The sequence below is a fragment of the Mesobacillus jeotgali genome (genome assembly GCF_014856545.2).
GTDB lineage: Bacteria > Bacillota > Bacilli > Bacillales > Cytobacillaceae > Mesobacillus.
Map to the genome: position 1 here is coordinate 475687 of NZ_CP109811.1, position 230686 is coordinate 706372.

225 protein-coding genes, 6 pseudogenes, 1 riboswitch and 1 other annotated feature (1 of these 233 cut by a window edge) are annotated in these 230686 nt (G+C 42.4%); of the genes and pseudogenes, 170 read left to right on the forward strand and 61 right to left on the reverse strand.

Going from position 1 to position 230686, the window contains the following annotated elements:
* The first annotated feature begins 255 nt into the window (after nt 1-255).
* The 6 genes from FOF60_RS02395 (at nt 256) to FOF60_RS02420 (ending at nt 3954) form a co-directional block, all read left to right on the forward strand.
* Nucleotides 256-771 carry a DoxX family protein gene (locus FOF60_RS02395; protein WP_192473800.1) on the forward strand — a complete coding sequence of 172 codons (516 nt, stop codon included), beginning with the start codon at nt 256-258 and terminating at the stop codon, nt 769-771.
* A gap of 119 nt (nt 772-890) precedes the next feature.
* Nucleotides 891-1115 (forward strand): hypothetical protein, encoded by a 225-nt coding sequence (locus tag FOF60_RS02400; protein WP_192473799.1) that lies wholly within the window; start codon nt 891-893, stop codon nt 1113-1115.
* Nucleotides 1078-2064 (forward strand): GNAT family N-acetyltransferase, encoded by a 987-nt coding sequence (locus FOF60_RS02405; RefSeq protein ID WP_192473798.1) that lies wholly within the window; start codon nt 1078-1080, stop codon nt 2062-2064. Before FOF60_RS02400 ends, FOF60_RS02405 begins: the two co-directional genes overlap by 38 nt.
* Nucleotides 2065-2177: 113 nt before the next feature.
* Nucleotides 2178-2813 carry a coiled-coil domain-containing protein gene (locus FOF60_RS02410; protein WP_192473797.1) on the forward strand — a complete coding sequence of 212 codons (636 nt, stop codon included), beginning with the start codon at nt 2178-2180 and terminating at the stop codon, nt 2811-2813.
* Nucleotides 2814-2974: 161 nt separating this feature from the next.
* The gene (locus FOF60_RS02415; RefSeq protein WP_192473796.1) at nt 2975-3247 is read left to right on the forward strand and encodes a hypothetical protein; all 273 of its coding nucleotides are present in this window, start codon (nt 2975-2977) and stop codon (nt 3245-3247) included.
* Between the two features lie 179 nt (nt 3248-3426).
* Complete coding sequence (locus tag FOF60_RS02420; protein WP_192473795.1) at nt 3427-3954, forward strand: YceI family protein; 528 nt, start codon at nt 3427-3429, stop codon at nt 3952-3954.
* A gap of 43 nt (nt 3955-3997) precedes the next feature.
* Here the strand turns inward: FOF60_RS02420 and FOF60_RS02425 are convergent, their stop codons facing one another.
* Together FOF60_RS02425 and FOF60_RS02430 are read right to left on the reverse strand one after the other, a co-directional pair.
* A complete protein-coding gene (locus FOF60_RS02425) occupies nt 3998-4453 on the reverse strand; it encodes a GNAT family N-acetyltransferase (protein WP_192473794.1) in 456 nt (151 codons plus the stop codon).
* A 19-nt stretch (nt 4454-4472) separates the two neighbouring features.
* Nucleotides 4473-5123, reverse strand: coding sequence for a YdeI/OmpD-associated family protein (locus FOF60_RS02430; RefSeq protein WP_192473793.1), 651 nt, complete (start codon nt 5121-5123; stop codon nt 4473-4475).
* A gap of 1039 nt (nt 5124-6162) precedes the next feature.
* On the opposite strand from FOF60_RS02430, the gene FOF60_RS02435 reads away from it, so the two are divergent.
* The 16 genes and pseudogenes from FOF60_RS02435 (at nt 6163) to FOF60_RS02510 (ending at nt 18694) form a co-directional block, all read left to right on the forward strand.
* Nucleotides 6163-7350 carry an MFS transporter gene (locus FOF60_RS02435; protein WP_225650404.1) on the forward strand — a complete coding sequence of 396 codons (1188 nt, stop codon included), beginning with the start codon at nt 6163-6165 and terminating at the stop codon, nt 7348-7350.
* Nucleotides 7351-7438: 88 nt separating this feature from the next.
* On the forward strand, nt 7439-8542 hold the full coding sequence (locus tag FOF60_RS02440) for an AI-2E family transporter (protein ID WP_192473225.1): 1104 nt from the start codon (nt 7439-7441) through the stop codon (nt 8540-8542).
* Nucleotides 8543-8681: 139 nt separating this feature from the next.
* On the forward strand, nt 8682-8864 hold the full coding sequence (locus FOF60_RS02445) for a hypothetical protein (protein WP_192473224.1): 183 nt from the start codon (nt 8682-8684) through the stop codon (nt 8862-8864).
* A 194-nt stretch (nt 8865-9058) separates the two neighbouring features.
* On the forward strand, nt 9059-9451 hold the full coding sequence (locus FOF60_RS02450) for a hypothetical protein (protein ID WP_192473223.1): 393 nt from the start codon (nt 9059-9061) through the stop codon (nt 9449-9451).
* Between the two features lie 27 nt (nt 9452-9478).
* Nucleotides 9479-9751, forward strand: coding sequence for a hypothetical protein (locus FOF60_RS02455; protein ID WP_192473222.1), 273 nt, complete (start codon nt 9479-9481; stop codon nt 9749-9751).
* Between the two features lie 109 nt (nt 9752-9860).
* Nucleotides 9861-9995 carry a hypothetical protein gene (locus FOF60_RS02460; RefSeq protein WP_264647630.1) on the forward strand — a complete coding sequence of 45 codons (135 nt, stop codon included), beginning with the start codon at nt 9861-9863 and terminating at the stop codon, nt 9993-9995.
* A 313-nt stretch (nt 9996-10308) separates the two neighbouring features.
* Nucleotides 10309-10917, forward strand: coding sequence for a DedA family protein (locus FOF60_RS02465; RefSeq protein ID WP_192473221.1), 609 nt, complete (start codon nt 10309-10311; stop codon nt 10915-10917).
* Between the two features lie 209 nt (nt 10918-11126).
* Nucleotides 11127-11887: pseudogene (locus FOF60_RS02470) on the forward strand (SDR family oxidoreductase).
* A gap of 132 nt (nt 11888-12019) precedes the next feature.
* Nucleotides 12020-13000 carry a c-type cytochrome gene (locus tag FOF60_RS02475; RefSeq protein WP_192473220.1) on the forward strand — a complete coding sequence of 327 codons (981 nt, stop codon included), beginning with the start codon at nt 12020-12022 and terminating at the stop codon, nt 12998-13000.
* 139 nt (nt 13001-13139) lie between these two features.
* Complete coding sequence (locus FOF60_RS02480) at nt 13140-13343, forward strand: hypothetical protein (protein WP_192473219.1); 204 nt, start codon at nt 13140-13142, stop codon at nt 13341-13343.
* A 497-nt stretch (nt 13344-13840) separates the two neighbouring features.
* Nucleotides 13841-14098, forward strand: coding sequence for a hypothetical protein (locus FOF60_RS02485; protein WP_192473218.1), 258 nt, complete (start codon nt 13841-13843; stop codon nt 14096-14098).
* A 63-nt stretch (nt 14099-14161) separates the two neighbouring features.
* On the forward strand, nt 14162-16216 hold the full coding sequence (locus FOF60_RS02490) for a DUF4179 domain-containing protein (protein ID WP_192473217.1): 2055 nt from the start codon (nt 14162-14164) through the stop codon (nt 16214-16216).
* A gap of 69 nt (nt 16217-16285) precedes the next feature.
* Nucleotides 16286-16741, forward strand: coding sequence for a PaaI family thioesterase (locus FOF60_RS02495; protein WP_192473216.1), 456 nt, complete (start codon nt 16286-16288; stop codon nt 16739-16741).
* A 139-nt stretch (nt 16742-16880) separates the two neighbouring features.
* On the forward strand, nt 16881-17435 hold the full coding sequence (locus tag FOF60_RS02500) for a hypothetical protein (RefSeq protein WP_192473215.1): 555 nt from the start codon (nt 16881-16883) through the stop codon (nt 17433-17435).
* Between the two features lie 158 nt (nt 17436-17593).
* Nucleotides 17594-17950 carry a VOC family protein gene (locus tag FOF60_RS02505; protein WP_192473214.1) on the forward strand — a complete coding sequence of 119 codons (357 nt, stop codon included), beginning with the start codon at nt 17594-17596 and terminating at the stop codon, nt 17948-17950.
* 312 nt (nt 17951-18262) lie between these two features.
* Nucleotides 18263-18694 (forward strand): hypothetical protein, encoded by a 432-nt coding sequence (locus FOF60_RS02510; RefSeq protein ID WP_192473213.1) that lies wholly within the window; start codon nt 18263-18265, stop codon nt 18692-18694.
* Between the two features lie 515 nt (nt 18695-19209).
* On the opposite strand, the gene FOF60_RS02515 is transcribed toward FOF60_RS02510, so the two are convergent.
* On the reverse strand, nt 19210-19740 hold the full coding sequence (locus FOF60_RS02515) for a GNAT family N-acetyltransferase (RefSeq protein ID WP_225650402.1): 531 nt from the start codon (nt 19738-19740) through the stop codon (nt 19210-19212).
* A gap of 141 nt (nt 19741-19881) precedes the next feature.
* Here FOF60_RS02515 and FOF60_RS02520 point away from each other — a divergent pair, with 141 nt between their 5' ends.
* The 4 genes from FOF60_RS02520 (at nt 19882) to FOF60_RS02535 (ending at nt 22000) form a co-directional block, all read left to right on the forward strand.
* Nucleotides 19882-20100 (forward strand): hypothetical protein, encoded by a 219-nt coding sequence (locus FOF60_RS02520; RefSeq protein WP_192473212.1) that lies wholly within the window; start codon nt 19882-19884, stop codon nt 20098-20100.
* 217 nt (nt 20101-20317) lie between these two features.
* Nucleotides 20318-21328, forward strand: a complete 1011-nt coding sequence (locus tag FOF60_RS02525) for a DUF3231 family protein (RefSeq protein WP_192473211.1) — start codon at nt 20318-20320, stop codon at nt 21326-21328.
* Nucleotides 21329-21451: 123 nt separating this feature from the next.
* Nucleotides 21452-21733, forward strand: coding sequence for a hypothetical protein (locus tag FOF60_RS02530; protein ID WP_225650400.1), 282 nt, complete (start codon nt 21452-21454; stop codon nt 21731-21733).
* 63 nt (nt 21734-21796) lie between these two features.
* Complete coding sequence (locus tag FOF60_RS02535) at nt 21797-22000, forward strand: hypothetical protein (RefSeq protein ID WP_192473210.1); 204 nt, start codon at nt 21797-21799, stop codon at nt 21998-22000.
* Between the two features lie 71 nt (nt 22001-22071).
* Here FOF60_RS02535 and FOF60_RS02540 read toward each other — a convergent pair whose 3' ends face one another.
* Nucleotides 22072-22476, reverse strand: coding sequence for a hypothetical protein (locus FOF60_RS02540; protein ID WP_264647631.1), 405 nt, complete (start codon nt 22474-22476; stop codon nt 22072-22074).
* Between the two features lie 164 nt (nt 22477-22640).
* Between FOF60_RS02540 and FOF60_RS02545 the strand changes: the two genes are divergently transcribed.
* From FOF60_RS02545 to FOF60_RS02585, 9 genes are all read left to right on the forward strand, one after another.
* Nucleotides 22641-22886, forward strand: a complete 246-nt coding sequence (locus tag FOF60_RS02545; protein ID WP_225650398.1) for a YuzF family protein — start codon at nt 22641-22643, stop codon at nt 22884-22886.
* A gap of 574 nt (nt 22887-23460) precedes the next feature.
* Nucleotides 23461-23820, forward strand: a complete 360-nt coding sequence (locus tag FOF60_RS02550) for a PadR family transcriptional regulator (protein ID WP_192473209.1) — start codon at nt 23461-23463, stop codon at nt 23818-23820.
* The gene (locus FOF60_RS02555) at nt 23807-24814 is read left to right on the forward strand and encodes an HAAS signaling domain-containing protein (protein WP_192473208.1); all 1008 of its coding nucleotides are present in this window, start codon (nt 23807-23809) and stop codon (nt 24812-24814) included. Before FOF60_RS02550 ends, FOF60_RS02555 begins: the two co-directional genes overlap by 14 nt.
* Before the next feature lie 350 nt (nt 24815-25164).
* Nucleotides 25165-25878, forward strand: a complete 714-nt coding sequence (locus FOF60_RS02560) for a toast rack family protein (protein WP_192473207.1) — start codon at nt 25165-25167, stop codon at nt 25876-25878.
* A 193-nt stretch (nt 25879-26071) separates the two neighbouring features.
* Nucleotides 26072-27028: an SDR family NAD(P)-dependent oxidoreductase gene (locus FOF60_RS02565; RefSeq protein ID WP_192473206.1), complete on the forward strand. Its 957-nt coding sequence runs from the start codon at nt 26072-26074 to the stop codon at nt 27026-27028.
* A gap of 89 nt (nt 27029-27117) precedes the next feature.
* Complete coding sequence (locus tag FOF60_RS02570) at nt 27118-27429, forward strand: hypothetical protein (RefSeq protein WP_192473205.1); 312 nt, start codon at nt 27118-27120, stop codon at nt 27427-27429.
* 82 nt (nt 27430-27511) lie between these two features.
* Complete coding sequence (locus FOF60_RS02575) at nt 27512-27889, forward strand: FAS1-like dehydratase domain-containing protein (protein WP_192473204.1); 378 nt, start codon at nt 27512-27514, stop codon at nt 27887-27889.
* A gap of 30 nt (nt 27890-27919) precedes the next feature.
* Complete coding sequence (locus tag FOF60_RS02580; RefSeq protein WP_192473203.1) at nt 27920-28267, forward strand: hypothetical protein; 348 nt, start codon at nt 27920-27922, stop codon at nt 28265-28267.
* 98 nt (nt 28268-28365) lie between these two features.
* Nucleotides 28366-29061: a SurA N-terminal domain-containing protein gene (locus FOF60_RS02585; RefSeq protein ID WP_192473202.1), complete on the forward strand. Its 696-nt coding sequence runs from the start codon at nt 28366-28368 to the stop codon at nt 29059-29061.
* Nucleotides 29062-29158: 97 nt separating this feature from the next.
* On the opposite strand, the gene FOF60_RS02590 is transcribed toward FOF60_RS02585, so the two are convergent.
* Nucleotides 29159-29917, reverse strand: coding sequence for an SDR family oxidoreductase (locus tag FOF60_RS02590; protein ID WP_192473201.1), 759 nt, complete (start codon nt 29915-29917; stop codon nt 29159-29161).
* 190 nt (nt 29918-30107) lie between these two features.
* On the opposite strand from FOF60_RS02590, the gene FOF60_RS02595 reads away from it, so the two are divergent.
* The 6 genes from FOF60_RS02595 (at nt 30108) to FOF60_RS02620 (ending at nt 35956) form a co-directional block, all read left to right on the forward strand.
* Entirely contained in the window at nt 30108-30296 is a 189-nt protein-coding gene (locus FOF60_RS02595; protein WP_225650397.1) for a hypothetical protein, read from the forward strand.
* A 56-nt stretch (nt 30297-30352) separates the two neighbouring features.
* Nucleotides 30353-30718 carry a TetR-like C-terminal domain-containing protein gene (locus FOF60_RS02600; protein ID WP_225650396.1) on the forward strand — a complete coding sequence of 122 codons (366 nt, stop codon included), beginning with the start codon at nt 30353-30355 and terminating at the stop codon, nt 30716-30718.
* Between the two features lie 370 nt (nt 30719-31088).
* Nucleotides 31089-32213 (forward strand): glutamate 5-kinase, encoded by a 1125-nt coding sequence (proB, locus tag FOF60_RS02605; RefSeq protein ID WP_192473200.1) that lies wholly within the window; start codon nt 31089-31091, stop codon nt 32211-32213.
* A gap of 21 nt (nt 32214-32234) precedes the next feature.
* Nucleotides 32235-33503 (forward strand): glutamate-5-semialdehyde dehydrogenase, encoded by a 1269-nt coding sequence (locus FOF60_RS02610; RefSeq protein ID WP_192473199.1) that lies wholly within the window; start codon nt 32235-32237, stop codon nt 33501-33503.
* A gap of 328 nt (nt 33504-33831) precedes the next feature.
* Entirely contained in the window at nt 33832-34560 is a 729-nt protein-coding gene (locus FOF60_RS02615) for a nucleotidyltransferase domain-containing protein (protein ID WP_225650395.1), read from the forward strand.
* A gap of 355 nt (nt 34561-34915) precedes the next feature.
* Nucleotides 34916-35956, forward strand: coding sequence for an S-layer homology domain-containing protein (locus FOF60_RS02620; protein ID WP_192473198.1), 1041 nt, complete (start codon nt 34916-34918; stop codon nt 35954-35956).
* Between the two features lie 254 nt (nt 35957-36210).
* On the opposite strand, the gene FOF60_RS02625 is transcribed toward FOF60_RS02620, so the two are convergent.
* From FOF60_RS02625 to FOF60_RS02635, 3 genes are all read right to left on the reverse strand, one after another.
* The gene (locus FOF60_RS02625; protein WP_192473197.1) at nt 36211-36975 is read right to left on the reverse strand and encodes a GTP pyrophosphokinase; all 765 of its coding nucleotides are present in this window, start codon (nt 36973-36975) and stop codon (nt 36211-36213) included.
* 134 nt (nt 36976-37109) lie between these two features.
* Nucleotides 37110-37520 carry a Spx/MgsR family RNA polymerase-binding regulatory protein gene (locus tag FOF60_RS02630; RefSeq protein WP_192473196.1) on the reverse strand — a complete coding sequence of 137 codons (411 nt, stop codon included), beginning with the start codon at nt 37518-37520 and terminating at the stop codon, nt 37110-37112.
* 21 nt (nt 37521-37541) lie between these two features.
* Nucleotides 37542-38162: a TetR/AcrR family transcriptional regulator gene (locus FOF60_RS02635; protein WP_192473195.1), complete on the reverse strand. Its 621-nt coding sequence runs from the start codon at nt 38160-38162 to the stop codon at nt 37542-37544.
* A gap of 236 nt (nt 38163-38398) precedes the next feature.
* Here FOF60_RS02635 and FOF60_RS02640 point away from each other — a divergent pair, with 236 nt between their 5' ends.
* Nucleotides 38399-39304: an AraC family transcriptional regulator gene (locus tag FOF60_RS02640; protein ID WP_192473194.1), complete on the forward strand. Its 906-nt coding sequence runs from the start codon at nt 38399-38401 to the stop codon at nt 39302-39304.
* A 5-nt stretch (nt 39305-39309) separates the two neighbouring features.
* Here the strand turns inward: FOF60_RS02640 and FOF60_RS02645 are convergent, their stop codons facing one another.
* On the reverse strand, nt 39310-40548 hold the full coding sequence (locus FOF60_RS02645) for an MFS transporter (RefSeq protein ID WP_192473193.1): 1239 nt from the start codon (nt 40546-40548) through the stop codon (nt 39310-39312).
* Nucleotides 40549-40693: 145 nt separating this feature from the next.
* On the reverse strand, nt 40694-41974 hold the full coding sequence (locus FOF60_RS02650; protein WP_192473192.1) for an MFS transporter: 1281 nt from the start codon (nt 41972-41974) through the stop codon (nt 40694-40696).
* A gap of 587 nt (nt 41975-42561) precedes the next feature.
* Here FOF60_RS02650 and FOF60_RS02655 point away from each other — a divergent pair.
* The 7 genes from FOF60_RS02655 (at nt 42562) to FOF60_RS24520 (ending at nt 48755) form a co-directional block, all read left to right on the forward strand.
* Complete coding sequence (locus tag FOF60_RS02655) at nt 42562-42990, forward strand: acyl-CoA thioesterase (protein WP_225650394.1); 429 nt, start codon at nt 42562-42564, stop codon at nt 42988-42990.
* A gap of 40 nt (nt 42991-43030) precedes the next feature.
* Nucleotides 43031-43840 carry a nitroreductase family protein gene (locus tag FOF60_RS02660; protein WP_225650393.1) on the forward strand — a complete coding sequence of 270 codons (810 nt, stop codon included), beginning with the start codon at nt 43031-43033 and terminating at the stop codon, nt 43838-43840.
* Between the two features lie 91 nt (nt 43841-43931).
* A complete protein-coding gene (locus tag FOF60_RS02665; protein WP_192473191.1) occupies nt 43932-44408 on the forward strand; it encodes an AraC family transcriptional regulator in 477 nt (158 codons plus the stop codon).
* Between the two features lie 586 nt (nt 44409-44994).
* Complete coding sequence (locus FOF60_RS02670; protein ID WP_192473190.1) at nt 44995-45816, forward strand: cupin domain-containing protein; 822 nt, start codon at nt 44995-44997, stop codon at nt 45814-45816.
* Nucleotides 45817-46192: 376 nt separating this feature from the next.
* Nucleotides 46193-48154: a DUF2207 domain-containing protein gene (locus FOF60_RS02675; RefSeq protein ID WP_192473189.1), complete on the forward strand. Its 1962-nt coding sequence runs from the start codon at nt 46193-46195 to the stop codon at nt 48152-48154.
* Between the two features lie 66 nt (nt 48155-48220).
* Nucleotides 48221-48583: a YfjD family protein gene (locus FOF60_RS02680; RefSeq protein ID WP_264647632.1), complete on the forward strand. Its 363-nt coding sequence runs from the start codon at nt 48221-48223 to the stop codon at nt 48581-48583.
* Nucleotides 48558-48755, forward strand: a complete 198-nt coding sequence (locus FOF60_RS24520; protein ID WP_413632878.1) for a DUF5381 family protein — start codon at nt 48558-48560, stop codon at nt 48753-48755. Before FOF60_RS02680 ends, FOF60_RS24520 begins: the two co-directional genes overlap by 26 nt.
* A 155-nt stretch (nt 48756-48910) precedes the next feature.
* Here the strand turns inward: FOF60_RS24520 and FOF60_RS02685 are convergent, their stop codons facing one another.
* Nucleotides 48911-49732 (reverse strand): STAS domain-containing protein, encoded by an 822-nt coding sequence (locus FOF60_RS02685; RefSeq protein ID WP_192473187.1) that lies wholly within the window; start codon nt 49730-49732, stop codon nt 48911-48913.
* A gap of 275 nt (nt 49733-50007) precedes the next feature.
* On the opposite strand from FOF60_RS02685, the gene FOF60_RS02690 reads away from it, so the two are divergent.
* The 6 genes and pseudogenes from FOF60_RS02690 to FOF60_RS02715 all read left to right on the forward strand — a co-directional run bounded on the left by FOF60_RS02690 (nt 50008) and on the right by FOF60_RS02715 (nt 56944).
* A complete protein-coding gene (locus FOF60_RS02690; protein ID WP_225650391.1) occupies nt 50008-52410 on the forward strand; it encodes a M14 family metallopeptidase in 2403 nt (800 codons plus the stop codon).
* Nucleotides 52411-52647: 237 nt separating this feature from the next.
* Nucleotides 52648-53478: an MBL fold metallo-hydrolase gene (locus FOF60_RS02695; protein ID WP_192473186.1), complete on the forward strand. Its 831-nt coding sequence runs from the start codon at nt 52648-52650 to the stop codon at nt 53476-53478.
* Between the two features lie 237 nt (nt 53479-53715).
* Nucleotides 53716-55188: pseudogene (locus tag FOF60_RS02700) on the forward strand (IS1182 family transposase); the annotation flags it as partial.
* Nucleotides 55189-55460: 272 nt separating this feature from the next.
* A complete protein-coding gene (locus FOF60_RS02705; protein ID WP_026694123.1) occupies nt 55461-55661 on the forward strand; it encodes a cold-shock protein in 201 nt (66 codons plus the stop codon).
* Between the two features lie 236 nt (nt 55662-55897).
* Entirely contained in the window at nt 55898-56221 is a 324-nt protein-coding gene (locus tag FOF60_RS02710; RefSeq protein ID WP_225649788.1) for a ribonuclease E inhibitor RraB, read from the forward strand.
* 15 nt (nt 56222-56236) lie between these two features.
* Nucleotides 56237-56944 carry a M48 family metallopeptidase gene (locus FOF60_RS02715; RefSeq protein WP_192469878.1) on the forward strand — a complete coding sequence of 236 codons (708 nt, stop codon included), beginning with the start codon at nt 56237-56239 and terminating at the stop codon, nt 56942-56944.
* Between the two features lie 252 nt (nt 56945-57196).
* On the opposite strand, the gene FOF60_RS02720 is transcribed toward FOF60_RS02715, so the two are convergent.
* Nucleotides 57197-57709 (reverse strand): GNAT family N-acetyltransferase, encoded by a 513-nt coding sequence (locus tag FOF60_RS02720; protein WP_192469877.1) that lies wholly within the window; start codon nt 57707-57709, stop codon nt 57197-57199.
* A gap of 357 nt (nt 57710-58066) precedes the next feature.
* Here FOF60_RS02720 and FOF60_RS02725 point away from each other — a divergent pair, with 357 nt between their 5' ends.
* Complete coding sequence (locus tag FOF60_RS02725) at nt 58067-58543, forward strand: CarD family transcriptional regulator (protein ID WP_264647633.1); 477 nt, start codon at nt 58067-58069, stop codon at nt 58541-58543.
* A gap of 562 nt (nt 58544-59105) precedes the next feature.
* On the opposite strand, the gene FOF60_RS02730 is transcribed toward FOF60_RS02725, so the two are convergent.
* Complete coding sequence (locus FOF60_RS02730) at nt 59106-59594, reverse strand: helix-turn-helix domain-containing protein (protein ID WP_192469875.1); 489 nt, start codon at nt 59592-59594, stop codon at nt 59106-59108.
* 138 nt (nt 59595-59732) lie between these two features.
* On the opposite strand from FOF60_RS02730, the gene FOF60_RS02735 reads away from it, so the two are divergent.
* The 8 genes and pseudogenes from FOF60_RS02735 (at nt 59733) to FOF60_RS02770 (ending at nt 68117) form a co-directional block, all read left to right on the forward strand.
* Nucleotides 59733-61031, forward strand: a complete 1299-nt coding sequence (locus FOF60_RS02735; protein WP_192469927.1) for an MFS transporter — start codon at nt 59733-59735, stop codon at nt 61029-61031.
* Nucleotides 61032-61066: 35 nt separating this feature from the next.
* A complete protein-coding gene (locus FOF60_RS02740; RefSeq protein ID WP_192469874.1) occupies nt 61067-62041 on the forward strand; it encodes an ornithine cyclodeaminase family protein in 975 nt (324 codons plus the stop codon).
* Between the two features lie 302 nt (nt 62042-62343).
* Nucleotides 62344-63174 carry a sce7726 family protein gene (locus FOF60_RS02745; protein ID WP_192469873.1) on the forward strand — a complete coding sequence of 277 codons (831 nt, stop codon included), beginning with the start codon at nt 62344-62346 and terminating at the stop codon, nt 63172-63174.
* 21 nt (nt 63175-63195) lie between these two features.
* Nucleotides 63196-64125 (forward strand): sce7725 family protein, encoded by a 930-nt coding sequence (locus FOF60_RS02750; protein ID WP_192469872.1) that lies wholly within the window; start codon nt 63196-63198, stop codon nt 64123-64125.
* Nucleotides 64126-64130: 5 nt separating this feature from the next.
* Complete coding sequence (locus FOF60_RS02755) at nt 64131-65219, forward strand: RES family NAD+ phosphorylase (protein WP_192469871.1); 1089 nt, start codon at nt 64131-64133, stop codon at nt 65217-65219.
* A 226-nt stretch (nt 65220-65445) separates the two neighbouring features.
* Nucleotides 65446-65745: a nucleotide pyrophosphohydrolase gene (locus FOF60_RS02760; protein WP_192469870.1), complete on the forward strand. Its 300-nt coding sequence runs from the start codon at nt 65446-65448 to the stop codon at nt 65743-65745.
* 6 nt (nt 65746-65751) lie between these two features.
* Nucleotides 65752-66176: pseudogene (locus FOF60_RS02765) on the forward strand (ATP-binding protein); the annotation flags it as partial.
* A gap of 15 nt (nt 66177-66191) precedes the next feature.
* Nucleotides 66192-68117, forward strand: coding sequence for a DUF2075 domain-containing protein (locus FOF60_RS02770; RefSeq protein ID WP_264647634.1), 1926 nt, complete (start codon nt 66192-66194; stop codon nt 68115-68117).
* 36 nt (nt 68118-68153) lie between these two features.
* Here the strand turns inward: FOF60_RS02770 and FOF60_RS02775 are convergent, their stop codons facing one another.
* The 3 genes from FOF60_RS02775 to FOF60_RS02785 are packed head-to-tail and all read right to left on the reverse strand — an operon-like array spanning nt 68154 to nt 70194.
* Nucleotides 68154-69422 (reverse strand): competence protein CoiA family protein, encoded by a 1269-nt coding sequence (locus tag FOF60_RS02775; protein ID WP_192469868.1) that lies wholly within the window; start codon nt 69420-69422, stop codon nt 68154-68156.
* A 2-nt stretch (nt 69423-69424) separates the two neighbouring features.
* Nucleotides 69425-69862: a BRCT domain-containing protein gene (locus FOF60_RS02780; protein ID WP_192469867.1), complete on the reverse strand. Its 438-nt coding sequence runs from the start codon at nt 69860-69862 to the stop codon at nt 69425-69427.
* The gene (locus FOF60_RS02785; RefSeq protein WP_192469866.1) at nt 69853-70194 is read right to left on the reverse strand and encodes an exonuclease domain-containing protein; all 342 of its coding nucleotides are present in this window, start codon (nt 70192-70194) and stop codon (nt 69853-69855) included. Before FOF60_RS02785 ends, FOF60_RS02780 begins: the two co-directional genes overlap by 10 nt.
* Nucleotides 70195-70478: 284 nt before the next feature.
* On the opposite strand from FOF60_RS02785, the gene FOF60_RS02790 reads away from it, so the two are divergent.
* Nucleotides 70479-71288, forward strand: a complete 810-nt coding sequence (locus tag FOF60_RS02790; RefSeq protein ID WP_192469865.1) for a hypothetical protein — start codon at nt 70479-70481, stop codon at nt 71286-71288.
* Nucleotides 71289-71489: 201 nt separating this feature from the next.
* On the opposite strand, the gene FOF60_RS02795 is transcribed toward FOF60_RS02790, so the two are convergent.
* Complete coding sequence (locus FOF60_RS02795) at nt 71490-72308, reverse strand: hypothetical protein (RefSeq protein WP_192469864.1); 819 nt, start codon at nt 72306-72308, stop codon at nt 71490-71492.
* Between the two features lie 374 nt (nt 72309-72682).
* Here FOF60_RS02795 and FOF60_RS02800 point away from each other — a divergent pair, with 374 nt between their 5' ends.
* Both FOF60_RS02800 and FOF60_RS02805 read left to right on the forward strand, forming a co-directional pair.
* The gene (locus FOF60_RS02800; RefSeq protein ID WP_192469863.1) at nt 72683-74014 is read left to right on the forward strand and encodes a CoA-disulfide reductase; all 1332 of its coding nucleotides are present in this window, start codon (nt 72683-72685) and stop codon (nt 74012-74014) included.
* Between the two features lie 286 nt (nt 74015-74300).
* Entirely contained in the window at nt 74301-75071 is a 771-nt protein-coding gene (locus FOF60_RS02805; RefSeq protein WP_192469862.1) for a FixH family protein, read from the forward strand.
* A gap of 149 nt (nt 75072-75220) precedes the next feature.
* Here FOF60_RS02805 and FOF60_RS02810 read toward each other — a convergent pair whose 3' ends face one another.
* Together FOF60_RS02810 and FOF60_RS02815 are read right to left on the reverse strand one after the other, a co-directional pair.
* Nucleotides 75221-75604, reverse strand: coding sequence for a hypothetical protein (locus FOF60_RS02810; protein ID WP_192469861.1), 384 nt, complete (start codon nt 75602-75604; stop codon nt 75221-75223).
* A gap of 287 nt (nt 75605-75891) precedes the next feature.
* Nucleotides 75892-76368: a GNAT family N-acetyltransferase gene (locus FOF60_RS02815; protein WP_192469860.1), complete on the reverse strand. Its 477-nt coding sequence runs from the start codon at nt 76366-76368 to the stop codon at nt 75892-75894.
* 339 nt (nt 76369-76707) lie between these two features.
* Between FOF60_RS02815 and FOF60_RS02820 the strand changes: the two genes are divergently transcribed.
* The 6 genes from FOF60_RS02820 to FOF60_RS02845 all read left to right on the forward strand — a co-directional run bounded on the left by FOF60_RS02820 (nt 76708) and on the right by FOF60_RS02845 (nt 81225).
* Nucleotides 76708-77238 carry a DUF5381 family protein gene (locus FOF60_RS02820; protein WP_192469859.1) on the forward strand — a complete coding sequence of 177 codons (531 nt, stop codon included), beginning with the start codon at nt 76708-76710 and terminating at the stop codon, nt 77236-77238.
* Between the two features lie 326 nt (nt 77239-77564).
* Complete coding sequence (locus FOF60_RS02825; RefSeq protein ID WP_192469858.1) at nt 77565-78728, forward strand: FAD-dependent monooxygenase; 1164 nt, start codon at nt 77565-77567, stop codon at nt 78726-78728.
* A 395-nt stretch (nt 78729-79123) separates the two neighbouring features.
* The gene (locus FOF60_RS02830) at nt 79124-79621 is read left to right on the forward strand and encodes a DUF5381 family protein (RefSeq protein WP_192469857.1); all 498 of its coding nucleotides are present in this window, start codon (nt 79124-79126) and stop codon (nt 79619-79621) included.
* Between the two features lie 64 nt (nt 79622-79685).
* A complete protein-coding gene (locus FOF60_RS02835) occupies nt 79686-80345 on the forward strand; it encodes a hypothetical protein (RefSeq protein ID WP_192469856.1) in 660 nt (219 codons plus the stop codon).
* 17 nt (nt 80346-80362) lie between these two features.
* Complete coding sequence (locus FOF60_RS02840) at nt 80363-80803, forward strand: GNAT family N-acetyltransferase (RefSeq protein ID WP_192469855.1); 441 nt, start codon at nt 80363-80365, stop codon at nt 80801-80803.
* On the forward strand, nt 80797-81225 hold the full coding sequence (locus tag FOF60_RS02845; protein WP_192469926.1) for a GNAT family N-acetyltransferase: 429 nt from the start codon (nt 80797-80799) through the stop codon (nt 81223-81225). Before FOF60_RS02840 ends, FOF60_RS02845 begins: the two co-directional genes overlap by 7 nt.
* A gap of 522 nt (nt 81226-81747) precedes the next feature.
* On the opposite strand, the gene FOF60_RS02850 is transcribed toward FOF60_RS02845, so the two are convergent.
* Nucleotides 81748-81924: a hypothetical protein gene (locus FOF60_RS02850; RefSeq protein WP_192469929.1), complete on the reverse strand. Its 177-nt coding sequence runs from the start codon at nt 81922-81924 to the stop codon at nt 81748-81750.
* A 337-nt stretch (nt 81925-82261) separates the two neighbouring features.
* Here FOF60_RS02850 and FOF60_RS02855 point away from each other — a divergent pair, with 337 nt between their 5' ends.
* The 29 genes from FOF60_RS02855 (at nt 82262) to tatC (ending at nt 112830) form a co-directional block, all read left to right on the forward strand.
* On the forward strand, nt 82262-82909 hold the full coding sequence (locus FOF60_RS02855; protein WP_192469854.1) for a YczE/YyaS/YitT family protein: 648 nt from the start codon (nt 82262-82264) through the stop codon (nt 82907-82909).
* A gap of 220 nt (nt 82910-83129) precedes the next feature.
* Nucleotides 83130-84728, forward strand: coding sequence for a copper resistance CopC/CopD family protein (locus FOF60_RS02860; protein ID WP_264647635.1), 1599 nt, complete (start codon nt 83130-83132; stop codon nt 84726-84728).
* Nucleotides 84729-84746: 18 nt separating this feature from the next.
* Nucleotides 84747-85397 carry a YcnI family copper-binding membrane protein gene (locus tag FOF60_RS02865; protein WP_192469852.1) on the forward strand — a complete coding sequence of 217 codons (651 nt, stop codon included), beginning with the start codon at nt 84747-84749 and terminating at the stop codon, nt 85395-85397.
* A 229-nt stretch (nt 85398-85626) separates the two neighbouring features.
* Nucleotides 85627-87045, forward strand: coding sequence for a tetratricopeptide repeat protein (locus FOF60_RS02870; RefSeq protein WP_192469851.1), 1419 nt, complete (start codon nt 85627-85629; stop codon nt 87043-87045).
* Nucleotides 87046-87200: 155 nt separating this feature from the next.
* Nucleotides 87201-87758 carry a hypothetical protein gene (locus FOF60_RS02875; protein WP_192469850.1) on the forward strand — a complete coding sequence of 186 codons (558 nt, stop codon included), beginning with the start codon at nt 87201-87203 and terminating at the stop codon, nt 87756-87758.
* Nucleotides 87759-87921: 163 nt separating this feature from the next.
* Nucleotides 87922-88175 (forward strand) — a binding site (T-box leader).
* Between the two features lie 55 nt (nt 88176-88230).
* The gene (gene ilvE / locus FOF60_RS02880) at nt 88231-89124 is read left to right on the forward strand and encodes a branched-chain-amino-acid transaminase (RefSeq protein WP_192469925.1); all 894 of its coding nucleotides are present in this window, start codon (nt 88231-88233) and stop codon (nt 89122-89124) included.
* A gap of 24 nt (nt 89125-89148) precedes the next feature.
* Nucleotides 89149-90816, forward strand: coding sequence for a dihydroxy-acid dehydratase (gene ilvD, locus FOF60_RS02885; protein WP_192469849.1), 1668 nt, complete (start codon nt 89149-89151; stop codon nt 90814-90816).
* Nucleotides 90817-91221: 405 nt separating this feature from the next.
* On the forward strand, nt 91222-92940 hold the full coding sequence (gene ilvB, locus FOF60_RS02890) for an acetolactate synthase large subunit (RefSeq protein ID WP_225649787.1): 1719 nt from the start codon (nt 91222-91224) through the stop codon (nt 92938-92940).
* Complete coding sequence (gene ilvN / locus FOF60_RS02895) at nt 92937-93233, forward strand: acetolactate synthase small subunit (RefSeq protein ID WP_192469847.1); 297 nt, start codon at nt 92937-92939, stop codon at nt 93231-93233. The genes ilvB and ilvN overlap by 4 nt, the downstream gene beginning before the upstream one ends.
* Before the next feature lie 31 nt (nt 93234-93264).
* Nucleotides 93265-94278, forward strand: coding sequence for a ketol-acid reductoisomerase (gene ilvC, locus FOF60_RS02900; protein WP_192469846.1), 1014 nt, complete (start codon nt 93265-93267; stop codon nt 94276-94278).
* 28 nt (nt 94279-94306) lie between these two features.
* The gene (ilvA, locus tag FOF60_RS02905) at nt 94307-95284 is read left to right on the forward strand and encodes a threonine ammonia-lyase (RefSeq protein WP_225649786.1); all 978 of its coding nucleotides are present in this window, start codon (nt 94307-94309) and stop codon (nt 95282-95284) included.
* Nucleotides 95285-95832: 548 nt separating this feature from the next.
* Nucleotides 95833-96867, forward strand: a complete 1035-nt coding sequence (locus FOF60_RS02910; protein WP_192469845.1) for an ABC transporter permease — start codon at nt 95833-95835, stop codon at nt 96865-96867.
* A 1-nt stretch (nt 96868) separates the two neighbouring features.
* A complete protein-coding gene (locus FOF60_RS02915) occupies nt 96869-97546 on the forward strand; it encodes an ABC transporter ATP-binding protein (protein WP_192469844.1) in 678 nt (225 codons plus the stop codon).
* A gap of 112 nt (nt 97547-97658) precedes the next feature.
* Nucleotides 97659-98339, forward strand: a complete 681-nt coding sequence (locus FOF60_RS02920) for a response regulator transcription factor (protein ID WP_192469843.1) — start codon at nt 97659-97661, stop codon at nt 98337-98339.
* Nucleotides 98336-99715 (forward strand): sensor histidine kinase, encoded by a 1380-nt coding sequence (locus tag FOF60_RS02925; RefSeq protein ID WP_192469842.1) that lies wholly within the window; start codon nt 98336-98338, stop codon nt 99713-99715. Before FOF60_RS02920 ends, FOF60_RS02925 begins: the two co-directional genes overlap by 4 nt.
* Before the next feature lie 158 nt (nt 99716-99873).
* Entirely contained in the window at nt 99874-100860 is a 987-nt protein-coding gene (locus FOF60_RS02930) for a Gfo/Idh/MocA family protein (RefSeq protein ID WP_192469841.1), read from the forward strand.
* A 490-nt stretch (nt 100861-101350) separates the two neighbouring features.
* Nucleotides 101351-101518: a hypothetical protein gene (locus FOF60_RS02935; RefSeq protein WP_192469840.1), complete on the forward strand. Its 168-nt coding sequence runs from the start codon at nt 101351-101353 to the stop codon at nt 101516-101518.
* Nucleotides 101519-101721: 203 nt separating this feature from the next.
* Entirely contained in the window at nt 101722-102408 is a 687-nt protein-coding gene (locus FOF60_RS02940) for an HAD family hydrolase (RefSeq protein ID WP_192469839.1), read from the forward strand.
* A gap of 29 nt (nt 102409-102437) precedes the next feature.
* On the forward strand, nt 102438-102908 hold the full coding sequence (locus FOF60_RS02945; protein ID WP_192469838.1) for a 2-thiouracil desulfurase family protein: 471 nt from the start codon (nt 102438-102440) through the stop codon (nt 102906-102908).
* 143 nt (nt 102909-103051) lie between these two features.
* A complete protein-coding gene (locus FOF60_RS02950; RefSeq protein WP_192469923.1) occupies nt 103052-103477 on the forward strand; it encodes an ASCH domain-containing protein in 426 nt (141 codons plus the stop codon).
* A gap of 236 nt (nt 103478-103713) precedes the next feature.
* A complete protein-coding gene (locus FOF60_RS02955) occupies nt 103714-105513 on the forward strand; it encodes a sensor histidine kinase (protein WP_192469837.1) in 1800 nt (599 codons plus the stop codon).
* Between the two features lie 14 nt (nt 105514-105527).
* The gene (locus FOF60_RS02960) at nt 105528-106172 is read left to right on the forward strand and encodes a response regulator (protein ID WP_192469836.1); all 645 of its coding nucleotides are present in this window, start codon (nt 105528-105530) and stop codon (nt 106170-106172) included.
* Between the two features lie 211 nt (nt 106173-106383).
* Nucleotides 106384-106563, forward strand: coding sequence for an aspartyl-phosphate phosphatase Spo0E family protein (locus tag FOF60_RS02965; RefSeq protein WP_192469835.1), 180 nt, complete (start codon nt 106384-106386; stop codon nt 106561-106563).
* Between the two features lie 95 nt (nt 106564-106658).
* Nucleotides 106659-106844, forward strand: coding sequence for a helix-turn-helix domain-containing protein (locus tag FOF60_RS02970; protein ID WP_192469834.1), 186 nt, complete (start codon nt 106659-106661; stop codon nt 106842-106844).
* Nucleotides 106845-107401: 557 nt separating this feature from the next.
* Nucleotides 107402-108682, forward strand: a complete 1281-nt coding sequence (locus FOF60_RS02975; RefSeq protein ID WP_192469833.1) for a S8 family peptidase — start codon at nt 107402-107404, stop codon at nt 108680-108682.
* A 317-nt stretch (nt 108683-108999) separates the two neighbouring features.
* Nucleotides 109000-110136 (forward strand): GGDEF domain-containing protein, encoded by a 1137-nt coding sequence (locus FOF60_RS02980; RefSeq protein ID WP_192469832.1) that lies wholly within the window; start codon nt 109000-109002, stop codon nt 110134-110136.
* Between the two features lie 175 nt (nt 110137-110311).
* Nucleotides 110312-111742, forward strand: coding sequence for an alkaline phosphatase PhoX (locus tag FOF60_RS02985; protein WP_192469831.1), 1431 nt, complete (start codon nt 110312-110314; stop codon nt 111740-111742).
* A 103-nt stretch (nt 111743-111845) separates the two neighbouring features.
* Nucleotides 111846-112043, forward strand: coding sequence for a twin-arginine translocase TatA/TatE family subunit (locus FOF60_RS02990; protein WP_192469830.1), 198 nt, complete (start codon nt 111846-111848; stop codon nt 112041-112043).
* Nucleotides 112044-112104: 61 nt separating this feature from the next.
* Nucleotides 112105-112830 carry a twin-arginine translocase subunit TatC gene (tatC, locus tag FOF60_RS02995; protein WP_192469829.1) on the forward strand — a complete coding sequence of 242 codons (726 nt, stop codon included), beginning with the start codon at nt 112105-112107 and terminating at the stop codon, nt 112828-112830.
* 404 nt (nt 112831-113234) lie between these two features.
* Here tatC and FOF60_RS03000 read toward each other — a convergent pair whose 3' ends face one another.
* Nucleotides 113235-113372 (reverse strand): DNA alkylation repair protein, encoded by a 138-nt coding sequence (locus FOF60_RS03000; RefSeq protein WP_225649781.1) that lies wholly within the window; start codon nt 113370-113372, stop codon nt 113235-113237.
* Between the two features lie 160 nt (nt 113373-113532).
* Here FOF60_RS03000 and ilvA (FOF60_RS03005) point away from each other — a divergent pair, with 160 nt between their 5' ends.
* The gene (ilvA, locus tag FOF60_RS03005; protein WP_192469922.1) at nt 113533-114741 is read left to right on the forward strand and encodes a threonine ammonia-lyase; all 1209 of its coding nucleotides are present in this window, start codon (nt 113533-113535) and stop codon (nt 114739-114741) included.
* A 137-nt stretch (nt 114742-114878) separates the two neighbouring features.
* Here ilvA (FOF60_RS03005) and FOF60_RS03010 read toward each other — a convergent pair whose 3' ends face one another.
* Nucleotides 114879-115832: a magnesium transporter CorA family protein gene (locus tag FOF60_RS03010; protein ID WP_192469828.1), complete on the reverse strand. Its 954-nt coding sequence runs from the start codon at nt 115830-115832 to the stop codon at nt 114879-114881.
* Nucleotides 115833-116054: 222 nt separating this feature from the next.
* The gene (locus FOF60_RS03015; RefSeq protein ID WP_192469827.1) at nt 116055-116924 is read right to left on the reverse strand and encodes an STAS domain-containing protein; all 870 of its coding nucleotides are present in this window, start codon (nt 116922-116924) and stop codon (nt 116055-116057) included.
* Nucleotides 116925-117241: 317 nt separating this feature from the next.
* Here FOF60_RS03015 and FOF60_RS03020 point away from each other — a divergent pair, with 317 nt between their 5' ends.
* The gene (locus tag FOF60_RS03020) at nt 117242-118138 is read left to right on the forward strand and encodes a GNAT family N-acetyltransferase (protein WP_192469826.1); all 897 of its coding nucleotides are present in this window, start codon (nt 117242-117244) and stop codon (nt 118136-118138) included.
* A gap of 192 nt (nt 118139-118330) precedes the next feature.
* Here the strand turns inward: FOF60_RS03020 and FOF60_RS24385 are convergent, their stop codons facing one another.
* Entirely contained in the window at nt 118331-118861 is a 531-nt protein-coding gene (locus FOF60_RS24385) for a CBO0543 family protein (protein ID WP_319801561.1), read from the reverse strand.
* 155 nt (nt 118862-119016) lie between these two features.
* Between FOF60_RS24385 and FOF60_RS03030 the strand changes: the two genes are divergently transcribed.
* Nucleotides 119017-119196, forward strand: coding sequence for an NAD(P)-binding domain-containing protein (locus FOF60_RS03030; RefSeq protein ID WP_192469824.1), 180 nt, complete (start codon nt 119017-119019; stop codon nt 119194-119196).
* A gap of 419 nt (nt 119197-119615) precedes the next feature.
* Here FOF60_RS03030 and FOF60_RS03035 read toward each other — a convergent pair whose 3' ends face one another.
* Nucleotides 119616-120473, reverse strand: coding sequence for a TVP38/TMEM64 family protein (locus FOF60_RS03035; protein WP_225649775.1), 858 nt, complete (start codon nt 120471-120473; stop codon nt 119616-119618).
* Between the two features lie 209 nt (nt 120474-120682).
* On the opposite strand from FOF60_RS03035, the gene FOF60_RS03040 reads away from it, so the two are divergent.
* From FOF60_RS03040 to FOF60_RS03065, 6 genes are all read left to right on the forward strand, one after another.
* Entirely contained in the window at nt 120683-120850 is a 168-nt protein-coding gene (locus FOF60_RS03040) for a hypothetical protein (RefSeq protein WP_192469823.1), read from the forward strand.
* 328 nt (nt 120851-121178) lie between these two features.
* Nucleotides 121179-121736 (forward strand): RNA polymerase sigma factor, encoded by a 558-nt coding sequence (locus FOF60_RS03045; protein ID WP_225649774.1) that lies wholly within the window; start codon nt 121179-121181, stop codon nt 121734-121736.
* Nucleotides 121726-122484, forward strand: coding sequence for a hypothetical protein (locus FOF60_RS03050; RefSeq protein WP_192469821.1), 759 nt, complete (start codon nt 121726-121728; stop codon nt 122482-122484). Before FOF60_RS03045 ends, FOF60_RS03050 begins: the two co-directional genes overlap by 11 nt.
* Nucleotides 122485-123357 carry an ABC transporter ATP-binding protein gene (locus FOF60_RS03055; protein WP_192469820.1) on the forward strand — a complete coding sequence of 291 codons (873 nt, stop codon included), beginning with the start codon at nt 122485-122487 and terminating at the stop codon, nt 123355-123357. It begins immediately after the preceding gene.
* A complete protein-coding gene (locus tag FOF60_RS03060; RefSeq protein WP_192469819.1) occupies nt 123354-124610 on the forward strand; it encodes a hypothetical protein in 1257 nt (418 codons plus the stop codon). Before FOF60_RS03055 ends, FOF60_RS03060 begins: the two co-directional genes overlap by 4 nt.
* Before the next feature lie 14 nt (nt 124611-124624).
* On the forward strand, nt 124625-125767 hold the full coding sequence (locus tag FOF60_RS03065; RefSeq protein WP_192469818.1) for a hypothetical protein: 1143 nt from the start codon (nt 124625-124627) through the stop codon (nt 125765-125767).
* 250 nt (nt 125768-126017) lie between these two features.
* Here the strand turns inward: FOF60_RS03065 and FOF60_RS03070 are convergent, their stop codons facing one another.
* From FOF60_RS03070 to FOF60_RS03080, 3 genes are all read right to left on the reverse strand, one after another.
* Nucleotides 126018-126440 carry a hypothetical protein gene (locus FOF60_RS03070; protein WP_192469817.1) on the reverse strand — a complete coding sequence of 141 codons (423 nt, stop codon included), beginning with the start codon at nt 126438-126440 and terminating at the stop codon, nt 126018-126020.
* A 592-nt stretch (nt 126441-127032) separates the two neighbouring features.
* A complete protein-coding gene (locus FOF60_RS03075) occupies nt 127033-127584 on the reverse strand; it encodes a hypothetical protein (protein WP_192469816.1) in 552 nt (183 codons plus the stop codon).
* A gap of 116 nt (nt 127585-127700) precedes the next feature.
* Nucleotides 127701-128201: a hypothetical protein gene (locus tag FOF60_RS03080; RefSeq protein WP_192469815.1), complete on the reverse strand. Its 501-nt coding sequence runs from the start codon at nt 128199-128201 to the stop codon at nt 127701-127703.
* 652 nt (nt 128202-128853) lie between these two features.
* On the opposite strand from FOF60_RS03080, the gene FOF60_RS03085 reads away from it, so the two are divergent.
* The 5 genes and pseudogenes from FOF60_RS03085 to FOF60_RS03105 all read left to right on the forward strand — a co-directional run bounded on the left by FOF60_RS03085 (nt 128854) and on the right by FOF60_RS03105 (nt 135255).
* Nucleotides 128854-129543 (forward strand): response regulator transcription factor, encoded by a 690-nt coding sequence (locus FOF60_RS03085; RefSeq protein WP_192469814.1) that lies wholly within the window; start codon nt 128854-128856, stop codon nt 129541-129543.
* Nucleotides 129543-130543 (forward strand): annotated as a pseudogene (locus FOF60_RS03090) (sensor histidine kinase). Before FOF60_RS03085 ends, FOF60_RS03090 begins: the two are co-directional and overlap by 1 nt.
* A gap of 99 nt (nt 130544-130642) precedes the next feature.
* A complete protein-coding gene (locus tag FOF60_RS03095) occupies nt 130643-131404 on the forward strand; it encodes an ABC transporter ATP-binding protein (protein WP_192469813.1) in 762 nt (253 codons plus the stop codon).
* The gene (locus FOF60_RS03100; protein ID WP_192469812.1) at nt 131394-133334 is read left to right on the forward strand and encodes an ABC transporter permease; all 1941 of its coding nucleotides are present in this window, start codon (nt 131394-131396) and stop codon (nt 133332-133334) included. The genes FOF60_RS03095 and FOF60_RS03100 overlap by 11 nt, the downstream gene beginning before the upstream one ends.
* A gap of 250 nt (nt 133335-133584) precedes the next feature.
* Nucleotides 133585-135255 carry a DMT family transporter gene (locus tag FOF60_RS03105; protein ID WP_192469811.1) on the forward strand — a complete coding sequence of 557 codons (1671 nt, stop codon included), beginning with the start codon at nt 133585-133587 and terminating at the stop codon, nt 135253-135255.
* A 148-nt stretch (nt 135256-135403) separates the two neighbouring features.
* Here the strand turns inward: FOF60_RS03105 and FOF60_RS03110 are convergent, their stop codons facing one another.
* Nucleotides 135404-135805, reverse strand: a complete 402-nt coding sequence (locus FOF60_RS03110; protein ID WP_192469810.1) for a hypothetical protein — start codon at nt 135803-135805, stop codon at nt 135404-135406.
* 365 nt (nt 135806-136170) lie between these two features.
* Here FOF60_RS03110 and FOF60_RS03115 point away from each other — a divergent pair, with 365 nt between their 5' ends.
* Nucleotides 136171-137247: a GGDEF domain-containing protein gene (locus FOF60_RS03115; protein WP_192469809.1), complete on the forward strand. Its 1077-nt coding sequence runs from the start codon at nt 136171-136173 to the stop codon at nt 137245-137247.
* Nucleotides 137248-137417: 170 nt separating this feature from the next.
* Nucleotides 137418-139472 (forward strand): DUF4179 domain-containing protein, encoded by a 2055-nt coding sequence (locus FOF60_RS03120; RefSeq protein ID WP_225649773.1) that lies wholly within the window; start codon nt 137418-137420, stop codon nt 139470-139472.
* Nucleotides 139473-139555: 83 nt separating this feature from the next.
* Here the strand turns inward: FOF60_RS03120 and FOF60_RS03125 are convergent, their stop codons facing one another.
* The 3 genes and pseudogenes from FOF60_RS03125 to FOF60_RS03135 all read right to left on the reverse strand — a co-directional run bounded on the left by FOF60_RS03125 (nt 139556) and on the right by FOF60_RS03135 (nt 140697).
* Entirely contained in the window at nt 139556-140230 is a 675-nt protein-coding gene (locus FOF60_RS03125) for a DNA alkylation repair protein (RefSeq protein ID WP_192469808.1), read from the reverse strand.
* A gap of 37 nt (nt 140231-140267) precedes the next feature.
* Nucleotides 140268-140480: pseudogene (locus FOF60_RS03130) on the reverse strand (GNAT family N-acetyltransferase); the annotation flags it as partial.
* Nucleotides 140481-140538: 58 nt separating this feature from the next.
* Nucleotides 140539-140697, reverse strand: a complete 159-nt coding sequence (locus FOF60_RS03135; protein ID WP_192469807.1) for a hypothetical protein — start codon at nt 140695-140697, stop codon at nt 140539-140541.
* Between the two features lie 433 nt (nt 140698-141130).
* On the opposite strand from FOF60_RS03135, the gene yiaA reads away from it, so the two are divergent.
* Nucleotides 141131-141601, forward strand: coding sequence for an inner membrane protein YiaA (gene yiaA / locus FOF60_RS03140; protein WP_192469919.1), 471 nt, complete (start codon nt 141131-141133; stop codon nt 141599-141601).
* A gap of 71 nt (nt 141602-141672) precedes the next feature.
* Here the strand turns inward: yiaA and FOF60_RS03145 are convergent, their stop codons facing one another.
* Nucleotides 141673-142695, reverse strand: coding sequence for a serine hydrolase domain-containing protein (locus FOF60_RS03145; protein ID WP_192469806.1), 1023 nt, complete (start codon nt 142693-142695; stop codon nt 141673-141675).
* A gap of 279 nt (nt 142696-142974) precedes the next feature.
* Here FOF60_RS03145 and FOF60_RS03150 point away from each other — a divergent pair, with 279 nt between their 5' ends.
* Complete coding sequence (locus tag FOF60_RS03150) at nt 142975-143847, forward strand: AraC family transcriptional regulator (RefSeq protein ID WP_192469805.1); 873 nt, start codon at nt 142975-142977, stop codon at nt 143845-143847.
* Nucleotides 143848-144076: 229 nt separating this feature from the next.
* Nucleotides 144077-144640 (forward strand): hypothetical protein, encoded by a 564-nt coding sequence (locus FOF60_RS03155; RefSeq protein ID WP_192469804.1) that lies wholly within the window; start codon nt 144077-144079, stop codon nt 144638-144640.
* Nucleotides 144641-144722: 82 nt separating this feature from the next.
* Here FOF60_RS03155 and FOF60_RS03160 read toward each other — a convergent pair whose 3' ends face one another.
* Nucleotides 144723-145163, reverse strand: coding sequence for a YtoQ family protein (locus tag FOF60_RS03160; protein ID WP_192469803.1), 441 nt, complete (start codon nt 145161-145163; stop codon nt 144723-144725).
* Between the two features lie 628 nt (nt 145164-145791).
* Here FOF60_RS03160 and FOF60_RS03165 point away from each other — a divergent pair.
* The 21 genes and pseudogenes from FOF60_RS03165 to FOF60_RS03260 all read left to right on the forward strand — a co-directional run bounded on the left by FOF60_RS03165 (nt 145792) and on the right by FOF60_RS03260 (nt 165518).
* Entirely contained in the window at nt 145792-145938 is a 147-nt protein-coding gene (locus tag FOF60_RS03165; protein WP_192469802.1) for an FbpB family small basic protein, read from the forward strand.
* A 29-nt stretch (nt 145939-145967) separates the two neighbouring features.
* On the forward strand, nt 145968-146732 hold the full coding sequence (locus FOF60_RS03170) for a TerC family protein (RefSeq protein WP_192469801.1): 765 nt from the start codon (nt 145968-145970) through the stop codon (nt 146730-146732).
* A 145-nt stretch (nt 146733-146877) separates the two neighbouring features.
* The gene (locus FOF60_RS03175) at nt 146878-148197 is read left to right on the forward strand and encodes a hemolysin family protein (protein WP_192469800.1); all 1320 of its coding nucleotides are present in this window, start codon (nt 146878-146880) and stop codon (nt 148195-148197) included.
* Nucleotides 148198-148554: 357 nt separating this feature from the next.
* Nucleotides 148555-149103 carry a GNAT family N-acetyltransferase gene (locus FOF60_RS03180; protein ID WP_192469799.1) on the forward strand — a complete coding sequence of 183 codons (549 nt, stop codon included), beginning with the start codon at nt 148555-148557 and terminating at the stop codon, nt 149101-149103.
* Nucleotides 149104-149130: 27 nt separating this feature from the next.
* Nucleotides 149131-149397 (forward strand): hypothetical protein, encoded by a 267-nt coding sequence (locus FOF60_RS03185; protein ID WP_192469798.1) that lies wholly within the window; start codon nt 149131-149133, stop codon nt 149395-149397.
* A 110-nt stretch (nt 149398-149507) separates the two neighbouring features.
* Complete coding sequence (locus tag FOF60_RS03190; protein WP_225649772.1) at nt 149508-150485, forward strand: aldo/keto reductase; 978 nt, start codon at nt 149508-149510, stop codon at nt 150483-150485.
* Nucleotides 150486-150627: 142 nt separating this feature from the next.
* Nucleotides 150628-151362: a sulfite exporter TauE/SafE family protein gene (locus tag FOF60_RS03195; RefSeq protein WP_192469797.1), complete on the forward strand. Its 735-nt coding sequence runs from the start codon at nt 150628-150630 to the stop codon at nt 151360-151362.
* A 417-nt stretch (nt 151363-151779) separates the two neighbouring features.
* Nucleotides 151780-153237, forward strand: a complete 1458-nt coding sequence (locus FOF60_RS03200) for an ABC transporter permease (protein ID WP_192469796.1) — start codon at nt 151780-151782, stop codon at nt 153235-153237.
* 24 nt (nt 153238-153261) lie between these two features.
* A complete protein-coding gene (locus tag FOF60_RS03205; RefSeq protein ID WP_192469795.1) occupies nt 153262-153960 on the forward strand; it encodes an ABC transporter ATP-binding protein in 699 nt (232 codons plus the stop codon).
* 138 nt (nt 153961-154098) lie between these two features.
* A complete protein-coding gene (locus FOF60_RS03210) occupies nt 154099-154878 on the forward strand; it encodes an ABC transporter ATP-binding protein (RefSeq protein ID WP_192469794.1) in 780 nt (259 codons plus the stop codon).
* A 2-nt stretch (nt 154879-154880) separates the two neighbouring features.
* Entirely contained in the window at nt 154881-156494 is a 1614-nt protein-coding gene (locus tag FOF60_RS03215) for a hypothetical protein (RefSeq protein ID WP_192469793.1), read from the forward strand.
* Between the two features lie 173 nt (nt 156495-156667).
* A pseudogene (locus FOF60_RS03220) lies at nt 156668-157227 on the forward strand (TetR/AcrR family transcriptional regulator).
* A gap of 71 nt (nt 157228-157298) precedes the next feature.
* Entirely contained in the window at nt 157299-157649 is a 351-nt protein-coding gene (locus FOF60_RS24390) for an NAD(P)H-binding protein (RefSeq protein WP_319801562.1), read from the forward strand.
* 47 nt (nt 157650-157696) lie between these two features.
* Nucleotides 157697-158143 carry a Rossmann-fold NAD(P)-binding domain-containing protein gene (locus FOF60_RS24395; RefSeq protein ID WP_319801563.1) on the forward strand — a complete coding sequence of 149 codons (447 nt, stop codon included), beginning with the start codon at nt 157697-157699 and terminating at the stop codon, nt 158141-158143.
* Nucleotides 158144-158302: 159 nt separating this feature from the next.
* Complete coding sequence (locus tag FOF60_RS03230; protein ID WP_192469791.1) at nt 158303-159214, forward strand: ABC transporter ATP-binding protein; 912 nt, start codon at nt 158303-158305, stop codon at nt 159212-159214.
* On the forward strand, nt 159215-160165 hold the full coding sequence (locus tag FOF60_RS03235; protein ID WP_192469790.1) for an ABC transporter permease: 951 nt from the start codon (nt 159215-159217) through the stop codon (nt 160163-160165).
* A gap of 76 nt (nt 160166-160241) precedes the next feature.
* Complete coding sequence (locus FOF60_RS03240; RefSeq protein ID WP_192469789.1) at nt 160242-160943, forward strand: response regulator transcription factor; 702 nt, start codon at nt 160242-160244, stop codon at nt 160941-160943.
* 1 nt (nt 160944) lies between these two features.
* Entirely contained in the window at nt 160945-162321 is a 1377-nt protein-coding gene (locus tag FOF60_RS03245) for a sensor histidine kinase (protein ID WP_192469788.1), read from the forward strand.
* Nucleotides 162322-162440: 119 nt separating this feature from the next.
* Nucleotides 162441-163196, forward strand: a complete 756-nt coding sequence (locus FOF60_RS03250) for a class I SAM-dependent methyltransferase (protein WP_192469787.1) — start codon at nt 162441-162443, stop codon at nt 163194-163196.
* A 535-nt stretch (nt 163197-163731) separates the two neighbouring features.
* Entirely contained in the window at nt 163732-164460 is a 729-nt protein-coding gene (locus FOF60_RS03255; protein WP_192469786.1) for a YwaF family protein, read from the forward strand.
* Nucleotides 164461-164657: 197 nt separating this feature from the next.
* Nucleotides 164658-165518: an AraC family transcriptional regulator gene (locus FOF60_RS03260; RefSeq protein WP_192469785.1), complete on the forward strand. Its 861-nt coding sequence runs from the start codon at nt 164658-164660 to the stop codon at nt 165516-165518.
* A 190-nt stretch (nt 165519-165708) separates the two neighbouring features.
* Here the strand turns inward: FOF60_RS03260 and FOF60_RS03265 are convergent, their stop codons facing one another.
* From FOF60_RS03265 to FOF60_RS03290, 6 genes are all read right to left on the reverse strand, one after another.
* Nucleotides 165709-165909, reverse strand: a complete 201-nt coding sequence (locus tag FOF60_RS03265) for a YvrJ family protein (RefSeq protein ID WP_192469784.1) — start codon at nt 165907-165909, stop codon at nt 165709-165711.
* Nucleotides 165910-165978: 69 nt separating this feature from the next.
* Nucleotides 165979-166197 (reverse strand): DUF2922 domain-containing protein, encoded by a 219-nt coding sequence (locus FOF60_RS03270; protein WP_192469783.1) that lies wholly within the window; start codon nt 166195-166197, stop codon nt 165979-165981.
* 36 nt (nt 166198-166233) lie between these two features.
* The gene (locus FOF60_RS03275) at nt 166234-166449 is read right to left on the reverse strand and encodes a DUF1659 domain-containing protein (protein ID WP_192469782.1); all 216 of its coding nucleotides are present in this window, start codon (nt 166447-166449) and stop codon (nt 166234-166236) included.
* A 534-nt stretch (nt 166450-166983) separates the two neighbouring features.
* Nucleotides 166984-167352, reverse strand: a complete 369-nt coding sequence (locus FOF60_RS03280; protein WP_192469781.1) for a PH domain-containing protein — start codon at nt 167350-167352, stop codon at nt 166984-166986.
* A 74-nt stretch (nt 167353-167426) separates the two neighbouring features.
* On the reverse strand, nt 167427-167924 hold the full coding sequence (locus FOF60_RS03285) for a DUF2269 family protein (protein ID WP_192469780.1): 498 nt from the start codon (nt 167922-167924) through the stop codon (nt 167427-167429).
* A gap of 152 nt (nt 167925-168076) precedes the next feature.
* Nucleotides 168077-169306, reverse strand: a complete 1230-nt coding sequence (locus FOF60_RS03290) for a DUF438 domain-containing protein (protein ID WP_192469779.1) — start codon at nt 169304-169306, stop codon at nt 168077-168079.
* A 174-nt stretch (nt 169307-169480) separates the two neighbouring features.
* Here FOF60_RS03290 and FOF60_RS03295 point away from each other — a divergent pair, with 174 nt between their 5' ends.
* The 3 genes from FOF60_RS03295 (at nt 169481) to FOF60_RS03305 (ending at nt 172028) form a co-directional block, all read left to right on the forward strand.
* Complete coding sequence (locus FOF60_RS03295; protein WP_225649771.1) at nt 169481-170578, forward strand: mechanosensitive ion channel family protein; 1098 nt, start codon at nt 169481-169483, stop codon at nt 170576-170578.
* Between the two features lie 187 nt (nt 170579-170765).
* Complete coding sequence (locus tag FOF60_RS03300) at nt 170766-171236, forward strand: peptide-methionine (S)-S-oxide reductase (RefSeq protein ID WP_192469778.1); 471 nt, start codon at nt 170766-170768, stop codon at nt 171234-171236.
* Nucleotides 171237-171896: 660 nt separating this feature from the next.
* Complete coding sequence (locus FOF60_RS03305) at nt 171897-172028, forward strand: hypothetical protein (protein WP_264647636.1); 132 nt, start codon at nt 171897-171899, stop codon at nt 172026-172028.
* A gap of 196 nt (nt 172029-172224) precedes the next feature.
* Here the strand turns inward: FOF60_RS03305 and FOF60_RS03310 are convergent, their stop codons facing one another.
* A complete protein-coding gene (locus FOF60_RS03310) occupies nt 172225-173790 on the reverse strand; it encodes a sodium/solute symporter (protein ID WP_225649770.1) in 1566 nt (521 codons plus the stop codon).
* Nucleotides 173790-174152 (reverse strand): hypothetical protein, encoded by a 363-nt coding sequence (locus FOF60_RS03315; RefSeq protein ID WP_192469777.1) that lies wholly within the window; start codon nt 174150-174152, stop codon nt 173790-173792. The genes FOF60_RS03310 and FOF60_RS03315 overlap by 1 nt, the downstream gene beginning before the upstream one ends.
* A 199-nt stretch (nt 174153-174351) precedes the next feature.
* Here FOF60_RS03315 and FOF60_RS03320 point away from each other — a divergent pair, with 199 nt between their 5' ends.
* Nucleotides 174352-175587: a helix-turn-helix domain-containing protein gene (locus tag FOF60_RS03320; protein ID WP_192469776.1), complete on the forward strand. Its 1236-nt coding sequence runs from the start codon at nt 174352-174354 to the stop codon at nt 175585-175587.
* Nucleotides 175588-175683: 96 nt separating this feature from the next.
* On the opposite strand, the gene FOF60_RS03325 is transcribed toward FOF60_RS03320, so the two are convergent.
* On the reverse strand, nt 175684-177423 hold the full coding sequence (locus tag FOF60_RS03325) for an ABC transporter ATP-binding protein (protein WP_192469775.1): 1740 nt from the start codon (nt 177421-177423) through the stop codon (nt 175684-175686).
* A 444-nt stretch (nt 177424-177867) separates the two neighbouring features.
* Here FOF60_RS03325 and FOF60_RS03330 point away from each other — a divergent pair, with 444 nt between their 5' ends.
* Complete coding sequence (locus FOF60_RS03330; protein WP_192469774.1) at nt 177868-178269, forward strand: hypothetical protein; 402 nt, start codon at nt 177868-177870, stop codon at nt 178267-178269.
* A gap of 37 nt (nt 178270-178306) precedes the next feature.
* On the opposite strand, the gene FOF60_RS03335 is transcribed toward FOF60_RS03330, so the two are convergent.
* From FOF60_RS03335 to FOF60_RS03345, 3 genes are read right to left on the reverse strand one after another with little or no spacing between them, the layout of a single operon-like run.
* Nucleotides 178307-179056: a hypothetical protein gene (locus FOF60_RS03335; protein WP_192469773.1), complete on the reverse strand. Its 750-nt coding sequence runs from the start codon at nt 179054-179056 to the stop codon at nt 178307-178309.
* A 15-nt stretch (nt 179057-179071) separates the two neighbouring features.
* Nucleotides 179072-179497, reverse strand: coding sequence for a hypothetical protein (locus FOF60_RS03340; protein ID WP_192469772.1), 426 nt, complete (start codon nt 179495-179497; stop codon nt 179072-179074).
* A 2-nt stretch (nt 179498-179499) separates the two neighbouring features.
* Nucleotides 179500-179703, reverse strand: a complete 204-nt coding sequence (locus tag FOF60_RS03345) for a helix-turn-helix transcriptional regulator (RefSeq protein ID WP_192469771.1) — start codon at nt 179701-179703, stop codon at nt 179500-179502.
* A gap of 215 nt (nt 179704-179918) precedes the next feature.
* Between FOF60_RS03345 and FOF60_RS03350 the strand changes: the two genes are divergently transcribed.
* From FOF60_RS03350 to FOF60_RS03375, 6 genes are all read left to right on the forward strand, one after another.
* Nucleotides 179919-180908, forward strand: coding sequence for a LacI family DNA-binding transcriptional regulator (locus FOF60_RS03350; protein WP_192469915.1), 990 nt, complete (start codon nt 179919-179921; stop codon nt 180906-180908).
* Nucleotides 180909-181070: 162 nt separating this feature from the next.
* Nucleotides 181071-182507, forward strand: coding sequence for a PTS transporter subunit EIIC (locus tag FOF60_RS03355; protein WP_192469770.1), 1437 nt, complete (start codon nt 181071-181073; stop codon nt 182505-182507).
* 69 nt (nt 182508-182576) lie between these two features.
* Entirely contained in the window at nt 182577-184067 is a 1491-nt protein-coding gene (locus FOF60_RS03360) for a glycoside hydrolase family 32 protein (RefSeq protein ID WP_192469769.1), read from the forward strand.
* Between the two features lie 11 nt (nt 184068-184078).
* Nucleotides 184079-185065 (forward strand): carbohydrate kinase family protein, encoded by a 987-nt coding sequence (locus FOF60_RS03365; RefSeq protein ID WP_192469768.1) that lies wholly within the window; start codon nt 184079-184081, stop codon nt 185063-185065.
* Between the two features lie 112 nt (nt 185066-185177).
* A complete protein-coding gene (locus FOF60_RS03370) occupies nt 185178-187358 on the forward strand; it encodes a bifunctional diguanylate cyclase/phosphodiesterase (protein ID WP_192469767.1) in 2181 nt (726 codons plus the stop codon).
* An 88-nt stretch (nt 187359-187446) separates the two neighbouring features.
* A complete protein-coding gene (locus FOF60_RS03375; protein WP_192469766.1) occupies nt 187447-189618 on the forward strand; it encodes a beta-propeller domain-containing protein in 2172 nt (723 codons plus the stop codon).
* A gap of 145 nt (nt 189619-189763) precedes the next feature.
* On the opposite strand, the gene FOF60_RS03380 is transcribed toward FOF60_RS03375, so the two are convergent.
* Complete coding sequence (locus tag FOF60_RS03380) at nt 189764-190180, reverse strand: VOC family protein (protein WP_192469765.1); 417 nt, start codon at nt 190178-190180, stop codon at nt 189764-189766.
* Between the two features lie 126 nt (nt 190181-190306).
* Between FOF60_RS03380 and FOF60_RS03385 the strand changes: the two genes are divergently transcribed.
* Nucleotides 190307-190501 (forward strand): hypothetical protein, encoded by a 195-nt coding sequence (locus FOF60_RS03385; RefSeq protein WP_192469764.1) that lies wholly within the window; start codon nt 190307-190309, stop codon nt 190499-190501.
* 55 nt (nt 190502-190556) lie between these two features.
* Here the strand turns inward: FOF60_RS03385 and FOF60_RS03390 are convergent, their stop codons facing one another.
* The 5 genes from FOF60_RS03390 to FOF60_RS03410 all read right to left on the reverse strand — a co-directional run bounded on the left by FOF60_RS03390 (nt 190557) and on the right by FOF60_RS03410 (nt 197388).
* Nucleotides 190557-191903 (reverse strand): GntP family permease, encoded by a 1347-nt coding sequence (locus FOF60_RS03390; protein ID WP_192469763.1) that lies wholly within the window; start codon nt 191901-191903, stop codon nt 190557-190559.
* A 130-nt stretch (nt 191904-192033) separates the two neighbouring features.
* Nucleotides 192034-193569: a gluconokinase gene (gntK, locus tag FOF60_RS03395; RefSeq protein ID WP_192469762.1), complete on the reverse strand. Its 1536-nt coding sequence runs from the start codon at nt 193567-193569 to the stop codon at nt 192034-192036.
* Nucleotides 193562-194290 (reverse strand): GntR family transcriptional regulator, encoded by a 729-nt coding sequence (locus FOF60_RS03400; RefSeq protein WP_192469761.1) that lies wholly within the window; start codon nt 194288-194290, stop codon nt 193562-193564. The genes gntK and FOF60_RS03400 overlap by 8 nt, the downstream gene beginning before the upstream one ends.
* Nucleotides 194291-194797: 507 nt before the next feature.
* Nucleotides 194798-195973 carry an IS256 family transposase gene (locus FOF60_RS03405; RefSeq protein ID WP_192469760.1) on the reverse strand — a complete coding sequence of 392 codons (1176 nt, stop codon included), beginning with the start codon at nt 195971-195973 and terminating at the stop codon, nt 194798-194800.
* A 509-nt stretch (nt 195974-196482) separates the two neighbouring features.
* On the reverse strand, nt 196483-197388 hold the full coding sequence (locus FOF60_RS03410) for a nuclease-related domain-containing protein (protein WP_192469759.1): 906 nt from the start codon (nt 197386-197388) through the stop codon (nt 196483-196485).
* Nucleotides 197389-197522: 134 nt separating this feature from the next.
* Nucleotides 197523-197700, forward strand: a riboswitch (Lysine riboswitch).
* 178 nt (nt 197701-197878) lie between these two features.
* Between FOF60_RS03410 and FOF60_RS03415 the strand changes: the two genes are divergently transcribed.
* The 4 genes from FOF60_RS03415 (at nt 197879) to FOF60_RS03430 (ending at nt 203435) form a co-directional block, all read left to right on the forward strand.
* Nucleotides 197879-199477 carry an amidohydrolase gene (locus FOF60_RS03415; RefSeq protein WP_192469914.1) on the forward strand — a complete coding sequence of 533 codons (1599 nt, stop codon included), beginning with the start codon at nt 197879-197881 and terminating at the stop codon, nt 199475-199477.
* Between the two features lie 208 nt (nt 199478-199685).
* Nucleotides 199686-201155 carry an alanine/glycine:cation symporter family protein gene (locus FOF60_RS03420; RefSeq protein ID WP_192469758.1) on the forward strand — a complete coding sequence of 490 codons (1470 nt, stop codon included), beginning with the start codon at nt 199686-199688 and terminating at the stop codon, nt 201153-201155.
* A 158-nt stretch (nt 201156-201313) separates the two neighbouring features.
* Nucleotides 201314-203050, forward strand: coding sequence for a methyl-accepting chemotaxis protein (locus tag FOF60_RS03425; protein ID WP_192469757.1), 1737 nt, complete (start codon nt 201314-201316; stop codon nt 203048-203050).
* Between the two features lie 196 nt (nt 203051-203246).
* Nucleotides 203247-203435 (forward strand): hypothetical protein, encoded by a 189-nt coding sequence (locus FOF60_RS03430; RefSeq protein WP_192469756.1) that lies wholly within the window; start codon nt 203247-203249, stop codon nt 203433-203435.
* Between the two features lie 50 nt (nt 203436-203485).
* Here FOF60_RS03430 and FOF60_RS03435 read toward each other — a convergent pair whose 3' ends face one another.
* Both FOF60_RS03435 and FOF60_RS03440 read right to left on the reverse strand, forming a co-directional pair.
* Nucleotides 203486-204280 carry an alpha/beta fold hydrolase gene (locus FOF60_RS03435; RefSeq protein WP_192469755.1) on the reverse strand — a complete coding sequence of 265 codons (795 nt, stop codon included), beginning with the start codon at nt 204278-204280 and terminating at the stop codon, nt 203486-203488.
* Between the two features lie 128 nt (nt 204281-204408).
* Nucleotides 204409-209982: a pullulanase gene (locus FOF60_RS03440; RefSeq protein WP_192469754.1), complete on the reverse strand. Its 5574-nt coding sequence runs from the start codon at nt 209980-209982 to the stop codon at nt 204409-204411.
* A gap of 448 nt (nt 209983-210430) precedes the next feature.
* Between FOF60_RS03440 and FOF60_RS03445 the strand changes: the two genes are divergently transcribed.
* The gene (locus FOF60_RS03445; protein ID WP_192469753.1) at nt 210431-211216 is read left to right on the forward strand and encodes an arylamine N-acetyltransferase family protein; all 786 of its coding nucleotides are present in this window, start codon (nt 210431-210433) and stop codon (nt 211214-211216) included.
* A gap of 60 nt (nt 211217-211276) precedes the next feature.
* The gene (locus FOF60_RS03450) at nt 211277-212086 is read left to right on the forward strand and encodes an EcsC family protein (protein ID WP_192469752.1); all 810 of its coding nucleotides are present in this window, start codon (nt 211277-211279) and stop codon (nt 212084-212086) included.
* Between the two features lie 36 nt (nt 212087-212122).
* Here FOF60_RS03450 and FOF60_RS03455 read toward each other — a convergent pair whose 3' ends face one another.
* The gene (locus FOF60_RS03455) at nt 212123-213139 is read right to left on the reverse strand and encodes an acyltransferase (protein ID WP_192469751.1); all 1017 of its coding nucleotides are present in this window, start codon (nt 213137-213139) and stop codon (nt 212123-212125) included.
* Nucleotides 213140-213253: 114 nt separating this feature from the next.
* On the opposite strand from FOF60_RS03455, the gene FOF60_RS03460 reads away from it, so the two are divergent.
* Nucleotides 213254-213385 carry a hypothetical protein gene (locus FOF60_RS03460; RefSeq protein WP_264647637.1) on the forward strand — a complete coding sequence of 44 codons (132 nt, stop codon included), beginning with the start codon at nt 213254-213256 and terminating at the stop codon, nt 213383-213385.
* A gap of 439 nt (nt 213386-213824) precedes the next feature.
* On the opposite strand, the gene FOF60_RS03465 is transcribed toward FOF60_RS03460, so the two are convergent.
* The gene (locus FOF60_RS03465) at nt 213825-214847 is read right to left on the reverse strand and encodes a serine hydrolase domain-containing protein (protein WP_192469913.1); all 1023 of its coding nucleotides are present in this window, start codon (nt 214845-214847) and stop codon (nt 213825-213827) included.
* A 406-nt stretch (nt 214848-215253) separates the two neighbouring features.
* On the opposite strand from FOF60_RS03465, the gene FOF60_RS03470 reads away from it, so the two are divergent.
* The 3 genes from FOF60_RS03470 to FOF60_RS03480 all read left to right on the forward strand — a co-directional run bounded on the left by FOF60_RS03470 (nt 215254) and on the right by FOF60_RS03480 (nt 218825).
* On the forward strand, nt 215254-215895 hold the full coding sequence (locus tag FOF60_RS03470) for a 2OG-Fe(II) oxygenase (RefSeq protein ID WP_192469912.1): 642 nt from the start codon (nt 215254-215256) through the stop codon (nt 215893-215895).
* A 312-nt stretch (nt 215896-216207) separates the two neighbouring features.
* Nucleotides 216208-217737 carry an AbgT family transporter gene (locus FOF60_RS03475; protein WP_192469750.1) on the forward strand — a complete coding sequence of 510 codons (1530 nt, stop codon included), beginning with the start codon at nt 216208-216210 and terminating at the stop codon, nt 217735-217737.
* Nucleotides 217738-217847: 110 nt separating this feature from the next.
* Entirely contained in the window at nt 217848-218825 is a 978-nt protein-coding gene (locus FOF60_RS03480) for a bifunctional NUDIX hydrolase family protein/GNAT family N-acetyltransferase (protein WP_192469749.1), read from the forward strand.
* A gap of 68 nt (nt 218826-218893) precedes the next feature.
* On the opposite strand, the gene FOF60_RS03485 is transcribed toward FOF60_RS03480, so the two are convergent.
* Together FOF60_RS03485 and FOF60_RS03490 are read right to left on the reverse strand one after the other, a co-directional pair.
* The gene (locus FOF60_RS03485) at nt 218894-219850 is read right to left on the reverse strand and encodes a calcium/sodium antiporter (protein ID WP_192469748.1); all 957 of its coding nucleotides are present in this window, start codon (nt 219848-219850) and stop codon (nt 218894-218896) included.
* Nucleotides 219851-220006: 156 nt separating this feature from the next.
* Complete coding sequence (locus tag FOF60_RS03490) at nt 220007-221488, reverse strand: peptide MFS transporter (protein WP_192469911.1); 1482 nt, start codon at nt 221486-221488, stop codon at nt 220007-220009.
* Between the two features lie 244 nt (nt 221489-221732).
* On the opposite strand from FOF60_RS03490, the gene FOF60_RS03495 reads away from it, so the two are divergent.
* From FOF60_RS03495 to FOF60_RS03505, 3 genes are all read left to right on the forward strand, one after another.
* On the forward strand, nt 221733-222191 hold the full coding sequence (locus FOF60_RS03495) for a DUF305 domain-containing protein (RefSeq protein WP_192469747.1): 459 nt from the start codon (nt 221733-221735) through the stop codon (nt 222189-222191).
* A gap of 120 nt (nt 222192-222311) precedes the next feature.
* Nucleotides 222312-223145, forward strand: a complete 834-nt coding sequence (locus FOF60_RS03500; RefSeq protein WP_192469746.1) for a P-loop NTPase family protein — start codon at nt 222312-222314, stop codon at nt 223143-223145.
* A gap of 181 nt (nt 223146-223326) precedes the next feature.
* The gene (locus tag FOF60_RS03505) at nt 223327-224820 is read left to right on the forward strand and encodes an amidase (RefSeq protein ID WP_192469745.1); all 1494 of its coding nucleotides are present in this window, start codon (nt 223327-223329) and stop codon (nt 224818-224820) included.
* Nucleotides 224821-224896: 76 nt separating this feature from the next.
* Here the strand turns inward: FOF60_RS03505 and FOF60_RS03510 are convergent, their stop codons facing one another.
* The gene (locus FOF60_RS03510; RefSeq protein WP_192469744.1) at nt 224897-225388 is read right to left on the reverse strand and encodes a hypothetical protein; all 492 of its coding nucleotides are present in this window, start codon (nt 225386-225388) and stop codon (nt 224897-224899) included.
* A 114-nt stretch (nt 225389-225502) separates the two neighbouring features.
* On the opposite strand from FOF60_RS03510, the gene FOF60_RS03515 reads away from it, so the two are divergent.
* Nucleotides 225503-225949, forward strand: coding sequence for a DUF4385 domain-containing protein (locus FOF60_RS03515; protein ID WP_192469743.1), 447 nt, complete (start codon nt 225503-225505; stop codon nt 225947-225949).
* A gap of 41 nt (nt 225950-225990) precedes the next feature.
* On the opposite strand, the gene FOF60_RS03520 is transcribed toward FOF60_RS03515, so the two are convergent.
* A complete protein-coding gene (locus tag FOF60_RS03520) occupies nt 225991-227646 on the reverse strand; it encodes a glycerol-3-phosphate dehydrogenase/oxidase (protein ID WP_192469742.1) in 1656 nt (551 codons plus the stop codon).
* Between the two features lie 141 nt (nt 227647-227787).
* Nucleotides 227788-228357, reverse strand: a complete 570-nt coding sequence (locus FOF60_RS03525) for a glycerol-3-phosphate responsive antiterminator (RefSeq protein WP_192469910.1) — start codon at nt 228355-228357, stop codon at nt 227788-227790.
* 153 nt (nt 228358-228510) lie between these two features.
* Between FOF60_RS03525 and FOF60_RS03530 the strand changes: the two genes are divergently transcribed.
* Together FOF60_RS03530 and rnjA are read left to right on the forward strand one after the other, a co-directional pair.
* The gene (locus FOF60_RS03530) at nt 228511-229431 is read left to right on the forward strand and encodes a methyl-accepting chemotaxis protein (RefSeq protein WP_192469741.1); all 921 of its coding nucleotides are present in this window, start codon (nt 228511-228513) and stop codon (nt 229429-229431) included.
* Nucleotides 229432-229904: 473 nt separating this feature from the next.
* Nucleotides 229905-230686 carry the 5' portion of a ribonuclease J1 gene (rnjA, locus tag FOF60_RS03535; RefSeq protein WP_192469740.1) on the forward strand. 883 nt of this gene lie beyond the right edge of the window, so 782 of the gene's 1665 nt are visible here — the first part of the coding sequence; it begins with the start codon at nt 229905-229907; the stop codon falls past the right edge of the window.

Here is a 230686-nt window from a genome sequence, read left to right on the forward strand (position 1 = left end):
TCGTCCTTATGATGGCTAGAATCTGGAGCGATATGCAGGGGTGAAGGCATTTTTTTAAAAAAAGATTCAAACAGGGATTAAGGAATAGATTCTGCCGGAATGAAGGCTATAAAAAAAAGTTTAAATAGCGTTGTCACCTTTCGTTCAAAACATTTCAACAGAATTGTGAATACATTCACAAAAATCCCTATTCTCGAGATATATTTGATATCTTATAAGTGTACTAATACTAATAAACTTATTGGAGTGAGGAACATGTTTGCGAAATGGTTAAGAGAAAACAATGTTGCTGCTGGTATATTGACTGTCATTAGGGTTTGGCTAGGTTACAACTGGATGACTGCAGGTTGGGGCAAATTGACTGGTGAAGGCTTCGACGCTTCTGGATATTTGAAAAATGCGGTGGCGAACCCGGTAAAAGGTCCAGACGGAAACGCAGTATACGGATGGTATGTGAATTTCCTTGAGAGCTTTGCGATTCCGAATGTGGACATTTTCAACTTTATCGTGCCACTAGGTGAATTCCTTGTAGGTCTTGGCTTGATCCTTGGAACACTGACAACTGCTGCGATGTTCTTCGGCCTTGTGATGAACTTCAGCTTCTTCCTTGCTGGAACAGTATCTCATAACCCAACTGACATCTTCTTTGGCTTCATCATCCTGTTCGCAGGCTATAACGCAGGTAAATACGGCTTAGACCGCTGGGTAGTTCCATTCATCCGCAAAACTGTTTTCAAGCGCGGAGAAGAAGCCACACACAACGCTGCTTAACTTGATTTTTAATTCCCCCTTTAAATAATTTGGCTGCCAGTTTGACTGGCAGCCTTTTTTTCGTCCTGCTGATTCTTTGGTTTGCTATAATTTTTCTTAGAAGAAAGAGGTGTAAACCTATGTTTAAGCGAATGAAATATACGACCAAACAGAAGAAGGACAGGTCATTGATCTACTTCATCATAGCGGGATTTATGCTTGTGGGGATCATCGTGGCTGGAAGCATGGAAGGGGTGGACCGCAGTTTTGTGATTCCGCTCGTTTTGATGGTTACATCCTTTTCTGTGGGAATTTTATGCAAAAGGGATGTCGTCCGTGAAGAAAATAGGGAAACCGTGGATTAAATTAAAAGAGAGTATTGATGAAGTGGATTATGAAATAATCGCCCATCTTCAGGAGCGCTGCGTGGAACATGACCAAACGGCACTGAAACTGGAGCTTGATTACAAGCTTGGCGTCAGCAATGACAGCAGCAAGGGCGTCGAGGATATAAATGAGTTCCTCTACTTTGATGGGGAAGAGCTGATAGGCTATATGGGGATCTCAAGCTTCGGCGGCCCATGGGAAGTGAACGGGATGGTGGATCCGGATTACCGTCGCAAGGGTGTTTTCACCAAATTGTTTGAGCTGGTCATAGCAGAATGGAAGCGCCGGTGCACGGGCAGCATGCTGCTGCTGAGTGACCGCAACTCGGAATCGGGACAGAATTTCATTGCTAGTGTTGGTGCGCAATACAAGCATTCTGAGTATGAGATGTTTTTGAAAAAAGATATCCCAGATGCCACTCCGGACCAGTTGGCGGGCATTGCGTTCAGAAAAGCGACGAACGCGGACGCGCACGAGATTGCACGGCAGAACGCGATTTATTTTAAGGATGAAGACGAAATCAGTTCAGAAGACATGATTTTGGCTGAAAAAGAGGAAATCAGTTCAGAAGACATGATTTTGCCGAAGGAAGAGGAAATCAGTTCAGAAGAGATGATTTTGCCAGAGGAAGAGGAAAGGCGCGGGATGACCTCTTATCTTGTTGAAAAAGAAGGGCAAATCATCGGGAAGGTAAATCTGCAGCTGACATCGAAGCTTGGTGCCATTTTTGGTTTGGGTGTGTTGCCGGAACATCGTCGGAAGGGTTACGGCAGGGCGCTCCTTTTGCTGGCCATTGAAAAGCTGCGGGAAGCAAATGCCCAGGAAATCATGCTGCAGGTTGCGGCCGAGAACTCCAATGCGCTAAACCTTTATAAGTCATGCGGCTTTGAAGAGACATCTACGATGGATTATTTTGAGCTGAGATAAACGATATCCACCTCGTACAGAATGAGGTGGATATTTTTGGGATTATTTTGAAACTTACAGGTAGGAGATTCGTATAATAGTATTATCATCCTTTTTGAAAGGGAGGGTTAGCAATGAATTGGAAGAAAGATTTTAAAGTTTCCGCTCTTATTATTTTATTAGTCATCACAGCGATTGCTCTTATGGATAATGCAAGAACAGCAGATTCTGCAGCGAAGCTTGCGGAGGAGAAAAATCGTCTTGAAAAGAAAGTGACTAGTTTAGAAAAAGAAATCGAAAGACGGTCAAGGTTGACGGATGATTTGAAAAATGAAAATGATACATTGGCCGAAAATCTTTCAAACCTCGAAGAAGAAGTAGCTGCATCACAATCCTCTGTTCGATATGAGGACTTCATGGAGGCAATCGATGTCGTTGAGACCTATAAAGCTGTGGTAGATTTTGAAGAAGTATTTGAATTAATCGGAGTTGATAATTTTACAAGTTTTGGCTACCTTGATCAAGATTACAATTGCCCATGCAATATTAACTTCAAATATAGTAATCTTGATTGGAAGCCTGGAGTGGTCATGAATCTTAGTGAATTTAGTATTGAAAAAGGGAAAATTCTTCTTACATATCTTACAGTCGAGAATCTGGAAAGTAACTATCAATTTGTCTTGACCAAGGGTGGAGGCTTTTACGAAATCAATGAAAAGTGGAGGATAGAAGAAATTAGGCTTTTGGAAAAGGAGGGCTCCCCATTATAAAATTCGATAAACGGTTTCTTTCGTTAGTGGTGTATTTTTTATTGGTAACCTTGCTCTTGCTTTTTACGGTGCAAACGAATTTTAATCTGTCAGGTGTTCATTATCAGTTCAATCAGGAAAATATGACGATGACAATTGAAAAAGGGATATGGAATAAGTAGGTGGATGAAAGGCAGGTTTCCGCCCAAGAAGCGCTCGGAATCTTGCTGCCGATTAATGAGGCGAATCAGCTCTGGAAGATTAATATCTATACAATCTCGCTGTTTGCTGCTGCTTTTATCGCTTTAGTTTTTTCTCCCTTCAGACCTAAGCGGAATTTTAAATGGTATGTATTTTTATATTTTATCCTCCTTATGGCCTTCATAGTATGGGACATCAACATGCACAGGGACATTGCCGAGGAGATTGCGAAAGCTATGAACGGTTTAAAGTAAGTTCGGGCCGGATCGTTCTGCGCTCATTCTGTGAAAAATAATTTCAGAAAAGTGTATTGACAGTAAAGTCGGTTTCATGATAAATTTATCTCGAATTAAAAATAATTGATTTTGAGATTTATTTTTTTAGGATAATATCTCGAATTCGAGATAATTAAAAAAACAGGGGGATTTATAAAATGGCTAAATTTGCAGTAGATCAGGCGCACTCAGCAGTAGGATTTGAAGTGAAACACATGATGGTATCTAAGGTGAAGGGACAATTCGGATCATATACAGCTGAAGTTGAAGCAGCAGACCTGACAGACTTAACAACAGCTTCAATCGCGTTCAAAATTGATGTAGCAAGCATCGACACACGTAACGAAGACCGCGAAAACCACTTGAAGTCAGCAGACTTCTTTGATGTGGAAAACTACCCAACAATCGATTTCAAATCCACAAGCATCACTCGCGATGGCGATGATTACAAAGTAACTGGCGACCTGACAATCAAGGACGTAACAAAGCCAGTCACATTCGACGTGGAATACGGCGGCAAAGGCACAAACCCATGGGGCGTTGAAGTTTACGGTTTCGAAGCAGAAGCAAAAGTAAACCGCGAAGAATTCGGCCTTACATGGAATGCTCCACTTGAAACAGGCGGCGTTCTAGTCGGCAAAGACATCAAGATCAAAGTAGAACTTGAAGTGAATCCAGCAGCATAAATTTAATGAAAAAAGGGCGGCTTATCGTGAGCCGCCCTTTCCTTTACAATTCCATCGTCATAAATACACTGTTCTGATCTTCTATGTAATCACCGAATGGAGGGCAATAAACAAAGCCGTATTTTTCATAGAGCTTTCTTGCAGGAAAGAACGCTTCCATTGAACCTGTTTCCAGGCTCAGTCTTGCATAGCCGCGCTTTCTGGCTTCCTTGATGATGTGCTCAAGCATGGCCTGTGCGACGCCTTTTCGGAGGTGAGCGGTGGCGGTTCTCATTGATTTGAGCTCACCATGCATGGAATCAAGCTTCTTCAATGCACCGCAGCCCATCAACTGCTCCTCGCTCCAGACTGTCCAGAAGGTAATATCCGGTCCTTTTAACTCACCAAGCCCCAGCGCATGAATGCTCTCAGGAGGGGAGTGGAGTTTCATTCCGTTCAAATGTTCCCCAATCAATGAAACCACTTGAGCACCTGTTAGATCATCGATTTTAATTTCCATACACAATCCCCCGACGACTTTATTTCTTTTTCTGACGAAATAAATCCATGGATTTATATCCTTGTGATAAAACCTCGACCATTTGTTCCTGGCGTTTTTCACGCGTTTTTTGTTGCTTGGCTGAAAAAATAAATCGAGCCCAATCCTTTTGGTATCCAGGGGTGAGTTCTTTATAAAATTGTCGCTCATTTGGATAATCTGTTAGTAATTTTTCAACATCATGGACGTTGTCCTCGTAATCAGCCACACACTGACTTGCTGCTGTTGACTTATATGCTGGTTTCTTTTCTCGCTTTAATCCAACGACCGTAAAAACATCATCCATACTGACCATTCTCGAAAATTTAATATCGCTATTTTCCACATACCCATCTTCTCCTACTTTTACCGCGTGGAAGATTTCATCTCTATGAACATAAGATTGATAACGCTTGTTTCCTTTTTTCGGATAGGCAAAAAATAAGTAACCTTTTTCTTGCAAGTGCTGTCCATTAATGATGCTTTGTGTGTGTTCCACCATCTCCTCAATACTTTCGACGAAAATGAAAATCGCATCATGGTCTCCAGAAATTTGCGTCTTATAACCATCGAAAAGATCATAATCATCTGGTTGGTTGAGTACAGCCAGATTGCTATACTTAGTCAGATTTAATTTACTTATGATTGTCATACTATCCTCCAGTTTCATCAGCCAATCAATTATAGTTGAAAGTTTGATTATACTTTTTTTGTATCTTTATTATAGAGTATGTGAAGTGGTATGATGCAATGGCTAAAGCATATATAAAAATAAACGAAACGAGTTGTTCTTTATGGTAGATGAAAATCTCAAGGAGAATTGGTTAAAGAATACCATTATCGGCTGTCAAGAAAATGCGGTAATCGTGACAGGTTTGGGTGCTGACGGTGAAAAGCTGTCAAGAAAATGCGGTTATTGTGACAGGTTTGGGTGCTGAGAGTGAAAAGCTGTCAAAAGAAAGCCCGACTTAAGACAGGTTTGGCGCCAAAAGCAGAAAAGCTGTCAATAGAAAGCCCGACTTGTGACAGGTTTGGGTGCTGACGGTGAAAAGCTGTCAAGAAAATGCGGTTATTGTGACAGGTTTGGGTGCTGACGGTGAAAAGCTGTCAAGAAAATGCGGTTATTGTGACAGGTTTGGGTGCTGAGAGTGAAAAGCTGTCAAGAAAATGCGGTTATTGTGACAGGTTTGGGTGCTGACGGTGAAAAGCTGTCAAGAAAATGCGTTATTGTGACAGGTTTGGGTGCTGAGAGTGAGCTGTCAAGAAAATGTGGTTATTATGACAGATTTAGGTGCTGAGGGTGAAAAGCTGTCAAGAAAAGCGGTAATCGTGACAGGTTTGGGTGCGAGGTGAAAAGCTGTCAAGAAAGCGTTATCGTGACAGCTTTGGTGCTAGCGGTGAAAAGCTGTCAAGAAAATGCGGTTATTGTGACAGGTTTGGGTGCTGAGGGTGAAAAGCTGTCAAGAAAAAGAGATAATCGTGACAGGTTTGGGTGCTAGCGGTGAAAAGCTGTCAAGAAAAAGAGTTAATCGTGACAGGTTTGGCGTCAAACGGAGAAAAGCTGTCAAAAGAAAGAGTACAATCCAAAGCCCCTATGCCACCAGTGGTGCTGAAATCTCACCTTGTTTATATTCGGAAAATTCGTTATTTTATTAACTAGAAAGTTACCTTGTTTCAAAGGCGGTGATTAGTTGACTCGACTATTATGGACTTTATCGATAGCTCAGTTTCTGGCGATGCAGGTGTGGTTTAACTTTTCAGCGGTTATGCCTGTTGTTGAAAAAGAATGGGGCTTATCCCCGACGGAATCTGGGATTATCGTCGCTTTTTTTCATATAGGTTATGTGGCGGCGGTGTTTTTTTACAGCTTTTTGAGTGATCGTTATAATCCGAAATATTCGTTTATGTACGGGGCGCTGATGGCCGGGGTTTCGGGCGTGCTCTTCAGTTTATTGGCACAAGGATTCTGGTCGGCTCTATTACTGAGATTTATTTCAGGTATTGGGATTGCGGGTATTTATGTTCCGGGGATGAAAATTGTTGCGCAAACATCGAGCGATAGAACACGAGGTGCAGCGCTGGGGCTTTTTGTTGGGTCGCTTGTCGTTGGCTCGGGATTTTCGCTGCTTGTCTCTGGGTTATTCATTAACCTGGTCGGCTGGCAAGGGGTCATTTTCATCACTTCATGTTCGGCAATTCTGGCATCCGCGTTAATCCACTTTTCCACCATTCCTGAAAACATCCATATTCATAACCAGCGTTTGAGTATGTCGCTTTTAAAACGAGTGCTCACCAAAAGAAACCTGCTGGTGAACATCAGTTACACCGGCCATTGTTGGGAACTGTATGCGATGTGGGCTTGGATTGGCCCTTTTATGGTGTATTACTTTCAGACGCATGAGGTCAGCAATGCCATTTCTGTCGGTAATTTTATCGGAGCGTTTGTGGTGATGATTGGCGGCTTTGCCAGCTTTATCGGCGGGAGAATGTCGGATTCTTTTGGCCGGCTAAAATCAATCAAGCTATTTATTTATATTAGTATTTGCTGTTCATTGGTGATTGGCTGGCTGACGCCTGCGAGTATGTGGATTTTGCTTCCGATTGTTTTCATATATGGATTTACGATTATTGCTGATTCACCGATTTATAACACGATGATCACAGAAATATCCGATCCGGAGATAACCGGCATTGCATTAGGGATCCAGTCCGTTTTAGGGTTCAGTGCCACGATTTTTTCACCGATGATTTTTGGCATTCTGCTCGATTACTTCAATTGGGGTGTTGCTTTTACGACCATTGGGGCAATGACAATCATAACGCCAATTTGCATTTCGTTGTTAAGGAAGTGGCTGAGTGAGGATGCAAAGGTCGCATAGCGGTATTTCTGGTCTGAAAAAAATTATCTTTTAATCTGGAATTTTGGTATAATTTTACCAAAATAACCTAAAGCAAGAGGTACATACTTTGACTAAATCTAAACTGCAATTTTGGCTGATTCAAATTTTGCTGATCACGACAATCATTTATGTTTCTACGAAGATTTCGTTTATGTTTGAGCCTATTGGGATTTTCATCTCAACGGTGTTCTTTCCGATTCTGATTACTGGATTCCTCTATTTCCTGCTGAATCCGGTGGTGGACTTCCTGGAACGCAAAAAACTTCCTCGGGTACTCGCAATATTAATCATTTACGTGGTGTTTGGTGCCCTTCTTGTTCTGGCAATTGGGAATTTGGTTCCGGCGGTTTCCAAGCAGGCAACAGAGCTTGCGAATGATCTTCCTGTTTTTGCTGACAAGACGACGGAGTATTTTTACGATGTTGTTCAGTCCTCAGAGTTTAAGAGCTTTAGGGATGAGCAGCGAGAAATGATTGATACGGTGCAGGAGCGCGTAATTGAGTATGCAAATACGATACCGACCAAACTCACGAATGGGCTCAGGGGCTTTTTGGGTATCGTCACCAATATCGCGATCATCCTTGTTACCGTTCCGTTTTTATTGTTTTACATGTTCAAGGACGGTCACAGGTTCCCGCTTGCTGTTTCCAAGTTCATTCCAAAAGATTACCGTGATGAGGGGCTTAAAATCCTGAAAGAAACGGGTGAAACCCTGGCTGCATACATCCAGGGTCAGGTAACGGTTGCCCTGGCGGTTGGGACGCTGGCGTTTATCGGGTATCTCATCATTGATTTACGCTATGCCTTGATTCTGGCGTTAATTGTCGCCTTCACAAACATTATTCCGTATGTTGGGCCAATTATTGGCGGAGCGCCTGCAGTGCTGGTCGGTCTCTTTGATTCCCCGACAAAGGCTTTGCTGGTGGTAGTCGTCATCCTTGTGGCCCAGCAAATCGAAGGGAACTTGCTGTCTCCACTTATTCTTGGTAAGACCCTTGATACTCATCCGGCAACGATTATCATTATTTTACTGGCGGCCGGAAATCTGGCTGGTGTACTGGGCATGGTGTTAGCCGTTCCGACCTATGCCGTCTCAAAAACAATCGTCTTAAACCTGGTCCGGTTCTTAAGAGCACGGAAAAGGGCAACTATTACAACCGAGGCAACATAAACTAACATGAGTATCCTGGATTAGTCTTTGGGCGATAGAGCTGTCTTTAATATAGCTGCTATCGCTTTTTTTATACAGTTGTTGTGCACCGATTTTGTAATGAAAACAGACACAATAGCGCGACTATAGGGAGGTCAATATGTCCGAGGAAAAAAGAGAGCAATTGAAATCGAAGGAACAGCAGAAGAATCCTGGGGCGGCATTGAACAATGGATGGGCACAGGCTATGACAGGGTCACCAGGCGGTGGCTGTTTGGTAAATGTGATTTCAATATTAATTGTAGTGGGGTTGTTTCTGGTAATAAGAGCGTGCTCACAGTAAGGGGGGAGATCATGCGGGGTATATTGAGTTTTATTTTGTTGCTGATCGGCGGTCTTTTTATAGGGGTGACTGTTGATGATTCGATAGTCGGGACCAGCATAGTGAAAGGAATAGGGGCGTTATGCATGATTGGGTTTTGGCGATTATTCCCTCATAAGAAACATGATTTATATTAACATGGAAGGGGGATGGGTATGAAATTGAGGTTATTGTTAACCCTTTTCCTCATTTCAGTTGTAACCGGCTGCAATACGACAACCATCACGGAGGCAGATGATTTTATCTACTCTTATGAGATGAATTCGATTCAAGAGCAAGACCAGGATGAAATTCAAAGGTGGCTGCACGAACCTGACCAAACCGCGACGAGGACATACGAAATCTACGATGAGACGAATGGCCGCTATTTAGTTTATGCACATTCAAGTAAGTTCAGTGAAGTCGAGGTAACGCAGAAGGGCGATGCGATTAAAATAATGTTCAGAAATGAAAAGACAAATAGTTCAGGCCAAGATGCCTTTGTTAAAATAAAATTCAACCCAGACATCATTAAGAATTTTGTGTTGGATTCGGAGGAGACCGAATAAAGAAAAAACTTTTTAAAAACAGGCAATGTGAGATTCATCGGCTACTTGATCATTCGATTATCGGCTGTGATTATCGTGTTTATTCTTGTAAAAAGGACGAAGGAATTCGATGAATATCAAGTCAGTATTTTAGCGAAAAGTCTGCTTGTGGCCGGGTTTTTATCAATCATGATGATCCCGTTCCTCTTAATCATGCTTTTAAGCGACCCGAACTATAGCACCGAAACGATCTTTTTATTTGCCACGATCCAGTGGTTAGGAGTTTTGGTTTCCTATTTGTTCTTTGTCGTACGTTCTTGAGTTTTTTTCCAAATGCTGTTTTCATTACTTATGCCTCTGGTAACTGTACATAATATCCGGGGGAAGTCCTTTTTCCTATCATGATAAACGGACAATGGAGGGCGATGGAATGAGCGGAACTAAAGATGAACTAAAAGAACAGCTTAGTGTACTAACAGCTCGCAGGGATCGGATGCAAAAGAATCTCTACGAGGTCGAGAAGGAAATCGCGGAGATCACCAATAAGCTGGCTAAGATGAAGTAAAGGCGACACAAGAAGGAAGCTTATAAAATCAGGCGAAGTGATCGCACGAGTAACTCCCAAGTATTTGTTGACAAGCCTTGCATAGGCATTTAATATTTACTTAATAATTGAATACTCCTAAAGGGGAGTAGCTTTTACAACAAGGTCGTCATTACGGAGTTTCTGACTCTCGGCTTTGTTGGCAACCATTGTTGTTAGCAAGACCTTTACCACATTAGCGGTAAAGGTCTTTTTTGTCTAAAAAACCTTTGCCAGTTAGATGGTAAAGGTTTTTTCTTTTAAATGACCATTAAAACAACTTAAGGAGAATGACATGGAAAAATGGTTAATTGGGATAATGGAGGAATTTGGCTATGCGGGGGTTATGTTTTTGATTGCACTTGAAAACATCTTTCCTCCCATACCATCCGAAGTTATTTTAACTTTTGCTGGATTTATGACTGCTTCAACGGACCTTAGCATTACAGGCGTTATCCTTTCTTCCACCGTGGGCTCACTGTTGGGGGCTGTATTGCTTTATGGACTAGGGCTGCAGATGGGTGTGGAAAAGCTGGAGAGAATTGTTGATAAATGGGGGCATCTTCTCCGTGTAACGAAAAAGGATATTCACAAGGCGGATTCCTGGTTTGATCGTTATGGAGCATGGACCGTTTTATTTTGCCGAGTTATTCCATTAATTCGAAGTCTGATCTCTATCCCAGCTGGTATATCAGAGATGAAGTTTAGAACATTCCTGCTGTTTACAACAATTGGTACGTTGATCTGGAATTCAGTTCTTGTTTACTTAGGTGCAACTGTCGGAGCTTCGTGGGAAGAGATTGTTAAGTATATAGATGTTTACTCTAAATTTATATATATAATTCTGGGACTGATCTCAGTCAGCCTGTTATTTGTGTTGATTTTTAGGAAGAGGGTATTATAGTGGATACGCTAAGAGCTTGTGATGCTCTTGGCGTTTTTTTACCAGTTTCCTGACCCACAGCGGAAAAGCCAGGGCATTGTTCATATCAAGGAACAGTGCTTTTTTAGTTAACCAAATATTCACAAAACGGAAACAAGAAATACCAGGTGGTAAATTATAATAGTTAATGAAAAGTACTTCTGTTATATGACAAGGGGAGGTAACCGTTTATGAAATTGGATGGGAAAGTGGCTATTGTAACTGGTGCGGCATCTGGATGGGGAAGGCGATTGCGGAGCTTTATGCTAAAGAAGGGGCGAAGGTGATTCTCGCTGATTTTAATTACGCGGGTGCTGAAGCAGTAGCGATTGGAATTGCTGAAAATGGCGGTACTACCAGGGCTTTGAAAGTGAATGTGGCGGAATTGGCGGACGTGGAAAATATGATTGATACAGCAGTTCAGGAGTTTGGGACGCTTGATATCCTGGTAAACAATGCGGGTATCATGGATGGGTTCGAACCTGTTGGGGATATTACCGAAGAGAAATGGGACAGAGTTTTCGATGTGAATACGAAAGGGACAATGCGTGCGATGCGAAAAGCGATTCCAATCTTCCTGGAGAAGGAAAAAGGAATCATCATCAATGTTGCTTCCACCGGCGGATTTAGCGGCGCCCATGCCGGAGCAGCATACGGTGCATCCAAGCATGCCGTGATTGGATTAACTAAGAATACTGGCTTCATGTATGCGCAAAAGGGTATTCGTTGCAATGCCATCGCGCCGGGAGCAGTTGAAACCAACATTGGTTCAAGCATGACAAATATTAATGAGTTCGGCATGTCTCGGGCAGGGATGACTCACTCTTTATCACCACGAGCCGGAAAACCGGATGAAATCGCACAAGCTGCTTTGTTCCTGGCAACCGATGAGTCCAGTTTTGTTAACGGTACGGTCATTACCGTTGATGGCGGTTGGACCTCTGCTTTTTAAATATAATCAACATCAAAATTCTCTTGCAAAAAGAGGAATTTTTTTTATACCTGCTTCAACCTGAAGGAGAATAATATCAAAAATTATTAAGAAGCTAATGACGAGAAAGGAAAATGTATAGGAGTTGAAATAATGCGGAATGTAAAATGGTTAAGCTTCTTAATAATCGCTCTGGTTTTTGTTTTCGCAGCTTGCAATAATGACAATGCCACTAAAGACCCGGAAGAAGCGCAAAGCAAGAATACGGAGGGCAATACGAATCAGCAGGCAGATGACAGCAATAAGAAGGAAGAGAACCAGACGGATGGTGAAATTGCCTATGACCCTCCCTCAATGGAGGACCTGGATCCAGAAAATCCGATGACTGAGTATATCGAATATGGACAGAAGGTTTTCCATGAAACGGACACCGTTCTAGATGATTACGTGGGGAACAAGCTATCTTGTTCAAGCTGTCATGCGGATGCCGGTCTTGCCCGTTCCTCGTCGATGGTGGGGGTGACGACCCAATTCCCTCAATATCGTCCCAGGGAGGGTGTCGTTTTTACACTGGAAGATCGAATTAACGGATGTATGGTGCGCAGCATGAATGGCAAAATGATTGCTGAAGACAGTAAGGAAATGCGGGCGATGATGTCCTACCTGACTTATATTTCTAATGGCATTGAAGTAGGGGCGGAGCTACCTTGGCGAATGTTGAACACGATGAAGGAAATACCTCTGCCAAGTATTGCGAATGGCGAAAAGCTATATACCGAAAAAAGCTGCATTGCATGCCACGGACAAAATGGTGAAGGAAAAGGCGCCAATATCGGACCAGCACTATGGGGGGACAACTCCTTTAATGATGGTGCAGGAATGAACCGGATGTCAAAAATAGCCGGGTACATCCAGAACAACATGCCGCCAAACGGAGGGACTCTAACCGATCAGGAAGCAGCAGACCTCGCAGCCTATATCCTGTCCCATGAGCGTCCAGTATGGGGAGGACATGATAAAGACTGGCCAAAAGGCGGACGTCCGACAGATATTATTACCAAAGATCGACGTGAAAAAATTCGTGAAGGGACATTCGATTGGACTGAGATTGATAATGTCGTTCAGCCGGATTAAAAGGAACAGAGCAGCCAGGACTCATTCTCCCGGCTGTTTTTTTATGAAAATTGCGAGAGACACCTTTATAGTTCCTATGTCTCTGTCTGCCATTTTGTGGTATCGTTGAAGGGAAGATAAGTAGGAGGGGATGGTCGTTTTGATGAAAAAACTAACCCTAAGCTTATGCCTGCTGGTAGTGTTAGCAGCTTGCAATACGGAGGAATCGTATACCCACTGGACCGACAGGACAGACAACCAGATTCAACGTCTGGATGAAGCGGGGATCAAGTATGAAATCAGAGAAGGAGAGATCTGGGTCAGTGAGAAGGATATGAAGAAAGTAGTAGCCTGTTGTTCTTAAGGGAGCCGTTTCGTTAAAAATAACTGATTATTCTAATAGTTTGGCTGGCCCCTCTGTCCAGCAGACTGCTTCGATGTCCAGAGGATTGGTGTTTTAGGTAAGAAGGATTCGATTTTTATCTATAGTTTTTAATTGAGATTTTTTTGCTAGGAAACGATAATTTTTCGCTGTATTTTTGAAAAAAAAGCGTGAGATAACGTAATTTCAATTCAAATGAGCAGTTTTGGTTCAGGTTTTTATCAGAGATTGATCAGCCTGTTTTGTTTATTGGCGAAAAAAATTTTATATTGGCGATTTTCATTATTTATTGGCGAAAATTTAATTTTATTGGCGATTTTGAGCTGGTTATTGGCGAAAATCGATTTTTATTGGCGACTTGGAAATTTTCGCTGATTTTTTCCAGTTCAAATAGCAGCAACACACCCAAGTGAATCCAATTTTTCATGTAACTTCCAGTGTTTCTGTCCGTATATATAGAAAGGGATAGGAGGATGGAAATGAAGAAAGTATTTGAGATTACATACGAAGGTCATCATATACAAGTGGAGAATACCTGGTTTAATGGGGAAAAGCTTTTTGTGGACGGCAAATTACAGGACCAGAATCTTGGATTTGCCTTTGATCGAGCCACTTTATATGGGGTGATCAAAAATAAGGATGGTGCAGACCAGACGATAAAGGTCAGCCTCGGCGGTGCTATAACGGTGGAGTGCAGGATCTTTGTGGACCATGAATTGATTTATCCGAATCATTAGTCCGAATCATTAGTAGGAAAATTTATATAATAGGTCGGTTGTTACAAAGGGGGGAAGTGAAAGATGATCCTGGAAAAAATAGAGCCGATTTCGATCGCAGCGATTCAAGAAAAGGGAATTCAGTCTGTCGTGGATTGGTTTGAAGGGCATAAGGAGTATTTCTATAAACTTGGCTGGTATTTTGTTCAAGATCAGCAGCAGATGGAGGAGCTTTTTTACCAGTCGATTTTGAAGGTGCATAAGGAGTTTTCTCGTTATAAAGGGAATCTATCATTCAAGATGTGGGTAACCTCCATTTTCATTCGAAACATGCGAGAGCTTTCTAATTTGCCAGATTCAGAGGATAGGGAACCGCGCCTGGACGTGTTTGCTGGTTTGGACCAACTGGAAAAGGAGGCGCTTATTCTTACATATGCAGCAGGTTTCACCCTGGAGGAGACTGCGCAAATCCTCGATGTTCCGGCTGAAAAAATTAAGCAATTATTGTTCTCCGGGATTCGGTCGGTCAGAAAACAATTAGATGGATCCGATTATCATGGCTGTGAACAGTTCCAGAAGCATTATATCGATTACCTGGAAAAATCAATGGAACGTCCGGCCAAGATTGAGTTTGAGATTCATCTTTATAACTGCCGGGATTGCCAGGAGGATTTGGCGAGTTTTCAGGAAGTTGCGATGACAAGGCTGAATTATGTTGAGGATGACCATAATCTGAATTTGCAGGCTCAACTAATGGAAAACATCAAAAAGAGACTGTCAGAGCAGAAGGAGCACAAACAACAGAAGATTAAAAAACGAAAGAAATGGGCGCTTGGTTTTGCGAGTGCTTTTGCATTCATTATGGCACTTGGTTTCATTACCGGTGCGTTCCCAAAGGTTTATTACGCGTGGACGGAAGATGACGTATACTTTCGTGAATACCTCCAGAAGGGGATTGGCCAGAGGCTGAACCTGGAAGCGGAAAGCGACGGGATCAAGGTGAAAATCAAGGGAGTGGTTGCAGATGATCTCCAGACTCTTGTTTTCTATGAAATTCATGATACGAAGGAAGACAAGCAATATTTTATGAATTATGAGGATGGGCTAACAGTCGTGAACGAATACAAGGTCATGAAACATGAAACCTATCCCCGTTATACGATCCCGGATGTCGAGGCGGAAATGAACAAAAAAGAGAAGAATGTATTTTACGGAAAGGTGGCCCTGAAGCCGCTTGACGAGGACAAGGAAGACATCGAATTGAAAATCACAAAGATTCAGAGACTGGCCGACAATGCATCCCTATCGTTTGGCTTTACTTCCGGTGATTATAAAACAGGTGAGTGGAGCTTCGAGTTCCCGGTAACCAAACAGCCTTCCACGGAATACGAAATCAATGACCAAAAAGAACTCGAGGGTGTGGCCGTCAGAATGGAAAAGTTGATTGTTGCCCCAACTGCAACTCTTTTACAGTTTAGCATTAATACAGAAAAGCTGGAGAAACGGATCGACTTCATCAATTTCAAATCGCTTGAAGTGAATGATAAAAAAGTAGAAGTAGATCGATATAACACTCATTTTATGGAACACCAGCCGGACGGTCCCTGGATGGGCTTCCAGGCACAATTTGCTCCCCTTTTTGGTGAGAAAGTCAAAGATTTCAAAGCCCAGCTGGACTCAATGTACCTATCGATTGTAGATCATAGAAGCATTGAACTTAGCGGAAATCAGACATTCCCGCAGAAGATTGAGTATGCAGGCAGCGCTCTTTTTATTGATAAGGTCGATGCCGGTCCGTCAACCGAAATCATTGTGCGTAATGATGACCTGAAAAATCGGGAATTTGAATCACTTCACATAAATTTTGTGGACGAAAATGATCATCAGCCAAACATGACCCATGTGGATTCCAAAGCAGTGCTTGTTGATAAGAACGGGGTGGAATATGACCTGCATAATGGCCGAGTCGATTTTGAAAAATTGGAGCAGCCACGCTATTTCGTCACAGAACAGTCTATGAGAGTAGAAGGCGTCGAAGAGAACTCCATAAGACTTGAAATCACGGGTTATAACATCTTGAAGTACCTGGATGAAGCTTGGGACCTGGGGGCGGTTCTGGTCACGACCCAGGAAGAGTAAGGATATGCGATGTATGGGGCGGGATCACCGTCCCTTTGTCTCAAAACATTCAAAAAGAGGGATATCATTTTGAAGAAGAAAATCGATGAGTATCAAATTTATCAGAAACACTACGACCAAATTTATGAACAAGTTAAAAATGATCCGTATGCGCAATTCTTAGGCATTCAGTTAACAAAATTTGAGGCTGGGTTAGCAGAAGCGATGCTAGAAGTAAAGGAACATATGGTAAATGCACATGGAACTGTTCATGGAGCAGTTATGTATGCTTTAGCCGACCATGTATTTTCTGTAGCCTGTAATGCATATGGAAAAACCTCAGTAGGACTCTCGACAACAATCCAGTTTATTGAAGCTGCTCAACCTGGAGACAGAATAGTTGCCCGTGCAACCGAAATAAGAAGAAACTTTCGCACCGGATTTTACCGTATTGAAATATTTCATGAGCAAAGCCTGATCGCAACAATGGAGGCCGTTGCTTACCGTAAAGACCATTATTTTATCGAACTTGATGAACAAGATTAAGTATTTTTTATGTTCAATACTGTGATCTCCATTAACAAGCGGGACATGGGAATGGTTTTGGTGTCTAAGGGATAGGAAGATTTGGGCTTTTTAGGGGCGGGAGAACCGTCCTCTGTCTCGTTAATAAGGAGGATTTCCTTTGAATTTTATTGCATGGATGATTGTTGCCTGTGAAGTTGCGTTTTGGATTGTCATTATCCTGGGATTGACAGTTCGGTACATTTTTAAGAAGAATAGACTCAGCATCTTTTTCTTTGTTCTGACACCGTTGATCGATCTGCTTTTGCTGGCTCTTACTAGTTATGACCTTTACCGCGGGGAAACGGCAACCATTGCACACGGTATCGCGGCCATTTATATCGGCGTTTCGGTAGCCTATGGAAAAAGCATGATCAACTGGGCGGATTCACGTTTCCAATATTATATTTTGAAGAAGGGTGAAAAGCCTGAACGTTTGAGGGGAAAGGAATTTTCACAGAACGAAAGAAAGAACCTTCTTCGCCATTATGCTGCGTTCCTTATTGGCGGCAGCATGCTCGGATTGATCATTTACCTGATCAAAGACCCTGCAAGGACGGAGAGCCTATTCGCTGTCTTGAAAACTTGGGCATTTGTTCTCGCCATTGATACTGCCATAACAGCAAGTTACTTCATTTGGCCGAAAAAAGAAAAAGGCACAAGCAAAGTTGGTTAGGTCTGACGTGGGGATAGTTTGGCACCTCAAGTTGAACCTTTTGAGAAGGGGAAACGCTCTCCTGTCTCAACAATTATAGAAGCACGTTGACTTAACAAGGAAAATAACAGTTATGATAAAATCGGAATAGTTTAAAATATCTATAAATAGGAGGAGTTATGAACTCAAACCCAATTTTAAATCAAATCGGAACGACATTTATTCCTGTTCGTGACATTGAAAGAGCGCGGAACTGGTATTGTGACATATTAGGGTTACCATCCGATGGTGAGATTTTATTTGGTCATCTTTACGTATTACCTATGAACGGAACGGGTATCGTATTAGACAGCAAAATATTTTCAGAGGAAAATATATATAAAGCTCCACCATTTCATTTAAATACACATAATATCGAACAAGCTTTTCAATACATGAAAAGAAAAAATGTGGAGATTACTACGGAAATTGAAAATAATCATTGGTTCAATTTTAAAGATTTAGACGGCAATCATTTAATGATTTGCCAATGTTAGTTTTTTCACTAAGTGGGACGGATCTGGTGTCTAGTAATTAGTAAGAATTTGGGCTTTTTTGGGACGTGAGAACCGTCCCTCAGTCTCTTTAAAAGTTTATGAGTATATGGCGTTGATCCAATAAGGATTAACGCCTTTTTGTTGAATTCTTTTTTATAACGGAAGGGTGCTAAGCCCTTTAGGGCAATGTGGTGCAGAAAACACTACAGATTGGTGTGAAATTTTTTTCATTCTATATTCAATAAATCACATAACCAAAGGGTAAATTAAGAACCTGATTTTTAATTCCTTTATATTTCAGGAGGTTTTAATTTGTTATTAGTTTGGGTTCTCATAGCGCTTTTGATAATTTTTACAATATTCATGCCTAAAAGGTTAACTGTTAAAGAAAACATAATCATGTTTCCAATAATCGGTTACTTTGCCTGGACGGCCCATACCGTATTTGGTATGATGTTAGATTTTGTGGACTTTGGTCCTACAAAGAAGGTTGAACTCACAGATTGGGCACTTGTTACGTTTATTCCACCCCTACTAGGAATTCTATTTCTTAACTTTAAAACAAGTAAGTATATGATTTATGTGGTTATCTGGACAATTTCTTCGTTTTTAATTGAACTATTACTTGATATTTTTGGCTATATGAAACACTCGGAATGGATTATTTGGTACTCCATTCCAACTTATTTACTTGCCTATTTTTCTTTGCATTGGTTTTTTCAAAGGGTAATAAGAAGCTTGTAAGGTAATCTTAATCAAGGATTTTAGAAAAATAAAAACAAGAATAGACGCTGGGAAGGGTTCCTAATGTCTCAAAAAATCTATTCAAAAGGGACGGGAGAATCCGTCCCTTTTTTGCATGGGGAGGAAGTGTTGATGAAAATCATGAATAAATCAAATAAAACTTAAATATATAAGAATAAAGTACTTGGACAACAACTGCCATATTAATTTTGGAACTATAAGGTGCTGATCTTTTGAATAGAAATAGGAATTTGAATTTAGTTATTTTTGCGCTAGTCTGTTTGCTTATAGTTCTATTTGTGCATGTAATCATCCACACCAAGGTTTATGTTGTGTATAGCGCAAGTCTTGGGTCAATTTTCATGATTGGACTTGTCATCTTCCTTATTGTGTTTCTTTATTTTAATGGGTAAAAATAGTGAAAGAGAAGTGTCCGGAGAAAAACTAAACGTTTAAGATGGAAACCGATCCATAGTCTCTATTGAAAAAAAACTCCCTAACAAGGGAGTTTTCCATTATGTATTTCTAAGAACGGTAATGAATCCGTCCAGAATCTGATGGCTTATTTTAAACCCTTTGCTTTGGTAAAAATTCAAGGCTGCATCATTTCCGTTGGAAACATAGATAAACTGATCCTGAACGTCGTTAAAGGAATCAAGCCATTCCTTTGATTTTTCATAAAGGACCGATCCAATGCCAATGCTGCGATAACCGCCTTTGATATAAAATTGCGAAAGGCAGCCGACATCATTTCCTTTTACCGATTCCATGTCAAAAAAGACGGCAAACTCATTCGAATAAACTTCCTTCGGGGAAACATTGCTATAGACGTATCCGACAACTTCATTGCCATCCATTGCGGCTATGATTTGATTGGCTTTTGCATTTTTTACAGAAGGGACCAGCCGCGTTTCAAAGCTCATGCCATTGAAGAGCTCAGGGCGAATCGTTGCTAAAGATTTCTGGTAAACCATCAACTCATTGCAAAGATCTTTCACAATGCTAATCTGCTCTTCGGCTATGAGTTCATAAGTAATTGCCATCATTCAACTTCCTTTTCTTTCAGGTTCTTTAATCGAATTATATCGTGAAACCTCGGCTTATGATAACCAAATCTTTTTTCTTCCTGACAGCTTGTCATGATTAGGCCACATGGTTCATAAACTCTATCAAAAGGGGGTGGAGAGTTGAACCGTGTTTCGAACAGGGTGGATTATTATTTGAAGGACAAATGTCTCTTAAGTGCGAATGTAAAGCAGTGGGAGCAATATATTGCTGCATTGCGGGCCTGCAATACAGTCACGATAAACAAAAAGGAATACATGGTAGACAAAATAAATATGGTTCATGATCCTGCAACCATCGTATTGAAAGTCAATATTCAACCGCTTAAGGTTTATATTTAAGTATCCTTTATGGATGCTTTTTATTTTTTTAAAGGATAGTTAATGATTTCTGACATGAAAATATAGTGGACTGCAGAAGGCCTACAGTATTACTTAGAACATGTGCCCGAAAAGAGGAGAAGCCGAAGATTTCGGTAACAAGTTTGAGGATTATTTCCATTAGGCAGGGGACTCTAAAGAATAAAAGTCATATTGAAAATGAAGGGAAGTTATTCTAATGGTCCTGATCAATCCAATCAGCTCCTCTGAGATAGGGACTCTGTGGCAGACTTACCAGGAAAAGACTCTGATCATGCGATTTCTGGAATACTTTATACAGAAGGCGGATGACCAGGAATCGCGGAATCTGTTGGGAGGTCTTTGGCAGGAGCTTAATTTTTACGTGAAGGAAATGGAAAAAGTTTTTGATGAGCAAGGAATGGTAAAGCCAGTAGGTTTTACATCTGAGGATGTGAATATTGAAGCTCCTAAGCTTTATGATAATGGTTTTGACATCATGTTTGTCCGTGTCTTGAAGCAGGTTAGCATGGGGCTCTATACCTTAAACATGAATATGTCGTATAACAATCGAGTGATGGCGATTTATGAGGGACTGACGACCATTACCCAGAAAATTTATAAGCTTGCCACCATGTATCTTCTTGAAAAAGGGCTTCTGTCCCAGCCGCCAAAGGTGACCATGCCGAAGACAACTGAATTCATCGAGAGTAAAAAATATATGAAGGGCATGAAACTGTTTGGTGACAAAAGGGCTCTGAATGACCTGGAGATCGGGATTCTCCACCATAATCTCGAATCCAACAATATTGGCATGAAGCTGATTACAGGCTTTGCTCAATGTGCACGGAACAAAGAGGCAAAACAGTATTTCGTGCAGGGAAAAGAGCTTGCAAAGAAACAGATGAAAATGATGGAGAAAATATTGCGAGAGAGCGATATTACCCCTGTCCTTTCGCCAGGGGGGACAGTAACGACCTCCACCGTACCGCCATTCTCAGACAAGCTTATGATGCATTGCATTTATATCCTGAATGGATTCGGGCTCGTTGGGGCGGGAAGCGGATCATTCTTCAGCTTAAGAAATGATATATCCATGAAATCCATCTTGCTGGCTAAAGATGTATTTTTCTATGCTCAGGAAGGCATTGAAATCAAGATTAAAAACGGATGGTTTGAAGAGCCTCCACAGATGGAAGACAGAGCGGCGATCATAAAGAAAGGACAGTGAGGGGCTTGGGGACGGTTCCATTCCCCGGTTGTTCTTAAAGAGGGATTAATCTCCCAAGGTATCACAGTTAGGATAGACAGTTTTACATTTTCCTGAGGTAGCTTGAATAGACTCTTAGGGGAGGTGTCGAAACTGTCTAATTTGATTATGCATGTCTGCAGACTGTTCCTTGGAGTTGTTTTCCTGCTTGCGGGCATTAACGGGTATTTTGTTATTTTTGGGTTGGAGCCATTCATCGCCACAAGTCCAGAAGCAATGGCCTTGTTTCAATTTGACTACCTATTAGTGGTTGAAAAATCACTTGAAATCATTTGTGGGATCTTGCTAATCACGAACCAAAAAACTGGAAGAGTAGAAGGAATGATGATAGGCAAGAGGGCGGGGAGTAAGTGGCTGTGCCTGTGAGACAATTTGTTAAAGTCTCATAAAGTATAGAGAAATAGGTTTTAGTACTGGGAGTGAATCTGATTGTTTGTTGGACGTGCATTATACTTATTAGGAATGGCTTTCGTTTTCTTTAGTATTGTTGTACTCATTATGTCTCTTTTTTCAAATAGCGGCGGAGATTTAATGATTCCATTATTCGCTTTGCTGAATGGTTTGATTGCCATGGGTGTTGGAGATCTTGTCATAGATGTGAATCATCGGCAAAGAGTAGAAAAGATGAAATAAAGGCGGACACGGGGACGGTTCTGGTGCACCCAACAAATATTTTTGGGGCCGGGAAAACCGTCCTTTGTTTCTTAATTGATCGCCTCTTCCGTTTCCCTGACAATCATCCATTTTTGCTGTATTAACTGCCAGTTTTCAATCGTAAATAGCCGCGCTAAGACTTCTTCATTTTTAACGATCAGCTGCTCATAAAAGACCACAGCGTTTTCTTTGTTCCTGAGACGGATCACCCGGTTCTCAAAGCGTTTCTGGCATCCCCGGAAATGCATGACGGATTGGTTCAGGCCATCTATGGCTTCCTGTTTGTTAAAAAATGCCGGCCGATCATTGGCACTTCTGAAAAAAGTGACATAATAGTCTTCTGTCATTCGATCCAGATCAGATGTCTCACCTGTAGCCATTGCCATATTCCAATCTTCAAGAAAAGAATCATGCATAAGTTCGAAATCTATGGCTATATTTTTAAGTTCGACCACGTTAAAACCTTCTCTCCAAATTTAATTAGTAAAAATATTCGATGATAAAGTCTATATATCCTTTTTAATAGACGGATAGGACTCATGCGGGTAACAAACCAAGCCAGGCGTTCATAGGATAATCAGAATTAAATGGTGACCTGTCTGGAGGGAGAAGAAGGATTATGATGCCTAATGGAATGAATTCGCAGGGAGCACAAAACGGACCAATGAATGTGGTGATCGTGGAACCGTATGTCTATTCCGCTCTTTATAGGCTTATTGGAAAAAGAGTCGTCCTTGACACAACGCGTGGTTCCGTGAGCGGAATCGTAAGGGATGCCAAGCCAGACCATGTGGTGGTCGAGGAGCAGGATTCCACCTTTTTTGTCCGGATCCGTGAAATCGTCTGGATTATGCCGGAGGCTTAAATGGAAGCAAAGGGAGTGAGTCCCTTTGCTTCTTCTGGTTTGTGGAGCCGCCGGGCACACGAAAGAACAGCTGTAATGGCTGTTCTTTTTTTGTATGTGGGATATTGACTTTGAGAACCATTTTTTCACGTTGGTCGATATATTCGTGAATGTGGTCGATATAATGAAAAAAACGCCGATATATTTAAAAATCTGATCGATAAAACATCAAACAGTCCATATTGTTTCCCCATCATTCCAACTTTTAGCATGTCAAACTAACATAGAAAGCAAATATTCCAGAAAAACAACACAATATCGTTTGTTTCGCAGTGAACTGACCCGCGATTGTTAGATTTTTCTAGCACTCGAAAAATAAACATAGAACCTTTATGAATTTATTATTGAGTATCCTTTGGGATGCTTTTTATTTTGTACTTACAATTTGCGACTCTTTCTTCTTCATTCTTTGATGACCTATGCTAAGATTTCGAATTCCGTTTTAAACGAGAAGCGTCCGTTCATTTCGCAGCTAATATTGTATCATTTACAATACTGTATAACATACACTATACTGAAGGCAGGAGTTGATACAATGAGCAATGTGAATGAAATGGTTGATAAGTTACTTCAGGAATTGCGCAGGGGCACGATCACCATTGCTGTATTAAGCCAGCTTGAAAAACCTCAGTATGGATATTCTCTCGTCTCCATACTGGCGGATAAAGGGATTCAGGTAGAGGCTGGAACCTTATATCCTTTGCTCAGAAGGCTGGAGAAGCAGGGGTTGCTGATAAGCGAATGGGATACAAATGAGGCGAGGCCCCGGAAATTTTACGTGCTGAGTCCTCTAGGAAAGGACGTTTATATAAAGCTGCTCGATGAATGGAAGAAGATGGCCTCGAATATGGCCGGGCTGATCGAAGGGGGAGGAATAGAAAATGGAGATGATTGAGAGGTACATTCATGCTGTGACCCACGAACTTCCGCAGTCTCAGAGAACTGATATTGCCAAGGAATTGAGAGGTTTGATTGAAGACATGCTTGGGGAAAGGACACACGGCCGCCCGATTGCCGATGAAGATGTGGAAAGCATCCTGCTCGAACTTGGTCCCCCGAGGGATTTAGCTGACAAGTATCGTGGTTCGAAAAGATACTTAATCGGCCCCGAGCTCTTCCATCCCTATATTACTGTACTGAAGATCGTCTTTTTTGCTGTGCTGGTTGCCATGACGGTCGTGTTCATCATTGAATCAATGGTTGAACCCGGCTCGGTGATAGAGCATATTATCGGTTATTTCACGTCGGTCATAAACGCGGGCATGCAGGCGTTTGTCTGGGTGACGATCGGGTTTGCGATTGCGCAATATAAAGGAGTCACTCCCAATGTTGGAATCGCTGAAGAGAATGGAAAGTGGACACCTTCAGATCTTCCGCCTGTTCCTGATCAGAAAAAGCGGATCAAACGCGGCGAAGCCATCACAGGAATTGTTTTTTCAATCCTGTTCCTTGTCTTCCTCTATTCTTCCAACCATGTGTTTGGTGTCATGATGTTCGAGGAAGGCGAACTTGTAAACGTGATTCCATTTTTAAATAAAGAGTATATCGAACAATTCTTCAACATTATTTATGTCATCACTGTGATCGGGATTTTAAAGGAAGGGTTAAAGCTGATCATCGGAAAATGGACGAAGAAGCTGGCCATATATAATTTGATCCTGAATGCAGTCACACTGATTCTTGTTTCCTTCTTGTTTAAGGACCAGGCAATCTGGAATCCCGACTTCATGCAGCAATTGAACCAAGTAAGCGAAGCAGGTTTGAACCAGGACACGTACGAACTGATCAAAACCATCTGGACACAATCCAAAACATGGGTCGTGATTGTATTCGCGGTTGCTCTGATCGTTGATACAGTATCCGGATTTTATAAAGCATATCTGAAGTGAAAAAGGAAGCTGATCTTTTGGGTAAGCTTCTTCCTGTATTTTAAACGGCTTGAAAAAGAGATGAACAATTCCATGAAAAAATGAGCAAAGGGTTACGGCCCTTTGCTCCATTCAATAGGCAATGAGAACTGTCCGAAGTCACCGATTCTTAATCAGCCAGAAAAGAACCGAGGTGTTGGGGCTGAGGTACCGTCACCCCTTCTATCCACTGCTTTGCTGATAACGTGAATTCGTCCCATTATATTCCATATATAGGTCGCAAGGCTGATTACAAGTTAAAGCCCCAGGCTGTTAAATGAAGCTGGGGATTGCCTTATGATTAACCTATAATCAATTGGAGGCGAAATAAAATGAAAAAAGTGATGGGTTTGGGTTTGGCTGCGTTGTCGGCTGTTTTGATACTGTCTGGGTGCAATAACACGATTTTTGCCAGTGATGAACGTGATAATGAAATACTTGTGGAGAAGGATCGGGCAAAGGAGCTTGAGGTTGTCCTGAATTTTGGTGCCGGGGAGATGGACGTTGCGGGCGGCGGCAAAGAATGGATAAGTGGAAACGCAATCTATGAACCTGAAAAGATGAAGCCTGAAGTTTCCTATGATCTAAACGGAAAAGTAGGAGAGGTTGAGATTGCTCAGCCGGATCATTTTAAAATCGGAAAGATGAAGAATGAATGGGACATAAAAATTAACGAAGATGTACCAGTTGACCTGGTCGTAAATGCAGGGGCGTCAGAAACCGACCTTGATTTGAAAGGGATTCAGCTTTCGAACCTTGAGGTGAACGCAGGGGTTGGTAAAATAACCGTTGATCTTGGAGGAGACTGGAAAGAAAGCTTTGATGCCAGGCTTTCATCTGGAGTCGGGCAGATGACCGTCATCCTTCCAAAAGATACAGGAGTAAAAATTCACGCACAAAAGGGCTTAGGTTCCTCATCCTTTGAAGATTTAATTTCAAAAGGAGACGGTGTTTATGTGAATGAAGCTTATGAAGATGCAAAAGTGAAGATCGATTTGAAGGCAGACTTAGGTATAGGCGAAGTTACATTTAAAACAGAAAAATAATGGTGGAAAAGGGACGGGATCAGTGACTCATCATTCGAAAGGACTGGTGGGAATGCAGATTCGTCCCTCTTCAGGTTTCTTAATCAAACGTTTGATTAAGATCAACAAATCCTTTTATTCTCAGCATTTGATTCTGACTGGTATGAAAAAAAGATATGATGAAAGTGTGATACTTTTTACCAAGGAGGTTCATATGGAAGATAAAATTGTCGTCATAACAGGAGCGAATTCTGGTATTGGCAAGGCGGCGGCCACGAAGTTTGCCAATGAGGGATACACCGTGGTAATGGCATGCCGCAATCTTGAGAGAAGCAAAAGTGCGCAACAGGAAATAATTGATGCAACTAAGAATCCACATATTGATTTGCTGCAGCTAGATATTTCTTCATTCCAATCCATCCGCCAATTTTCCACAGTGCTTAAAGATAAATATCCTAAACTGGACATTCTGATTCACAATGCTGCCTATTTGAATCATGGAGAGAAAAACTACTTGCTTAGCCAGGACGGAATCGAGCTTTCTTTTGCCACGAATACCGTTGGCCCTTTCCTGCTCACTAGACAAGTGGTTAGTATGCTAGAAAAGTCGGAGGATGCACGGGTCCTTCATGCCTGCACGACGAATATCAGGCATTTTTTCGAACCAAAAAGGACGATTGAGTTCGATAATCTTCAGGGAGAGTTCAAAAACGAACGGCCATTCAAAACATATAAGTTTTATGGCGACACCAAAATGGCTTTGTTGCTGATGACCTTTAAAATGGCCGATGAATTGAAAAAACAACGGATCAGCGTCAATGCCGTGCAAATTCCTGCTATCAAACTATCGAAAGAAACGATTAATAAATTCCAATCAGGCTGGAGATTCGCAGCGAGGATTCAGAATGCCTTCAGCGCACCCAGGGAAACGATGGCTGACACCTATTTTCATATATGCACTTCAGAAGAGTTCAAGAATGTGACAGGCAAACTCATCAACGATAAAAGAAAGGTGATGGAGCCATCACATTATTCTAAAGGACTTACACAGGATATCAAGCAGCTGATGGATCAAAATGTTTACCCGAAATACGCAGACGATCCGGAGAACATCGAGAAAGTCTGGGACCTTTGTGTCAGCTTAACAAGCAATCCTGTAAGTAGGGTTTAGGAAGCAGAAGGTTATTATAATGAAACCTTTTCAGAGTATAAGCGTAACATTAGATAGGGTCCCAACGCTGGATGCTCAGGAGGTACATTATGATTGTGACGATTTTTTTCACCGTGGTTATCTTGATTCCGATTTATGGCTTGCTGATTTGGACATATAATAGTCCGGAAGAAAGCATCCTGTTCGGCAGTCGCTGGATGTATAGAGAGGAACCGGAAATATCGAGTAAAGCCATCCGCTATACAAGGTTCATCGCGATGGCTTCCATGATTGCGATTCCTTTTGCAGTCGTAAGTCTCATCCTCGAAATCTATGTGCTTAGATTAGTACTAGTCGTGATTCCAATTGTGATGATATTTGGAGCTCTTAAAATATTCACTGATGATAAAGATCATCAGTAAACTGGCGTGATCCGGGGAGGATTGGCGCCTTTTTTGTTGTATTTAATGGAGTAAAGGATTTGGCTAACAGGAGGAGAGAAATATGACATTGCAGGCGGGAGATATCATAACGTTTGAGAGGACTTTTGCATTAAGGGATGTTGAGTTGTTCACGGAGATCTCAGGAGATGAGGGAATCCATCATCTGACTCCGGATGAACAAGGCAGGCTGGTTGTACAGGGATTGTTGACAGCCACACTGCCGACCAAAGTAGGCGGAGACCACAATGTGCTCGCCCGGAATATGACCTTCGAGTTCCTGCGGCCAGTTTTTACAGGGGACACCATCATATGTGAAGTGAAAATTGAAAAATACGAAAAGCAGGAAAAGAATCGGACTGCCATTCGAGCGACCTTCATTTGCACCAATCAGCATGAAAAAGAAGTGCTGACTGGGGAGTTTACCGGGGTGATTCTTTGAATCTGTTTTGTATTCATTCAAACAAAGAGGGTGGAGAAAGTTAATAAAAATATATTAGGTAAAATATCAATTTTTGCAATCTTAATTATTGTTTCTATAATATTTCTTTTTTCATATCAAGAATCTGAGAAATTCGAGGGTTTTCCTGTTCCGATAGGTGCTGAACTAACAAGTATCAAGGGGAGATATGAATCTTATAAATGGGAAGCGGCTTCTGAGGAAAATGGTCTGCCCTTAAGATATCAAGCTATTATTAGACTTTGGGGATGGGAGAAAAAAGAACAGGAAGGTGCTTTAACCGTTTATGAAAAAGATGGGAGAGAAGTAGAATTAGTATCACTGACAAATTTTTTGAGTCTTAGCTCTTCTCAGAAGTGAAATATTTCAATCTGATAACAATTCCTTAAAAACTTCCCTTTTAATTCGAAGAATGTGATAATATGACGGACAAGTTAAGTGAAAGGGGAGTTTTTTTGATGAAGCGCATTTTAACAGGCATTCTTTTATTGAGCGTTGCCGTCCTTGTTCTGGGCGCATGCAGCAATGATAGCTCAAAAGGGAATACTGAGAAGGAAAATAAAGAAGATTTGGTTGCAAAAGTAGATGGGGAAGGCATTTCTAAGCAGCAATATGAGAAAGAGCTGGAGGCCATGAAAGCAACTTATGAACAACAGGGCATGCCGGCAGATCAGATGGATAGCAAGCAGAAGGAAGAACTGGAGAAGTCTGTTCTGGACCAAATGATCAATGCCGAGCTGCTTCTCCAGACAGCTGAGAAGGACGGCATCTCAATTGAAGATAAAGAAGTCGATGCAGAGCTGGAAAAAATCAAAGGCAACTTTGAAGATGATAAACAGTTCGAAGAAGCACTGAAAAAGAATGAAATGACTGAAAAAGATCTAAAAGACCAGCTGAAAAAGCAACTGACTGTCAATAAGTACTTGGACGGCAAGGTTGGCAAGGTCGAAGCAACCGACGAAGAAATCCAGGCCATGTATGAACAATATAAACAGCTGGCACAAGCCCAGGAACAAGAGCCTGAAGCATTAGAGAAGATCAAGCCACAGCTTGAGCAGCAGGTTCTCTCAGAAAAAGAAAATGAGAAAATCAGCAAGCTGATTGAAGGTCTACGTAAAGAGAATGAAGATAAGATTAAAATCATTAAAGCATAGAACTACAAATAAAAGAGGATAGGCAGATGCCTGTCCTCTTTTATTTGTTCTCTATTCTTTGGGACTGAATGGAATAAATTAACGTCCCTGGTTCTCATTAATAAGCAGTCCAGCCAGCGTCAGCTGTGATGACTGTTCCATTTACAAAGCTTGATTCATCTGAAGCAAGGAACAGGGCAGCTTTTGCGATTTCGGCTGCTTTGCCGATTCGTGGGTTCAGGGCCAGTCCAGGCTGGGTGCGGCCCATTCCGAATTCGCTGATGCCTGTCATGGATGCGCTGATATTTGTTTCAACAGCACCTGGCGCAATCGCGTTACAGCGGATGCCTTTTTGCGCATACATGAATCCAGTATTCTTCGTGAATCCGACAACTGCATGCTTGGAAGCTGTATAAGCTGCGCCAGCGCGAGCCCCATGTAATCCACCGGCAGAAGCGACGTTGATGATGACGCCTTGTTCTTTTTCCAGGAAGATTGGGAGTACCTTTCTGGTTGCGCGCATCACGCTGGTTGTATTGACCGCGAAAATTCGCTCCCAGTTGTCGTCCTTGATTTCACCAGCTGGCTCGAAGTTGTCCATAATTCCGGCGTTATTGACTAGAATATCAACAGTTCCGTAAGTCTCCACTGTTGTATCGATTAAGTTTTGAATGTCCTCTTCCTTCGCTACATTGGCCATTACAGAGGTCGCTGTACCTCCAGCAGATTGGATTTCTTCCACTGTTTTAGCTGCTGCCTCGGCGTTGATATCCGATACGACAACCTTTGCCCCTTCTTTTGCATAAAGCACGGCAATTTCCTTTCCCATTCCGGATGCTGCGCCTGTAACGATTGCTACCTTATTTTGAAGTCTCATTTCCATTCCTCCCTTTTAAAGTGTTGAATCCCCGTTATTCAACAGATGTTCATTAAGCAACATCTATCTATAGTATAATAACCTTGTAAGAAACGCTTCAATCGGCAAAGAAAGCGATATTTGTTTAATAATGAACACCATGTACCAATAATGAATATTATTTCTTTTTATTGAACAAAGAGGTGGTTATATGTCTGTTAAAAGTGACTATATAGACAGAAGGATCTTGAAATCCAAGAAGGCGCTGAAGGAAGCGTTGATTTCCTTGATGAAAATGAAAGAGTTCAAGGAGATTACCGTAAAAGATCTTGTTCAGGGTGCCGATTTGAATCGAGGCACTTTTTTTACAAGCATTATCAGTACAAAGAGGACCTGCTGAATGAAATCATCGACGATGTCATCACCGACCTGATCGAATCCTATCGTGAACCATATTTGAACAAAGAAAACTTTGAAGTGGACAAGCTGACAACCTCTGCCATCAAAGTGTTTGATCATGTCATCCAATACAGTGATTTTTACTCCCTGATTGTCCAATCCACAACGCTGGCAGGATTTCAGCACAAAATGACCAAGGTATTGAAAGAGCTAACTTTAAAGGACCTAAGCGATCAAATTAAGAATGATAAGATCAACAAAGAATTACACGCCAGCTATCAGGCATTTGCGATTGCCGGGTTGATCATCGAATGGATTGAAGGAGGCTATAAATACAGTGCGCATTATATGGCAGAACAGCTGCTGGAAATCATAAAGTATAACAGCTTGAACGCTGTATTCAGGCCGAATGTTGAGGGTTAGATAGAATGAAACATGATAAACAGCTGTCTTTCCTTCAAGATTCGTTTTAACCGCTGAGAGTTTTCATGCTCTTAGCGGTTTTCTTTTAGAAAAAACAATTGATTCCCTCAATTCCGATATATTGCGATATTTTAGCTTGAGCCAGCCTGAACAGGGATGAGGGCAACTTAATGGCCCCTATCTTCAAAATGTTACCGCTTCCATTCACTATCTCGGCCATATGCTCACGAATGGCAGGATATCCCTTGAAACTGTTTTTGAGGATGTTACCATTAATAACGTTGGCAAAAGAGAAACGGTATACGAACACTTTTTGAATGAGTGATGGTTCCTTCTGTTGTAGACGGACGGATTCACAAGGAGGTATTGGATGGTAGATCAAGACAGGAAGATAAAAAGAGTTGTAATTAAGATTGGCAGCAGTTCGCTGACGAGTATGCATGGTGAGATCAGCCGCCGGAAGCTGGAGAACCTGGCGAACCAGATTGTGGCCTTGAAGGATGCGGGCTATGAAACAGCGGTTGTTTCATCTGGCGCTGTGGCTGCAGGGTACCGCAAGCTTGGCTGTATTCAGCGTCCGACTTCATTGCCGGAAAAGCAGGCAGCCGCCTCGATCGGCCAGGGCCTGTTAATGGAATCTTATTCAGAACTGTTTTTATCTCATGGGTATGTCGCTTCCCAGATCTTGATCACGAGAAGCGATTTTGCGAATGAAAATCGCTATAACAACATGAAAAATACATTGAACGTCCTGTTGGAGAGAGGGATTATCCCGATCATCAATGAAAATGACACGGTCACAGTCGACCGCCTGCGTTTCGGCGATAATGACACATTGTCAGCGAAGGTAGCCGCGTTGATTGAGGCAGACCAACTGATCATCCTTTCAGACATCGACGGTTTGTATGACGCAAATCCGAACGACAACCCAGACGCTAAGTTGCTTGATAAGGTCCATGAAATCACTCCTGAAATCGAAGCAGCAGCAGGCGGCTCCGGAAGCGCGGTCGGTACAGGCGGGATGAAATCGAAAATCTCCGCTGTAAAAATCGCGATGGCATCCGGGATTGATTCGTTTTTAGGGAAGGCCGACAGCAAGGACATTCTGGTAAAAGCGGTGAGCGGAACGGCAAAGGGCACTTATTTTAACCAGGATCCCGAAGGCTTCAACCTCGACAACAACCAGCAATGGATCGCCTTCCATTCTGGACCTGAGGGCGAAGTCATCATCCGTCCGGAATCTAGGGAAGCAATCATCGAGGATCGGAAAAACATCCTCCCGTCTGACATCCTTCAGGTAAAAGGAAGGTTCGGCGAGGGATCAGTCGTCAGAGTGATGGATGAAAACGGAGAAGAAATCGGACTCGGACGAATCAATTATTCTAGCGGAAAATTGGAAGAGACACTTATTGAAGAAGAATGTGAACGAAAAGAAGCAATCGAACAGGACACATTTGTTTGTTCACGAGACTTTGCATTACCGGTATCAGTCTAAAAATATACAGGAGGCGTTTTGATGACATTGACAATGACTCAAACAACGACGACAGTAGAGGAACAAGCAATTGCAGCGAAAAAGGCAGCGAAGCAGCTGAGCATTCTATCCACTGAGGAAAAAAACAAAGCGTTGCTGATTCTCGCTGACGCACTGGAAAACAATTATGAAGCCATTTTAGCTGAGAACGAAAAGGATTTAATGAACGGAAAGGAAAAAGGCTTCGAGGATGCATTCATGGATCGCCTTGCCCTTTCACGCGAGAGAATCTTCGACTTTGCAGAAGGACTTCGCCAGGTGGCTGAACATGCCGATCCAGTTGGGGACGTTCTTTCAGACTGGACACTGGAAAATGGACTCAATGTAAAAGAAATTCGCGTTCCGCTAGGCGTCATCGGTATGATCTACGAAGCACGCCCGAACGTAACCGTCGACGCTGCAGGACTGGCACTTAAATCAGGAAACGCCATCATCTTAAAAGGCGGATCGTCCGCACTATCCTCCAACAAAGCCATCGTCGACATCATGCACCAGGCACTCGAAAATACAAAGGTGCCAAAAGACGCCATCCAGTTCATCGCTACAGCAGACCGCGAAGCAACACAGCAGCTGTTCACGATGAAAGAACATATCGATGTCCTGATCCCGCGCGGAGGCGGAGCATTGATCAAGGCAGTCGTTGAAAACGCGACCGTCCCGGTGCTTGAAACAGGAGTAGGCAACTGCCACCTGTACGTCGATGAAGAAGCTGACACTGAAAAAGCACTCAACATTATGATTAATGCCAAGACAGATCGCCCGGCAGTCTGCAACGCAGCAGAGACACTTGTTGTCCATCAGGCATGGCTTGAGAAGAACAAAGAAAAGCTTGCTGCTGCATTCCAGGAGAACGGCATCACTGTGCATGGAGACGGAGCAGCAGCGGCAGTATTGCCAAACGTGGTACCAGCAACCGAAACTGACTGGGCTGACGAATACCTGAGTCTCGATATCGCCGTCAAGGTGGTTAACGATCTTGATGAAGCCATTGACCACATTGACCAGTACGGCACAAAACACTCAGAAGCGATCATTACTGAAAATGCTGAGAACGCAAAGAAGTTCCTGCAGCTAGTAGATGCTGCAGCATTATATCATAACGCATCCACTAGATTCACAGATGGAGGAGCATTAGGGTTTGGAGCCGAGATTGGGATTTCTACACAGAAGCTTCATGCCAGAGGGCCTATGGGATTGCCGGCGCTGACTACCCGGAAGTATGTTATGGTTGGGGATGGGCTAGTTAGGTAATACATTAGCTAAGGCAATGGCAGAGATGAAAACTTTCCTTGTCGTAGTTAAAGTAACGGGCTCACTTCTGAGGTGCAAAATCAAAAATATAAATAACTTAGTATAGTGAAAAGCATGGTGATTAGTAATAAAATCATCATGCTTTTTTTGGTTTCCAATATTATCCTGAATTTATATCTGTTATAATTGGAATTGCAATACCAGTTAAAATATTACTTTTTGGGTTAATAAGGATCTTTGTGAAATCATGTACTTAGCTAAACCAGCAGTTTACTTCAATAAGAAGCTGTTTGTTTATATTATCTTAGTGGATTAGGGAAATGTTGGGATGATAATAGAGGGATGTGATGAAATAGTGATTTTAAAAGCTGGGTATGGTCTAGACCCTAACGGATTTATTGTGAGCGATGTTAGTAAAGATAAAATTGATAATGTCTATATGCCTTGCATCCGACAATCTGTTAACAGCCTTAAAAACTTGGTTCCTGAACAGTTGCACAGTGTTTATGTGTACGGTAGCGTAGCCAGAGGCGAAGCCATAGCTTTAAAATCAGATTTAGACCTTATTGCTCTGTTTGATGGCAAAATTAGTGCCTATAATATAGCTGAAATAAAGAACCTGGCTCAGGAATTGTCACAAAAGTATCGGTCTATGGTTCGTGATGTTGGTATTGCTGTTGCATATTACGACTATACGGTTGACCCCTCAAATTACTACGAAAATGCATTTCTTAAGGAACTCTGTGTTTGTGTGTATGGAGAGGATTTAGGGAAACGATTTGGTCCTTACAAACTTACTTCAGAGATAGCCATTCGATTTAATGGAGATATTTGTGAGAATCTTAATCGGACGTTAAATAAGTGTAAAACAGCTTCAAACGAGGAGTTTAAAATAATTTCGCAAGGCTTCGCCCGTAAACTCATTCGAACATTCTATTCAATGGTGATGGTGCGTTCCCAGATTTGGACGACACGACTTCACGAGCAATCAGAAGTCTTTATCCATCACTTTCCAGAAAAAAAAATCTATTATTCTTACCCTGCTAAAATGGATTGAGGAACCACCAACGGACCGTGAGACTGTATATGAGTTGTTTAATAGAGAGGGTGAGTGGGCTTGTGCGAACTTTTCACACGAAGCCAATATTTCTTATTGAAATAACGGAGCTGTTTACTTTAAGAAGAAATATCCTTGAATGTATTAAACCAATTTATTAAAAGAGGTAAAGAATGTTTGCTTATAAGTGTAAGAGGTTAATTGAGGATTTTAAAAAGGAGAGACTGAGGGACGGTTCTACTGCTTGTTTTCGAGCAGTAGAACCGTCCCTCTGCTTTCATCTGCTTTCAATATACAAAATAGTCCAAAAATGTTACGGTTATGGTAATGAAAAAATTGGCAGAGGGGAGATATCATGAAAAAAGTAACGTGTTTTTTGTTGTCTGCTGTGTTGGTTTCGAGCCTCTTTTTATTTAATGGTAAAGCGGGTGCCAGCTCATTCAGTGACATCAATAATCACTGGGCAAAAGAGGATATGGAGTATTTGGTACAGAAAGGGATTATCGGAGGATATGCTGATGGTACTTTCAGGCCGAATGAAGTTGTCACTCGTGCTCAGGCTGCAATCATGATTGGCCGTGCTCTTGGCTTACCTGGGGAACAACCCGTTGACGCAAGGTTCAAGGATGTTCCAGCCAGCGTAACGGGTTCAGGCTTTATTCATCAGTTGGAACTGATTGGCGTGGCGGCAGGGTATGGAGACGGAACTTACCGGCCGCACAATCCGGTGAATCGGGGAGATGCAACCATTCATTTAATCAAATCGACCCTCGCTCCTTCAGACCGGAAAGGGTACCCAGAACATCCATTCACAGATGTCTCAACAAGCCAGGCGTCAGGAGACTATGTCATCATAGCTTACCATAACGGAATTGTGGATGGATATGCAGATAAAACATTCCGCCCCTATGAACACATTACCCGCGCTCAGTTCTCGGTCTTTCTTTCTCGATCGCTTCAAAGTGAAAAGACTAGCGCTCCCGAGCTTGAGGAGCAGGAAGCCGTCGATTTGCTGAACAGATACAATACTGTCAGGGAAGCCGCCTATGCTGATGCATTGGATCAGCCGAACTACAAGTTCCAAACGTATAAAACGAAAGAGGAATTTTATCAATTATTTCTCGGTTTTATGTCCAGAGATGTGGTTGAAACGACCTTCAGCATCAGATTGCGAGAGGAAAATGGCAGCTTGTATCTGGTAGCGATGGATTCAGTTAGAACCTTCAAGCCAGAGATTCCTCATGATTTTGAAAAAATAACAGATCGATTATCTGTGCTCACCCAAATCCAGGAAAGCGATATGTACGGGCGGGAAAAGCTCATTTTCACCTATAAAAATATGGATGGGACTTGGAAAATCAGTTCTATAAGAGCAGTGAATTTATTGCAGCAATAATATCGCGAGAAACGGGGACTGCTCCGGAGCCTAAGTGAAAACTACTGGAAAAGTACCTGTATAAAAATAGTATCCAGTCTAGACAGCTACTGGAACATGAGTGATGTTAATAAATGATGTAGAAGAAGGAGGATAGACATTTCGTTATCCTCCTTAATTTATCGCTATAATCGTTGGTTTGACTAAGATTCTGTTGTTCCTTTGACTCCCAAAAATGAGACGTGAGAACCTCTGTGTCTCACTTTTGGATATCTCTACTTTTTTACCTCTTTGGGAACTTCCACAAAAAAGCCATTAAGGAATGATTGAAAATTAGTTTTAGGCATTTTTAGAGTTTCATTGAAAGGTAGAAGGTCGCCATCCAGATCTTCTTTCACTTTCAAATTCGCCACTTCATTATTAATACTCTCCATTTTTAAGTCCAACTCAGCAGCTGATATCGCTGCGTCCTTTAAATCCTTTTTGATCCTCTCTGGTATTTCCTTATCATACTTATAATATATTTTATGTTCCAGGCTGGCCCAAAAATCCATGGCGATTGTTCGTATCTGCAGTTCCACAAATACCATCTCTACTCGGTCAGACATAAAAACCGGGATTTTAATAATAAGATGGAGGCTTTGATAACCGTTGGGTTTCGGCTGTTTGATGTAGTCCTTCCGTTCAACCAACTCTATATCCTTTTGCTTTTCAATCATCTGGCTTATTTTATAAACATCCGTGATGAATGGACAAATGATTCGGATTCCGGCAATGTCTTTTATGTTTTCCCTGGCGGATTCTATCGAAAGGCTAAGGTTCTTCCTGGTCATTTTTTTTATGATACTCTCGGGAGATTTTAGCCTTGAATTACAATGTTCTATTGGATTGTAATCGTGTATATGAATAAATTCTTCTTTTAAAATATTGATCTTTGTATTCATTTCATCTAGTGCAAATTTATAAATCAAAGAGAACCTTTTTAGGTCGTTTCTCATTTCTCTGGGATTGATTCTGTACTGCTGAGTCAATTCTTCCATTTGTGGACTTCTCCTTGTGGTTAAAGTTTACCTCCCTATTGTTACAGCTCATTCAATAATGGGTGGGAGTGTAGCAGAGGGGAGGCCGCCTTTTCTGATTAAAAACTTTTAAGTGCAAATGGAGAACGGAAAAGTTAACTTTCTATAGGTTGTAAGTGTTCCATTTTCCATTGCAGCCACTGAAACTTACGAATCTTTCTCGGAAGGAATTGCCGGATTCCCTCCTCGTTATAACCAACTTGAAGCTTCCTGTTTTCCACGATTAGAGGACTTTTCAGTAACCGGGGGTGTTGATGGATCGTTTCCAGTAATTCAAGCAACGAAAGATTATCAAAATCTATATTCATGTTTCTATAAGGAAGGGATCTCTTAGAGAGAATGTCATCGGTACCATCAGTAGTCAATTGTAAAAGTTCCTGAAGTTCCTGAACTGTTAAAGGCTCCTGCATCATATCCCTTTCCACGAAAGGAATCTGATGGTTTATCATCCAATTTCTTGCTTTCTTGGTTGATCTGCATCCTAATCCATATATCATCACAGTCATTTACATTCGCCTCCAAACTTATCAGTCATTATGCTTGTATATACCTTGCTTTAGTAAACTCATACTAAGCTTAAAGGAGTCCATTGCCTCCTCATCAGATAAGCCCTTAACTGTTTTTTCAATCAGGTTGTTAAAGGCCAGTGCAGAAACCATTTTGAAAATATGTAACAGCTCTTTTTCTGCAGTTGAATTCAGATATTCCCGATTAATCAATTCCCCGACCTTCTTGAACTCCTGGTTATCCAGATAGGTATCCCAAATACTTGTAAATGAGCTTTCAACTCTATGTGTTGTGTAGAGCAGGGCATTTTTTAAAAATTGCTTCTCTTCCTCATCTGATAAGGCAAGTAAAAAGTAATTCTGGAGCTCAATCAGAGCTTCAATTAAGTCACCATGATGTTTTGCCAGTAATCCGCTGAAATAGATTTTGCCCTTTTTTAATTTATCTTCTAATAAATAGAAATATAAATCCTCTTTGTCCTGGAAATATTGATAAAAGCTGCCTCTGGATATACCAGCTGTTTTAATGATGTTTGCTATGGAGGCTTCAAATAAAGGAGCCCTTGTGAACTCAATCTCAGCTGATTCCAGCAGCTTTTTCCTCTTTTGCTCTGACAAGTTGAAAAATGTTTGCTTTGGCAAGTGATCACCTCAGATTAGAGATATGACACCGTGTCATTTTATAATTAAATGATATATGACACAGTGTCACATGTCAATGACGAATATGACACCGTGTCATATTCGCTTTGCGAGACACCCGCGCACAGTTTTTTTGTCGAAGACTAATTCTTTATTAAGAACGAACTGTTATTTATACTGTATGTATGATTCTATTTTTCTAAGGGGGAAGAAAGACCAACCGTAAAGTGGTGAGGATGATTCAACAGTTACTTTTACTTCAACGTGTCATTGATTATATAGAGGATCATATTAAAGAAGAGCTTAGTGCTGAAGAGCTGGCGAGGATGGTTGGGTATTCACCTTATCATTTTTCGCGGATTTTTCAGAAACAGACGGGCTATACATTGATGGATTATGTGGTAAAAAGAAAGCTCCAGTTTGCACTGTATGAGTTGGTAAATGGGAAAAAGATCATCGAAATTGCCATGGATTATGGGTTTGAAACGCACGCAGGGTTTACGAAAGCGTTCAAGAAATGTTTTGGAAGTCCGCCGAGTCTTTACAAGGAGCATTGTCCGACATCACTGCCTCAAAAACTGGATTTAATGAGCCTTCACCAAAAGAACACTGGCGGCATTGTCTTGCAGCCTCAGATTGTCCGTCGGGAAGCATTTAATGTCGCCGGTAAAATCTACAGTATCGAGAATTTCCCTGGTGATAGAAATGTGCCAGCCTTCTGGGAGCAGGAGGGTTTGACAGACGGTTCGATTGAAACATACTTGTACAAAGAGTTATCGCCAAAAAAGCATGGAGAGTATTGTATCAATTTGAGCCGGAGCTTGGATGAAGGTACGTGTCGTTATTTATTTGCTGTAGACCATGATGATGAAAAAGGCTTACCGGATGGAGTGACCGCTACAGAAATTCATGCGGCTGTCTATGCGGTCTTCCGGACGCCTTTGGTTGAGGTTGGCCAATTCGCAACGGCGATCAAAGGAACATGGAGATACATACTGGAGGATTGGTTTCCGCACTCATCTTATGAAGTGGATGAAGAGGGCTTTGACTTTGAGTATTATGATGAGCATTGCCATTACTGGGATTTTAAAAAAATCTATATGGAAATCCATATTCCGATCAAAGAAAAATCTCGAGAGTGACTCTATCACCCTCGAGATTTTTTGATGGCCAATTGATAAAGATAGATGACAGGTGTTAAAAGAATGGCACTTGCAATCATGGCTATTTTGATCGAGAAGTTGGCGGCGATTAACCCTATTGCCGGTCCTCCGCTGATTTGGCCGATCGCATCAACCAGGCCTTTTACCGAAAAGAAAGTGGCACGTGTCGAGGAATCCGGAATGATTTTATTCAGCCAAGTATCCTCAAGCGGTGCCATGACAGACCTTGTTCCTTGGATGATCAGGTAAAAGCACAGCAAACCGATGATTCCAGTTGAAAGAGCGAAACCGGTCAGCGACGTGATAATCAGAACACATCCGATTAGCAGGGAAACATAGATGGTGTTTAGCTGATGATGGAGAGAACTCCGGCTGATAAAATGAAGACCGACAAATGATAGAAGCATCACGGCAAAATTAATGCTTCCGATCAGGATCACCAAATTGCCTTCTGTCATGTTGGCAAGATGGGTTTCTTCAAGAAAGTGAGAAATCCACAGCCGGTCAAAGCCTTCACTATATAAGCCGAAAAACAAGGCAATAAGGAAGAGGATCCGCATCAGATAGCTGGCCTTTGTATAATGGACCATCTGGTTCATATTACTTTTCAGCGTCTTCCAAGTGGATGTATTTTCTTGCTGAGCAGGTTTGAAATTCTCTTCCTTCATAAAAAGAAGCAGGAAAACCGCTAATGCCAGCATGGATAATCCGCCAATGATGATCGGCAGGTTGATCATGAAATAGTAACCGATCAACATACTCAAAGGAATTGCGATCACTTCGCCGAGCTTGCCAGCCTTAGCGCCATTCACAAACGCGAGGGAAGCACGCTCTTCTCCGATCTCATCAGCAATCCAGGCTTGATGCGCACCACTGGTAAACGTGTAGCCAATACCCCAAAGAACCTGAGACACTAACACGGCTGCGAAATACTGAAACGAGCGCTCGGTGAGGAACCCGGCCCCAATCAAAAAGTACCCGATAATTACAGAAAGCCTGCGACTTTTTAGATCAGCCATAAACCCAGTCGGAATCTCAAACAGGAATACAACCGCCTCCAGAACAGTCCCAACCACAACCAGCTGCAGCGGATCAAGTCCCACGACTTTGACATGATACAGCAAGTTAACTGTAAAAATAAATGTAAAAAAGAACTGCGACCAAAAACGTGTATATATATAGACAGTATACGAATCCATTTTTTTGAAAAATGTCGATTTCATCTCCCCCTAAACAGATTATAGAGAGGGAGGAAGACAATTACTTTTCCAAATTTGCGGTTTTTTCAGGCTGCAGGAAATGTCTCGAGTAAACCATCCGGCTCATTTATAGATTTACCCAAGTCCGGGTAGCCACGTTCTTTAATCCTTATTTTAGACGGGAGGATTCTAGTTCTGCCGATTCAGGCTGGCGCATTTCCTTAATCGTACTCACTCCAAACAAGCCGATTAGAGAAAAGATGACTGGAATAATGAAACCATAAAAATAGCCTTCCGTCATACTGCCTGAAACAGACTGGAAGTGATCCAATACTTTTCCGAAGAAGCCTGGCAGTAAAACAGCACTCAGAAATCCACCGGTATTCGCAAAACCAGATACAAGTCCAGATTCCCTCATAGGAAAGGACTGGCGAACAACAGCAAAAGTTAAGGCGCTTGCCCCAAATCCAAAGCCGATGATAAAGAAAAGCAAAATGAGCATGAAAAGCGGAGGATTCCCTTTGAATAAAAGGAAAGCAGACCAGCTTGTTAAAATAATGAAATGAACAATGACATAAGGGCGCTTAATTGTTTCAAGCCGACTTGAAATCCAACTGGTCAGCGGAGCTCCTATAAGTGCTCCTATAAGACCAACCATTACTAGTTGACTGGCATCTGATCGAGTCAGATCATACATATTCATACCATAGGGCACTGCCCATGAACTAATAAAGCCCACATAGCCGCCAACAACCCCAAAATGACAGAAGAATAAAGCCCATGCCTGCCGATTCAGAACGATTCTTTTCAGTAACATCGAAATATTTTGACGTGGAACATCATCTTTTACAGTTACCGATTCATTAGGAAAGAGTTGTTTAGGTTTCTTTACCAGTACAATATAAAGAAGAATTCCGGCTAAACATAACGCTATGCCCGCTGAAAAAAATGCTGCTCTCCAGCCAAGTAAGTCAATCCAAGCGGAGAAAGGAACTGTCGCCAGAAGGAATCCAAGGCTTCCCGTCATTCCCGCAAAACCAATCAATCGAACAAATTCCTTTACTTTAAACCATTGGCTTAAAATCAATACCAAATTGACCCAAATAGTCGCATCTCCAATTCCCGTAAGGATTCTGGCAAAAAACAGGACAAACTCATGGGTCCCAAGGCTATAAATGATCGTGCCTAACCCAGTAACGATTGCCCCTATAATTAGAAAAAAATTAGGCCCAAACCGATCAGCCATAATCCCCATCGGAATTTGCAAACTCGTATAAACCAAGAATTGCATACTCGTTAGTAACCCAATCGTTGTGGCTGTTACATGAAAATCCTTCATCACCTGTTCCGTAATCAATCCCGGAGCTGTCCGCTGGCTCGACATTAATAAGTAAGTGAACAATACGGAAAAAAATACAACCCACCTAAACCTGCTATTCTGTTTGTCCAATGATTTCTACTCCCGTTGGCTTTTACAGTATATATATGGATATCCAGCACCGGTCATGATAACTTACTGAATCTGAAGCACGTGTACGTACCTTGTGCTTTTAATAAAAAGCAGATATTGTGACAGGTTTCAGGATGCATGGCCCAAAGCTGTCAAGAAAAAGCAGTAATTGTGACAGTTTTCAGGATGCAGAGCCCAAAGCTGTCAAGAAAAAGTGGTTATTGTGACAGGTTTCAAGGTGCAGAGCCCAAAGCTGTCAAGAAAAAGCAGTTATTGTGACAGCTTTCAAGGTGGAGAGCCCAAAGCTGTCAAGAAAAAGCAGTTATTGTGACAGGTTTCAGGATGCAGAGCTTAAAGCTGTCAAGAAAAGCAGTTATTGTGACAGGTTTCAGGATGCAGAGCCCAAAGCTGTCAAGGAAGTGCTAATGCTGACGATTTACTGGTGTTGAAAAGCTATAAAATGGAGAGAGCCTTACTACAAGAAATCCAGTGAAGACATGTTGAAGAAGGATTTATCGTTTAAGTTGTGGAAGAATGTATCTAGCAGGAAATGGCGAGAAAGCATTGATGCAGGAGGATTGATGGTGATGCAGATGAGACCGGAATATGAAGATTTTCCATTAAAGGCTTATGACAAGATCAGGTATGCAGATACGGATCGGCAGGGACATGTAAATAACGCACTGTTTTCAACCTTCCTGGAAACGGGAAGGACTGAGCTGCTATATGCAAATGAGCCGCTGCATGCTGAAAACGCATCGTTTGTCATAGCGAGTCTAAAGCTGGACTTACTTTCCGAAATACGGTGGCCTGGAACAGTGGAGATTGGCAGTGCCATTACAAGAGTTGGCAACAGTTCCTTTTCTTTATTTCAAGGAATCTATCAAAATGCTAAGCTTGCTGCGGTGGCAGAAACCGTCATCGTGCAAATGGACGACCACACTAGAAAATCTGCGCCACTTTCCTCTGAAACAAAAGAGGAATTAATGCAATATTTAGTTGAAATAGAAAAATAGAAACAAAGATTAAAACACGGGGATGGGCGGAACCGTCCATTTGTTTATAACCGATATAGGAGTGATTGTCTTGGAATTGAATGATGTGATTCACGGGCACCGATCGATTCGAGAATATGAAGATCGGGAAGTTAGTCAAGATCTGCTCGACAGAATTTTAGAGGCGGGTATTCGGGCCTCTTCAAGCGGCAATATGCAAACCTATTCGATCATCGTCACGAAAGACAAAGAACTTAAGAAAAAGTTATACAGTGCCCATATGGAGCAATCGATGGTGGTTGATGCGCCTGTCCTTTTAACATTTTGTGCTGATTTTAATAGAATGAGGAAATGGCTTGAACTTAACGATGCACCTGTACATTTTGATAATTATATGAGCTTTATGATCGGGGCGATTGATGCAGCTTTGGCCGCACAGAACTGCGCTTTAGCAGCTGAAAATGAGGGGCTGGGCATTTGTTATATGGGCTCTACGCTTGCGAATTGTGATCAAATTGGTGAACTGCTGAACTTACCGCCCAATGTCGTCCCCGTTGTTGGCTATTCATTAGGGTATCCGGCAGAAAACCCTGCCCCGCGTGACCGGCTGCCAATGCATGGACTTGTTCACTATGATCAGTACCGTGATTATTCGGATGAAGACATTCTGGAAATCTACAAAGATCGAAACGAAAAAGGATGGAACCGCTACATGGCCGTCCCAAAACTTAAAGAAATGACCGAGCAATTGGGATTAAAGAATCTTGCTCAAATTTACACGATAGCCAAGTATACGAAGGAGTCGCATCAGGAATTTTCGCAAACAGTGCTGAAGTATCTGGAGAGACAAAACTTTATGAATAATGAATAGGGACGGGGAAGTGGGAGCAATACCTCCCCTTGTCCCGGTGGTTAGTTGAAATGTATAGTGAACTAATCTTACTAAAGAGGGATCGTAAAAAATGAATATCTTAATAAAGAATTTACCTGAAACGGAAATAGCATATATCAGACGAACGGGGAGTTACTTTGAGCCCCAAGAACACTGGGGAAAGCTGATCCATTGGGCGATTAGCAATGAACTATACCCGCCCCAGCAGTCTTTTATCGGTATATCATTAGATAATCCGGAGCAAGTGGAGAGTCAGGATTGCCGTCACGATGCCTGCGTTACATTACCTGACGGATTTAATAAAGAAAACCATGCGGATATAAAATTCAGGAAGTTGGAAGGCGGTCAATACGCCCTGTATTCCTTTTATGAAAAACCTGAAAGGCTACATTCTGCTTATCAATACATGTTTGGCGAATGGCTGCCAAGTAGCGGCTATGAAGCCGATTATCAAAGACATAACCTCGAATTCAATTTGAATAACCCTTCTGAAGATCCTGAAGGGAAGTGTCGAGTTGATTTATTTATACCTGTTAAAAAGAGATGATCTGAGGGCAAAGAGTCAATAGGTGACATTTTAAGCGGCAGTTACAAGAAACCACCTTTTATTCAAGGGGAGTAATGATAAGAGGGGGAACCCAAATGAAACTTTGGAAAGACTTGAATGATAAGGAGAAAGCAACAAGATCGTTCTTCACAACTTGCATCTTTGCACTACTTATTTTTATACCAAACTATCCAATCGGAATTTATTTGGTAGTAATGGGAATTAGTTGTTCAACTTCAGTGCATTATCTTATAAAACATCGTAGAAATTATTCTTAAACTAGTGGGGCGATTCCTGGGTATGCACCGGCCCTTGTTCAGGTAAAGGGCAACAAGATAAAGATTGTTTAGAATTTGATTAAAAAATGCGTGTCTACACTGGTCTGCTTTTCACATGCTGACCCAAATATGATTAAGATGCTTGCCGAGAATTATCGCATGAAATTCGTTCCTTTTGAGCGTTTGTTTCATGCCTTTATTTTTTTTGCCGTTTAAATCCTTTGTCAACTATGTCCCCTTTTCTTTTCAGTACATTCCCAGAAAAATTGCATAGGATATGTTGATAAACTGGGAAGGGATTGACGAAAATGTACTATGCTCCTCATGGGTATTCAAACCAATACTCTTATTATGGCAATGGCCCGCAATATTACGATGGAAGACAGTCTGGTCAGTGGGCGTATCCTTATGGAATGCAGCATGTGAATGGTTTTCAATCTTTCCGCTATCCTAACGGTAATGGAATGATACCTTTAGCGGATTATGGACCGAATCCATATGTGGTAAATATCAATGAAGCAACAAAGCAAAACAACACATATCGTACGGCTTTATGGACAGGAACGCATTTACAAGTCACATTGATGAGTATCGATATTGGCGGTGATATCGGTTTGGAAATGCATCCTGATGTGGATCAATTTTTGCGGATCGAACAAGGCCAGGGGATCGTTCAAATGGGCCAGAGCAAAGATAACTTAAGCTTTCAAAGGCAGGTCGTTGACGATTCTGCCATCATGATTCCAGCCGGAACATGGCATAATTTGACCAATACCGGTAATACTCCGTTAAAGCTGTACTCCATCTATGCGCCTCCTAACCATCCATTCGGAACTGTCCACGTGACAAAAGCCGATGCAATGGCGAGTGAAGGCGGAGCGAACGGCAATGGAAACACGATTGTTTTTGGCAAGACTCCAGACGAATGGGTACGGCACACAGAATATTTAGTGCAGGAAGGATTAGAGGACGTTAAAAGAGGGATCAACGCCACGCACATTCTTCAAGAATTCATCCTAATGGGAGTGCTTGTAGGGAAAGGGTATACTCCGGAAAAAGCATATGAAACCGTAGAAGAGTGGGAGCGGTCAGGAAAATCCCAACTTCTTCTTCAGAGCAAGAATATGTAGGGGTTAAAAAGAAACAAAAAATGAATAAATGGGGTAGAACATGAGGATAGACAATTCGCTATCCTCTTTAATTTTGCTTTATGTCCATGGTACCGTATGAAGTTAAACTGTTAGTGTATCTATTTACTTTTATTAATAAACTCCTTGTGGAAAATTTTTGAAAAAGAAAGATTGGTTGTTTATAATTCTTCTATATATATTTTTAAGAAGATACATATAACAAAGTTCTTTCATTTGTGTTAACCCGGATAATTCTGTTTTAACGGGTTGTTCGGTGAGAGGATGGTGGCATGAAAGTTGTGTTTTCATTTCTGTTCTCAACTTCTGCAACATCAATATAGTTAAATGAATGAACATCCCCTAAGGAGTTGTAGTCGTGTTAAAAAAGATCGTGATACTTCTGGTTTTGCTTTTTCCCATTGCCTCGCCTGTGTTGGCAGGGTCTTATTCGATTGATGAAGTCCGCATAAGGGCGTGGATTCAGCCTGATGGTGATTTGCTTGTTAATGAAATTCTCACCTATAACTTTGTGGGTGATTATGATAGCGTCAGCAGGGCTATACATAAGAAAAACCATAAGGGAGTAGAGCTTTTCGAAGCGTATGAATTGGTGAATCCTAAGGCGGAGCTTGGTTATGTGGAGATGGAAGACCTGCGTCCTCTTGAGGTGTCGAGGGAGGACAATACCTACCGTGCGGCACTGCCGGCAAAAGATGAAAAGAAAGACGTGTTCTTTATTTATGAATTAAAAGAAGCGGTGAAGACGTATGATTCCTACAGTGACCTTACCGTTCCTTTCTTTGGGACAGATACGAACCATGATGAAGATTTGAATAAAGTGACGATTGACTTTGTGTTTCCAGAGGAACTTAGGCCGAACAGTTATTTTCCCTTTTTCCATGACCGGCAAGGAAAGGTAACCGAAAAAGGTCCATGGGTGGTGCGGTTTACCACCCCAGAGTCTGAGATGTACTCACTGACCGAAACCCGCCTGCTGTTTCCTTCTTCGGTGATGTCGGAGCAATCCAAGACCAGGGCACCGATGTCATTGAAGGACGCGATTGCGGAGGAAGAACAATTGGCTGAAAAAAATGCTGCTATGAAGAATCAGCTCAGCATTCTGGAAAATGTATTGACGGGCTTTGCTGCTTTCCTGGCACTCGGATTGGTGACCATGCTTTTCATGCGTTTACTTAGGAAGCTGAGGGGCGCTGATCGACCTGAAGAGCTGCTTCAGACCGATCCTCTTATTCTGTATATGATCAACCGGCGGGGTAAAATGAATCCTTACGCCTTCCTGGCCGGACTGTTTTCGCTCGTTGAAAAAGGAAAAGCAGCCGTCAGGACGGAACAGAATGCTGGCCGATTCCTGAAAGATGATCAATCCGCTGACCAAACGCTCTATTTTACATTAACGACCCCGGAAACCAGCTTATCGAATTGTGAGCAAAGGTTGGTATCCTGGCTATTCAGGAGAAAAACTAAAAATGGAAACCCTGTTTTCTTCATGAGTGATATCGCAGGCGCATCCAGCCAGCAACGAAATAATCCGCAGCATCTGCACAATTATCATACAAAGTACAAACTGTTCAAGGAGAACGAAAAGGAATGGTTTGCCTGTGTTCTGGAAGTGTTGAAGGAAGAAGGAATGATGAGTGGCAAAATGAGCACGCTGGTTAAAAGAGGGCTTATGCTGATCCTATTTACAGCTGTTATCTATGCTTATTATCTGGATTTCCTATCAACTGCATCTATAGTAATCTATTCAATCATTGCCGGGTTCCTATTGATAAGAGGCTGGCTCAAACCTGAGAGGAAATTGTTTTTCCTGCTATTTTACCTGGTATCCCTGATTGCCTCCGCGATGCTTTACGATGCCGAGGCACTAACCTTGCTGTTCATCACGACTGTCCTTTCGGCGGTGCTGACCCTATTGACGCCGCACATGACGCTATCAGGAGAAGCTCTCGTGATTGAGCAGGAAATACAGGCTTTTAAAAAGCAGCTTAAGTTCGAGATATTCCCTGACCAAATCAGCAGCCAATCCGATAAATGGATGATTCGCAGTCTGCTGTTAAAGCCGAAAGTTAAGTCCAGGGCACAAGACAAAGAATTCGTCAGCGATGAAAAATCAGCCGCACCATTAACCTATCTGATTGCAACCGGACAAAACCCTGTAGAATTCCTTGCAAACACATGGAAATGGAGCATCCCTCCAGGAAGCAGCTCATCATCCTCTGTCTCTGGTGACAGCGGCTATTCAGGAGGAGGTAGTAGCTATTCAGGTGGAGGAGACAGCGGAGGCGGCAGTGATGGAGGCGGAGCTGGAGCTGATTGATTCTTCGGAAGCAGGTACTAAAAGGGGAAGTTCGAGTATTTCATAAGGAAAAGGAAACGATCATTCATGGAAAATAATATTGAACACACTCCAGAGGAACACAATATTATCGTATCAAAAGATAAAGTCGAGGTCGTTTACACAAACGTCGGAGCTGGTTGTATGCTTACTGGCATAGGATTGATGACGTTGGCGTCACTATTCATTTTCTTTATCGTACCAGACGTGAGTTTTGTAAAAGGATTTGTCGGAATCCTCATCGGTGTGTTTGGGTTGCTGGTATTTGGATCGATGCTGATCAGGATGCTGTCCATGCTATTATCCGGCAGAGCTGTCATTACCGTACAGGACGGCTATTTAAAAGGCAGGAAAAAAAAGTGTCCGGATCAACGAGATCAAGGATATCAAGTGGGGTGGCAGCGGCTTTAAATACATCACAATCACCACAATGAACAACAAAAAAATCAAACTCTCAACTTATAATCTAGTCAACGAACAAAAAGTACATAAAGTCCTTGATACATACGTGGTCCCAAAAGGTACTCCTGAATTGAAGAAGAACTGGGCGAAGAGGTATGGCGGTCAGGGATATAAAGCGTGAAAATAAAGGACTTGTCACCATTCCTATACATGGATTTGGCGACAAGCTCTTTTTTTTATTTTGGGAACCGGCCAAACTTACACTTCTTTAATTTGATTCACAATGGTCTAATGTCAAAAAAAGAAAAGACCACCGAAATGGTCTTTATCCTTCAATCAAAGATAATTTTTTAATGTCTCTTTAAGAGTCCCTCTGGTTTCCGCATCTTTTTCAAAAAGAATCCCTCCATGTACCATTGTTCTTACAAGGTCTGGTCGGAGTCCGGTCAGGATGGCTTTGCAGCCCATCATGGCCACTCCAGTCAGGATTTTTTGAAAGTAGTCGATAACATCCTTATCCATCATGGCTACACCTGATAGGTCGATCACTAAATTTTGGAACCTTGTGTTAGCTATTTCGTTTAAAACCTTTTCTTCAATGATTCGAATCCTAAAGGAGTCAATAGTGCCAATTAGAGGCAGAACAGAAACAGTCTCACTTACTGGAATAATTGGGACAGATAAATGTTCGACCATTTCTCTTTGCTTATGGAGCATTTGATCTTTATATTTTGAGTAACTGAGAAAGAAACTGTTAAGAAATTGGTCTATTTGTTCGTTTATGAATTCTTCCAATTCATAAAAGTCCTTTTTTCCATCAGTCAGGTTCTTTTCGTCATCAATTTCACTAATTATCTGCCAAAAAGTTCTCCTGATCGCTTGAACCCATTCTAATTTTAAGGACAGAGTTAGAGAATGTCCTGCCCAGGCAATTCCCTCCTCTTCTGCAAAAGCGATAAGATCTTTATCATTTTGATCTATTATATAGAAGATTAATTTCCTGGCATTCTTTAATAGGTCAATGTTTCCTTTCTCTAAAATCTCAGTGATTTTCCCCGAAACATTAACGGCTTGAGAGAGTAAACTCTCTTCAAATATTTCACCTTTATCATTAAAGTAGATTTTGATTTCTTCTCTTAAATCATTTATGTTATTCAACTTTCTTACCCCCGAAGTAATAACTGTAAAGCAAATTATAAATACCCTCTTTGATGATTTATAAACTGATTCACCTTAAATTTAGGAGTTGGACGAGACGCAAAAACCTTTCCAGTACCTCAATTTAGGTAAAATCACCACAGAACTTATTTAGAGACTCTAAAATTAGTACTTTCAAAATATGTAAAATGAGTCTATCTGCTGGCGAAATAATTAGAATATTCTAATTATAATAGAGTTGTCCTATAAAATGGGCAAATATAGGAGGTGTATTGATGAGGAAAAGAAAGAAGCTTATGCAAGGGTTCGTCATGGCAACAGCGATCAGTGCTCTGGGTTTTTCTACCTTTTATCCAGGGTTGAGCGGTTCCGGTGTAACGGGAGCGCAGCAGTTGGAAGGGAATTTGATTCTCCCTGATGAATCGCCTTCCATTGTTCAATTGGAAGTCCCGGACAAAGAGGCAATGGAGAAACTCGTTGAACTGGGAATTGATTTGACGCACAGAGTGCATCAGCATGGTGATGGACTTGAGGTCGATGTCGTTGTCACTCCTTCGGAAATCAAAGAGCTCGCAAAATACGGCATTAAAGTAAAGGATACGCTTATTACCGAAGCTCAATGGAACCAAAGAACCGCGGAAAGAAATGCTGCGGCACAGCAGGAATCCAGTATCGCTTCAGCAGAGGATACGCTTAAAGTCCTGCGGGCGAACCATTATACTAACCAGTCAGACACCTTCCTTTATGTTGAAGCAAAAACCTCCGCTGGTGAAAGTGCTAGCACTGTTCTTACGGCCAGCTGGGTTGAAAATGGAGTTGAAAAATCAGCGACCATGCAGCGGTTTGTTGACCTCGGGGAATATATGTATCACTGGTTTGAGTTGCCAGTAACAGCTGTTCCTGATAGCGTCACCATCACAAGCAGCCTGGGCGGAACTGCTTCCAGCCCTGTGTCAGAGTGGCTTGGCGAAGATAAGAAAGGCAGTCCTGAAAAACATTATGTGAAGGATTTCGTTGACCACTATATGGATCCGTACGAGCTGTATGAAAGAGCTGAAAAGCTTGAAAAAGAGTTCCCGGACTTGGTGGAGATTATCGAAATGCCGAACAAAACAAATGGATACCGCCGTCTAGCTCAGGCGACAATGGGAACAACGAATAGTTCGGCTGTTGTGGTTTCCTCGAAAGCCTGGGGTCACGAAGGCGGAAATGATATTACTGTTCAGTTCAAGAATCCTCAGCAAGCTAACCATCCTTTAACTGTAGCGGCTGAGGGGAATAATTTAGTGGTTGAACTTGGAACAGACAGTTCCGGAAATGTGATAAGCACTGCCAGCCAGGTAGCTGCGGCGCTTAATGCAGAAGCAGATGAACTCGTTACTGCGAGTACATACCGCGGAAATGCCGGTTCTGGCACTGTGGAGCCAAACACTGCGCAGCTGACAGATGGCTTGAATGCACCGGATCACATTTCACGTGAACCGCAAACAGTCAAAGCAATACGGATTGGAAAACATCGTGATGGCTCCAAGCCGGGTGTTCTTGGCTATGCCCAGGAGCATGCCCGTGAGTGGGTAACGCCGCTGGTAACGATTGAAACAGCGGAACGCTTGCTAAGAAACTATGCGCATGACGGAGAAACAAAACAGCTTGTGAATAACCTTGATATCTTCCTTGTGCCGTCGGTGAATCCGGACGGAGCAACGTATAGCTTCTATGACTACAACTGGCAGCGGAAAAATATGACGAACCATTGCGGACCTGAACTTTCAGATCCAGGTGCTCGCCATGCTTGGGGAGTCGACCTGAACCGAAACCATTCTGTTGGATCCGTCTTTGATGGCTTTGTAGGTGCCACTTCTACAAATTGTACAAGCTCTGTTTATGCAGGACCTGAGGAACACTCAGAGCCTGAATCAAAGAACCTAGTCTGGCTGGCAGATCAGAATCCAAATATTAAATTTGCGATGAATATCCACAGCTATGGAGGATATTTCATGTGGTCCCCGGGCTCCTATGATCCTGACAGAGTCACACTGCCGCGACCTACTGCCGGCCAGGAAGCATTCTATTGGGCAGCATCGAATGAAATTCTGAATGATATTCAGGACCATCGCGGTACCGTCATTTTACCAAGCCGTACCGGTCCGATTCCAGATGTATTGTACTCTGCAGCTGGAAACTCAGCTGATTATCTGTGGTATGAAAAAGGGATCTACGCATGGAACTTTGAAGTGGGAGCGGACCTGTGGGATGCAGATGCGAAAAGATGGCGTTCTGTAGGGTTCCAGCCACCGTTTGAAGAGGGGCATGAGGAGGCCATGGAATTTGCGAATGGCCTGATTGGCCTGATCAAAGTCGCATACAGCCAATCCAAGGATAAGCAGCCACCATCCACAAAAGTTGTAACTGAAAACAATGCTGCTGGCCCGGTAGAGGTCACATTCGAAACAAGTGAAGCAGCAACCATTTATTATACTCTCGATGGAAGCCGCCCTAACTTTGAGTCACCACATTTACGCCTGGCCGGGACGCGTGAACCAGCCGAAACATTGACAATCGACGAAACCACCACAATCAACTGGTTTGCAGTCGATGCGGCGGGCAATATTGAGAAAAACTACAACCCATTCAGCAATTCAAACAACTTTAACTCTGTAAAAATAACAATAAAATAAAATCGCTGTAAGGTGCCTGCTCCTAGCTTCTTTATAGAATGCTTGGGGCAAGCATCTTTTTTTTGTTGACAGATTAACCTTCTTTTACCTTGACGACTTTAGGTAGAGCAAAATCCGCTAAAAAAATATAAAAAACCTCAGCCAAAAGTTGTAGATAGGTTACACCATTCCTCCGAAGAGATCGCTTAATGGCTTTCTTATAATAAAGATAAGAAAAATCATAGGAAGGTGTTCAAAATGAACCATTATATATGTAACACTTGCGGTGTCCAATATCCCCATACTGCTCATGCTCCTGAAACCTGCTTAATTTGTGCTGACGAAAGACAGTATATCCATCCGGATGGGCAGTCATGGACAACGCTTCAACAGCTTGTAGATTCAGGGGAATATGAAAATACCATTGTCCAAGAAGAGGCAGGACTGTACAGCCTGACCACTTCTCCTTCGTTTGCTATTGGGCAGACAGCCTATTTAGTTCAAAATGAAGGGTTCAACCTGTTATGGGACTGCATCACCTACCTAGACGAAAAAACAGAAAATGAAATACATTCTCTAGGAGGAATCGATGCCATCGCATTATCACATCCACATTATTATTCGACACAGGTTGAATGGGCTGAACGATTCGAAGCAAATATCTATATCCACGAAAACGATCGCCAGTGGGTCACTAGGCACAGTGACAGGATCATATTCTGGTCTGGTGATTCCCTGGAGCTCGATGCGGGTGTAACATTGCAACGTTTGGGTGGTCATTTTAATGGGGGAAGTGTTTTACACTGGGAAAATGATGTCAACAAGCAAGGGGTCCTACTTACTGGTGATATTATTCAAATAGTGGCCGATCGACAATGGGTCAGTTTCATGTATAGTTATCCAAACCTTATTCCACTGCCAGCTAACAAGGTTCAGGAGATGGCAGCTAAAGTCAGCGTTCTAAATTTTGACAGACTATATAATGCATTCCATCGTGTCATTAAGGGAGATGCCCATCAGTCTGTTCAAAAATCCGCTAAGAGGTATATTGAGGCTTTGGAGGGAAAGTTCGTTAATATAAACAATTAAAAGGATCATCTGAAAATAACGCCTGGTTGATAAAACCAGGCGTTTATTGGGAGCAAGGGGACAGACCTCATGCTCCTCTTTTCGTAATTTTTTTTTGAAGCAAAAGGTACGTCCGAGACCAGTGAAAAAGTCTAATTAAAGGTCCCTTTTCTCACTTATTCTGTTTTTATCCATGAAAAAACCCCCTGAATGGTATAATGGGTACGACCAAATACCGACCATTAGGGGGTTTTTCTTGTGCTTCGACTAGAGCCAAAGCAATCAAGTTTTCACTCCGTATTATACGATAAAATACCAGAAAATCATATTCTTAAGAAGATTACTACTGTTGTAGATTTCAGTTTTATTAATGAACTACTGATCGATAGCTATTCCAAACGGTTTGGACGTCCTGCAAAAGAACCTGAGTTGATGTGTAAACTTCTATTTCTACAACATCTATATAATTATTCCGATGAACAAATCAAGGCGGAGGCAGAATTAAATCTTGCTTATCTGTATTTTCTTGGCCTCAATCCGGAAGATACCCTCCCTGATAAAAGTCTTCTTTCCAAATTCAGGACCCACCGTCTAGGAGAATCCACATTAGACGAAATCATTACTGAGATTGCACGACAATGTGTGGAACAAGGGATCCTTGAAGGGAAGAGTGTGAGCATTGATGCCACCCATATTGAAGCAAATACAATAAAGAAGACACCTGAAAGATTAATGAAGCATATCGCCAAGAAAATCGTTGGTGCCTATGAAATTGAATCGGGTCACTCCTTGGAAAATATACCGGAGGTACCAGATTACCAGGACATTCCGGATCACCATGAAGCCAAGAAGGTCATGAAACAATACTTGGAAACCGTCATTGATGAAGCAGAAAAAAACATTTCAGGCCATGAACAGGAAACCCAGCAGATGATCCAGAAAGCGAAAGACATCCTCAGTGACCCGAAATTCATGAATCAAAAAGGCATTCGATCACTTATAGATGAAGATGCGAGGGTTGGACGAAAAAGTAAAACCCAGGATTTTTATGGCTATAAAACAGAGTTCGTTATGACAACGGATGAGCGAATTATCACTTCAGTCCGAACATCAGATGGCGCTTATATGGATGGCGGTTACGCAAAAGAAATGTTAAAAGATACCCTTAAATCAGGTATGAACATCGATGAAGTTTATGGAGATAAGGCCTATTTCAGAAAATACATTCTCGATGACATACAGGAACTTAATGCCCGACCATACATACCAGTTAGCTCCCTAGTATACAGGCTGGATGAAAGTGAATTTACCTATAATAAAGATTCGGATGAATGGCAGTGCAGCCAGGGGAATACAACACTAAATAAAAAACGCTATAAATCAAAGAGAAAAGATGGTGTCAGAGAGGGCTATAAGTATTACTTCGAGATCAACCAATGTAAGGCCTGTCCCTTGCATGATGAGTGTGCAAAGACCAGCGCGAGAAGAATCTTGGTCGTTGGATTGAACACCTCTGAATTTTATGAAATATCCCAGTATCAAAAAACTGAGGAATTTAAGAAAAAGTATAAAAAGCGAGCAACCATCGAAGGGAAAAATGCGGAGCTTAAAAGGTTTCATGGCCTATCCCGAGCCAGGGGGTATGGTCTTTTAAGTGTGTCTGTACAATCAAAATTAGCCGCAATAGCAGTAAATTTAAAGAGGATAGCGGCGATCGCTTCCTCTTTTTTACTGCTTATTTCGGTGAAATCTATGTAAATTGGAGTTCATTTCAAATGAGCTAACAAAAGGGAAAGAAAAAAGAGTGGTTTTTCACTGGTCTCGGTACGTCCCTCTGCTTCGTAACGTTCTCATCCAACTAAAGTCCCTTGCAATTTTTCCTAAATCTTGTTATTCTTAGGTAGAATTATTTTTGTTCGGTGTAAAGTTCGACTCTTCGTTCTAATGATCACTTTGGGCAAGGATAGTAATACAATGTGCATTAGCACTAGGAGGCAACAAACATGGAACAAGGTACAGTTAAATGGTTTAACGCAGAAAAAGGTTTCGGATTCATCGAGCGCGAAGGTGGAGAAGATGTATTCGTTCATTTCTCTGCAATCCAATCTGAAGGCTTCAAATCATTAGACGAAGGTCAAAAAGTTACTTTCGACGTTGAGCAAGGTGCACGTGGACCTCAAGCTGCTAACGTTCAAAAAGCTTAATTTTGATATAGCATACCGAAACAGACTCCAAAAGGGTCTGTTTTTTATTTTTAAAAATAACAGCAATAAAAAACCCTACTCAACGAACGAGTAGGGGCATGGAACCGGTAAAGTAAAAAATTTAAAGCAAAAGGTTATTTACAGTATAACACACCAATCTCAAAATCAAATGATTAGCAGAAATTTAGCAAGTGCATGATAATGACAACATAGAAGGCACACAAATGGAGGAATGGATGATGAAATTTCCAAACGACGCGGATGGAGAAGCATTGCGCAGTTTGTTTAATGAAGGAATAAGTTTTAAAAAGCCGCAGCCAGTCGAGTTTTTTATAGCTGTGCCGGATAAGGCAACTGGCGAGAAGCTTCTGCCAGTATTGAAGGAAGAAGGCTTTCATGGCTTACTCGAGCAGGATGATGAGACAGATGAGTGGGCTTGCAGTTGCTCGAAAAAGATGCTCCTTAACCATAGCGAATTAAAAAAAGTGCAGGAAAAGCTGGATAAAATAAGCAAGCCTTACGGCGGCCATTCTGATGGCTGGGGCGTATTTGTAGAATAAAATGCAGGTGATGACATGCTTCATACTTTTTTAGGTGAAACAATCGGGTATGATGTGATTTTTAAAAATCGGAAAACAATCGGCATTTATATGGATCTGTACGGCCATGTCGAAGTCCACGCTCCTAAGGGGACCTCAGATGCAAATGTGCTTCAAATCCTAGAAGGCCAATGGGACTTGATCCTGCAAAGGGCGAAGGAAATGAAAGACCGGGCCTCAGCCGGCAGGGAAAAAGAATACGGATCAGGCGGACAATTTCTATACTTGGGCAGGCTCTATCACATTCTGATTTCCCAGGATGCAGATATCGAAAAAGACAATGCCGTGTTCGAGGCAGACAAGCTCCATGTATACGTGAAAGAGCAAAATGAAGAGAGCATCAAACAGGCTCTAAAGCGATTTTACTATCAGCAGTGCAAGGCATTAGTCGAAAAACGGGTTAAATTTCATCAAACTGAATTCAAAATAAAGCCGCGCTCGATTAGAATCACGGACAGTAAGACGAACTGGGGAACGTGTGATTCCATGAGGAATTTGACATTCAATTGGAAGCTGTCCATGGCACCAATGGAAGTGATTGATTATGTTGTCGTCCATGAAATGTGCCATATGGTCCATATGAATCACGACCGTTCATTTTGGCGGCTTGTCGGAAAAACCATGCCTGAATATGAACAGTATGAGCGCTGGCTCGCTGTGTCGGGGTGGAGGATGGAGGTTTAGTGTAGCGGGGGTGACAGATCCTCTCAGCGGAGCAAAAAACTTCAAAAATATTATCCTTATACTAGTCCACGAAGGCTACTGGCAAGTTAGGGGATATGATACCGATGCATGGGTAGGATCAAAAGAGACAACTTGAGCCTAATCTTGTACAGAAAGATGGAGCAAACGCAGCAAACAGGGAGGAAGGGTGACGGACCTTTTACTCCTTTTTTGTAATTTTGGAAGCAAAAGATCCCTTTGCTTCTGAACCCATTATTTTGCTATGTTAATGGCGTAAAGCTTAAGCTCCTCATCGCCTTGAGGAAGAGTCACGTATCCTTCAAAACTCATACCAAGCTTTTCAAGGAGTTTTGAGGAGGAAGCATTGTCTTTGGTTGTAATTGCAACGATCCGATCCAAACCTAGTTTACGGGCATATTCCAATGTTCCGTTTGCTGATTCAAAGGCATATCCTTTTGATTGATGTTCGGCAAGAAAGGCATATCCAATATCGACATCCTCCAGTCCATCGCGTTTAATCAAACCGCATAAACCAACCGGCAGTTGGCTCTCTTTTAGTTCAACCATAAAAAGCCCGAACCCCACTCGTTCATACACTTTTCTTGGCCCGGTCAAAATATATTTCTTAGCATCCCCAAGCGACCGAATGCCTTTATCTCCAATATATTTTAGCCATCCTGGTTCATTCAGCAACTTAATGATAAACTCTTGATCACTAACTTCCAGCCAGCGGACTTTCAAACGTTCGGTTTCGAATACTATCAAATGGCATACCTCATTTCAAAAAGATAGTTCAGTTTAGCACCATCTTATCATTATGCGACAAGGGGACGGTACCGGCGTCTCGTGAATTGTAAGAATTCAACCATATAATCTTCGGCATCTTTTTATCTTTGTATGGCAGGGCTTAACCAAAATTCATTAGTGTTTTTCTTAACTATTTCGGTTCCCGAATGATACTTGAGAACCGTCCCAGTGTCTCCCAGTGTCTCGCGATTTCTATTGTTTATATTTTTTTAAAATTTTAAAGAAAAAGTAGTTGACACTAAAATTAAATTTATGATATTATTAAAAATTTGATAAAAAATAATATATGTGTTAAGGTTAAGAAGGTTACCAAATATGGAGGTGGATTATTTGTTCCAAATTGACGATAACATTGTTTATCCAATGCACGGAGTAGGTATTATAAAAGCCATAGAAGAAAAGGAAATATCAGGGAAAAAACAACAATATTATGTCATAAAAATGTTAATCGGTAATATGCAAGTCATGATTCCTGCGGGTAAAATATTGAGTTCAAATATACGACCTGTTACTGACATAATTGCATTAAAACACATCATAAACATTTTTCATCATGGAGAAACTGATAGATTACTGCCGTGGAAACAAAGGTATAAAGTGAACACGGACAAAATAAAAACAGGTAAAATACAAGAATGTACTGAAGTTGTACGTGATTTAATGCGTATGAAGAAAGAAAAAGCACTTAATACAAGCGAAAAAACAATGTTAGATAACGCACATAAATTTTTGATTAGTGAACTGGAATTAATTAAAGGGATTACTGAAAATCAAATAAAAAGTTTCTGTTAAGGTTTCTTTAATACATCTTCAAAGACATTCAACTTCTCCAACTCACCTTTAGAGCATTAACCTCTTTTGTTTTATCTAAAATCTAATCCATTTTTATTACTTAAATTTCCTATACGAACGTTTGAAGTTTCATCAAATAACTCGATAAAATAGTCACTTGATTTTTGCAACCCTGATTCACACTGGCACGGACTAGGAGCCGTAAGGATGAAAGAGAGGTAGGGCTTTCATTGTTTTAGGTATACAATATATTATTTAAGTCATTATTTCTAGGAGAAAAAACAATCAATCTCACCTCTATCTTTAAGAATTTTTTGCATCTACTGAGACAGTGAATAGTAATTGTTTAGCTTCCTTTCGTAAAAGAGAAAACGAATTGGTATCACCATCTACAAAAAATGGTTTCCAGACGAGGAAACCATTTTTTATTTACTTAACAATAGTAAAGATTACTGGTGATGATTATAAATCCTTGATGTTGGACAGTCCAAAAAACTGCAAGAATGATTCCTTACAACGCTTTTTTTATTAACTACCTGGGACGGAAGAACCGTCCGTGTGTTTATCTGGATGAGACGACGAGGAATCTGATCGTCTGATCTGTATGGTTGTACCAATAATGTGTTTCGCTGGCGGAAAAGAACCAGGATTCTCCTTGTTGGAGTTCAATCATTTTGGTGCCTACTTGCAGCGTTAAAGTTCCTTCTATTACATAGACGAATTCATGGCCGCTATGTGAAAAAGGTTGTCCGTCGCTTTGGTTTGCGGGGAGAGTGACGAGTATGGGATGAAAGTCTGGGTTTGGGACTTGCTGTGTTAGGTCTTGATAATGAAATGAAGGTTCACTCACAGGCTCAGTATTACTGGAAAAAAAGATACTTGGATTGACGCCAAGAACTTCTGATATTTTCCGCAGTGATTCTAATGTGACACTGGACTTTCCACGCTCTACCTGTGATAAAAAGCTGATGGACACACCGGCCCCTTCTGCAAGTTCCTTCAAGGTCATTTTCTTCTCTTTACGGATTTCTTTCAGTCGTACACCGATCATAAAAATTCACCTTTCTCTTTTTTCCTAAAATTAAGATTGTGTCAGTTTGAATAAAGTTGACAGAATATTAACCATTATCTAAAATTTAATTAAAGTGTCACTTCAATTTTAAAATGGGAGGTAGAGGAAATGCAACAATTGGATAAGAAAACGACTTGGCGTGTATTGATTGCCAGCCTTGTTGGCAGTTCCATTGAATGGTTTGACTATTTCTTGTATGGAACAATGGCTGCACTTGTATTTAACCAATTATTCTTTGTCAACGAGGATCCAACAGTAGGCTTGCTTTTAGCGTATGCATCGTTTGCCCTTTCGTTTTTCATCCGGCCATTTGGAGGAATTATTTTTAGTCATATCGGAGATCGTATCGGCCGGAAAAAGACACTCGTTTTAACATTGAGCTTGATGGGTGCTGCGACATTCGCAATGGGTATCTTGCCTACATATCAAGCAATCGGCGTAGCTGCACCTATCATTTTGATTACCCTTCGTCTGATCCAGGGGCTTGGAATCGGCGGGGAATGGGGAGGAGCTCTGTTGCTTGCGACTGAGTATGCTCCACCAGAACGCAGAGGATTCTTCGGTTCCATTCCACAAATGGGTGTGACGATCGGAATGGTGATGGGTACACTCGCTCTTTGGATCATGAGCTTATTGCCTGAGCAGCAATTCATGACATGGGGTTGGCGCGTGCCATTCATCTTTAGTGCATTGCTTGTAGTCTTTGGTTTATGGATCCGAAAAGGAATCGATGAGACACCAGAATTCAAGGAAGTTCAGCAAAAAGGTGAAATTCCAAAGCTTCCAATCGTTGATACACTTCGCTATTACTGGAAAGAAGTACTGATCACAATCGGTGCGAAAGTGGTGGAGACAGCTCCATTCTATATTTTCAGTACGTTCATTGTTTCCTATGCGACAAGCACTCTAGGTTTCAGCCGCTCCGCTGTGTTAGGTTCTGTCATGGTATCAACTGTCATTACGACGATCCTTATTCCGATCATGGGAAGTCTGTCAGACCGCGTTGGCCGTAAGAAAATGTATATCGCCGGTACATTGGCGATGATGGCTTTCGCTTTCCCATACTTCTGGATGATTCACCAAGGCAGTGTGTTCATGCTGGTTTTGGCGACGATTATCGGCCTGGGGATCATTTGGGCTCCGATTACAGCAGTACTTGGAACGATGTTCTCTGAGATCTTTGATGCCAAGGTCCGCTATACCGGGGTCTCACTAGGTTATCAAATCGGGGCCGCAGTCGCTGGCGGTACAGCACCGCTCGTTGCCACCGCGCTGCTCGCATCATTCGATAATTCCTACGTCCCAGTTGCACTTTACATCATGTTCACTGCTGTGGTGTCACTGATTGCCATCTGGGCAGTGAAAAGCCGTGTTGAACCAACTGTGATCACTGGTAAAATGAGCTCGGCCAAATAATTGGCCGAGTTTTTTCATAAAAGGAGAGATTCTATATGCTTATTCTGAACGAACAACTAATCCAATCCATCTATAAAATCGAAGATGCCATTCAAGATGTCGAAGCCATGTTGGTGGCGATTCATGAAGGGCGCGTTGAAAATCCTCATCGAACGGTATTGAATGTCCCCGAACGCAACGGATCTGTTCTCTATATGCCAAGTTCAGATGGAACATCCATGGCAGCGACCAAAATTGTCTCGATTTTTCCCGATAACAGCACAGCTGATCTACCGACCACACAAGGAGCCATTTTGCTCACAGAACTACAAACAGGAAGACATATCAGCTTACTGTCCGCTTCCTATCTGACACGATTGAGAACCGGAGCATTAAGTGCCATCTCAGCCCGCCACCTCGCCAGGCCCGACAGCCAAGTGCTGACCGTCATTGGCACAGGCGGAATGGCCTTCGAGCAAGTACTAGGAATCGTGAACGTACTGCCGATTCAGGACATCTATTTAATTAATCGTACGGTTGAAAAGACATATACATTCGGTGAAAAGCTGAAAGAGGCGGGCATTACCGCTAAGGTCCATACCGGAGTCGACCGAAACGAAGCCGTCGCCCAGTCCGACGTCATTTGCTGCGCAACACGGTCAACCGAAGAAGTGTTTGATGCAAATTATGTAAAAGCAGGAACACATATTATTGGAGTGGGCAGCTACCTACCCGAAATGCGAGAAATTCCCGTGGGGGCGATTGAAAAAGCAGCATTGATTTATGCAGATGATTATGAGGGGATGAAAGCAGAAGCTGGGGAGTTCATTGATGCAGTCCAACGAGGGAAGTGGTCGTTTGATCAGCTTTCTGGAACATTAGCTGAACTTTATGTGAATCCGGTTGAACGGGGAGTTGAGGATATTACTATATTTAAATCGGTTGGGGCGGCTCATTTTGATTTGGCTGTGGCTAAGGGGGTTTTTGGGAAGGCGGAGGAAGTGAAGGAAGGGAAGAATTTCTTTTTGTAGAAAAAACATTTTGGTGCTGTGATATAGAGAAGGACGGCCACTGTTTCCTTTTGAATTGATCTATAATTTATCTGGAAGGCCTTTCTTTTTATTTAACAGGAAGGTCTTCTTTTTACTTATAAGGTAGCTGATCATAAATTATAACTGAAGACTAAGCTAACCGGTGTGTCGGGAAGAAAATCAAAGTTGTGAGATATTAAGATCTGTCTTCTCAAAATCTGTATACATGAAGGTAATTTTCATAAAATCCTGGTTTATTGTGATATTATATTTATGAATATAAAATAAGTAAGGTGAGGGTCATGGATACGGGTAATAATATTATTTTGAATAGATTCTTTACTCAAAGTATTTTTATGGACCTTATAAATAATCATGAAAATTCTTTGTATGATGTTTGTATAAAGCGATATCTACAAGATGTGGAAGCTAAGGACAATAATTCATTAGTGCATGAAATTTATAAATACTTAAAAAAACAGTATAGAAATGAATACTTTTATAAAAATACCCTTCTCAATAAACTTTTGCTTGGTAAACACAGTATAAATACCACAACTGCATTGACTGAAATTCCGGTTAATAAGTCAAAGGCAGATTTTATTTTAATTAATGGTAAGGCAATTGTATATGAGATAAAAACGGGATTAGATACTTTTGAAAGATTGAATAGCCAAATAAATGACTACTATAAAGCATTTAAACATGTATGCGTCGTAACACCTGAATCGAGTTTTCAAAAACTTAATGACCTCTTAAGTAATTCAAACGTTGGAATTTATGTTTTAACAGATAGGGATACAATAAGCATTAGAAAAGAACCTGTTGAGGATAATTCTAAATTAGATCATACAACTATGTTTAAATTATTAAGGAAATACGAATTTGAAAATATTTTACAAGAATATTATGGATACCTACCGTTAACAACACAAGTTAATCATTATAAAGAATGCTTTAATATGTTTGCTCAAATTGAAGTTAATACTCTATATAAATTTTTTATTAGTGAATTAAAAAAGAGGAATAATGTGGTAAAAGAGGAATATAAAAAAGTACCATATGAATTAAAATTTTTAATATATTTTCCGGTTTCAAAAAAAGTGATTACTCAAAACTATTTACTTTTCTAAATACGAAGTGGAGGGAATAGAGTGTACTTACCATACCTTAGAGGTCGTCAGTTTGAATTAATAGCTATAAGAGAACTATTAGAAAATGATTTGATCGGAACTAAAGTAATACCAATTATAGAACCGGTTAAACCTTCATCCACTCTCTTAAAAACTATAAATCTTTTTGTAGAAAAAAATAAAGAAATTGCATTAATCCATAACCCTCAAGTTGGCAATTACTTGTCTACACTTTCTAATCTTTCACATAGCCCATTAAAGGAGAATTTAATGGATTGTTTTAATAGTGAATATGTCATTTTATCACATATATTAAATAAAAATAGTAAAACAGAGATAGCAGAATTAATAACTGATGGTCATAATAAAACTGACTTATTACTAATTTTAAAAGATAGAGACTATGTTAGTGACTACCTAGAAATTTTTGATGACGAAAAGCCAAGTTTGACTCTTATACCTGATGAAAGTAGCATGAGAAGGAAAATTAGGTACAATAAAGTCTTGTTTGCAGACCGATTTACAAAGCAACAAAGAAATTCAGATTACTATGATTTAGAAGATGAGTCATTTTCTGAGGACCATATTTATTTTGATGATGATGGATACATAGGCTTTTCAGATTATTCTATTGTAGGGGCAGAATTTTCTGAATCTGGATTTGCTCCATATGCTGTAGTCATCCATGTTGTTTACTTTGATGATGAGAATAGCCTTAGGATAAAACACTTTGTTTCGGATTCAAATGAGGATATAAATGACCCTGCAGGAAAATTCTATGAAGCTTTAGAAAAACTTATGGATTGGCAATCCAAAGTGAATCTTGAAACATATGGTATGAAGGAGTTTGAGAAGCATTACCATGCTGGAACCTATCCAGGATTAGGTACAGTAAAGAAATTATCGATAATGCACCACATTGAATTAGTCAACAAATTTTTGGAGGAATAGAAAAGATGATTTGTTGCGAAAAATGCTTCAAGGATTCTGAGATAAAGGGGATTATTAAAAGCTTACATAAAAAAGGGACATGTGAGACTTGTAACAAAAAGGACGTGTATATTTACGACACAGAAACAAATGGGGAATTAGTTGATAATTTTAACGAACTATTGGATATATACAAACCATTAAGTATGCTGCCAGAAGAGTATCCAAAAGAAAAGTTAAATCTATTGAAAGATGTTTTATTTAACGAATGGAACATCTTCAATATAAGTAGTGAGAAAATATATTCATTAATTAAAAGTATATGTTACGAAAAATATGAGGAAACACCGGAATTATTTGATTCCCCAATCGGTATCCCAGAACTGATCGACTATAATTACCTTGAATCAAATTCTATTATTAAAAATCATCAATGGGAAAATTTTGTTGATGAAATTAAAACTAATATTCGCTTCCACACTAATTTTGTTAACACTGAAGTATTAAAGGTTTTATGTTCGTATATTGAAAGACCAATTAAACGGGGTTCAAAGCTATATAGAGCAAGAATATCGTCCGAGGATGGTTATACAATTGACAAAATGGGTGCCCCTCCTCCTGGTAAAGCTTCAGCAGGTCGAGTTAACCCCCTAGGTATTAACTACTTATATTTATCAGAAGACATTAAAACTACTCTTTATGAGGTTAGAGCAGGAGCATATGATTATGTAACTGTTGGAGAATTCATTTTAAAAGAGGACATCACAATTATAGACTTTACTTCTCTTGACAAGATAAGTCCCTTTACGGATATAAGCATTACACAACTTGCTATTAATAAAAACCATTTAAAAAAGATTAGTAATGAGATTGCAAAGCCTCTTAGAAGAGCAGATAGCACCCTGGATTACCTTCCGACTCAATATATTGCTGATTTTATTAAAAGTATCATACATAAAGATGGAAAGAGCTATAAGGGGATCAAATATAAAAGTACCCTCAGTGAATATGGTTATAATATCGCAATATTTGATGAAACTCTTTTTGGGTGTATGGAGAAATACGTTTTTGATATAGAAGGTATTGATTATAGGTATAGCCCATTAACTGAGTAGTTTTATTAATTAAAAACTAAACACGGTGACACTGAAGTGCAATGATTTTCTCATAAGGTTCTGCTGTCTCATCATAAAAGTTTTATACAGGGTCAAATTCCGAATACAGGGATTTGGCTCTTTTTTTATTCGAAGTTTTTAACAATACTCTTCTCAAAACATAAAGAATGATAGAATAAAAATAGTTATACTTACAAATTAAGTAAACCACTGGAGTGAGCAAGAATTGGATAATATCCGCAAAACAATAATAAACTTCCGCGACGAACGCAACTGGAAGCCATACCACAATGAAAAAGACTTAGCGATATCTATATCCCTTGAAGCAAATGAACTACTGGAGAACTTCCAATGGAAAACCAGTGATGAAGCAGTAAGAGATTCAGAACAAAATATCAAAGAAGAAATGGCTGATATTTTAATATATCTTGTTCAGTTAGCCGACAAAATGGATATAGATCTGGAAGAGGAAGTTTTGAAGAAGATGAAGAAGAATGCGCTTAAGTATCCCGTGCAGAAGGGTTGAGGGTAGTTGATCGTTTATGAGGCAACGAAGGACGAGTTCTTGAAGGATGTTTTTGATGATGAGCTGGTGAACAATATTGTCAGCAATTATAACAGTAAGATTGGCCGGATTAATGAGCGGGAGGTTCGGTCTTGGGACAAATCCATGCAGTATATGTATAGGGTGTTGAGTGACAACGAGATTCCTAAGGATGCTGGCGTTGCAATTGAGTTCAAGATTCCTCACACCTCGAAGCGTGTGGATTTCCTTATCTCTGGTACGGAGTAGGAGGCTAAACAATCGATTGTCATATTGAGTTAAGAAATCGGAAAGTGTTGAGAAGATTGAAGGCAATGAGGCTATTGTTCAAATGGTCACAACAGAGGAGTGCAACTACTCATACCTCTTACCAGGGCTGGTTATATGCAGCGCTGATCAAGGATTATAATGAAGTGAGGACATAAAGGATGATAATATATAATGAAACATCATCAAACTTCTTAAACCATATTTATGAAAAAAACATTGGTTATGTATTAAAGCAAAATGTTCTTTCTAGAATGAACAAGGTTGTATCAGAAAGTGAATTACGTTCATGGGAGAATTCATTACCCCAAATGGCACGAGTTTTACGAGATGCTGACTTGAAAGGGGATACCCATGTGTTACTCGAGTATAAGCTTCCATCAACAGAGAAGAGGATAGACTTTTTAATTGCAGGCAAGGATGTCAAAGGCAATAAGAATGCGATTATTATAGAACTTAAGCAGTGGCAGAAGGCGAAAGTTGCAGAAGGTGACGGAATTGTTTCTACCTTTTTAGGCAAGAGAGAAAGGGAGACAGTGCATCCGTCTTATCAGGCAAGTTCTTATAAAAAATATCTCCAAAACTTTAATGAATCTCTATATGAGGACTCATCCATTTCTCTAAAGTCATGTGCATATTTACATAACTATATTAAGGATACAATGGACGAACCTTTACTCGACAAAAGATATGACAAATATATTAAAGAATCGCCTATATATTTTCAGTTCAACGACCGTGAGTTAGCTAGTAACATTAAGGAGTTAGTATCTGAAGGTAAAGGAAAAGAAATCGCTGACGCTATTGAAAGTGGCAAAATTCGTCCGTCAAAAAAACTAGTTGATACGGTAGCCTCACTTATAGAAGGAAATCAAGAATTTATTCTGTTAGATGAGCAAAAAGTAGCTTTTGAAAAAGTATTAAGTAAATTTAATCAGATAAAAGCAGCTTCATTAGGCAATCATGTGATTATTATTAAAGGTGGGCCAGGCACAGGTAAATCTGTGATAGGCTTAAATTTATTGAGTAGTATATTGCAAACAAGTTCTTATGTAGAATACATTACACCGAATCAGTCGTTTAGAGAAATTCTGCGAAAAAAATTAATTGGTGTTTCTGGTCATGTTGAGGTTAGAGACCTATTTAAAAGTTCTGCTGCATATGTTGAGACTCCTAATAATTACTTTGACGTTTTAATTTGTGATGAAGCTCACCGATTAAAAGTTCATGGTCATATGAAAAAGAAAATAGAAGGTGAAAACCAAGCTACACAGATTATCAGATCCTCTAAAATTAGTGTGTTCTTTGTTGATGACCTTCAAATTGTTTCAAAAAAAGATATTGGTAGTGTAGAACTAATCCAGGATGAAGCGAAAAAGTTAGGTGCTCAAGTTCATTTGATTGAACTTGATTCACAGTACCGTTGCTCAGGTTCAGGTAACTATATTTCTTGGCTTGATGGAATCTTTGGAAATAGTGATTCTGAAAAGCAATTAGAAGGTGATTTTGATTTCAAAGTCGTTTCAAGTCCGCACGAGCTTGTTGATGAGATAGTAAATAAAAGAAATGGAAGGTTATTGGCTGGATATGCATGGAAATGGAATACCAATTTGGTAAATGGAGAACTTTCTAAAGATGTAATAATTGAAGAACATAATTTTGCTTATCCATGGAATGATAGCAAACGTATAGACTGGGCAATTCACCCAGAATGTTCACATCAAATAGGATGTATCCACACAGTACAAGGATTAGAGATGGATTATGTAGGGGTTATTATAGGTAAAGATTTGGGTTACAATAAAGAAACTGGGTCACTAATAGTCCGACGTGATGAGTTTAAAGATATTGGTGCCAAACCAGCTAAACCCAAAAAAGGTTATACTGACCCACTTGAAACTCTTATTAAAAATACGTATAAAACCTTAATGACCCGTGGAATGAAGGGTTGCTATGTATTTTGTTGTGATGAGGAGCTAGAAAAGTTCTTTTTAGAAAGCAGTCAACAAACGCTTTCAGTCGCAGAAAAAACTACCAATTCTCACGATTCTAAATTTAATTATAAAAAAACAAAAGAAAATGGATAACAAAAGTTAGGAAGGCTCTAGATAGGAGCCTTCCTTTTAGCTTTTACGCAAATAGTTTCTAAGTACAATTCTTAATTCGTCAAAAGTTATACAGTCATATTCCACCACTAAGTTCCATACTAATGCTGAGTTGTTTAAGCCCATTTTGGGCATAAAATAATTCCATAGCTCCATCTGTTCTCGTTGCTTTAAATTAATTCTTTCACGCAATAGGGATTTAAGATCAGCATATGATAAATATTCTCCAATCTTTTTTGAAGATGTGTGCTGTTTTTGGTCTAATAACTGTTGTAGTAATTGTCTTTTCTTTTCTTTCTCTTGTTGTCTCTCTTTCTCCTGTCGCCTTTGTTCCGCCAAAAATGATTCCTTTAATTTTTGGGATTGATTAAGGAAGTTTTTACGATGTTCATCCTCTGAAATGGAGTTGCTTAATAGGAACCCCTCTTTAATAATCAGAGCTTCCGAAAAGGGAATCTCATATCCGCTATTTAGAAGAAATGCTCGATATGGCTTATCAGTCCGGTCTTTTAAGAATCGCTGAACTTTAACAACGATCTTATCATCATTGGAATAGATATAATACAAACTTCTTACATCAATTTCTACACTATCATTGTAAAAAGGATAATTGAAATAGGTGAAAAATTCACGATCCTTAATGACTTGCATAAGTAACTTATCCCACAGGTGATCTTCTTCAGCTTTTGAAGAGATTGCTAATTCTGCATCCCAAAGAACAATGGCGTTCTTCTCCATTTCAACTGATTGCTCTTTCTTCTCAATGAACCAGATTGGTTCCATTCCTTGTTCCTTAAAATATTGGTGTCTTTTTATGATTTGATTAGAAAGTTTACCATCAGAAGAAGAGGATACATTTGTAATGACAGAGAGAGCGAATTCTTTAGCTCCTATTTTAACCCAAATATCCGGAAACTCTTTTAAGTCAAACTTTGCTTTGTATCCATATTCTACACTTATGTTTGCTCTTATTTTGGCCTGTGTAGATAGCTCATCATGTAGTATGTTGACTATTACAGTATGAATTTTGGTTTCTCTCTCAGTTTGTCTTTTATATTTTCTCTCAGCTTGATCGACTTTTTTAGACGGCTCACATGCTTCAGAATGCAGGTGTGAAAAATAAAGCCCACGCTCATCCCCAGCCTTCACAATTAATTTAGCCTGACAATAGGGACATGTAAAAAGATTTTTCTGGGCTAGTTTCTTTAAATTGTTAACCCTATCTTCATCTGTTGAATGGGGGAGTGTGATGACTTCTTTGTCTATAACATGCAGTGCTTCTCTCATGATTACACCTCAGTTTGTACATTTAGTAAATTTGTAAACTCGTTTTCATTAAGTACTTTGATCTCCATTCCTTGCTCTATAAGGTTATAAGCCTTTACTTCTTTTGAACTTAATCCTTTTTCACCGACCAAAGATTTGTCTTGCTGCCCAACAATGACGTAATCAGTTTTACTTGAAACCCCGGATTTAATTATCCCTCCTAGGTTCACAACCCTCTGCATGGCGGATTTTCTGTCAATAGCCTGGAGTTCACCAGTAAATACAAAGTTTTTATTGTAAAAAGGGTGTTCCTCGTTGAAGTGGTCTACAGTGGATGTTATCTCGGATGGCTTAACTCTATTGAAGGTTTTTCTTTTGAAGAGATGTGTTTGTGGTTTGAGTTCAGAGAACTTTCTCACCGGAATGCTTTTGTGCTTTGTTAAATATGATTTTAAAGACAAGCGTATAGGACGCTCATATCAAATTGTGCATTATGTGCGACGATAAAAGTATCATTGAAATGATGATTGACTTCCTCCCAAATAGTATTAAACTTTGGTGCTGAAAGGACATGTTGAGGCTCAATCCCATGTAACGCACTCATCTCATCGTCAAAGTCCATTGAAGGTGGGTGTATAAGATAATACTTTTCATCAATTATCTTGTTGTCTTGGACAAAGGTGAGCCCCATCGAACAAGCACTGCTCAAACTATTATTCGCAATCTCAAAATCTACCGTAATAAAATCCATGCTATCAACTCTATTTTGCAATTGAATTGGAATATCTTCCATCAATTATACCCCCTCTGGAATAAAGTTACAATCGTATAATTGATTCTTTATAGGCTTGTAGATAGAGGTTTGATAAACAGTAGGACACAAGAGCGACATTAAAGCTTTTAGTTTATATAACAATTTCAGAGATATGACTTTAAGGAAAGTGCACTCTTGGCGTAAATTACGTATCAGTATGTCCTTTTTATAAGTGTCACAAAAACGCCACAATCCTCCCTATCCCACCCTGTCCTTTCCACCCTTACATCCATATATAAAGGGTGAAAGGGTGGTGCATTAGCATGACAATTAAATCGGCGGTTATTGAGAGTTTTGCGGGGTATTCCCAGTTTGGTTCGTTGAAGGAGTTTAACAATCATTTTGAGATGTGGATGGAGGATAAGAAGCGTTTTTTCAGTAAGGGTGAGTTAATTGGGTTGAAGCGGCTGGCTCGTTTTGCTGCGAAGGTTCCTGGGGTGGCGAATGCCAAGATCGGGACGGTCCTTAAGGCGATTTATGAGAAGTATGGGGAGATGGGGATTTCCCGTTCTACTTTTAAAAGGATGATCCTGAAGGCTAGTGAAATTGGTATTTTCACTGTATATGAAACTGCGCGCAAGAATGGCTCACAGTCTAGCAACTTGTATGTATTCAATCGTTTCCCGATGAATGAACTACCGGATGGCGATCAATTGAGCCACCAAAATAAAACTATCACTCCTTCTGAAACTAACATAAAAAAGAATAATAAACGTGAAGAAGAGGCTGCCGAAGAACAATCATCCGAAATTCAGGAGGTAAAACCAGTTGCTGAAAAAGATCTGGAAGAGTATCTTTTTGTCAGTGACCGGGTTCCAAGCGATTTTGTCAATTTTGTAAAATACTTCTACCCAAACGCAAAGTCGATCGAAGAATTCTGGCGGATGAGTATGGTCGCTGCATACCGTAACAACTATGAAAAAGACACGGATCTCCTGTTATCCGTGTCGCTCGACTCCTTCAAACAGCTCGTCCGGAAGCTGAAGTCGAAGGTGGAAGTAAAGAATCCGATTGCTTATTTTACAGGGATTCTGAATAAGAAGTTCCAGGAGCGTTATTTTGAGGAGCTTTAAGAGTTGATTTCGGTTTGTTGAATTAAGCCATATTTTTTTCGAGGGAAAAGGGGGCGGTTTTCAGATGTCCCGTTAATTGTGAAAATATGTAACTATAAGACTGTGGATTCGTCCATCAGTCTTATAGCTACACCTCACCAATGAGATAAAAATAAATAGTGTTCGTATAATACAATTTTTCAGAACTTTTTGTAATGTGTGTTACCTTATCTTACTATTAATGTACTTAATATAGGCCATTAATCGTTCTATATAATAAGTAACTTCCTCAATCCCTAACCGTGAAATATTTTCGTTATTTCCATGTCTAACGTCTAGAAGATTGTTGTGAATGTGCCTCCAGATCCTCAAGGCATCACGAGTGATAATAGGGTCAGAGAGATTCATATTATTAATTGTTGCATCTGCTTGAGCGAAATCTTTTGTCCCTGTAACCGACTTAAGATATCCCTCTACAGCTGAAATGCAATCTCGAAGGGCACTTTTTCGGGACTTATCGTCATCAGCATTTGCAAACATCCTTATAGCCTGTTGTAGATTGGAAATGGTATCTTTATATTGGTTTGGGATTAAGGGGATTACTTCTTCGATTTTTTCATAAGGTTTTTCAACATCTTCGCGTATATTCCAGGTAACTTGTCCTCTCCACAACGAAGCTAGGTATCCAATTTCTTGCTTTTCTAAAAATGATTCAAAGCTTTCCTCGTCCCCAAATACACTAAGAATGATACCCAAACCATCCATTGAGTTAGGGAATTCAGCTAACCGCCTGAATGCCCTAATAATTTCATCATTCAAATGTTCATAAGGACCCGGATATGCAGGTTCAATACCAGCAAGTGCTGCTAACTGATGTTGCAACTGTAAGGCTGTACCTAGAATTTCATCATCATCTAACTTGCTTAATTGTGAATGAATGAAGCCCTTCAAATCGTTATGAAAATAGTAAGGTAGTCTATCGACTTTATATGTATCATGCTCGTATGCATTATAATATGGATGATCGTCAATAAATGCCATATATGTTTAACCTCCAGGAAAAATATACTATATTATATCACTATTAAATTATTCGCGAAATTTATATCTTAAGAATAGTTTATTAAATAACTTAATTTATCTTCTCAGTACAGCGCTGGACCTACCATCATGAATGCCTCACTAGCGTCATCATAATATTTTACAAAAATTCGCATTCTATTATGTTTTTGTTCTTTTAATGCTGCATCAACCTCTTAATAAATTCATCAACTTAAAAAAATAATAAAGGGTTTAGCTCAATTGCATTCTTATAGGCATCTCCTTACTACCTTCTTCTATCTCAAAGACCTATACATAATGCTAATGTTTAAAACTCAATCATAAATGGATACACAAGGAATGGAGGGATGAAGATGAAAATACTTATTATTGGTGGAGATGCGGCGGGTATGAGTGCTGCGATGCAAATGGTGCGGAATAGCTCTGGTCATGAGATCACTGTATTGGAAAAGGGTGGCGTGTATTCGTACGGTCAATGCGGCCTGCCTTATGTGATCAGTGGGAAGATTGAGTCCACAGACCGTTTAATCGCGCGTACTCAATCTACTTTTAAAGAGAAGTATGGCATTGATGCACGTGTATTTCATGAGGCCCAGAAGGTAGACGTGGAAAATAAAATGGTCAGTGGAATAAACCATAGTAATGGTGAGACGTTCAGCCTGCCATATGACCGCCTTTTGATTGCAACTGGTGTAAGCCCGGTCATTCCAAAGTGGGAGGGTGTGACACTTCCAGGTATTTTCTCATTAAAGACCATCCCTGATGCTAAGGAAATCATGAATTATCTCGAAAAAGATATAAATAATGTGACGGTAATTGGCGGCGGATACATTGGGCTTGAAATGGCCGAGAGTTTTGCGGAGCTTGGCAAGAAGGTCACGATCATTGAAAGAAATGAGCAATTAGCCAAAATATTTGATACAGACATGGCCGAACTGATTCATGAAGAAGCAGTAAAGCAAAACATTGTGTTGAAAATGGGTGAATCCGTGGAAGCATTCGGCGGAAGTGACCATGTGGAATCGGTGAAAACCGATAAAGGAGAGTATGAAACAGATTTGGTGCTAGTCGCTGTAGGTGTGAAACCCAATACATCCTTTTTAGAAGGAACAGGAATCAAAACCATTGGGAATGGTGCAATCCAGGTAAATGCCTATATGCAAACCAGTGTGGAGGATATCTACGCAGCAGGAGATTGTGCCACACAATATCACCGGGTAAAAGAAAAGGATGACCATGTCCCATTGGGCACACATGCCAACAAGCAAGGACAAATCGCCGGATTGAATATGGTTGATGTACATAAAACGTTTAAAGGAATTGTCGGCACTTCCATTATTAAATTTTTCGATCTAACCCTGGGGAGAACAGGGCTATCAGAAAAAGAGGCCGAAATGCTGAACATCCCCTATGGCTCTGTAACCATTACTGCATCTGACATTGCTGGATATTATCCGGATGATAAAAAAATGAAATTGAAGCTTGTCTATAATAAAGAAACACATAAGGTTCTTGGCGGGCAAATTATTGGAGAAAATGGTGTCGATAAACGAACCGATGTACTAGCGACGGCCATATTCCATTCGATGACGACCGAAGAGCTGCTTGATTTAGATCTGGCGTATGCTCCACCGTATAATGGGGTGTGGGATCCTATTCAGCAGGCGGCTAGGAGAGTGGAGTAGATTTAAGTGAGTGGGGAGCCTTGGCGATCACAATTAAATATCAGCCGATAAGCAATGGAGATTAAGTTCCATTGCTTTTTTAATGTCGAGAACGATCTTTATAAAGATATTAAATTTCAAACAAAAGTTCATTCTTTTCTCACAGTTGCAGAATATGATTAATGATATTTTTGAATCATTAATAAAGGAGTTTGAAGAAGTGGAAACAGTAAAAACAAACCCGATTAAGACAAATCCACGATTCCTTAAAACTACAACTAACAAATTGATTGAACGGAGTGTTTAAATGAAAAAATTTCTGATCCTAATTATTTCTCTATTTTTTATGATGACAGGATGCTCTAATTCAGAATCAGGAGTAAACAATGAGGAAGAACCGGAATTATTGGAAGTTGACCTCATTGCTCCAGGAGATATTCTTATAGGTGACGAAGTCGTTCTGGCAGCGGAAGTTACGCAAGGTGAAGAAAAAGTGGAAGATGCAGATGAAGTCAAATTTGAAGTGCGCAAAGTTGGAGACGAGGATTCGGAAATGATTGAGGCAACTCATCAAGGAAAAGGTATGTATGAAATTAAGAAAACCTTTAAAGAAGACGGGGAGTATATGGTAACGGCTCATGTTACGGCAAGGTCCATGCATAATATGCCAAGTGAAAAAATAACGGTTGGAAATCCTGCTGAAACTGGCAGGGAAACAGAACATCAACATAGTGACACTACAGACTCCCATGATAACGGGGAAACAACAGAAGGTGACCACCATCATAGTCATGTATCAATTGAACTGGATACTAACCAAGATCCTAAAGCGAATCAGAAAGTGAGTCTATCAGCTCAAATTAAAAACGAAAATCAGCCTTTAACAGACGCAGCAGTCCGATTTGAGATTTGGCATGGCGAGGATTCCAATCATGAATTTGTCGATGGAACTGAAATAGAAAATGGTGTCTATATTTATGAAAAAGTTTTCCCGAAATCAGGGACTTATCATATAAAGGTTCATGTTGAAAAGGGTGAGATTCACGATCATAAAGAGCAAGCAATTACAGTGAATTAGTTAACAGAAAACAACTATTAAAGAGATTAGCGGAGCAAGGGGACGTACCTTTTGCTTCTTTTTTGTAAGCAAAAGTACGTCCCGCTGCTTCTGTTTAAATAGACTAGGGAACTAAAGTCCCTAGTCTACTATCGCATCAGCGACGGTCATTAGTCTTCCTCAATTTCACCGCCTCTGTGTGCGACATTTCTGCCTTCGTTGATTTCACCGCCTTTCTGTGCCAAATTATCACCAGCTTTTGTGTTTTCCAGTTCAGCGCCTTTTTGTGCTAGATCATCACCAGCTTTAGTATTTTCTAGCTCGGCACCCCTTGATGCCTGGTCACGGCCAGCTGCTTCGCCACCTTGCTGTGCTGCAACATCCCCAGCTGCAGTACTTCCATCGTTGGCATTTGTCCAGGTGTTATAGATATTGATTTTTACATTGAAACCGTCTTTTTCGAATTCAACTTCCGTTTTGTCTTTTTTCTTCTCGTGTTTCTCATACTTATCATATTCCCCGGACTCTTTATAGTGCTTTTTCTTGTCTCCCATTTGAATCACCTCCTTTTGTTAGCATTATATGCTTGAGTTATTTTTCAGAATGGACAAGCACACCAAGTGTAAAGCACATTTTTTAATAGACTTCTAACCAGTAATAGAGAAATCTAGTGATAATGGATGAGAAAATGCTAGACGAATAAACCAGCCTGACAATTAACTATGGCTTTACTGATCAGAAAAATTTGCATAATCGGAGCAAAGGGACGTACCTTCTGCTTCTTTTCTTAAATTGTTTTTGGCGAAGAAAAGGCTTGGGAACATCCCAAGCCTTTTCTTCGTTATTTCAATATTATCTCCATTTTTCTACTCTTCGTTGTCATCCCAATTGATCTGTAAAATTCAATGGCAGATGTATTTTCCTCGGTTACTCCCAATTCAATACTATCAACCTCGATGCTTCTTCCAAAATCAAAAACGTATTTAATTAGCTTTTTGCCGATCCCTTTTTTTCTATGTGTTTCAGCAACGCATAAACTCTTTATATATAATACTTTTCTCGCTTTTACAAACGTATTTTCGGTTACTTCTTCTTCCTTTGTCACTACAACGCCAACTAGATCATTGCCTAAGGCAGCCACAAGAATGTGCTGCTTGTTATCAATCAATTGGCTTTCAAAAAATTTTTGTTCGACTGGAGTGGAATTTTCTTTGTACACATCTGGTCTTACAACAACGTGGTAATCATGAACCTGTCTAAACAAAGGCAACAATGACTCGTAATCGCTTTGCTTAGCGTTTCTAATTAATATATCCATACTTTTTTCTACCCCCGATAATTGTGCTCGTTAGTGAGGAACTGAATTTTTAAAATCCATTTTACCAGATAATGCTATAAATGATTGATTTTAATTAGCGAATACAATTAAATCTCAACAAAAATCAATGGAGAATATGTTCCATTGATTTTTCCATAGTCAGGAAGTTTAGTAGGGCATGGGAATTAACTATAAATTACCAATAAAATCATGTATCCTAATATTAACAATTACACGGAGGAGTATGGTTGCCAATATGGCTTATGTAGGTCGGTCTGCAGGGAAGTTTCTTTAGCCTGCTTGGTCATTCCCTCTGCTTCAGAAAAGGAAACAATGATTATGAACGATAAAAATAATGTTATGCAGGAAGAACATAATATAAAGGTTTCAGAAGGAAAGGTTGAGATTGTCTACACGAATCCAGGTGCAGGTTGCCTGGTGTCATCTGCGTTATTTGGTACTATGCTTTCCGCCTTTGTTCTGTTTGTTGTAGTGCCTGATTCAGGTTTCGTAAGAGGTTTTATAGGTATTATCATCGGAATGATTGGATTGATATTTACAGGCTCTTTCTTAATCAAGCTCATAAGTGTAATCCTTTCAGGTAAGACATTATTAACGATTGAGTCTGGATTGATGAAAGGCCGTAAAGGCAGTGTGCCAATTAATGAAATAAGAGAGATCAAATGGGGAGGGTCCAGCTTAAAGTATCTTGTGGTCCAAACCTCAAACAATAGCAAAATCAAATTTCCTACTTATAACCTGGTTGGTGAAGAAAAGGTGAACCAGGTTATAAAGGAATATGTGATTCCTCATGCGACACCTGACTTAAAGTTGAATTGGGAAAAGCGCATGGGAGATAAAGAATCCTGAATGGGGAGCGAGGGGACGTTATACACCTTTTGGTGAGTGACTTTTGGAAGCGAAAGGTCTGTCCCTCTGCTTCCACTTTCTTTCATCTCGCGAGATTAATAGTATTTTAGGACGTACAGTTTTATGGGGGAAACCAGAATATTACTATGCAATGAAGACGGATTGGAAATTTGGAGGCATATAATAAAACATCATCTCAACTGTAGAGTAATTCTTTAAGAAGAATTTCAATTACGATATATCAATGGTGGAAGATTTCCGGAAGGCCGTCTTACTATTATAGCGATTAAATGGCTGGATCACATGTATTGGAAAGCAGTGAGACGATGAAAGCAATCATTATTGGTGCTGGTATCGGGGGGCTGAGCACAGCCATTGCCCTGCGCAAAATCGGGGTGGATGTGATGGTGTTTGAAAGCAAGCCGGAGGTGCGTTTCGCAGGTGCCGGGCTCGGAATTGGAGCGAATGCTGTTCAGGCATTGCAGCAGCTTGGTGTAGGTGATTCAGTGCTTCGGGAAGGGAAGGTGTTGGATGAGCTTCGCATCCTTACGCCTGCAGGAAAAATCCTGCAGCGGACGGACACAGCCGTCATTAGCCAAAAGTATGGACCTGCCAATGTTACGATTGAGAGAGGGAAGCTCCTGGAGTTGCTCATGAGCGCCATAGGTCCGGAGCAAATTGTCCACACAGGAAAGACTTGTCATCGTTTTGAACAAAATGACTCCGGGGTGAAAGTATGGTTTGAAGATGGATCAACGGAGGAAGGGGATTTGCTGATTGGCGCCGACGGTGTATACTCCACCATTCGCGAAACTCTGCTGCCGAACGCAAAACCACGATATGCAGGATACACTTGCTGGAGGGCAGTTGTGAAGGCCGGACCGGATTTGCGTGATTATGATCCGAATGTATTTATAGAAACTTGGGGACGCAGCGGCCGCTTTGGAGTGGTTCCCTTGCCGGAAAACCGGATCTATTGGTACGCATGCGTGAATGCTAAAGCCCGCGATTCCCAATTAAAAGCCTTTACTACCCGGTACTTGATGAAGATTTTTGAAGGCTATCATAATCCGATTCCTCAAATACTAGAGCAAACCTCCAATCACCAATTGCTCCACCATGATATTTATGATCTGCCGCCAATCCGCCGCTTCGCATTCGAACGCATTGTTTTACTCGGAGACGCGGCTCATGCCATGACACCCAACATGGGGCAAGGGGCCGGGCAATCTATTGAAGACGCAGTCATACTGGCTAGCCATTTGAAACGAAATTCCAATATTAAAGAGGCGTTGGTAGGATATGAACAAGAGCGAACCGTCCGGACCAGGCAAATTACGAATATGTCGAACCGGATTGGAATGGTGGCCCAGTTGAATGAGCGCGTTACTGTCACTCTTCGTGATGCACTATTCCCGCTTATTCCAAATAGGGTTCTGGAAAAGCAGTTTCAGTTTCTATATAAAGTGGAGCTTGGTGGATTATTGTAAAGGATTTGATTTTCGAGACTTAGTAACATGTCATAAGAAGGTGATTCAATGTCTAAGAAAATACTAGGTTATCTATCAGGCATCCTGGGTGTCGTTACTATTATAGGGATTAATATGGGCGTATTATGCAAAGGACGAAAAAGGTGTCGTTCATCTCGAAGGAAATGAATTGTATGCCAGCATTTTCTTGATGCTTGCCAGTTTGACTTTGATCTTTGGTTCTATTTCCTTAAGGGCCAGTATTGAAAAGGGCGACAAAATCAGTAAGAAGGCTGTGTTATCGGGTTTAGCTGTAGCGGGAATTATTTTTTTGTGGAGATTGTCGGTCACTATGTAAGCAAGATAAGGGTAGTGTCATTGAAAAAAAGTATTAACATGATAATAAAAGGTGATTTATGAAGAGTGTTACATATAGAACGTCGACTATACTGAACCGGATTATATTGACTGGAGGCTTTGTCCTCGTAGGCATTCTTTTAATCTTGGCGGGACTGAACGAGGGTGAAGCCATTTCCAATAGGATATATTTTATTCTTGCAGGGATTGTTGGGATTCCTTACTTTGGCAGGTATTTCATTTTGTACATGATCCTTCTTTTAAGGGATAAGACGATCGTAAGCTACGATGATTACATAATTAAAGTTAAGAACAGGCAATTCAGCCTTCATGAAGTGCAGAAGGTATCAATGACAAGCAGCTTCCCTGTAGGATTTCTGTGGATTCATACACCAGCTTATATGATCCTTACTTTCACAGGAGAAAAAGTCTATATTCCAACCTACTATGCAATGAATAAAAAAGATGAGGGAGAAGTATACGATATTCTAAAACATGTCATCAGCAACAAGAAAAAGGCAGAAAAGGCGTCTGCCCTCGTGTCTCGCAAAAAGTGAAAAAAAAAGCGTTGGCATAGGAATGTTTGCCTCTGTTAAAAATTTTGACAGAAAGGAGCTTGCGATGAAGACGGTGAAAACCAAGTCAGGACATACAACTCAAGAAGAGATGCAAAAAAAATTCCGATTTGTAACTGTTGCATTTTGCATAATCAGTCTTTTTATTTCTTTAATAAATATACAGTCAATTACAATCCTGCCAAGCTGGTTGAATATAAGTCTTATCATTCTATTAATCTGTTCGATTGCGCTCTTTGGCTATGGATTATTTTTTTCGAGAAAGTATATATCCTGGGTTAAGGGAGGACTTCATTTCTTCTTTTTCCTCCTTGTCATAAGCTTTCAACTACTCCTGACATCAAACGGCATGTATACAATCGGGGTCAGGGAAGGCCAAATCGTCGAGGAAGTAAACTTCTCTCAGTTGACTCTCCTTCTCTATCTGGCAAGTGCTGTCATTCTATTAGTATTATCTCTATTCATCTCTTCCCCAAAATTGAGGAGAATGGATGGTTACAAGGCATATGTGACGGGAACCATTTTAGCCGTGGTTATGATTGCGATCATATTTATTGCTCTTAATGTTATAAGAGGTACATTCTTCACCCATCCAGATAAGGTTAAAGAGTCTTATGAGTTTTTTATAGGCTCTGTCCTGGCACTTTTTCCAGCTACAGCATTAGGTGTTAGTATAATCCGTGTGAAAAAGCACGGCATTGAATAATTAGGGAGAGGTGCAAAATGAAATTCCGCATTACGGAAGAAGTAAACGAAAGTAAAAAAAGCCATGTTAATCAGAAACTTTATGAATATAATTTAAGCCATTTTCCTGAAGATTTAAGAGGAAGATACCGAGAAGTGAATTTCTTTTTACTAGATGAAGATGAGAATGTTCGTGGCGGCATTTTGGGAGAGATATGTTGGAATTGGCTGGAAATACATACGCTTATGGTTGATGAAGACCTCCGTGGCTTAGGATATGGTACTAAATTGTTAGTAGAAATGGAACAAATCGCCATAGAGAGTGATTGTGATTTTATAAAGGTGGATACTCTGAGCTTTCAGGCGCTGGATTTTTATCAAAGTAATGGTTATACCGTTTACGGTACATTGGACAATGTGGGAAGAGATTTCAAGCATTTCTATTTAAAGAAGGATCTCATAAGAGGAGAATCATTGTGAATATAGTAGAGGCACAGATAACGGATTTAGACGCGATTGTACAAGTAGACCGTCAAGTTATAGGGAATACTAGCAGAAAAGTTTTCATTGAGAAAGCCATTAAGCAAGGACGTTGTATTCTAGTGAATGAAGATGGGGATGTTGCGGGATTTTTGATCTATGATACTCATTTTTTTGAATGTACTTTTATATCCTTGATTATTGTATCTCCCGCAAAGAGACGAAAGGGGTATGCAAGTCAAATGATGAATTATCTGGTTCGTACTTCTCTTACTGAAAAAATTTTCTCGTCTACGAACCGTTCTAACGAGAGCATGCAGAAAGTATTTAAAGCGAATGGATTTATTCAGAGTGGTATCGTCGAAAACCTGGATGAAGGCGACCCGGAGATCATCTACTTTAAATCAAAAAGTCTATCATAGGAGCATGGGGCGTACCAGAAATTGTCTTAGGGTAAATTTGTGAAACCTTGAGACGACAGAACCGTCCCTCTGTCTCTCTGTCTCGTTTATGCATTCTTCAATAGAAGCAATTTACGTCAAGTATGCAAAATAGATGTATCCAACGATTAAAACCAATATTATTACGGTGATGCTTCTCCTTCTGCTTTGCCGCCAATTTAATATGCTTAGATAAATCAAGCTGACGAGGATCAAGATCACACTTAAACCCATGATTACTTTATTTAGGAAAATAACTGAAATTACAAGTAAAACTTGCCCAAATACAAAAATCCGGTTTCAAATACCAACTCTTTTTTAAACGTTTTCTTATCCTTTTGATCTAGCTTCTTATATTTTTTTGATATAAATAAGATCACTAAAATCAAGTATACTAGCGTTACTGCGATTTTGATCAAGAACATGTTTTTCCCCTTAATTTACAAGTTTTCTTTGGATAAGGCTATTCTGCAGGAAGTGAGTTTTTTCTCAGATGATGATTAATCATAATGAGGGACGATTCTCTCTCTTTTCTGCAAATAACAAAAATAGTGTTGCTAAAGGGCCTAATAAAAGAGAAAGCAAAAACCAGTTTAATCCGGTCCGATTCTTTCCTTGTGCAAGCCCAGCATTTATTAATGCCAAGGTACCCCAGCCAACAAAATATTGATTATCCATCATCTTTCGCCTCCGGTTTATTAAAGCTTATAAACATTCAAGTGAACTAAGCAGCTGTTTGAATTTTCTACTCTCTATATAACAATTATACTATCTTTCAACTAATAATTGGGAATGGGATAAGGAAATATTAGGAAGTGTTTTAGAGGAAATCCACTGTACTACTCTATCACTTTTTAAAAGGCAGGTAAGTAGCATCATACGCGGCAGACCCCGCCCCTCCGGCCATTTTGAGGATATGCGCCACTTATGCTTTAATTCAGTTTTCCCTTGGCCCTTAGAAATTTCATGTTGATTTAAACTAAGTCATTAACCAAGTTCAACGAAATGAAGTGATAAAATGAACCTTAAAATACAAATTCCCTTTTTTGTAGTTGGTCTTATCCTTTTTAGTTACGGTATAGCTGTGGCAATCAAGGTTAAGTACTTAGGGGTCCACCCCTGGGATGTATTGAATATTGCATTTTATGATAAGTTTGGTTTAACCATTGGAACATGGAACGTGATCTTCGGTATCATGTTAGTTCTTGTAACACTTTTGATTGATCGTACTTATGTTAATATTGGTACCTTTATTAATGCGCTGATGGTTGGCCCAATGGTTGACTTTTTTCTCTGGCTGGATGTTTTGCCCCAGGCTTCCATGCTCGTGTTTGATGTTTTGGTGTTGCTGCTTGGTATTGTAATCATGGGTATTGGTGGAGGGATGTATAATGCTGCTCGAATCGGATCGGGGCCAAGAGATGGATTCATGCTTGCGATTTCAGCTAAGGTCGGCTATTCAATCAGCAAAGTGCGAATAATTGTTGAGAGTATTGTGCTGGTGGTTGCCCTATTACTGGGCGGGCCGGTTTTTATTTTCACCTTTATTTATACCTTTATCCAGAGTCCTATTTTCCAGGCTGCGTACAAGGTCTGTACAAGATGGATTGAAAAGTTATCTAGCTTAATAAACAAAAAAATGATTTCTATGTCGCCTGAACGATGAAAATAAAAGGAAAATAAAAGTTGAGGAAGCATAGGGGTGTTGAACCCTATGCTTTTTTGCCTTGGGAAATAGGGGGGATTAATCTGTTGAAATATGAAAATCATGGAACGGCATACCGACCCTCCTATCCCGGTCTCCACATTTCTACCATAAACCCTATATTGATAGTATATAGTATTTAATGATACACTCGAGGGTATGTGGGTTTTAAAAAAGGTAGGTGATATTTATACTTAGCAAGCGTACTGCCATTAGTCATTCTTTTATTCTATTTGCTCTTATTTTTATATTTTTAGTTCCGCAAGAAGCCTGTGCCCATGCGACGCTGAAGATGGCTGATCCTGCGCCTGATAGTGAATGGGAAGAATCCCCGAAAGAGGTTGTTCTGACATTTGATGAAAGACTTGAAGACGAACTCTATTCGATTAAGGTTTTTAATGAAAATGGGGAAAGAATCGTCAATGCGAAGCCGGAGATGAGCAAGGATCAAACCTCCATAAAGCAGCCTTTGCCTGATTTGCCTGACGGGAATTATGTTATATCCTATAATGTCATTTCGGCTGACGGCCACCCGATCAGGAGCTCCTATGTCATTTCTGTAGGAGAAGAAACGGTCTTCCAAAGGGATATTAACCAGCAGGTTCAAGAAACACAAAAGAGCTCAGCTGGTGTAAATGCGATCAAGTCAGCGGTGAGGATGCTGTTTTATATGGCATTGATCCTGATAACTGGCTGGATTGTGTGGGGTACCGTCTATTCTTTAAAAGAAGAGATGAAGCCAACCTTCAGACGGAGGACATTTCAATTACAAACTGCGCTGTTCCTCACAACGGTGGGAGTGGGAGTACTCCAACTCTTGGAATTACTTGATCGCAGGACTCTGACTGAAGTGGTATCTATTTTAACAGGAACAACAGTAGGTATATCTTTGGTCGCTTCTGTGCTGCTGTCTCTATTAGGCTTTTTCGTCTTACTTCGTTATAAGTGGATTGATTTAGTGTGGGTATTTTTGATTCTGTCGGTCAAGACTTTTAACGGACATGCTGCAGCGTTTGAATCGGAAATCCGCTCCATGTCACTTGAACTGGCTTTCATCCATTTACTTTCAGCCGCTGTTTGGGCAGGCGGCCTGATGTACATCCTAACTTACTGGAAAAAGCAGAAGGAACATATTAGACAATTCCTTCCCTTCTTTTCGCAAGCGGCCTTAATCAGCATGGTCATGCTGTTATTAACGGGGTCAACTTACACGGTAATCTTTGTGCCAGAACTCGATTATCTGCTTCAAACACTATGGGGAAAGCTGCTCATAACGAAAGTGGCCTTGGTCACAATTGTCTTCGGAATTGGTGCCATTTTACGGTATAAGTTGAAAAAGAAAAAAGAAGACTCTATCAGCAGATTGGTGAAATTCGACTTCAGTTTGATGCTGATCATTTTGGGGATCGTCGGTGTGATGACCTATATGAATCCACTTCCGGAAAATGAGCCTTTGGAATGGGAAAATGAAGATCAGCACATCGAATTCACAACATCGATCTCACCGAAGACCCCAGGCTACAATCATTTTAAAGTGACAGCAAACACGCTTGAAGAAGACGTAGAGATTAAACGGGTTGAGCTATTCTTGATTTATAGAGACAACCTTGAAATCGAGCCGATCCCAGTTCCTTTTTCCGAAATACAACAGTCAGATCATGTTCAATTCAAGGTTAATGGTTCGTATCTGCCAATTGAAGGAAACTGGACTGTGGAGCTTAGAATACTAGATTCTGAGGACAATGAGAAGGTATATCATAAGGAATTCATTGTTTATTAAAAATGAGGAGATTTTCACATGAAGAAACTTTTAACCTTAACCATATCAATGATTGGCGCGATCACCCTTTTTGCCGGATCGGCAAGTGCGCACGTTACGGTTCAGCCACAGGAAACTTCACAAGGAAGTTATGAAGTATTCACTGTACGAGTTCCTTCAGAAAGTCAAGATGCTCTGACAACGAAAGTGGAAGTGAAATTCCCTGAAGAAGTGAATGTCACCCGCTTTGAAGCGAAGCCAGGCTGGACATACGAAGTTCAAAAAGATGACACTGGAAAAATTACAAGTGCTACGTGGACAACGGAAGGAAAAGGGTTAACAGAGAGCGAATTCGTTCAATTTAACATCCAGGGAAAAGTTGGCGACGAAGCGACAGAAATCGTTTGGAAAGCCTACCAAACCTACAGTGATGGTAGTGTAGTTGAATGGGTTGGTGCACCTGATGCAGACAAGCCAGCTTCTTATACTGTTGTGAATCCTGCAGATGGATCTGGCCATGGGCATGGGGGAACCTCTGCTGATTCTTCTAATGACCACAGCGCCGCTGGAGACCTGACAAATGATACGGAAGCAAAAACAACAACCAGCAATGTACCGCTGTTCCTTTCGATCGCTGCATTAATCGCAGGATTGTTGGCATTGGTTTTCTCATTGAGAAAAAGAGCTTAATTGAAAATCATTCAGGCACTTGAATTAGATTCTTTTGCCATTTAGGGAGCATGGGGACGTACCCTGTGCTCCTCTTTTTTATCAGAAAAAGCGGGAAGATCCTTGGTTTTAAAATGAGGGCATCAGTACCAGCCTATGTCTCAAGGAGTGTCGTCGCTTTTTTTATAAGGGTAACGTATAATGAAACTATAGAAATAAATATACGATTCATTAGGAGGCTCAATGTTTCATGAATAGTGAACTAACAATGCCGACAAAAATATCGTTCAAATCTAATAGAGTTATGGTTAATGGAGAAGTGGTGCGGACAGCAATCTTCGCGAGATTCATGGTCGCCGAGGTCCAAACTAAATTAACCGAAAAATACTATCTGATTTTCTACAAAAATGCCCTTATCTATGGTGATCAGATCGAAAAGGTACAAAAAGGTTCATTTATTGATAAAGTGCTGAATGAAGGGATCGCCTTAAATCAAAAGCACCCCCTTTTGCCTGTACTCATTCCCGCCACAGCATTAACCATACCAGCTAAAAACAAGCTCTTCAATCATCTCCAGCGTCATTATTCTCTCCTTGAAATACCATGTATTGCCGCAGCACTTGACTCGTTTTTCCCACCAGAACAGCTCACCAAATTCATCGAAAATATCTTCTTCGACTACAGAAGAAACGGCAGTTTTTCCAAAGCTTATCAATCGATCCGTCTATTGTCCGACTTATCTCCATCCCTGGAAAAACTCAGTGATCTCCTCCATTCCCGGGAATACAGCTCATATTCCAATTTCTACACTACTTCATCTTTACCAGCAATCCAAAAGAAGGACCCCTTATTTGCTGAGTTCCAATGCTTTATGAAACGAAAAACCAATGAACATTTTCATATGCTCGAAAAGATATTAAAAAAAGAAGAACGGTATGCCGAGTGGCTGCTGGTTTGGATGGATGACAAAGGGAATCTTACTTCCGAGTCCGTTAAGAGCCAAACAGAGCTTGCCTTGAAGTACATCCCGCTCGAGAACTGGATTAAGGTATTATCCTATGCTGAAATAAATCCATATAAATGGGTACCGGAGGCTCGAACTTTTATTGAAGGATTGATTAAAGACGGACAATATGAGAAAGCGGCACTTTATTTATTCCCCTTCATAGAGGATTTGCCTGAAGAGTTTCATCTGCTCCTTAATGAAATTTGGAAGCAGGTTGATGCTGGATTTGTAACTTCTCACTTGGATGAGTTTCTCCTGCTCCATCAGAAAGTTGCTCAGGAACATGACCCGAGGCAATCTGAACAAAGAATTCTGCAGCTGACAGCGAAGCTGATGGAGGGGCATGACTTGAAAGTAGTCTGTGAAAAGTTGAAGCCTATTCAGAAAAACTTTCCGCATTCGATCACCATCCGAAAAATCAATGAAATGGCCGCTCTTACGGAGAATCCTGACAGAATGATGGAGTTGGGGCAATTTTACGCAGATTTCAACCAATATGATCAAGCAATCGAATGTTTCTACTGGGAAATGGAACTCAACCCGGCTGACCCAGGCCCGGTCAGGCAGCTGAGTAAAATGTATCAGCAAAAAGGGATGATCAATGAGGCTTCAGCCTATCAGCAAATTTATACACAATTAAGGAGCGACCAGGAGACGGGCTGAAGCTGGGAAAATTGGGTGGGTTATGCTGTCTCATCATTTGAAAATAATGTGATTAATGTGGATCAAATTGAGACATGGAGAGGTTCTCTTTGATTAGGACTGTACCTTCCTCCACTGTGTTAAGATGGAAGTGAGGCATGTTTAGGAGGGGTATTTTGAAAAAAGCAGGGTATTTGGTTCTATTCGTTGCGGTTATGGCGATTGGCTATGGTATCTATTATTTTAATCAATATCCAATCGATGATAACCAAGCAGCTATTCAATCCGGTTTGCAGGAATGGAGTAATCGGGCGTCAGGAAGTATAAAGCCAGATGTGATTAAGACTGTTCGGTTAGATGATACGAGCTCGTACATCGTGCTGTTCCAGACTGATCGAGGTGAGATAGGCTATGCTCATCTGATCAAGGGGTTAAATGGAAAATATAAAATTGACCATTCTGGTTTTGGAACCAATATCATATCCTATCAAAAAATTAAAACAAACAAAGGAATGTATGGGATCATAATTGGGAAAAATCCAAAGATGAAAATTGATCATATCAAAGCGGAATTGTATTCAGGAGAGTATAGTTTCGAATCTAACGTAAAAGGCGAAGAGAGATTTATAAGCTATGAAAAATTCCCCAAAAATACAAAGCAACCATTTCCAGCTGAACTGACTTTTTACGATGAGAAAGGTTCCGTTATTGAACTATCAGAGTTCCAAGATTAACCCTGTAGGGACAATGGTTTTATAGTATTTGAGGCTTTTAAAACGCTTGTCTTGATCAACGGGCACTTTTTCCGAAAATAATCATCCGCTAAAAAAAATCTTAAAAATAGTTTGACAAAACAATTTTCACCTGATAATTTTATAATTAATAAATTTTGGAAACTAAAAATCGATGACGAGAAGAGTAAGATGAGTGCCCTGTTCCACAGAGAGTCGGTAAATGGTGAAAGCCGATGTTCAGAACTGATCCGAAAATCATCTCCGAGATGCAATGCTGAACTTTTTCAGTAAGTGTTGCCGGGCTGTCCGCCGTTACAAGGAACGCGTATGATTGTACGTTGATTGAGTGCCGTAATGTGGATTTTTTTATCCATGAACGGAACTAGGGTGGTATCGCGAGCTAAACTCGTCCCTATTTTAGGGGCGAGTTTTTTTATTTTTCAAAAAAACATATGGAAATGAGGAATGGATGATGAAGGAGCAATTGATCTTTTTGAATGGCCAGTTTGTCAGTAAGAAAGACGCTGTTGTATCGGTGTATGATCATGGTTTTTTATACGGAGATGGTGTCTTCGAGGGGATTCGGGTGTATGAAGGCAATGTGTTCAGGCTTCAGGAGCATGTTGATCGCCTATATGACTCGGCGAAGTCCATTATGTTGTCCATTCCTTACAGCAAACAGGAGTTAAGCGATCTTGTGGTTGAGACTTTGAGAGTGAATGACTTGCTGAATGCTTATATTCGAGTGGTTGTCTCCAGGGGAGTGGGTAATCTTGGTCTGGATCCATCATCCTGTGCGCGGCCGCAGGTCATCGTCATTGCGGAGGAGCTTGCACTATTCCCGAAAGAGTTATATGAGTCGGGGATCGAGATTGTCACGGTTGCCACGAGACGGAATCGCTCGGATGTGCTTTCGCCGAAAGTGAAATCACTGAACTATTTGAATAATATCCTTGTCCGGATCGAGGCTGGTTTATCCGGTGTGAATGAAGCGCTGATGCTGAATGACCAGGGCTATGTGGCGGAAGGCTCTGCGGATAATGTTTTTATCGTAAAAAATGGCGAGATCCTGACGCCTCCCGGGTATGTGGGAGCACTGGAGGGGATCACGAGAAATGCCATCATGGAAATCGCCCACAATCTTGGATTCTCGATGAGGGAGGAAGTTTTCACAAGGCATGATGTCTATGTGGCTGATGAAGTCTTTTTAACCGGAACAGCTGCAGAGGTCATTGCGGTTGTGAAGGTGGATGGCCGGGCGATCGGTGATGGCAAACCAGGTGCTGTCACAAATCAACTTTTAAAAGAGTTCAGGAAAACCGTCGTGGAAGACGGAGTAAAAGTCTATGAACAGCAAAGTGTATAGAGATAAATCAAGGGGGGATTTTGTATGCGCAGTGACATGATCAAAAAGGGAGTCGACCGGGCTCCGCACAGAAGCTTGCTTTATGCAACCGGCGTGAAATTAGAGGATCTGGAAAAGCCCTTCATTGGCGTTTGCAATTCGTATATCGATATTATTCCGGGACATGTCCACCTGAGGCAGTTTGCGGATGTTGTCAAGGACGCGATCAGAGAGGCGGGCGGGATTCCGTTTGAGTTCAATACGATCGGCGTTGATGATGGCATCGCGATGGGGCATATCGGCATGAGATATTCATTGCCGAGCCGGGAGCTGATCGCAGATTCAGCTGAAACCGTGATTAATGCGCATTGGTTCGATGGAGTTTTCTACATTCCGAACTGCGACAAGATCACTCCTGGGATGCTGATGGCGGCAGTGAGGACAAATGTTCCGTCAGTATTTGTTTCGGGCGGCCCGATGGAAGCAGGTGTTTCCAGCACGGGGCAGCCGTTATCGCTGGTGTCCGTCTTTGAAGGCGTCGGTGCCTATCAATCTGGAAGAATGTCAGAAGAAGAATTGCTGGATATTGAAAAGAATGCCTGCCCAACCTGTGGCTCTTGCTCTGGAATGTTCACTGCCAATTCTATGAATTCCCTTATGGAAATGCTCGGGGTAGCGCTGCCTGGTAACGGCACGCTGGTTGCGACCTCGGAAGAACGCCATAAATTAATCTATGAGGCAGCTCGTCATTTGGTTGAAATGGTCAAAAAGGATATTAAGCCAAGAGACATTATCACCAAAGAAACGATTGATGATGCTTTTGCCCTGGATATGGCGATGGGCGGATCGACGAATACGGTCCTTCATACGCTGGCGATCGCTAACGAAGCAGAAATTGACTATGACTTGAGCCGGATCAATGAAGTGGCGAAGCGAATTCCTTATTTGTCTAAAATAAGCCCCGCTTCCCACTATTCGATGCAGGATGTCCATAATGCCGGCGGTGTCAGCGCGATTATCAAGCAGCTTTGTGAAATGGAAGGAGCTGTACACCCGGACCGGATCACCATCACTGGTAAATCTCTTTACGAGAATGTAAAGGATGCGAAGGTTTTAAATAATGACGTCATCCGCAGCAAGGAAACGGCCTATAGCCCTGTCGGCGGTCTATCGATTCTGTTTGGAAATATTGCACCGGATGGAGGGGTCATCAAGGTAGGAGCGGTGGACCCTTCCATCAAATCTTTTAAAGGGGAAGCAATTGTCTATGAATCTCAGGATGAAGCTTTGGCTGGAATTGAAAGTGGCGATGTACGTGAGGGGCATGTGGTTGTCATCCGCTATGAAGGGCCAAAAGGCGGTCCGGGAATGCCGGAAATGCTTGCACCAACAGCCGCGATTGCCGGAAGAGGTCTTGAAAAGAAGGTCGCCCTGATTACGGATGGCAGATTCTCCGGTGCCTCAAGGGGAATTTCCATCGGCCATATTTCGCCAGAAGCGGCTGAAGGAGGGCCGATCGCGTTTGTGGAAAATGGAGATTCTATTTTCATTGATTTAGAGGAAAGAACGATTAGTTTGGAGGTTCCCGAAGCAGAATTAAACGACCGAAAAGCACAATGGAAACAGCCGGAGCCGAAAATCAAGAAAGGCTATCTGGCTCGATATTCGAAGCTCGTCACCTCCGCAAGCACGGGTGGCATCCTGAAAATTTAATAGATACCTCGATGACGAGGTTAAGGGAATTTGAAAACATAATAGATAACTCGATGACGAGGTTTAGGGATTGGATTCCGTATTCACAGAGAGCTGGTCGCGCTGGAAGCCAGCAATACGCCAATTCCTTCATCCCCTCTGAGTGCTGTCCTGAAATAGCAGTAGGGACAGCCGGATATACGCGGACGTATACTCGTTAACAAAACAAGACAGTTCAGGTCTTTTTTAAAAAGGTGACCTGACCTGCCTTAAGAGAGGCTGCGTTTCGCAATAGATGCAGCAAACGAGGGTGGTACCGTGGAATGCTATAAGCCTTTCACCCCTGCACAGATTGATTTTTGTGTGGGGGGGAGGGTTTTTTATTTTGCTCTGATTAATCAATAGGAAGAAAAGGAGGAAATGGAGATGGCAGCAAAAGAGCCAATGGTAACGGTCGAAACAGAAGAATTGAACATGAATGGGGCGGATCTCTTCATTCAGGCCCTGAAGAGTGAGGGTGTCGAGCTATTGTTCGGCTATCCTGGCGGGGCGGTTTTGGGTATTTACGATGCTCTGCACAGGTCACCGATCAAGCACGTTCTCGCGCGTCATGAACAAGGAGCGATCCACGCGGCGGAAGGCTATGCGCGTGTTTCGGGAAAGACGGGGGTTGTGATTGCTACCTCGGGGCCTGGCGCAACTAATGTGGTGACAGGAATTGCCGATGCGATGATGGACTCATTGCCGCTTGTCGTTTTTACAGGGCAGGTTGCTTCACAGGTGATCGGGACGGATGCCTTTCAAGAAGCCGATATCGTCGGGATGACTGCACCAATCACAAAGCAGAATTACCAGGTGAGAAGGATTGAGGATCTGCCGAGAATCGTGAAAGAAGCCTTCCATCTGGCGACAACCGGACGACCGGGCCCTGTCTTGGTCGATATTCCGAAGGATCTTGCAGCACTAAAAACTTCTTTTTTGCCAGAGGTTGAGGTCAACCTTCCGGGATATCGGCCAACCGTAGAGCCTGATCCCTTGCAGGTAGACAGCCTGCTAGAGGCACTTAGACATTCCAAAAAACCTGTGATCCTGGCTGGGGCTGGAGTTTTGCATGCGAGGGCTTCGGAAGAATTGTTGGCTTTTGCAGAACAGTATCAATTGCCTGTTGTGCACACTTTGCTAGGTCTTGGAGGTTTTCCTGCAGAGCATCACCTGTTCTTGGGGATGGCCGGTATGCACGGCTGTTATACCGCGAACATGGCACTTTATGAGTGCGATCTATTGATCAATATCGGTGCCCGTTTCGATGATCGATTAACAGGCAATTTGAATTCCTTTGCCCCGAATGCCAGGGTTGCTCATGCCGACATTGATCCGGCGGAAATCGGCAAGAATGTCGAGACACATTTTCCGATTGTTGGAGATGCGAAAGCAGTTTTACAGAAGCTTTTAAGCCGCGAAGTTGAAGGGCCGGTTTCGCAGCTTTGGCTGAAGCACTTGGAGGAAAATAAAGTTGAGTATCCGTACTGGTTTACGGAACATGAGGAGTTCCTTTCTCCGCAGCATGTGATTGAATTAGTGCACAAGCATACGAATGGAGAAGCAATTGTCACGACAGATGTCGGCCAGCACCAGATGTGGGCTGCCCAATTTTACTCGTTTTCTCGGCCAGATCGCTGGGTCACATCGGGCGGACTGGGAACAATGGGATTTGGTTTCCCGGCGGCCATTGGTGCGCAGCTGGCAGAACCAGATGCGACGGTCGTTTCCCTCGTCGGGGACGGCGGCTTCCAAATGACGCTGCAGGAATTGATTTTATTAAAAGAATGGAATCTGCCAGTAAAAGTGCTGATCATCAATAATGGCTCGCTTGGCATGGTCCGCCAGTGGCAGGAAACCTTTTATGAAAAACGGTTTTCGCACTCGATCTTTTCGCTGCAGCCGGATTTCATAAAGCTTGCAGAATCCTATGGCCTAAAAGCTTATAAAGTGAGCAGTACAGACGAAGCAGAGAAAGTTTTCAGTAAAGTTTTAACAGGCCGCGAGCCAGTCCTGATTGACTGCAGAGTGAATCCTGAGGAAAAGGTCTACCCAATGGTCGCACCGGGGAAAGGGCTGCACGAAATGATTGGGGTGAAACCATGAAAAAGCGGATGGTCACAGCATTAGTTCATAATCAAAACGGGATTTTATCCCGGCTTATGGGCTTGTTCCACAAGCATCAATACAGAATTGAGAGCCTTGCAGTAGCCGTTGCATACCCGGAGCTGAAAGATGTTTCGAAAATGTCTGTCATCCTGGAGGTCGAGGATGACCATAAGTTTTTGCAGCTGGTGAAGCAGGTGAATAAACAGGTGGATGTCCTGTTTGTCACGGATGTAACGGACGCACAGGTCATCGAGAGGGAACTCAACATGGTGAAGAAGCTGCTGGTTTGAGCACACTTTTAAAAAAAGGGAGAGATGTGAAATGGTAAAGGTTTATTATCAAGCTGATGTGAATGAGGAAGTTTTAAAAGGGAAGACAGTTGCTGTCATTGGATATGGCTCACAAGGGCATGCACATGCACAAAATTTAAAGGATAGCGGGCATCAAGTTGTCGTCGGATTGCGTCAGGGGAAATCCTGGGCGCAGGCTGAGGAGGATGGGTTCCGGGTATTGTCGGTCAGGGAAGCGTGCGAAATGGCAGATGTAATCATGGTGTTATTGCCTGATGAGAAGCAGCCAGCTGTCTATGAAAAGGAAATCAAACCTGCATTAGCTGCAGGTAAGGCACTTGCTTTTGCTCATGGATTCAATGTTCATTTTCATCAGGTTGTTCCACCCGAAGATGTGGATGTATTTTTAGTGGCACCGAAAGGACCGGGGCACTTAGTCCGGAGAACGTATGAAGAAGGAGCGGGGGTCCCGGCACTGATTGGGGTGCACCAGGATGTGACGGGCCAGGCGAAGGAGCTGGCGTTGGCCTATGCAAAAGGGGTAGGAGCTGCGAGGGCAGGCGTGCTGGAAACGAATTTTCAAGAAGAAACGGAAACCGATCTTTTCGGTGAACAGGCTGTTTTATGCGGTGGCTTGACATCTCTTGTGAAGGCCGGGTTTGAGACGCTGGTGGAAGCAGGATATCAAAAAGAAGTTGCCTATTTTGAGTGTATGCATGAGCTGAAATTGATCGTCGATCTCATGTATGAACAAGGACTGGAAGGAATGAGGCATTCGATTTCGGACACAGCTCAGTGGGGGGATTTTGTATCAGGTCCGCGAGTCATTAATGGAGAAACAAAGGCGCGTATGAAGGAAGTGTTGGAGGATATTCAATCAGGCAGGTTTGCGAAAGGCTGGATCTTGGAAAATCAAAGGGACCGGACCGAGTTCAACGCGATTAACGACCGGGAAAAGCAGCATCCGATTGAGGAGGTTGGCAAAGAGCTGAGAAAAATGATGCCTTTCGTCCAGCAAAAGCCAAAGAGGGAATTAGTGAAATAATCAATTTTGAGGTGAGCATATTGGGAATTTGTTAAAGAACGTTCAGATACAGGAAGCGATGGAAAAGCTGAAGGACAAAGTGCATCAGACTCCTTTAAAGCAAAGTACGACATTAAACTACTTAACGAATGCTGACGTTTATTTAAAACTGGAGAATCTGCAGAAAACGGGTTCGTTCAAGCTAAGGGGCGCGATGAATAAAATTCTATCGTTATCAGACCAGGAAGTGAAAAATGGTATTCTTGCTGCTTCGGCCGGCAATCATGCCCAGGGGGTAGCACTGGCCGCATCGTTAAGGGGCGTCATGTCGAAAATTTATATGCCGAAGCATACACCTTTTTCCAAGGCTTCTGCCACAGAGGGATATGGTGCGGAAATCGCTTTGGTCGGCGAAACCTATGATGAATCCTATCAAAAAGCGGTTGAAGAAATGAACCAGAATGGAAGCACTTTTGTCCATGCGTTTGATGATGAAAAGGTGATTGCAGGACAGGGAACGGTTGGGTTGGAACTTTTGCAGCAAAATGCTCAATTGGACGTTATCTTTGTGCCTATTGGCGGGGGCGGGCTGATCTCGGGAGTGGCGCTCGCCATCAAAGCCACCAAGCCTTCCATTAAAGTTGTTGGCGTTCAGGCTGCCGGGGCACCTGCCACCTATCATAGATTTACCGGGCAAAAAATGCAGTCACCACAAGATATCCACACAATAGCAGACGGGATCATGGTGAAGGAACCTGGGGCCATAACCTACCCAATCATCGAAAAGTATGTCGATGACATCGTTACCGTAACCGATGAAGAAATCGCCCATGCCATCATGTTCATGCTTGAAAGGGAAAAGATGCTGGTCGAAGGAGCAGGAGCCGCAGCATTGGCCGCAATTTTATACAAAAAGTTCCCGGTTGACCGTAAGAAAATAGGATGTATCATCAGCGGCGGAAATGTAGACCCCGTTAAAATCCAAACCTATAAGGAAATGGCAAAAACAAGGAAGAAAATTGGATAACGAATACTTTTAAACTAACAGCTTTCCTTGCACATAATGAGGAAAGCTGCTTTTATTTCATTCTCCAATAGACTGAATGAATTGCATTCCTAGGTACATAATCAATTATCGTATTTGATAAAACTGTGGTCATTCAGTCATGCAGGGAAATATGATGAGGTTTTATAAGGAAAAAAGCTTATGGTACTTTCTATCGGACACTTTTCTCATGTTCCAACTTGCGTTTTTCCGATAGAGCCATCCTATCGGACACTTTTCTCATGTTCCAGCTTGCGTTTGTCCGATAGAGCCATCCTATCGGACACTTTTCTCATGTTCAAGCTTCTGTTTGTCCGATAGAGCCATCCTATCGGACACTTTTCTCATGTTCCAGCTCCCGTTTTTCCGATAGAGCCATCCTATCGGACACTTTTCTTGCGTTCAAGCTTCTGTTTGTCCGATATGACTTAATCTCCAATCCAGAATGAAAAATGTAACATCCTGTTCATCTTCTATTCATATAAGAGGTTTATTCTAAGGAAGTCAAAGAGAGAATGGAGGATGTCATTATGAACCTTGCCTGGAAAGAAATTAAAAAAAATAAAGTAAGATTTTTGATATTAGGTTCCATCATTTTTCTGGTTAGTTTATTAACCTTTATAATTTCTGGTTTAGCAAATGGACTATCACAAGATAATGCTTCATTAATCAAAGATTTACCAAACGGGCATTTTTACATGAATGCAGATGCAGATGAAACCTTTAATTTGTCAAAAATTGATAGCAGTATCCAGGAAAAGTTATTAAAGAATCAGAAAGATGCTGCAGCACTTTCGATTCAAATGGGCTTTTTGAATGATGAGCACGGGAAACAACAAAGCGTGGCTTTAGTAACCTCAACACAATCAAACTTATTTAAGGATGTTAAAGCCGGAGAAGTTTTGTTGGACCGTTCAATGGAGGATAAAGGGATCAAAGTTGGGGATACCTTAACGAACGATCAATTCAGCGGGCAGTTTATTGTAAAAGGCTTTGTTGAACAGACGAAATTCAGCCATGCACCTGTTGCTTTCATTAACATAGAGAACTACAAGGAAATTTATCGAGTAGAGGAAATGCAATTAGTATTCGCCCCTGGAAATGGTGATGCAGTAGAAGTGAATGGCTTACAGTCATTTTCTAAGGAACAATTTCTCAATACGATTCCAAGCTATAACGCCGAACAATTGTCTCTTAATATGATTGTCTGGTTCTTAGTAGTGATTAGTGGGATGCTGTTCGCGATTTTCTTTTATATGATGAACGTACAAAAGATTGGCCTGTACGGTATTTTAAAAGCAATCGGTCTAAAAACAAGTGAGTTATTCAGAATGATGTGGGTACAAATGATTTTCATTACCGTAACTTCACTTGCTTTGTCTATTGCATTCAGCCAAATCTTTAATATGATTGCACCAGAAGAAATGCCTTTTAGTTTACCAATAGAGACAACAGCGCAATTGTCTATCGTTTTCTTGATCATTGGATTTGTCGGATCTACACTTTCTGGTATTCAGATTCGAAAGGTAGAGCCACTACATGCGATACAACAAGGAGAGCTGTAAAATGGCATTATTTAAAATTGAAGAAGTTAAAAAGACGTTTACTAATGGGGAAGTAAAAGAAGAAATACTAAAAGGGATCAATCTTTCTCTTAAAGAAGGGGAAATCATCGCCTTGGTGGGTGCGTCCGGTTCCGGTAAAAGTACGCTACTTACAATAGCAGCGGGCCTCCAGCCGGCATCAGGAGGACAGGTGGTTTTTGATGGCGAAAGTTTGACGGCCATGAGTACAGAGCAGATTAGAAAGATACGGGCAAGCAAATTCGGTTTTGTCTTTCAATTTGCACACCTTGTTCCGTTCCTGACCGTTGAAGAACAACTATCGCTAATGTTAGATGTTTCAGAATCGAGGTTAGACAAACGTGAACAAAAAAGAGAAATTAAAAAAATTCTGGAATTAGTGGGAATGGAACATAGGAAAAATGCTTACCCATCTTCATTATCAGGCGGTGAGAAACAAAGAGTGGCAATCGCTCGTGCAATCATTCATAAGCCTAAAGTTCTTTTTGCAGACGAACCTACTGCAAGCTTAGATTCAAAAAGATCTAAAGAAATCATGACATTAATCAGAGATCTAACCAAGAAATTGAATGTTACTACTTTAATGGTCACTCATGATGAAGAAATGCTTTCTTATGCTGACCACATCATTAAAATGAGTGATGGTCAAATTGCAGAATAACCCTCTAAAAAATGTTCAAAAAACAGCCCAGGCATTTGCGCTAGGCTATTTTTTGATTTATGACGATATAAAAAGAGAACCATGTAATTTTTACTTAAAGGAGATCCAAAAAATGACGAAGATCCTGATTGTGGATGACGATGTGAATGTCTTAACGCTCTTAGATATCCATTTATCTGAACAGGGTTATACAGTATACAAAGCAAAGGAAGGACTCGAAGCGCTTGAGATTTTGAATAAGAACGCATGTGATTTGGCAGTCGTTGATGTGATGATGCCTTTTATGGATGGCTATACATTAACTCAGGAAATTCGAAGTCGGTTTCATATTCCCATCATCCTTTTAACTGCTAAAAGCCAAATTGAAGATAAGGAGCAAGGATTTCAAGCAGGCACAGATGATTATCTTGTTAAACCATTTGAGCCGAAGGAGCTAAGCTTCCGTATAAAAGCTTTGTTACGCCGATACGACCATAAAACAGATGAATCCATCCTCACCATTGGCAGTACCATCGTAAACAAACAAAGCTATGAAGTAACCATTAAGAACCGGACGATTCTTTTACCGTTAAAAGAGTTTGAACTCTTGTATTTTCTCATGTCGAAACCCATGCAAGTGTTTACCAGAGAGCAATTAATTGAACGTATTTGGGGGCTAGACTATGAAGGTGATGAGCGCACGGTTGATGTTCATATAAAAAGGTTAAGAGAGCGCTTTTCTAAACTGACGGATGACTTTCAAATAAAAACAGTACGCGGCGTTGGTTATTCACTGGAGGCTAAGCGCGAATGAAATCTCTTTATGTGAAATTTGTTGTCATTACGATCGGGATCATGATTTTTAGCAGTATGTTAGCCTTTTTCATATCGAACGCTTATTATCAGCAGAACCTGAAACCCCAGAATGATGAAAAAATCACAAGAATTGCCCATTCGATTGCCAGGTATGCTGACGAGTATCCTAGTGCGGACTTGAACGAGTACCTGGGGAATATTTCTGCTATTGGCTATCAAATTTATTTGGTTGATCATTTTGGAGAAGAAGCTTTTTTTGGCTCACCTTTCAGGGAAAAAAGCCTTTCTGATTCAACTAAAGAATACGTATTAAACGGCAATGATTATCATGGCATTCTTCATTTTCCCCAAAAAACTTTTGTAACAGGCTTTTTTGCAAATGAATTGAAGAATACAATTGGTGTTCCATTAACACATAATGGAGTAAATTATGCTCTTTTCGTCAGGCCTGATCTTAAACTCCTTTTTAATGAGATGCATCTTCTCTTTGGATGGATGCTTATATTTACGATTGTTTTGAGTATCGTTATCGTGCTGGTAAGTACCAAGTATTTGGTAAAACCTATCTCAAAACTGACAACAGCCACAAAGTCTCTTTCAAACGGTGACTTTAATGTAGAACTCGATCTTAATCGTCATGATGAATTAGGGGAACTTTCACATAGTTTTTCACGTATGGCAAGAAGATTGGAGCAAATGGAAGACATGAGAAAGGAGTTCATATCGAACATTTCTCATGATATCCAGTCCCCCCTGTCCAATATAAAAGGATATACAAATCTATTGGAGAAAAAGTCGGTAAGTGCAGAAGAAAAAGACCGTTATTTTTCAATTATAAATGGTGAAATTAGAAGACTGTCTACATTAACCAAACAACTATTAATCCTTGCCTCATTAGATCGAAACGAGGATATCCTGAAAAAAAGACGTTACAATGTCGGACAGCAAATGAAGGAATTGCTGCGAAATTATCAATGGATCGTAAATGAAAAAAATATTATGCTCAGCTACACCTTGCCAGATGTTGAAATCAACGGTGATCCCGCTTTCCTGAATACTGTTTGGGATAATTTATTGACGAATGCCATCAAATATAATAAACCTGGCGGCAGTATTGACATATGTATTGAAGAAAAAGGAGAAATGATACAAGTAACCTTTGAAGATACAGGAATTGGATTGAGCAAAACTGAAATGGAAAGGATATTCGATCGGTTTTATCGAGCTGATACATCAAGAACACGGACAACCGAAGGAACAGGACTAGGTCTATCGATTGTCTGGACTGTTGTAAAACTGCATGATGGTCATATTAGAGTGAAAAGTAATGCTCATGAAGGAAGTACTTTTATTGTAGAATTGCCAAGGAAGTAAAAGTAACACCAGATTACTCGCTTGCCGGCTTCACCAGAGCATGGGGATGAACCACGTGCTCCTTTTTATCAAAGGTGAACGGTCCCTGTGGCCGGGAAATATTAATAGTATAATGAAAAAACAAGGCCTACTAGATTTTAAGGAGTTGAATATAAACCATGGACGAACGAGTAATCAAGTGGGGAATATTAGGAACCGGTGGAATCGCCAGTGCTTTTGCGAGGGATTTAGAATTTGCAAAGCATACCGAAAAGACGGCTATAGGTTCGCGTACGATAGAGAGTGCTGAAAAGTTTGCGGAGGAGCATGGAGTTTCCCGCGCTTATGGAAGCTACGAAGAATTAATGCTGGACCCGGATGTCAATGCCATTTATATTGCTACGCCACACACTTTTCATAAGGAAAATGTTTTGGCATGCCTTCGTGCCGGCAAGGCTGTGCTCTGCGAAAAACCGTTTACGATCAATAGCGGAGAACTGGAAGAAATCATTCAGTTTGCCAGAGATCAAAAGCTATTCTTGATGGAAGCGATGTGGACACGGTTCCTGCCTCCGATTGTGAAAGTGAAAGAATGGATTGAGAGCGGGAAAATTGGTGAAGTGCTTTTAGTAAAAGCTGATTTTGGTTTCCGTGCATCATGGAATCCTGAGGGGAGATTGCTTAATCCCGCCCTTGGAGGAGGGGCCTTGCTTGATGTAGGGATTTATCCTGTAACCTTTGCATCGATGATTTTCGGTACAAAACCAGAGAAGATTTTGAGCACTGCTCATATTGGTGAAACGGGTGTGGATGAACAGTTTTCCATCATCATGTCCTATCCTGCCGGAAAGACTGCCACCCTCAATGGCGCTTTTCGAGTCGATTTAACGAATGAAGCCTACATACTTGGGACAGAGGGTTATATTCGGATTCCATCCTTTCATAGTGCCAAATCAGCCTTCTTATATAAAAATGGTGAGGAAGCAGAGTCTTTCCAGGATGACAGACAAGCGGCGGGGTATGCGTTCGAGATAGAAGAAGTAGGAAGATGCCTAAATCAAGGTCTTTTAGAAAGTCCTGTCGTTCCGCTGGATGAATCATTAAAAATTATGAAACTGATGGATGAAATTCGTGGACAGTGGGGATTGAAATATCCTTTTGAGTGATTGAGGGATGTGGGGACGCTTACGGTGCCTCCCATAAATTTTTAACTGAAGCACGCTCTTTAATTTCAAATAAATCTTTGAACAGCAGAAGCACCTTATTAACTGGAAAAAAACAGCCGAAATTTCCATTTCGCTATAAAAATGAAAAATTCGCTATAAAAATCATATTTTCGCTATAAAAATGAAAAATCCGCTATAAAAATCAATTTTTCGCTATAAAATCGAAAAAATCGCTATATAAAACTTGAAAGTCGCCAATGAATTATCTAGAAGGTGAATTTTGAGTCATCACAGACAAACACCTTCCCTTTTTAACACGAAAATAAAGGCGTTTCTGGGTATTTCACAAATGCAGTGAAGGATAAAGATTAAATTGATACGAAAACAGTACTAAATCACTAAAAAAATCGCATTTCGTATGGATATGGGCATTGCGAATAAGAAAACACCTCCAGAAGAAAAATACAGAATAAACTTTGGAGGAAAAACGATGAGGGATAATAAGCATAAACAGAAGGGCAGCCAAATGATCAACAGTGTTCAGAATGAAGAGCAAATGGAGATCAGCCAAACAGAATATGGCTTGGAATCCGTTGCGGAAGGGACTGACTACATGGAGGGAGATCAAAAGAATTCCCCAAATTGTGGTGGATTATGACCGCATCGTGAACGAAGACGTTTTTAATTAAATCTGAAGCAGGTGTCCTGAAAAGGGGGCAGCTGCTTTTTTGTAATTTAGTGGGGGCATTCAGAAATGTCTGTCCAATTTTCCTGAAATAGGAAGGAAGAACAGTTTGTTTAGAGAACTATTTTAGTTAAGACGGTTAAAGTTGGATTATTGATACAGGGAGGGAGTTCTACATGACCTCATATAAGGTGATTTTATTTGATTTAGACGGAACCATTTCCGACCCAAAGGAAGGAATAACGAAATCGGTTCAATTCGCATTGCAGAAAATGAAGGTTGCAGCACCTGACGTCGATCAGCTCGAGTGTTTTATTGGACCTCCCCTGCAGGTTTCATTCGCTGAACACTTCAATTTTGATGAAAGCCAAACTAAAAAAGCAATTGATTTTTACAGAGAAAGGTTCAAGGAAAAGGGGATGTATGAAAATGAATTATACTCAGGTATTCCATTATTATTACATTCTCTAAAGGAAAAGGGCTCTACTTTAGTTGTTGCCACTTCGAAGCCAACCGTATTTGCTGAACAAATACTGCGGCATTTTGAAATTGACCATTATTTTGATCTTATTGTTGGAAGTAACCTGGATGGAACGAGGTTATCGAAAGCTGAAATCATTCAATACATACTAGATGCGTACAAACAGTATGATCGAGAAGATTTTATCATGATTGGCGACAGGGAGCATGATATAGAGGGGGCCAATCATAACGGCATTGACTCAATTGGAGTGATGTTTGGATATGGCTCTTATGAGGAATTGCAGAACTCCAAGCCTGCTTATATTGTTGAAAGCGTTGAAGGGTTAAAAGTGCCTTTGCTGAACATGAATCAAAAAACGGAAGTTAAATCACTTTTTTAAAACGACCTTATAACAATGAGGTGTTACCAATGATCCTAGTGAGTTCCTGTTTAGCAGGATTGGAAGTACGGTATAATGCTACTCATTCTTTAAACCACAAGATACGTCAGCTGGTAGATGAGAAAAAGGCAATGACTGTGTGCCCTGAATTACTTGGCGGTTTTTCAACTCCTCGAGAACCTGCAGAGATTATTGGCGGGGATGGAGAAGATGTCCTCGATGGCAGAGCCAGGGTAATTGAAAAATCAGGAAGGGATGTAACGGATTTATACATAAAGGGAGCTTATCTTACTCTTGAAACAGCCCAGGAATACGATGCTGCTGTAGTGGTGCTTAAGGAATTCAGTCCTTCATGTGGAAGTTCAATGATTTATAACGGTACGTTTCAGGGGGAGAAAGTACCTGGAAATGGCGTCACTGCCGCTTTACTAAAAAGGAATGGAATACGGGTAGTCTCTGAGGAAGGGTTTAGCGACTTACTTCGGGAGCTCGGTTATTGATTATTCAGATTTGTTTCGAACAACGAAGGTAAGGGCATCTGGTGATAACTCTGTTGGAAAACAGGGACACATGAGCCCGGGTTATTTGGGGATTGCCGGGAGATGCTATAGACAAAATAGTGTTGAGGCAGAGGGTGGTTAAAGTGAAGGTGTTGTCGATGATCCAGCCCTGGGCGAGTCTGTTTGTCTTGCGCGAGGCTCAATATGAAACGAGGTCATGGAGTACGAAGTATCGCGGCCCTCTTGCGATTCATACCAGCAAAAAGGTCGATAAGGCGGTCTGCAGCCATGTGGCCATCAAGTCGCTGCTTTTAAAGTACGGCTACAAGACCGATGACCTTCCATCTGGCGTGATCATTGCGGTCTGCCAGCTTGAAAATTGTCTTAGGGTAATAGAAAACAACGAGACATGGGCCGTCTTGGAGGATGGGAGAATCGTATCTGGCAATGACTTCTTCCTCGGTGATTATAAAGTGGGAGGATATGTCTGGGAAGTCCGGGATATGAAGATGCTGGACAGCTTCATTCCGGTAAAAGGAAGGCTTGGGCTGTGGGAGTATGAGTTATAGAGTGCCTGTTCATTGGGAACAGGCACTATTTTTTTACTCTCTGCTAGTTCAGCGGCAGGTCTCAGAAAGAAGGTGTTCCAACCACACAGAGCACAAAATAATTCTATATTCATTTTTAAAAATTAATAGAATTTTCATATAAGTACTTGTAATCTATAATTAAGAGGAAAACTGCAGGTGGGCTGGGCTTATCTGATTGGTCAGCTTCGGTTTTTATGGGTGAAGGGGATGAGAAAATGACAGATAAAGAGATTGTTTTCCGGAAAAAGGCTTCTGACTACTATATCGTACTAATTGGTGTACTAGGATGGGCTTTTATTTTGTATTCGATCCCTTTTGCGGCTATTCCAGAAAAGCCAATTGTGCTGATCCTTCTGATTGTATTAATGCTGCTGGCAGAGTATTTTCCGATCCCGTTATTTTCGATCACCATGTTCAGCACGATGACATTCCCAATTCTTTATATCATGAATTTGTATTTTGGCATTTATACCGCCACCGCCATTTTTGCAGTTGTGCTGATTTTTGAAGCCTTTCATCATAAAAGATCTCTTCGTTCGACCGTTTTCAATATTGCGCAGTACACTCTCTCCCTTGTTGGAGCGAACTGGCTGGTTAAGGTATGGATTAGCCAGTACCCATTAAGTGACCCATTCTTAAATCTCTTGATTATTTATGCGTTTACTTCCTTCTATTTTTTAATCAATAATGTCCTGAATGATATCCTCTTTTCCATACGTCCTTTCCCTTTTACAATAAAAGAGTGGAAGAGCAAAGCTTTACAAGAGCTGTTTATTTCCAAGATGTCTATCATCTTACTCGCTTTTCTTGAAATCTACACAAATTATCTTCCTGAGAATGTTATCGATTTTACGACTATTCTCTTTTTAACCCTCTGGATTGGAATCACAACGACCAGCTCCATTCTGACAAAAGCAAGGATTGAAAGGAAGAGATTGAATGCGCTATCCATGCTTAGTACAGAATTGAACAGGATCATTACAAAGGATTTCGGTGAGAAGAAAAGGCTTCTTGCCGAGACTTTCAATGCCAATGCTTTCGTTTTACTGGTTAAAGAGCATCATGAATGGAATCTTTTGCTTAAGGATGGGCAGGTGAAAAGCGAGGTCACATGGAGTGATGAAATGTCACTCTATCTGGATGAGATTTCTGAAATGACCGTTGTGACCGAAAAGGAAATCGAAAATCTTCCGGGAAACTCTATTTTTAACAAGATGGTTCTCTCGCAGATTTTTTCACCGCTTATTATCGACAATGACAAAGTTGGTATGCTGATTGTCGGAAGAGTGAGTGGAATTGGATTTATCCATGATGAGATTCGTTTATTGACCGTTTTATCCAATGTTCTGGCCAGTACATTGAAAACGCGGTCGCTCATACTCGAAAATGAAAAACTCTTAATTGTGGAAGAACGCAGCCGAATTGCCCGGGATATTCACGATGGCATTGGCCAGTCCCTGGCAGGCATCGTTTTTCAAATGGAGTCTTCGCTGCGGAAGAAAGAGAACCTTCCTAATGAACAGATTGAACGATGGATATATAAACTCAGAGACAGCCTGAAAGAGCTTCGTCAATCCATTTATTCATTACGAACCTGTCCGGTGGAAAAATATGGACTAAAACAGGCGATAGAAGAAAAAATCCGGAAAGTGGAGCTGGAAGATGAAGCAAGAATTACGTTCACCCAGAAGGGCGAACCCTACTCTTTAGGTTATCAAATTGAAAAAGTTATTTATGATATTTTCCAGGAAAGCCTGCAAAACTCTGTCAAACATGCAAAGGCAGATAAAATCGAGGTCATGCTTAAATATAGCCGTGAACAGACGTTGATAAAAATCAAGGATGACGGCATTGGTTTTTCCCTATATGACAAGTTGATTAAAGGACAAACAGAACCTCATTTTGGCATTCTCACCATGAGCGAACTTGCGCATGATTTTAATGCCAAATTAGAAATTGACAGTGCCGAAGGAAAAGGAACAGAGATCCGGCTTGGCATACCACACTTTAGTTAAAGGGGTGAGGGAGTATGATTAACATAATGATCGTGGATGATCATACCGTTTTGAGGGATGGAATCCGCAGCATTTTGGATGTTGAAGAGGACCTGCTCCTCGTTGGAGAAGCAGATACAGGAGATGGCCTATTAGAGAAATTGGATACGATCGTGCCTGATGTCATCGTTTTGGATATTAACTTGCAGGATAAGAATGGGATTGAATTTATTTCGCTGATTAAAGAAAAGCATCCTGCCTGTAAAATACTGATCTTAACGATGTTTGATCATGATGAATACTTTAAATCTGCCCTTAGGGAAGGAGCTGATGGATATTTGTTAAAGGATGCTTCCTCCATGGAAGTGATCGATGCCATTCGCAAAATCCATAAAGGGAATTCCATCATCCATCCTAAAATGGCAAGCAAATTGATTTCCTATCACCGGACCCAGAGCGATTTTACCTATCAGGAAAATGAATTGACCAACAGAGAGAAGGAAGTCCTTAACGAATTGGTCAGAGGGAAGTCCAATAAGGAAATAGCTGCCCAGCTATCCATAAGCGATAAAACGGTCAAAATTCATGTGAATAAAATTTATAAGAAACTAAATGTGAACAGCCGCTCCCAAGCTATCATTTACGCTGTACAAAATAAGCTCGTACCTTATTTAAATTAATCTCATGCTGCCTTTATGGCAGTTTTTTTTTGTAAAATTTCAAGGTCTATAACCTTAGTACTACCCCATCTATAATCTAGTATCTAGAAAAATAGAACAAACACTCAATATTCAAAAAGTGCTGATTCTACCATAATAGTAGAGTAGGATAAATGGCGTTAAGATTAAGTTTCTGTAAAGATTTTTTGAAGAAAAAGAGGTGTGCAGCGTCATGACTAAGGAGGATCTGATTGAAGAAACTCGCAGAAAAATGATCATTAGCATAAAGGAGAATGGTTATTTGAATAAAAAGACCATTGAACTTAGTCAGGAATTGGACGTCTATATTTTGGAGCAGCAAAAGCTCGGGATGGAACTGCTGAGGAAAAACCGATGTAATAGTTTGGGATGATTAATTCTTGGGGCACAGACCTTTCTTAAAATCTATGACTACTTTTAGTTTTAAAGGATATGAGAAAAAGCTAAATGAGGAGTTGAGACCACTACATGAAACATGAGAGTCTGGGCGATATATTGAGAATGGAAAGACATAAGAGGGATTTAACACAAGAAAAAGTATGTGAAGAACTTGGGCTGAAGCTCGATACACTTAAGCGAATCGAAAACAGTAAAAGTGTCAGAGGAACGACTATCAAAAAACTGTTGAACTATTATCAGATGAAAAAAGAGTAGCTGGCAGCAATCATAATTTAAATTTTAATTATAAAAAATACAATAATCCTTTGAATGTAATCCATTAAGCTGGATTGTTTTTTTATGCAGTTTCTTATTTTTCCTCCGTGATAGTTTTCTTCTGGGTTTCTGCAGTAATCACTTTGCAGGAGATTGGGCAACTTTTTCCCAAACTCAATTACTAGAGCTAGTTTATAAGTTGGATTCAATCTGTACAAATTGTATCTTGGAAGGGCCATTTTTCTTGTGGTGGTTTTCGCATTTTGTACATATTCTGGCCTCCTTTAACAAAGGTATTGGGCCCGGTTTGATAAGAGCTCTGGGTGATGCTAAGAAAATAACAAAGTTTGTGAAAGATTCATAGGAGAAAAGGAAATAAAGTGGAATTACAATTGGTATTCTCCTTCCATATCAATGTTCAGAATCCATTCGGACCTATCATTTTTCCCAAACAAAAAGGCTCATCTAAGGGTTGATAGTGGCTGAAAATTTAGAATATACTTAATTCTGCAAGCCGGCATGCATTACTATTTTTCAAAGGTGAGAGGAGCAATAGAATGAAGAAGAAGAGAATACTAGGATCTGCAGTACTTAGTCTAGCAATGGGTGTTTCAATGTTTGCGACAGGGGCCTTTGGAGCAGGAGTGCAAGAAAGCCAGGATACTTATCGAGTTTTAGTTAAGGGTCCGAGTGCAGAACAAGCAAAAGTGAAAGAACAGTATGGCAAGCGCTGGGACTTTGGGAAGCAAGGATTCACAACAGAAGTAAACAGCAAGCAGTATCAAGCTCTATTAAAGAATAAAAATATTGAGATCTCTCAGGTAGAGCAATACACAATAGATGCTCGAGTTGAAGGAAACAGCAATGGCAAAGGCAAAGGTGATTACACTGCCCAGGCATCCTATCCATCTGATCAGACTCCTTGGGGCATTCAAGCAATTTATAACGATAACTATATCCAAGCTACAAGCGGAGGAGATGGAATCAAGGTAGCTGTCCTTGACACAGGCATCAACCGAAACCATATTGACTTGACGGACAATGTTGAACAATGTAAAGATTTCACCCAGTCATATTCTTCACTGGTCAATGGATCATGTACTGACCGCCAGGGCCATGGCACACATGTAGCAGGAACAGCTGTTGCCAACGGCGGCTACGATGGAGCAGGAGTGTACGGAGTAGCACCTGATGCGGAACTATGGGGCTACAAGGTTTTAGGAGATAATGGTTCAGGTTATTCAGATGATATCGCAGGGGCAATCCGCCATGCTGCAGATGAAGGCGTCCGTACAGGGTCAAAAGTCGTCATCTCGCTTTCATTAGGTTCAAGCGGCAAGGATTCCATGATCGCAAGTGCTGTTGACTATGCATACAGCAAGGGTGCTTTAGTTGTTGCAGCTGCTGGTAACAGTGGCCCAAGCGCCAACACGATTGGTTATCCTGGAGCTTTAACAAATGCGATTGCGGTAGCATCACTGGATAACACATTCGTCAATGGAACACATAAAGTCTCTGACTTCTCTTCTCGCGGCAACCCTTACACTGACGGTGATTACTATATCCAGGAAAGGGATGTTGAGGTATCAGCACCAGGCGGCGGGATCTATTCAACAGCCGTAGATGGAAATTATGCAACGATGAGCGGTACATCAATGGCGACGCCACACATCTCGGGCCTTGCAGCTAAACTGTGGTCTTCGAATAAGTATTGGAGCAATTCACAGCTGCGTTATGAAATCCAAAGACGTGCAAAGCTATATGACATCAAAGGCGGAACAGGGGCAGCCACAGGCGATGATTATGCGTCTGGATTTGGTTTCCCTCGTGTAAGATAATCTTCATAAAACATTATGCCAGCCATCCGGGTTGATTGATCCGGGTGGCTTTTTTAATTCATAAATTATCTTCTGAATTCAGTTAACTTATTCCTTGAAATCCCGATAATAAGAAAGTAAAGATATCTTGAATTAAAGGTTATATTATTCAAAAAAATGTTCATTTCGTCATTACCATAAATTCTATCCCAACATACTAAGGCATCTGCTTATGAATGGCAATTTAAAACAATAGCGCCAGTGATGGTCATTTTGACAGAAGAGTCTCCTGTTGCTAAATGCAGCAGGATTTTCGCGTTAAATCCAAGGAGGACACCATGAAGGAACAAAAAGAATGGAACGATATAGCTGGACTGAACAGGTTAATATTAAAATTTTCATGGTGGATGGTCATTGTCATTGTTCTTCTATCCGTTTTGGGAACTTCAATCTCCTATCAATTTAATGGGAAAGGCATTATGGAAGTGGCTAGCTCTTACGTCTTGCTGCCGACAATCTATACAGTCGTGATCCTTGCCATGACACAAGTGTTATATTACATGTTCAAGCCATGGGGAGATTATATCCTTCTCCTGGGGATTTTCGCGATTCTCCACGTGTATATTATTAACTTTCCTTTTGCGCAAGGCATCCATTATTTGCTGATTATCAGCGTACTCATTTCTGCTTTATATTATCAAAAGGATAAAATCTATATTACTGGTATTTTGAGTTTGATCTCCATCTTGGCACTTTATTTCTTTTATGAGCCTCTTTCCAGAGAACTTGAGAGCAGAGATATATTTGCATTCATAGGGATCTTTATTGGATTTGTCTTTATATCGATCGGAATCATTTACCGTGGCCATTATTTGCTAAAGCACCTGGAAGAATCGATAAGAAATCAGGAAGAACTAATGGTACGGAACATTATGATGGACAAGGCAAGCAAAATGGATGCACTGACCGATTTGTACAATCATAAAACGTTTCATGAATACCTCGACAAATTGATTGAGCAAAGTGATCAGGAACATTTGTCCTTCCAGCTTGCGATTATTGATATTGATAATTTTAAAAAAGTGAATGACCAATTCGGCCACTGGGTGGGTGATATTGTTCTAAAACGAGTCGGTGAACAATTAAAGCTGAATGTAACCCCCGATGATTTCGTTTCAAGGTATGGCGGCGAAGAATTTGCCGTGATTTTTACCGAAAAAAACCAACATGTATCCTACCAATTAATTGATCACATACGTTCAACGATCAGTAAGATCGCCCATCCGGAAATGGAAGATAAGCCTGTTACAATCAGTGTGGGAATGTGTTCCTATGTAGCTGGCCTCGGTAAGGAGAGCTTCTTCAAAGCTGCAGATGACAGCTTGTATGAAGCAAAAAGGAATGGCAAGAATCAAACTGTGGTGGCGAAGCTTTCCAAAGAATTGACCGAAGAGAAAAGCCTGACAGCCTTGTAAACTGGACCCTGTGTAGTAGACTCTTAAAAAGCGTCTAATGCACGGGGTCTTTTGTTTATTATATTCATTTACAGTCTTTATACTGAATTTTTACAAAACTAGGGATATCTCTTAATACTTTCAATTTAATCTATTACTAGATTCAAAAAATACATAGGATGAGGAGAGATGAGGTATGACTGAGCAAAATACGAACAGCGGCTTGAACAGAAGGGATTTCTTAAAAGCAGGCGGGATGGGCGCGCTTGCCATTACTCTTGGCAGCACTGGAGTGATGGGATTGAGTTCCACAGCACTTGCGGATTCTGCTCACAAGACAACTAGCGGATTTGGCGGTTATGGAGATTTGGTTCCAGATCCTAATGGCATTCTCGATCTTCCAAGAGGCTTCCAGTACAAAATCATCTCCAGAGAAGGCGACTTGATGACAGACGGAACTAAGATTCCTGGTGCTTTTGATGGAATGGCGGCGTTTGATGGACCGAACAACACAACCATCCTTGTCCGCAATCATGAATTATCGTCAGGCCCTGCTTTTGGAAAAAATCCTTATGATGCAAATGCCCAGGGGGGAACAACAGCTCTTGTTGTAGGGGCCAATCGTAATGTGATCAAAGAATATGTAACATCTTCAGGGACAATCCGAAATTGCGCAGGTGGTGCGACACCTTGGGGAACTTGGCTGACTTGTGAAGAAAACCGTTCAGAGGGGCACGGATATGTTTTCGAAGTCGATCCGACACAGCCTGAGAACGATATGTCCAAAACACCAATCAAGGAAATGGGCCGTTTTTCACACGAGGCATGTGCGATTGACCCAGCGACAGGATATGTCTACTTAACCGAAGATGCAAGCCCGAGCTTCCTGTACCGTTTTATCCCTAATGACTTGAGCCAAAAGCCGGGTGCGCTGCAAAAAGGCGGCAAGCTTTATGCGGCTGCGATTGTAGAAGTCGCTGATCCATCAGCCAGCACCTTTAAAACGGGACAAACTTTTAAAATTGTTTGGAAGGAAGTAGATCCTCATTGGTGCCGTGAAGAAGCTGCTGCGCAAAAATGCATTGTGTTCTCAAGGCTTGAGGGGGCCTTCTTCCAAGAAGGAGTGTTCTGGTTCGATGACACCTCTGCAGGTGATAAAAAACTTGGACGAGTTTATCGTTATGTTCCTCATACAAATACACTGGAGCTTTTCTACGAGGGAAATAATGCGCGATACATGGAATATCCGGACAATATCTGCTGTACTCCTTGGGGCGACCTTTGGTATGCAGAAGATGGTTCCGGACAGGACCGAATTATGGGGATTACACCAGAAGGCAAGGTTTATCCTTTTGCTGCCAACCGTTTAAGCGGTTCTGAACTGGCAGGGCCAACCTTCTCGCCAGATGGAAATACCCTTTTCGTCAATATTCAAAGCCCAGGCAAAACGTTTGCCATTTGGGGGCCATTCCAGCGCCGCAATTCTGCGCGTGCAAGGGAAATGTCCTTCGCTGCACCAGCCAATCTTGCACCTCAGGTTTCTGAAAAAGTGGCCAAGGCTGCCAAGGCACAAGGGATGTCCATCCTCGAAGCAGCCGCATTTGAGCGTCATGGAGTAAATATGTAACAGATTCATAAATAAGATGTAAGCTGAACACTTTGTATGGTTTACATCTTTTTTTACCTTCTTGGTTATTGTTGGTGAGCACGTAAAAATGGAGGTCTTGTCAATGTTACAGAATATAGGAATACCGGGCTTAATCCTTGTCCTTGTCATAGCTTTAATTATTTTTGGTCCATCCAAGCTGCCTGAAATAGGCCGTGCGTTTGGATCGACTTTAAAAGAGTTCAAAAAATCAACACGTGAATTGGTTGCCGAAGACGAGTCGAAAAAAGAGGATGAAAATAAAAGAAGTGTAACTCAATAAGAAATTGAAGAAGATGCAGGTAGCTACCATACTTTCATCTTCTTTTTTTAGAGGTGATTTTATGGATGAAAAACAGATGAATCTAGTAGGCCACTTGAGTGAATTGCGTAAACGCGTGATGATCATCGTCGGAAGCTTTATGTTCATTGTCATGGTGGCTTTGGTGTATGTGAAAAATATTTACCATTGGTTAGTCCAGGATTTATCAATAAAATTAGCTGTTCTCGGCCCAAGTGATATTTTGTGGGTGTATTTGATGTTGGCGGCCGTGATTGCTTTAGCGGGCACGATTCCGATTGCAGCTCATCAAATCTGGCTCTTTGTAAGGCCTGCTTTATCTGAAAAAGAGAAAAAAGTAACAGTAGCCTACATACCGGCACTATTCCTGCTTTTCATAGCGGGCATTTGCTTCGGGTATTTTGTCATTTTTCCGCTGGTGTTTCAATTCCTGCTTTCCTTATCAGAAGATATGTTCATGGAATTTTTCACGACAGAGAAATACTTTCGGTTTTTAATCCATATGGTCCTGCCCTTTGGTTTCTTATTTGAACTGCCTGTCGTCATTATGTTTTTGACGAGCCTGGGTGTGTTGAATCCATACCGGTTGCAAAAAGCCAGGAAGTATTCTTATTTTATGCTGATTGTCACAGCTGTTCTCATCACGCCCCCTGATCTTCTGTCAGACATACTTGTCATTATCCCCCTGCTGTTTTTGTACGAATGCAGCGTTCTATTATCGAAGATCGTTTACCGGCGGAAACAGGAATCTGAATTATCGGCAGCTTGAACTTTGCTTGTACAGGAGTAAGGGACAGTCCCATAAATGGGCTGTCCCGCAACTTGTTAATCTATCTGAATATCCCCATGCCCATATCTCCAAATTGATAATAAAGATAAAAAATGAAAAAAATTAGGTTGATTATGAAAGAAATACGGAGAAGAGATTTCGAAGCTTTTATTTTCCACAGTAAGAATACAATAAAGAAATTGATCAGCACTGGTACAAATGTATAGGTCATTCTTTCATCAATAAGAGAAAGTGCATTTGGGCTCAGCAAGTAAATGAAGCTGTCTGATATCTGTGCTATGACAGAAAAAATGATAAGACACCAAAATATCATCAGCAAAATGACTTTTTTCATTTTTCCCCAGCCTTGGCCTTCGCAATATGCTTCAACGCTTCTCTCCTGCTCAGTTTGAAATTGGATATGTATTCGTAATTTCAATCACTTTCTCAGGGTCTTGTTTAGCATATTCTCTTAATGCCCAGCCGATTGCTTTATTGATGAAGAAATCCTTGGTGTGGCAGGTTCTTGAGATGTTTTCCATTTTAGTTTCACCAACTCTGATTGATTTATATCTTTATTTATAGGATTATCGAATGGGCAGCATCTATTCCTCGCTGCGACGTCCCATTCAATTGCATTTTACATACTTTTCCTCCTCCTGAGCAACCTAAAGAGAAAATGAATGGAAATCAGGGGGCTTCATAATGAATTTGGATGATGTGATTTTAGCGCGTGAAAAAATGAAAGGGATTGTGCATTCGACCCCTCTTGATTATTCTAAAACATTTAGCACCCTCTCAAAAAATGAAGTGTTTTTGAAGCTTGAAAATCTGCAAAAGACAGGATCCTTTAAGGTCAGGGGCTCTTATAATAAACTGATCTCTTTGTCTCCTGAAGAGCTTCAGAAGGGAGTAGTGGCCGCTTCTGCCGGGAACCATGCCCAGGGAGTGGCGTATTCGAGCCAGATGCTTGGCATCCCATGTACCATTGTCATGCCGAAAGGTGCACCCCTCAGCAAGGTGCTGGCGACGAGGCAATACGGAGCTGAAGTCATACTCGAAGGTGCCGTTTTTGATGAAGCCCTGGCTTATGCATCGGAGCTAAAAGACAAGCTGGGCGCCACTTTTATCCATGCCTTTGATGATGAGGCAGTCATTGCCGGGCAAGGAACAGTAGGATTGGAGATTCTTGATCAGCTTCCGGATGTGGAGGCGATTATCTGTCCTGTTGGCGGGGGAGGACTGATTGCGGGTGTGGCAATGGCGGTGAAAGAGAAAAAACCTGACATTAAGGTATATGGAGTCCAGACGCTCGCTTGTCCGAGCATGAAACAGTCGTTAAAGGAGAACCAGCCAGTCGCTGTAGAGTCTGCTCCAACAATGGCAGATGGAATTGCTGTCCAGAAGCCAGGGCTGAAGACTTTTGAAATCATCAGGAAGTATGTAGATGATATTTTCTGTGTGGATGAAATGGAAATCGCTAGAACCATGCTTCTTGTCCTAGAAAGAAATAAGCTGCTGGTTGAAGGATCAGGGGCAAGCCCGCTGGCTGCCCTGCTGTATGACAAAGTGAATCTTAGCGGTAAAAAGGTTGCCGTTGTTTTAAGCGGGGGAAATGTCGATGTCAATTTCATTTCCCGGATTATTGAACGCGGACTCGTTGAATCAGGCAGGTTTGCCCATTTTACAATTAACATAAAAGATAAGCCAGGGGAACTCCAAAGAGTGTTAAACTCTGTAACCGAACTAAATGCGAATATCCAATTTGTCAATCTCCATCGGATTGGCAAGCATATCTATCCAGGCAATGCGCTGCTGGAGATCTCAGTAGAAACAAAAGACCATGCACATATTGAGCAGCTTTATAAGAATTTAAGGAGCCAGGGTTTTCAGCTGAAAACAGAGGAATGACAATGAGTATAAATGAGACATGGGATGGTTCTGTTTCTCGTGTAAATTCACGAGACAGCATAGCCTTCCCTGTGTCTTCATTAAAATTATTGATCCCTGGACATAAGTCTTTAACGGAGCACAATCACGCTGTCCCATTATTCCTCCTCTCTTCGCCCCCACCAGCCCTTTTTCCGGAAGTATAAGGCAATGGATAAACCCGTGAGAAGCATGAGAACAAGTGCATAAAGATAGCCGTAATCCCACTTCAACTCTGGGATTATTTCGAAGTTCATTCCATATAATCCTGCTAAAAAAGTCATTGGCAGAAATATGACACTTACGAGAGTCAATGTTTTCATGATGGTATTGGAGTGGTCTGCTTTAAGTGTCATCTGCAAATTGAAAATACTGTTTAAGCTTTCTTTGAATGTGTCGAGTGCGGTAATTATACGGGCATAATTGTTGTTGAGGCTTTTGATGAAATACCCTGATTCCTCATTAGTGAAAGGGAATTTTTCAGAACTAATCGTTTCCATTACATCTTCTTGTGCCTCCATCGTTTGTCTTAATTCATGAAGAGTTGCCTTCCACCGATATACACTCCTGGCAATCTTGTTTTCAAATGGATCTTTAAAAACCTTTTTCTCTAAACTTTGAATTTCATCTGCTATTTTATCGATCATTTCTAAATCCTGAGATATGGTTTGATCAAGAAAATGGAAAAGAATCATTCCCACGTGGGACATTTTTTCAGGATTATCAATAAACGGTTTTTCTAACGTTTCAGCTAGATATAGGTCCTTTTCAACCTTTGATACTACATAATGATGACCAACCAATATGGTGATTTTTACTCGAGTATAATCCTCCCGAATCGCAATGAAGGACATAATAGCTTCATTTTTAAAAACATCAATCTTTGGAATATCACTAAATTCCTGCAGTCCTTTCAATGCCAAAGGATGAATGTTCAAATTCTTGATAAAAGGTTCAAATTGATTTGCATTCGACGGATGAAAATGAATCCAGGCAATATCTTCACTGGATGCAGGAAGGGAGATCTCCTCTTTCTTCATAACAGTCCTATTGTTTGCTGAGTATATGAGCATCTATAGTATCTCCTGAAATGGATTTTCCTTATTTTGTGTTATTATTGGGATTTTTATAAGGGCTCAAGGAGGAGAGGCTTATTCAACTTGGGGTGCTTTATATAAAGCCCAGGCGATTTTATAAAGGTGGAGTCGACTTTTGTGAAATAATGGTTATTAAATGTGGAGATGATTGCGATGCTTCCATAAAAGAGAAAAAGCAAAGGATCCGTCCCTTTGCTTCTACTTTCGTGCCATATGAGTATCTGATATGAGGATTTTATTCGCCTTCAATGCTTGCTTTAAGGTTGCCTGTGTGGGTACTTTGTGAAAGTTGATTCCTAGTTGGATTGCTGTCTGGGCTATCTCTGGACGGATGCCGCTGATATGTACCTTTACTCCGATTAGCTTCAAGATGTCGATAATTTGGAATAACTGGTTTGCTACCATTGTATCGATAATGGAGACACCTGATAAATCGATAAACAGATGGGTTAAACTGTAATCTTTGCTTTGCATCAGTACGGATTCTGTTATGTACTTAGCACGCTGGGTATCGATTTCTCCCACAAGCGGCAATACTCCGATAGAATCAGAGAGTGGTATGATCGGTGCGCTCAATTCATTGATTAATTCACTTTGGACAGAAAGTCGATCATTGTAATAGTTATAATATTTTTCAGCAAATGTTTCGATGATTGTATCGAATGTGGAATGAATCAACGTGCTCCAATGCAAAATTTCTGAATCGGAAGTTTCCCCTTTATTCAGCATAACAAATTGGTGAATATGTTCCCAAAAAATACCTCTGAAAATCCCGAATTGATGAATGACTTCGTGGATGGGAGTTCTTGTTTCCACACGGTCCACCGCAACGGTTTGGGCCCACGTTATAATCTCTTGTTTCACTTCGTTTTCGCTGGCAACCAGCACTTTGGCTACCGTTTTAATAAAAAGGCCATTTTGTTCCCTTAATCGCACCTCAGCATGATGGTTGTCACAAGAGTATACGCTTGCCGGGGTGTTGGATCTCTTACTTAACCATTTATTCGTAAGGATGGAAGGGTCTTCAGTAATAAAATCATAGAGTTTCTTATTATTAGTAGAATTCATAATTTCTCCTTAATTTTAGTCTGATTTCCGAATGGCTATTTTAAGTTAAATATATAGAAGATATTATATAAAATCAATTTATTGTATGCGCAGGATTGCGCGTGCAATATTTGGCTTTGACTCTTGCTTATATTAGTCTGAGAAACAGTATTTTTATTGTCATTCCGACCAGGCTGAGGTAAATTCTAAACCTTAAAAGCAGGATATTTCTGCGGAATAAAGAATATAGATTTGGTATTGATACAGACCGGGATAAGGGAGCAGTTTTCTATCTTGTGAAGCTGAAAAACGTCTTTTTTTTGAAGGGATGGATCATCATGAAGGTCGAAGCACTAAAATTAGAGCAGCAGGGAGACTTTTTCGAATACTGTAAAAAACATCGAAAGGAACTGGATGATTCTTTTTTGTATGATGAAGACCTCCAGAATTTTAAAGTAGATGCAGAAAATCCTACATATATTTTGACTGGCTCAAAAGGGCAAATAAAGGGTGCTGCCTCGCTGATTCTCGATGCCTATCATCGCAAAGGGAAAAGGGCAAGGTTCCGGATTTTTCATTGTGAATCACATGATGACCAGGACTATAAAAGACTGTTCGAGCAGGTATTGAAACATACAGAGTCATTAGATCATGTGTTTTTATTTGTCCCCTTGCTTAATCAGAAGCTGAAGGATGCGATGGAAAAGTTAAGGTTTGAAGTAGAGAGATATACTTTCCTGCTTGTCAGGGAGGACTTGAAGGTTCGTGAACCGTCTATCCCCAAAGGTTATGAGATTAGGAGATACAGGCCTGGCTTTGATGAGGAAGCTTGGTGCAAGATTAGGAATGCGGCGTTCTCCACGCTGAAGGGAAGTGAGACGGCGATTACGGCTGAGATGGCAGCAAAAATGCCGACAGAGTCTGATTACCTGGATGGCGGCATGATGATCCTTTATGAGAATGACCAGCCAGTTGGAGTGGTGAGAGGTTCGGACGATGAATATGAGGATTCCCCAATCATGAACATTGGACCACTGGCGATTTTGCCGGAATACCAGGGAAAAGGATTGGGAAGGGCCCTCCTGAGAGCTTCGATCAAGTTTTCCAAGGAAAATGGATACAACCGATGTGTGCTGTGTGTAAATGCAGACAATGAACAAGCAAAAGCCCTTTACCTGCAGGAAGGTTTTGAACAGACAGAAGGGGTCGTTTGTTATCGATACGAACTTAAGTAAGGCATGGGGACTTGTTCTTATGCTCTATCGTACTCGCCCCCTTTGCTAGTTGAGGTACATCGGAACGGTTTCAAGCCGTTCCTTTTTATTTTCTTCTCCTTTGTTTCTCTAAGTAGAGTGCCATACCAATGTATATGCTAAAGAGAAAAAACATGAATAATGGAGTGGATAGAGAATCCATGTGACCACCTTCTATTTCAAATCGTGTAACGCTGGATGAAAAAACAATAGGAGAATGACAATGATTGGTGCCGATACCAGGAATGCAGCCAGAGTGTTTTTATAGTGGATTCTAATGACAGTAAAAGTAATGATATTAAACAAGACAGACCACCAGGCATTCCAGCCATTTTCATAAACAAACAATCCCTTTGCCTCAAATAGATATTCAATCACCGAGAAATAGGCCACCCAGATCGATACATACAAAAAACCCCTTAACTTTTTCTTCGGAAAATATTCGAGGTACATCATCAAGACGACAGGGACAATGAAAAAGGTGAAGGAAATCTCGATTAAAGTGTGATTTAACCAATCGACTGTAACAGCTTTATATCTCCATAAAGTATGTTGATAAAAGAGGAAGTTATACAAAAGATTGCATATTATGTAGAATTGAATGGTTGGGTAGTATTCTTTCCACCTTTTCCAATTGACAAATTTTTTTGCGAAAATTATATATACAATAATTACGACTAATAGATACATGTCCGAAAACCTCATCTAACTTTTACTAAAATTCTCTCCAAAAAGGCCATTCCATAGACCCGGGATCATAGTAAAAACCGTTCCGGGCCGAAAAACTTTAATAGTATAATGGACAAACCAGGTTTGTTCTGTATAGTGCAACTAGATCATTAAGGAGTTGAATACATACGATGGACGAAAGAGTAATCAAGTGGGGAATATTAGGAACAGGTGGAATCGCAAGTGCTTTTGCGAGGGATTTAAACTTTGCTAAAAATACCGAAAAGGCTGCTGTTGGTTCACGTACAAAAAAGAGTGCGGCAAAATTTGCGGAGGAGCATGGCGTTTCTCACGCATATGGATGGCTATGAAGAAATGAAATATCCGTTTGAGTAATAGATGGAAATGGGGACGCTTGTGGCGTCCCCATTGATTATTAACTGAAGCACGCTTTTTAATTTAGCTCCAGTTTCAAAATATAAATCTTCGAACGGCAGAAGAGGCTTATTAACTGGAAAAAAACAGCCGAAATTTCCAGTTCGCTATAAAAATGAAAAAGTCGCTATAAAAATCATATTTTCGCTATATAATCGAGAAAGTCGCTATAAAAATCATATTTTCGCTATATAATCGAGAAAGTCGCTATATAAAACTTGAAATTCGCCAATGATTTATTCAGAAGGTGAATTTTGAATCATCACAGACCTACTGATAGCATTTTACCTTCACTTTTTAACAATAATATAATGAATTTGCGGCCATTTAGGGATATTTCTCAATTAACACCTCATTAATACCCACGCTCCTTGCTTAAAAGCTTCTTCGTTAAAAAGTTGACCCAAAAGAGAATAAAGACAAAAGCTGAGAATCCGAACATCAATTGAGGTGGTGTTAAAGAAAGTCTCTCAGCCAGTTCCACTGAGTATGCGAGCAGTGTTGCAGTGAAGAGTTTTGAGATTGAGGCAATCAATATGAACCTTTTTGGTGATACTTGCCCTATTCCTGCTCCTACACAGATGATTTCGTCAGGTAGGATAGGAATGATGAATAAAAGGAACATAATCAATGTTTCGTTTTTAGAGACATAATATTGGTATTTTCCTAGCTGCTCTTCCTTGATGAACTTGGAAATGAATTTCCTTCCCCCGTATCTGGCGGCAAAAAACATGGCTGAAATCCCAAGAAGTGTTCCTGGAAACGCAATGGCTGCTGCAACAGCGGGACCGAAAACCGCGCTCGCACCTGGTATGGTAACAGCTTCGGGAATCGGGAGGAGGATGGGTTGGGCAAAGCTGATGAAAAAGAAAATATATTTAGCTGTTTGCAGATGTTCTTTTAACATACCTTCAAATCCATACGCATCGGTAAAAACAACCACTTTTGTTACATAAAAGATTGTCAATACCACAAGTAAAATCGCCCCTAAATATAAAAGGAGCATCCTATTGATTTTCAAAAGGTTGTTCCGCTTCGTCATAATGAAAAATCCATCGATTACTAAAACCATGATCAAAGCGCTTAAATAAAGCCATTTAAAAATGGGAAGTACTGTGGGCAGTAGAACAAATACAAAATATACGGACACTATGCTTATAGCTAGGTGCAGAATCCATTCCTGCATTTCATTGATTTTTTCTCTATGTGTCAACAAGTCAATTCTCCTTTATGCCACTACTGTTCTGATTTTTGCTTGTGTTTACATTATAGGAAAGGAATAGAGTGGAATCGACGCGCTTAGGGTTGAAATTGCGATAGGACCTGAGGCCGATGAACAGAAGGGGACTTGATGTTTTTCTCATTGCGAATAAGAATCTACCTCCAGGAGAAAAATACACAATAAACTTTGGAGGGAAAACGATGAGGGACAATAAGCTAAAGCAGAAGGATAGCCAAATGATCAATCATGCTCAGAACGAAGAGCAACTAGAGATCAGCCAAACAGGATATGGATTGGAATCAGTTGCCGAAGGTACTGACTACATGGAGGGCGATGAAAAGGATTCACCGAACTGTGGCGGGTTATAGGCGAATTGGACGACCGGAAGAATGCGGAATAATTTAATTCAGAAGCAGGTGACCTGAAAATAGGCACCTGCTTTTTCTATCAATCGATTTAAGGTTTTTCATTCAAGTAACCCGTTTTCATAGTGGAAAAATCAACTGTATAGCGAAAAGTCCGAGCTTTTTAGCGATAATAAAACATATGGGGATCTTGATATTTGTTTGTTTAGGAATTTTTGCGACACAAGAAACCGTCCCTATGTCGCAATAAAGTTATTAAACTTTTAAAACTATTTTTCTTTTGTTTACGAATATATGGGAGAAGGGATTATTTCACAGGATGAGGCTAGACATGATGATGGAAAAAGTGTGGATTAGGAAGGTCCAGAGGAAGGGCGATGAACGGGCTGCGAATGAGCTTGTGAAGTTCTATTACCAGCAGATTTATGCGTTTGTGTACAGGCAGACGTTTGATAAGGAGCTGTCTCTGGATTTGACTCAGGAAATTTTCATAGGGATGCTGAAGTCGATTCAAGGCTTTGATCCGGCAAGGGGTTCGTTCAAGTCATGGCTGTACAGGATTGCGACGAATCATGTCGTGGATTACTTCCGGTCGCGTAGCTACAAGTATGAGCGGATTGTGGATTCGATGGAGGAAGTGGATGTGCTGGTTCAAAATGATTTTACCCTGGAGCTTGAATTCAGGGAAGTTATTGAGAAGGCGAGCGCATTTGTGAATGAGCTGGATGCCTTCTCTCAGCAGGTCATGCGTTTGAAGCTTTTTGCTGAACATACTTTTCAGGAGATTGCCAGTTTGCTTGAGAGACCGGAATCATCAGTTAAGACGAGATATTATTCAGTGATGAAAAAATTAAAAGAATGGATGGAGGCTGAGCGCATTGAAGGATGACAAATGGTCTGTGGACTTTCCGGATGATTCCGAAATGACAGGCGAAATTCAAATCATTTTGTCAAAAGGTTTGATAAAGTCCAAGCCTTTTCATGAGTATCTGATGGAGATGTATAGGCAGCTGGGATTCAGGTATCTGTTTCGTGATGCAACGGAGGTTCTCTTCACGGTGCTGGTGGTTTCCTTTGCGATGGTGTTCGGCCTTTTCCAGGTCATGGATAGCGGGAAGGATGAGGGCGGACTGTACTCCTATCTGTTTACGATGTCACCCATCCTGTACATGCTGATTGCTTCGCTTTTTCTGGTGAATCTGCGCAGCAGGGATACTTTCGCAGTAGAGATGACGTGCAAATACCATGTGTACCAGCTGGCAGCGTTCAGGATGCTTGTGTTCAGTGTCCTGGCGGTGCTGTTGAACTTGGCGTATATCCTGATTTTGTTCATGTTTTATCAAACGTTCAATATCGTGGAAGCAATGCTAATCTCTGTCAGCTCATTGAGCATTTTTTCTACGGGCTATTTATACATCATACAAAAGGTGAAATCAAGGATAACCTCTTATACATTGATGGCGGGTTGGCTGCTCGTGAACGCTGCGCTTGCTTATTTTAGTAAGGAATTATATGCCTCAGTGTTGAGCCAGGTCCCGTTTTATGTGTATATCAGCGTTATTGCGGGCTGTCTGTATCTCTATGTACGCCGGTTAAAATATTTCATTACATTCCGTAATGTCGAAGGAGTCATGTAAATGTTAATCGTTCAAAATGTATCGAAGAACTTTGGCAAGTTCAATGCGCTGAAAGAAATCAATCTGGAATTCCATAATGGAGTCTATGGACTACTCGCGCCAAATGGAGCCGGGAAGACAACGCTGATCAAAATGCTCACCACCCTGCTGTTCCCGACAAGCGGCTCGATTTTATATAACGGCAAGGATATCATCAAGCTGGATGAGGAATACCGGGAGATTCTCGGCTTTCTGCCCCAGGAGTTTGGCTATTACAAGAATTATAGTCCGACAGCCTATTTGCTCTACCTCGCAGCGTTGAAAGGAATCGAACGCCAGTCGGCAAAAGAGAGGGTGAAGGAGCTGCTGAAGCTGGTCGCGCTTGAGGATGTGGCGGATAAGAAGATGAAGAAGTTTTCCGGGGGAATGATTCAGCGTGTCGGAATTGCCCAGGCGATGTTGAATGATCCGAAGATCCTGATTTTGGATGAGCCGACAGCGGGACTTGATCCAAAGGAGCGTGTCCGTTTCCGCAACCTGCTGACGGACCTGGCGAGGGATCGGATTGTCATTCTGTCAACGCATATCGTCTCGGATGTCGAGTCGATCGCGAATGAAATCATCATGATAAAAGACCAGCAGGTTCTCTATCAAGACAGCGTGTCGAACATTTGTAAAAAGCTTGATGGGCTTGTCTATGAAACGGAAGTAGAATACGAGGCTGCGGCAGCATTCCGTAAGAAGTATTTTTCATTATCGGAAAAACAGGAAAGCGGGAAGATGTATATCCGCTTCCTGACAGAAGAGCCGGCTCGTCCGGAATGGCGGGTTGCCAGGCCGAATCTTGAGGATGTATTTTTGCACACCTATCAAGATGAAGCAGGTTTAGTATGATTCCGAGATTGGAGTTAAAAAAGATTGTAAGCTCGCCGATTGTGATGGCCTTGCTGGTGCTTTTTACAGCATTTAATTTATATCTCATTTATATGAATGCGCCTAAGAGCGAGGATGTTGCGAAAATCAATGAGGTCATCGATGCGTATGGTTCATTGATGGATCAGGATGGGCGCTATCTTTTAAAAGATTCATATGAGATTGGTCTGGAGAGCTGGAATGCCCGGAATGGCAAAGAGTTTGAGTCAGCATCAGAATTTTTCAAGGCTGAAAATTATTATCCTGCGATGGATTCAGGTGAGATCTCAGATAGAGAGCTTGAGAAGATAGTGGAATTGAATGTAAAAGAATCAATCCTTTTAACGGCAGAGGGACTTGAGGAGCAGTACCAGAAATGGGATTTGTTAAAAAGTGCAGATACCCAGATTGAATTATTCAGACTTGAGGGTGATGCAGCTGAAATGGTGCGTGAGCAATATAAGTCCCTAATTCCTAGATTTGAAGAAATCAAAGGGGATCAGGAACATTTGCATGTTTTCCTTCCGGGAAAAATCTTCAGGACTCATTCGCTAGTATTTAAAACCTTATTCGGCGTCGTCCTATTCCAGATTATGCTGCTTGTTGTGCTGTTCACGGCATTTTTGACAAATTATGAATTTGATCAGGGGTCCCATCTCGTTACTTTTTCAACTAAGCGAGGAAGAGGGCTGATGTGGGATAAGCTATTGGCTGCCTTGAGTGCAACAGGGATGGTGACCGCATTCCTGCTGCTAGCCACCTTTGGCACCTATTTTCTGACGGTTGATTATTCGAGGCTATGGCATTTGCCGATCAGCACTGGATTCATGATTGAACCGGATGGCAATCCCTTCATCAGCTGGTGGGATTTGAGCTTTATTCAGTATTTCTGGCTGGGAATCCTATTGATTTTCGTCCTGCAGGTTCTCTTCACTTTGATAACTTTTGTTCTGTCACTTTGGATGAAAAACAGCTATGTCGTATTCATCGTTTTTGCGATTCTGTTTGGATTGGGATTGCTTGTGCCAGGCGAGATGCCGAAGGATTCGGTGCTATCTCTTTATACAACCTTTAATCCGTCATCACTGGTGCTGGGTTCAAAGAAATGGTGGATGGAGAGCGGCGCATTCACGACTTTCAAATACTATGAAATGATCACAGCTGGTGTTTGGATGGCAGGGTTTATTTTAGCGGGATGGTTTAGCATGAAGAAATTTCACACTAGGAATTTGTAGTTAGGAGCGAATACATGAGGATTATCTGGAATGAATTAAAGAAGATCTTGACGTTGAAAGTTATGCTTTTGCTGGTGCTTGTCAGTACGATTTTCTATCAGCTATTTATTGTGTTTGACTTTGAGTACTTTCCGAATGGAAGGCCTGCGGGGGATACATTCAAAGTCGGCGAGGAAATGATGGCGAAATATGGCCAGTTTATGGATGAGAAAGAATTCAAGGATTTTAAAAAGGTGTATGAGCAAAGGGTGGGAGATGCGACTGAGTATCTTCAATCACAGCCGGAAATGAAAGCGGCGGGCATGGGCAGCTATGAGGAATTTAAGAATGCTGACCTGGATCAGGATCAAAAGAAGTCTGAGCTTCACTCCAAAGTGATGTTTGAGGATGGAGTGGACGTCATGTGGGAGCTGCAGGCGAGGGAGTATTTGATTGATTTGTATGAGCAACCTGAGTGGTTTGGTTCTTATGGCAGGGAATTGACGGGGGAGCAGTCAGACCGTGTGGAGGTATTGCGGTCAAGCGGGAATGCCTATTCGATTTTCCTTCATGACGTTTTTGAGAACTATAAGAACCTTTCGGGCAACCTGTCCATCCTTATTCTGATCAGTGTAATGATCGTCGTGACGCCATTGTATATGGCTGACCGCAGGAACAAGATGACCCTGCTGCAGTATACAGCCAAAATGGGGCGTACACTTTTTTTGAAAAAACTTGTGGCTGCATTTATTGCTGTTATTACGGTCATTACCGTACAATTAGCAGTGTTTTTCTATCTGTACGAGGGGAATGATACCGGACAATTCTTGGACAAAAAGGTCAGCTCAATCTTCAGCTTTTTTATCTCATGGTGGGATTTGACATTTTTGCAATATATCCTGCTGACAGTCCTGAGCATGTACATAATGGGAATCGCCGTACTGCTGCTGGTTGCCTTCATTTCAAGCACAGCACCTAACTACATGACCAACATCGGACTGCAGATTCCATTGGCCGCCATCTTCATCGCCATAGGAATCGAGTATTTGATTAAGGACGTCACCAGTTTACATCTGCCAAAACCATTCTTGCCAGCTTCATTAGGCATGCTGCTGGCTGCTAGTGGCCTAATCTTTCTTTTAAAATGGAGAAAAGAGCGAGTAGCTGATGTCCAGTGAGACACTGGCTGGGGAATGTACTACATAAGGGTGCAATTCAGCAAGAACGATACTCTTATATAGCTGGATTAGACTTCGTAAGGATACAATTAGTCAAGAATCGTACACTTATGTAGCTGGATAGGCCTTCATAAGTGTACGATTAGGCGAGAACCGTATCCTCGAAGCATGGGGAAGTACCTTTTGCATCCATCTTGGAAGCAAAGGGTACTTCCCTTTTCTTTATTTTCATTATCCAGAAGGTACGCCACTAAGTTTTGCTATCATTTTGATTTGCTCTGGATAAAGCATTATAATGCTTGAGACTTTTAAACCGCTTTTTCTTTTTCATATACTTTTCGTTCAGGACGAGCACTTTCCCGTTCTCGGCGGCCGAAAATTTGCGGTAGACGGTTTTGTATTTTTCAAAGGCTAAGTGACCGGAGATATAAACAGGGAAGGTGATGGCGATCAGGATCATTACATCCCTGATAATATGGAATTGTTGCCCGAAAACATATCTCGTCATAACGGCTTGGGATGCAAAAGCCACCATTAAAATGATCAGCACATTGCAGATGTGAAAGGGGAAGAACTCTTTTCCTTTTAGAAACATCCGCTCGAGCTCATTTTTAAAAAAGAGGGAAATGAATGCTGAAATCACAATGAAAAACAAGGAAATGAAAAACGCCATTTTACCCGTCCTCCTTCGATGGATGAACCCTTTTTCGGTATTGTAACATAATGGAATCTTAACTGGGAGTGATTGGGACTGAAAGGATTGTGCACAAAAGCTATCCAATACCAAGTTTTGCTATAATGGCGTTAACATACTAAATAAGGTTGTGTTCAATTTGGCAAATAAAAAGAATCAGGATGGGCTTTGTGAGCAAAGAAGAAATGAAGTCTCTGGAGGATATGCAGAAGCGAATAAAGGAACTTCAGGAGGAGAATGAGATTTTACGAAAGGCTATGGATTTTGCGAAGAAACGGAAGTAGGTGTTCAGGGGGAGCTGTCTCAAAAAATAGAGACAGCTGAACGGCCCAAGATTTATATAGCACTAGTTGACCAACCCGAACCAATTCACAAAGGAATACGTCAGGAATCCTGTGACAAAGAAGATAATCAGAAATCTTACCGCCCAAACATACCTGTAAGGACGAAAAAAAGAAACAGCGCCAATCCCTACGAAGAAAACTCCTAGTAGAAAAATAAAGATTGAAGACATCAACATTCACATCCTTCAGTTAGTTTCGTGCTTTTTCGGGCGAAATAGAAGGCAATCCTACTTTTTAATACGCTTCATGAACAAAAAAGTTCCGAGGGCGACTACTGCTAAAGCTCCAGCAATCCATAGATAAAAAGGATTCGGGTTTTGGTTGCTGCTGCTGAAGTCCGCTTTCTCCGTCGGGGTTTCTCCTGCACCTAAAAGCTCAAGGTCATCTTGTAAAGCTCTCAATCTATTGGTCCGGTCACACATAGTTGTTGTAAGCGATTTCGCTCCGTACATGTCCGATTCTTTTGCATAGACCAGGTATTCTTGTCCCTCGATAAATCGAAATCCACAGTCCCCGCCACCCTGTCCTGTCGTGATGATCACTTGAGATTCATCCACGCCCTTCCACGTATTTGTGAGCTCAAAGAGCACAGATTTCGTCATATAGCCATTCACTTTCTTTTCTTTTATCTCGATGACCTTCCCGCTAAAAATAGCTTCTGAACGTTCCATTTCTTCTTCTGCAGTCGGTAATTCCGCGCAAGAGCATGCACTTGTTACAGCGGGGAAAGATCCTATTAGGAACAAACCTAAAAACATAAATGCGATTGCCTTTTTCAAAATTGCGCCTCCAAAACGTTTGTTTAATATAACTATTCTAGAACTTTAGGTCGTCACCTTCTTTAAATAGCATACGATAAAAAAGAATGCCTCGAAGTATAGGCATTCTTCAATGTTTATGACCATTTTTCTTCATCATCAATCCATTTATGACTCTTTAAATCATACGATTTATAATCATCGTGAAAAACGAAAAACGATGGTAGATTCAATGAAGTTCCGCCTGCCTCTTCCCAGCATTGCCTAAACCAGTCTGTGAAAACCTCTTGCTCTTGTGGAACCAATGTCTCTTCATTTTGCTCATAGAACTCAAAAAAATCATTTAACTGACTTTCGTTCAGCTGATGATATTCGACTTCCGGCAGGATCTCCTCACTGCCAGCAAAAACTGATGTGTCATTTCCTTCATCGAAAACTTCATTGCCTTCCTTATCCATTGAGAACATCATTATTGATAACTCGAACCTCGTAGGTTCAATGAATGCAGAGAAATCCAATAAATCTATATCTGATGAGAAGTTGTATGCAGTGATATTTTTAAGGTTTCTCACTAGTAATCCCGATTGTTTCTCAAGATTGGCTTTGATGGATCCAATATACTTATCGACTGTAAACATAACAAGAACCTCCACAAAAAATTTGAAATAAGCGGTAAACCGTTAAACCGTTAGACGGTACAAACCTATAAATTCTTCAAAGAATCTTTGAATCCCTTTTTTCGGAAAAGCGAACCATGCAAAATATTGCTCTGAACTTTGCAGCTTCTCATTCAGCCCAGATTAGTAGGTATTATAGGCTTTGAATTTTGGTCACAATGTAAATGAGCTAAATTAATTCCTCCACTTTGTTTTCGTCGCTGATTACATTGAGGAGATTGATTTGGCTTATTTTTATGTGCGAAGCCCGATTGGTGCCCTAAAACTCCAGAAACTAGAAAAAGAGGACACCGATAAGTCCGATTGGTGCCCTAAAACTCCAGAAACTAGAAAAAGAGGTCACCAATAAGCCCGATTGGAGCCCTAAAAATCCGATAACTAGAAAAAGAGGACACCAATAAGCCCGATTGGTGCCCTAAAAATCCAGAAACCAGAAAAAGAGGTCACCAATGAAGCCCATTGGTGCCCTAAAAACCCAGAAACTAGAAAAAGAGGTCACCAATGAAGCAAGTTAGCTAACCTTTCTGCTCCCGTTCCGCCCCTGCTAATTCTGGTATATAGAAAATACTTCCTTTAAAATAGAGAAGATAGAAGTGGAAGTGTGGTGGTTATAATGTTAAAGCTTTTGCTGATTGAGGATGATGCTTCTTTGTTCCAAGAGATTCGGGAGCGTCTGATTCAGTGGTCGTATGAGGTGTATGGGGTGACGGATTTTGGTGATGTGATGGGTGATTTTACGAGGGTTAAACCTGACTTGGTGATCATTGATATCCAGCTGCCGAGGTTTGATGGGTTTCATTGGTGCCGAATGATCCGGTCGCATTCGAATGTCCCGATCATTTTCCTGTCTTCACGTGACCACCCTACGGATATGGTCATGTCGATGCAGCTGGGAGCGGATGATTTTGTTCAAAAGCCGTTCCACTTTGATGTGCTGATTGCGAAAATCCAGGCAATCCTTCGTCGTGCCTATAATTATAATGCGACCCAGAACCAGTTGAAGACATGGTGCGGGGCGACGATTGATTATGATAAAAATACGGTTGAAAATGAGATGGGCCGGATTGAATTGACGAAGAATGAGATCTTCATTTTAAAGCTGCTGATTGATCAGAAAAACAAAATAGTCAGCCGTGATGAGGTAATGAACAGCTTGTGGGATGATAAGCGGTTCATCAGCGACAATACGCTGACCGTCAACGTCAACCGACTGCGGAAAAAGCTGGATGAAATAGGGCTGGGCCGCAAAATTGAAACAAAGGTTGGACAGGGATATATGGCCGTTGAAGAGGGACATGTCTGATGTTTATTACATACTTAAAGGAACGGCGGAGCTGGATTCTGTTATTTCTGCTGCTCCAGTTTCTACTCGTTTTTATTGCTTATATCGATTCTGCTGTTTCGATGGAGTCGGCTCTTTATTATGTTTTTCTGTCAGCTCTTATATTTGTTATTTTTATCTTGATCCGTTTCCAGAAAGAAATGAGATTTTACCAAGGGCTGAAGGAAGCGGAGGATCTCCTGGAATTTTCAGATAGGGAACTGCACAGTCCATTTGAAGGGATGGTAGTCGAGAGCATCGCTTATCATTTGAAGCGCTGAAAAAAGCAGTGTCCGAGAATGAGCGGAGGCTGGATCAGGAAAAGGATGAGCTGCTTTCCTGGATCCATGAAGTGAAAACGCCGTTGACGGCTTTGAAATTGATGATTGATCGGCTTGAGGATCAGAGTTTAAAAAAGGAAATGACTTATGAGTGGCTGCGAATATATCTTTTATTGGACCAGCAGCTGCATAAAAAACGAATCCCGTTCATGGAGAATGACTTGTACATTGAACAGACTGATCTGGAGGATGTGATTTTCGGAGAGGTCAAAACCTTGCAGTCATGGTGCATCCAAAAAGGAATTGGCTTCGATATCGATCTGGAGTACAACGAAGTAATGACGGATGCCAAATGGCTTGCATTTATCCTGCGGCAGCTGTTGACGAATGCTGTGAAATACAGCGATGCATCAGATGTGCAGATTAGAAGTGGGCAGCGGGATGGGCAGACTATCCTCGAGATTGCCGACGAGGGCAGAGGGATTGATTCCAGGGATCTCCCGCGCATCTTTGAAAAAGGTTTTACATCCACAGCCCATCACCAGGATCATGCCGCAACCGGAATGGGCTTATACCTGGCAAGGAAAGCTGCACAGCCGCTGAAAATCAGGATTGATGTGGAATCCGCACCTGGCAAGGGAAGCGCGTTCACTCTTACCTTCCCGAAAAGCAATGAATTTGTGCAAATAACAGGCATGTGACAAAAATGTCACATGCCTTTGCTCATTTGTTACCTGAATCGAAGGAAGGCATAGAGCCAGGATTTTATAATGAAACTATCAAAGAAAGGATGTGCGGACATGATTTTACTGGAAGCTGCCAAACTTCATAAAACATATGGAAATAAATTTAATAAACAAGAAGTGTTGAAAGGGCTCGACCTGAAGATTTTCAAAGGGGAGTTCGTGAGCATCATGGGAGCCTCTGGCTCGGGAAAAACCACGCTGCTGAATGTGCTTTCTTCAATCGATCGGGTGTCCAACGGGTCGATCAAGATTGAAGGGAAAGACATTACTGGGATGAAGGAGAAGCAGCTGGCGGAATTCCGCAAGCAGCATCTGGGCTTTTTGTTTCAGGATTACAATCTGCTCGATACGCTGACGGTGAAGGAAAATATCCTTTTGCCGCTTTCGGTCAGCAAGACGCCAAGGAAGGAAGCGGATCAAAGGTTCGAGAAGATTGCCAGTGAACTGGGGATTATCGAGCTGAAGGATAAGTATCCGAATGAAATTTCCGGCGGGCAAAAGCAGCGGACCTCGGCTGCACGGGCATTTATCCATGAACCGAGCATCATTTTTGCCGATGAACCAACGGGTGCCCTTGATTCGAAATCGGCGTCAGACCTCTTGAACAAGTTGAGCGACTTAAATCAAAAACGACAGGCGACGATCCTGATGGTCACTCACGATCCTGTTGCGGCAAGTTATTGCAGCCGGGTTATTTTTATCAAGGATGGACTGATTTACACAGAATTGAATAAAGGCGACCAGACGAGACAGGAATTTTTCAAGGACATCATGAAAACCCAGAGCGTATTGGGCGGTGTGCAAAATGAGCGTTAATCAACTCATCCTCCGCAATTTGAAAAAGAACCTGAAGAACTATTACTTGTATGTGTTTGCGCTGATGTTCAGTGTCGCTCTTTATTTCGCATTCGTCACTCTCCAATATGATCCATCGATGGATGAAACAAAGGGTTCGATCAAAGGGGCCGCTGCGATAAAGGCTGCTTCTGTCCTGCTAGTCGGCATCGTCGCAATTTTTCTGACGTACGCCAATCGGATTTTTATCAAGAGGAGAAGCAAGGAAATAGGGTTATTCCAGCTGGTGGGGATGACGAAGGGCAAAATTTTCCGCATCCTGAGTGTCGAGAACTTTCTGCTGTACTATGGTTCTTTGTTCGCTGGCGTTTTACTCGGGTTCTCCGTTTCCAAGCTGATCATGATGATTCTGTTTAAAATCACCCAGGTTGACGGGGTTGCGAAGCTGCATTTTTCCAGCACAGCGCTGACACAGACTCTGATTGTTTTTTCACTGATTTATGTATTGCTGCTGGTGCTGAACTTCATTTTTATAAAAAGACAGAGCATCCTGTCCCTATTCAGAGTGGTATCAAAAACGGAAGGCCGGGTAAAGAAAATCTCTTTCTGGGAGATGTTGATTGGGGTCCTGGGCATTGCGCTGATTGGGATCGGCTATTATGTATCTTCCAAGCTGTTCGAAGGGGATTTCACGTCGGTGAACGAACTCTTTTCCGCCATGGTGTTCATTCTAGCTTCGGTCATCTTCGGAACCTATCTGTTTTACAAAGGGTCTGTCAGCTTCATCGCCAATATCATCCGGAAAAAGAAGGATGGTTATCTGAATATCAATGAGGTGCTTTCGTTATCCTCGATCATGTTCAGAATGAAGTCAAATGCACTGCTGTTGACGATTATCACCACGGTGTCGGCATTGGCGATTGGGTTATTGTCGTTAAGCTATATCTCCTATTATTCCGCAGAGCAGTCTGCAAAAAATATGGTCCCAGACAACTTTGCTTTTGTGGATGAAAACTCTGCAGCTGATTTTATGGAGAAGTTGAATTCGAAGGGCATTGATTTTACGGAAAAAAGGATTGAGGTCCTTCAGGCGGTGATGAATGCAGAAGAAATCATTGGCCTGAAAATGGAGGGTTATACACAGGATCCGCGAGCCATGAGTGTGTCGGTCATCAGCGAGAAGTCTGATGGCCAAAGGGAAGTGAGTAAGGATGAAGCTTACATGACAGGCTACAGTGATATCATGATGAAATTTATCTCCATGAAGGACTCAGGACCGATTGAAATCATCGGGAAAAATCATGCCATTCCGCTGCAATATCTTGGAATGGAAAAGGAGTATCCTGTTTCCCGGTATTTTGGGGGAGCTCCTGTAGCCGTGGTGGATGAGACTGTATTCGAGAAGTTAAAGGAAGATGCGGACCCTGCTATTCAAACAGGCTCTACCCTGTATATCGGAATTGAGATTCAAAATGAAAGCGATCTGGAGAGAGCGAATGACCTGTTCAATGAAAACAAGTACCATGAAGCGGGTATGAATGAATCCCGCCTGGACAGAGAAAATATCCAAAAGAAACTGATGGGTCTGACCATGTTCATCGTCGGTTTCCTCGGGCTGACTTTCCTCGTCACATCAGGCTGCATCCTCTATTTCAAACAAATGGATCAGACAGAGGACGAAAAAACGAATTATACGATTTTACGAAAACTGGGGTTCACCCAGGGAGATTTGCTGAAAGGAATCCAGGCAAAGCAGGCGTTCAACTTCGGCATCCCGCTAGCGATTGGGCTGCTGCACAGCTACTTCGCCGTTCAATCTGGCTGGTTCTTCTTCGGAACAGAACTTTGGTGGCCGATGCTGATCGTCATGGGACTCTATACAGCACTGTACTCTATCTTTGCTGTACTCTCGGTGGTGCACTCAAAGAAAGTGATTCGGGAATCTCTTTAATGTTGGAAGTGGGACTTTCTCATGTTCTGTTGCTGTTCCGATAGTGCACATCAGCATCCCAAAGACCCACGATAAATCAGCCAAATTAACCCTCCACGTTGGTGGAATTAATTTGGCTGATTTTTTTATTTGAAAAATTTACGTTATTACCCGATTGGCGGCCGAAAACCCCTCATCACCACCCATGTACCATGAAACCTTATGTCCTTTGATTCGTATATACTAAGGACAAATTGATAAGGGGATTATTATGGGGAATATAATGTTATTTGCGCTATTAGTTGGTTTGGCTTCTGCTCTGATTCTTACTCCTTTTTCAAGAGGGGAAGAAAAGGGATGGAGAATGAGGTCGTCCTTTTTGATTGCTGTGATTGTCCTTGTTACAATTGGAACTTTTGCGTTTTACTATGCCTTTAATTTGGATCGTAACTTATCTTCTCTATGGCCGTTTGCGGTTTTGATAACGTTTGGCGGAACGTTCTTTGCGGTTGGGAAGGAAAGGATGGTAAAAGGGATTCTATTTATAGCCGTCCTTCTTGTTGGTGTCTATTTTATGATTGCCTTCCTTTTTAACGCTGAGGAAAAATATGAATCTGCGAAAATGGCGGAGAAGACGGAAATCTCCACCTTTGATGAAAAGGAAACACCTGCAAGTGTCCCTCCGCAGTTTGCGCGCAATAAAATGAAGAAGGCGTTCGGCCAGGTTCCGAATACGAGTTATTATGAGCTTGGGAATCTGCAGATCCAGAAGGTCAACGGTGAGTATGTTTATATTGCTCCTGTCGAGTTTTCAGGCTTTTTCAAGTGGTGGAATGGCGAATCGACACCGGGTTATTTTACAGTCAGTGCCACAGATTCATCAGCAAACCCTAAATTCATGAAGTCGAAGATGATTTACACGCCATCTTCTTACTTCAATAAAAACCTCGAGCGTCATATCCGGATGCAGTATCCTGAGGCTATTTTTTACGGAGAAACGCAGCTGGAGATTGATGATGAAGGGAAACCTTTCTATATCAGGACTTTTGGTGAGTTTATCTCAGCCAGAAATGGTTTTGATGTAAAAGGGGTCGTCGTTGTGGATCCGGAATCAGGGAAGACAAATTCCTATGCGCTGGCCGATGTACCTGAATTCATTGACGGAGCTGTTTCTCCTGAGGCGGTCAGTCTGCAAAACAGCTATTTCGGAAACTATGTCCATGGCTATTGGAACAGTGTTTTTGGCAAGACGGATGTGAAGCTGCCTTCAGATGAAGGAACCGAGGCCCAAGTCAGCCCAATCTTCGATGAAAATGGCGACATGTATTATTTCACCGATTTTACCAGCCCGAAAGAAGGGGTCGACTCGATGCTCGGCTACGCGCTGACAAACTCACGGACTGGGAAGGCGACTTTCTATACCGGTAATCTCGAAGATTCCTATATGGATTCCGAAGGGGCTTTGCAGATTATTGAGAAGAAATTCATTGAGAAAAAATGGCACGGTGAAATGCCGATCATCTACAACTTCTATGGCGAGGCCAGCTGGTTGTCAGGTGTACTTGATTCAAACGGTTTCCTGCAAAACTATTTTATTGTGTCAGCAGCGAACCCGGAGATTTCAGCGTATGGCAACACTCCAAATGAAGCTTTGAAAAAGTATAAGACCGCTCTCCAGCATGGAGGAGGGACGGTCGATGGCAATTCTAAGGCGGAGGAAAAGCAAACAAGCGGAACCGTGCTGCGCGTCTACAAAGAAAAAACAGGCGATTACACGATTGTATCGATCCTGCTGGATAACAAAAAGAACTACATCATTTCATCAGAAACCAACCCGCTGGCGATTTATGTAAAAGAAGGCGACCAGGTCAATGTCAAATACATGGATACCGGCGAAACCTTCCTGCCAGTGAAAGAGTTAGTGATACAAGGATTAGAGTAAAAAGAAAATCGCCTGTCCTCCGGTGTGACTGCTAGACCGGAGGCAGGCGATTTTTTTAAATGTGGATCATTAAAAGGAAAGATAATGTCTTGAGGACTTCGGAAGCATTTATTTGTGGGAGATTTAAGAGATGGTGTACGTGAAAAAATTACTGCTGTTTTTCATTCAGTATCTCCAAAACATCCTGATGCTGCTTCTGAACATTGGAAACATGCTTAATCTCACTTGATAGTTCTGATTTCGTTTCATCCAGCTTTTTCATTAAAGTGCCATAATAAAATGCCATTTCCCTCCGCATCTCGCTCTGTTCCGAAAGTAAAGAGTGCTGGCCTTTAGCCAAAACGCTCTGTTCTAATAGTATGGATTGTTGACCTTTACTCAACTCGCCTTGTTGTAATTGCAATAATTGTTGACCATTCTCTAAGTTGATTAAACGATTCTTCATAGAATTAAACCGTAAATCAACAGAATCAAACCGTACATCAACAGAATCAAAGCGCTTGTCAATGGAATCCAGCCGATCTAATATCTTATTCAATATTTCCTCCATCTCAATTCACCTCCTTCTTCTATATGGTTCCATTATACCCAGCCCTGTAAAACAAGTCACCACAGAATGGTTGGCAGTTTTGCTTTTTTAAACGCTCCTCAGATCGCATTGCTTATACATAAGTATTCTACTGGGTGGAAGTTATCGCCTTTATAAATTGGCAGTGAAGAAGACCACATTCGCAAGAGATTATTTCGGGTAAAATAGAAATATTGTGATACCAATCACCGTCCCTCTGTTTGTATCGGGGGCTTTTTAATACTCTAAGTGGCGGAGGGAGATGGCTAGGAATTTTCTAGCAAAATTGTCCTTTATCTCGTATTCTATAAAGGGAAGTCGAAATTCACGTTTTAGGTGGTATGATCTTGCTGAAAGATTTTTTAATACATTCTAGTTTTGTTATCACGTTTTTGTTTATAGGCGGAAGTTTATTTAAGAACAATCCGGAGATGGATACAACTCTTCAAAAATTAAAACTTGGGGCATTAGCCGGAATACTTGGTTCAGTGTTAATGGCTTTTAGTATTCAGATTACTCCTGTGATCATGATGGACTTGCGCCATGTCGCAATCCTGTTGTCTGCTTTTTATGGAGGGTTTGTTTCGGCTTTCGTAGCCGCGAGCATAATCAATATCAGCAGATTAGTATTTTTTGATGGAAGTTTGGAAACATTTCTGGTCACTGTGCTCATAATGTTTATTATTGCGGGGTTTGCCGCACTGGTTCAAAAAAAGGTAGAGGGTCCGGACTTTTTAAAGTGGACGATTATGGGATTGATTAGCTTAATTTCGATCTCCTCCGGCTTGTTGTATCTAATGGGCTTTTCTGATCAGGTATATCAACTTCTGGTTAACTATTGGGTTATTACAACAATATCAGGAGTTCTGGTGTATTTTTTGGCAGGATATATCGTCCAGTCGAACCAAATGTTTTTGCATCTGAAAACCCAGTCGGCAACAGACTTCCTTACGGGATTAAATAATGTCAGACAGTTCGATTCTTCATTAAATGAAAGTATAGAAAGTGCCCAGGAGCTTAATGAAAAATTATCATTGCTTATGATTGATATCGATCACTTCAAAAAGGTCAATGATACATATGGTCATCAAGCTGGAGATGAAGTATTAAGGCAATTGGGAGGATTGCTAATCACCTGCTCGCGCCCAAGCGATATTGTCTCAAGAAATGGCGGTGAAGAATTTTCTCTGTTATTAAAGAATTGTTCCTATTCCCAAGCGCTGGAAATCGCAGAACGCCTCCGCGGAATAGTGGAAAATCACCGATTCTCCATTCCAAATGGCAAAGAAATCAAGCTTACCATCTCCCTTGGTGCTTCCACCTATCTAGAAACAACTCAATGCTTAGAAGATTTCATCAAACAGGCGGATGATACCTTATATAAGTCAAAACGGACAGGAAGAAATAAGGTATCCGCACTATAAAGCCCGGGGGGGACGTACCCTGGGCTTTTTTATTTTGTGTACGTCGTTAAAATATTTGCCTAATGAAAGCAATATCAGCAAGCTTCCATTTTTTAAAAGACATCTAGCATAATAGGGAATTAAAGGTAAAATAGAGTTAAAGAGAAAGTGTGTTAAAAGGGGGGGATAAATTGATTCCAGCAAAAATGGATGCCATCACGATCGCAACTGTTCAAGAAAAGGGAATCGATTCTGTCGTGGATTGGTTCGAACGGCATAAGCAACCCTTTTATGCACTAGGCTGGTTTTATCTTCGCAATCAGCAGCAAATGGAAGAACTATTTTACCGGTCAATTATAAAAGTACACAGGGAATTGCCTCGATATAAAAAAGATACCTCATTTCAATTATGGGTTGCTTCAATTTTCATTGATATTTGCCGGGAGCTTTCGGACGATGAAGTCACGCTGACATCAGAGGAAGATGCATCACATCAGGATTTATTTAGTGCACTGGATCAACTTGAGGATGCGGAAAAAGAAGCGATGGTCCTTACATATGGCACAGGGTTCTCCCAAGAGGAAGCTTCACATATTTTACGAGTTTCAGTGGATAAAATGAAAGAGCTGTTGTTCTCCGGGACTCAGTCGGTCAGAAAACAATTGTACGGCGCAACTTTTAACGGCTGTAAAGAATATCAGAAGAACTACATTGATTATCTGGAAAAAAGGATGGAGCGGCCGGAAAAAATAGAGTTTGAGATCCATCTTTACAAATGCCGGGAATGTCAGGAGGATTTGGCTGCCTTTCAGGATGTCACCTTGATGTTACATCATGCTGAGTGGATGAATGATTTGACCGTGCCGGAGCATTTAATCGCGAATATCAAAGAACGGTTTTCAGAAAAAGAGCAGCAGAGGCAGCAGAAATTTAAAAAGCTTAAAAAAGTGGCACTGGTCTTTGCAAGTGTTTTTGCCATTGTGATCGGGATTGGTTTCTTTACTGGCGCTTTTGCAAATGTCTATTATACTTGGACCGAAGAGGATGAGCAATTACGTACCTTCCTGCAGCAGAACCTTGGCCAAAGGGTGAACCTGGAAGCAGAAAGCGACGGTGTGAAAATCAGAATCAAGGGTGTCGTTGCTGATGATTATCAGACACTTGTTTTTTATGAAATAGAAGATACAAATGAGGATAAACAATATGTAATGAATTTCGATGACGGGCTTATTATAGAAAACGAGAATGAACTCATGAAGCACAATACATATCCAAGGTATCATCCACCGGATCTTAAGGCGGAGATGAATAAAAAGGAAAAGAATCTGTTTTACGGCAAGGTTGGACTGCGGCCGCTTGAGGAAGATAGTGGTGTTATTGAAATGAATATTGAGAGGATTCAGGAACTGGTTCTCGATGGTCATGAGGCAATGTTGGGATTTGGTTACAGGAGCAATGGATTTAAAACAGGTGAGTGGAAATTCGAAATCCCGGTGACTAAGCAGCCTTCCGTCGAGTATGAATTGAATGAACAAGCAGAAATCGAAGGAATCCCGGTTCGCCTGGATAAATTGATCATGGCCCCAACAGCCACGGTTTTGGAATATGGTATTCCGATGGGAGATCAGGATAAGAGGATTGATCAAATTCGTTTTGGAAATTTAAAAGTGAACGGTGTAAAGGTGAAACCGGATCAATTTGGCGGTTATCAACATTTACAGCCTGAACACAATTGGCAAATACTCCAAATGTATTACGATCCGTTTTACGGAGAGGAACCGAAAGACGTTACCGTTCAATTTGATTCTGCCTATTTTTCATACAAAGACCAGAAAAGCATCGAACTGGATGCAAATGCGCAGTATCCTCAGACATTTGAATATGCGGGAAGCACCATCAGCATTGATAAAGTTGAAATTGGCCAGCCCACGACCGTTGTCATCAGCAATCATGAAGTTGAAAACCGGGAATTTGAGACACTCCACATTAATGTTGTAGGGGAAAATGAACACGAACCAATTTCAATGGGGATGAGTACTGAGGGAGTTATTGTTGATAAGAACGGTGTTGAATACGATATGAATTCTGGCTCATTCGATTATGAAAAAATAGAACAGCCCCGCCATTTCGTTACTGTCCAAAATTTAATGTTGGACGGCGACGAAATCATCCCTAAAAGACTGGATATATACGGATATAACTCGATGAAATATTTGGATGATGTGGTGGAGATTTCGCTGGATTGATTAAGCGCAGAGGGACGTTTAGCTTTTATCGCCCTTGTTAAAAGAGCACAGGGATAAAATTCCGTGTGCTCTTTTTATTCTCTTCACTTCTTGCCAATATGCTTCAAGGCTTCTCTTCGGCTTAAGTTTGAAAGAGGGAGCCTGTTCGTCATCTCAAGGACTTTCTCAGGGTTTTGCTTAGCGTATTCTCTTAAGGCCCAGCCTATTGCTTTATTGATAAAAAATTCATTTGTATGGCAGGTTCTTGAAATAATGTCCTCAAGCATGGCTGCGTCGGTTCTTTCTTTATAGCCTAATTGAAATAATATGCAGGAACGGATCAGCCAGATGTTATCCGATGCGATCCATCTGTCGATAATAGGCTGCCTGTGCTGCGGGCATTTTTCTAGATAGTAGCCAAAGTGCTTCTTCGCAATATGGTCGACCGTGTCCCACCAGGGCTTCGTTGTGATGATGTATTCCAGAAGCTGGAGATCATCTTCGGTGAACTGTTTTTTCATTAAATCTAACAGGTATGCCCCGCTAATCTGCATTTCCCGTTCTTCCAGCTTCCAGAGGGAAGTGATGACCTCGTGTAAATCTTCCTTTGCAGGCAGGCCGTAAGTCTTTACATGCTGTTTGAAAAGCTCCTGCATCTGCGGAGCCCTCAAACCAATATATTCAAATTGATTCCGCATGTATTTAGACAGCCTGGCCGCTTCCGTGCTATTCCGGTGTTTTAATGCTTCCTCGTATAATGCTTTGACGTAGTTGTTCATCTGTTCCTCACCATTTCATTCGATTGAATTGCAGCCTTTATTTTACATACAGATCCCTAAATTCATCTTCCAGAATACTCATTTTGATACAATCATGGTATTTGTGATTGTAGTAGAGATAATCGCGCTGAACACCTTCCTGTTTGAACCCAAGCTTTTCATACACATGGATGGCCCGCGGATTGTAAGAGAACACCTCCAACTCGATCCGATGCATGTTCAGAATGCCAAATCCATAATCCAGCATGAGCGGTCATAGAATTAAAGAATTAGGCTGATTAATAAGAAAAAACCACACAAGGTGGTTTTTAATTGTGCATAGACCCTGCCTCTCGTGAAGTCATGGCACCTTGCCCTGCAGCTACATCCTTCTGAATCTGCTGTTTTACTTTTTCGGCATCTGTTCCTGAATATCCAGGTTGCTTAGCAGAGCCTGAATTTCCTTTACCTTGTTGATTTTTCTGCATATAAATCCTCCTTCGTTTCCGGTTTTATTATTTACAAAGCTCTTTCTATCATTCATTGTTGATTTTTGCATAAGCGGAGAAATTCCGGTTATTGAATAAAAAGACGCTTAAGACGCAGAAATTAGCGGAGCTATTCCGGTTAACTGCTATAAATAACATGAAATTCAACGATTCGATGACATAAGCGGAAAAACGCCCCTTATTTTTAAAGAAATAAGGGTTGTTTCTAATTTAAGCGGAAATTCTCCGTTTATTTTATAAACTGGGAAATCAACAGGCATTTATAAAAGATGTTCATTCATTTGACCAGATGTTTTTTAGAAAAAATAACAATTTTATCTATTATTTGTAAACAACTTCTATATAATGTATTTAGGTATGAACACTAAAAAAAGGATTTTATATATTTGTTAAAGGTTGGAGGAGAGACATGATGTCTAATGAGCATGAGGTGTCATTGGATAAAACAGCAGATAGAAAGCCGAAGGTGAAGGTGGAAAGGAAAGAAGGGGAGCCTACTTCGGCATTTAAGGGTGCTTCCTGGGGAGCGCTGTTAGTTGGAGTGTCCGCTTATCTGATCGGTTTATTCAATGCAGCGATGGAGCTGAACGAAAAAGGCTATTATTTTGCCGTGTTGGTATTTGGTCTCTATGCAGCGGTATCCTTGCAAAAGGCAGTGAGAGATAGGGAGGAGGACATACCGGTTACCAATATTTATTATGGGATCAGCTGGTTTGCGCTGATTGTATCGATATCACTAATGGCAATTGGTCTATACAATGCCGGAAGCATTATTTTAAGTGAAAAGGGATTCTATGGGATGTCCTTTATCCTTAGTATATTTGCGGCTATTACCGTACAGAAGAATATTAGAGATACTCAGAGAGCAAAAGAAAGGGATTGATCGTCCCTTATGCTAATCTAGTATATGGGCAAAACAGGGACGGTTCCATCTGAGGAACCGTCCCTGTCGCGTTAGGCCTTAACCTGCAAGGTCTCTTCAATTGTCTCCATGATATCGTATGCCCCGCTTGATTTATTGGAACATACTGTTGCAATGGTTTGGGTAGCTGGATAGTAGGCGGAATGGAAGCTGACTCCTGGGTCATAGCCCATTACATGGTATTTGAAAATGTCATCGTCCTGCTTTTTAATCCAGATTCCGTATCCGTAAAAATTAATTTCATCTTCTTGCGCATGAGGAGTCATCAGCTTGTTCACGGTTTCCTCTTTGAGTAAAAGCTGGCCGAGAAGCGCCTTCCACAGCTTGCTCATGTCTTCTGCGGTGATGTAAGCCCCTCCGTCTGAACCGCCTTTCACAGGAAGTGAATAGATATTGGTTTTCCAGCTCCCATCAGGCTGGTCGATATAACCCAAAGCCGTATTTGAAGGCAGTGTGTCAAAGGAGAAGTAACCAGAATCCATCATTTCCGCTTTTTTAAAAATATGTTCCTGTACATAATCAGTAAATTCCATCTTGGAGGCCCGTTCCACAATCAGGCCTAATAAAATGTAGCCAGCGTTATTATAGTGAAAGGATTCCCCCGGAGTGAATTTCATCTGCTCATCCTGGAACATAGGCAAGAAATCCTTAAGGCTTCTGATATGATACATCGGTCGCTTAATCCACAGCTCCTCAAAGTCATCCATGACATCCTCATCAAAATAGTCAGGAACACCGGATGTATGCGTCAGCAAATGATGGATCGTGATTTCAGCACTGAAACTAGGAAACTCGATATCAAGGCAATCTTTCAGTCTGGTGTTGAAATTGAGCTTTCCTTCCTCCACTAGCTGGCAGATGGCGATTGCTGTGAATAGCTTGCAGCCGGAAGCGATTCCGAAACGAGTTCCGAGATGGTTTTTGGATTGGTCAACCCGATTGGCATAACCAAAGCTTGCAGTTGAAGCGTCACCGTTCCCATCTACGACCATGGCCACTCCAGAAAAATCTACCCTCGACTGGGCCTCATGAAGGGCTTCTTCAAATTTATTCATTTTAATCCTCCTAACCTTATCTACTATAATGGTAACATTAGACAATAGTGATATATAGTAAAATATGACAATAAGTGAGATAGAAGGGTTCATACCGGCTCCAAATGGAAACTTTAAATAAAGGAAAAACGGACTGGGATTAGTCCCGTGCTCCAATGCAACTGATAACCCTGCAATGCTTAATTGTTATTTCCTTACTAACCCTGCAAAAAACGTGCGTGAATTGTCGGGTGGGGCGGTTTTGGTCCTGTTATTGTTCATGTAGAAGGAGGTTGTGGAATGGATTCGCTGCAGAGTATGAATCAAGCCATGAAGTATATTGAGGAGAACCTTACCGATCAGATTGATGTTCGGGAAGTGGCAAGGAGGGCTTATTGTTCAGAATATCATTTTAAAAGGATGTTCTCTTTTCTTGCTGGTGTATCACTTTCCGAATATATCCGCAGGAGGAAGCTTACTTTAGCGGCGTTTGACCTAAAAGACAGCCATATGAAGGTGATTGATGTTGCGTTGAAATATGGCTACACTTCTCCTGATTCTTTTGCCAGAGCATTTCAAGCCATGCATGGAATCATTCCATCGGAAGCGAGAAATCATGGCCACTCTTTAAAAGCGTATCCGCCCATGACCTTCCAGTTAACAATAAAGGGAGGATCAGAAATGAATTATCGAATCGTCAAGAAAGAAGCATTCAGCATTGTCGGCATCGTGAAAAGAGTACCGCTGATTTATCATGGAGTGAACCCGGAGATTGCCGAGATGTGGCAAAGCTTGAACATGGAAAAAATCCAGGAACTGAAGGACCTTTCGAATATTGAGCCTAACGGATTAATCAGTGCGTCCACAAATTTTTCCGAGGGCCGGATGGAGGGAAAGGGAGACCTGGATCATTATATTGGCGCTGCGACAACGAAGGAGTGTCCGGAGCATCTAGCTTCACTTGAAGTTGCACCAACCACATGGGCGGTGTTTGAAGCAGTCGGCCCGTTCCCTGAGACTCTCCAAAAGGTTTGGGGCAACATTTATTCTGAATGGTTCCCGTCTTCGAACTATGAACAAGAAGAAGGTCCAGAGATCCTGTGGAATGAAAATAAAGATGTTACATCCCCAAACTTCAGAAGTGAAATTTGGATTCCGGTTAGACGGAAATAGATAGCAAAGCCGAACTGGCACCAAAGGAAGCATAGGGTCATTGCCCTATGCTCCTTTTATTCCCTAGCTTTCTTTCTGGAACCCTTACATTAAGCGGGATTCATAAGCTGCTTACCGATTATACGAACTTTGATGAATCAAAGAGGTATATGGAAAAAACGTAGCAATTGCCAAGGACTTTTGGATGACTTGGCAGAACTATATAGGAGAGGGAAAGGGGATGAATAGCTTGAAAAAATTTCTGCTGTTAATCGTTTGTTTTATACCAATTATGACAGCTTGTACCGATACCGAAACTGTCGATCAGCTGATGAGTGAGAAAGAAACATTAGCTATGGATCTTACTGAGAACAAAGAGGAAATTGAAAGGTTAAATGCGGAGATAGCCGGGCTCGAAAAGCAGCTTGAAACACATCAAAAAGAAAAAGACCTGTTTTCCCAGCTAAGCAACCTATCAAGAGAGTTTGTAAAGGCACATACCACAGGGGAGAAAGAAGCAGTGCAAGCTCTTGTGTCTGAAGAACTGACCCTGGAAGAAAGGGACAATAAGTTATGGGTCAAGAACAGCGATAATTACGAATGGCTGCTGCATTCTGTCGAGTTTGACCAGCTTGATGACTGGGTGATCCAGGGGTTTGAGTATTTTCCTGAAGACGATACCTATAGGGTCCATATTAGAGAATTTTTCAGTGATGCAAACGGTGAACCAGTGAGCCCGCCGACATTCTTGAACCTTACTTTTAAATTAATCAATGAAGAATGGAAAGTTGACGGAGTGGAATTTGATGTGTAAAAGGAACTGAAGCATAGGGCTGGTTGACCCTATGCTTTAATGTTATTAAAGAAGGTTAGAGACGTACTCTAAGCTTCCAACCTTATTCATAAATATAACTGATGACATCCAGTGCCTGGTCAACGGTTTCTACCGTTACATTTGCTTTATTGGATAGTTCTTTTAAAGGATGAATCAAGGATTCTGGTCTGACGATAATCGTTGGTTTGTTCATCGTGATGGCGGCGCTGGCGTCCATCGCGGTGTTCCATTGTTTGTATTTTTCACCGAACAGGGCAATGACAATATCGGATTTTTGCATCAAGACCTGTGTCCTGAAGTTGTTGATATCTGACGCAGCATCGTCCTTATACACATTGCCCGGCTGCTGCCCTAGAATATCCTCACCAATATTGTCGGAGCGATCATGGTTCGTCTGCGGTCCGACGAATACCAAAGGCAGGTTCTTTTCCTGTGCCTTTTTGGCCACCTGATCCCGCCAATCATCGTGAATCTGCCCAGCTAAATAAACCGTTAATTCCATCGTAACACCCTCCAATTGAAATTATTGTAATTCAATCATATAAAACTTTACTGATAATTCAAAGGAATTAGGGTGAGGTAACCATCGCAATGGAAAATGATGAATGTGAATACTATAGAAAACCCTTCATGTGCTCCAAATAGGAGGAATTTCGATCTCACGGTCACATAAAAGGAATTATGTGCCCCAACTTGGCGGATTTGCAGGATTGCGGTCACATAAATTGGAATTATGTGCCCCAACTCGAAGGATTAGCGGGCTCACGGTCACATAAACGAGATCCGAAGCATGGGGACGAATCTGACATGAAAGAAGCAAGTATTACGCCCGCAAGTTACCTATTGACAGAATGCCTGGGTATGAATTATATTAAATTTACATTATTTGAATAGTTCTCCTAAAGGGGAGTAGCTTTTACAACAGAGTCGTCATTTCGGAGGTTTAATATCTCCCGGCTTTGTTGGCAACGTTCACGTTGTTAGCAAGACCTTTACCGTTTTGGTAAAGGTCTTTTTGTTGTTTTGGGACCTTTACCATGTCTGGTAAAGGTCTTTTTCTATGTATGGACCGCAGGCAAATAAACATGAACTTTCAATAATAGCGAACTATTGAAAAGGGGCTGGTAAATGTGAAAAAGAAAAAGGTAACTTTTGAGGAATTGCTGAAGGCTAATAGGCTCGAGCTGCTGGAGGATGAAAAGCAACTTGAAAAAATCGAGGAGCGAATTGAAGCCAGGCGTTTGAGCAATGTCCATAAATCCGGGAATGCATCTTAATAACAGAATTTTAAAGGGGGATAACTTAATTGGAACTATCGATTTTATTTGAATACGGTTGGGTATTGCTGCTGTTGATCGCTCTTGAGGGCCTGCTGGCAGCAGATAATGCATTGGTATTGGCGATCATGGTAAAGCATCTTCCGGAAGAAGAGCGCAAAAAGGCGCTATTCTACGGTTTGGCAGGAGCATTTGTTTTCCGATTTGCTTCGTTATTCATCATTTCGTTCCTGGTCGATGTCTGGCAGGTGCAGGCAATCGGAGCACTTTACCTGTTATTCATCGCAATCAACCATATAGTCAGGAAGCTATATTTTAAAAAAGTGGAAGACAAAAACAATGGTGCCGAGAAGAAATCAGGTTTCTGGGCTACTGTTTTCAAGGTTGAGCTTGCTGATATCGCGTTCGCGGTGGATTCGATCCTGGCGGCTGTTGCCCTGGCGATGACTCTTCCGAACACCAATCTTCCGACTATTGGCGGAATGGATGGTGGCAAGTTCCTTGTCATTTTTGCCGGAGGGTTAATTGGTTTGATCATCATGCGTTTCGCGGCCAACCTCTTTGTGAAATTGCTCCAGTCAAAGCCGGGTCTCGAAATCGCTGCTTTTGCGATCGTTGGCTGGGTAGGTGTCAAGCTTGCCGTTTTGACACTGGGGCATCCTGATATTGGAGTCATATCTTATGAATTCGCCCATTCAAAGGAATGGAAGCTATTCTTCTACGGCGTACTAATTACGATAGCAGCAGCCGGCTGGTTCCTGACGAAGGAAAAGAATCCTCAGGAAGCTGTTTGATAGCCTGAAAATCTCCAAATGAACATTGCCAGATTCCAATTGCCAGTAGGGGTGTTTCAGGTTGGACTGGAATGCTTCCACTGGCATAGGAATGAACGGTTTGTGGTAAAATCAAGTAAAAGATTAATTTGGAGGTAGATCCCTTTTGGGAACTGAAATAATTGTGTTATTGATCCTGATTGTCCTGAATGCATTTTTCGCGGCATCAGAGATCGCACTAATATCGTTAAATGATAATAAAATCAAATTGATGGCTGATAGTGGAGATCGAAAGGCAAAAATGCTTCACAATCTTTTATCTGAACCGAGCCGCTTTTTGGCGACCATCCAGATAGGGATTACGCTGGCGGGATTCCTGGCGAGTGCATTTGCAGCTGAAAGCTTTGCAGGGAGGCTGGGAGAAGCGCTTTACGAAATGGGCGTCCCGCTTGCACAAAGTACACTTGAATTACTTTCAGTTGTCACCATTACACTGGTCTTATCTTATTTTACTCTCGTATTGGGAGAGTTGGTTCCAAAGCGGCTTGCGCTACAGAAGGCAGAGCCGATTGCCATGTTTGCTGCTGCTCCTTTGACCATTTTATCCAAAATTTCTTCGCCGTTCGTTAAGTTGCTGACATTATCCACAAATGGAATTGTCCGGCTGTTCGGTGTTGATCCGAATGCGGATGAGGAAAATGTAACAGAGGAAGAAATCCGGATGATGGTAGATGTCGGCATGGAAAAAGGGACAATACAGGATTCAGAAAAAATGATGATCAACAATATTTTCGAATTCGATAATAAGACGGTCTCAGACATCATGACCCACAGGACCAACATTATCGCGCTTTCTGCTGATACCAGCCTGAAAGAGACAGTCAAAATTGTCAAACGGGAAAAATACACGAGAATGCCTGTGTTTGAAGGGAGCATTGACCGTATCATTGGGATCCTTCATACAAAAGATTTGATTCCGTTCATTGAATGTGGTGATCAAAAAGAGTTTGATTTGAGAAGCATGCTTCGTGAACCAAGCTTCGTCCTGGAATCGATGCGGCTCGACCAGTTGTTCAAGGTGATGCAGCAGAGCAATATCCATATGGCGATTGCCATTGATGAATATGGCGGAACAGATGGAATTGTGACAATTGAAGACATGATTGAGGAAATCGTTGGCAATATTTTTGACGAGTATGATGAGCCGGAACTAGACCTTGCCGAAATCGAGCAGCTTGACCAAAATCACTATGTCTTGGCCGGCACACTTAATCTCTATGAGGTGGAAGATCTTCTGAAAATTGAATTGCCTAACGAAGAGTTTGATACACTAAGCGGATTTGTACTCGGTCAGCTTGGTTATATCCCAGGACCGGATGAACAGCCTGAGATCGAATACGAGGACATTGTATTCGCTGTTGCGGAAATGGATGACAGAAGAATTGCCCGTGTAAAAGTAAGTATGAAAGATTCCGCGGAAGTATAAGAATAGTACTCGGATCGTCATCCTAATTTGGTTGACTGCGGAACGAATGAAGTTAATTGAACAGCAAGCACAGGGTGCGAAAATCCCCTGTGCTTTTTTTGTTCAAATCATTTATAGCAATGCATTTCCTAGATTGAAGGCTTGATTTCTATTGATGGATTATCCAGCGGTTTCCAGTTCGCGGAATAAGAGTGGTATTTCGCGGAATTGCCAGCCTATTTCGTGGAATTAGGCTCTAATTTCGCAGATAAATCCAGCAAACACTAAAATGTGGAAAGGATTTTCGCGTTTTTTTGTTGAATTCTTTCATTTCGAGGATCGTTAGTTGGTTCTTTTTAAAAGAATGGAGGAAATCAAGTGGTTTATGATACTGTAAATAAAACAATCACTACTGAAAGGCTGGTACTTAGATTATTTCAGGAAACGGATGCACCGGCCGTCACCAGGATGTGTAATAACTATAATCTTTATAAAAGTACCCTGAACTTGCCGTATCCGTACTCGATCGAGGATGCTTTAGGCTGGATCGCACTGCATCAGGATAATTTTAACGCTGATCGATTTTATGAGTTTGCTGTAACGGATAAGGCAAGTGGAGAGCTATATGGAGCAGTGGCCCTCTCCAATAACCAAAGGTTCAGCAACGGCGAGATCGCGTATTGGATTGGCGAAGAGTTCTGGGGAAGGGGTTATGCGACGGAGGCTGCACAAGCTGTTATCGAATTTGCGTTTGAGGTAAAAGGCTACCACAAAGTTTATGCCCGTTATTTTCAGTCAAACCCGGCATCCGGAAAAGTCATGCAGAAAATGGGCATGAAAGAAGAAGGCGTTTTAATTGAACAGGTGAAGAAAGAAGGCCGATTTGAGGACCTGGTTTGTTATGGGATCATTCATTCGGCAGGGTGATTGGATACTAAGGGGAGTGAGAGGAAGATGAAGGAAAAACTTCAAGGTTTTGTGATGATCGGTGCTCTATTCAGTTTGGTTGGAGTGATTTTGACTTTTTTCAGTGTGACTTTTGGGACGTCCATGGCAGACTCCTGGCTGTCCAGCCGCGGAGGAGCGGACACAGGATATTATCATCTCATGGTCACAAGTTATATCAATTCCTTTTTGGTTGCAGGAGCAGTCATACTTGGATTTGGGCTGATGCTGACTAGTCTGGCTGCTTTCAAGCTCATAAAAATAATGGAAGGCTGAAGCGTGGGGTGTACCCTGTGCTTCTTTTTTTGGCTTGCGGCCTAACATTATAGTCTTAGCTTTTTATATGATAGAATGTCTTGCAAAGAGTTTTAAGGAGGAAGAAAGATTTGAAAAAGCTGCCTATTAATGATAATGGATTGAATGCTTCACAGCTTGTGTTTGGATGCATGGGGCTTGGCGGGGGCTGGGACCGCAGTCCAATTCAGCCGGAACATGTCAAGCAGGCACATGAAGCGGTCGAAGCTGCGTTAGAGTCTGGAATCAATATGTTTGACCATGCTGATATTTATACTATGGGAAAAGCAGAGAAAGTTTTCGGACAGGTTTTAAAAGAAAAGCCCGGACTTCGTGAGGAAATCATCATCCAGTCGAAATGCGGAATTCGTTTCGCCGATCAGGAATCTGGTCTGCCCGGCAGGTACGATTTTTCAAAATCATACATACTCGACAGTGTAGATGGCATCCTTTCAAGGCTTGGCATTGACTACCTTGATACCCTGTTGCTGCATCGTCCTGATCCGTTGATGGAACCGGCTGAGGTGGGCGAAGCTTTTCATCAGCTAAAAGCTTCCGGCAAGGTGCGTTCATTCGGTGTTTCCAATATGAGCGCTGGTCAGATTCGTATGCTGCAAAAGCATACCGATGAAAAAATTATTGTCAACCAGCTGGAGATGAGCTTGAATAAAATCGGCTGGCTTGAGACAGGAGTCCATGTCAACCAGGAGGCAGCCCGCCAAAACACTTTCCCAGAAGGGACAATGGAATTCATGCAGATGGAAGGAATCCAGGTTCAAGCTTGGGGTTCGCTTGCCAAAGGTCTCTATTCTGGTAAAAATATCGAGAATGAAAGTGAAAGCGTCAAGCAGACTGCAGCCATGGTGCAAAAGCTTGCTGAAGAAAAACAAACGACACCTGAAGCAATCGTTCTCGCCTGGCTGATGAGGCATCCGGCAGCAATCCAGCCTGTCATCGGAACGGTCAACCCAGCGCGGATCAAAGCATGTGGAGACGCAGTCAACATCAGCCTCAGCCGTGAGGAATGGTATTCATTGTATGTAAGTTCCCGAGGCGTCAGACTGCCTTAAAGAATTTGTGGAGTCAGCAGATCATTCTGCTGCTCTTTTTTTATTGATATTTATATAACTAAAACTTATCAATAATTATTAATTTTATTGAATTTTCTTATGTAAAATGCACGAATATAATAAATGCAGGAGGTGTAAAAATATGGATTATATCATTCTCTTTTTCATTGGAATTTTAGCGACAACGATTGGGACTTTGGCGGGAGGAGGAGGCTTGATCAGCTTGCCTTCCATGCTTGTGTTGGGCATCCCGGTGCATTCAGCCATCGCCGCGAATAAAGTATCAAATACGATCAGCTCGTTCTCGAGCTTTTATCACCTTTATAGGGAAAAGAAAATTACTTTCAAGGAATCATTCTGGATTATCCCTGTCAGCTTGATTGGCGGGGTCAGCGGCGGCTTCATAGCATCAAAAATTTCAAGTGAAGATATGTATGTGGTGGCGATTGGCTTGCTGATTTTTGCCTTCTTCGCCTCTTTTTTGGGGAAAGGGAGTATGTCAGGTGATGAGGCGTTAAAGCCTTCTGGTAAAAGTGTTCCGGGGTTATACGCAATCGGGATTTATGATGGACTATTTGGGCCGGGACAGGGAACGCTCATGCTCTATTTGTTTGCTCATTTGAACATCGCTTACATCCGGGCGGTTGGATATGTCCGTCTTGCCACGTTTTCAAGCTGCTTAGGTGCAGCGATTACCTATATATCAACTGGAGCTGTAATCTGGCCAGTGACCATCGCCTTGATGTTGGGGTCAGTGACAGGAGCGCAGATTGGCGTCAGGATTGCCAGCAAGCTGAACCCGAACTATGTCAAACCAATTCTGCGGGTGATGACAGTGGCTCTTATCGTACAGGTTTTTTTTGAAAGAGTGGTGTGAGTGGAACTCCGGGGAGGACATGATTCTTGTAGGATCATTTGGTGCCCATATTCTGCAAAATTCTCATCAACCGGGAATTACTCCAACCTGAAAAATATCACTTTCCTTTTACCGTTTTAACGCTCATTTCTCTTTTTCGGTCAAAGCAGTGTCTCCAACCGGTAATAAATTGATCCCAACTGGAGAAATAGCGATTTCAACCGGAGATAAAATGACTCCAACTGGAGAAATAACGTCTCCACCAGGAAATAAATCTGTTACATCATTTCATTTGCCCTTACTATTTGGTAAGGGTTTTTTTATTGTAATTAAAATGTTCTATTTTTGTTTCATTGTAGGTAACAATTCGGTCATATATTGTTCATATTTTCCACTTAAGCTTATCCTTGTACTTAATTTGGTAGAAGGAGAGAATTTATGAACTTTTTAAAGCGATCGTTTTTAAGTGTGAAAGCCAGGAAGGGAAAGAGCCTGCTCCAAATCTTTGTGTTTTCGGTGATTTGTGTGCTTGTTCTGGCGGGGCTGTCCATCCAGACTGCGGCAAAGAAATCCAGTGATCTTGCCCGTCAGAAGCTTGGAGCGGATGTTACGCTGCAGGTTGACATGGAAAAAATGCGTGAAAAGATGCAGGCCCAACAAGCAAGCGGTGAACGTCGCCGGATTCAGTCCACTCCGATTCCGGTGGAGACAGCGAAAGCACTGACCTCGTATGAACAAATCAAAGGGTATAATTTTTTCTCATCAACTACAGCTTTAGCCTCGAATTTTGAACCAATCACGGACGAAGAAAGTGAGACAACTGAGGATAGTACTAACACGCAAGCAGAAGGATCTGGTGGCAGGATGGGCGGAGGCATGGCTCCGGGTGACATCAGTCTGCAAGGGGTGAGCTTTACCGATTCCACAGCAGAATTCCTGGACGGCACAGCCACCATCGTAGAAGGGGAGCATCTAACAGAAGAGGATCAGGGAGAAAATATAACTCTTATTGAACAAACGCTTGCAGAAGAAAATGACCTAAAAATAGGCGACACGATCACAGTGTCGAACCCAAGGGATGAAACCAGCACCCTGGAGCTGCAAATCAAAGGAATCTATTCTACGACTTCCACTGTGGAACAAGGGATGGATTTCACCGCCATGATTCCTTATAACAAGTTGTATGTGCCATATACTGCAGCTGCGACGCTTAAAGGCAGTGACTATGAAGGCAGTATCGACAGTGCCATTTTTTACATTGATGATCCTGCTGAGATGGAAAGCTTCATTACCCAAGCACAAAAAGAGAGCAGCATTGATTTCGAAACCTTCAAGCTTGATGCCGATGACCAGCTGTATCAGCAGATGGTCGGTCCAATTGAGAATGTTGCCAGTTTTTCTAATAACATTGTCTATCTGGTATCGATTGCCGGCGCGATTATTTTAGGGCTGATTGTCATGATGTCCATCCGTGAGCGGAAATATGAGATGGGGGTTTTGCTGGCGATTGGGGAACGACGCTGGAAGCTTGCAGGACAATTCATCGTTGAGATTTTGCTCGTTGCAGCGGTTTCCCTCGGTATTGCAACAGTCAGTGGGAATGAAGTGGCTAAACAGGTAAGCGACCAGCTTTTAAAACAAGAACTGCAGGCTGCAGAGCAAACCACTGCACCTGAATCATTCCGCGGCAGAGGCATGGGCTTCGGGGGAGGCAATATGCCAGGCGGTCAAACCGAACAGGCCGAAACGATTGAGGAAATCGACGTAAGTGTGACTGGTGATGACTTAACTCTGCTTGCCATGATTGGGATGCTTATAGCGATTGTATCGGCACTGCTGCCATCCTTGACCGTGTTGCGATTGCAGCCTAAGGCGATATTGAGCAGACAGGATTAATTTTCTAAAACAGGAGATGAAAGAATGAGCGCATTGTTAGCATTTCAGAACATCAGTTACTGGTATAAGCAAGAAAACAAGAAGCAGGAAATTCTCAAAAATATAAATGTCAACTTTGATAGGGGAACCTTTTACACGATCATCGGCCCGTCAGGTTCAGGTAAAACGACATTCCTGGCGCTTGCCAGCGCATTGGATATGCCGAAGGATGGCAACATTTTTTATGAGGGAAAGGATATCAAGAAAATTGGGTTCACCAAGTTCCGCAATAAATATGTTTCGATTGTCTTTCAATCTTATAATCTGCTGCCTTATATGACCGCATTGCAGAATGTGACGACCGCTATGGAAATCACCGGCTCAAGCCATAAAAATAAAAAGGATTTTGCCTTGAGCATGCTGGAGCGAGTGGGGATCACCTCGCAGCAGGCGAAGCAAAAAGTGCTGACCTTAAGCGGCGGACAGCAGCAGCGTGTTTCAATTGCACGCGCACTTTGCTGTGATACGGACCTGATTGTTGCAGATGAACCTACCGGCAACCTGGATGAAACGACTGCGGGCGAAATCGTGAAGCTGCTCCAGGAATTAGCACATAATGAAGGAAAATGTGTGATTGTCGTGACACATGATCAAAATATCGCAAACATGTCGGACGTCACAGTTAAGCTGTCAAAAGGGACTATTTCTATTACCAGCAGAGAACATCTTGTGACAAATAGCTAGCCAGCAAGAAGCGTTACCAACCCTTATCTTATGGATAAGGGTTTTCCTATATTATACCCCGCTTACCATTCCAGTATTTTACTACTATGTTAAAATAAAAATATGGTATTTTAAGCCATTTTTAAAAGGGGGAGAGTCATGTCTTCGGAAGTATTATCGATCACCGGCCTGAAAAAATCGTATGGCAGCAAAGAAGTGCTGAAGGGAATAGATTTAAAGGTTGATAGAGGTGAGATTATTGGATACATAGGGCCGAACGGTGCGGGTAAAAGCACGACGGTAAAATTGATGCTTGGTCTCGAGGAAGGGTATTCTGGCAAGATTGAGATTTTTGGAGAGGATATCGCTGGGCAGGGAGGCAGCTATAAACAGAGAATCGGTTATATCCCCGAGACGTCGGAAATGTATGATTCGCTTACAGCCCAGGAGTATTTGACATTCGTGGCCGAGCTGTATGGGATGGGTTATGACGATGCCGACCGGAAAGCGGAGCAGCTGTTTGATGTGTTTGGCCTTGGTGATGTCTATCATTCTCGCATTTCGTCTTTTTCGAAAGGAATGAGGCAGAAAACATTGATTGTTTCGAGCTTCTTACATAATCCAGATTTGCTTTTCCTTGATGAGCCGTTGACGGGACTGGATGCGAACAGTGTGATGGTGTTTAAAGAAATCCTTGCGAGGTTCGCAGCAGAAGGGAAAACGATTTTTTATTCGTCCCATATCATGGATGTCGTCGAGAAGATCAGCAATCGGATCGTCCTGCTGCACGGTGGCCATATCGTGGCGAATGGGAGCTTTGAAGATTTGAAGGCTCAGAGCAAAGAGGGCTCTCTCGAAAGCATTTTCAACCAGATGACCGGTTTTCATGAGCATGAGGACCGTGCTGCTGAATTTGTATCCATTGTCAGGGAGGGGTGACGATGGAGAACTTTTTGATTCTAAGGCTGCTTGATTTGTTCAAGCCTGTCTTTTTAAAAATGGGTGTTGAGTACAAAACGATGCGGCGAATCCTGCAGGTCAAACTGACAATGGACCAGCGCCGGAAGCCGACGGTGTTCAGCCAGTCCATGAAGAAGAAGGATAAGCCGGAGAAAAATGAATTCTTCAAATCATTGTGGATCTATGGTTTTTTTGGGTTGATGCTGATCCCGTTTTTATTTTTGAAAGATAATTATCTGTTCCAGGTTTCCATCTTGTTCAGTATCTTCATGTTCATCATCATGACGACACTGATTTCCGATTTTTCATCGGTCTTGCTCGATTTAAGGGATAAAAGTGTCCTCGACACGAAACCAGTCAAATCAAAGACAGTGAGCATGGCTAAATTGCTGCATGTGACAATTTATATGCTGTATATTACCCTTGCCACGACGTTGATCCCGTTGGTGGTCAGTGTGATTTTCAAAGGGATCCTGTTCTCGGGGCTGCTGCTTGTTTCTTTCGCGCTGGCAGATATCTTCATCATAGCTTTCACGGCTCTGCTGTATTTGTTTATTTTGCGATATTTTGACGGTGAGAAGCTGAAGGATATTATCAACTATGTCCAGATTGCTTTATCCATAGGGATTATGATTGGCTACCAGGTGGTGGCGCGTTCGTTTGAATTGGTGAATCTTGATTATCAACTGGAATTTGCCTGGTGGCAGCTGCTGCTACCGCCGATGTGGTTTGCCGGCCTGTTCGATGTCCTGCTTGGGGGCAGCAGGAGCTTCGGCAATCTCTTACTGACCCTTTTTGCCGTACTTGGGCCTGTTGTATCGATCTTTTTGTATGTGAAGATGATTCCAGACTTCGAACGCAATTTGCAGAAGCTGACGGCACAGACCGGCAAGAAAAAAGCAAGCAGCAAGTGGAAAGTATTTCGTTCCATGCCTTTCCTCATCTCCAAAGAGGAGCTGCCATTTTTCCGGTTCACGAGGATCATGATGAAAAACGAGCGAGATTTCAAGCTGAAGGTGTATCCTTCACTTGGCTTTGCCGTGGTGGTTCCGTTCGTGTTCATGTTCAACAGCTATTCAATGATGAGTTTCGAGGAATTCGCTGCGAGCCGTTCTTATTTGACTATTTATTCAGTCATGCTGGTCATCCCGATGTCGGTCATCATGCTTGCGCATTCTGGTTCCTATAAAGGAAGCTGGATTTATCAGGTCGCTCCCGTGAAAAGTTTGGGACTCATCAATAAAGCGGCATTGAAGGCATTCCTGTTCCAGCTGTTCTTGCCGTTGTTCCTGCTCGTATCGATCATGTTCAGCTTCTTGTTCGGACTGAGAATTCTGGATGACCTGATTGCCGTATTCTTGGCGGCATTGATTTATACACTGCTGTGCTACCTGGCAGGAGAAAGGGAACTCGCCTTTTCACAGCCTTTTGACGCTGTAAAGCAGAGTGGGGATATCAAAGTATTTCTCCTGTTCCTGATCATCCCATTGTTTGTCGGACTGCACTTTTTAGCGTTGAAGGTGCCATTTGGTGTTATAGGTTATGGAGTTCTGTTGCTTGTATTGAATTTGGTGTTGTGGAAGAGGTTGAAGTGAAGCACGGGGATCCTGTGCTTCTTCTTTTTACTAAAGAGGCTGCTCATTGGGCAGTAATAAACGGGATTATCTCTAACAGCAAGGCGTTATATCCCGGTTGACACAATGTTTTCACCATTACTCATGTTATATGTAGACCGATTGTTATAATATAAATATGTGGGGTGAGTGACGTGAAAGAGACTTCAAGGGATAAATTGATCAGTGCAGCATCACGGCTGTTCCAGCTGCAGGGGTACCATGGTACCGGCCTGAATCACATTTTAAAGGAAAGCGGTGCTCCGAAGGGTTCTTTATACTATTACTTTCCCGATGGAAAGGAACAGCTTGCTGTTGAGTCTGTTCAGTTAACTGCACAGCATGTCAGGGCCCGCATTGAGCGGGGGCTGGATCAAAAAAAGGACGCTGTTGAAGCGATCCAGGGTTTTATCATAGAAATGGCAAACCAATATCAGAATGACAGGAGCCAGGAAGGAGTCCCGATTGCGGCAGTTGCCCTTGAGACCGCCCTTTTCAGCGAACCAATCAGGAAAGCATGCCAAAGTGGATATGAAGGTTTCAGGAGGCTTTTGCCGAAAAACTGCTTCAGTCAGGCTTTGAAGAAAGCAGGGCAAGGGAGCTTGGAATCGTCATTAATTCAATGATTGAAGGCGCCTTTTTGCTGTCTTTTACCACGGGGAACAATGAACCCTTGCTATTGGCATCTAAAAATATTCCGGCACTCTTAAAATAAGTGCTGCTGGAATTTTAGAAAGTGAATTATATAGACTGGTCTACAAAAAACTTTGATAAGGTGGAAGGAACATGACGATCTTAGTGACTGGTTTCAATGGTAAGGTTGGTTATGAGGTAGGTGTGAAATTAAAAGAAATGCAAATCCCGTTCAAATGTGCTGTAAGGAATGTGGAACGGGCGAGGGAGCGATATGGATCCGAGTTCGATTTTGTGGCCCTCGATTTTTCAAAACCCGAAACCTTTGGAAAAGCATTGGAAGGAATACATGAGGTATTCCTGATGTACCCGCCTGGAGACCGAATCGAGTTTGAAGCCTTTATCACACAGGCTAAGCAGAAAGGCGTCAGCCATATCGTCTACCTTTCAGTGAAGGACGTCCAATTCATGCCATTCATCCACCATTTTAAAATGAAAAGTTAATAAAGAAGGCCGGGATTTCGTATACATTTTTGCGCGCAGGCTATTTCATGCAAAATTTAAATGACTTTTTATATAAAGAGCTGAAAGAGCGGAAACGTATATTTGTGCCTGCCGGAAAAGGCAAAACAAGCTTTGTTGATGCCAGGGATATTGCCGAGGTGGCAGTGATTGCCCTGAGTAACCCGGCAGGGCACAGGAATAAACATCACGTCATTACCGGAAATGAAGCGCTTGATTTCTATGAAGTGGCAAGGATCATGTCGGAAGTGATGGATATGAAGGTTGATTACTCGAATCCCTCAGTAAAAGAGTTTAAGGATTATATGATTTCAACGGGAAATGATGAAAGTTTTATCAATGTTGTTGCCGGCATCCACATTCCGACTAAATTAGGCCTGGCAAAAGGCATAAAGGATGATTTTGAAAAAGTCACTGGAAGGAAGCCGTCCAGCATCAGAAAATATATAGAGGATTATAAAGAAGTGTGGCTTTAGGGATTTTTAAAAACTTCTGCAGATGTAAAGAATGGAGAGTGACCCAATGGGCGCTCTTTTTTTCGTGACTATGGATTTTAATAATTTATTAATAATTTGATAAGAGCATTTTAGGGAATCGCTGAGAGAATAGAGAATGTGAAAGGGAGGCAATGAGCTATGAAAAAACCGATTGTTGAGATAAAGAATTTAAAGAAAGTGATTGGAGATAAAACGATTATCCATGGAATCAGCATGGAGGTGTTTCCTGGTGAGGTGTTTGGGTTCCTTGGGCCAAACGGTGCGGGGAAGACGACGACGATCCGGATGATGGTCGGGTTGATGGGCATTACCGAGGGCCAGGTGTTGATCAATGGGTTCAGCATTGAAAAAAACTTTGAGAAGGCGATTTCGCATGTTGGCGGAATCATTGAGAATCCTGAGATGTACAAGTTCCTTTCAGGTTACGATAACTTGCTTCAATATGCGCGGATGGTGCCGGTTCCGGTGAAAAAGGAAAGAATCAATGAAATTGTGAAGCTTGTCGGATTGGAGAAACGGATTCATGAAAAGGTCAAGGGTTATTCTCTCGGAATGAGGCAGAGGCTGGGACTTGCACAGGCATTATTGCATTCGCCTTCTTTATTGATTCTCGATGAGCCGACAAATGGCCTGGATCCTGCCGGAATCAGGGAAATCCGCACCTATATCAGGAAGATTGCCCATGAGGAAGGAATCGCTGTTTTTGTATCCAGCCATATGCTTTCTGAAATGCAGATGATGTGTGATCGGATTGGGATCATCCAGGATGGGCATCTGGTGAGCGTGGAAAGTGTCGGAGACTTTGTCGGGGATAAGGTGAACACGGTGATAGAAGTGGAACCGGTTGAGAAAGCCAGGGAGTTTGTAGAGAAAACACTTCCTGAGCTCAATCCAAAGATTAATGGAAATGAGCTGCTGGTTTCAGCCAGCCGAGAAAAGGTGCCTGCTCTTGTTAAGGCGCTGGCGGAAAAAGAGTTTAACATCTATAAAATCTCTTCCGGGAATAAGACATTGGAGGAAAAATTCCTGGAAATGACGGAGGGGAAATAAATGAGCCATTTTTTCAGGTTAGTTCATAATGAGAATATAAAAATTTATAAACGTATGGGAACATGGGTGATGATCGGGATCCTGGTTCTCGTCGTGGCCCTTGTTGGCATTTTTACAAAATTTGTCCTGGACCATGATAGCAATGCTGACTGGAAGGCACAGCTGAGTGCTGAAAATGCACAGCTTACAGAGAGTCTGGAATCAGCACCAATGCTTGAAGCGCAAAAACGATTGTTAAAGGAAAGAATCGCACTGAATGAATACCGGATTGAACATGATGTTGAACCAATTAAGCGAGATTCACTTTGGGGCTATATGGTTGATGCGACGACATTCACCGGGATTGCGGCTTTGTTCACGATTGTGATTGCCGCGGGGATGGTAGCAAGTGAATTTTCCTGGGGGACAGTCAAGCTGCTGCTCATTCGCCCGGTCAGCAGGACGAAAATCCTTCTTGCAAAATATGCTTCAACCCTGCTTTTCGCACTATTGATGCTTCTGTTATTGTTCAGCACATCTTTCTTGTTCGGAATTCTCTTTTTCGGCTTCGGAGGTGCGGAAACTCCGTATATTTCCTACAGCAATGGAAGGGTTATCGAGCAGAATATGGTTACCCATATTATCGAGCTGTTCGGTTTCAGAAGCATCGACCTGATCATGATGGTGACTTTGGCTTTCATGATTTCGACTGTGTTCCGCAGCAGCTCGCTCGCGATTGGAATTTCGCTGTTCCTGATGTTCACCGGCCCGCAGCTGGTCCAGCTTTTAAGCCAGTACGACTGGGTCAAATACATCCTGTTTGCGAATACGGACTTGCAGCAATACACAACGGGCACCCCGCTTGTTGAAGGAATGACGATGACTTTCTCCATTGTGATGCTGTTGATTTACTTTGCGCTGTTCGCTTTTCTGTCACTGTACATTTTTAAAAAGCGGGACGTTGCGGCTTAAGTTCAACTATGTTATGAAAGAGGAAACGGCTTTTAGTGGTTTCCTTTAACTTTTTAAAAATAGGACGGTAATGAACATGGAAGAAGATTTGATTCTGATTGTGGAAGATGAACGGGAAATTGCCGAGCTTGTCCGTGATTATCTGGAGGCGGAGGGATTCCGAAGCATCTTGGCTTTTGATGGACTTGACGGGCTAAACCAATTCATTGAACATCAGCCTGCGGTGGCCGTGCTTGATGTCATGCTGCCAAAAATGGATGGAATCGAGCTTTGCCGCAGAATCAGAGCGGAGTCGAATATTCCGATTATGATCATGAGCGCGAAAAAGAGCGATACCGACAAGATCATCGGACTCGGAATTGGCGCTGATGATTATGTGACCAAACCGTTCAGCCCGGGGGAGCTTGTTGCAAGGATTAAGGCACAGCTAAGAAGGTTCAAGCATTTATCTGTTCAAAAGGAGCCCGAAAATATAATCAGATTCCCGGGTTTTGAGATTAATTTGAAAGAATACACGGTGTTTTCATCAGGAAATCAGGTTGAGCTTTCGGCAAAAGAGTTTCAATTGCTCGCGTTCATGGCCTCTAATAAGGGCCAGGTATTCACAAAAGAACAGCTGCTCGAAAACGTTTGGGGCTACCAGCATGTGGGTGATACGAACACGATTACCGTATATGTGAGAAAGCTGCGCGAGAAGATTGAACCTGACCCGTCGGAACCACAATATATCAAGACAGTCTGGGGAATCGGCTATAAATTCGATGGTGGAAGCCGATGAGATGGGGGCTGAAGCCGAGGCTGATTTTCGCTTTTATCAGCATTATCGTGCTGCAATTGTGGCATCGATTTTGTTTATAGCATTATTTTCTTCAGGTGTGGACCAACAGGCAGGAAATGAGGATGACCTGGATCTTCTCTTGTCTGAGGTCAAAAGTACGATTGATGAGAATGCAGGGTATCTTACAGAACCAGCTCTTTTTTACGAAAAGGTAAGTCCCCTCCTGGAAAAATATGATATTGAGCTGAAGGTTTTCTCCGCTTCTGGCGATCCTATATTCAATTCGGCAGCCCATCAAAGAAGTGACGGAGCATCTATATGGCCGGATAGGCTCAGGAAGTTCAATGTTGACATACTGACCCAGGAACATGGCGAATTGTCTGCGGAAATTAAGGCTAATTCCTTTTCTGTGCAGCCATTCAGGCAGTTTCAAGTGATTATCTATGCAGTACTTGGAGGGGCTGTTATCGGGCTGTCCGTCCTGGCCGCTCTCATTTTGCTGTGGACATGGTATATTTCGAAGACAGTCCTCCATCCTTTAAAGGACATATACCATGCGACAGAGGAAGTAATTGAAGGGAACCTGGATTATAAAATTAGATACGTAAAAAAAGATGAAATCGGCCGGTTCATCGAGGGATTCAACCTGTTGCGCAGCCACCTGAAAAAGTCAATCGAACAAAGGCAGCAATATGAACAGGCACGAAAGCAGCTGATTGCCAGCATCTCGCATGACCTGCGCACGCCGCTTGCTTCAATCAAGGGCTATGTAGAAGGGCTGGAAGATGGGATTGCCAGGAATGAAGAGATGCAGCAGAAGTATTACCGGGTCATCAAATCGAAGACCGATCAGCTGGACAGGCTGATTGATGATTTGTTCGAGTTTTCCAAGTTCGAGCTTGAGCAGCTATCGATCGATAAGTCCCTTGTGAACAGCTCCGAGTTTTTTCAGGAAGCTTTTCTCAGTGCGCAAATGGATTATCGAGATGTAGATCTGGTGTTGGCTGGGCCGCTGCCGTCGGTCAGTCTGAATATCGACAGCGCTAGAATCAAGCAGGTTATGTCAAACTTGGTTGATAATGCCGTCAAGTATGGCGGGACGAAGATCGTCATGGAAGTAGGGGAACATGGCGGTTTTGTTCAGTTAAGCATAAAGGATAATGGACAGGGGATCCATTCAGAAGATCTGCCATACATCTTCAATGCATTCTACCGCGGAGAAAAATCCCGATCCAGAGAATCGGGCGGAACCGGCCTTGGCCTGGCGATTGTAAAATACATCATCGAAGCACATGGCGGAGAGATCCACGCCAAAAGCCAGCCAGGAATAGGCAGCGAATTTACTTTTACATTGCCTTTGTATCTGAGGCAGGGGTGAAGCATGGGGAACGTACCCTGTGCTTTTTTTGCGTTCTTTTTTTGCCGTTATTTTCAGAATTCTAATGGAATAATATGCTAAAATTTGAGTGAAGTCTTAAATGAAATTGGAGCGATTATATGTCTATTGAGATCATTAAACAAAACAAACAAAGCTGGGATACAGTAGCTCACCATTTTGATGGCAAGGACGCGTTGCCCAGCTATGGCCCTTTCGCACAGACTGAAGAGGAATTAGGGTTATTTGGAGACATCAGCAATAAGAAAGTCCTTGATATTGGCTGTGGAAGCGGCCATTCACTTAGATATATGGCTGGCAGGGGTGCGAACGAGCTTTGGGGAGTTGATTTGTCGGAGGCTCAAATTAGGACCGCTGAAGAAACTCTTAAAGATGTGGAACACAAACTGTTTTGTGCTCCAATGGAGTCTGAAATTGGACTGCCAAAGCAATACTTTGACGTGGTTTATTCAATTTATGCAATCGGCTGGTCGACTGATCTTGCTGCCACGTTTGAACTGATCCATTCTTATTTAAAGCCAGGCGGATGCTTTATATTCAGCTGGGACCACCCATTATATGCTAACCTGAAAGGCCGGAATGGTGAAATCTATCTTGATGGATCCTATCAAAATGAAGGGGTAACACAATACCAAAATTTTAAAGGTGAAGAAGCCCCGGTAATCATTCCTAAAAGGAAGATGGCGACTTACATAAATGAATTAATCAGAGCAGGTTTTACGATTGACTCTGTGATAGAAAGCGATGTTTCTTCAGGGTTTGATGGAGTGGATGAGGAAGTATCTGATCGTTACTATTCTTTATACAAAGCAAGGAGATTTCCGACAACGATGATTATTAAATCTATAAAAGGGTGAATTGAAACGACATCCTTATGCAGATAAAGATGCCACATAAGGGCACGATAAACCCCGAATCAAACCTTTATGCAGAAGGAAGAGGCAACATAAGGATACGATAAGCTCCGAATCATACCCTTATGCAGAAGGAAGAAGCAGCATAAGGGTACGATAAGCCCTGAATCATACCCTTATGTATAAGGAAGAGGCGACATAAGGGTACGATAAGCCCCGAATCATACCCCTTATGCAGAGGGAAAAAGCAACATAAAGGCACGATAAGCCCCGAATCATACCCGTATGCAGAGGGAAAAAGCAACATAAAGGCACGATAAGCCCCGAATCATACCCTTATGCAGAGAGAAGAAGCCACATAAGGGTACGATAGGCTCCTAAAGGTATCCTTATGAATTTGAAGTGCTGTGTATAAGGGTACATTTGGCCTTGAAAGCTCCAAAAAAAGAAATTTCCTGATTTCAGGAGTCTCAAATCTTCATCCCGCGCATACATTTATAGGTAACAGCAAAATAATGTACAGCGAGGTGATGACATCATGTTTTCTGTTACGGGTATGCAGGGCTTTCAACTGTTTTCTGTTGAGCACTTGGTTACTCTGGGACTTTTCTTTGTTGTCTGTCTTGGAATGGTGCTGTTCAGAAACCAAATCAGGCCGTATAAAAATGTTTTAAAGTGGATCATCTTTTGGACTCTGGTGGCATGCCAGGTTTCACATCAGTCATGGCTCATCCTCACCGGGCAATGGCAAATCGGTGACCTTCCTTTGCATATGTGTTCGATGAGTTCCTTCCTGGCAATGTACCTCTTTTTAAGGAAGAGCGTGAAAGGCTTTTATGTGCTTTACTTCATTGGCACCTTGCCGGCGATTTTAGCCATGGTTACACCTGAAATGTCTTATACCTTTCCTCATTTCGACTATATCGAATACTTCCTCAATCACTCGGCCATTCCGATTGCCGCATTGTATTTCATCCTTTTTGAAGGTTACAGAGTTCCCCGAAAAGCCATTCTATTCACTTATCTTGTCGTGAACATTGTTGCCATTCCAATCTTCCTTTTCAATTTCCTGTTTGATACGAACTTCTTCTATCTGGCGAGTCCGACAGAAGCACAGACCATCCTATCCTTTTTTGGCACCGGCATCATGTACTACCTGAACCTTGAAGCGGCAGCATTGATTGTGTTCAGTATTTCTTATATCCCTATGTGGCAGCTGATTAAAAGAGAGAACCGCAGACGGTTGGTTGGCTTGTATCATAAGTAGGGCACATCCTGCGAACCGCAGAATGAGTCAAGCGAGGCGGATAGTAGTATCCGCCTTTTTTTATTTTTCTTTTTAAAAAAAGGATAAATGCCACGTTGTATAAAATTGTATAAAGAATAATACTGACAAATTTGAGCACAAATTGACCAGAGTTTAATAATGAACCTTGATAGCATGTGATTAAGGGAGTGAGTTGTATGGCGTGGATTGAATCCTTGCAGAGGGCGATTGACTATATGGAGGAGCATTTGCTGGACGAACTGGCGATGGAAGACATTGCGAAACAGGCGAGTTCATCACCATTTCATTTTCAACGGACGTTTGCCATTTTAACGGACATTTCTGTTGGCGAGTATATTAGACGGAGGCGTTTGTCGCTGGCAGCCGGTGAACTATGCAGCACCGATGCAAAAATCATCGACCTCGCGCTGAAATATGGCTATGACACTCCTGAAGCATTTACGAAGGCTTTTCGCAGGCAGCATGGCATGTCACCAAGTGAAGCAAGAAAGTACACCGGAAAGCTGAAATCTTATAGCCGCCTGGGAATACAGGTGAGTTTGAAGGGAGCAGAACCAATGCAATATAAAGTGGTGGAGCAAGAGGGATTTGAAGTGATTGGAATCAAGCAGGGATTTTCTTATGGTAACGGGGAGAATCTGGCGGGCATCCCGAAGTTGTGGGATCAGGTGAATCAGGATGGAACCTGTGATTTTTTGCTCTGTAAAAACAACGGGCCTGTAAAAGGAGTTCTTGGTGTGTGCGTGGATAAAAGCAGCACCCAGGATAAGCAGATGGATTATTGGGTTGGTGCAGCATATAAAGGTGAAACGCCTGATGGCTATCTTAAAATGGAGATTCCGCCATCCAAGTGGGCAATCTTCGAAGTTCACGGACCGATGCCAGACGCCATGCAAAAGGTGTGGAAGCAAATTTTTACAGAATGGTTTCCCGCCAGCGGATTCCAACATGCCGGAACACCGGACCTGGAGGTTTATCCAGCAGGGAATTCAGCTGACCCGGATTACTATTGTGAGGTTTGGATCCCGGTTAAGTAATTTTCGCTTCGGGACGGGCGGATTGACGTTCCTTCCCTTAGAAAAAAATTGATAAGACTCTTGATAGAGTGCATGTTTAAACTATTTAATCAAACGTTTGATTAAATAGTTTTTTGCTTTATGGGAGTAGCTTTTTCAGCCAGTGAAACGAAAAACCATCCCTCTTTTAAAAAGAGAGATGGCCCTGAAGTTAATTAATCTCACGAATTTGCTGCTGGGTGGTCATGGCGGAATAAACGGGTTCGGTTTCATGCTTTTCCTGCAATCTAGCAGGGAGGCCCTGAATCGATTGGACGACTGTATCCAGCTTTGCTTCAATTCGGTGAAGCAAGTACAATGTCACGACAATCGGGAATCCTACATCGCTGATGAACGGAATCAGCTGCTCCATGTGCGTTTCCTCCTTCCTGGGATTTTTAAAACAAGAGCCGGTCTCTAGTAAAAGACCGGCCCGCTTTCATTAAATTAGTTCATAGTCGGTTATGTTGCGTTCTACGACACGTGCGCTGTGAACGGAAACAAGGGTTCCATTCACTGGCAGGAATGCGTTGGAAGCAATGATTTGCTCCATTGCCAGCTTGACTGCTGCTGGATCAACCGGCTCCGTCGGATTATCAACTGTCAGCTTGGCGTACTTGCCAAGAGCCGTAGCGAATTGCAACTCAAGTGTTTTTGCCATGTTTTTCACCTCCTATTGATTTAGTAGATTGCCAAATTAGATGATTTCGAAGCTGTCGTTACGCTCCACAGAGCTTAACAAGTTTGCGCTAAGGCCACCAAGTGCGGCTGCCGCCTGCTGAACCTGGTCAACAGTAGCTTCCTTTCTCACAAAGCGGTAAGTCTTAGGCTTGAAAATCGACTCGCCCTTCTCATCAACACCAGCCTCAAACATCAGCCTGATATTCGAATCCTTCAAAATCGCCATTGCCATTTGCCTCACCTCCTTTCACCTTCTATATAAAGATGGGGAAGGGAAAAGGACAGGGTGGGAGAAGATTATTTTTGTGTAGAGAGCTGAGCTTCAGTCTGCTAGATTGATTATCCAGGAGAGGAATCCTCTGTTGATAGAGTTCTATCGGACAAACGCAGGGAAAAGAAGAGGAAAGTGTCCGATAGAAGGGCTCTATCGGCCAAACGCAGAGGAAAAGAAGAGGAAAGTGTCCGATAGAAAGGCTCTATCGGACAAACGCAGAGGAAAAGAAGAGGAAAGTGTCCGATAGAAAGGCTCTATCGGACAAACGTGGAGGAAAAGAAGAGAAAAGTGTCCGATAGAAAGGCTCTATCGGACAAACGTGGAGGAAAAGGAGAGAAAAGTGTCCGATAGAAAGGCCTATCCGACAAACTCAGAGGCCAAGAAGAGGGAAGGTGTCTGATTAAAGACACTCATCCCAAGGAATGTTTGTTTTTAAGCCAAAAAAGAAAAGCATTACCGCCCACTAATCTGGCAAGGAATGCTTTTCTCATTTTACAAAAGCGCTTCAGCAATCAGCTTATCAAACTTGCGAACATCTACACCTTTTTTTAGATTGACTTTGATGTGGCCGGCTCTGGTCCATAGTTCCACTTCTGCATTGACATCAAACAGGCTGCCGGCATTTTCGGTGGACCACATGTTGATGGAGGAGTAAGGCAGGGAATAGATTTCTACCTTTTTGCCGGTCAGGCCCTGTGCGTCCCTGACAATCAAACGTTTGTTGGTGAAGATTGCACTGTCGCGAATGGTTTTATAGGCGGCGATCGCCTTTTCGCCTTCTACTAAAATTTCATTCACATCATTTGGAATCGGGCATTCAGAGATAAACGTCCAAGCTAATATTGCTTGTGTTGCAACCATCTTTTTAACCTCCCAATATATTACTTCTCATCTAGTATTCTGTATATAATTGGGAATCCCTGCTGCGATGATGCTCAAACCTTCTTCTTTTTCCATGGTCTTAAAAATGAAATGATGAAGATGAAGATGGTAACGGAAATTTGAAAGTATACAGCGTATTGCCTGATTAGATGATTTTGAATGAATTCGGGGTTACTTAAAGCTGACTCTTTTTGCATCTCCAATAGTTCCATGTTTTCCATCATCAGTTCGTCCACGATAAAAATGCCGACAAAGGTTTGGATGATATACAAAATGAATTTCACTCCAACCCAACGATGCTTGAAAAATCCCCAATTCGTGAAGAATCCATATGTGAACCCGACAAGCAGCGTTCCGATTGCACCCCACCTGACAATCTGGTCACTGATGGTGACGATGTTTTTATAGCCGAGATAAGCTTCGTCATAACGAGTGAAATCAATATGGAGATTTAGCGCCACAGAACTCAATATCCCGCCAAAGAATAATACTACTAAAAATACATGAATCATTTTCAACCATCTTAAACCCTTAGGTCCTATCTTTCTCAAGTTGATTCCTCCAATCTATTAATACTTTCTCATTATAGTGGCTGGAAAATAGATTCATAATGTGCCACAGCCGTAATGCCTGCTACGGCTGTGGTCGTATTTTGGGCATAAAAAAAGGCAACAGCTGTAAGCAGCTGTTACCTGGAATCAGATCAGGACAAAATCCGTTTTTCTCCTTCAAGTGCTTGAATCGGATTAATGTTCTGCGTGAATTCTAGCGTGCCGATATATTGATTGTTCTCATCGCGGACAGCAAAGTAGCGGATGTACACGAATTTGTCGCGAACTTTGATCCAGAAATCCTCGGTATCTTTTTTGCCTGATTTAAAGTCCCTCAGCAAGTCCTCGACGACATGAACGCTTCTTGGCGGGTGGCAATTCTGGACGGTGCGGCCGATAACGGCTTTCGTGCGAGCGAAAATCCTTTCTTTTCCGTGTGAGAAGTAGCGGACAACATCGTCCTGGTCAATAAAGGTGATGTCGACTGGCAAGTGATTTAACAGCAGTTCGAGCTGCTTCAATGACAGGATGCCTGTCTCCATTTTGATATAGCCTTCAGAGATCGCATCTGCGTCAAGGTGTTTGCGGGCAGGCTTCCATTCTTCAGTTGGTGATGTCAGGCAATAGCCGATCTCGTCACTTTCATGGGCAATTTTTACCCATTCATCCTCGGTAAAGTTTTGCAAGGCCATCGGGAAGAGGATGTTTTCTTCCCTGTAAATCATTTCGCTTACTTCCCGAAGGACAAACTGGACCTCTTCAATGACGCCATTTTTATCGCCATCATAGTTGGCCAGCTTTTTCTTTGCCAGCTTAATTCCGTCACGGATGAAATCGTCGATCCGCCACATATTTGTTGTCGGGCCATATATCCCGTACTTTTCCAGGTAAGGGAAGATCAAGTTTTCCTTACGGCTGTAGTGCTTGTCAATGTCATAAAGCAGGTTGCAATCCTCCAGCAGCAGATTGATATTTTCAGCGCTGTCTTCCATAGCAAATTGCTCAAGATGAACGCGAAGCCGGTTTTGTAAAAGCTGTTCAATCTCACGGTTTTCCATTTCGAATGTATGGACCGGGTGTCCCGGCTGGTGTTCTGGACCGTACACGGACTCACTCTCTTCGATTGCTCCTTTAAAAAGGTCAGAGTGGGCAGCATAAATTCGCTGCATTTCCGTAACAGATATATCGCCTTCAATCAGCTCGACATGCTGTAGGCCGGCAATCTCTTCAATGGTTATTTTTCCGATAAAAGCATCAAAGTGAGCCTTGACCTCATTCACATTCTTCCCATCATGCAGATCTTTGAAAAGCTGCTTTAACGTTGCCTTTCGCCTTGCTGGATCCATTGCTTTCAGTTCACGATTATTTATCATTTCACTCATGATTATCTTTCCTCCTAGAGTGTGTATTGTTGTAACTGATAATGTTTCTCATGCTAAAAATAACACTTATCCAAACGCAAAGTAGTGATACAAATCATTCCTGGCGACTTTTTTAAAGAAATTAATGATGAAATTTTTATGTTATTATGGAACGAGTGAAAAATAGAGAGGGGAATGACGAAAAAAATGTGGGAAAACTTTTTGTCTTATGAAGTGCTAAAAAGTCTGGGGATTTCCATAGGAATCTTCTTCTTATTCCTATTGTTCAGGAAGCTTTTCACAAAGTATGTGTTCAAGCTGATGTTAAAGCTGGGCCAGAAAACACCGACTGAACTTTTCTCCAATATAACCGTCGCATTTGAGCAGCCGATCCGATGGTTGTTTATCATTATAGGAATCTATGTTGCGGCAGATTATTTTCCGTATATGGAGCAATCGAATCCGTTATTTTTAAAGATTATCAGAGCCTCGATCATCATGCTGATTGCATGGGGCCTCTATAATCTGTCTTCTGGTTCATCGCTGCTTTTCATGAAGATTAATGATCGTTTTAATATGGAAATTGACCAGATCCTGATTCCATTTTTCTCGAAGGCGATCCGGTTTGTCATCGTCGCGATCAGTATCAGTATCATCGCGCAGGTTTTTGAGTATGATGTGAACGGATTTATTGCCGGCCTCGGACTGGGCGGCCTGGCGTTTGCGCTGGCGGCGAAGGACGCAATCGGGAATCTGTTCGGCGGCATCATCATTATTACGGAGAAACCTTTTACGATTGGTGATTGGATCAAGACGCCGAGTGTCGAGGGGACAGTTGAGGATATTTCCTTCAGAAGCACGAGGGTCCGCACTTTTGCGCAAGCCGTTGTCACAGTACCGAACGCGATTTTAGCAAATGAATCCATCACAAACTGGAGCAAGATGGGGAAAAGACAAATTACCTTCAAGCTTGGCGTAACCTATGACACGCCCAGGATGAAGCTGCAAAGAACGATCCACAGAATTGAAGAGATGCTGAGATTAAACGACGACATCCATCCGGATACGATTTTTGTGAAGTTCGACACCTATAACGACAGCAGCCTGGACATCTTCCTTTATTTCTTCACGAAAACTACTGTCTGGGCGGAATACCTGGCAGTAAAAGAAGAAATCAACTTTGCGATCATGGAAATCCTCGAGGAAGAAGGAGTTTCCGTCGCGTTCCCGAGCAGGACATTGTATGTGGAGACACAGGGAGAAACTGCAAATAGGGTTGCAGAGTCAATATAGTTAAAAGAGAAGCCGGGGGAAAACCCAGGCTTCTCTTTGTGTAGAGCATTTATCTTAGAAGGGATTAATGTTCTTTTTATTGAATACTACTAGTATGCCAAAGGTGCTTAAAACAGTAGTTTGAATGAGCACTATGCAGTTTTTTCTTTTAAAAATTTTGGGTGTGTAAACAAAGAGGAGAATCAATATGGAAATAGTATATTTTGCAGGTGGATGTTTATGGGGAGTACAAGCTTTTATAAAAACTTTACCTGGAGTTCAGTTTACAGAAGCAGGAAGAGCTAATGGAACAAGTCAAACACTTGATAGTGATTATGATGGCTACGCAGAATGTGTAAAAACAGGATTTGATCCAACGGTTGTAACGATGAAGGAGTTAATGGGCTATTTTTTTGAAATTATAGATCCCTACAGTTTGAATAAACAAGGACAGGATGTTGGCAAGAAATACAGAACAGGAGTATATAGTGAAAAGCCTGAACACTTAATAGAAGCGAAGGCGTTTCTTAGCGAGAGAAATGATTATGACCTTATAGTTGTTGAAGTATTACCTCTTACAAACTATGTGAGAAGTGCAGAAGAACATCAAGATCGGTTAGCTAAATATCCAAATGATTATTGTCATATTCCAGAAGAAATATTAAGTAAATATAAATAAGGATGAATATTAAAAGACGGTGTATGGACTCAATGCATTACCATCTAATAAGCAGATGATGCTGCTTTCTTATTGTGAAAAAGATGCAGGTTAGTTCAATAAGGATACTTAACAGACGATATTAGAGGTACAAATAACACTAAATTAGAGGATTACAAATGAGGAAAAGATTAAGTAAGAAAATATGCAAAAAGCAAATCTTTCAACTTGCTGCTATTGGGCAAGTTGAAAGGGTTCGGGAGTCGTTAGATTTAGTTTTTATTGGCGGAATAATATCATTATGGTCATTCTTTGTATTAGCAATGTCACATGGGTGATGGGAGGTTAAATAATGTCACTTAAGGTGTCAACCTATATTTCTCTTATTCTAACGTTTTTATCTGCAACAGCACTTATCATTTACGGTTTTAATATAACCCAATATGTACATGATACGTTTGGGGTCACGTCCGAGGTAAGTATTCACTTTGGGGTAATTGGCGTAGCAAGTCTACTTTACCTATTTTTCTTGGGTCTAACAATCATACAGCAAGACCGTAAAGTAATTAATAAATGGATAGCATTCATATGTATAGCCTTGTTTATTTTCATAGGTGGGATTTTCGTACTGTCCAACCTGATAGGGATAATAATGTATTATGGACAAAGGGGGTTGGGTGAGTGCATCAGTTCTCAGTAACTAGCGGTAAAGAGCAATTTAAGGTAGAGGGCAGAGGATTCCTTTCTGTTGGTGATTCGGTAGTCATTCACAAAAAGCAAGGGATTCAGCATGGGACTGTAACCTCTTTATAATATTCTTGTTGCACTACTGGGGAGGATAAATTGTGAGGGGTTGTACTTAACTAACGGGTTGCTTATGTAAAATAAGAATTATATATATTAGATGTGAAAACATCATAAAACAGAAAAAAGGCGTGCCAAAACTGATATCAGTTTTGCACGCCTTTTCATTGTCATTTATATAGAATAGATACCTAAATCAGAACGTTTACGCTGCTTCCGACTCTTTGGAGTGAACTTGTTTCATAAATTCGTTCACATCGGATGGTACTTTCCGATCAAGCTTTGAGACAATGTAGACGGACAGGAATCCAATTGGCACAGTGATGATTCCCGGTACGTTGAACTGCATGAATTCTGGCAGTGTCGTCTTGAAGAAAATCATGTACATGGAAGAGACGAGACCAAGAACAAGGCCAGCGATGGCTCCTTTTTCCGTCATTCCTCTCCACCAGATCCCAAGGATAAAGATTGGTGTGAACGTACTGGCCGCGACGGTGAAGGCGAGGGCGACCAGGTGGCCGATGGAAGCTTCTTTTACCATTAGACCAAGGATTCCGTATAAAACTCCGAGCACGATGATGGAGGCTTTACCAGCGATTACGCGCTCTTTTTCAGTAATGTTTTTACGGAAGAAGGTAGCGTACAAATCATGGGCCAGGGCACCGGAGCTTGCGATGAACAGCCCGGAAAGGTTCGAGAAGACGGCTGCGAAGGCGCCTGCAATGACAAGACCTAGCAGCCATTCTCCGCCAAGGGCCTGTGCTGTTGACGGAACAACCATGTTGTTGCCGCCTGCGATCAGATCTTTCATGACAGCCGGATCAGCGTTGCCATTCAGGAAGATTGAGCGTCCGACTACACCAAGGTAAACAGCGAACAAGAAGAACGCACTCGCGATTCCAATCGCCATCAGGGCGGACCTGCGCGCTGCTTTCGCGCTTGGGTTTGTGTAGAAGCGCAAAAGAATGTGCGGAAGCCCGATGGTACCAAGTGAAAGTCCGATTGTCATAGAAATCGTCTGCCAGAAGGATGGGAAGTAGTTGCCTGTTCCTGTCCAGACAGAACCGTCGAAAGGAATATCCTTTCCGTCAGACGTGAAGCTTGCTGTACCTGTGATCGTACCTTTGAACTCATTGATTGATGCCAGGATATCCTGATAATGAAGTCCGCCCCAGATGGCTGCGCCGACCATAAGGAGGAACGCGCCAAGGCGAATCCATAACTCAAGCGCCTGGTTAAGGGTAGTTCCCTTCATGCCGCCGATTCCCACATAGAAAATCATGACGGAGCAGGTAAAAATGATTCCGAATTCATAGCTTGTGCCAAAAAACATGCTAAGGATTTGCGCGGCACCAAGCAGCTGAGGGGCTGCATAAAAGCCTGAAATAGCAAGTACGACAGCGACGGCTGCCAGGCGGGCGCGCCGGCTGTGGAAGCGGTAGGCCAAAAAGTCAGCAACTGTATAAGCCCCAAAACGGCGAAGTGGCCCAGCAACGAAAATCGCCAATAGTGTCAAACCGATTGAGAAGCAAAATGCATAGTAAGCTCCGTCATAGCCAAGCTGATAGGTCAGGCCGGCAATCCCGAGGAAGGTGGCTGCGCTTAAATAATCGCCGCCAATCGCCGAGCCGTTGGTGAACCAGCCAAAGCTGCGGCCTCCTACGAAATAGTCGGAAGCAGTCGCGCTTCTTTTAGTCAGATAAGTGATATAAACAATGGTTCCCATCAGGATCAACGTTAACAGGAATTTTGGCTCCAGGAATGTGGACATCAGCCAATCCTCCTTCCATCAGCAGGAGCTGTGGATTGCTCTGATTGACTTTGCTTCAGGCGCTTTTCATATAAAGTCGTATGGATGAGGGCAATGACGAACGCCATCGCCATTGCGACGATGCTTGTGAAGAACCAGCTGTAAGTCATGCCGCCCCACATCCGGGAGAACATGAACTCTCCTGCATACCAATTCAAAATAGGAATGGAAAGAATGAATACATAATAAAAGAGCGTAAGTTTAATGCCGGTACTGAATTCACTTTTCATGATTTGCTTTGTTTCTGGATCAAGCGGCTCAAGCTCGCTGACGTCAATTGTATCAGCCGCTACATAATTATACTCCCGGTACTCTCCTGCCAATTATGATTCCCCCTAAGTAAAATTTTGGCTTCTCCCGTTATCAAGATTTCCCTCCTTTAGGCAAGCCGTGATATGATTAAATTGATTGTACGATAGAGAATTGTCCAATACCTTACAATAAATTATCAGAAATATACAAATATTTAATATAATTTAAATTTTTATTCACTCATGTGAATATTTCGAGGGGGTGGTATGGTTGCATTCAATTTGGCTTGCAGTGGAAGATGAAGGGGAGTATGGGAAGCTGGCTGCGTGGATTCTGGAAGAATGCCAGGAGAATTGTAAGCTTGTAGACGAAGAGAATGATATACATATCGCAATCATTGAAGTGAACAAATGGCATGATTGGGTAAAAATACACCGGTTCCGCAAACGGAATAAGAGCTGCCGGATCATTCCGCTGCTGGACCCGTCACTTTTGCACACTTCTCCGCTGGCAATCGAGTTCAAGCTGACATACCTGCTGGTGAAATCGGTGAAAAAACGGATTTTCTTACGTACCTTAAAGCGAGCCGTCGACGAAATTGAAAGTGAGAATACCAGATTCGCAGAAAGCGAGGAAGTATTCCATCACTTCCAATCAGACCAGACTGTCGGGAGTAATGCCTTGCCTTTTAAGGAGGCTTTTTTACGGAAGTTGCTGTCAGGGAATGTGAAGACAGAGGAAGAGTTACTGCAATCCCGTTTCTTCTTGCCGGGGGAAGCCGTTCCGAATGTAGTCTGTTTTATTCAGGGATTCGTCCGCTGTCCGGCTAAACGGATGCAAGAAGGCTGGCAGGCGCCGGTGGTCATCCAGGAATTTTTAAAACAGCAATTTGAGGGTTTTCAGCTCACCTTCCTGTCCTACAGGAAACATTTGCTGATGCTGCTCCAGGTGCCGTCCGAGTTTGGGTCACTGAAGCACTGGAAAGACGGGGAAGGGCGTATCCTTGAGACGATCGAGTCTTTGGAAAATGAATACGGCATACAGCTTTATATAGGTGTTGGCTCCATTTATCGCGAGCCGCTGCTGCTGCATCATTCGTATAAAGAGGCGTGTAAAGCAAGACGGACGTCACCATACGAAAGACTGCAGCTCCGCTATTTCGAGGAAATAACGAAGGACATGCAAATTCAAAAGTGTACCGAGTACATATCCCAGTACTGTACGGAGGACTTATCCATCAAGCAGGTTGCCGACCAGATCAATCTGAGTGTGCCATACTTCAGCCGCATCTTTAAACAGGAAACTGGACGCAGCTTCGTCGAATATGTCACCTTCGTCCGCATGCAGCGAGGTGTCTGGATGCTGCGCCACACAGACCACACGGTGGAAGCCATCGCCGAAGAACTGGGGTATAACACCCCCAACTACTTCAGTGGGACATTTAAGAAATACGTTGGTCTGTCACCAAGGGACTACAGAGCAACTGAGGAGATTATTTTTGTTTAGGGAGAGTCAGGACAATAAGTGAAATTAGAAAAGGAGGTCCAGCGATGACTGCGGACCTCCTTTTTGTTGCTTCATTGCAAACTCTCTCTGTAAAAGCTATGCCAGCTGCTGCTCAGCAAACTCCCTATACAAATCATGCATTTGAATTAATTCCTGGTGAGTACCGATCCCTGTGACTCTTCCTTTTTCGATAAAAACAATTTTATCGGCATTGACGATGGTGGATAGCCTGTGAGCGATGACGAATGTCGTACGGCCTTCCATCAGACGGGTCAATGCCTGCTGGACGATGCCCTCTGACTGGCTGTCGAGGCTAGCGGTTGCTTCGTCCATCATCAGGATTTTCGGATCGCGGAGGAAGGCGCGGGCGATTGCGATTCGCTGCCTTTGCCCGCCAGAAAGCTTGACGCCGCGTTCGCCAACTTCGGTATCAAGCCCTTTTGGAAAGTCAGCGATGAATTGGTCAGCATAGGCCATTTTTGCGACTTCCCACAGTCGTTCATCCGGAATCTTGTCTCCGTTTTCCAGCCCATAATACAGGTTTTCGCGAATGGTGCCGGCCATCATCGCGCTTTCCTGAGACACATAGCCGATCTGATTGCGCCATGAGTTAAGCGATAATTCCCGAATCGGCGTGTCACCAATTCGAATTTCTCCTTTTGTCGGTTCGTAAAAGCGTTCAATCAGGCCGAACATGGTTGTTTTGCCGCCGCCGCTTGGTCCGACGAAAGCAACCATCTGTCCAGGCTGCGCGTCCAGTGAAACTCCCTCAATAACCGGCTCCTCCTCACTGTAGGCAAAGCTGACATTATCAATGGTGATTGGCAGGTTGCTGATGTCTGTTTCGATGCCTTCCTGACCTTCTTCAAGGTGCTGGTCGAGAATTTCGATGATCCGTTCTGTCGCGCCCTTCGCTTTTTGCAGCTGGGTAAAGAACATTGCGAAAGAAGTAATCGGCATGATGATCTGGAACAGATAAAGCAAGAAGGCGATGAGCGCACCTGTCGACATCGTTCCGTTGACGACGCGCATGCCTCCGTACGCAATGATGATGACAATAACGACCATGATCATCAGCTGCATGACTGGACCGATCAACGCGAAAATTCGCGCTTCCTTCAACCCAAAGTTGAAAAGCTTATCTATTCCACCATAGCCATTGTCTTCTTCAATTTTTTCAGCGGTAGAAGCTTTCATTAAGCGGATTTCGCCGAGAGTCTGGGTGATATGTCCGGTGAAAATGGCTGTCTCGTCCTGCAGTCCACGTGCGACTTTGGCCATTTTCCTGCCAAGAGGCATCATAATGGCCAGTGTGAGCGGCACGGAAATGAGCATCAGCAAGGTCATTTTCCAGTCCATCACAAGCAAAATCACGACAGCACCAATGATGGAGATGATCCCCGTTGCGAAGTTTGGAAAATGGTTCGTGATCAATTCTTTGACGATGCTCGTGTCATTGACGATCCGGCTGACCGTTTCGCCGCTGGACTGCTTGTCAAAATAGCGGACGGGCATGCGGATCAGCTTAGTCCACATCATTTCGCGCAGCCTCGCGACGACCTTTTGGCCGACGTAACTGAGCAGGTAGATGGAAATCCCGCTGATCAATGCTTGAATGATGAAGGCGGCCCCGATTGCAATGACGAGCGGAACGCTGATCGCCTCAACAGAAAAGCCATCGACCAAATTTTTCGTGAGCAGCGGGACCACCAGGCCTGCCAGGGTGGTGATGAGACTGGCAGCCAATCCGGTGAAAAGAGCCGCCTTCGGAAGATTCGTCGATAAAATCAAATTAACGAATGGCTTTAAGCTTGTATGCTGTTTATGTTTATCCATTTTGTAAAAGCTCCCTGTCTAGGATTAATACCATTGAGTGTACTCCATGCAAAGGCAATTGTTAAGCTTGCAGAATTTAATACGTATTTGGTTAGGGAAATGTTTCAGTTTGTTTTCGGCAAGATACTGGCGCTTTGTTTATCAAGGCTTCCATGTAGATCGTACTCATTATAAAATGAGGGTTGAAAAACTGGAAAAAATCGATCATAATTTCCAATTCGCTATATAAATCAGAAACTCGCTATAAAAATGAGATTTTCGCTATATTAATTAGAAAGTCGCTATAAAAATAAAAAAATCGCTATAAAAATAAAAAAGTCGCTATAAAAAACTTATCAGGTGAGATCTTCCTACTGTAAATAGAAATTCTCAGCAGATTAGTAGTAAATTTCATAATTATTGACTCTATCCTGATGAATTTTTAATAAAAAAGGGGTGAATGCAATGACCTGCCATTACTTTATCGCAACAATGAGGCCGATTGAGGAATTCCATGTTAAGGGACAGGATTATCCATTCATAAGTGGTGAGGCTTATAAAAAGGAACTGCCGCTTTCGCTTCCATATATCTATGAATACGGAGGAGATGATTCCGAATTCATCTCGTTTTTGGATGATTTCATGGAATGTGGAGATGTTGTTGAGTTTTATATTTATGAAGAAGGGAAGCGGGGCAGGTCTTTGTCTGTCAATCTTCCTGAAGAAGCTCGGACGATCAATTTATTGAAAAAGACCTATAAAAACGAATATGGTGAGTACCAGCTGGACGAGAAGGAATGGAAGGAAGAGTTGGCCAGAAAGACGATTGCCTCGAAGCGGAGTATTACCACTTTCGTAAAATATTGAATTGACAAGCCACTTGAGAGAGTTCAAGTGGCCATCGTTATACCGTTACCAATCGATCATCATTGATACGGTCCAGTTTTTCTTTTATCAAATCAGCGAATTCGTCAGGCTGGTCAATGTAGAATAGCACCTTTTGAACTTCTTTTTCCTGGCCGAAATAGCCGCGAGCAATCATTGTTTCCTTGAAGATGATTTCATACTTTGCTTCATCGCTCATTCCGAAAATCCTGGTGAGTGCCCGCGGGAAAGCGCTGGCATGAAATACACCTTTTTCATGGATGATCCCGCCGCTGTTGTTGTATTTCAATTTGGCTGGCTGGATTTTTTCAATATCGCTCAAGGAAAAATTCAATTCTCTTCTAACGCCGATTTTGATGCTAATCTGATCCTTCTTCACGAAGATCGGCGCATTCCTCAATAGATTATAATCTCCCATTATGTAAAAGACGCTGTAAATATGAAGCAATAGCATACCCAGAGCGATTTCCGGCGCTTCTTTTTTTAAATAAATATGGAAAACGATCATCTCGATGACCTGTTCATGGACGAGGGCGAGATAGAGCCAGAAGTAGTTCGACTTTTTATGATAGTAAAAAGTATCTCGGGCAGGAGTCGGGATTTTCCATTTAAAAAAAGCGTAAAAAAGTATTTTCATTTCTTTTTTGTAAATCAGCAGCAACGGATTCTCATTGATTTTTCCTTTGCGGTATAAAAGAAACAAATGCACCAGAAAGCCTTCCAGAAGCACTACAAGAATGATGCCCGTCACAATCAGGCGCGTCTCCATAAAAATTCCTCCCGTTTAGGAATATCGTTTCATTTGGAACCAATAGATCAGGTACTGAGCAACTCCCATCACGATGAACAGGATGATCGGCAAATATGGAATATGGTTGAAATAATCGGTTAGTGCAATCGCGACTGGAATGGATAAAGCAAAAAAGATGTAAACCTTTCTCGTCGCCTTAAAAGTCAGCCACTGCATTCCTTCGTCCTCTTCACGCATTTCCATCGGGATGATGCGCGGCTTTATCGGATCTTCTGGGTTGCGTTTATTATAGAGCGGGATAATCGCGATCATGATGAGAATGGGAATTCCCAGCACCATCGGATCAATAGTAAGCCAGGCCGGGACATGCTCGCTATAATAATTGCCAATCATGATGATACCGAGCCCTAATATCAGGACGATGTTGAATAACGGTGATTGAAAGGTTCTTTTTAACACGGTCAATTCTCTCCTTCTAAGCGAAATACTTCTTCCACTGGTACCTGGAAAGCAGCAGCGATCTTCAATGCAAGGGTGACGGATGGGGCGTAGTCGCCTTTTTCAATTAGTCCGATGGTCTGCCTCGTCACGCCGATTTTGTCCGCCAAGTCTTGCTGTGAAAAACGAAATCTCGCTCGGTATTCACGAACAGAGTTTTTCAGCATTTTACAAGTTTGCTCCTTTGGAAATATTTGTTTTTATAGTTAAAATGTAATATATCCTTTGCATTTTGTAAATGATTATTTGCATTTAATCTCAACAGCATAACTTGAAAGAGCTGTGGGCAAGTGTATGACTGTATCAGGATCTTCCTTTTAACAATCGCGTCGATGCTATATAATGAGGTCAACAAGATTTGCGAGGGAATCAGGTGAACGGGATGAACACGACGATTAACGATATTGCCAGGCTGGCTGGCGTGGCGAAGAGTACGGTATCGAGGTATTTGAACGGTGGGAATGTCAGCGAAAAGACGAAGGCCAGGATTCGCAAGGTGATTGAGGAAACCAATTATGAACCGAATTCTTTTGCCCAGAGCTTGAAGGCGAAAAAGACAAATTTCATAGGGGTGATTGCTCCAACCCTTGATTCATATGTCACGTCAACTGTACTGATGGCAATTGATGAGGAGCTGCGGAAGCAGGATTATACAACGTTGATCATCAGCACGAGCAAGCATATTGACAGGGAAATCGAAAGCCTTGTCAGCTTATCGCGCCAGAAGGTGGACGGGATCATTCTGATTGCGACGGGGATGACTGAACAGCATATTGAAACCATTAGGTCGATCCAGATTCCTGTTTTGATTGTCGCCCAGGAAGTGGATCAGTTTAACTGCATTATCAATGATGATTATCATGCCGGATTTGAAATGGGCCAGTATATTGCCGGAAAAGGGCATCAGGCTGTTGCTTATCTTGGGGTGACGGAGAGTGATATTGCGGTTGGCCAGAAGCGAAAGCAGGGAATTCTTGATGGATTGGCAGAGGGCGGAGTACAAGAGGTGAAGGTGTATCGCTCAGAGTTTGATTTCCAGGATGCCTCCAGGGTTACGGAGGAAATGCTTGGCCTTTTTCAGCCGACAGCTATTATTGGTGCGACAGACACAATCGCATTTGGTGCGCTGAAAACCTTATCAAGACTCGGTAAAAAAGTTCCAGAGGATATTTCGTTATCTGGATTTGGCGGCTACAATATTTCTGAAGTCATCCACCCGGCACTGACAACCATCCGCTACAATAATACGGAGACCGGGAAACTGGCAGCAAATACCATCATTAAAATGACAAATGGGGAAGAAGTACCTCAATTGCAGGTTTCGGGCTATTCTTTTATCGAAGGGGAAAGTGTCAAAAACGTGAAAAGGTGATAACGTTTTCAAAAAAGGGTTGCGTAAAATGCAATCCTGTTTTATTATGGGTTTGTGGAACCGGTTCCCACCAAAGGAAGAAAGACTGGTGGGAAGACCGCACTTATTTTTTTACTCTTGATTGGAACCGGTTCCGAAGTGAAAAGGGGAGGAATTAGAATCATGGCTAATTCAAATTTAAAGTCCAAATACCTGCCTACCGTTCAAGAAATACTCCGATTAATAGGCGGAAAAGAAAACCTTCAGGGAGCGGCGCACTGTGCAACAAGACTGCGACTTGTTTTAAAAGATAATTCACTTGCTGATACAAAAGCGATCGGCAATCTTGATCATGTAAAAGGATCGTTCGTTGCCGGCGACCAGCTGCAAATCATCATCGGTGCCGGTACGGTCAATGATGTATACGCTGTCTTTACTGAAGAAGCGGGAATCAAGGAAATGTCCCTTGGCGATGTAAAAGAACAATCTGCACAAAAGCAGAATGCTTTCCAAAGAGGAATCAAAGCTTTATCTGACGTATTCGTCGAAATCATTCCTGGCCTTTTGGCTGCGGCACTTTTGATGGGTGTGACGGGTCTTTTGAGCCAGCAGGGAATCTTCGGTGAACAATCCGTTGTAGAAATGTATCCGGCAATCGCTGGCTTTAACCGATTCATCTCGATTATGTCTACGGGAATCTTTACGATTTTGCCATTGCTGGTTGTTTATTCGGCTACGAAACGCTTTGGCGGCAACCCGGTTTTAGGTCTGGTCCTCGGAGCGATCATGCTTCACCCGGATTTGGCAAATGCCTACCTGGTTGGTAATGGAACGGTTGAGCCGGAAGTCATTAGCATCTTCGGTCTGAAGGTTTCACTTGTTGCGTTCCAGGGCGGAATCATCATCGCCTTGATGATGGGTCTGGTCGTTGCGAAGCTTGACCAGTTTTTCAGCAGGAAAGTTCCTGACATCATCAAGCTCTTCCTTGCACCATTTTTAACAATCGTCATTGCCGGGTTCCTATTGTTCACAGCAGTCGGTCCACTAGGACGTTTGCTTGCGGATGCCATTACTTCAGGATTGATGTGGTCTGTTGATAACCTTGGCATCGTTGGTTTCATGCTGTTCGCAGGTATCCAGCAGGTCATCGTCATCACTGGTCTTCACCACGTAATCGGTGCGGTCGAAGCGCAGCTGATTGCTGACACAGGCTTTAACTTCATCATGCCGCTGATGTCTGTTGCCCTTATGGGTCAGGGCGGTGCTGTACTTGGATATACCCTGGCTTTATGGAAAAACGAAAAAGCAAGACAGATTGGTGTATCAGCGTTCGCTTCTACTCTATTTGGAATCTCTGAGCCAGCGCTGTTCGGAGTTAGCGTTAAATACAAATTCCCGTTGATCATGGGTATGATTGGTGGCGCTCTTGGCGGTGCATACGTCTATATCACAGGAATCAAGGCCATTGGTTTCGGTGCGACAGCACTTCCGGGCTTTGCGATTGTCGCTGCACAGGGTGGCGGACACGTCAATTATGTGATCGCCAACGTATTGGCGCTTGCAGTCGGCGCGATTCTTACCATTGCTTACTTGAAAGTTAAAAAGCCGAATTTAGACTAAAAAAATATTACCCTGATGAGAGGAAGCAATTCCTCTCATCGCTATTTCAGCGGGAGGGAAAACAACAACATGACAAAATACACAGAACCAAAATATAGAACGATTTTTGATGCAAAGGAAAATGAGCTGGAGCAGCTTAGGGAAAAGTCAGCCAACTCTCCCTGGAAGCCGGCGTTTCATATTCACCCGCAGTACGGGCTGATCAATGATCCGAATGGTCTTGCTTATTTTAATGGTGAGTTTCATGTGTTTTACCAGTGGTATCCGTTCGATGCGATGCACGGAATGAAGCATTGGGCACATGCGAAATCGAAGGACCTTGTGAATTGGGAGCGGCTTCCGGTCGCGCTTGTGCCGGTCGAGGATTATGAATCACATGGTGCCTATTCAGGAGCGTCGCTTGAAGTACATGGAAAGCTGTATATGTATTACACTGGCAATATCAAGTACGGTCCTGTTGAAAGGTCTGCGAACCAGAACCTGGCGATTATGGACAAGCAAGGCAATATCACGAAGTATGAGAACAACCCATTGATTGAAGGAGTCCCTGAAGGCTATACCGGGCATGTCCGCGATCCGAAGGTTTTTGCTCGGGATGGCCGCTATTACATGCTGCTTGGTGCCCAGCGCACGGATTTGACTGGCGCAATCATCGTGTATGAGTCTGACAATGCAATTGACTGGACTTTTAAAGGAGAATTGGATCTAAAGATTGAGTTTCCTGAAGATGTGTATATGCTCGAATGCCCGGACTTTTTCGAACTGAATGGCAAGGACGTCATAGTCGTTTCGCCACAGGGGTTGAAGCCGGAAGGGCATGACTATCATAATATCTATAACGTGATTTACGTGTTAGGTAAGCTGGATCTGGCAAGCATGACGTTTGAAGTGGATCATTATCAGGAACTGGAGAAGGGCTTCGATTTTTACGCGCCCCAGACCTTTGCAGGTAAAAACAATGAGCGTCTGCTGTTCGCCTGGGCTGGAATGGGTGAGATCGATTATCCTTCTGATGGTGAAAAATGGGCACATTGCCTGTCAATCCCACGTGAGCTGGATATTGTGAATGGGAAACTTGTACAGAAGCCTGCCCAGGAACTGAAGCAGTTAAGGAATAGCGCGAAGGCTGGAGAAGTCATTTTGGAGAAGGCTGGCAGTGTTGAAGTCGGGTCAGCAGGTCAATATGAATTGGAGCTTGAATTATCCGATATCGATGCTGACTCTTTTGGTGTGATACTGTTTGCTTCTGAAAATGAAGGACTCGTGCTGGAGTTTGACCGCAGCAGACAGACCGTCTATTTGAACCGGGAAAAATTTGAGGCTGCTTTTGGCGGTGAGTATGGTTTTGTAAGAAGTTCAGAATTGAAAATACATGACAAAGTGAAGGTTCAGGTATTTGCAGACCGCAGTATCGCCGAAGTTTTCATTAACGATGGTGAGGTTGTATTCACAGCGCGTGTTTTCCCTAAGGAAGAATCAAAGGGAATCAAGATTTTCGCAAATGGAAAACTGCGCTGTAAATATGAAAAGCATGAGCTTGCACAGGGAATTTCGTTTTAGGGGTGTGGAGAATGACGAAGCTTTATTCAATTGGTGAAGTATTGATCGATTTTATCCCCCAGCAAAAGGGTGCTGCGCTGAAGGATGTTGTGTCATTCGAACGGGCTCCGGGCGGCGCGCCAGCCAATGTTGCGGCTGCTGTCGCGAAGTATGGGCATGGTGCATCAATGATTACCAAGCTTGGTGAGGACGCATTTGGTGATTTCTTGATAGAGCAGCTGGAGAACGCCGGAGTAGAAACAGACAAAATTCTGCGCACAAAAGAGGCCAATACTGGTCTGGCGTTTGTTTCGCTGAAAGAAAACGGTGAACGCGATTTCTCTTTTTACCGAAAGCCGTCCGCGGATCTGCTGTTTGCTGAAGAAGAAATGAAAGCAGAATGGTTTGGCAAGGGAGATGTGCTCCATTTTTGCTCGGTGGACCTTGTTGAAAGTCCGATGAAGCAAGCGCATAAAAAGGCTATTCGAGCCATGAAAGAAGCAGGAGGGCTGGTCAGCTTTGACCCGAATGTACGCCTGCCACTTTGGGAAAAAGCAGAAGATTGCCGCGCTGCTATACTTGAATTTTTGCCCCTTGCGCATATCGTGAAAATTTCAGATGAGGAACTTGAATTCATCACAGGAATCAGCAATGCTGATGAAGCGATTCAATCTCTTTTTGCAGGAGATGTTCAAGCAGTTGTTTTTACAAAAGGAGCAGATGGCGCAGACCTCTACGTGAAGGGTGCGAATTGGAAATCACTTGGCTATAAGGTCGAAGTCCAGGATACAACAGGAGCGGGCGATGCCTTTATCGGCGGGTTCTTATTTAAACTCCTGGAGGCGGGTGTGACTCCTGATAATCTTGTGGAAGTGCTTGCTGAGAAACAGCTGGACATTCTCCAATTTGCCAATGCGAGCGGCGCACTGACCGCTGCCGGTAAAGGAGCAATTTCAGCACTCCCTGAAAAAAATAAGGTATACAATCTTATAACTAACCAATCAAAGGCCCTGGATTAAGGGCCTTTTCTTCTTGTATATCGTCATTGTAAAAATATACCTCTGTAACCATAGACAGGGAGTACCGATATGACATGTATATGCTGAAAATTTAAAGGGACGGGTGATTATAATGCAGCCAGATTTAAATAGCAGATCTCTTTTTGATGTCTATAAATCGTTATTTAATTTCAATCATGATGGGTGTTTTGCCCTTGATGTGCAAGGGAATTTCATTGCATTCAATGAGGAGGCTGCGGTGATAACAGGTTATTCGGAGGAAGAGGCCCTGGAAATGAACTTCATCACGATGATTCATGATGAGTTCGTGGACGATGCAATCCAGCAATTTAAGCATGTCACATCCGGAGGCCGAATAAAATTTGAAACGGCCATTTTCAAAAAGGGTACGGATGAACGGATTGAACTGCTGATCACGGCTGTTCCGATTACGGTTGGCAAGGAGATTCTGGGCATTGTCGGCTGCGCGCAGGATTTCACTGAAAAAAAAGAGCTGGAGGCTTTATTGAGCGGCCAGAATACTATCCTTAAGATGATGGCAAAGGGAGCTTCCTATCAAGAGGTCCTCGATGAGGTAGTTCTTTTTATTGAGAGTTTTACAGACGGAGCGCAATGTTCCATTCTGATTGCTGACCAAGAGGGAAAGAGGCTATTACATGGTTCCTCGCCGAATTTGCCCCCTGTTTATAATGAGGCAGTTCATGGGATGCCGATTGGTCCCACAGCTGGTTCCTGCGGCACGGCGGCTTTTTTGAGGAAATCGGTGGTGGCAACAGATATTGCGGCCGATCCACTATGGGAGGAATACCGCAGCCTGGCATTATCCTATGATTTAAAAGCCTGCTGGTCATCACCCGTTTTTGATGATGATCAGAGGGTGATTGGTACGTTTGGCCTTTATTATTGCCATACAAGGTCTCCGCGTGAAAAGGATAGGAAAATCATCCAGCAGGCAACCGATCTCGCAAGCCTGGTGATCCAGCATTATCGGGCAAAAGAAAAAATCAATTTCATGGCGTATCATGATGCACTGACAGGACTGGCGAACCGGCGGCTGTTTGATGAGCGGGTTGAAACGGCTTTTACTGGGACAAAAGTGGATGAAGGAGAAAAACTGTGCCTCATGTTTCTTGACCTGGACCGGTTCAAGTATGTCAACGATTCACTAGGTCATTCAATTGGCGACACCTTGCTGGTTTATGTGTCTGACAAGCTTAGTAAAAGCTTGGGAGACGGGGTGTTTTTTTCACGGCAGGGCGGTGACGAGTTTACGATTTTACTAGAGCATACGACGAAAGAGAAAGCTGAAGCCGTGGCCCGCAATATTTTGAAGACATTAGAAGAGCCTTTTGTCATCGATGGAACAGATATTTTCATCACAACGAGCATAGGCATGAGCTTTTATCCTGATGATGGCGAGAAGGTTGACATGTTGCTGAGTAAAGCGGATGTCGCGATGTATCAGGCAAAAAAGCAGGGGCGGAACAACTACCAGATTTACGATGTGATGCTCGATCGAAAGGCACTCGAAAAGCTCCAGATTGAAAACGAGCTCCGCAAAGCACTCGATCGGGACGAATTTGTGCTTCATTATCAGCCGATTGTGAACTTATGCAGCAATGAGATCAAAGGAGCGGAGGCGCTTATCCGCTGGCAGAATGACAGGATTGGTTTTGTATCACCAGATCAGTTCATCCCAATTGCTGAAGAAACGGGGCTAATCATTCCGATTGGAGAATGGGTGCTGAAAACTGCCCTGCTGCAGCTCAAGCAATGGCATGCGGACGGACTGAAAGAGCTGACGGTATCGGTCAACTTATCGATCCGCCAATTTTACCAGCCTAATTTAATCGCGATGGTTAAGGAAACACTTGAATTGACCGGAGTCGAGCCGCGATTCCTGACCATCGAGATCACCGAAAGCATGACGATGGACGTGGAAGCTGCAAGCGTCATCCTGCAGGAGCTGAAGAAGCTTGGTGTGAATATTTCAATCGACGATTTCGGGACAGGCTACAGCTCATTAAGTTACCTGAAAAGATTCCCGATCGATCATTTGAAAATTGACCGTTGCTTTGTGGAGGACATCGCTGATAATAAAAGCGACGAAAACATCGCCACGACCATTATTTTGATGGCGCATAACCTCGGGTTATCCGTTATTGCCGAAGGCGTTGAAACAGAGAGGCAGCTGGGCTTACTAAAGCAGCATCACTGCAACGAAGCACAGGGGTATCATTTCAGCAAACCTGTTTCGGGAGAAGAGTTTAGCAAAATCAAGGTTCCTTCGTGATACGGAGGAGCCTTTTCATTTTTAAAAAATAAATAGTGAAACACCTGGAACCATTTTCCGTCTAATTTTTCAAAGGGGCTGAAAAAAGATGAAAAAATGGTGGTTATATAGCGGTTTGCTGCTCATTTCAATTGCAGCAGTGGCGTTTTATTCTTTTTCCCAGTTCAAAATAATCAATGCGTGGGAAGAGGAGCAGGGTGTCTTGCCAAACAAGGTGTGGCAGCTGCAGTTTTCGGAGAAGATTTCTGAAGAAAGTCTCGTTCCTGAATTGATTTATGTGACGAATGACAAGGGAGAGAAGCTCGATACGAAGCTGGAGCTGGGTGAGGACCAGAAAACCATTTTCATCCATCCTCCGGAAAACGGCTATGATCTTAATGCAAAGGAGTATACCGTTCATTTTAAAAAAGGACTTAAATCTGCGCTCGGCAGGGAGTTGGACTCAGAGCACTCGTGGAAGTTCTTTGTAAAAGAAACACTTCCAACCGTTGGCACACAGGAGAACCTGGCGAGCTATTTTGAAGAAATCATGAAGGAAGAGAAAAAGGCCCGGGGCTGGTTTGGCGGGTTGAAGGAATCTTTCTCCATGAATGACTCGGCGGAGGAGTCAGCGTCAGCCGATAAATCCGGAGGCGGCGGGGATGTTTCAGCAACAAATGTCCAGGTGCAGGGCGTTGACGAAGCGGATATCGTCAAGACAGATGGAAGCAGCATTTTTCAGGCTGAGTATGATAAGGTGAGGGTCATACAGGCTGTGCCCGGAGCAGAGATGAAGGTTTTGTCGACTATTCGTTTTGGGAGGGATTTTTCACCCAGCCAACTGTTCTTGCAAGAAGACCAACTTGTAGTCATTGGCCAACAGTACAATGAGAATTACAGGCGCTATGAAGAAACTGCCAAAGATTCGCTGATTGCTCCGATGATGCAGTCGACAACCATCATTGTATATGATGTGAAAAATCCTGCTGAACCCAAGCAGATTCGTGAAGTCAAAGTGGAGGGTCACTATGTTTCGGCAAGGAAGGTAGAGAATCATGTTTACTTGATTACTCAGCATTATCCCGACTACTGGCTGCTGAAGGAGAGCAGGAAAATTGATATCAGGCCAAAGTTCACCGATACAGCAGACGGTTCAAAGGAAAAAACAGTCCGATATGACGATATTCACTATTTCCCAGAATCCCGCCAGCCGAACTATACAGTGATTGCCGCGCTTGATCTGGACCAGCCGAAAAAGGAAATCTCGATGACGACCTATCTGGGCAGCAGCAACCAGCTTTATATGTCAAAGGAGAACCTCTATCTCGCAGTGGAGAATTACGGGGATATGGATTTGAAAGATCGCGGTGTGATTGCCCCGGACACCGATATCCATAAATTTGCGATCAGAGGGATGGATGTCCAATACCACAGCTCCGCTACCGTGCCGGGAACTGTGCTGAATCAGTTCTCGATGGATGAGCACAAGAGCTATTTCCGGGTGGTTACGACAAAGGGTTATGCATGGGACGAGAAGCGGCCGTCTTCCAACCATTTATATATTCTGGATAAAAATTTGAAGGAAACCGGGAAGATTGAGGAACTGGCGCGCGGTGAGAGAATCTATTCCGCAAGGTTAATGGGTGACCGGATCTATATGGTTACGTTTAAAGAAACAGACCCGCTGTTCGTGTTTGATGCAAGCGACCCGGCCAACCCGAAAGTGCTTGGTGAGCTAAAAATTCCTGGCTTCAGCAATTACTTGCATCCTTATGATGAAAACCATATCATCGGCTTTGGCCAGGATACAAAAATCGTCGCTGAAAAAGGAGCGTCGCAGCCGCGAATCCTGACAGACGGAGTCAAGATTTCCTTGTTCGATGTCAGCGATATGTCCAATCCAAAAGAGAAATTCACTGAAGTCATTGGCGGCCGGGGCACTTACTCACCGTTGAATCACGATCATAAAGCCCTGCTGTTCAATAAAGACAAAGACATTTTTGCCTTCCCGATATCGGTTTACCGGAATAGCGAGAAGAACGATTTTGAATCGATTTTTGAATATCAGGGTGCTTATGTTTACGACATTGATCCGGCGACCGGCATTCACTTGAAATCAAAAATTACCCATATTAACGGCGACATGCCGTATTACGAAGATTGGGAGCACCAAATCCAGCGCCTGCTTTACATCGGAGATACCTTGTACGCCCTGTCGGCGGAAAAAATAACAAGCCATAAAATGGACAGTTATGAGAAGGTTGGGGAGCTGGAATTTTAGAAGTGATGGGCTTTCGTTGAAGACAAGGAAAACCAGCTGAGGGTCATTACGGCTTCCAAAATGTACGTTCAAAATAAAAGTGGAGTCAGGCTGTCAGGTGCAGCCGGTCTCCATTATTTTTTAAGGAACTGTTTCCGGCAAAAATTCACCCCAGTCCCTTCGTATTCTGCAGTACAATTCTCCAGCCATCCGGATCGGCAATCGTTATCCCTGAGCTTTTCCAATATGGATTTTCCGGCTCGGCCTCCGGATACCCCATGTCGTGGAGTCGCCTGGCGATTGCGTCCCGTGCTTCCTTATTCGGGATATAGAAGACTAATAGATTGTCTTCAGTAGGCGCAGGGCAGGGACTGCCATCTTCATGCTGGGTGAATTCAAGGTGATAGCTCAAATCAGGCAGACCGAGCATCACGCCATCATAGCCATCATGCTTTTCAAAGCCGCCAACCACTTCTAGCCCCACACCATCCCGGTAGAATTCAACGACCTTTTCCAATTGATTCGTTGGACGCGCAATCCGGAACTGGACAGCGGGTAGTTTTTCAGACCAAGGTTTCTTCATATTCAGCACCCCGATTCCATACTTTTTGTTTTATTATATATGATGAAAACGACACCTGTGGCAGTCTTTAGTTTTCAGTCTGCTATAATGGGAATTATCAAGGATTTCATATTAGAGGTGTTTTGGATGACTCTGGGACTAATTTTGGTAATCATCATCATCATTGGAGCACTGCTGGCAACATTGTTACTGTCCGGTAAGGGAGACGAGGAGTACAGCAAATCCACGAAAAAAAATACTACGAATCTGTCATTGATTTATATTGTTGTGATTGTTCTATCCTTCCTGGCGGTGGGGATTTATGTTAGGTGGTTTGTGTAGGTGGATTTTACGGCAAAAAAGGTCAGCCCGGATATGAGGGGCTGACCTTTTCCTATTATACGAACAGGCTAAGCAATAAGATAAATCCTAAACCTGCTACTGAAATAATCGTTTCAAGCAGTGTCCAGGTAGCGAATGTTTCTTTCATGCTAAGACCGAAGTATTCTTTGAACATCCAGAAGCCTGCGTCGTTCACGTGGGAAGCGATCAAGCTTCCTGCGCCTGTTGCAAGAACAACTAGGGCAAGGTTCACATCTGTCTGGCCAAGCAATGGAATGACAAGACCAGCTGTTGTCAATGCTGCCACAGTTGCAGATCCAAGTGAGATACGCAGAATAGCTGCGATGATCCATGCAAGCAGGATTGGTGATAGGGAAGTACCATTGAACAGTTCAGCTACATAGTCACCAACGCCGCCGTTGATCAAGACTTGTTTGAAGGCGCCGCCGCCACCGATGATCAAGAGCATCATTCCGATGTGGGAGATAGCAGTCGTACAAGAATCCATCACTGTTTTAATAGGAATGTTACGAGCGATTCCCATTGTGTAAATCGCTACAAGCAGGGAGAGTAACATCGCAGTGCCTGCATCCCCGATGAACTGGATTGCTGCAAGGAAGCCGTTGTTCTCAAATCCCATTGTTTTTTGCAATAAAGAAATGATTGTTGCGATCGACATTAAGATAACTGGTAGTAGTGCTGTGAAAACGCTGATACCGAAACCTGGTGTTTCTTCAAGTTTGAATGTCTTTTGTTCACCTAATGAAGCAATGTTTCCTGTTTTGTTAAAAGATTCTGGGACAAGCTTCTTCGCGATTTTTGTGAAAACGGGTCCAGCAAGGATGACCGTTGGAATTGCAATGATAAAACCATAAAGCAATACTTCACCAATGTTCGCGCCATACTCACCAGCGATTACTGTTGGTCCCGGGTGAGGAGGCAGGAAGCCGTGCGTTACAGACAAAGCAGCAGTCATTGGAATACCAAGATACAAAATGGAAATCTTTAATTCTCTTGAAATCGCAAATACTATTGGAATCAATAATACTAAACCTACTTCGAAGAATAGAGCAACACCGATAATAAATGAAGCAGCAACGACTGCCCATTGGATGTTCTTTTCACCAAATTTGTTCACTAGTGTCATAGCAATTCGCTGGGCGCCGCCGGAATCCGCGATCAATTTACCAAGCATCGCACCAAGACCGAAAATCAGAGCAAGGTGGCCAAGCGTTCCTCCAAGACCAGCTTCAATTGTTTTAACAATTTCATCTAATGGCATACCAAGTGCTAAAGCGACACCAAATGATACGATGATCAAAGAAATGAATGTGTTGAGCTTGAAGCCCATGATCAATAATAATAAGGCTAAGATACCAATTGCTACAATAACCAATGGCATTGTAATTTCCCCCTAAGATGTCTATAGTGCCCGCTAAAGCGGGATGTTGCCTCTGTAAAATAAAGCGCTAACATTTTTGGGCGGGGATCAAGTGTCCCCTTATTGAAGAAAGTGCGATTCGGATAATCTCCTATTTAATCAAACTTCTTTGATAGTTTGCGATTCTTGAATAATCTTGTTCAAGTGCCCGAGATAAGCTGATGAAAATCGGCACGAGCTGCCTGTATTCTTTTGCCGCTTCTTCATTCGGCGTGTGCTTGTGGGTGCTGCCGATCATTTCGGATGCGACTTCAAACGAATTAATTCTGCCAGTTGCATAGAGGCCAAGAATGCAAGCACCAAGGCATGAGCTTTCATAGCTTTCAGGAACCACCACGTCGATGTCGAAAATATCGGACATCATCTGGCGCCAAACATCTGATCTAGCGAAACCGCCTGTAGCCTGAATCCTTGTAACCGGGCTTTCCATTGCTTCGGTAAGCGCTAAAAAGACTGTGTACAGGTTGAAAATGACACCTTCTAAAGCGGCACGAATCATATGCTCTTTTTTATGGGACATCGTCAATCCGAAAAAGGAACCGCGGACATCAGGATTCCATAATGGAGCACGCTCACCCGCAAGGTATGGGTGGAATAACAAACCTTCCGCTCCCGGTCTTACGCGCTCAGCGATTTTCGTTAAAACATTGTAAGGGTCGATTCCCAAACGCTTTGCCGTCTCGACCTCGGATGCTGCGAATTCATCGCGGATCCAGCGAAGGACCATCCCGCCATTATTGACAGGGCCGCCGATTACCCAGTGATTTTCCGTCAGGGCGTAGCAAAAAATGCGTCCTTTTTCATCGGTTTGCGGCTCGTCGATGATTGTGCGGATCGCACCGCTTGTCCCAATCGTAACCGCAATTTCCCCTTTTCCAATCGCATTGACACCGAGGTTGGAAAGAACGCCGTCACTTGCGCCGATGACGAAAGGAGTTTTATGGTCAATTCCGATTTGCTTTGCTAATTCAGGATTGCAATCCGTGAACGTTTTTGTTGTCGGTACAAGCTCGGATAATTGAGTTTTTGCGATTCCCGCAATTTGCAGAGCCTCTTCATCCCATTCCAGCTTTTTAAGGTTCATCATCCCCATCGCTGACGCCAGCGAGTGGTCCACGACATACTGGTCAAAGAACTTTTTAAAGACAAACTCCTTGATGCCAATGTATTTTTTCGCTTTCGCAGCAATTTCAGGCCGCTCGTTCACAATCCAGGCGATCTTGCTTAAAGGAGACATCGGATGGATCGGTGTTCCAGTGCGCTTGTATATTTCGTGTCCATTTAATTCTGTTTTAATTTTATGCGCCCAAGCTTCACTGCGGTTATCCGCCCATGTGATGCAAGGTGTAAGAGGCTCATCATTTTCATCAATGGCAATGACGCTATGCATCGCGCTGCTGAATGAAATGAATGCCAGCTTTTTGTGCTGATTGTGTTTCATGATTTTCGTGACGGCAGTCAGGACCGCCATATAAATTTCTTCAGGATCTTGCTCGGCTGTGGAAATATCCGGTGTATAAAGCGGGTAGCCAATGTTCTCCTGCTGGATGACTTCACCCTTCTCGCTGAAAAGCACAGCCTTGGTACTAGTTGTACCAATGTCGACCCCTAGCATATATTCAGTCACTTTTCTCCACTCCCTTGGAAAGCGTTTGTTGCGATATCCAAAGGTCGTCTACTTTACCTTGAACATCATCAAAATTTTGGTGTAAGGATTTAATCATCAGGTCGCGATTCTTCGTTTTGATGGCTTCAATATAAAGCTCATGATTTTCGATGATGCGGTCGAAGTCCTCGTATTTTTCTTCGATTCTTGCCCGCATCGATAACAAGATGAAAGCTTCCATCACAGGCTTCGTGTTATCCCAGATCATTCTGATGTAGGAATGGTCGATAGCCCGGATGATCGTTTCATGGAAAAGTACATCCTGCAGGCTGAATTCGTCGGCATCTCTGTACTTGATGGCGATTTTCATCATTTCGAGAATTTTGCTCAATTCAACTACTAGGTTGGTTGTATCTATTTTGATAAGTCGTTCAAAAACGAATGATTCAATCAATAAGCGGACATCGTAAATCTCTTCGATATCTTTTTCTGTGAGGCCGATGACCACGGCACCCATTCTTTCCAGGCGGATCAGGTTTTCTGCTGAGAGAATTTTAAGCGCTTCACGAATGGGTGAGCGACTCACGTTAAAATCTGCTGCCAGTTTATTTTCCGATAGGATGGCACCGCTTTCAATTAGTCCCGAAATGATTTGCATCCGCAGTTCACTCGCAACACGGTCACCAGTAGAGGCCTTAGAAAGCCATTTTTGGGGATAAAGAAATTCGCTTTTTTTCGTCATTTCCTCACCTTCCTAGTTAATCAAGTATACTTGTATACAAGTATTATAAAACGAATCTTAAAAATTGCAAGCGTTTTCTATGATGATTATTTTGGCAAATTCTTTTGTAGTTATTCGGGGATGGGGGGATTTTACTGGTGGGAGGAAGTGAAGTATAGGAGGAGTATGTGCCCGTGAAAGAGGAAATCGAGAGAGCACGGTCACAAGAAGGTTGAACTTGTGCCCGTGAAAAAGGAAATCGAGAGAGCACGGTCACAAGAAGGGTGAGCTAGTGCCCGTGAAAGAGGAAATCGAGAGAGCACGGTCACAAGAAGGGTGAGCTAGAGTCAAGTCCTGGTTATTGTGTAAAATCAACGGCAAATGTTCTCAACCAAACCCTTTCATTTTTTTGCGAAGCTTCCATGGTTTCTTTTCTTCATCTCCGGGTAGGGATGTCAAATGGTTTTCAATTTGATATCCCTTCCCGGAGATGTAATCATCCATGATGGAAGTGGAGCTGAAAATGCGCTAATATACCCGACCCATTAAAGATTTCCTCTTTGTGTAGTCTGACACATGGTAATGCATCAGAACGGCACCAACCAAACGGTACGCAGATTGGGAATTAGGGAAAATACGGATCACTCTTTCCCTCCTGCGAACCTCCTGGTTCAGCCGTTCCAATGAGTTGGTGCTTCGGATATGGATACGAATGTTTTCAGGAAAATTCATATATTGTATGGTATCTTCGAAACCTTCATCCAAGATGGCAAGCGCTTTTCCAAACCTTGCCTCATTACTAAAACGGTTCATCAATTCATCTTTGAACCGGCGTACGTCATCAATCGTAACTGCTTCAAATACTCGCTTTATCATCATGCGGATTTCAGCTGAATCCTTTTTGGGCAACTTTTCAATGATATTTCGTTTGAAATGGACATTGCATCTTTGCCAGGCAGCGCCTATAAATTCACGTTGGATGGCTTTCTGCAGTCCTTGGTGGGCATCTGAAATTATAAGTTTGGGTGATTGGAGGCCGCGTGATTTAAGCTGTTGGAAAAAACGGCTCCAGCTTTCAAAACTTTCCGCATGGTCAACACTTAGGCCAAGGATTTCACGTGTATGATTCTCTGTAATGGCTGTCGTAATATAAACAGCTTTAGATACGACTCGATTGTGCTCACGCACCTTTATATACATGGCATCTGCGAAAACGTAAGGGTAGTAGGTAGTATTTAATGGTCGTCCAGCCCATTCATTCACAATAGGATCAAGCTTCTGTGTAAGGGATGAAACAAAGGACTTGGACACATTCTTACCACAGAGTTGTTCCACGATGTTGGTCACTTTCCGCGTCGAAACACCATTGACAACCATCTCCAACATGGAAAGGACCAGGGCCTGATCACACCGGGCATACTTTTCGAAAACGGTGGTTGAGAATTCGCCATTACGCGTCCGTGGAACCTTTAGGGCTATATTTCCGATACTCATCAACAGTTCTCGTTCATAGTAACCGTTCCGGTAGTCACGGCGTTCGACAGCACGTTCATAAGGGGCAGCCTTTAAATAGTCGTCTCTTTCCTTTTCCATAAACTCATTTAATACCAACACAACGGCTGATTTAATGACCATATCAAGGTTGGAATTTACAATGGCTTCTTTTAAAACATCAACATTCAGGTTAAACTGTACTTGAGTCATTTATATTCCTCTTTTCACTTGTTTATCGTGGTTGAAAACAGTGTTGCCAAGAGTGAATAAAATGACTCTTTCTTTTTACACAATTATACGGACTTAATCTGAGCTAGTGCCCGTGAAAGAGGAAATCGATAGAGCACGGTCACAAGAAGGGTGACCTAGTGCCCGTGAAAGAGGAAATCGATAGAGCACGGTCACAAGAAGGGTGAACTAGTGCCCGTGAAAAAGGAAATCGAGAGAGCACGGTCACAAGAAGGGTGAACTAGTGCCCGTGAAAGAGGAAATTTAGAGAACACGGTCACAAGAAGGGTGAACTAGTGCCCGTGAAAGAGGAAATCGAGAGAGCACGGTCACAAGAAGGGTGGACTTGTGCCCGTGAAAAAGGAAATTTAGAGAGCACGGTCACAAGAAGGGTGAACTAGTGCCCGTGAAAAAGGAAATCCCAAGAGCACGGTCACAAAAGATTGGAGCATGAAAAAAAGAGGAGGAATCCCCCTCTTCTTCACATCTTATTACTCGTAAAAAGTAGAGCTGCCCTCCCCTTGAACGAGAAAATTGTGCTTCAAGACTCTTCGGATGGTTTTTGGGGAAAAGATTCCATTCACCCATTCATAAATTATTGATGTGGTTACCTTTTGTTCTGGGAAGAGCAATTGATAGGTTACAATCGTCCGCAAGACAGCAGAATCAATTGTTTCCTTAGAATTACAATGACTACAGTAGAAGTTATAACGGTTGTAACTCTCCATCAACTCCCCGCACTCTCTACAAACAACCCCCTTCCTCAACATACTAAAATCATAACTCGACACTCTTGAGTAAGGTGATTTCTTAATATGCAGGGACAATAGGGCTTCAGCTAATTTGGTATGTTTGGTATTCAGCTTAGATGAGACTCGATTCATATTTTTCATAAAGCGATTCAACTGGTTTGGTAAAATAATGGGTGATTTTAATGGTGCCTGCAGAAGGGCGAATTCAGGGTTAATGAACACGAGGTGAGGATCAAGAGGAATGTAGAAGCCAAGTTCCTTAAGCAGTTGTTTTAATAGTGATTCAGCGCGACTTAGTTGGTGGAGAGGGTTTTTGATTTCTTTGCCGGCGGCAGTCTTAAATTTGTCTCCGTCGAGATAATAGTCTCCTTCAAGATTTTTCACTTCAAAAAGGTGTAGCCGGTCCTGGGTGATCACGAAGGAGTCGATTTGAAAAAGGGTGCCATTCACTTCCAGCAGCAGGTCGTTGATAATGATACTCTCAACTTGGTAACCCTTAAACCAGTGGTCGAATTGCACTTCACCTTCATAGCCTTTTTCCAGTGTTCGCAGGTTTTGCGCATCTTTCTCTTCCAGTTCCATTCTTGGTTTCAGGGCTTGCAACAATTGTAATTCTTCTGGTTTCGTTCTTTCTTTTAATATCATATTCCACTTCCTTTCTTCTTTATTTTAAAAAATGCCCGGAAGAAAAACTGTGAACATTTTCCAACATTTTAGAATCTTGATTTAACTAAAACATTCTGATAGTATTAACCTAATTTCATAAGATCTTATCAGATCGGTGAGGTAGAGGAGCGAATAACAAGAGTAATCCATCGGAGTATGACATCGTTGATGGTGGATGAAAGGGTTGTTTGCCGAAGCGTGGCCAGGGTCAAACTGGTTACTGCTGGGATGCTTCCTAAATAAGGAGCAGACTGTCATGCTTGTTTTTGTGCATGGAGAACTACTGATCGAAATGGAGGATAACGTATATTGTAAAAAGCAATGATAGGTTATTTTCTATCATTGCTTTTTGGCATGCTAGAGCTTTCTGCTATCCCCTTCAATCAAACTCCTTTTGCATACGTCCGTATGCGCACTTCGAACATTTTTCAAGCATGATCTGTCTCACTTTTAACCAAAGGAGAGAATCATCTTGAGAACCATCTACACTAACGGAACGATCTACACATTCAATTCACGCAAACCTATTGTTCAGGCGGTCGTCATCGAACATGGCCGTTTCATCGATATGGGAACTTCAGCTGATATGGTGCTGCAATGGGGCAGCAACGCGCAAATCATCGACCTGGAGGGAAAGACTGCTACTCCAGGCTTGATTGACAGCCACCTTCACTTATCCATCATGGCCGACAGTTTCATAAATTTGGATTTTGTCGGAGTCACTTCCAAGCACCACATGCTCGCTAAAATTCAGGAAAAAGCCAGTCAGCTTAAGCCTGGTGAATGGATTGTCGGCAGCAGCTGGGATGAGAACCTTTTTACCGATGGAGGCATTCCGACGATTGCAGAGCTGGATTATGTTGCTCCAGCAAACCCGTTGTTTTTAACAAGGACGTGCTTGCACGCGACGCTGGTTAACAGCAAGGCGCTGGAAGTTAGTGGCTATCATCCGTCGGTTTCGGTTCCGGATGGCGGAACAGTAGTCCTCGATGAAATAACAAAACAGCCGACCGGCCTGTTTCTCGAGTCAGCGGCGAATCTGGTTAGGGCCTACATCCCTGAGCGCTCGTACGACGACTGGAAAAACGCGATGCGCGAGACAATGCATTTTGCGATGAGCAAGGGGCTGACGAGCGTCCATACGAATGACCCGCTCTATCTTGGCGGCCTTGAAATGACATGGAATATTTTCAATGAGCTGCTGAACGGGGAACAGGTGGGCTTGCGCAGTAACCTGCTGATTAACCATGAGTTTTTACCAAACCTAAAAGAAGCAGGAATGTACACGGGCTATGGCAATGATACTTTGAACATCGGCGCTGTTAAAATTTTTGCTGACGGAGCGTTCGGAAGAAGGACTGCGCTGCTCTCAGAGGAATATAGCGACGCACCGGGCCATTACGGTGATGCGATGTATGACCAGGAGCAGATGTACGAAATCGTCCGTGGTGCAAGAGAATTGGACATGCCGATTGCGGTGCATACAATTGGCGACAAAGCTCTCGAAAATATGCTGGACGTGCTCGACCAATTCCCTGCAGCGGCGTATCGCGACAGGTTGATCCATGCACAGGTTTTACGGGAGGAACTGATTCCTCGCCTGAAATCCCCAAGCCGGATTGCCGATATCCAGCCGCGCTTTATCGCGAGTGATTTCCCATGGGTGCAGGAGCGCCTTGGCGAAAAGCGGATCAAGCTATCGTACGCATGGAAAACGCTGATGGAGGCTGGTGTCATTTGCGCTGGCGGCTCAGACTCTCCGGTTGAGCCGGTGGATCCAATCCTCGGAATCCACGCAGCCGTGACACGCAAAAAGCCGGGTGAAAAACATGAAGGCTATGTGCCAGAACAGAAGCTGTCGATGGTGGAGGCATTCCGCCTGTTCACCGAGCTGGGTGCGTATCCAACAAACGAAGAGACGATAAAAGGGACGATTGCACGCGGCAAACTTGCCGATATGACGGTTTTCTCCGCCAATCCATTTGAAATGGCAGATCCGGATGAACTTTTAGCGATGGACATCGAAATGACGATCATCGGCGGGGAGATTAAGTATCGGAAGAACTAAAAGGGCGGTATTCAAAAGGAGGCTGTTTTCGCAGCTTTTCAAACACCGGATATATGGAAATATCGGGCCGAACACCGCATTCTTGCAGGTTTTTTTCGAACGGGCATTCCTAGAGGTTACGGCTCTTTTCGAAGATGCTTCCAGGGTGTTAAAGCAACAAAGACGGCCTAGCTAAAAAAAGATCAACGAACAGCAGAGGGGAGACAGCATGGATCAAGTGTTATCAAGTTTATCAGCATTTTTATGGGGATTGCCGTTAATCCTCACAATGGTTTTTGTCGGGATTTATTTTACAATCGGAAGCGGCTTCTTTCAGTTCAGGCATTTGCCGCATATCCTGAAGGCAACCTTCAGCAGCATGTTTAAAAAGGAGAAAACAGAGGATGGGAAGAAAGGGGTCATCTCATCCTTTGAGGCGGTGTCGACTGCGATCGGAGGATCCGTTGGTGTCGCAAATATCGGAGGTGTAGCGACAGCCATTGCGGTAGGTGGACCAGGTGCCATCTTTTGGATGTGGATCACCGCCCTGCTTGGGATGATCATCAAGACGGTCGAGGTTACCCTCTCGGTTTATTACCGAAGCACGGATGAAAATGGCGACCCATACGGCGGGCCGACTTATTATATGGAAAGAGGGCTTGGGGAAGAGCGCAATTTTAAATTCTGGATTTTCCCGGCGGTCATCTTCGGATTCGGTATTTTTTCTACATTCTTTATTACGATGCAAAATTACACAATCTCTGAAGCGATCAGCTCTACGTTTGATATCGGGATGATTCCTGCATCAATCATCTTCTCGATTCTTGTCTATTTTGTCGTCTGGGGCGGCATCAAGCATATTGGAAAACTGGCGTCGAAACTTGTTCCGGCAATGGTTTTGTTTTATGTAGTAGCAGGTCTGTTCATTATCATTTCGAATATCACCCAAATGGGCGATGTATTTGCACTGATTTTTGATGGAGCCTTTGGCGGAACAGCTGCGGTTGGCGGCTTTGCCGGTGCAGCGGTGGCCCAGGTCATCCGCATGGGAATGGCCCGTTCGGTCTACAGTAATGAAGCAGGCTGGGGAACTTCTCCGATGATTCACTCGACAGCAAAGGTCGACCATCCGGTAAAACAAGGCATCTGGGGTGCTTTTGAGGTATTTATTGATACGATCATCGTGTCATCGATCACCGCGTTTACGATCATCATCACAGGCGCATGGTCCACAGGCCTGACCGGAGCTGACCTGACGCTCACAGCGTTTGAAACAGGCATCGGTTCATTTGGCCGCATTACGATTGCCCTGTCGATCCTGTTATTCGGCCTGACGACGGTGACAGGCTGGTACTCTTATTACGAAATCGTCCTGCGCCACCTTTTAAAAGGAAAAATAAAGGTGAAAAACAGGATTCTAAAAACCTTCATCTATTTATACCCAATCCCAGGGACATTGATGGTTGTGTACGGAGTCGCGTTCGGCCTGCCGGGACAGACGGTCTGGTATTTTGCGGACATTTCTTCCGCCATCCCAACCTTCATCAACGTCGTCGTCATCCTCATACTCGGCAAGCAATTCTTCGCCCTTTTGAAGGATTACAAAGCCAGGTACCTCGGAATCGGAAAAATCGATCCGGATTTCGCGCTTTTTTATGAGGATAAAGTGGAGAGGGACAAGAAGAAAAAAGCTAGTTGATGTGAAAGCGCTTGGATTTTAATCAAATCCAAGCGTTTTTCTATTTCTGGTTAATTTTCTCTAAAAGGATGTCAAAAGCCCTAAAAGAAATGGAATGAATGCCGAAATAGATAGTAGATAGAATACAGTGCAATTTGCGCTGCTAAGGAGAGCGGAAAATGAAATTCAAAAAGCGATTCAAGGTTAAGCAGGTTAAGCTCAATACGAAGTTCACGGTTCGGAAAAAACTATTTGCTGGCTTCTTCTCTGTATTGGCGCTGCTGGCGTTGGTGGCGGTGATCACCAACTTACAATTCGGCAAGATGAACAGCCAGTACTCAACCTCCATTCATGATCGTATGGAAAAGCTGAATCTGATTGTCGAGATGAAGGATGCCATTATGAGGGAACAGCTGGCACTCCAAAAATATATGGCAAATGGCGATGGTGAAAGCCTGATTGAATTTGAAGGCGCTGTTGAGGATTTTAAGAAAAACTCTAAGAAATATATGAGCACAACAGAATCTGCCGAGGGGAAAAAGGTAGGAGAGAACCTCATTGCAGCAGAGGCAGCATATTACGACGTAGCTTCAGAGGCTTTTATTTTAATAAGAGATGAACAAACGGTCAAGGTCAGACTATTGATGCAAAAAGAAGGGAATCCGCTCATCTTCAGCCTGAATTCTGCTGCTGAGGATGCGATCGAGTATCAGCAGGATGCCCTTGAAGCTACAAGTGAAACGTTATCCGGGGAGGTGCAGAAAGTATCTCTGGTCATCATTGTGATCAGTGCGGCGGCTTTTATCCTTGGAACGGCGATTGCTACCTATATCAGCAGGACCATTTCGAAGCCTGTCCAGCTTGTTTCAACCGCGGTTAAGCAAATGTCCGACGGAAACCTGGCTATTGAGAAAATTAAAGTGAAGAATAAAGATGAGATTGGCCAGCTGGCTTCGGATTTCAATGAAATGGCAGCTAACTTGCGAAACTTAATTTATCAGGTAAGCAGTACATCGGAGCAGGTTGCGGCATCAGCTGAACAAATGATGGCTAGTGCAGACCAGACGAACTCGGCTACGAACCAGGTAGCGACAGCCATCCAGGAAGTGGCAGGCGGTGCAGAGCTCCAAAGCAAGAATACGGAAGAAAGTGCAAAAGCAGTGGGAGAAATGGCGGGAGGAATCCAGAGAGTTGCCGTCACTACATCCACAGTCGCAGAGTCAGCAGCGGATACGACGAAACAGGCAATGCTCGGACATGAATCCTTGGAAAAAGTGATTGAGAAAATGAAAACGATCAATCATACGACAAGTGAAACGAATGCCGTCATCAAGGATTTGGATCGCAAATCGGCTGAGATTGGAAAGATCATTGAGGTCATTACCGGAATCGCTGACCAAACCAACTTGCTCGCACTGAACGCAGCGATTGAAGCCGCAAGAGCCGGCGAGCATGGAAAAGGATTCGCGGTTGTCGCGGATGAAGTCCGAAAGCTTGCTGAGCTCTCAAGACAGTCAGCGAGCCAGATCTCCGGCTTGATTGAAGTGATTCAAAAAGAAACCCACCAGGTCGTTGAAATGATGAACAAAGGAACAGCTGAAATTTCAGAGGGAGCTTTACTGGTAGAAGACACTGGAAAAACATTTGACGAGATTTTAAAGTCGATCGAGAATGTCAGCTCAGAAATCCAGGAAGTCTCCGCCATTTCAGAAGAGATGTCAGCGAGTGTTATGCAGGTGAATGCCTCAATTGACGAGGTGACCAAAATCGCCCGCGGCTCCGTCGCAAGCACAGCAGAAATCGCATCTGCAACAGAAGAGCAGCTGGCTTCGATGGAAGAAGTCGCAGCATCATCCGCATCACTCGCACGGCTTGCAGAGAACCTGAGAGAGATGGTCGCGAAGTTTAAAGTTTAATTAGGGGAGAAGCATATCACGTTGATATGCTTCTTTTTTGTGGCGTATTGTTGACCGAGAAATCAGGTTCTGGCGCCACAAAAATAACGACGAAGCGGTTCACGATTGACTCCCCAGGTGCATTCGCCCAAGCCAAAACCGTGATAAACGCATATAAAATTAGTGAAGACAAAAAGAGAAGAGGGAGGTAAGCCGTATGCATGCATACAGACATCCTTATCGTTCGCAGGATCAAAGATTTATCGGCTGGGGCTTTGGATTGCCGTTTTTAGGTGGTTTGGCTGGTGGATTATTGGGCGGCGCTTTATTTTACCCGCGTCCGTTTTATCCGCCATACCCGCCATTTTACCCGTGCTGCCCGCCTAGATATCCGTTTTATTACTAAATACACCAAACAAAAGGGAGTAAGCCAATCTGGCTTGCTCCCTGTGTTTATTAACTGATATTCGCTTTCTTGACTTGATGCTTATCCATAAACTCGAGGGACAACTCATTGAATTTTTCTGCTTTGTCAATATTGCAGACATGCCCGCAGCGCTCCAGAATCACCAGCTCCGAGCTTTCATCCCCCTGAAGATCTTCTGCTAAATCCCTTACAAACATATGGTCCTCAGCACCTGAGATATAAAGCTTTGGGACATTCCTGCTATTTTCCTGAACATTGCTATAGGTAGTTTTGACATCTCCGGCAAGGGGATACCAGGCAAGGAAGTTTTTCCGTTTCATCTTATAGGCTTCCTGGATGAAAAATTTCCTCGAGCTCTTATGGTTTCCGCGAGGCATCAGGATCCAGGCCAGTATACGGTACAGCCACATAAACGGAATGAAATTCCTTATTAACCAAGCGAATTTGATCAGTGATTTTGCAAATAGGTTCAATTTTGTGATTGCCCCGCCAAGGACTGCTGACCTCACTCGTCCGGGTTGTGTTTGCAGCAGGTGATGGACGATGATCGTGCCCAGCGAAACTCCGACAAAATGAGCCTTGCGAATCGAGAGGTGGTCCAGTGTCGTGAGAATCTCCCTGACAATGGAATCAAAAGAAAACTTTCCCTTATAGGAATCTATGTCAGGCGATTTCCCATGGCCAGGCATGTTGATCGCGACGATATTATACTTTTTAAGGAAAGGTTTTAGCTGCTTGTAAAAAATATTGGAGCTGCCGCCAATTCCGTGCAACAACACGATATACTCTGTGCCTTGACCTTTATATAATCTGTAATCCAGCATTCGATTCTCCTTAGCCGTACTTTGTTGTGTTAATTAATAATACCCTTGATAGCCTTTTCAGTAAACTATTGAGGCAAAAATAACGACAGGTACCATCTGGAAAGGATGATACCTGCCGTGTTAATTTATTACTTTTTGCCCTTTTTGTCGACTTTAATGACCACTGTTGTTAATGGATCAAGAGTTAACTTGCCATTTGAAAGCTTAAAGCCTGATGGCTTGGAAACAGGTGTTTTACCTGCTTCGTCATTGTCGACTAGAACCTTAGCTTTTGAGAAGTCAAGGTCGCCTAATGTCAAGGTACGAGCTGTCATATCAGCGTTTACGAATACATAGTACGTACCGGTCTTATCAGTCGATACATTTTCGTACGCTATCACTAAGTCAGTATCCTTGATTTCAGGTAAATCAAGCAATCTTACATTCTGGTCAACGAGTTCTTTTTCTCCAAGTCGGAAAGCGTTCGTTGATTTTCTCAGCTCAATCAAGCCTTTAGTGTAGGCTTGTGTTGTTGTGTTGACTGAGAATTCCTTCTTGTTTGTTGCTTTTTGCCAGTCGAACATGTTAATCGCATCGGAAGAATCATATGAATCGTGAATGAAGTATCCAAATGATTTTCCTTGCTCATCTTTCAATTCGTGATATTTTTGTTCAGGAACACCTTCACCTTTCCACTGCTTCGTTCTTCCATACTCTTGGCCTGCGTGAAGGAAAGCAGTACCCTGTGATGTCAAGATCAAGGAGTTTCCTAAACGAATGCGTTTGTGGATTTCAAGATTGTTCTCTGGAATTGCCGGATCCTTTTTAATCGACTGTGCAATAACATCGTACAGCGGCAGGTTATCATGTGCCGCGATGTACTGGACCATGTCGCCAGGATCATCATCAGCTGTATTGCCAGGCTGGCCTTTGATGTTGTTGAAAATCGTGTTGATATCACGCGCGCCGCCAGTCAGGAATCGAGGCTCACCTTCTGAACCGAAGCCTGATTTCAATTCGTTACGGATTTCATCAGAGAATACACCGACATCATCTGTTTTATCCATCCAATCCTGGTCAGCACCCATGCCAGCTAGTTCTGGCTCAGCGATGTGGCCTGCGAATGTTCTCCAGCCTTCGCCGATGAACAATGCATCAGGGTTAACGGAAGCTGCTGCGTCATATGCGTTTTGAACAGATGGATAGGTTGCGTCACCCATCATATCGAAGCGCATACCGTCAATCTTGTACTCTTCGAACCAGTATTTCACTGAATCTACCATCAGCTTTTCAGCCATTGTGTGGCTTGTTGCCAGGTTGTTTCCGAAGCCGCCAAGGAAGTTGCCTTGAGCGTCCTGGAACGCATAGTAATCAGGTACGATATCATTCAGCTGGCTGGCTTTTGCCATATGAGTGTAAACAACGTCAAGGACAACACCCATTCCAGCATCATGGATGGCATCGATCATCTGTTTCAATTCTTTTACGCGTAATTCAGGATCCGTTGCATCTTCTGAATATGCGCCATCCGGCGAGAAGTAGCTGTGTGGGTCATAGCCCCAGTTATACTCGTTTCCGCCAGCAGAGTAATCAAGTTCTCTTTGGCCCATCTTCGTTTCATCGCCATAATACCACGCCATGACAGGCAGTAATTGAACGTGTGTTACGCCAAGCTTTTTAATATAATCCAGCTTGTCGACGAAGGCATTGTAAGAACCCCATCTAGCATTCAAATCACCTTCGATTGAAGGGTCAGATGTGAAGTCACGTACGTGCACTTCATAGATTACTGCGTCTTCACGCTTTTCATAGCCTTTGATTTTTGCATGATCAAAATCCTCAGGATCTGTACCGCTCATGTCAACAATTGCTGCTTTACCAACGGTGTCACCATCAGGACCAGCTTCACCCTTCGTATTCACAGTGAACGCTGCCATCGATTTTGCGTAAGGATCAAGAACCTTTTTTGTCACTCCATCATTTGTCACTTCATACTGGTAAAAATAACCCTTAAGATCGGTTACATTCAGGTCGCCAGGAGCAATGTCCGCAGACCAGACACCTTTTTCACCCTTTGTTAACTCAATGCTGCCAATTTGCTCTGCTGCATTGTCTTTATTGAAGAAGTTTGCCACAACCTTGCTTGCTTTCGGAGCCCAAAGCTTTAATGTTGCTGCTCCATTTCTATAAGTGGCACCAAGGTCATCGCCATCGTAAGCGTACATTTCATCGAGCATTCTCCAGCTTGTAGCTGCAGAAACTGTTCTGTCTGCAAATGTTACAGATAATGGAAGTTTGTTTAAATCAAATGAAGCTTTTACTTTTGCAGCAGTTGGGCTTGTGATTTCAGCACTTGTCACTGAAACTTCAGTACCATCTGCATCTTTTATTTCCAGCTTTAATTTTAAATCATCTGCTGTTAAGCCATCTGTCATTGTGAAGCCTAATAGAATCGTATCTTCAGAGATGACTTCTGCAGATGTAAGGCCGGTTGCCTGCTCCCAATATGGAGAGATATAGACATTATCATCGCCCTGTCTGATCCAAACGTGGTTGTATCTGTCCAGAAGGTTGAAGTTTTTATCCCCGCCATCCTTCGCACTATTTGTCCTATTGAGAGTGATCATGCCAATTTCTTTAGCATTTTCCTTTAGCTGAATGTCAACATACGCACCATAACGATCTGTGCCAGAGAAGGATGCAGCTCCTGTTGGCCAGTTCACAGAAGGTGCAGCAACATCGCCCCAGTTCCAGAGCCCAAAGTTTTCATAGTCAGCGTTGTCACGTACATAGTGGACACGAACCGTGTTTTCAGGAAGGTTGACTGGTTCATATGTGTAGACCTTGTCATCGCCTTGCTTAATGAAAATTTCATTAATTTCCGGTAATGTGATTGTAAAGCCTTTGTCTCCGCCGTCTTTGCCAGCATCACCTTTTGTAACGTCCATGACGAGGAAGCCGATGTTCTTTGCGCCATCTGCAAGCTCGACGTCAATGTATGCACCGTAGCTGTCTGCTTTCTCAAACATCGTAGCACCTGTCGGCCAGTTGGCAGAAGGGGAAGCTACATCGTTCCACAGCCATGCGCCATAATTCTGATAGTTGTTGTCGTCACGCTTGTAGTGAATTCGGACATGGTTCGCAGGGATTGGTTCAACAGTGCCGTCGCCATTTCCATCACCATTTCCGTCATCATTGCCATCTTCTATAGGGATGATCGCGCCATTTTCAACCGTTAGTAAAACAGTACCGCCATCTGCTTTAGATGGAATTGTTAATGTCACTTGTCCAGTTGTGGCAGGATACGTTTCACCTGAATAGTGGTCTGTTACCACTGGATTTTCGCCATCAACATTTAATGTTACTTCTTTCGCTGAATCGGAAATGTTCAAACCGACATAGGCTTTATCATTTCCATGATTGCGTGCAAAAAGAAGGTATTGGTCAGAGTCTGAACCAGCGATTGTTGTACGTTCACCTTTTGCGAATACTTCAGAATGATCGCCCCTGAAGTTCAGAATCTTTTTATAGTGTTCAAGGACATCATTGCCTTCAACCTGGTCCCATGCTAGATCATAACGATTATCGTATTGCGGATAATTATTTGCTCCAGATTGTCCAAGTTCTTCACCGTAGTAAATGACTGGCTGGCCTTTAGCAGTAGCCTGCAGGGAAGCAGCCACTTTCAGCTTTCCTTCGTCATTCCCTACAGCATGTAAGAACCCATCTTCATCATGGCTGCCGAGGAACTGTCCAAGTGTAGCAGTGTTATCAATTTTTGCGTTACGGTCAATCAACGCATTGTTCGCTGAATTAAGGTTGCCGTTAATGAAGCTTTTGGCAATATTTTTGAAATCGAAATCAAGTAAGGAGTCCATCATACCTGTTTCAAGGTATCCTTGCTGGTTGTCAGCACTTGCACCCCAAGTCTCACCGATCATCTTATGTTCAGGCATTTTTTCAGTGATAGCATTTTTAAATGCCATCCAAGTAGCATCTTCAACGTGCTTTACAGTGTCCACACGGAAGTAGTCGATTGTGTTGCCTTTTGCTGTTTTCGCTTTATTGATCCAGTCTGTCTGCCATTCAATTATTTGTTGACGTACTTCTGGATCCTCTGTTTTAAAGTCAGGAAGACCTGATAGTTCGCCAACGACTTCATCGGTTCCAACATTTGAACCCTGGCGAAGCAAGCTGCTGTAAGTGCTGCGCTCTGCGTCAGTTGGGTATCCAGCTGGAGGGTTTTCGGCAGAACCATCAATGTCTTTCAAACCATAGCCAGTGTGGTTCAATACCACGTCAACCATGATTTTGATGCCGCGCTCATGAGCAGCATCGATCAGCTCATGGAAATCTTCCATTGTACCAAAGTGAGGGTTCAACTCGCCAAAATTGCTTGCCCAGTAACCGTGGTAAGCATGGTACTGTCCACCTTTATCATCAGTCGCATTGTAGCGGACATCGTATTTAATGTTCTCCACAACCGGGCTAATCCAGATTGTGTTCACACCAAGGTCATCCAGGTAATCTAATTTCTCGGTTATTCCTTTAAAATCGCCGCCCTGATACGTACCGCGATCAGTAGTATCATAGTTTAGGTTGTAAGGATCATTATTAGAGGAATCTCCATCAAAGAATCTGTCTGTCAGCATGAAGTAGATGATTGATTCATCCCAGTCAAAATCATTCTCACCGACGGATTGTCTTGTTTTTACATCCACAGTTGCTGTGCCATTATGTGCATTCCCAAATGAATCAATAACTGTTAGTGGAATTGATTTTGTTCCTGCAGTTACGTTATCGTCGACTGCAATTGTCACTTCTTTTAACGCGGGATCGACTTCAAGAGCATTAGATCCGCCAAGTGAGGATACGTCAGCAGTGATTTTTCTGACTTCAATCCCATCTGTCAGGCCTTCTACACCAACTGTCAACACAGCATTCTGGTTGTAGTCAATCTCATCCGGTTGAACAGAACCGGAAACGGTTAACTCAGTGCTTGTGTGAGTAATCGACGACTTGCCATCGACGGTGTTGTAAGGATCAGTTACTTCATTAGTCGCGCCATCTTTTGTCGTTACGAGGAAAGTATATTCGTTTGTGCCATTTGGAATGTTACTATATGAAGCTATGAATCTTTCATTCTCTGGCTCATAAGTCATTTCGATTGTTTCATTATTGAATTTTAATTCTACTTTTTCAATTGTATTCATTGAATCGTTTGCGAAAAGTTCTTTATCGCGGTAGAAGAAAGTCGCATTTCCATTCTCAACGACTGGAGCGGATCCATCTGGAACGATGCGAATCTGCTCTACACCACTTGTAATGAATGCTTTAGTTATGGAGTCGTTTTGGTTGATGTTAATAAAACGGTCTCCAAATTCCTTTTGTGCAGTATCCCAGTTATAAGTACTGCGAAGAACAAAGCCCATCTGTGCAGTATCAGGTCCTACTGGGATATCAACAACAGCTTTGTTGCCTTCCTTTGTTGAAAAATCAACCTGGCCATCTTGTACTCCTGTATTCCAGGTCCATATATTCCATTCACCAAAATTCTGGTCGTCACGAATGTAAGTAAAGCGAACTTTACGGTCAGTAGATTCTAAGGTTACAGACTCTCCTTCAGCATTAGCCTGCTGTGCAGGTACAAAAGGAAGGCATAAACTCAAAATCATAATTGCTGTCATGAAAATAGAAAAGCTGCGTTTTGTGCTTTTTCTCATGCGAATCTTTTCCTCCCTAAATGAATTAATTTTACAAGACTAGCAGTAGAAAACCTCCTTTTCTTAAACAATGGAATTCTAAGTGAAACCGTTTGCACAATCCGATAAAAAATTTTAAGAAGCCAAATTATGCAAGCGCTTGCAATAAACTTTCCTCTCAATTTTACAATACTTTAATACGGTCAGCAATGATTGGAGAGGAGCCTGAATACATGTAAATAGTTCCAAAAAACTACATGGTTTGATAATTAAATAGACTTAAAGTATTGGTTGGTTGTCAGTTTTTGAAAAATGATCTTGGTAATCTGCTTGAATGTATAGAAAAATGTCGGAATAAATATATATAAAAGATAGAAAATGAATAATAAGACCTATCTTGTATATCTGCTTTTTTGAGTGAAATCATGTATCTTTACGATAGATAGCAAAACGAAAGAGGTATTGGGAAATGAGTAATCTTAACGAGTTATTTCGAAAGAGGATTGGGCTGTCTAGTTCAATTCCTGTCACATTTGCAAGTCTAAATACAATTCTAGAACTAACCGCAGCCACCATCCCCTTCGAAAACCTGTGCACCCTTTCGGGGGATCCAAATGGGTTGAATGAAGGACATTTAGTGGAGAAAATCATTGAGAGAAATGAAGGAGGCCTGTGCTATGACTTGAATGGCATTCTCTATTTGTTTTTAAAAGAGAATGGGCTTGATGTCCAGCTGGTCCGCGGGTCTGTGTACGTTCCGGATTTAAAAGGCTTTAGTCCGACGGGAAGGACACATGCTGCGATTTTACTGAATGACGACGGAAAAAGGTATTTGGTGGATACCGGTTTTGGCGGAAATTTGCCGTTAAGGCCAGTGCCGATGGATGGTACTGAAATCACTTCCCCTAGCGGTGAGTTCCGCGTGAAAAAAGAGGCTAGTGAGTTCGGAGATTACTTCTTGGAAATGAAGCTGAAGTATAAGGATCCTGATTGGAAAATCGGCTACGCCTTTGATTCCAGAGAGCCGGTAGAGAATATCCGCGATTTATCCGAGATGAAGAAGACCATTACGACGCACCCGCACTCTCCATTTAATAAAAAGCCATTGCTGACAAGAGTGACATCGGATGGAAGCATGGTGTTGACGGAAACCAGTTTTACCTCCTGGACGGAAGCCGGGGTTAAGAAAGAGGAAATAGACCCCAAGCGTTTCAAGGAATTGGCGAAAGAATTCTATAATATCGAAGTAAAATGAAACCTTACTATAGTGTAAACCGTTTATATAGTATCAAAAAATGACAGGTGGATGAATGCGATGGACTCAAGGGACTATTTATTGAAAGAACTGGAGCAGATTGAAAATTGGGAGAAGGACCAGAAGGGGCTCTGGTTTTGGGAGCGTCTGACTCGTTTGCCGTTCAAAATGCTTGATCGGTTCACGCCAAAATTCATCCAGGAGAAGGTAGGTTTCCTGCTTGATGAGCTGGGAAGCTATATTCAGACAGGCGGACAATATTTAACAAGCGAGAAGTCTGTGTTTCAATTTTTCGAGAAAAAGACTGGCAGGAGAGTCAGCCAGCTTGCAGATATGGACCGCATTCCGGTGGAAGAAATGAAGCAGGCATCACTTGCACTGGGTGAGCAGCGGAAGAAGGCGGCGGCAATCCAGGGTGCGAGCACGGGGATTGGCGGGATTTTTACGCTGGCGATTGATATTCCTGCGGTGCTGGCCCTCTCGCTAAAAACAATCCAGGATATCGCCATCCTCCATGGCTTCGACCCAAAAGACAAGAAGGAGCGCGTCTTCATCATCAAATGCCTCCAGTTTTCCTCAGCGGATGTCGTCGGAAAGCAGGCCATCTTGAATGAGTTAAGCGATTTTAACAATGAAAATAAATCAAGGGAAGTCATCTCCCAGCTCCAGGGCTGGCGCGAGGTAACTTTGACGTATACAGAATCCTTCGGCTGGAAAAAGCTGCTCCAAATGGTCCCGGTAGCCGGAATCGTATTCGGTGCGTTCGCCAACCGATCGATGGTGAGCGACCTGGCCGAAACCGCCACGATGCTCTATCAGAAGCGACGGATATTGGATAGGCTGGAGAGGGATTTGGTTGAGGAGAAATAAGTAGAATATAAAACTAGAGCCTGAACCCTGGTGGGGTCAGGCTCTAGTTTTAAACACAAGCTTTGCAGACTGTAAAAGATTATACATGGTATACGATAAAACGAAAACAAGGGATGCATCCAATAAGTTCAGCAGCAAACTTTGTGTGCTTTTATCCAAACCGATTGATTCAAACAAGATATCCACCATATCGATAAAAAATATATGAATGGCATATATTCCGAGAGAGTTGCCGCCTATTTTGGTGATCAACAAGTCCTTCCCGAGATTGGGCTTGCTTAAGGTGTAAAGAAACAGAAATAAGGTAAGGAAAATCGTCGAAAAGAAGTATTCGCCATGTTCTGACTCTAATCCCTTCTGAAGCCAGATACCTTCTAAAACCTGTGAAATCGCAAAGAAACAAAACAAGTAAAAATAAGTTCTGGCATCATATTTTCGCCAGGTGTGAACCGACGCAAGCCAGAATCCCAAGACCGTATAAAACAGGCTGATATAAAGGGCAGCCCGGGTTGTGCTCACTGGCAGTTCATCAAATACCGAATAAGACTGTCCGAAGAGGCCAAGGAGATTGAAACAAAATGCGATCACCAAAAGCAGCCTTACTCTATTCAATCTGTAAAAGAGGTATAAAATCATAATGCTCCATACCAGTGAAATCACGAACCACAGCTGATACCCGCTTGTTCCCTGGCCGTAGTAGAGGAGGTTAAGAACAGTCAGGTTTCCTTTGTACTTGGCTAGTTCCACATTAACGTTACCATGAGTCAAAAAAATCCTTATTACATCATAACCAGCATAGAAAACGAGCCAGCTAACATAGATTTTCAGTATTTTTGTTACATATTTTTTGAAGTAAGAAAAGGACTCAGGATTATTCTCCACTTTAAGACTGAACAAATAACCTGAAGCGACAAAGAAAAAAGGAACAGCGAACCTGGAAAGATTATCGAGAACGAAATAACCCAACTGTTCATTGCCGGGGAATGTATGGATGATGACGACCGAAAGAATGGCGAAAAATTTTATAAAATCGATTGCGTAGTTGCGCTGCATAATTGACCTCGAAGATATAAGGATTTGTCCTTCTAGTATTTCCACTATATTCAGCCTTATGAATATAAGAAAGAGTGACTAGGGATAATAGAGAGCAAAAAGGAGGCAAATCAATTGAACTCTGACAAAAAGCAGCAAGGCAAGAAGCAAATGGAACAGGACTTGAAAAACAAAGAGAACAAACAATCTCCAAATCAAACAGACGGCTTCCGCTACGATTATGATGATTCTTCGGACTTGAAATGAAAAGAGGAAAAACCTTTGGCTGGGGGTTTTCCTCTTTTTCTCTTAATTCCACGAAAAACCCTCTGGAATAAAATTACAATGTAGAATGAAACAGAAATAAGCAGAGAATTTCCCGCTATTGTGTATAGAGGTCCCTGATGAAACAGAAATAAGCGGAGATATTCCGGTTACCTGCTAAATAAGTCAAAATCCAACGATCTGGATTAAATAGACGAAAAAACTCCCCTTATTTTGATGAAAATAAGGGGTTTTTCCAATTTAAGCGGAATTTTTCCTTCTATTTTCAAACACTGGAAGTCAACAGCCCATTTTATAGTCCTTTGAATAAAGCTGTGTTAGTGTTTACTGTAGATTAAATATAATTTAATTAGGCTGCCATATAATGACAGCCTAATCGTTTGTTTTGTTTAACGTCCCGGTTACTATAATAGCTACCGCTCTATAAGTTTTTCAGATTCGAAATAACCAGGTTGTCAAACATTTGAATATCTTTTATATAATCGAACCCTAATTTCTCGTATGCATTTAAACTATTGTACATTCTAACGGCCACTGCATTATATTCCGGAATGATAGTACAGGAACATCCAGATGCCCCAAGTATTTGGTAGGAACCTGCTGGTAACTCTGAACCTAATTCATTGTAATCAACAGATACTTCACCATCTTTAACCCACCATAGAAACCCGAATTTCGGAAGTTGATGTGGTAAGGCATTAGGGCTTTGAACCGTAGTAATTAGTTCAAATATTTCTTGTGGCAGTATTGACCTATTTTCAAATATCCCTTTGTTTAAATGTAAATTCCCCCAAAATGCTAATTCTCTGGCACTTACATAAAGATTTCTTTCATCACCTATATTTGAGCCAATTCTTAATGTAGGATAATTCTTTAACGTATCTATATCACAGACTAAATTTTTATTCCCTTCAGTAACCCATCCAGTGTTTGTCCAATTCAAGGGCTTAAACACTCTGTTTGATAGGACTTCATTTACTGTCCTGCCGGTAGCTTTGTATAATATCTTCGCTAATATTTCGGGTCTCTTTCCCTCAATATTAGTTCCTAGATCGAAGACACGGTAAACTGTTTTATTTTCAAATTTTAGACCAGTACATCTTGTTAATAAATGTCTAATTGTTGCCTCTCCAAGGGTGTCTTTATTATATTCATCTAAATAGTCGCTTAATTTATCATCCAGGTTTAATAAGCCTTCATATATAGCTAATGCAATGGCGAATCCAATATAAGTAACTCTAACCGAATATACATTGAATCTTGAATTGCTATTTATCTGTATTGCACCTTGCTCATAATGGTGCCTCCCAGAATACCACTCGTGCACTATTTTATTATCTTTCATAATAACCAATGCAGAACCTGATGCATTCATATCTCTTCTTACTTCTTCTGTATATAAGGTGAGATCTTTAAATGCATCTTTGTTTAAGGTTACATTCATCTCCAAAGCCACTATCCCCTTTATATTGCACTCTTTATGCTTCGTTGAAAAAGCTGCTCTTGTTATATCACGATATTTGATGACCTGAGTGTATTATGTTTCTATATTTGGTATTAGATTTCCTTTAATTATCAAGTCTTTTATGTTGAAGTCAGAACACTTATTCGGATAATTGCGAATATCAATAATGACTATTAACACAGCTTTGAATAAAAAAATGATAGTAAATCACCTTCCCGCGTTGTAAAATAAATTGAAAAATTGAATAGAGTTTAAGATTCGGTTTTGTCATCCATTTTGAATTACAGGAGGAAACAAGGGACATAAAGAATGAATGATGCTTTCGTTTATATATCAATCTAATTTTTGGAAAAATAAATTATTAAGAGGTTGATGAAAGTTGATAATGGATGCTGTTGATTTAACTGTAAAGGAACCAACGATTTTTAATCATATCGGGAACAAAATCAAAACCGACGATCGTGAAATCAACATAATTGCCAGGATGGAAGAACCGCTAATCGTCATTTTGGGAAATGTATTGAGTGACGAGGAATGCGATGAGCTAATGAAGCTGTCCAAGGACAAGCTGCAGCGCTCGAAAATCGGGAATACCCGGGAAGTGGATGAACTGAGGACTAGCAGCAGCACGTTTATTGAAGAAGCTGAAAATGACGTTGTTGCTCGAGTGGAAAAAAGAATTTCGCAAATTATGGGCATTCCGAATGAACATGGAGAAGGCCTGCAAATCTTGAATTATAAAATCGGCCAGGAGTACAAGGCGCATTTTGACTTTTTCTCGTCAAAGGTTAGCAATCCGAGAATTAGTACTCTTGTGATGTACCTGAACGATGTCGAGCAGGGAGGAGAAACATACTTCCCCAAGCTTAATTTTGCTGTATCCCCGCAAAAGGGCATGGCCGTTTATTTTGAATATTTCTATGACAATCAAGACTTGAATGACTTGACCCTGCATGGCGGTGCGCCTGTCGTAATCGGCGACAAATGGGCCGCAACGCAATGGATGAGAAGGAAAAGTATAAAATAGAGAATGAAGAAGTATGCTGAGCATGCTTCTTTTTTTGTTTAGCAAGGCTTGAAAAATTTTTGATAACTTCATGTAGTCATCTTAATCCAACTCCAGCACCTGCTTTTTCCTCTCCTAAAATGTTTAGCATATGCCCAAGGTCTTTCCAGTCCCTATTATTTCGCCTCTCTACCACTTCTGAATCTTACCAACAATTTTATTATTCCGTATAATAGGTTTTCGCTTCAAATTATCGTGGACACCCTCTATAATGATAAAGGTCTTATTAAGGTATTTGTCTGAATATTTATATTAATTTGAAGGAGGGTATTCATGGAAACGACAAATAAAAAAGGTTTTATTTTGCGTTCACTCGATGTGATTGAGCGTGTGGGAAATAAATTGCCTCATCCGGTCACCTTGTTTGCGATTTTCTCCGTGATGGTTATCGTGCTGTCAGCGGTTTTCTCAGCAATGGGTGTAAAAGTGGCAGACCCTATGAATGAAGGGGAATTTTTAACGGTCAAGAACTTGTTAAGCAAGGATGGGATAGCCTATCTATTTGAAAGCGCTGTCACAAACTTCACTGGCTTTGCTCCGCTGGGAACGGTTCTTGTTACGATGCTGGGAATCGGGATTGCGGAACGTACTGGATTGATCAGTGCGGCATTGCGCGGACTTGTTACTTCTGTTCCTAAGCAATTATTGACGGCTGCGCTTGTTTTCGGCGGCGTTATGTCCAGCATGGCAGCTGACGCTGGTTATGTTGTCTTGACACCACTTGGAGCTGTCCTGTTCGCTGGTCTTGGAAGACATCCGCTTGCTGGTTTGGCAGCAGCCTTTGCTGGTGTATCCGGCGGATTCAGTGCGAACCTGCTGCTGACTTCATTAGACCCGCTTTTAGGTGGTTTGACGAAGGATGCTGCGGCTATTTTTGATCCGGCATATGCTGAAAACATCAACTATGCGATGAACTACTATTTCATGGTTGTTTCTGTATTCCTGATCACCATTATTGGAACTTTTGTAACGGATAAAATTGTTGAACCTAGACTTGGCACTTTTAAAGGTGATGTGAAGGAAGAGGTTGATTATTTATCTCCTGTTGAGAAAAAAGGTCTTTGGGGAGCTTTGATTTCAATCATCATCACATCAATCGGAATTGCCTTGCTTGTTATCCCTGAATGGGGACCACTTCGCGGCGGGGAAGAGAACATCATCAATGCTCCATTCTTCCACTCGCTGGTGCCTGTTATCCTGATTTTATTCTTTGTACCAGGTTTTGTTTACGGCAAAATCACAAAATCAATCAAGGATGATAAGGATGTAGCGGACCAGCTGTCAGACACAATGGCAACAATGGGGTCTTATATCGTCCTTGCGTTTGTTGCTGCTCAATTCGTTGCTTACTTCAGTGAATCAAAGCTCGGATTGGTACTAGCTGTAAATGGCGCTCAGCTGCTTGAAGACACAGGCTTCAAAGGAATCCCGTTAATCCTGGCGTTCATCGTCATCTCAGGATTCATTAACCTGTTCATCGGCAGCGCATCTGCCAAATGGGCAATCATGGCGCCGGTATTCGTGCCAATCATGATGCAAATCGGTTACACACCTGAGTTCACTCAGCTTGTATACCGTATCGCTGACTCAACGACAAATATCATTTCACCATTGATGCCATACTTCGCAATCGTCATCGCGTTTGCGCAAAAGTACGACAAGAATGTTGGAATCGGTACACTGATTGCAACAATGCTTCCGTACTCAATCGCTCTGACGATTGGCTGGGTGTTGATGCTCATCATCTGGATGCTGACAGGCATCGATATCGGTCCTGGATCTTCCATCTATATGCCTAAATAATTTCGAAGGAACCCTAGCTGCTTTGCTTGGGTTCTTTTTATGAAAAAAAATGCCAAATTTTTCAATTGAATTGTATAATAATAGAACAAATTGAAAGGGAGGTGGCTTCCATGGAACTATGGAATGTTTACGATAAATACAGGCATAAGACGGACCGGATTCATGAAAGAGGGCAGGAGATGAAACCGGGGGATCATCACCTGGTTGTCCATGTCTGGATTGTGAACGATGATGGACAGTATCTGATCCAGAGAAGGCAGCCGTGGAAAATTGGGTTCCCGAATATGTGGGACTGTTCGGCAGCTGGTTCTGCGGTCATGGGCGATGATAGTGAGCAGGCGGCCGTCCGGGAGGCTAAGGAAGAGATTGGAATAGACCTGGACATTGAAAAAGGGGAAGTAATCTTCACAGTGAAATTTTCGCAAGGCTTCGATGATATCTGGCTGGTCAGGCAAAATGTTGGTATTGAAGAGCTGCAGCTGCAGGAAGAGGAAGTGGCTGAAGCGAGATGGGCAAGTGAAGAGGAGATAAGGGAAATGGTTGAGAACGGTGAGTTCATTCCGTTTAACTATTTTGATCAGTTATTTGAAATCGTCAATTCGCCCATCAGCCTGCAAGAAGCGTCACTTGAGGATGCCGAGGAACTTTTAGCTCTGCAAAGAGAAGTATTTATGCCTTTATATGAAAAATATAAGGATCATGAAACCAGCCCGGTAACCCAAACGATGGAGAGATTCTCCGCAAGGTTCAAGCGGGGAGAGTATTATAAAATACTTTTTGAAGGCATGCTTGCGGGCAGTGTTCATGTCTATGAAAAGTCCCCTGGATTGTTGAAGCTGCATATCATCAACATCCTTGAAAAATACCATAATAAAGGAATAGCCCAGGAAGTCATGAAACGGCTGGAGCTCATGTATCCGGAAGCGGAGGCATGGGAGCTTGATACCATCCTGACTGAAGAGCGCAATTGCTACTTGTATGAAAAGATGGGGTATAAACGAACGGGAGAAGATAAAGTCATCAACAAAGACATGACCATTATACGCTATCGGAAAAACTCCGGCTTATCCAAAATAGAAAGCCTATAAATCTTACGCTTATATGAAATCACATTCATGGAAAAAGGCCTGAATCTACATTCAGGCCGCTTAGTTTTTTAATTCCGTAAAATGATAAAGATCAAATAGGCGATATAAACTGCTGCGAGAATGCCGCCCTCCACTTTTGAAATCTTGAATTTTGATCTTGAGAAGATCAGCAGGACTGCTGTCAGAATAATCATCAGCGCGATATCGGTGAAAATTTTATCATTGACCGCGAGTGGCGAGATGGTTGCTGATACCCCCAGCACGAAAAGGATGTTGAAGATATTGCTTCCGACAATATTGCCGAGGGCGATTTCGCTTTCCTTTTTCAGGGCGGCAGTGATGGATGTGATCAATTCAGGCAGGGAGGTCCCAACAGCCACAATCGTCAAACCAACCAATGTCTCGCTCATTCCTAGGGAAAGGGCGATTTTCGTTGCATTATCAACTACCAGGTCACCGCCAAAAATAATCGCAGCCAAGCCGGCAAGCGTAATGAATATATTCTTCCCCAAGGTTCCTTTGCCGGTGACTGCAGCGACATCCGATGCTGGTTCCCGGCTATTCAAGGCAACCTCGATGATGTAATACAGGAAAATCAGAAAGAAAAGGAGAAGGATGATTCCTTCGCTTCTGCCAATTGAATTAATGTTGGCCATCTGGAGAGCAATATCACTGGCGACTGCTGCCAGCGCTACACTTGCCAGTAAAGTAAAGGGAATTTCCTTTCGAATTGTCGTCGTTTCAACCGCAAGTGGATTGATCATGGCAGTGATGCCGACAACCAGGGTGATATTGAAGATATTGCTTCCGATGACGTTCCCAAGAGAAACATCGCTGTTGCCTTCAAGGGCTGCAATGATACTGACTGTCGCTTCGGGTGAACTGGTTCCGAATGCAACGATCGTTAAGCCCACCAATAAAGGCGGGACTCTAAGCATAGTCGCAATCTTAGAGGCTCCCTCAACGAAATAATCCGCCCCCTTTATTAGTAAAGCAAAACCTATTGCCAAAAGAACATAAGTCAAAATAATAGACTCCTCCTTCATAAGCTTCTTGTATAAAAGATACCCTAAAAATGTTTCATTTAAAAATCTTTATTGGTTGACGGCTTTCCCATTTTGACTGCTCCTTACAAAAAAAGACGGCTCTCCATTGGAGTAGCCGCCTTTTGCATAACTGGATTATTTGATTCCCTTCATATATCCCTGAATCTTAGGAGACATGACGAACAGGATGATACCTAATAAGATGGATGCCCCACCGATTGTACCAAAGTAAGCCATCTCTGTTTCAGCAGAGTAGAACTTCACGATCTGTGCGTTAATAGCTTGTGCTGCTGCACTTGCAAGGAACCAGAGGCTCATTGTTTGTGCAGAGAAAGCAGCAGGTGCCAATTTTGTTGTTGCTGACAGACCAACTGGGGAAATCAGCAATTCACCGAATACTACGATCAGGTAGCTTAGTACAAGCCATAATGGGCTGACAAGTGCATCTGAACCTGTGAAGTATCCAGGAATCAGGATGACAAGGAATGAAAGGCCGGCAAACATCAATGAGAATGAGAACTTCTTAGGAATTGATGGCTGACGGTCGCCCAGCTTCACCCAGAACCCAGCAAAGATTGGTGCAAAGATAATAATGAATAATGGGTTCAGTGACTGGAACCATGCTGGAGAAATAGAGATTCCAGCAAATTCTAATTGCGTACGCTTGTCAGCATAGTTTGCAAGGATGGTTGAGCCTTGCTCCTGGATTGCCCAGAACATAACTGCTGCAAGGAACAACGGGATGTATGCAAGTACGCGTGAACGTTCAACATCTGTAGTTTTAGGGCTGCGGTACATGATGATGAAGTACACAGTAGGAATTAATATACCAAGAATAGTAACAAGATTTATAAAGCTTTCGAATGTTAAAAGTCCAGCAGGAATTAAAATAGCACTTAAAATACCAATTGCGACAGCCGCAATAGCAAAGATTGTGAAAGTTTTCTTCTTTTCAGAAGGTGAAAGCGGGTTAGGTACAGCTGTACCAGCAAGACCAAGATTCTTTTTCTTTGTAAGAACAAAAACAACTAATCCAATGAACATGCCGATTGCGGCAATTGCAAAGCCGTAATGGAAGTTGTAAGCCTCAGAAACTGCTCCAACAATTAGTGGCGCAAGGAATGCACCTGCGTTGATACCCATATAGAAGATAGTGAAACCAGCATCGCGACGAGCATCATTTTCGCTGTACATTTCACCAACGACAGTGGATACGTTTGGCTTCAAAAGACCTGTTCCGATTACGATCAGGATCATCGACACGAAGAACATTGAGATGCTTCCAGGAATCGCAAGCGCGATATGGCCCAGCATAATCAGGACTCCACCGTAGAATACAGCTTTTGATGTACCGAAAATACGGTCAGCCAGCCATCCGCCGATGACACCTGACATATAAACGAGTGAGCCGTAAATGGACATGATGGAAAGTGCTAATGTTTCATCAAGGCCTAGGCCGCCTTTTGATACTTCGTAATACATGTAGAATACAAGGATCGCTCTCATTCCATAGTAAGAGAAACGTTCCCAGAACTCTGTGAAGAAAAGTGTGAAAAGACCCTTAGGATGTCCGAAGAATCCTGAATTGTCAAAAACAATATCAGGAAGGTATCTGATTGATTGTTGATATATAAGGGTTTTTTGGCGTTTTTTTATCTAAAAGAAAGTGTATTAAAAATTATTCAATTAATGAAAATATATTAAATAATCAGGTAAATAAGTAAAAATATACCATGCAGCACCAGGCCGTACTTACCCGCTTTTCCCAAATGGCAAACCAAGAATTAGGATGATTATTTATTAGACTTCGGGGTATTCAAAGAATAACGGTATTCAATCTGGTAAAAAAGGAGGGAAAACAATGAAGAATAAATACGGCAGATTTGGCTTGATGGTGCTGACTTCCACAATTATCATGTTTTTTCTGATGTACTTGAATGCATATAGTATCGATCATGTATTCTTCAGCGAAACAAGACTTTATATGGCCTTGATCATGGGCGGTGTAATGGCCATAGTCATGCTATCTTTCATGCTTAAAATGTATACTAATAAAAAAGTCAATATAGGTATTTATGCGGGAAGTGTTTTATTGATTGCGGTTTCACTGTTCCTGGTTCGAAGCCAGACAACAGTTGATGATACATCATGGATGAAAGCGATGATCCCGCATCACTCGATTGCGATTTTAACAAGCGAGCGTGCCGAAATTGAGGATCCACGCGTGAAAAAACTTGCAGACGAAATTATCAAGGCACAGCGTAAAGAGATCGGCGAAATGAAGACTTTGATTAAGGACCTTGAAGAGAAGGAAGACTAACTGGAACTTTCAAAAGAGACTAGTCCATTATCTGGATTAGTCTCTTTTCTTTTATCTATAAAGGAAAACTTACCGGTGGTGAAGAATTATCGTGAGAGATGATATTTAGGAGTGTTTAAAATGAAGACCAAACTAATTTTAGTAGAGGGACTCCCTGGATCGGGAAAGTCGACAACCGCGGGGCTGATTCATGAAATTCTTACCGAGAATCATGTATCCGCTGAGATTTACATGGAAGGGAACCTTGACCATCCAGCAGATTATGAGGGGGTTGCTTATTTTACGGAAGAAGAGTTTGAAGATCTTCTTAAAGAGAGCGGAAGTCTCTGCGAGGTTTTTCAGGATTGGATAATCGTAAAGAGGGGGCGGCGGCTGCTCCCGTATATGAAAATTAAAATTGAACTAGGCAGTGATTTTCCGGACGAATTGTTTGCCGCTATCTCCAAGAAAGATGTATATGAACTTACACTTGAGGAAAATATGGCGGTCATTTCGGAAAGCTGGGAAGAATTTGCAAGACAAGCAGCTTCGGAAAAGAAAGTCTATATTTTTGAGTGCTGTTTTATTCAAAACCCTGTAACTGTTGGCATGGTGAAGTATGGAGCTTCTGAAGAAAGAACGCTTGAATATGTAAATAGACTGGCTGAGGCTGTAAAATCTTTAAATCCAATGCTTGTCTATGTGAAGCAGGATGACTTGGAGAAATCTTTCCGCAAAGCAGTTACCGAACGGCCTGATGAATGGTTTAATGGATTTGTCTCCTATTATACTTCTCAAGGATACGGGCTCGTAAATGGACTAAGTGAATTGGAAGGCACAATTGATATCCTGCAAGCAAGGCAGGAACTCGAGTATGAAATTCTTGAACAACTGCCCATTACTACATATATCCTGAATAATTCGCGATTTGACATTAGCAAGCATCGGGAAAACCTAAAAGAAGTTTTAAAGTAGATGCCAATAGAGTAAAGAAAGATAGTGCCGAAAAATTAATGAATGCTGCAAGTTTCGCAGCATTTTTTTATTGGCCTGAAAATTCCATCAAAACAGTTCACCAATGAAATCAAGCATAACCAAAGAGGAATTTAAATATTTTTAGAGAAAGTAGATAAAAAAATAGATGGTGGTGAGGGCGATGGAGGGTTTCAATTACAAGCACTATGACGGGCTGGGTCTTGCAGAGTTGGTAAGAAAGAATGAGGTTAAGCCAATTGAATTGATTGAGGAAGCAATCCGTTTAACAGATTCGTTGAATCCGAGAATGAATGCTGTCATCAACAAGATGTACGAGCAGGCAAGGAAGACAGCGGGTCAGCAGTTGGCTGGTCCATTTGCGGGAGTTCCGATGTTTCTCAAAGATATCTCGCAGGAAATTGAAGGACAACCAATTACGGCAGGGTCCAGGGCGTTCCTAAATTATCGGGCTAAAACAGATTCGGAGTATGCTAGACGTCTGAGACAAGCCGGAGTGGTTTTCCTTGGGCAGACGAATGTGCCGGAGTTCGCACTGGTCGCGGTGACGGAGCCTGTTCATTATGGTCCAACCAGGAATCCCTGGAATCTAAACCTTACACCGGGTGGATCAAGCGGCGGTTCGGCAGCAGCTGTGTCCTCGGGAATCATTCCAATCGCCGGTGCCAATGATGGCGGCGGTTCGATTCGGATTCCGGCTGCCTACTGCGGGTTGTTCGGCCTTAAGCCTACCCGCGGCCGTACACCGGTCGGCCCGTATTATGGACGTGCATGGCAGGGAGCCTCTGCGGAACATGTATTGACGCGTTCGGTCAGGGACAGTGCAGCTATGCTAGACGTCCTGCATGGCCCTGAGAGGTCAGGTGCATTTTCCGCCCCGTCATTTGAAGGAAGCTACCAGGCGGCGGCAGAAACTCCTCTTGGAAAAAAGCTGAGGATTGCATTTTCGGTAAAATCCCCGATTGGAACAGAGGTTGATGCTGATTGCAGGGAGGGTGTCCTGAAAACGGTTCGGCTGCTTGAATCGATGGGACACCAGGTTGAAGAAATGGATGCTCCGGTGGATGGCGATAAAATCGCGAAAAGCTATTTGACAATGTATTTTGGTGAAACAGCTGCTCTTTTAGCATCTTTAGAGGAAGTGCTTGGGCGGAAGGCGACTGCTTCTGATGTGGAGCCGACGACCTGGCTGCTCGGCCTGCTTGGCAAGGCGACGTCAGCAGAAGAATTTGTTTTAAGTCTAAGAGAGTGGGATCGAGCGGCCCTGCAGATGGAAACCTTCCATGAAACCTATGATTTTTACATTACGCCGACAACCGCTTATCCGCCAGCGAAAATAGGGGAACTTGAGCCATCCTCGTCTGAAAAGTTCCTGATAAGTACTGTCGGTAAGCTGGGGCTCGGCGGCGTTTTAAAGAAAGCGGGAATTGTGGACCAAATCGCACAAAAAAATCTTGCGCGCACTCCATTCACCCAGCTCGCCAATCTTACGGGCCAGCCGGCAATGTCTCTGCCGCTGCACCAAACAAAAGATGGTTTGCCAGTCGGTGCTCAAGTGATGGCAGCAAGAGGAAGAGAGGACCTGCTTTTCCAACTGGCAGGGGAGCTCGAACAATCAGAATTCTGGCAGGATGTCACGAAGAATCCCCTATTCTAAGTTTAATCAAACGTTTGATTAAAAAGTGTCAAACCCTTGCTATTCCTGAAAAAGAGGCAGCTGCGCCTGCCTCTTTTTAACATATAACAATAATCCTGTAAGGCGTAGTCTGTGCCGGAATGCTGAAAGTGGATGGACCATAAACGACAATCAAATTCCTGTTTACAATACTTTTTGTAAACCTCTGGCCATTTTCCAATAAGATTGGTGTTCCAGGTGAAAGATTAAGCTTCAGCATACCATCACTGCTGACGAGCTGCCTATTGAAAAAATCAACCTTAACATTCTGGCCAGAGGTTTCTTTGACCATGATAAGGGCCCGGTATTGTGGCGGATAGATCAGCGGGACAGGTGCGTCGGCGTCATAATAGCCTGTCACCCGGTCGCCAACCCCTACCATTGCCTGGTCGACGAAATAGGTTTTTGGTTCGACCACGAAATTGACTTGCCTCCCGCTTCCGTCATTGACAGACATTAATTTATAACAGCCTTCATTTTCGCCTGATGGCGTGATCGAAAAGTCGCTTATCATCGTTACGGTTCCGCTGAAAGATTGATACTTGACCACTCAATTTCCCCCATTCACTGTATTCCTGCCCATATTTTATTCGTTCTGGTCAAAAGCGTGCTTGTTAGCAATTTGCCTGAGCGGGTAAAACAAGCTAAAAAAGGAATGGTTTAGTTGCCTTTCAATTATGACCTTGATTTTGATAAGATTGATTTCCGTGAGCAGCCTGAACTTTATCGAGTAGGCAGGGGAGAACAGGGTGTATTGCTGGTGGAGCCCTATAAAAGTGAAATCCTGCCACACTGGCGATTCAAGACACCGGACATTGCCAGGGAGTCTTCCGAAAAAATCTATGAGATGTTCCTAGATTATAAAGAGAAGAAGGATTTTGTCGGCATGGATATGGCGAGGAAGTTCCTGCAGATGGGCTACACCCGTGCTCGCAGGTATACGAATTATAAAGGTGGAAGGAAATATGATGAAGACGGCAAAGTGAAGAAACGCCTGAACGATCCGGTGAAGGCTGAATCTGCCGCTATTTTTATGGAAAAGTGGAAACAGGCCAGAACCGATCAAGAGTATCTTGAGATGAAAAAGGAACACCAAAGGAAATATGGATAAAAAGAGCCCCTGATGAACTGGATTGCATCAGGGGCTTTGCTTTATTTTACGGGAATGACTGCTTCATTTAAAGCCCCTTCAAGTTCCAAAGTAAAGGCTTCAGTATGCTGTTCACTCCAGCTGAATTGGTCACGCATGAAGTTAATAACATTTTCCTTGAAGTTATGCACAAGGTGGATATCAAATAAAATCGCTCCTGTACGTCTGTTGAAGAAGTCGACCGGTGTGGCTGCTGCTTCATAATGGATTCCGTAAACTAACTTTGCGAACAATTCCAATGGCAGGCCGTATTGATCTGCTTCTTGCTTGTGGTCAGATGCAAGCTGGAACACAATCGGGGTGTTCGAACCATATTGGCAGGCAAGACGACGGGCTTCTTCTTTTGTGAACCCAGCTTTCACGCCTTCTTCAAGCTGTTTTTCCACAAAAGAGTCAAGGTTTGCAGAACCGCCGACATCTCCACCTGAAATCGGCAGGTTCTTCGTCTGGCAGCCAGGGAAGCTGAGTCCATCTTCTTTAGCGAATTTCTCGGCAAGAAGGTCGACAATCGTTTCCGCCATTTTACGGTAGCCAGTCAGTTTCCCGCCGGCGATGGTGATTAGTTTTGATTCAGACTCCCAGATTTCATCTTTCCTGGAGATTTCAGAAGGTGCTTTCCCTTCCTCATGAATTAGCGGCCTTATGCCTGCCCAGCTGGATTCTACATCTTTTTCTGTGACATTGACGTCCGGGAACATATAATGAATCGCTTTAAGCAGATAGCTTCTGTCTTCCTCCGTCATGCCCGGATTGATTGGATCTTCATTGTAAAAAGTATCGGTCGTGCCGACATAGGTTTTGCCGTCGCGCGGAATCGCGAAGACCATCCTGCCGTCAGGAGTATCGAAATAAATCGCCTGCATGAGCGGGAAGCGTGATTGATCGATCACGATATGGACACCTTTTGAAAGCTTCAGGGTTTTTCCTTTTTTCGAATCATCCATCTCACGGATGCCATCAACCCAAGGGCCAGTTGCATTGACCACTTTTTTTGCATGGACCACGTATTCCTCACCTGTTAAAAGATCCTGTACAAGGGCTCCTGAAACAATTCCATTTTTATAAATAAGGTTTTTAACTTTAGAATAGTTCAATGGCGTTGCGCCTTTATCCACAGCCTGTTTCATGACCTCGATGGTCAGGCGGGCGTCATCGGTGCGGTATTCCACATAATAGCCGCCACCCTTCAATCCGTCTTTTTTCACAAGCGGTTCCTTTGCCAATGTTTCAGCTGCGCTGAACATTTTCCGGCGCTCCGATGGTTTGACGCCTGCTAAAAAGTCATACACCCTCAGGCCGATGGAGGTACTGAAGCTGCCGAATGTTCCGCCTTTATGGAAGGGGAGAAGCATCCATTCCGGTGTCGTGACATGCGGGCCATTTTCATACACAATCGCTCGTTCCTTGCCGACTTCAGCCACCATTTTCACTTCAAATTGTTTTAGATAACGCAGACCGCCATGGACCAGCTTGGTAGAACGGCTTGAAGTGCCTGCCGCAAAATCCTGCATTTCCAATAAGGCGATTTTCATTCCTCTTGTTGCAGCATCCGCTGCGATCCCGGCACCGGTAATGCCGCCGCCAATGACAAGTACATCAAATGTCTCGTTTTTAAGCTGCGATACTATATTTTTACGATCGAGATTTGAAAATCTCATACGATACGCCTCCTAGATAATGAAAAAAGGAGAGACCACAAACAACATTATCGCCAAAAGCGGAAATGTTATCGTGGTCTCTCCAGTTCTCCTACCCGATTTATTAACTTGTAATCATTATATCACAGAGACTTGGGATTTTCATGTGTCTGATTCTTGAAATTGCTTAATTTCCCATAATTCCCTTTTCGATGTAGTGATCGCTGCAGCGCCAGCTTCGAGGGCGTTTTCTACTTCCTCAGAGGTCCTGATCAGGCCGCCTGCAAAAATCGGGATGTTCACTCGTTCCTTGACTTCCTTGATCATCCATGGCATCGCTCCCGGTAAAACTTCAATATAATCAGGGCGTGTTTTCTCAATGAGTTTATAGCTTTTTTCGAGTGCATGGGAATCAATAAGGAATACTCTTTGCACAGCGAGCACGCCTTTTTGCTTCGCTTTTAAAATGACACTCGACTTTGTGGAAATCAGGCCATACGGTTTGTATTCCTGGCATAGATATTCGGTCGAATAATCATCACTTTTCAACCCCTGAATCATATCCACATGATAGATCATTTTTTTGCCATAGCGCTTGGCCATCGCATTGATATTTTTCAATTGAGCGATATGTACTTCCAGAATGACGCCAATTTCAAAAGGGCTTTCGAGAAACTGCTCAAACTCCTTCATATTCGAAGAGGCAGGCAAGATTTTTTGATTCAAAAGAATCCCATCCTTAAGTTAGATTATCCATTATCTTAACATGAGAGGCTGGTTTTTTCTATGGCGCAGAGGGAGCGAGCATATTCAAAATTGTCGAAGAACATCAAGGCTAGTACGATAGTAACAAAGATAAATATCAAATGACGATGAGGAGATCACATGCAGATTAGAATGGAAAAGAAGAGCACACAGGTTTTTGAGCAAGACGCCGTCCTGGCAGCCATCGAAAGGTCATTGGCCATGATCGAGTTTGATTCCGATGGAAAAGTGCTCTGGGCGAATGAGAATTTTGCGGAGACAATGGGCTATGTAGTGGAAGAAATGCCAGGACTATTGCATAAACAGTTTTGTACAGCAGAGTTCGCAGGAAGCAAAACCTATACAGAATTATGGAGAAACCTGCGCAACGGAAAAAGCTTTCAGGAAAAAATACAGCGAGTCACGAAGAGGGGCAAACTCCTCTGGCTTGAGGCTACCTATACACCGGTTTACGATTCCTTTGGCAGAGTTGCAGGTGTGGTCAAGGTGGCTACTGACATAACTGAGCGTGAATTGACTGCGACAAGACTTGCACAGCAGCTTCAGCAAATGTCAGAAGACCTGAGCGAACGGGCGGAAATGGGCATTACAAGAAGTGAAGAAGCAGCCATGGCGGCCAGCAAGCTTGTTGAGGAGTCAAAAGAAAATTCCGAAATTCTTGTATCGCTCCAATCACAGGCCAAATCGATCGGCAGCATCGTTCAGACTATCCGCGAAATTGCTGCACAAACCAACCTGCTTGCCCTGAACGCAGCCATTGAAGCCGCAAGAGCCGGGGAACATGGAAGAGGCTTTAATGTCGTTGCAGGCGAAGTCAGGAAGCTCGCCACACGTGTCCAGCATTCGATCCAGGAAGTCAATGAACACATCGAAGGAATAGCAGGTGAAATCACCAAAATCAACGAAGCCACCCTGCGTTCGCAAAATGGAATCACCAACAACCAGACACTCAATGAACAAGCGGTAGCTGCCTTCAAAGAAATCGGCAGTGCTGCCCGCGAATTGGACCAGCAGGCAAAGACATTCAAGGACATATTGTAAAGGAACACGGACACCGCCAATAATGGCGGTGTTTCTTTGTGGTAAAGCAGGAAACAAAAGCGTCTGCATTACCCGAAAAAGAGTTGAAAGAGGGAAAACGGTAAAAGAAAAGCCTCTGCATTACCCGAAAAAGAGTTGAAAGAGGGAAAACGGTAAAAGAAAAGCCTCTGCATTGCCCGAAAAAGAGTTGCAAGAGGAAAAACGGTAAAAGCAGAAGCCACTTTCTTACGCCGGCAAACGATTAAATCACATACGACGCAAAACCTAGCTGTTCCCAGCAACTTTTCTCCTATATTTCTCGTCACATTAGTGCAAGGGGAAGCATTATTTGTTGTAATGCTTAATTTATGGTATATTTTAAGAACTTCAAACCCCTATATTCTCCATCTAATTTCTTCACTATTCTTTATTAAGAGATATGATTCCCATGGAATTTATAAATACATTTGTACAAAAGAAACAGGAGTTGAACTATGGAAACGAAATTGAAAAAGGATCTTAAGATTTTCGCTTTGGGCGGTCTTGGTGAGATCGGAAAAAATACGTATGTAATCGAATACAAAAACGAAATGGTGCTGGTGGACTGCGGAATCAAGTTTCCGGATAATGAGTTATTTGGGATTGATTATGTGCTTGCGGATTACACCTATTTGAAGCAAAACCAGGACAAGCTGGTCGGGATTTTCGTCACTCACGGCCATGAAGACCATATTGGCGGTCTGCCGTTTTTGCTGCAGGATGTAAAGGCGCCGATTTATGGAGGCGATTTTGCAGTTGAGCTGATTAAGTCCAAGCTACAGGAGCACAAGATTAAGGGTGTGAAATTCCACCAAATCAACAATGATACAGTTGTGGAATTCCAGAATATCAAGGTGCGCTTTTTCAGGACGACGCACAGTATCGCCGATTCATTCGGCGTTGTGGTGACGACTCCGGAAGGAAATATTGTCCACACTGGTGACTTCAAATTTGACCTGACGCCGGTTGGCGCGGGCACTGATTTCCAGAAAATCGCTGAAATCAGCAGTGAAGGAGTGCTATGTCTGTTATCTGACAGCACGAACAGTGAGCAGCCAGGTTTTTCGGTATCTGAAAGACGAGTTGGGGAAGCAATCGAGGATATTTTCCAGACAGTGGATGGCCGCGTCATTTTCGCAACCTTTGCATCAAATATTGACCGGGTACAGCAGGTTGTGAAGTCATCCCTTAAGTATAATCGAAAAATAGCTATTGTTGGCCGAAGCATGGAGAAGAC

Excerpts from the sequence above, each read along its gene's own strand:
- FOF60_RS02405 (WP_192473798.1), top strand. The coding sequence starts at position 1,078 with ATGTCGTCCGTGAAGAAAATAGGGAAACCGTGGATTAAATTAAAAGAG.
- FOF60_RS02505 (WP_192473214.1), top strand. The coding sequence starts at position 17,594 with ATGAACTCAAACCCAATTTTAAATCAAATCGGAACGACATTTATTCCT.
- FOF60_RS02410 (WP_192473797.1), top strand. The coding sequence starts at position 2,178 with ATGAATTGGAAGAAAGATTTTAAAGTTTCCGCTCTTATTATTTTATTA.
- FOF60_RS02590 (WP_192473201.1), bottom strand. The coding sequence starts at position 29,917 with ATGAGACTTCAAAATAAGGTAGCAATCGTTACAGGCGCAGCATCCGGA.
- FOF60_RS02465 (WP_192473221.1), top strand. The coding sequence starts at position 10,309 with ATGGAAAAATGGTTAATTGGGATAATGGAGGAATTTGGCTATGCGGGG.
- FOF60_RS03210 (WP_192469794.1), top strand. The coding sequence starts at position 154,099 with ATGTCTTCGGAAGTATTATCGATCACCGGCCTGAAAAAATCGTATGGC.
- FOF60_RS03060 (WP_192469819.1), top strand. The coding sequence starts at position 123,354 with ATGATTCCGAGATTGGAGTTAAAAAAGATTGTAAGCTCGCCGATTGTG.
- FOF60_RS02710 (WP_225649788.1), top strand. The coding sequence starts at position 55,898 with ATGATGAAATTTCCAAACGACGCGGATGGAGAAGCATTGCGCAGTTTG.
- FOF60_RS03410 (WP_192469759.1), bottom strand. The coding sequence starts at position 197,388 with ATGATATTAAAAGAAAGAACGAAACCAGAAGAATTACAATTGTTGCAA.
- ilvN (WP_192469847.1), top strand. The coding sequence starts at position 92,937 with ATGAAAAAGCGGATGGTCACAGCATTAGTTCATAATCAAAACGGGATT.
- FOF60_RS24385 (WP_319801561.1), bottom strand. The coding sequence starts at position 118,861 with ATGAGGTTTTCGGACATGTATCTATTAGTCGTAATTATTGTATATATA.
- FOF60_RS02945 (WP_192469838.1), top strand. The coding sequence starts at position 102,438 with ATGATCCTAGTGAGTTCCTGTTTAGCAGGATTGGAAGTACGGTATAAT.
- FOF60_RS02560 (WP_192473207.1), top strand. The coding sequence starts at position 25,165 with ATGAAAAAAGTGATGGGTTTGGGTTTGGCTGCGTTGTCGGCTGTTTTG.
- FOF60_RS02690 (WP_225650391.1), top strand. The coding sequence starts at position 50,008 with ATGAGGAAAAGAAAGAAGCTTATGCAAGGGTTCGTCATGGCAACAGCG.
- FOF60_RS03160 (WP_192469803.1), bottom strand. The coding sequence starts at position 145,163 with ATGGAATTAACGGTTTATTTAGCTGGGCAGATTCACGATGATTGGCGG.
- FOF60_RS03530 (WP_192469741.1), top strand. The coding sequence starts at position 228,511 with ATGCAGATTAGAATGGAAAAGAAGAGCACACAGGTTTTTGAGCAAGAC.
- FOF60_RS02785 (WP_192469866.1), bottom strand. The coding sequence starts at position 70,194 with ATGGAAGATATTCCAATTCAATTGCAAAATAGAGTTGATAGCATGGAT.
- FOF60_RS03295 (WP_225649771.1), top strand. The coding sequence starts at position 169,481 with ATGACGAAAAAAATGTGGGAAAACTTTTTGTCTTATGAAGTGCTAAAA.
- FOF60_RS03300 (WP_192469778.1), top strand. The coding sequence starts at position 170,766 with ATGGAAATAGTATATTTTGCAGGTGGATGTTTATGGGGAGTACAAGCT.
- FOF60_RS02810 (WP_192469861.1), bottom strand. The coding sequence starts at position 75,604 with ATGGGAGACAAGAAAAAGCACTATAAAGAGTCCGGGGAATATGATAAG.
- FOF60_RS02755 (WP_192469871.1), top strand. The coding sequence starts at position 64,131 with ATGATTTGTTGCGAAAAATGCTTCAAGGATTCTGAGATAAAGGGGATT.
- FOF60_RS03110 (WP_192469810.1), bottom strand. The coding sequence starts at position 135,805 with ATGGAGGAAATATTGAATAAGATATTAGATCGGCTGGATTCCATTGAC.
- FOF60_RS03125 (WP_192469808.1), bottom strand. The coding sequence starts at position 140,230 with ATGAACAACTACGTCAAAGCATTATACGAGGAAGCATTAAAACACCGG.
- FOF60_RS03425 (WP_192469757.1), top strand. The coding sequence starts at position 201,314 with ATGAAATTCAAAAAGCGATTCAAGGTTAAGCAGGTTAAGCTCAATACG.
- FOF60_RS03030 (WP_192469824.1), top strand. The coding sequence starts at position 119,017 with ATGGACGAAAGAGTAATCAAGTGGGGAATATTAGGAACAGGTGGAATC.
- FOF60_RS03045 (WP_225649774.1), top strand. The coding sequence starts at position 121,179 with ATGATGATGGAAAAAGTGTGGATTAGGAAGGTCCAGAGGAAGGGCGAT.
- FOF60_RS03290 (WP_192469779.1), bottom strand. The coding sequence starts at position 169,306 with ATGAGTGAAATGATAAATAATCGTGAACTGAAAGCAATGGATCCAGCA.
- FOF60_RS02670 (WP_192473190.1), top strand. The coding sequence starts at position 44,995 with ATGTACTATGCTCCTCATGGGTATTCAAACCAATACTCTTATTATGGC.
- FOF60_RS03205 (WP_192469795.1), top strand. The coding sequence starts at position 153,262 with ATGAGCGCATTGTTAGCATTTCAGAACATCAGTTACTGGTATAAGCAA.
- FOF60_RS03455 (WP_192469751.1), bottom strand. The coding sequence starts at position 213,139 with ATGCAGCGCAACTACGCAATCGATTTTATAAAATTTTTCGCCATTCTT.
- FOF60_RS03450 (WP_192469752.1), top strand. The coding sequence starts at position 211,277 with ATGGACTCAAGGGACTATTTATTGAAAGAACTGGAGCAGATTGAAAAT.
- FOF60_RS03310 (WP_225649770.1), bottom strand. The coding sequence starts at position 173,790 with ATGTCCACATTCCTGGAGCCAAAATTCCTGTTAACGTTGATCCTGATG.
- FOF60_RS02795 (WP_192469864.1), bottom strand. The coding sequence starts at position 72,308 with ATGGCATTTATTGACGATCATCCATATTATAATGCATACGAGCATGAT.
- FOF60_RS03055 (WP_192469820.1), top strand. The coding sequence starts at position 122,485 with ATGTTAATCGTTCAAAATGTATCGAAGAACTTTGGCAAGTTCAATGCG.
- FOF60_RS02640 (WP_192473194.1), top strand. The coding sequence starts at position 38,399 with ATGATTCAACAGTTACTTTTACTTCAACGTGTCATTGATTATATAGAG.
- FOF60_RS02585 (WP_192473202.1), top strand. The coding sequence starts at position 28,366 with ATGAAGCGCATTTTAACAGGCATTCTTTTATTGAGCGTTGCCGTCCTT.
- FOF60_RS03215 (WP_192469793.1), top strand. The coding sequence starts at position 154,881 with ATGGAGAACTTTTTGATTCTAAGGCTGCTTGATTTGTTCAAGCCTGTC.
- FOF60_RS03070 (WP_192469817.1), bottom strand. The coding sequence starts at position 126,440 with ATGGCGTTTTTCATTTCCTTGTTTTTCATTGTGATTTCAGCATTCATT.
- FOF60_RS02705 (WP_026694123.1), top strand. The coding sequence starts at position 55,461 with ATGGAACAAGGTACAGTTAAATGGTTTAACGCAGAAAAAGGTTTCGGA.
- FOF60_RS03100 (WP_192469812.1), top strand. The coding sequence starts at position 131,394 with ATGAGCGTTAATCAACTCATCCTCCGCAATTTGAAAAAGAACCTGAAG.
- FOF60_RS02615 (WP_225650395.1), top strand. The coding sequence starts at position 33,832 with ATGATAATAGAGGGATGTGATGAAATAGTGATTTTAAAAGCTGGGTAT.
- FOF60_RS03145 (WP_192469806.1), bottom strand. The coding sequence starts at position 142,695 with ATGAATAAATTTGAAGAAGCCCTTCATGAGGCCCAGTCGAGGGTAGAT.
- FOF60_RS02550 (WP_192473209.1), top strand. The coding sequence starts at position 23,461 with ATGAGCAATGTGAATGAAATGGTTGATAAGTTACTTCAGGAATTGCGC.
- FOF60_RS03085 (WP_192469814.1), top strand. The coding sequence starts at position 128,854 with ATGTTAAAGCTTTTGCTGATTGAGGATGATGCTTCTTTGTTCCAAGAG.
- FOF60_RS02925 (WP_192469842.1), top strand. The coding sequence starts at position 98,336 with ATGAAATCTCTTTATGTGAAATTTGTTGTCATTACGATCGGGATCATG.
- FOF60_RS03095 (WP_192469813.1), top strand. The coding sequence starts at position 130,643 with ATGATTTTACTGGAAGCTGCCAAACTTCATAAAACATATGGAAATAAA.
- FOF60_RS02815 (WP_192469860.1), bottom strand. The coding sequence starts at position 76,368 with ATGGATATATTAATTAGAAACGCTAAGCAAAGCGATTACGAGTCATTG.
- FOF60_RS02665 (WP_192473191.1), top strand. The coding sequence starts at position 43,932 with ATGAATATCTTAATAAAGAATTTACCTGAAACGGAAATAGCATATATC.
- FOF60_RS03240 (WP_192469789.1), top strand. The coding sequence starts at position 160,242 with ATGGAAGAAGATTTGATTCTGATTGTGGAAGATGAACGGGAAATTGCC.
- FOF60_RS02475 (WP_192473220.1), top strand. The coding sequence starts at position 12,020 with ATGCGGAATGTAAAATGGTTAAGCTTCTTAATAATCGCTCTGGTTTTT.
- FOF60_RS03370 (WP_192469767.1), top strand. The coding sequence starts at position 185,178 with ATGCAGCCAGATTTAAATAGCAGATCTCTTTTTGATGTCTATAAATCG.
- FOF60_RS03480 (WP_192469749.1), top strand. The coding sequence starts at position 217,848 with ATGGAACTATGGAATGTTTACGATAAATACAGGCATAAGACGGACCGG.
- FOF60_RS24390 (WP_319801562.1), top strand. The coding sequence starts at position 157,299 with ATGACGATCTTAGTGACTGGTTTCAATGGTAAGGTTGGTTATGAGGTA.
- FOF60_RS02395 (WP_192473800.1), top strand. The coding sequence starts at position 256 with ATGTTTGCGAAATGGTTAAGAGAAAACAATGTTGCTGCTGGTATATTG.
- FOF60_RS03195 (WP_192469797.1), top strand. The coding sequence starts at position 150,628 with ATGGATTATATCATTCTCTTTTTCATTGGAATTTTAGCGACAACGATT.
- FOF60_RS03135 (WP_192469807.1), bottom strand. The coding sequence starts at position 140,697 with ATGCAGAAAAATCAACAAGGTAAAGGAAATTCAGGCTCTGCTAAGCAA.
- FOF60_RS03015 (WP_192469827.1), bottom strand. The coding sequence starts at position 116,924 with ATGAATTCTACTAATAATAAGAAACTCTATGATTTTATTACTGAAGAC.
- FOF60_RS02425 (WP_192473794.1), bottom strand. The coding sequence starts at position 4,453 with ATGGAAATTAAAATCGATGATCTAACAGGTGCTCAAGTGGTTTCATTG.
- FOF60_RS03375 (WP_192469766.1), top strand. The coding sequence starts at position 187,447 with ATGAAAAAATGGTGGTTATATAGCGGTTTGCTGCTCATTTCAATTGCA.
- FOF60_RS02545 (WP_225650398.1), top strand. The coding sequence starts at position 22,641 with ATGATGCCTAATGGAATGAATTCGCAGGGAGCACAAAACGGACCAATG.
- FOF60_RS02960 (WP_192469836.1), top strand. The coding sequence starts at position 105,528 with ATGATTAACATAATGATCGTGGATGATCATACCGTTTTGAGGGATGGA.
- FOF60_RS03365 (WP_192469768.1), top strand. The coding sequence starts at position 184,079 with ATGACGAAGCTTTATTCAATTGGTGAAGTATTGATCGATTTTATCCCC.
- FOF60_RS03345 (WP_192469771.1), bottom strand. The coding sequence starts at position 179,703 with ATGCTGAAAAACTCTGTTCGTGAATACCGAGCGAGATTTCGTTTTTCA.
- FOF60_RS02730 (WP_192469875.1), bottom strand. The coding sequence starts at position 59,594 with ATGATCGGTGTACGACTGAAAGAAATCCGTAAAGAGAAGAAAATGACC.
- FOF60_RS03260 (WP_192469785.1), top strand. The coding sequence starts at position 164,658 with ATGGCGTGGATTGAATCCTTGCAGAGGGCGATTGACTATATGGAGGAG.
- FOF60_RS02865 (WP_192469852.1), top strand. The coding sequence starts at position 84,747 with ATGAAGAAACTTTTAACCTTAACCATATCAATGATTGGCGCGATCACC.
- FOF60_RS02930 (WP_192469841.1), top strand. The coding sequence starts at position 99,874 with ATGGACGAACGAGTAATCAAGTGGGGAATATTAGGAACCGGTGGAATC.
- FOF60_RS02940 (WP_192469839.1), top strand. The coding sequence starts at position 101,722 with ATGACCTCATATAAGGTGATTTTATTTGATTTAGACGGAACCATTTCC.
- FOF60_RS02630 (WP_192473196.1), bottom strand. The coding sequence starts at position 37,520 with ATGACTGTGATGATATATGGATTAGGATGCAGATCAACCAAGAAAGCA.
- proB (WP_192473200.1), top strand. The coding sequence starts at position 31,089 with ATGGTAGATCAAGACAGGAAGATAAAAAGAGTTGTAATTAAGATTGGC.
- FOF60_RS02430 (WP_192473793.1), bottom strand. The coding sequence starts at position 5,123 with ATGACAATCATAAGTAAATTAAATCTGACTAAGTATAGCAATCTGGCT.
- FOF60_RS03105 (WP_192469811.1), top strand. The coding sequence starts at position 133,585 with ATGGGGAATATAATGTTATTTGCGCTATTAGTTGGTTTGGCTTCTGCT.
- FOF60_RS02525 (WP_192473211.1), top strand. The coding sequence starts at position 20,318 with ATGGTCCTGATCAATCCAATCAGCTCCTCTGAGATAGGGACTCTGTGG.
- FOF60_RS02620 (WP_192473198.1), top strand. The coding sequence starts at position 34,916 with ATGAAAAAAGTAACGTGTTTTTTGTTGTCTGCTGTGTTGGTTTCGAGC.
- FOF60_RS03010 (WP_192469828.1), bottom strand. The coding sequence starts at position 115,832 with ATGCTCATATACTCAGCAAACAATAGGACTGTTATGAAGAAAGAGGAG.
- FOF60_RS02595 (WP_225650397.1), top strand. The coding sequence starts at position 30,108 with ATGTCTGTTAAAAGTGACTATATAGACAGAAGGATCTTGAAATCCAAG.
- FOF60_RS02855 (WP_192469854.1), top strand. The coding sequence starts at position 82,262 with ATGAACCTTAAAATACAAATTCCCTTTTTTGTAGTTGGTCTTATCCTT.
- FOF60_RS02570 (WP_192473205.1), top strand. The coding sequence starts at position 27,118 with ATGATTGTGACGATTTTTTTCACCGTGGTTATCTTGATTCCGATTTAT.
- FOF60_RS02915 (WP_192469844.1), top strand. The coding sequence starts at position 96,869 with ATGGCATTATTTAAAATTGAAGAAGTTAAAAAGACGTTTACTAATGGG.
- FOF60_RS03445 (WP_192469753.1), top strand. The coding sequence starts at position 210,431 with ATGAGTAATCTTAACGAGTTATTTCGAAAGAGGATTGGGCTGTCTAGT.
- FOF60_RS02400 (WP_192473799.1), top strand. The coding sequence starts at position 891 with ATGTTTAAGCGAATGAAATATACGACCAAACAGAAGAAGGACAGGTCA.
- FOF60_RS03400 (WP_192469761.1), bottom strand. The coding sequence starts at position 194,290 with ATGACGAAAAAAAGCGAATTTCTTTATCCCCAAAAATGGCTTTCTAAG.
- FOF60_RS02975 (WP_192469833.1), top strand. The coding sequence starts at position 107,402 with ATGAAGAAGAAGAGAATACTAGGATCTGCAGTACTTAGTCTAGCAATG.
- FOF60_RS02980 (WP_192469832.1), top strand. The coding sequence starts at position 109,000 with ATGAAGGAACAAAAAGAATGGAACGATATAGCTGGACTGAACAGGTTA.
- FOF60_RS02820 (WP_192469859.1), top strand. The coding sequence starts at position 76,708 with ATGAACGATAAAAATAATGTTATGCAGGAAGAACATAATATAAAGGTT.
- FOF60_RS03470 (WP_192469912.1), top strand. The coding sequence starts at position 215,254 with ATGGATGCTGTTGATTTAACTGTAAAGGAACCAACGATTTTTAATCAT.
- FOF60_RS02695 (WP_192473186.1), top strand. The coding sequence starts at position 52,648 with ATGAACCATTATATATGTAACACTTGCGGTGTCCAATATCCCCATACT.
- FOF60_RS03150 (WP_192469805.1), top strand. The coding sequence starts at position 142,975 with ATGGATTCGCTGCAGAGTATGAATCAAGCCATGAAGTATATTGAGGAG.
- FOF60_RS02790 (WP_192469865.1), top strand. The coding sequence starts at position 70,479 with ATGACAATTAAATCGGCGGTTATTGAGAGTTTTGCGGGGTATTCCCAG.
- FOF60_RS02420 (WP_192473795.1), top strand. The coding sequence starts at position 3,427 with ATGGCTAAATTTGCAGTAGATCAGGCGCACTCAGCAGTAGGATTTGAA.
- FOF60_RS02485 (WP_192473218.1), top strand. The coding sequence starts at position 13,841 with ATGAAGAAAGTATTTGAGATTACATACGAAGGTCATCATATACAAGTG.
- FOF60_RS03465 (WP_192469913.1), bottom strand. The coding sequence starts at position 214,847 with ATGAATGTAACCTTAAACAAAGATGCATTTAAAGATCTCACCTTATAT.
- FOF60_RS02450 (WP_192473223.1), top strand. The coding sequence starts at position 9,059 with ATGAAATTGAGGTTATTGTTAACCCTTTTCCTCATTTCAGTTGTAACC.
- FOF60_RS03275 (WP_192469782.1), bottom strand. The coding sequence starts at position 166,449 with ATGGCAATGGCGATTTTGAAGGATTCGAATATCAGGCTGATGTTTGAG.
- FOF60_RS02625 (WP_192473197.1), bottom strand. The coding sequence starts at position 36,975 with ATGGAAGAATTGACTCAGCAGTACAGAATCAATCCCAGAGAAATGAGA.
- FOF60_RS02445 (WP_192473224.1), top strand. The coding sequence starts at position 8,682 with ATGTCCGAGGAAAAAAGAGAGCAATTGAAATCGAAGGAACAGCAGAAG.
- FOF60_RS03520 (WP_192469742.1), bottom strand. The coding sequence starts at position 227,646 with ATGAGATTTTCAAATCTCGATCGTAAAAATATAGTATCGCAGCTTAAA.
- FOF60_RS02910 (WP_192469845.1), top strand. The coding sequence starts at position 95,833 with ATGAACCTTGCCTGGAAAGAAATTAAAAAAAATAAAGTAAGATTTTTG.
- FOF60_RS24395 (WP_319801563.1), top strand. The coding sequence starts at position 157,697 with ATGCAAAATTTAAATGACTTTTTATATAAAGAGCTGAAAGAGCGGAAA.
- FOF60_RS02800 (WP_192469863.1), top strand. The coding sequence starts at position 72,683 with ATGAAAATACTTATTATTGGTGGAGATGCGGCGGGTATGAGTGCTGCG.
- FOF60_RS02725 (WP_264647633.1), top strand. The coding sequence starts at position 58,067 with ATGGAGGTGGATTATTTGTTCCAAATTGACGATAACATTGTTTATCCA.
- FOF60_RS02490 (WP_192473217.1), top strand. The coding sequence starts at position 14,162 with ATGATCCTGGAAAAAATAGAGCCGATTTCGATCGCAGCGATTCAAGAA.
- FOF60_RS02985 (WP_192469831.1), top strand. The coding sequence starts at position 110,312 with ATGACTGAGCAAAATACGAACAGCGGCTTGAACAGAAGGGATTTCTTA.
- FOF60_RS03420 (WP_192469758.1), top strand. The coding sequence starts at position 199,686 with ATGGATCAAGTGTTATCAAGTTTATCAGCATTTTTATGGGGATTGCCG.
- FOF60_RS03200 (WP_192469796.1), top strand. The coding sequence starts at position 151,780 with ATGAACTTTTTAAAGCGATCGTTTTTAAGTGTGAAAGCCAGGAAGGGA.
- FOF60_RS02575 (WP_192473204.1), top strand. The coding sequence starts at position 27,512 with ATGACATTGCAGGCGGGAGATATCATAACGTTTGAGAGGACTTTTGCA.
- FOF60_RS03390 (WP_192469763.1), bottom strand. The coding sequence starts at position 191,903 with ATGCCATTGGTTATTGTAGCAATTGGTATCTTAGCCTTATTATTATTG.
- FOF60_RS03255 (WP_192469786.1), top strand. The coding sequence starts at position 163,732 with ATGTTTTCTGTTACGGGTATGCAGGGCTTTCAACTGTTTTCTGTTGAG.
- FOF60_RS03080 (WP_192469815.1), bottom strand. The coding sequence starts at position 128,201 with ATGTTTACAGTCGATAAGTATATTGGATCCATCAAAGCCAATCTTGAG.
- FOF60_RS02680 (WP_264647632.1), top strand. The coding sequence starts at position 48,221 with ATGGAAAATAATATTGAACACACTCCAGAGGAACACAATATTATCGTA.
- FOF60_RS02515 (WP_225650402.1), bottom strand. The coding sequence starts at position 19,740 with ATGATGGCAATTACTTATGAACTCATAGCCGAAGAGCAGATTAGCATT.
- FOF60_RS02935 (WP_192469840.1), top strand. The coding sequence starts at position 101,351 with ATGAGGGATAATAAGCATAAACAGAAGGGCAGCCAAATGATCAACAGT.
- FOF60_RS03040 (WP_192469823.1), top strand. The coding sequence starts at position 120,683 with ATGAGGGACAATAAGCTAAAGCAGAAGGATAGCCAAATGATCAATCAT.
- FOF60_RS03245 (WP_192469788.1), top strand. The coding sequence starts at position 160,945 with ATGGGGGCTGAAGCCGAGGCTGATTTTCGCTTTTATCAGCATTATCGT.
- ilvB (WP_225649787.1), top strand. The coding sequence starts at position 91,222 with ATGGCAGCAAAAGAGCCAATGGTAACGGTCGAAACAGAAGAATTGAAC.
- FOF60_RS02965 (WP_192469835.1), top strand. The coding sequence starts at position 106,384 with ATGACTAAGGAGGATCTGATTGAAGAAACTCGCAGAAAAATGATCATT.
- FOF60_RS03065 (WP_192469818.1), top strand. The coding sequence starts at position 124,625 with ATGAGGATTATCTGGAATGAATTAAAGAAGATCTTGACGTTGAAAGTT.
- FOF60_RS02825 (WP_192469858.1), top strand. The coding sequence starts at position 77,565 with ATGAAAGCAATCATTATTGGTGCTGGTATCGGGGGGCTGAGCACAGCC.
- FOF60_RS02775 (WP_192469868.1), bottom strand. The coding sequence starts at position 69,422 with ATGAGAGAAGCACTGCATGTTATAGACAAAGAAGTCATCACACTCCCC.
- ilvD (WP_192469849.1), top strand. The coding sequence starts at position 89,149 with ATGCGCAGTGACATGATCAAAAAGGGAGTCGACCGGGCTCCGCACAGA.
- FOF60_RS02645 (WP_192473193.1), bottom strand. The coding sequence starts at position 40,548 with ATGAAATCGACATTTTTCAAAAAAATGGATTCGTATACTGTCTATATA.
- FOF60_RS03325 (WP_192469775.1), bottom strand. The coding sequence starts at position 177,423 with ATGGATAAACATAAACAGCATACAAGCTTAAAGCCATTCGTTAATTTG.
- FOF60_RS03350 (WP_192469915.1), top strand. The coding sequence starts at position 179,919 with ATGAACACGACGATTAACGATATTGCCAGGCTGGCTGGCGTGGCGAAG.
- FOF60_RS03360 (WP_192469769.1), top strand. The coding sequence starts at position 182,577 with ATGACAAAATACACAGAACCAAAATATAGAACGATTTTTGATGCAAAG.
- FOF60_RS03355 (WP_192469770.1), top strand. The coding sequence starts at position 181,071 with ATGGCTAATTCAAATTTAAAGTCCAAATACCTGCCTACCGTTCAAGAA.
- FOF60_RS03270 (WP_192469783.1), bottom strand. The coding sequence starts at position 166,197 with ATGGCAAAAACACTTGAGTTGCAATTCGCTACGGCTCTTGGCAAGTAC.
- tatC (WP_192469829.1), top strand. The coding sequence starts at position 112,105 with ATGGATGAAAAACAGATGAATCTAGTAGGCCACTTGAGTGAATTGCGT.
- FOF60_RS03495 (WP_192469747.1), top strand. The coding sequence starts at position 221,733 with ATGAAGAATAAATACGGCAGATTTGGCTTGATGGTGCTGACTTCCACA.
- FOF60_RS03250 (WP_192469787.1), top strand. The coding sequence starts at position 162,441 with ATGTCTATTGAGATCATTAAACAAAACAAACAAAGCTGGGATACAGTA.
- FOF60_RS03505 (WP_192469745.1), top strand. The coding sequence starts at position 223,327 with ATGGAGGGTTTCAATTACAAGCACTATGACGGGCTGGGTCTTGCAGAG.
- FOF60_RS02970 (WP_192469834.1), top strand. The coding sequence starts at position 106,659 with ATGAAACATGAGAGTCTGGGCGATATATTGAGAATGGAAAGACATAAG.
- FOF60_RS02955 (WP_192469837.1), top strand. The coding sequence starts at position 103,714 with ATGACAGATAAAGAGATTGTTTTCCGGAAAAAGGCTTCTGACTACTAT.
- FOF60_RS02770 (WP_264647634.1), top strand. The coding sequence starts at position 66,192 with ATGATAATATATAATGAAACATCATCAAACTTCTTAAACCATATTTAT.
- FOF60_RS03385 (WP_192469764.1), top strand. The coding sequence starts at position 190,307 with ATGACTCTGGGACTAATTTTGGTAATCATCATCATCATTGGAGCACTG.
- FOF60_RS03330 (WP_192469774.1), top strand. The coding sequence starts at position 177,868 with ATGACCTGCCATTACTTTATCGCAACAATGAGGCCGATTGAGGAATTC.
- FOF60_RS02740 (WP_192469874.1), top strand. The coding sequence starts at position 61,067 with ATGCTTATTCTGAACGAACAACTAATCCAATCCATCTATAAAATCGAA.
- FOF60_RS02840 (WP_192469855.1), top strand. The coding sequence starts at position 80,363 with ATGAAATTCCGCATTACGGAAGAAGTAAACGAAAGTAAAAAAAGCCAT.
- FOF60_RS03000 (WP_225649781.1), bottom strand. The coding sequence starts at position 113,372 with ATGGAAAACATCTCAAGAACCTGCCACACCAAGGATTTCTTCATCAAT.
- FOF60_RS03185 (WP_192469798.1), top strand. The coding sequence starts at position 149,131 with ATGAAGGAAAAACTTCAAGGTTTTGTGATGATCGGTGCTCTATTCAGT.
- FOF60_RS03440 (WP_192469754.1), bottom strand. The coding sequence starts at position 209,982 with ATGAGAAAAAGCACAAAACGCAGCTTTTCTATTTTCATGACAGCAATT.
- FOF60_RS02565 (WP_192473206.1), top strand. The coding sequence starts at position 26,072 with ATGGAAGATAAAATTGTCGTCATAACAGGAGCGAATTCTGGTATTGGC.
- FOF60_RS02990 (WP_192469830.1), top strand. The coding sequence starts at position 111,846 with ATGTTACAGAATATAGGAATACCGGGCTTAATCCTTGTCCTTGTCATA.
- ilvC (WP_192469846.1), top strand. The coding sequence starts at position 93,265 with ATGGTAAAGGTTTATTATCAAGCTGATGTGAATGAGGAAGTTTTAAAA.
- FOF60_RS02715 (WP_192469878.1), top strand. The coding sequence starts at position 56,237 with ATGCTTCATACTTTTTTAGGTGAAACAATCGGGTATGATGTGATTTTT.
- FOF60_RS02835 (WP_192469856.1), top strand. The coding sequence starts at position 79,686 with ATGAAGACGGTGAAAACCAAGTCAGGACATACAACTCAAGAAGAGATG.
- FOF60_RS03020 (WP_192469826.1), top strand. The coding sequence starts at position 117,242 with ATGAAGGTCGAAGCACTAAAATTAGAGCAGCAGGGAGACTTTTTCGAA.
- FOF60_RS02805 (WP_192469862.1), top strand. The coding sequence starts at position 74,301 with ATGAAAAAATTTCTGATCCTAATTATTTCTCTATTTTTTATGATGACA.
- FOF60_RS03235 (WP_192469790.1), top strand. The coding sequence starts at position 159,215 with ATGAGCCATTTTTTCAGGTTAGTTCATAATGAGAATATAAAAATTTAT.
- FOF60_RS02870 (WP_192469851.1), top strand. The coding sequence starts at position 85,627 with ATGAATAGTGAACTAACAATGCCGACAAAAATATCGTTCAAATCTAAT.
- FOF60_RS02555 (WP_192473208.1), top strand. The coding sequence starts at position 23,807 with ATGGAGATGATTGAGAGGTACATTCATGCTGTGACCCACGAACTTCCG.
- FOF60_RS03230 (WP_192469791.1), top strand. The coding sequence starts at position 158,303 with ATGAAAAAACCGATTGTTGAGATAAAGAATTTAAAGAAAGTGATTGGA.
- FOF60_RS02850 (WP_192469929.1), bottom strand. The coding sequence starts at position 81,924 with ATGATGGATAATCAATATTTTGTTGGCTGGGGTACCTTGGCATTAATA.
- FOF60_RS02655 (WP_225650394.1), top strand. The coding sequence starts at position 42,562 with ATGCAGATGAGACCGGAATATGAAGATTTTCCATTAAAGGCTTATGAC.
- FOF60_RS03335 (WP_192469773.1), bottom strand. The coding sequence starts at position 179,056 with ATGGAGACGCGCCTGATTGTGACGGGCATCATTCTTGTAGTGCTTCTG.
- ilvE (WP_192469925.1), top strand. The coding sequence starts at position 88,231 with ATGAAGGAGCAATTGATCTTTTTGAATGGCCAGTTTGTCAGTAAGAAA.
- FOF60_RS03435 (WP_192469755.1), bottom strand. The coding sequence starts at position 204,280 with ATGCTGGATTACAGATTATATAAAGGTCAAGGCACAGAGTATATCGTG.
- yiaA (WP_192469919.1), top strand. The coding sequence starts at position 141,131 with ATGTCTAATGAGCATGAGGTGTCATTGGATAAAACAGCAGATAGAAAG.
- FOF60_RS02830 (WP_192469857.1), top strand. The coding sequence starts at position 79,124 with ATGAAGAGTGTTACATATAGAACGTCGACTATACTGAACCGGATTATA.
- FOF60_RS03475 (WP_192469750.1), top strand. The coding sequence starts at position 216,208 with ATGGAAACGACAAATAAAAAAGGTTTTATTTTGCGTTCACTCGATGTG.
- FOF60_RS03265 (WP_192469784.1), bottom strand. The coding sequence starts at position 165,909 with ATGGAGCAGCTGATTCCGTTCATCAGCGATGTAGGATTCCCGATTGTC.
- FOF60_RS03380 (WP_192469765.1), bottom strand. The coding sequence starts at position 190,180 with ATGAAGAAACCTTGGTCTGAAAAACTACCCGCTGTCCAGTTCCGGATT.
- FOF60_RS03430 (WP_192469756.1), top strand. The coding sequence starts at position 203,247 with ATGCATGCATACAGACATCCTTATCGTTCGCAGGATCAAAGATTTATC.
- FOF60_RS03280 (WP_192469781.1), bottom strand. The coding sequence starts at position 167,352 with ATGGTTGCAACACAAGCAATATTAGCTTGGACGTTTATCTCTGAATGC.
- FOF60_RS03405 (WP_192469760.1), bottom strand. The coding sequence starts at position 195,973 with ATGACTCAAGTACAGTTTAACCTGAATGTTGATGTTTTAAAAGAAGCC.
- FOF60_RS02610 (WP_192473199.1), top strand. The coding sequence starts at position 32,235 with ATGACATTGACAATGACTCAAACAACGACGACAGTAGAGGAACAAGCA.
- FOF60_RS02460 (WP_264647630.1), top strand. The coding sequence starts at position 9,861 with ATGAGCGGAACTAAAGATGAACTAAAAGAACAGCTTAGTGTACTAACA.
- FOF60_RS03500 (WP_192469746.1), top strand. The coding sequence starts at position 222,312 with ATGAAGACCAAACTAATTTTAGTAGAGGGACTCCCTGGATCGGGAAAG.
- FOF60_RS02920 (WP_192469843.1), top strand. The coding sequence starts at position 97,659 with ATGACGAAGATCCTGATTGTGGATGACGATGTGAATGTCTTAACGCTC.
- FOF60_RS02745 (WP_192469873.1), top strand. The coding sequence starts at position 62,344 with ATGGATACGGGTAATAATATTATTTTGAATAGATTCTTTACTCAAAGT.